Source organism: Neobacillus massiliamazoniensis (assembly GCF_001048695.1).
Lineage (GTDB): Bacteria > Bacillota > Bacilli > Bacillales > Cytobacillaceae > Neobacillus > Neobacillus massiliamazoniensis.
In genome coordinates, this window is the sequence record NZ_CVRB01000001.1 from 173,014 (window position 1) to 403,699 (window position 230,686).

230 protein-coding genes, 2 tRNA genes, 6 pseudogenes and 1 other annotated feature (1 of these 239 cut by a window edge) are annotated in these 230,686 nt (G+C 37.5%); of the genes and pseudogenes, 34 read left to right on the plus strand and 204 right to left on the minus strand.

The features are described from left to right. Positions 1–56: 56 nt before the first annotated feature. Together BN1082_RS00870 and BN1082_RS00875 are read left to right on the plus strand one after the other, a co-directional pair. Positions 57–449: a hypothetical protein gene (locus BN1082_RS00870; protein ID WP_090629603.1), complete on the plus strand. Its 393-nt coding sequence runs from the start codon at positions 57–59 to the stop codon at positions 447–449. A 31-nt stretch (positions 450–480) separates the two neighbouring features. Continuing rightward, a complete protein-coding gene (locus tag BN1082_RS00875; protein ID WP_090629606.1) occupies positions 481–861 on the plus strand; it encodes a hypothetical protein in 381 nt (126 codons plus the stop codon). Between the two features lie 310 nt (positions 862–1,171). On the opposite strand, the gene BN1082_RS00885 is transcribed toward BN1082_RS00875, so the two are convergent. The 23 genes from BN1082_RS00885 to BN1082_RS00985 form a co-directional block, all read right to left on the minus strand. Next, positions 1,172–1,954, minus strand: coding sequence for an N-acetylmuramoyl-L-alanine amidase (locus BN1082_RS00885; RefSeq protein ID WP_090629611.1), 783 nt, complete (start codon positions 1,952–1,954; stop codon positions 1,172–1,174). Beyond that, a complete protein-coding gene (locus tag BN1082_RS00890; RefSeq protein WP_090629613.1) occupies positions 1,954–2,439 on the minus strand; it encodes a phage holin family protein in 486 nt (161 codons plus the stop codon). The genes BN1082_RS00885 and BN1082_RS00890 overlap by 1 nt, the downstream gene beginning before the upstream one ends. Before the next feature lie 64 nt (positions 2,440–2,503). Then, positions 2,504–2,638: a CD1375 family protein gene (locus BN1082_RS28450; protein ID WP_281176976.1), complete on the minus strand. Its 135-nt coding sequence runs from the start codon at positions 2,636–2,638 to the stop codon at positions 2,504–2,506. Further along, on the minus strand, positions 2,639–2,947 hold the full coding sequence (locus BN1082_RS00895) for a hypothetical protein (protein ID WP_090629616.1): 309 nt from the start codon (positions 2,945–2,947) through the stop codon (positions 2,639–2,641). Between the two features lie 4 nt (positions 2,948–2,951). After that, the gene (locus BN1082_RS00900; protein ID WP_090629619.1) at positions 2,952–4,787 is read right to left on the minus strand and encodes a phage tail protein; all 1,836 of its coding nucleotides are present in this window, start codon (positions 4,785–4,787) and stop codon (positions 2,952–2,954) included. 73 nt (positions 4,788–4,860) lie between these two features. After that, positions 4,861–5,097: a hypothetical protein gene (locus BN1082_RS00905; protein ID WP_090629621.1), complete on the minus strand. Its 237-nt coding sequence runs from the start codon at positions 5,095–5,097 to the stop codon at positions 4,861–4,863. Positions 5,098–5,169: 72 nt separating this feature from the next. Next, positions 5,170–8,001, minus strand: coding sequence for a fibronectin type III domain-containing protein (locus tag BN1082_RS00910; protein ID WP_090629626.1), 2,832 nt, complete (start codon positions 7,999–8,001; stop codon positions 5,170–5,172). 18 nt (positions 8,002–8,019) lie between these two features. Next, a complete protein-coding gene (locus tag BN1082_RS00915) occupies positions 8,020–8,832 on the minus strand; it encodes a phage tail family protein (RefSeq protein ID WP_090629629.1) in 813 nt (270 codons plus the stop codon). Next, positions 8,829–11,753 (minus strand): phage tail tape measure protein, encoded by a 2,925-nt coding sequence (locus BN1082_RS00920; RefSeq protein ID WP_245640263.1) that lies wholly within the window; start codon positions 11,751–11,753, stop codon positions 8,829–8,831. The genes BN1082_RS00915 and BN1082_RS00920 overlap by 4 nt, the downstream gene beginning before the upstream one ends. Before the next feature lie 77 nt (positions 11,754–11,830). Further along, complete coding sequence (locus BN1082_RS27200; protein WP_176699609.1) at positions 11,831–12,007, minus strand: hypothetical protein; 177 nt, start codon at positions 12,005–12,007, stop codon at positions 11,831–11,833. Positions 12,008–12,039: 32 nt separating this feature from the next. Next, positions 12,040–12,378 carry a hypothetical protein gene (locus BN1082_RS00925; RefSeq protein ID WP_090629632.1) on the minus strand — a complete coding sequence of 113 codons (339 nt, stop codon included), beginning with the start codon at positions 12,376–12,378 and terminating at the stop codon, positions 12,040–12,042. A gap of 50 nt (positions 12,379–12,428) precedes the next feature. Next, a complete protein-coding gene (locus BN1082_RS00930) occupies positions 12,429–13,001 on the minus strand; it encodes a hypothetical protein (RefSeq protein WP_090629634.1) in 573 nt (190 codons plus the stop codon). A gap of 5 nt (positions 13,002–13,006) precedes the next feature. Continuing rightward, the gene (gp17, locus tag BN1082_RS00935) at positions 13,007–13,405 is read right to left on the minus strand and encodes a tail completion protein gp17 (RefSeq protein WP_141650810.1); all 399 of its coding nucleotides are present in this window, start codon (positions 13,403–13,405) and stop codon (positions 13,007–13,009) included. Continuing rightward, complete coding sequence (locus BN1082_RS00940) at positions 13,386–13,805, minus strand: HK97-gp10 family putative phage morphogenesis protein (protein WP_090629639.1); 420 nt, start codon at positions 13,803–13,805, stop codon at positions 13,386–13,388. The genes gp17 and BN1082_RS00940 overlap by 20 nt, the downstream gene beginning before the upstream one ends. Then, a complete protein-coding gene (locus tag BN1082_RS00945; protein ID WP_245640264.1) occupies positions 13,805–14,158 on the minus strand; it encodes a phage head closure protein in 354 nt (117 codons plus the stop codon). Before BN1082_RS00945 ends, BN1082_RS00940 begins: the two co-directional genes overlap by 1 nt. Further along, the gene (locus BN1082_RS00950; protein ID WP_090629642.1) at positions 14,145–14,432 is read right to left on the minus strand and encodes a hypothetical protein; all 288 of its coding nucleotides are present in this window, start codon (positions 14,430–14,432) and stop codon (positions 14,145–14,147) included. Before BN1082_RS00950 ends, BN1082_RS00945 begins: the two co-directional genes overlap by 14 nt. A gap of 5 nt (positions 14,433–14,437) precedes the next feature. Next, positions 14,438–14,629: a hypothetical protein gene (locus tag BN1082_RS00955; protein ID WP_090629644.1), complete on the minus strand. Its 192-nt coding sequence runs from the start codon at positions 14,627–14,629 to the stop codon at positions 14,438–14,440. Between the two features lie 22 nt (positions 14,630–14,651). Beyond that, entirely contained in the window at positions 14,652–15,791 is a 1,140-nt protein-coding gene (locus tag BN1082_RS00960) for a phage major capsid protein (protein WP_090629647.1), read from the minus strand. A gap of 2 nt (positions 15,792–15,793) precedes the next feature. Continuing rightward, positions 15,794–16,597: a head maturation protease, ClpP-related gene (locus BN1082_RS00965; RefSeq protein ID WP_090629651.1), complete on the minus strand. Its 804-nt coding sequence runs from the start codon at positions 16,595–16,597 to the stop codon at positions 15,794–15,796. Then, entirely contained in the window at positions 16,594–17,742 is a 1,149-nt protein-coding gene (locus BN1082_RS00970) for a phage portal protein (protein WP_090629653.1), read from the minus strand. The genes BN1082_RS00965 and BN1082_RS00970 overlap by 4 nt, the downstream gene beginning before the upstream one ends. A 9-nt stretch (positions 17,743–17,751) precedes the next feature. Next, complete coding sequence (locus tag BN1082_RS00975) at positions 17,752–19,386, minus strand: terminase TerL endonuclease subunit (protein WP_090629656.1); 1,635 nt, start codon at positions 19,384–19,386, stop codon at positions 17,752–17,754. Beyond that, the gene (locus tag BN1082_RS00980) at positions 19,383–19,715 is read right to left on the minus strand and encodes a hypothetical protein (protein WP_090629659.1); all 333 of its coding nucleotides are present in this window, start codon (positions 19,713–19,715) and stop codon (positions 19,383–19,385) included. The genes BN1082_RS00975 and BN1082_RS00980 overlap by 4 nt, the downstream gene beginning before the upstream one ends. Before the next feature lie 148 nt (positions 19,716–19,863). Continuing rightward, on the minus strand, positions 19,864–20,178 hold the full coding sequence (locus BN1082_RS00985) for an HNH endonuclease (RefSeq protein WP_090633062.1): 315 nt from the start codon (positions 20,176–20,178) through the stop codon (positions 19,864–19,866). A gap of 97 nt (positions 20,179–20,275) precedes the next feature. On the opposite strand from BN1082_RS00985, the gene BN1082_RS00990 reads away from it, so the two are divergent. Further along, positions 20,276–20,527, plus strand: a complete 252-nt coding sequence (locus BN1082_RS00990; RefSeq protein ID WP_090629661.1) for a hypothetical protein — start codon at positions 20,276–20,278, stop codon at positions 20,525–20,527. Between the two features lie 108 nt (positions 20,528–20,635). Here the strand turns inward: BN1082_RS00990 and BN1082_RS28790 are convergent, their stop codons facing one another. From BN1082_RS28790 to BN1082_RS01105, 27 genes are all read right to left on the minus strand, one after another. Then, a complete protein-coding gene (locus BN1082_RS28790) occupies positions 20,636–21,037 on the minus strand; it encodes an HNH endonuclease (RefSeq protein ID WP_090629664.1) in 402 nt (133 codons plus the stop codon). 163 nt (positions 21,038–21,200) lie between these two features. After that, positions 21,201–21,434 (minus strand): hypothetical protein, encoded by a 234-nt coding sequence (locus tag BN1082_RS01000; protein ID WP_090629666.1) that lies wholly within the window; start codon positions 21,432–21,434, stop codon positions 21,201–21,203. A 96-nt stretch (positions 21,435–21,530) separates the two neighbouring features. Continuing rightward, on the minus strand, positions 21,531–21,797 hold the full coding sequence (locus BN1082_RS01005; RefSeq protein ID WP_090629669.1) for a hypothetical protein: 267 nt from the start codon (positions 21,795–21,797) through the stop codon (positions 21,531–21,533). A gap of 382 nt (positions 21,798–22,179) precedes the next feature. After that, the gene (locus BN1082_RS01010) at positions 22,180–22,674 is read right to left on the minus strand and encodes a hypothetical protein (protein ID WP_090629673.1); all 495 of its coding nucleotides are present in this window, start codon (positions 22,672–22,674) and stop codon (positions 22,180–22,182) included. A gap of 317 nt (positions 22,675–22,991) precedes the next feature. After that, positions 22,992–23,510 carry a hypothetical protein gene (locus BN1082_RS01015; RefSeq protein WP_090629676.1) on the minus strand — a complete coding sequence of 173 codons (519 nt, stop codon included), beginning with the start codon at positions 23,508–23,510 and terminating at the stop codon, positions 22,992–22,994. Between the two features lie 11 nt (positions 23,511–23,521). Next, positions 23,522–23,959 (minus strand): hypothetical protein, encoded by a 438-nt coding sequence (locus BN1082_RS01020; RefSeq protein WP_090629680.1) that lies wholly within the window; start codon positions 23,957–23,959, stop codon positions 23,522–23,524. Between the two features lie 470 nt (positions 23,960–24,429). Beyond that, positions 24,430–25,215 carry a hypothetical protein gene (locus BN1082_RS01025; RefSeq protein ID WP_090629682.1) on the minus strand — a complete coding sequence of 262 codons (786 nt, stop codon included), beginning with the start codon at positions 25,213–25,215 and terminating at the stop codon, positions 24,430–24,432. A 195-nt stretch (positions 25,216–25,410) separates the two neighbouring features. After that, complete coding sequence (locus tag BN1082_RS01030) at positions 25,411–25,953, minus strand: site-specific integrase (RefSeq protein WP_090629685.1); 543 nt, start codon at positions 25,951–25,953, stop codon at positions 25,411–25,413. Continuing rightward, positions 25,950–26,414 carry an ArpU family phage packaging/lysis transcriptional regulator gene (locus BN1082_RS01035; protein ID WP_090633063.1) on the minus strand — a complete coding sequence of 155 codons (465 nt, stop codon included), beginning with the start codon at positions 26,412–26,414 and terminating at the stop codon, positions 25,950–25,952. Before BN1082_RS01035 ends, BN1082_RS01030 begins: the two co-directional genes overlap by 4 nt. 82 nt (positions 26,415–26,496) lie before the next feature. After that, positions 26,497–26,661, minus strand: coding sequence for a hypothetical protein (locus tag BN1082_RS27205; protein WP_176699592.1), 165 nt, complete (start codon positions 26,659–26,661; stop codon positions 26,497–26,499). A gap of 89 nt (positions 26,662–26,750) precedes the next feature. Further along, positions 26,751–26,927 carry a hypothetical protein gene (locus BN1082_RS27210; RefSeq protein WP_176699610.1) on the minus strand — a complete coding sequence of 59 codons (177 nt, stop codon included), beginning with the start codon at positions 26,925–26,927 and terminating at the stop codon, positions 26,751–26,753. A 29-nt stretch (positions 26,928–26,956) separates the two neighbouring features. Further along, complete coding sequence (locus BN1082_RS01040) at positions 26,957–27,145, minus strand: hypothetical protein (protein ID WP_090629687.1); 189 nt, start codon at positions 27,143–27,145, stop codon at positions 26,957–26,959. A 163-nt stretch (positions 27,146–27,308) separates the two neighbouring features. Further along, a complete protein-coding gene (locus BN1082_RS01045; RefSeq protein WP_245640266.1) occupies positions 27,309–27,527 on the minus strand; it encodes a hypothetical protein in 219 nt (72 codons plus the stop codon). A 233-nt stretch (positions 27,528–27,760) separates the two neighbouring features. Next, positions 27,761–28,348 (minus strand): dUTP diphosphatase, encoded by a 588-nt coding sequence (locus BN1082_RS01050; RefSeq protein ID WP_090629693.1) that lies wholly within the window; start codon positions 28,346–28,348, stop codon positions 27,761–27,763. Beyond that, on the minus strand, positions 28,345–28,737 hold the full coding sequence (locus tag BN1082_RS01055; RefSeq protein ID WP_090629696.1) for a hypothetical protein: 393 nt from the start codon (positions 28,735–28,737) through the stop codon (positions 28,345–28,347). Before BN1082_RS01055 ends, BN1082_RS01050 begins: the two co-directional genes overlap by 4 nt. Then, a complete protein-coding gene (locus BN1082_RS01060; protein ID WP_090629700.1) occupies positions 28,734–29,000 on the minus strand; it encodes a hypothetical protein in 267 nt (88 codons plus the stop codon). Before BN1082_RS01060 ends, BN1082_RS01055 begins: the two co-directional genes overlap by 4 nt. Continuing rightward, positions 28,984–29,133 (minus strand): hypothetical protein, encoded by a 150-nt coding sequence (locus BN1082_RS27215; RefSeq protein WP_176699611.1) that lies wholly within the window; start codon positions 29,131–29,133, stop codon positions 28,984–28,986. Before BN1082_RS27215 ends, BN1082_RS01060 begins: the two co-directional genes overlap by 17 nt. An 80-nt stretch (positions 29,134–29,213) precedes the next feature. Next, on the minus strand, positions 29,214–29,468 hold the full coding sequence (locus tag BN1082_RS01065; protein ID WP_090629703.1) for a hypothetical protein: 255 nt from the start codon (positions 29,466–29,468) through the stop codon (positions 29,214–29,216). Positions 29,469–29,507: 39 nt separating this feature from the next. Continuing rightward, on the minus strand, positions 29,508–29,909 hold the full coding sequence (locus BN1082_RS28015) for a hypothetical protein (protein ID WP_245640267.1): 402 nt from the start codon (positions 29,907–29,909) through the stop codon (positions 29,508–29,510). A gap of 9 nt (positions 29,910–29,918) precedes the next feature. After that, complete coding sequence (locus BN1082_RS01075) at positions 29,919–30,194, minus strand: hypothetical protein (protein WP_090629705.1); 276 nt, start codon at positions 30,192–30,194, stop codon at positions 29,919–29,921. Then, entirely contained in the window at positions 30,160–30,363 is a 204-nt protein-coding gene (locus tag BN1082_RS27220; RefSeq protein ID WP_176699612.1) for a hypothetical protein, read from the minus strand. Before BN1082_RS27220 ends, BN1082_RS01075 begins: the two co-directional genes overlap by 35 nt. Positions 30,364–30,371: 8 nt before the next feature. Continuing rightward, positions 30,372–31,178, minus strand: a complete 807-nt coding sequence (locus BN1082_RS01080) for an ATP-binding protein (RefSeq protein WP_090629708.1) — start codon at positions 31,176–31,178, stop codon at positions 30,372–30,374. 29 nt (positions 31,179–31,207) lie between these two features. Further along, positions 31,208–32,074, minus strand: a complete 867-nt coding sequence (locus BN1082_RS01085; protein ID WP_090629710.1) for a conserved phage C-terminal domain-containing protein — start codon at positions 32,072–32,074, stop codon at positions 31,208–31,210. Between the two features lie 192 nt (positions 32,075–32,266). Continuing rightward, positions 32,267–32,947 (minus strand): ORF6N domain-containing protein, encoded by a 681-nt coding sequence (locus tag BN1082_RS01090; protein ID WP_090629713.1) that lies wholly within the window; start codon positions 32,945–32,947, stop codon positions 32,267–32,269. Between the two features lie 93 nt (positions 32,948–33,040). Further along, positions 33,041–33,352, minus strand: a complete 312-nt coding sequence (locus BN1082_RS01095; RefSeq protein WP_090629717.1) for a hypothetical protein — start codon at positions 33,350–33,352, stop codon at positions 33,041–33,043. Between the two features lie 5 nt (positions 33,353–33,357). Further along, complete coding sequence (locus BN1082_RS01100; protein WP_090629719.1) at positions 33,358–33,588, minus strand: DUF771 domain-containing protein; 231 nt, start codon at positions 33,586–33,588, stop codon at positions 33,358–33,360. Positions 33,589–33,597: 9 nt separating this feature from the next. Further along, positions 33,598–33,813, minus strand: a complete 216-nt coding sequence (locus tag BN1082_RS01105; RefSeq protein WP_090629722.1) for a helix-turn-helix transcriptional regulator — start codon at positions 33,811–33,813, stop codon at positions 33,598–33,600. 168 nt (positions 33,814–33,981) lie between these two features. Here BN1082_RS01105 and BN1082_RS01110 point away from each other — a divergent pair, with 168 nt between their 5' ends. Next, positions 33,982–34,584, plus strand: coding sequence for a LexA family protein (locus tag BN1082_RS01110; RefSeq protein WP_090629725.1), 603 nt, complete (start codon positions 33,982–33,984; stop codon positions 34,582–34,584). A 67-nt stretch (positions 34,585–34,651) separates the two neighbouring features. Next, positions 34,652–35,785 (plus strand): tyrosine-type recombinase/integrase, encoded by a 1,134-nt coding sequence (locus tag BN1082_RS01115; protein WP_090629729.1) that lies wholly within the window; start codon positions 34,652–34,654, stop codon positions 35,783–35,785. A 118-nt stretch (positions 35,786–35,903) separates the two neighbouring features. Here BN1082_RS01115 and BN1082_RS01120 read toward each other — a convergent pair. Then, positions 35,904–36,000 (minus strand) — tRNA-Sec (locus BN1082_RS01120). Between the two features lie 246 nt (positions 36,001–36,246). On the opposite strand from BN1082_RS01120, the gene BN1082_RS01125 reads away from it, so the two are divergent. Continuing rightward, on the plus strand, positions 36,247–36,672 hold the full coding sequence (locus BN1082_RS01125) for a DUF2621 domain-containing protein (RefSeq protein WP_090629731.1): 426 nt from the start codon (positions 36,247–36,249) through the stop codon (positions 36,670–36,672). A gap of 264 nt (positions 36,673–36,936) precedes the next feature. Here BN1082_RS01125 and BN1082_RS01130 read toward each other — a convergent pair whose 3' ends face one another. Next, entirely contained in the window at positions 36,937–37,407 is a 471-nt protein-coding gene (locus tag BN1082_RS01130) for a CcdC family protein (RefSeq protein ID WP_090629734.1), read from the minus strand. Positions 37,408–37,658: 251 nt separating this feature from the next. Then, on the minus strand, positions 37,659–38,366 hold the full coding sequence (locus BN1082_RS01135; RefSeq protein ID WP_090629736.1) for a cytochrome c biogenesis CcdA family protein: 708 nt from the start codon (positions 38,364–38,366) through the stop codon (positions 37,659–37,661). 263 nt (positions 38,367–38,629) lie between these two features. Between BN1082_RS01135 and BN1082_RS01140 the strand changes: the two genes are divergently transcribed. Further along, positions 38,630–38,809, plus strand: coding sequence for an aspartyl-phosphate phosphatase Spo0E family protein (locus tag BN1082_RS01140; protein WP_090629739.1), 180 nt, complete (start codon positions 38,630–38,632; stop codon positions 38,807–38,809). 37 nt (positions 38,810–38,846) lie between these two features. Here the strand turns inward: BN1082_RS01140 and BN1082_RS01145 are convergent, their stop codons facing one another. From BN1082_RS01145 to yneA, 9 genes are all read right to left on the minus strand, one after another. Then, entirely contained in the window at positions 38,847–40,640 is a 1,794-nt protein-coding gene (locus BN1082_RS01145) for an ABC transporter ATP-binding protein (RefSeq protein ID WP_090629742.1), read from the minus strand. Between the two features lies 1 nt (position 40,641). After that, positions 40,642–42,393 carry an ABC transporter transmembrane domain-containing protein gene (locus BN1082_RS01150; protein WP_090629743.1) on the minus strand — a complete coding sequence of 584 codons (1,752 nt, stop codon included), beginning with the start codon at positions 42,391–42,393 and terminating at the stop codon, positions 40,642–40,644. 192 nt (positions 42,394–42,585) lie between these two features. Next, positions 42,586–43,005, minus strand: a complete 420-nt coding sequence (locus BN1082_RS01155) for a GNAT family N-acetyltransferase (RefSeq protein ID WP_090629746.1) — start codon at positions 43,003–43,005, stop codon at positions 42,586–42,588. Between the two features lie 404 nt (positions 43,006–43,409). Further along, the gene (locus tag BN1082_RS01160; protein ID WP_090629750.1) at positions 43,410–43,622 is read right to left on the minus strand and encodes a YneF family protein; all 213 of its coding nucleotides are present in this window, start codon (positions 43,620–43,622) and stop codon (positions 43,410–43,412) included. Positions 43,623–43,703: 81 nt separating this feature from the next. Beyond that, entirely contained in the window at positions 43,704–44,144 is a 441-nt protein-coding gene (sirA, locus tag BN1082_RS01165; RefSeq protein ID WP_090629752.1) for a sporulation inhibitor of replication protein SirA, read from the minus strand. A 236-nt stretch (positions 44,145–44,380) separates the two neighbouring features. Beyond that, positions 44,381–46,387 carry a transketolase gene (gene tkt / locus BN1082_RS01170; protein ID WP_090629754.1) on the minus strand — a complete coding sequence of 669 codons (2,007 nt, stop codon included), beginning with the start codon at positions 46,385–46,387 and terminating at the stop codon, positions 44,381–44,383. Between the two features lie 175 nt (positions 46,388–46,562). Next, on the minus strand, positions 46,563–46,793 hold the full coding sequence (locus tag BN1082_RS01175; RefSeq protein ID WP_090629756.1) for a DUF896 domain-containing protein: 231 nt from the start codon (positions 46,791–46,793) through the stop codon (positions 46,563–46,565). 78 nt (positions 46,794–46,871) lie between these two features. Beyond that, complete coding sequence (locus BN1082_RS01180; RefSeq protein ID WP_090633067.1) at positions 46,872–47,522, minus strand: YneB family resolvase-like protein; 651 nt, start codon at positions 47,520–47,522, stop codon at positions 46,872–46,874. Positions 47,523–47,541: 19 nt separating this feature from the next. Next, complete coding sequence (gene yneA, locus BN1082_RS01185; protein ID WP_176699613.1) at positions 47,542–47,856, minus strand: cell division suppressor protein YneA; 315 nt, start codon at positions 47,854–47,856, stop codon at positions 47,542–47,544. Between the two features lie 160 nt (positions 47,857–48,016). Between yneA and lexA the strand changes: the two genes are divergently transcribed. Then, a complete protein-coding gene (gene lexA, locus BN1082_RS01190) occupies positions 48,017–48,640 on the plus strand; it encodes a transcriptional repressor LexA (RefSeq protein WP_090629760.1) in 624 nt (207 codons plus the stop codon). 134 nt (positions 48,641–48,774) lie between these two features. Here the strand turns inward: lexA and BN1082_RS01195 are convergent, their stop codons facing one another. The 8 genes and pseudogenes from BN1082_RS01195 to hflX form a co-directional block, all read right to left on the minus strand. Beyond that, positions 48,775–49,278 carry a C40 family peptidase gene (locus BN1082_RS01195; RefSeq protein WP_090629762.1) on the minus strand — a complete coding sequence of 168 codons (504 nt, stop codon included), beginning with the start codon at positions 49,276–49,278 and terminating at the stop codon, positions 48,775–48,777. Between the two features lie 474 nt (positions 49,279–49,752). Continuing rightward, positions 49,753–49,827: pseudogene (locus BN1082_RS28795) on the minus strand (hypothetical protein); the annotation flags it as partial. A 38-nt stretch (positions 49,828–49,865) separates the two neighbouring features. After that, positions 49,866–50,165, minus strand: coding sequence for a DUF2653 family protein (locus BN1082_RS01200; protein WP_090629765.1), 300 nt, complete (start codon positions 50,163–50,165; stop codon positions 49,866–49,868). A gap of 2 nt (positions 50,166–50,167) precedes the next feature. Beyond that, positions 50,168–50,842 carry a hypothetical protein gene (locus BN1082_RS01205; RefSeq protein ID WP_245640268.1) on the minus strand — a complete coding sequence of 225 codons (675 nt, stop codon included), beginning with the start codon at positions 50,840–50,842 and terminating at the stop codon, positions 50,168–50,170. A gap of 251 nt (positions 50,843–51,093) precedes the next feature. Next, positions 51,094–52,428, minus strand: a complete 1,335-nt coding sequence (gene glnA, locus BN1082_RS01210) for a type I glutamate--ammonia ligase (RefSeq protein ID WP_090629767.1) — start codon at positions 52,426–52,428, stop codon at positions 51,094–51,096. 26 nt (positions 52,429–52,454) lie between these two features. Next, a complete protein-coding gene (locus tag BN1082_RS01215; protein ID WP_090629769.1) occupies positions 52,455–52,856 on the minus strand; it encodes a MerR family transcriptional regulator in 402 nt (133 codons plus the stop codon). A gap of 143 nt (positions 52,857–52,999) precedes the next feature. Continuing rightward, complete coding sequence (locus BN1082_RS01220; protein WP_090629772.1) at positions 53,000–54,271, minus strand: methionine gamma-lyase family protein; 1,272 nt, start codon at positions 54,269–54,271, stop codon at positions 53,000–53,002. Between the two features lie 13 nt (positions 54,272–54,284). Further along, positions 54,285–55,544 (minus strand): GTPase HflX, encoded by a 1,260-nt coding sequence (hflX, locus tag BN1082_RS01225; RefSeq protein ID WP_090629774.1) that lies wholly within the window; start codon positions 55,542–55,544, stop codon positions 54,285–54,287. Between the two features lie 168 nt (positions 55,545–55,712). Between hflX and BN1082_RS01230 the strand changes: the two genes are divergently transcribed. Beyond that, positions 55,713–56,318 (plus strand): trimeric intracellular cation channel family protein, encoded by a 606-nt coding sequence (locus tag BN1082_RS01230; RefSeq protein WP_090629777.1) that lies wholly within the window; start codon positions 55,713–55,715, stop codon positions 56,316–56,318. A gap of 99 nt (positions 56,319–56,417) precedes the next feature. On the opposite strand, the gene spoVK is transcribed toward BN1082_RS01230, so the two are convergent. The 3 genes from spoVK to miaA form a co-directional block, all read right to left on the minus strand. Then, complete coding sequence (gene spoVK, locus BN1082_RS01235; protein ID WP_090629780.1) at positions 56,418–57,371, minus strand: stage V sporulation protein K; 954 nt, start codon at positions 57,369–57,371, stop codon at positions 56,418–56,420. Positions 57,372–57,592: 221 nt separating this feature from the next. Further along, positions 57,593–57,823, minus strand: coding sequence for an RNA chaperone Hfq (gene hfq, locus BN1082_RS01240; protein ID WP_090629783.1), 231 nt, complete (start codon positions 57,821–57,823; stop codon positions 57,593–57,595). Between the two features lie 26 nt (positions 57,824–57,849). After that, the gene (miaA, locus tag BN1082_RS01245) at positions 57,850–58,806 is read right to left on the minus strand and encodes a tRNA (adenosine(37)-N6)-dimethylallyltransferase MiaA (RefSeq protein WP_090633074.1); all 957 of its coding nucleotides are present in this window, start codon (positions 58,804–58,806) and stop codon (positions 57,850–57,852) included. 303 nt (positions 58,807–59,109) lie between these two features. Here miaA and mreBH point away from each other — a divergent pair, with 303 nt between their 5' ends. Continuing rightward, positions 59,110–60,117, plus strand: a complete 1,008-nt coding sequence (gene mreBH / locus BN1082_RS01250) for a rod-share determining protein MreBH (RefSeq protein WP_090629785.1) — start codon at positions 59,110–59,112, stop codon at positions 60,115–60,117. Between the two features lie 208 nt (positions 60,118–60,325). Here the strand turns inward: mreBH and mutL are convergent, their stop codons facing one another. Both mutL and mutS read right to left on the minus strand, forming a co-directional pair. Then, on the minus strand, positions 60,326–62,191 hold the full coding sequence (gene mutL / locus BN1082_RS01255; protein WP_090629789.1) for a DNA mismatch repair endonuclease MutL: 1,866 nt from the start codon (positions 62,189–62,191) through the stop codon (positions 60,326–60,328). Between the two features lie 13 nt (positions 62,192–62,204). Next, positions 62,205–64,823: a DNA mismatch repair protein MutS gene (gene mutS, locus BN1082_RS01260; RefSeq protein WP_176699696.1), complete on the minus strand. Its 2,619-nt coding sequence runs from the start codon at positions 64,821–64,823 to the stop codon at positions 62,205–62,207. A gap of 169 nt (positions 64,824–64,992) precedes the next feature. Between mutS and BN1082_RS01265 the strand changes: the two genes are divergently transcribed. Together BN1082_RS01265 and BN1082_RS01270 are read left to right on the plus strand one after the other, a co-directional pair. After that, positions 64,993–65,066, plus strand: a tRNA-Arg gene (locus BN1082_RS01265). A 173-nt stretch (positions 65,067–65,239) separates the two neighbouring features. Further along, the gene (locus tag BN1082_RS01270) at positions 65,240–66,274 is read left to right on the plus strand and encodes a tyrosine-type recombinase/integrase (protein ID WP_090629794.1); all 1,035 of its coding nucleotides are present in this window, start codon (positions 65,240–65,242) and stop codon (positions 66,272–66,274) included. A 149-nt stretch (positions 66,275–66,423) separates the two neighbouring features. Here BN1082_RS01270 and BN1082_RS28020 read toward each other — a convergent pair whose 3' ends face one another. The 7 genes and pseudogenes from BN1082_RS28020 to BN1082_RS01295 form a co-directional block, all read right to left on the minus strand. Next, entirely contained in the window at positions 66,424–66,567 is a 144-nt protein-coding gene (locus BN1082_RS28020; protein WP_245640359.1) for a hypothetical protein, read from the minus strand. Between the two features lie 36 nt (positions 66,568–66,603). Beyond that, a pseudogene (locus tag BN1082_RS28800) lies at positions 66,604–66,705 on the minus strand (ATP-dependent DNA ligase); the annotation flags it as partial. 65 nt (positions 66,706–66,770) lie between these two features. Beyond that, positions 66,771–66,986: an ATP-dependent DNA ligase gene (locus BN1082_RS28455; protein WP_281176978.1), complete on the minus strand. Its 216-nt coding sequence runs from the start codon at positions 66,984–66,986 to the stop codon at positions 66,771–66,773. 219 nt (positions 66,987–67,205) lie between these two features. Next, positions 67,206–68,093, minus strand: coding sequence for an HNH endonuclease signature motif containing protein (locus BN1082_RS01280; protein ID WP_090629797.1), 888 nt, complete (start codon positions 68,091–68,093; stop codon positions 67,206–67,208). An 823-nt stretch (positions 68,094–68,916) separates the two neighbouring features. Beyond that, a complete protein-coding gene (locus BN1082_RS01285) occupies positions 68,917–70,665 on the minus strand; it encodes a DUF4209 domain-containing protein (RefSeq protein WP_090629799.1) in 1,749 nt (582 codons plus the stop codon). A 314-nt stretch (positions 70,666–70,979) separates the two neighbouring features. Beyond that, complete coding sequence (locus BN1082_RS01290) at positions 70,980–71,399, minus strand: hypothetical protein (RefSeq protein ID WP_090629802.1); 420 nt, start codon at positions 71,397–71,399, stop codon at positions 70,980–70,982. Between the two features lie 488 nt (positions 71,400–71,887). Beyond that, entirely contained in the window at positions 71,888–72,310 is a 423-nt protein-coding gene (locus tag BN1082_RS01295; protein WP_090629804.1) for a MarR family transcriptional regulator, read from the minus strand. A 274-nt stretch (positions 72,311–72,584) separates the two neighbouring features. Between BN1082_RS01295 and BN1082_RS01300 the strand changes: the two genes are divergently transcribed. Then, positions 72,585–72,794 (plus strand): hypothetical protein, encoded by a 210-nt coding sequence (locus BN1082_RS01300; protein WP_090629806.1) that lies wholly within the window; start codon positions 72,585–72,587, stop codon positions 72,792–72,794. 368 nt (positions 72,795–73,162) lie between these two features. On the opposite strand, the gene BN1082_RS28030 is transcribed toward BN1082_RS01300, so the two are convergent. Both BN1082_RS28030 and BN1082_RS01310 read right to left on the minus strand, forming a co-directional pair. After that, complete coding sequence (locus BN1082_RS28030) at positions 73,163–74,110, minus strand: HNH endonuclease (protein WP_245640269.1); 948 nt, start codon at positions 74,108–74,110, stop codon at positions 73,163–73,165. After that, a complete protein-coding gene (locus tag BN1082_RS01310; RefSeq protein WP_090629809.1) occupies positions 74,089–75,003 on the minus strand; it encodes an endonuclease NucS domain-containing protein in 915 nt (304 codons plus the stop codon). Before BN1082_RS01310 ends, BN1082_RS28030 begins: the two co-directional genes overlap by 22 nt. 607 nt (positions 75,004–75,610) lie before the next feature. Between BN1082_RS01310 and BN1082_RS01315 the strand changes: the two genes are divergently transcribed. Next, positions 75,611–77,431, plus strand: coding sequence for a hypothetical protein (locus BN1082_RS01315; protein WP_090629811.1), 1,821 nt, complete (start codon positions 75,611–75,613; stop codon positions 77,429–77,431). A gap of 272 nt (positions 77,432–77,703) precedes the next feature. Here BN1082_RS01315 and BN1082_RS01320 read toward each other — a convergent pair whose 3' ends face one another. Then, complete coding sequence (locus BN1082_RS01320; RefSeq protein ID WP_090629814.1) at positions 77,704–78,315, minus strand: recombinase family protein; 612 nt, start codon at positions 78,313–78,315, stop codon at positions 77,704–77,706. Between the two features lie 484 nt (positions 78,316–78,799). Here BN1082_RS01320 and BN1082_RS01325 point away from each other — a divergent pair, with 484 nt between their 5' ends. Next, the gene (locus tag BN1082_RS01325; protein WP_090629816.1) at positions 78,800–78,988 is read left to right on the plus strand and encodes a hypothetical protein; all 189 of its coding nucleotides are present in this window, start codon (positions 78,800–78,802) and stop codon (positions 78,986–78,988) included. A gap of 83 nt (positions 78,989–79,071) precedes the next feature. Continuing rightward, the gene (locus BN1082_RS01330) at positions 79,072–79,479 is read left to right on the plus strand and encodes a hypothetical protein (RefSeq protein WP_090629818.1); all 408 of its coding nucleotides are present in this window, start codon (positions 79,072–79,074) and stop codon (positions 79,477–79,479) included. Positions 79,480–80,526: 1,047 nt separating this feature from the next. On the opposite strand, the gene BN1082_RS01335 is transcribed toward BN1082_RS01330, so the two are convergent. The 7 genes from BN1082_RS01335 to BN1082_RS28675 form a co-directional block, all read right to left on the minus strand. Next, positions 80,527–81,315 carry a hypothetical protein gene (locus BN1082_RS01335; protein ID WP_090629820.1) on the minus strand — a complete coding sequence of 263 codons (789 nt, stop codon included), beginning with the start codon at positions 81,313–81,315 and terminating at the stop codon, positions 80,527–80,529. 109 nt (positions 81,316–81,424) lie between these two features. Beyond that, on the minus strand, positions 81,425–82,105 hold the full coding sequence (locus BN1082_RS28035; RefSeq protein ID WP_245640270.1) for an HNH endonuclease signature motif containing protein: 681 nt from the start codon (positions 82,103–82,105) through the stop codon (positions 81,425–81,427). Between the two features lie 61 nt (positions 82,106–82,166). Further along, entirely contained in the window at positions 82,167–82,616 is a 450-nt protein-coding gene (locus BN1082_RS01345; protein WP_176699614.1) for a BRO-N domain-containing protein, read from the minus strand. Between the two features lie 30 nt (positions 82,617–82,646). Further along, positions 82,647–82,805, minus strand: coding sequence for a hypothetical protein (locus BN1082_RS27225; RefSeq protein WP_176699615.1), 159 nt, complete (start codon positions 82,803–82,805; stop codon positions 82,647–82,649). 27 nt (positions 82,806–82,832) lie between these two features. After that, positions 82,833–83,054 carry a helix-turn-helix transcriptional regulator gene (locus tag BN1082_RS01350; protein WP_090629825.1) on the minus strand — a complete coding sequence of 74 codons (222 nt, stop codon included), beginning with the start codon at positions 83,052–83,054 and terminating at the stop codon, positions 82,833–82,835. Between the two features lie 340 nt (positions 83,055–83,394). Then, entirely contained in the window at positions 83,395–83,535 is a 141-nt protein-coding gene (locus BN1082_RS28670; protein WP_245640271.1) for a hypothetical protein, read from the minus strand. Positions 83,536–83,553: 18 nt separating this feature from the next. Then, positions 83,554–83,688 carry an antA/AntB antirepressor family protein gene (locus tag BN1082_RS28675; RefSeq protein ID WP_245640272.1) on the minus strand — a complete coding sequence of 45 codons (135 nt, stop codon included), beginning with the start codon at positions 83,686–83,688 and terminating at the stop codon, positions 83,554–83,556. 17 nt (positions 83,689–83,705) lie between these two features. On the opposite strand from BN1082_RS28675, the pseudogene BN1082_RS01360 reads away from it, so the two are divergent. Both BN1082_RS01360 and BN1082_RS01365 read left to right on the plus strand, forming a co-directional pair. Beyond that, a pseudogene (locus BN1082_RS01360) lies at positions 83,706–84,005 on the plus strand (BRO-N domain-containing protein); the annotation flags it as partial. A gap of 52 nt (positions 84,006–84,057) precedes the next feature. Then, the gene (locus tag BN1082_RS01365) at positions 84,058–84,306 is read left to right on the plus strand and encodes a BRO-N domain-containing protein (protein ID WP_218055134.1); all 249 of its coding nucleotides are present in this window, start codon (positions 84,058–84,060) and stop codon (positions 84,304–84,306) included. A 525-nt stretch (positions 84,307–84,831) separates the two neighbouring features. Here the strand turns inward: BN1082_RS01365 and BN1082_RS01370 are convergent. The 3 genes from BN1082_RS01370 to BN1082_RS28465 all read right to left on the minus strand — a co-directional run bounded on the left by BN1082_RS01370 (position 84,832) and on the right by BN1082_RS28465 (position 88,152). Continuing rightward, positions 84,832–85,761: a hypothetical protein gene (locus BN1082_RS01370; protein ID WP_090629828.1), complete on the minus strand. Its 930-nt coding sequence runs from the start codon at positions 85,759–85,761 to the stop codon at positions 84,832–84,834. A gap of 1,102 nt (positions 85,762–86,863) precedes the next feature. Further along, on the minus strand, positions 86,864–87,430 hold the full coding sequence (locus tag BN1082_RS01375) for a TetR/AcrR family transcriptional regulator (RefSeq protein ID WP_090629830.1): 567 nt from the start codon (positions 87,428–87,430) through the stop codon (positions 86,864–86,866). A gap of 596 nt (positions 87,431–88,026) precedes the next feature. Then, entirely contained in the window at positions 88,027–88,152 is a 126-nt protein-coding gene (locus BN1082_RS28465) for a cytochrome c-type biogenesis protein (protein ID WP_281176979.1), read from the minus strand. Between the two features lie 370 nt (positions 88,153–88,522). Between BN1082_RS28465 and speC the strand changes: the two genes are divergently transcribed. Both speC and potE read left to right on the plus strand, forming a co-directional pair. Next, positions 88,523–90,715, plus strand: a complete 2,193-nt coding sequence (gene speC, locus BN1082_RS01380; RefSeq protein ID WP_090629833.1) for an ornithine decarboxylase — start codon at positions 88,523–88,525, stop codon at positions 90,713–90,715. Positions 90,716–90,717: 2 nt separating this feature from the next. Next, positions 90,718–92,049, plus strand: coding sequence for a putrescine-ornithine antiporter (gene potE / locus BN1082_RS01385; RefSeq protein ID WP_245640273.1), 1,332 nt, complete (start codon positions 90,718–90,720; stop codon positions 92,047–92,049). A 250-nt stretch (positions 92,050–92,299) separates the two neighbouring features. Here potE and BN1082_RS01390 read toward each other — a convergent pair. Then, positions 92,300–92,769: pseudogene (locus BN1082_RS01390) on the minus strand (VOC family protein); the annotation flags it as partial. 394 nt (positions 92,770–93,163) lie between these two features. Between BN1082_RS01390 and BN1082_RS01395 the strand changes: the two are divergent. Next, complete coding sequence (locus BN1082_RS01395; protein WP_090629842.1) at positions 93,164–94,402, plus strand: IS110 family RNA-guided transposase; 1,239 nt, start codon at positions 93,164–93,166, stop codon at positions 94,400–94,402. 297 nt (positions 94,403–94,699) lie between these two features. Here BN1082_RS01395 and BN1082_RS01400 read toward each other — a convergent pair whose 3' ends face one another. Both BN1082_RS01400 and BN1082_RS01405 read right to left on the minus strand, forming a co-directional pair. Then, complete coding sequence (locus BN1082_RS01400) at positions 94,700–96,130, minus strand: YfcC family protein (protein ID WP_090629846.1); 1,431 nt, start codon at positions 96,128–96,130, stop codon at positions 94,700–94,702. A 146-nt stretch (positions 96,131–96,276) separates the two neighbouring features. Beyond that, positions 96,277–97,035 (minus strand): gamma-glutamyl-gamma-aminobutyrate hydrolase family protein, encoded by a 759-nt coding sequence (locus tag BN1082_RS01405; RefSeq protein WP_090629847.1) that lies wholly within the window; start codon positions 97,033–97,035, stop codon positions 96,277–96,279. Positions 97,036–97,364: 329 nt separating this feature from the next. Here BN1082_RS01405 and BN1082_RS01410 point away from each other — a divergent pair, with 329 nt between their 5' ends. Beyond that, positions 97,365–99,413 carry a sigma 54-interacting transcriptional regulator gene (locus BN1082_RS01410; protein WP_090629850.1) on the plus strand — a complete coding sequence of 683 codons (2,049 nt, stop codon included), beginning with the start codon at positions 97,365–97,367 and terminating at the stop codon, positions 99,411–99,413. Between the two features lie 315 nt (positions 99,414–99,728). Further along, complete coding sequence (locus BN1082_RS27230) at positions 99,729–99,878, plus strand: hypothetical protein (RefSeq protein WP_176699616.1); 150 nt, start codon at positions 99,729–99,731, stop codon at positions 99,876–99,878. 199 nt (positions 99,879–100,077) lie between these two features. Here BN1082_RS27230 and BN1082_RS01415 read toward each other — a convergent pair whose 3' ends face one another. Beyond that, the gene (locus BN1082_RS01415; RefSeq protein ID WP_090629852.1) at positions 100,078–101,040 is read right to left on the minus strand and encodes a tRNA dihydrouridine synthase; all 963 of its coding nucleotides are present in this window, start codon (positions 101,038–101,040) and stop codon (positions 100,078–100,080) included. Between the two features lie 954 nt (positions 101,041–101,994). Between BN1082_RS01415 and BN1082_RS28680 the strand changes: the two are divergent. Then, a pseudogene (locus tag BN1082_RS28680) lies at positions 101,995–102,282 on the plus strand (IS110 family RNA-guided transposase); the annotation flags it as partial. A 517-nt stretch (positions 102,283–102,799) separates the two neighbouring features. Here the strand turns inward: BN1082_RS28680 and cls are convergent. Then, on the minus strand, positions 102,800–104,251 hold the full coding sequence (gene cls / locus BN1082_RS01425) for a cardiolipin synthase (protein ID WP_090629855.1): 1,452 nt from the start codon (positions 104,249–104,251) through the stop codon (positions 102,800–102,802). A 321-nt stretch (positions 104,252–104,572) separates the two neighbouring features. Here cls and BN1082_RS01430 point away from each other — a divergent pair, with 321 nt between their 5' ends. Next, entirely contained in the window at positions 104,573–105,109 is a 537-nt protein-coding gene (locus tag BN1082_RS01430; RefSeq protein ID WP_245640342.1) for a glycosyltransferase family protein, read from the plus strand. Positions 105,110–105,297: 188 nt separating this feature from the next. Here the strand turns inward: BN1082_RS01430 and BN1082_RS01435 are convergent, their stop codons facing one another. The 9 genes from BN1082_RS01435 to BN1082_RS01475 form a co-directional block, all read right to left on the minus strand. Further along, on the minus strand, positions 105,298–106,695 hold the full coding sequence (locus tag BN1082_RS01435; protein WP_090629861.1) for an amino acid permease: 1,398 nt from the start codon (positions 106,693–106,695) through the stop codon (positions 105,298–105,300). A 491-nt stretch (positions 106,696–107,186) separates the two neighbouring features. Continuing rightward, complete coding sequence (locus BN1082_RS01440) at positions 107,187–107,564, minus strand: hypothetical protein (RefSeq protein ID WP_090629864.1); 378 nt, start codon at positions 107,562–107,564, stop codon at positions 107,187–107,189. A 238-nt stretch (positions 107,565–107,802) separates the two neighbouring features. After that, positions 107,803–108,156, minus strand: coding sequence for a Na-translocating system protein MpsC family protein (locus BN1082_RS01445; protein WP_090629867.1), 354 nt, complete (start codon positions 108,154–108,156; stop codon positions 107,803–107,805). Between the two features lie 22 nt (positions 108,157–108,178). Further along, positions 108,179–108,589, minus strand: coding sequence for a phosphate-starvation-inducible protein PsiE (locus tag BN1082_RS01450; protein WP_090629870.1), 411 nt, complete (start codon positions 108,587–108,589; stop codon positions 108,179–108,181). A 99-nt stretch (positions 108,590–108,688) separates the two neighbouring features. Continuing rightward, the gene (locus BN1082_RS01455) at positions 108,689–109,168 is read right to left on the minus strand and encodes a helical membrane plugin domain-containing protein (protein WP_090629873.1); all 480 of its coding nucleotides are present in this window, start codon (positions 109,166–109,168) and stop codon (positions 108,689–108,691) included. Beyond that, the gene (gene fdhF / locus BN1082_RS01460; RefSeq protein WP_090629876.1) at positions 109,140–112,121 is read right to left on the minus strand and encodes a formate dehydrogenase subunit alpha; all 2,982 of its coding nucleotides are present in this window, start codon (positions 112,119–112,121) and stop codon (positions 109,140–109,142) included. The genes BN1082_RS01455 and fdhF overlap by 29 nt, the downstream gene beginning before the upstream one ends. A gap of 350 nt (positions 112,122–112,471) precedes the next feature. Beyond that, a complete protein-coding gene (gene moaA, locus BN1082_RS01465) occupies positions 112,472–113,488 on the minus strand; it encodes a GTP 3',8-cyclase MoaA (RefSeq protein ID WP_090629878.1) in 1,017 nt (338 codons plus the stop codon). 60 nt (positions 113,489–113,548) lie between these two features. Then, positions 113,549–114,346 carry a formate dehydrogenase accessory sulfurtransferase FdhD gene (gene fdhD / locus BN1082_RS01470; protein WP_090629880.1) on the minus strand — a complete coding sequence of 266 codons (798 nt, stop codon included), beginning with the start codon at positions 114,344–114,346 and terminating at the stop codon, positions 113,549–113,551. A gap of 417 nt (positions 114,347–114,763) precedes the next feature. Next, the gene (locus BN1082_RS01475) at positions 114,764–115,003 is read right to left on the minus strand and encodes a hypothetical protein (RefSeq protein WP_245640274.1); all 240 of its coding nucleotides are present in this window, start codon (positions 115,001–115,003) and stop codon (positions 114,764–114,766) included. A 221-nt stretch (positions 115,004–115,224) separates the two neighbouring features. Here BN1082_RS01475 and gad point away from each other — a divergent pair, with 221 nt between their 5' ends. Continuing rightward, the gene (gene gad, locus BN1082_RS01480) at positions 115,225–116,637 is read left to right on the plus strand and encodes a glutamate decarboxylase (RefSeq protein WP_090629882.1); all 1,413 of its coding nucleotides are present in this window, start codon (positions 115,225–115,227) and stop codon (positions 116,635–116,637) included. A 920-nt stretch (positions 116,638–117,557) separates the two neighbouring features. Here the strand turns inward: gad and BN1082_RS01485 are convergent. The 5 genes from BN1082_RS01485 to BN1082_RS01505 all read right to left on the minus strand — a co-directional run bounded on the left by BN1082_RS01485 (position 117,558) and on the right by BN1082_RS01505 (position 121,181). Next, the gene (locus BN1082_RS01485; protein ID WP_176699618.1) at positions 117,558–117,764 is read right to left on the minus strand and encodes a cupin domain-containing protein; all 207 of its coding nucleotides are present in this window, start codon (positions 117,762–117,764) and stop codon (positions 117,558–117,560) included. A 467-nt stretch (positions 117,765–118,231) separates the two neighbouring features. Then, a complete protein-coding gene (locus BN1082_RS01490; RefSeq protein WP_090629885.1) occupies positions 118,232–118,882 on the minus strand; it encodes an amino acid ABC transporter permease in 651 nt (216 codons plus the stop codon). An 11-nt stretch (positions 118,883–118,893) separates the two neighbouring features. Beyond that, positions 118,894–119,547, minus strand: a complete 654-nt coding sequence (locus tag BN1082_RS01495) for an amino acid ABC transporter permease (protein WP_090629887.1) — start codon at positions 119,545–119,547, stop codon at positions 118,894–118,896. A 71-nt stretch (positions 119,548–119,618) separates the two neighbouring features. Then, complete coding sequence (locus tag BN1082_RS01500; RefSeq protein WP_090629890.1) at positions 119,619–120,434, minus strand: transporter substrate-binding domain-containing protein; 816 nt, start codon at positions 120,432–120,434, stop codon at positions 119,619–119,621. An 18-nt stretch (positions 120,435–120,452) separates the two neighbouring features. After that, the gene (locus tag BN1082_RS01505) at positions 120,453–121,181 is read right to left on the minus strand and encodes an amino acid ABC transporter ATP-binding protein (RefSeq protein ID WP_090629893.1); all 729 of its coding nucleotides are present in this window, start codon (positions 121,179–121,181) and stop codon (positions 120,453–120,455) included. Positions 121,182–121,801: 620 nt separating this feature from the next. Between BN1082_RS01505 and BN1082_RS27235 the strand changes: the two genes are divergently transcribed. Next, positions 121,802–121,972 (plus strand): hypothetical protein, encoded by a 171-nt coding sequence (locus tag BN1082_RS27235; RefSeq protein ID WP_176699593.1) that lies wholly within the window; start codon positions 121,802–121,804, stop codon positions 121,970–121,972. 180 nt (positions 121,973–122,152) lie between these two features. Here the strand turns inward: BN1082_RS27235 and BN1082_RS01510 are convergent, their stop codons facing one another. Beyond that, on the minus strand, positions 122,153–122,518 hold the full coding sequence (locus BN1082_RS01510; RefSeq protein WP_425412091.1) for an efflux RND transporter permease subunit: 366 nt from the start codon (positions 122,516–122,518) through the stop codon (positions 122,153–122,155). An 845-nt stretch (positions 122,519–123,363) separates the two neighbouring features. Between BN1082_RS01510 and BN1082_RS01515 the strand changes: the two genes are divergently transcribed. Beyond that, positions 123,364–124,224, plus strand: coding sequence for an SPFH domain-containing protein (locus tag BN1082_RS01515; RefSeq protein WP_090629895.1), 861 nt, complete (start codon positions 123,364–123,366; stop codon positions 124,222–124,224). 13 nt (positions 124,225–124,237) lie between these two features. Continuing rightward, entirely contained in the window at positions 124,238–124,393 is a 156-nt protein-coding gene (locus tag BN1082_RS01520) for a type II toxin-antitoxin system antitoxin (protein ID WP_090629898.1), read from the plus strand. Positions 124,394–124,492: 99 nt separating this feature from the next. Here the strand turns inward: BN1082_RS01520 and gntK are convergent, their stop codons facing one another. Continuing rightward, entirely contained in the window at positions 124,493–126,031 is a 1,539-nt protein-coding gene (gene gntK, locus BN1082_RS01525) for a gluconokinase (protein WP_090629900.1), read from the minus strand. 265 nt (positions 126,032–126,296) lie between these two features. Between gntK and BN1082_RS01530 the strand changes: the two genes are divergently transcribed. Then, positions 126,297–127,097 carry a MurR/RpiR family transcriptional regulator gene (locus BN1082_RS01530; protein WP_090629903.1) on the plus strand — a complete coding sequence of 267 codons (801 nt, stop codon included), beginning with the start codon at positions 126,297–126,299 and terminating at the stop codon, positions 127,095–127,097. Between the two features lie 81 nt (positions 127,098–127,178). On the opposite strand, the gene BN1082_RS01535 is transcribed toward BN1082_RS01530, so the two are convergent. The 3 genes from BN1082_RS01535 to BN1082_RS01545 all read right to left on the minus strand — a co-directional run bounded on the left by BN1082_RS01535 (position 127,179) and on the right by BN1082_RS01545 (position 131,021). Beyond that, positions 127,179–128,498 (minus strand): GntP family permease, encoded by a 1,320-nt coding sequence (locus tag BN1082_RS01535; RefSeq protein ID WP_090629906.1) that lies wholly within the window; start codon positions 128,496–128,498, stop codon positions 127,179–127,181. Positions 128,499–128,842: 344 nt separating this feature from the next. Further along, complete coding sequence (locus BN1082_RS01540; protein WP_090629908.1) at positions 128,843–130,171, minus strand: NRAMP family divalent metal transporter; 1,329 nt, start codon at positions 130,169–130,171, stop codon at positions 128,843–128,845. A 601-nt stretch (positions 130,172–130,772) separates the two neighbouring features. After that, entirely contained in the window at positions 130,773–131,021 is a 249-nt protein-coding gene (locus tag BN1082_RS01545; protein WP_245640275.1) for a DUF3973 domain-containing protein, read from the minus strand. Positions 131,022–131,425: 404 nt separating this feature from the next. Between BN1082_RS01545 and BN1082_RS01550 the strand changes: the two genes are divergently transcribed. The 3 genes from BN1082_RS01550 to BN1082_RS01560 all read left to right on the plus strand — a co-directional run bounded on the left by BN1082_RS01550 (position 131,426) and on the right by BN1082_RS01560 (position 135,935). Then, positions 131,426–132,022, plus strand: a complete 597-nt coding sequence (locus tag BN1082_RS01550; RefSeq protein WP_090633082.1) for a DUF1232 domain-containing protein — start codon at positions 131,426–131,428, stop codon at positions 132,020–132,022. 988 nt (positions 132,023–133,010) lie between these two features. Further along, positions 133,011–133,273, plus strand: a binding site (T-box leader). A gap of 27 nt (positions 133,274–133,300) precedes the next feature. Further along, a complete protein-coding gene (gene metG / locus BN1082_RS01555; RefSeq protein WP_281176997.1) occupies positions 133,301–134,962 on the plus strand; it encodes a methionine--tRNA ligase in 1,662 nt (553 codons plus the stop codon). A 418-nt stretch (positions 134,963–135,380) separates the two neighbouring features. After that, complete coding sequence (locus tag BN1082_RS01560) at positions 135,381–135,935, plus strand: GNAT family N-acetyltransferase (protein WP_090629916.1); 555 nt, start codon at positions 135,381–135,383, stop codon at positions 135,933–135,935. Between the two features lie 11 nt (positions 135,936–135,946). On the opposite strand, the gene BN1082_RS01565 is transcribed toward BN1082_RS01560, so the two are convergent. From BN1082_RS01565 to sucC, 63 genes are all read right to left on the minus strand, one after another. Beyond that, positions 135,947–136,147, minus strand: a complete 201-nt coding sequence (locus BN1082_RS01565; RefSeq protein WP_090629919.1) for a hypothetical protein — start codon at positions 136,145–136,147, stop codon at positions 135,947–135,949. Positions 136,148–136,239: 92 nt separating this feature from the next. Beyond that, a complete protein-coding gene (locus tag BN1082_RS01570) occupies positions 136,240–136,785 on the minus strand; it encodes an outer spore coat protein CotE (RefSeq protein WP_090629921.1) in 546 nt (181 codons plus the stop codon). A gap of 258 nt (positions 136,786–137,043) precedes the next feature. Then, a complete protein-coding gene (locus BN1082_RS01575; protein ID WP_090629924.1) occupies positions 137,044–137,484 on the minus strand; it encodes a YlbF/YmcA family competence regulator in 441 nt (146 codons plus the stop codon). A 2-nt stretch (positions 137,485–137,486) separates the two neighbouring features. After that, positions 137,487–139,031 (minus strand): tRNA (N6-isopentenyl adenosine(37)-C2)-methylthiotransferase MiaB, encoded by a 1,545-nt coding sequence (miaB, locus tag BN1082_RS01580; protein WP_090629928.1) that lies wholly within the window; start codon positions 139,029–139,031, stop codon positions 137,487–137,489. A gap of 219 nt (positions 139,032–139,250) precedes the next feature. Then, the gene (locus BN1082_RS01585; RefSeq protein ID WP_090629930.1) at positions 139,251–140,117 is read right to left on the minus strand and encodes a 2-oxoacid:ferredoxin oxidoreductase subunit beta; all 867 of its coding nucleotides are present in this window, start codon (positions 140,115–140,117) and stop codon (positions 139,251–139,253) included. Next, a complete protein-coding gene (locus BN1082_RS01590) occupies positions 140,118–141,854 on the minus strand; it encodes a 2-oxoacid:acceptor oxidoreductase subunit alpha (RefSeq protein ID WP_090629933.1) in 1,737 nt (578 codons plus the stop codon). A 648-nt stretch (positions 141,855–142,502) separates the two neighbouring features. Beyond that, a complete protein-coding gene (spoVS, locus tag BN1082_RS01600; protein ID WP_003211281.1) occupies positions 142,503–142,763 on the minus strand; it encodes a stage V sporulation protein SpoVS in 261 nt (86 codons plus the stop codon). 157 nt (positions 142,764–142,920) lie between these two features. Beyond that, positions 142,921–143,718, minus strand: a complete 798-nt coding sequence (locus tag BN1082_RS01605) for a TIGR00282 family metallophosphoesterase (protein ID WP_090629938.1) — start codon at positions 143,716–143,718, stop codon at positions 142,921–142,923. A gap of 108 nt (positions 143,719–143,826) precedes the next feature. Beyond that, positions 143,827–145,386 carry a ribonuclease Y gene (rny, locus tag BN1082_RS01610; RefSeq protein ID WP_090629941.1) on the minus strand — a complete coding sequence of 520 codons (1,560 nt, stop codon included), beginning with the start codon at positions 145,384–145,386 and terminating at the stop codon, positions 143,827–143,829. A gap of 318 nt (positions 145,387–145,704) precedes the next feature. Beyond that, positions 145,705–146,745 (minus strand): recombinase RecA, encoded by a 1,041-nt coding sequence (recA, locus tag BN1082_RS01615; protein ID WP_090629944.1) that lies wholly within the window; start codon positions 146,743–146,745, stop codon positions 145,705–145,707. 725 nt (positions 146,746–147,470) lie between these two features. Beyond that, a complete protein-coding gene (locus BN1082_RS01625) occupies positions 147,471–148,724 on the minus strand; it encodes a competence/damage-inducible protein A (protein WP_090629949.1) in 1,254 nt (417 codons plus the stop codon). Positions 148,725–148,757: 33 nt separating this feature from the next. Further along, positions 148,758–149,336 (minus strand): CDP-diacylglycerol--glycerol-3-phosphate 3-phosphatidyltransferase, encoded by a 579-nt coding sequence (gene pgsA, locus BN1082_RS01630; protein ID WP_090629952.1) that lies wholly within the window; start codon positions 149,334–149,336, stop codon positions 148,758–148,760. A 52-nt stretch (positions 149,337–149,388) separates the two neighbouring features. Next, positions 149,389–150,294 carry a helix-turn-helix domain-containing protein gene (locus tag BN1082_RS01635; protein ID WP_090629954.1) on the minus strand — a complete coding sequence of 302 codons (906 nt, stop codon included), beginning with the start codon at positions 150,292–150,294 and terminating at the stop codon, positions 149,389–149,391. 19 nt (positions 150,295–150,313) lie between these two features. Continuing rightward, complete coding sequence (locus BN1082_RS01640; RefSeq protein ID WP_245640278.1) at positions 150,314–151,102, minus strand: DUF3388 domain-containing protein; 789 nt, start codon at positions 151,100–151,102, stop codon at positions 150,314–150,316. Between the two features lie 196 nt (positions 151,103–151,298). Continuing rightward, a complete protein-coding gene (locus tag BN1082_RS01645; RefSeq protein WP_090629957.1) occupies positions 151,299–151,556 on the minus strand; it encodes a DUF3243 domain-containing protein in 258 nt (85 codons plus the stop codon). A gap of 76 nt (positions 151,557–151,632) precedes the next feature. Then, positions 151,633–152,355 carry an elongation factor P 5-aminopentanone reductase gene (gene ymfI, locus BN1082_RS01650; RefSeq protein ID WP_090629959.1) on the minus strand — a complete coding sequence of 241 codons (723 nt, stop codon included), beginning with the start codon at positions 152,353–152,355 and terminating at the stop codon, positions 151,633–151,635. A 315-nt stretch (positions 152,356–152,670) separates the two neighbouring features. Beyond that, positions 152,671–153,963 (minus strand): EF-P 5-aminopentanol modification-associated protein YfmH, encoded by a 1,293-nt coding sequence (gene yfmH / locus BN1082_RS01655; protein WP_090629961.1) that lies wholly within the window; start codon positions 153,961–153,963, stop codon positions 152,671–152,673. Further along, positions 153,963–155,243 (minus strand): EF-P 5-aminopentanol modification-associated protein YfmF, encoded by a 1,281-nt coding sequence (yfmF, locus tag BN1082_RS01660; protein ID WP_090629964.1) that lies wholly within the window; start codon positions 155,241–155,243, stop codon positions 153,963–153,965. The genes yfmH and yfmF overlap by 1 nt, the downstream gene beginning before the upstream one ends. 323 nt (positions 155,244–155,566) lie before the next feature. Beyond that, positions 155,567–156,526, minus strand: a complete 960-nt coding sequence (locus BN1082_RS01665) for an ABC transporter permease (RefSeq protein WP_090629967.1) — start codon at positions 156,524–156,526, stop codon at positions 155,567–155,569. Continuing rightward, the gene (locus BN1082_RS01670) at positions 156,527–157,576 is read right to left on the minus strand and encodes an ABC transporter permease (RefSeq protein ID WP_090629969.1); all 1,050 of its coding nucleotides are present in this window, start codon (positions 157,574–157,576) and stop codon (positions 156,527–156,529) included. After that, a complete protein-coding gene (locus BN1082_RS01675; protein ID WP_090629971.1) occupies positions 157,569–159,104 on the minus strand; it encodes an ABC transporter ATP-binding protein in 1,536 nt (511 codons plus the stop codon). Before BN1082_RS01675 ends, BN1082_RS01670 begins: the two co-directional genes overlap by 8 nt. A 206-nt stretch (positions 159,105–159,310) precedes the next feature. Continuing rightward, complete coding sequence (locus BN1082_RS01680) at positions 159,311–160,414, minus strand: BMP family lipoprotein (RefSeq protein WP_090629974.1); 1,104 nt, start codon at positions 160,412–160,414, stop codon at positions 159,311–159,313. A gap of 88 nt (positions 160,415–160,502) precedes the next feature. Next, positions 160,503–161,228, minus strand: a complete 726-nt coding sequence (locus BN1082_RS01685; protein WP_090629975.1) for a GntR family transcriptional regulator — start codon at positions 161,226–161,228, stop codon at positions 160,503–160,505. 296 nt (positions 161,229–161,524) lie between these two features. Then, positions 161,525–163,870, minus strand: a complete 2,346-nt coding sequence (locus tag BN1082_RS01690; protein ID WP_090629978.1) for a DNA translocase FtsK — start codon at positions 163,868–163,870, stop codon at positions 161,525–161,527. A 121-nt stretch (positions 163,871–163,991) separates the two neighbouring features. Further along, positions 163,992–164,228: a YlzJ-like family protein gene (locus tag BN1082_RS01695; protein WP_090629981.1), complete on the minus strand. Its 237-nt coding sequence runs from the start codon at positions 164,226–164,228 to the stop codon at positions 163,992–163,994. Continuing rightward, positions 164,225–164,980 (minus strand): ClpP family protease, encoded by a 756-nt coding sequence (locus tag BN1082_RS01700; RefSeq protein ID WP_090629984.1) that lies wholly within the window; start codon positions 164,978–164,980, stop codon positions 164,225–164,227. Before BN1082_RS01700 ends, BN1082_RS01695 begins: the two co-directional genes overlap by 4 nt. Before the next feature lie 191 nt (positions 164,981–165,171). Further along, on the minus strand, positions 165,172–166,839 hold the full coding sequence (locus BN1082_RS01705; RefSeq protein ID WP_090629988.1) for a ribonuclease J: 1,668 nt from the start codon (positions 166,837–166,839) through the stop codon (positions 165,172–165,174). A gap of 131 nt (positions 166,840–166,970) precedes the next feature. Further along, positions 166,971–167,843: a 4-hydroxy-tetrahydrodipicolinate synthase gene (gene dapA, locus BN1082_RS01710; protein ID WP_090629990.1), complete on the minus strand. Its 873-nt coding sequence runs from the start codon at positions 167,841–167,843 to the stop codon at positions 166,971–166,973. Positions 167,844–167,906: 63 nt separating this feature from the next. Further along, positions 167,907–169,169 carry an aspartate kinase gene (gene dapG, locus BN1082_RS01715; RefSeq protein WP_090629992.1) on the minus strand — a complete coding sequence of 421 codons (1,263 nt, stop codon included), beginning with the start codon at positions 169,167–169,169 and terminating at the stop codon, positions 167,907–167,909. Positions 169,170–169,202: 33 nt separating this feature from the next. Further along, positions 169,203–170,261 (minus strand): aspartate-semialdehyde dehydrogenase, encoded by a 1,059-nt coding sequence (gene asd, locus BN1082_RS01720; protein ID WP_090629994.1) that lies wholly within the window; start codon positions 170,259–170,261, stop codon positions 169,203–169,205. Between the two features lie 241 nt (positions 170,262–170,502). Continuing rightward, positions 170,503–171,102: a dipicolinate synthase subunit B gene (gene dpaB / locus BN1082_RS01725; protein WP_090629997.1), complete on the minus strand. Its 600-nt coding sequence runs from the start codon at positions 171,100–171,102 to the stop codon at positions 170,503–170,505. Further along, entirely contained in the window at positions 171,099–172,001 is a 903-nt protein-coding gene (dpaA, locus tag BN1082_RS01730; protein ID WP_090629998.1) for a dipicolinic acid synthetase subunit A, read from the minus strand. Before dpaA ends, dpaB begins: the two co-directional genes overlap by 4 nt. 162 nt (positions 172,002–172,163) lie before the next feature. Beyond that, positions 172,164–172,412, minus strand: a complete 249-nt coding sequence (locus BN1082_RS01735; protein ID WP_090630001.1) for a YlmC/YmxH family sporulation protein — start codon at positions 172,410–172,412, stop codon at positions 172,164–172,166. A 455-nt stretch (positions 172,413–172,867) separates the two neighbouring features. After that, on the minus strand, positions 172,868–174,106 hold the full coding sequence (locus tag BN1082_RS01740; protein ID WP_090630004.1) for a M16 family metallopeptidase: 1,239 nt from the start codon (positions 174,104–174,106) through the stop codon (positions 172,868–172,870). Between the two features lie 93 nt (positions 174,107–174,199). Beyond that, positions 174,200–175,147, minus strand: coding sequence for a polysaccharide deacetylase family protein (locus BN1082_RS01745; protein WP_090630006.1), 948 nt, complete (start codon positions 175,145–175,147; stop codon positions 174,200–174,202). 117 nt (positions 175,148–175,264) lie between these two features. Next, positions 175,265–177,382 (minus strand): polyribonucleotide nucleotidyltransferase, encoded by a 2,118-nt coding sequence (gene pnp, locus BN1082_RS01750; protein ID WP_090630008.1) that lies wholly within the window; start codon positions 177,380–177,382, stop codon positions 175,265–175,267. Positions 177,383–177,599: 217 nt separating this feature from the next. After that, positions 177,600–177,869, minus strand: a complete 270-nt coding sequence (rpsO, locus tag BN1082_RS01755; RefSeq protein WP_090630011.1) for a 30S ribosomal protein S15 — start codon at positions 177,867–177,869, stop codon at positions 177,600–177,602. Positions 177,870–177,996: 127 nt separating this feature from the next. After that, positions 177,997–178,923, minus strand: coding sequence for a bifunctional riboflavin kinase/FAD synthetase (gene ribF, locus BN1082_RS01760; RefSeq protein ID WP_245640279.1), 927 nt, complete (start codon positions 178,921–178,923; stop codon positions 177,997–177,999). Positions 178,924–178,984: 61 nt separating this feature from the next. Then, the gene (gene truB, locus BN1082_RS01765) at positions 178,985–179,899 is read right to left on the minus strand and encodes a tRNA pseudouridine(55) synthase TruB (protein WP_090630015.1); all 915 of its coding nucleotides are present in this window, start codon (positions 179,897–179,899) and stop codon (positions 178,985–178,987) included. A 65-nt stretch (positions 179,900–179,964) separates the two neighbouring features. Then, complete coding sequence (rbfA, locus tag BN1082_RS01770) at positions 179,965–180,336, minus strand: 30S ribosome-binding factor RbfA (protein WP_090630018.1); 372 nt, start codon at positions 180,334–180,336, stop codon at positions 179,965–179,967. 17 nt (positions 180,337–180,353) lie between these two features. Next, positions 180,354–180,635 (minus strand): DUF503 domain-containing protein, encoded by a 282-nt coding sequence (locus BN1082_RS01775; RefSeq protein WP_090630020.1) that lies wholly within the window; start codon positions 180,633–180,635, stop codon positions 180,354–180,356. Continuing rightward, on the minus strand, positions 180,632–182,911 hold the full coding sequence (gene infB, locus BN1082_RS01780; protein ID WP_090630023.1) for a translation initiation factor IF-2: 2,280 nt from the start codon (positions 182,909–182,911) through the stop codon (positions 180,632–180,634). Before infB ends, BN1082_RS01775 begins: the two co-directional genes overlap by 4 nt. Positions 182,912–182,930: 19 nt before the next feature. Continuing rightward, complete coding sequence (locus tag BN1082_RS01785) at positions 182,931–183,233, minus strand: YlxQ family RNA-binding protein (RefSeq protein WP_090633086.1); 303 nt, start codon at positions 183,231–183,233, stop codon at positions 182,931–182,933. 11 nt (positions 183,234–183,244) lie between these two features. Continuing rightward, the gene (gene rnpM / locus BN1082_RS01790) at positions 183,245–183,517 is read right to left on the minus strand and encodes an RNase P modulator RnpM (RefSeq protein ID WP_090630026.1); all 273 of its coding nucleotides are present in this window, start codon (positions 183,515–183,517) and stop codon (positions 183,245–183,247) included. A 15-nt stretch (positions 183,518–183,532) separates the two neighbouring features. Next, positions 183,533–184,654: a transcription termination factor NusA gene (nusA, locus tag BN1082_RS01795; RefSeq protein WP_090630028.1), complete on the minus strand. Its 1,122-nt coding sequence runs from the start codon at positions 184,652–184,654 to the stop codon at positions 183,533–183,535. A gap of 41 nt (positions 184,655–184,695) precedes the next feature. Beyond that, on the minus strand, positions 184,696–185,166 hold the full coding sequence (gene rimP / locus BN1082_RS01800; protein WP_090630031.1) for a ribosome maturation factor RimP: 471 nt from the start codon (positions 185,164–185,166) through the stop codon (positions 184,696–184,698). Between the two features lie 362 nt (positions 185,167–185,528). Then, the gene (locus BN1082_RS01805) at positions 185,529–189,854 is read right to left on the minus strand and encodes a PolC-type DNA polymerase III (protein ID WP_090630035.1); all 4,326 of its coding nucleotides are present in this window, start codon (positions 189,852–189,854) and stop codon (positions 185,529–185,531) included. A 172-nt stretch (positions 189,855–190,026) separates the two neighbouring features. Next, the gene (gene rseP, locus BN1082_RS01810) at positions 190,027–191,289 is read right to left on the minus strand and encodes an RIP metalloprotease RseP (RefSeq protein WP_090630037.1); all 1,263 of its coding nucleotides are present in this window, start codon (positions 191,287–191,289) and stop codon (positions 190,027–190,029) included. A gap of 173 nt (positions 191,290–191,462) precedes the next feature. Continuing rightward, positions 191,463–192,605: a 1-deoxy-D-xylulose-5-phosphate reductoisomerase gene (gene dxr, locus BN1082_RS01815; protein ID WP_090630039.1), complete on the minus strand. Its 1,143-nt coding sequence runs from the start codon at positions 192,603–192,605 to the stop codon at positions 191,463–191,465. 66 nt (positions 192,606–192,671) lie between these two features. Continuing rightward, positions 192,672–193,460, minus strand: a complete 789-nt coding sequence (locus tag BN1082_RS01820; RefSeq protein WP_090630041.1) for a phosphatidate cytidylyltransferase — start codon at positions 193,458–193,460, stop codon at positions 192,672–192,674. A 55-nt stretch (positions 193,461–193,515) separates the two neighbouring features. Then, a complete protein-coding gene (locus tag BN1082_RS01825) occupies positions 193,516–194,292 on the minus strand; it encodes an undecaprenyl pyrophosphate synthase (protein ID WP_090630044.1) in 777 nt (258 codons plus the stop codon). A 190-nt stretch (positions 194,293–194,482) separates the two neighbouring features. Then, positions 194,483–195,040: a ribosome recycling factor gene (gene frr, locus BN1082_RS01830; protein ID WP_090630047.1), complete on the minus strand. Its 558-nt coding sequence runs from the start codon at positions 195,038–195,040 to the stop codon at positions 194,483–194,485. After that, entirely contained in the window at positions 195,040–195,765 is a 726-nt protein-coding gene (gene pyrH / locus BN1082_RS01835) for a UMP kinase (protein ID WP_090630050.1), read from the minus strand. Before pyrH ends, frr begins: the two co-directional genes overlap by 1 nt. Positions 195,766–195,916: 151 nt before the next feature. Beyond that, positions 195,917–196,801, minus strand: a complete 885-nt coding sequence (gene tsf / locus BN1082_RS01840; RefSeq protein WP_090630052.1) for a translation elongation factor Ts — start codon at positions 196,799–196,801, stop codon at positions 195,917–195,919. A gap of 134 nt (positions 196,802–196,935) precedes the next feature. Then, entirely contained in the window at positions 196,936–197,640 is a 705-nt protein-coding gene (rpsB, locus tag BN1082_RS01845) for a 30S ribosomal protein S2 (protein ID WP_090630055.1), read from the minus strand. Positions 197,641–197,935: 295 nt separating this feature from the next. After that, positions 197,936–198,715: a GTP-sensing pleiotropic transcriptional regulator CodY gene (codY, locus tag BN1082_RS01850; protein ID WP_090630058.1), complete on the minus strand. Its 780-nt coding sequence runs from the start codon at positions 198,713–198,715 to the stop codon at positions 197,936–197,938. A 221-nt stretch (positions 198,716–198,936) separates the two neighbouring features. After that, the gene (hslU, locus tag BN1082_RS01855; protein WP_090630060.1) at positions 198,937–200,340 is read right to left on the minus strand and encodes an ATP-dependent protease ATPase subunit HslU; all 1,404 of its coding nucleotides are present in this window, start codon (positions 200,338–200,340) and stop codon (positions 198,937–198,939) included. A 20-nt stretch (positions 200,341–200,360) separates the two neighbouring features. Continuing rightward, entirely contained in the window at positions 200,361–200,903 is a 543-nt protein-coding gene (gene hslV, locus BN1082_RS01860; RefSeq protein WP_090630063.1) for an ATP-dependent protease subunit HslV, read from the minus strand. A gap of 446 nt (positions 200,904–201,349) precedes the next feature. Further along, positions 201,350–202,657 (minus strand): FADH(2)-oxidizing methylenetetrahydrofolate--tRNA-(uracil(54)-C(5))-methyltransferase TrmFO, encoded by a 1,308-nt coding sequence (gene trmFO / locus BN1082_RS01865; RefSeq protein WP_090630065.1) that lies wholly within the window; start codon positions 202,655–202,657, stop codon positions 201,350–201,352. Positions 202,658–203,168: 511 nt separating this feature from the next. Further along, complete coding sequence (topA, locus tag BN1082_RS01875) at positions 203,169–205,247, minus strand: type I DNA topoisomerase (RefSeq protein ID WP_090630069.1); 2,079 nt, start codon at positions 205,245–205,247, stop codon at positions 203,169–203,171. A 347-nt stretch (positions 205,248–205,594) separates the two neighbouring features. Next, entirely contained in the window at positions 205,595–206,473 is an 879-nt protein-coding gene (dprA, locus tag BN1082_RS01880) for a DNA-processing protein DprA (RefSeq protein ID WP_090630072.1), read from the minus strand. 370 nt (positions 206,474–206,843) lie between these two features. Beyond that, a complete protein-coding gene (sucD, locus tag BN1082_RS01885; protein WP_090630074.1) occupies positions 206,844–207,746 on the minus strand; it encodes a succinate--CoA ligase subunit alpha in 903 nt (300 codons plus the stop codon). A 23-nt stretch (positions 207,747–207,769) separates the two neighbouring features. Then, positions 207,770–208,930: an ADP-forming succinate--CoA ligase subunit beta gene (sucC, locus tag BN1082_RS01890; protein ID WP_090630077.1), complete on the minus strand. Its 1,161-nt coding sequence runs from the start codon at positions 208,928–208,930 to the stop codon at positions 207,770–207,772. Positions 208,931–209,422: 492 nt separating this feature from the next. On the opposite strand from sucC, the pseudogene BN1082_RS01900 reads away from it, so the two are divergent. Then, positions 209,423–209,912 (plus strand): annotated as a pseudogene (locus tag BN1082_RS01900) (transposase); the annotation flags it as partial. A 292-nt stretch (positions 209,913–210,204) separates the two neighbouring features. Here the strand turns inward: BN1082_RS01900 and BN1082_RS01905 are convergent. From BN1082_RS01905 to sdaAB, 22 genes are all read right to left on the minus strand, one after another. Beyond that, positions 210,205–210,972, minus strand: coding sequence for a ribonuclease HII (locus tag BN1082_RS01905; RefSeq protein ID WP_090630080.1), 768 nt, complete (start codon positions 210,970–210,972; stop codon positions 210,205–210,207). 298 nt (positions 210,973–211,270) lie between these two features. Further along, on the minus strand, positions 211,271–212,143 hold the full coding sequence (gene ylqF / locus BN1082_RS01910) for a ribosome biogenesis GTPase YlqF (protein WP_090630083.1): 873 nt from the start codon (positions 212,141–212,143) through the stop codon (positions 211,271–211,273). Positions 212,144–212,160: 17 nt separating this feature from the next. Continuing rightward, positions 212,161–212,721 carry a signal peptidase I gene (gene lepB / locus BN1082_RS01915; RefSeq protein WP_090630087.1) on the minus strand — a complete coding sequence of 187 codons (561 nt, stop codon included), beginning with the start codon at positions 212,719–212,721 and terminating at the stop codon, positions 212,161–212,163. A gap of 212 nt (positions 212,722–212,933) precedes the next feature. Further along, positions 212,934–213,278: a 50S ribosomal protein L19 gene (rplS, locus tag BN1082_RS01920; protein ID WP_090630090.1), complete on the minus strand. Its 345-nt coding sequence runs from the start codon at positions 213,276–213,278 to the stop codon at positions 212,934–212,936. Between the two features lie 144 nt (positions 213,279–213,422). Beyond that, complete coding sequence (trmD, locus tag BN1082_RS01925) at positions 213,423–214,163, minus strand: tRNA (guanosine(37)-N1)-methyltransferase TrmD (RefSeq protein WP_176699697.1); 741 nt, start codon at positions 214,161–214,163, stop codon at positions 213,423–213,425. Next, the gene (rimM, locus tag BN1082_RS01930; RefSeq protein ID WP_090630095.1) at positions 214,163–214,681 is read right to left on the minus strand and encodes a ribosome maturation factor RimM; all 519 of its coding nucleotides are present in this window, start codon (positions 214,679–214,681) and stop codon (positions 214,163–214,165) included. The genes trmD and rimM overlap by 1 nt, the downstream gene beginning before the upstream one ends. 8 nt (positions 214,682–214,689) lie before the next feature. Further along, a complete protein-coding gene (locus BN1082_RS01935; RefSeq protein WP_090630097.1) occupies positions 214,690–215,079 on the minus strand; it encodes a YlqD family protein in 390 nt (129 codons plus the stop codon). A 148-nt stretch (positions 215,080–215,227) separates the two neighbouring features. Further along, positions 215,228–215,458, minus strand: coding sequence for a KH domain-containing protein (locus BN1082_RS01940; RefSeq protein ID WP_090630100.1), 231 nt, complete (start codon positions 215,456–215,458; stop codon positions 215,228–215,230). A gap of 12 nt (positions 215,459–215,470) precedes the next feature. Continuing rightward, complete coding sequence (gene rpsP / locus BN1082_RS01945) at positions 215,471–215,743, minus strand: 30S ribosomal protein S16 (protein WP_090630103.1); 273 nt, start codon at positions 215,741–215,743, stop codon at positions 215,471–215,473. A 96-nt stretch (positions 215,744–215,839) separates the two neighbouring features. Then, on the minus strand, positions 215,840–217,192 hold the full coding sequence (gene ffh / locus BN1082_RS01950; protein WP_090630104.1) for a signal recognition particle protein: 1,353 nt from the start codon (positions 217,190–217,192) through the stop codon (positions 215,840–215,842). 17 nt (positions 217,193–217,209) lie between these two features. Beyond that, positions 217,210–217,539 carry a putative DNA-binding protein gene (locus BN1082_RS01955; RefSeq protein WP_090630107.1) on the minus strand — a complete coding sequence of 110 codons (330 nt, stop codon included), beginning with the start codon at positions 217,537–217,539 and terminating at the stop codon, positions 217,210–217,212. Between the two features lie 424 nt (positions 217,540–217,963). Next, a complete protein-coding gene (ftsY, locus tag BN1082_RS01960; RefSeq protein ID WP_090630109.1) occupies positions 217,964–218,950 on the minus strand; it encodes a signal recognition particle-docking protein FtsY in 987 nt (328 codons plus the stop codon). Positions 218,951–218,967: 17 nt separating this feature from the next. Then, entirely contained in the window at positions 218,968–222,534 is a 3,567-nt protein-coding gene (gene smc, locus BN1082_RS01965) for a chromosome segregation protein SMC (protein ID WP_090630112.1), read from the minus strand. Positions 222,535–222,570: 36 nt separating this feature from the next. Then, positions 222,571–223,308: a ribonuclease III gene (rnc, locus tag BN1082_RS01970; RefSeq protein ID WP_090630115.1), complete on the minus strand. Its 738-nt coding sequence runs from the start codon at positions 223,306–223,308 to the stop codon at positions 222,571–222,573. Positions 223,309–223,466: 158 nt separating this feature from the next. Next, complete coding sequence (locus BN1082_RS01975; RefSeq protein WP_090630117.1) at positions 223,467–223,700, minus strand: acyl carrier protein; 234 nt, start codon at positions 223,698–223,700, stop codon at positions 223,467–223,469. 283 nt (positions 223,701–223,983) lie between these two features. Then, positions 223,984–224,727, minus strand: a complete 744-nt coding sequence (gene fabG / locus BN1082_RS01980) for a 3-oxoacyl-[acyl-carrier-protein] reductase (RefSeq protein WP_090630119.1) — start codon at positions 224,725–224,727, stop codon at positions 223,984–223,986. Further along, positions 224,724–225,671 carry an ACP S-malonyltransferase gene (gene fabD / locus BN1082_RS01985; protein ID WP_090630122.1) on the minus strand — a complete coding sequence of 316 codons (948 nt, stop codon included), beginning with the start codon at positions 225,669–225,671 and terminating at the stop codon, positions 224,724–224,726. Before fabD ends, fabG begins: the two co-directional genes overlap by 4 nt. A 15-nt stretch (positions 225,672–225,686) precedes the next feature. Then, positions 225,687–226,691, minus strand: coding sequence for a phosphate acyltransferase PlsX (gene plsX, locus BN1082_RS01990; protein WP_090630124.1), 1,005 nt, complete (start codon positions 226,689–226,691; stop codon positions 225,687–225,689). Positions 226,692–226,704: 13 nt separating this feature from the next. After that, a complete protein-coding gene (fapR, locus tag BN1082_RS01995; protein ID WP_090630127.1) occupies positions 226,705–227,271 on the minus strand; it encodes a transcription factor FapR in 567 nt (188 codons plus the stop codon). Positions 227,272–227,511: 240 nt separating this feature from the next. Next, the gene (gene recG, locus BN1082_RS02000; RefSeq protein ID WP_090630129.1) at positions 227,512–229,560 is read right to left on the minus strand and encodes an ATP-dependent DNA helicase RecG; all 2,049 of its coding nucleotides are present in this window, start codon (positions 229,558–229,560) and stop codon (positions 227,512–227,514) included. Next, entirely contained in the window at positions 229,560–230,441 is an 882-nt protein-coding gene (gene sdaAA / locus BN1082_RS02005) for an L-serine ammonia-lyase, iron-sulfur-dependent, subunit alpha (protein WP_090630132.1), read from the minus strand. The genes recG and sdaAA overlap by 1 nt, the downstream gene beginning before the upstream one ends. A gap of 96 nt (positions 230,442–230,537) precedes the next feature. Further along, a protein-coding gene (gene sdaAB, locus BN1082_RS02010; RefSeq protein ID WP_090630135.1) for an L-serine ammonia-lyase, iron-sulfur-dependent subunit beta crosses the window boundary here: on the minus strand, positions 230,538–230,686 show its end. 514 nt of this gene lie beyond the right edge of the window; the window shows 149 of its 663 coding nt (coding positions 515–663); the start codon falls outside the window, past its right edge; it ends in the stop codon at positions 230,538–230,540.

Sequence of the window (230,686 nt, forward strand, 5' to 3'; positions counted from 1 at the left end):
AAGGACTTCTCGAATAACTGGTGAATTTATCCAGTATCAGAAAGGTTGTGAACAAAATGAAAATGATTGAAGATTACTCATTCGAAGAAAACGGTATCTTTTATCGTGTTTACTATTTAGAAAATCAACGTGTAAAAGTTTTAGCTAAATCCGAAAACAGAGCGGTTATCGAAAAGGGAAAAAGTTTACAAGATGCTCAGTTAAAAGCGAAGAAAAGATTATTAAAAATGGGCTTTAATGGGAGGCAATCTTTCAATAGACAAGGAGAAGAAATAATGAATAAAGAAAAATTAATTGTTCATTTATTGGATATGTTTAATTATCATCAAGGTGAAGCAGATAAATTTAGAGATGGTAAAGTGGAAGAATCTCAAAAGCACTATGAAACAGTAGCAAATGTATATTATAAGATTCTTGAAGAAGTGAACAGTGGAAAATTTAATAAATAAAAGAATCGCTTTAAATTAAGGAGAGAAAAAAATGAATTTCGGTATTGGCAAAGTAAGCACATATATTATATTAGAAATAATTTTAAATGATTTAGATAGATATATAAATATTGATGAAAGAGATTATGATTTTACTCTAGAAGAAAATATACCTAATAATACTGAATTGTTATATAGTTGGTTGATTAATTTTGACGAATATCCAAAAGGATTTTCTGTTGAGGAGCAAAAATTTATAGAGCAAGAAATTGGTGAGTATCTTGGTGGTCGTATGTCTATTTGGTTTGACGATGAAGAAGAAATCAAAGAAATTAAGCTAAAATTCTTTAAGTATTTTGGTGTAAATAATGGATTCTTTAAATTAATTGTCCGTATTTATGATGAAATGTTACAAGATGATAATCTTGTATAAAAATGAAAGAAATCTAGTGAATTTAAAAATTTAGAGAAAGATGGATTTATTTAAATTCTATTAGGAGATTAATCATGTATCTAGGTTATGGACATTGGACTCATGATGATTTTAATACGCTTGTGTTATTTGTAATTGTTATTATTCCTCTATTAATATTCGGGAAGTTTTTACAAAAACATAGGGATATAGCAAAAGGAATAATGACACTAATTATAATTGTTATGATACTTTATGGCTTATTTATAAAACACTGAATATTAATTAAATGAAAGATTAAGCCCCTCTGATTGAGAAGGGGCTTATATTATTACTGAATTTGATACCAATAACCATTTGATTTAAGGAAATTTTCCATAGTTCTGGATGCTTCTGAACCTTCCGCAAATCCACCAATCTTAAACATTAAAGTACCATCATCTTTTCTGGTTGGATCAAACCACCAACCCCAAGAACAACACAAATCAAGAACTTTAACTAAGTCATTACCAGCATAGCCGCCTGTGTAAAAAAAGATATTTCTTGATTTTTTCTTTAGTCCGTACACACTTACGATAGATTCCACATTAGATGAAGCACAAAGTCTCCTGAATTCATCAGATTTAAGCTTTTCAGCTTCAGCTCTGTTTGACATAAAGGCGTGTTCTACAAGTACAGCTGTCATGGTGGTTTCTCGTAAAACGTGGAAATCTGCCGTTTTCACACCTCTATCCCTTAATCCAGTTGCTTTGACAAGATTAGCTTGTACCACTCTTGCTAGTTTAAGAGACAATTCGTTGTTTCTGATCCAGACGTAAGTTTCAACACCATTTGCAACGCTCCAAGTATCTCCATCAGCATTGGCATGGTTAGAGAAAAACAAGTCAACTTTTAATTGATTAGCTTTATCGGTACGGACTTGTAAAGGTACATCCGTTTTTCCTGTTGGATCATCTGCTCTATAAACCTGAACGTCCTCATAGTTTGATAGCATTTCCATCATGTATTTGACAACAGCAGCGTTAAAATCCCACTCGTACATGGATCCATCGGGTACACGTTTACCAGGTGTGACCCCGAAACCAGCGTGACCTGCATCAAGCATGATTTTCATTAATTATCCTCTCCTTTGTTATATTTTTTTATTTTTGCATTAATCTCAGACTCTAGTATTTTAAACAGCCACATCGGAAAATATTTGTCCCATCCAAGCACATAAAGATTCGCAGCAAATGATTGTAAGTTATGATAAATAAAAGCAAACGCTAAAACAGCAAAAACAAAAGCACCGGTACCTAACAACTGATCAAATATCCATCCAACAACCACGATAAGAAAGATAATCCCATCTCTGATTACAGCGTCAATTCCGATGTTACTTTGGTATTTGTCATTTTTCTTGGCCACTCTAACTCCCACAAGGTAATCAAGAAAAACGATGATCGCTAATGCTGAAGCAATATACACATGCATCAATATAAACCCTTTAGCCTGAAACACTGCATCAAAGAAAGCCCCAATCACACCGGTAATTGACCCTAACATAAGGCTTTTATTTGCTACCATTTTTTGAAAAACATCATTTACATTACTAAACATAACTCACTCTCCTGGAATCAAAATTAAAAGAGGAGCTATTAAGCCCCTCTTGATTACACATATTTTATTGAGTTAAATATCCCAATCCTTGATCTTCTAATATTTGCTTAACCTGTGGCTTTAATAACTCCGGTACATCTTTATATTGCTTATCTCCCTTGACGATATAAGTTGCATATAACATCGCTAATGCTGACATTTAAATTCCTCCTAATATTATTTCTGCTAATTCCATAATAGCCATTGAATTCATTTTGCTTTCTTCCGCCAAACTTTCTAGAGTAGGCGGATTTGGTTGTGGTATTTCTCCTCCCCCAATTTCCTCACCTTCTTTCAAGACAAGATCGGCTTTAAAACCGTTCAAAACTACTTTAAATTTCATAATATTTGATGCTGTTATCTCATCCCTTAAAAAGAAAAAATCATACTCCTTATCGGGTATGATTCTCTCTCCTGCTATAGCATTTGTGATATTTCCTTCCACATCTACATTTACATAAATAAACAAGTTATCACCCCTCCAACCATCTACTTAGCACCCTCACGTATGAACCGTATTTACCATCATCAGTCGATATTCTAAGGAATACGTTTTTCATTGCTCCTGTTGGTACGCCTAAATCAATTGTAGCTTCTAAATAATATTCATTGCTGAGTGTATAAGAATGGTGAAGATACCATAAAATCTTTCCGCTAGTATCATGTATCGACACTTGGCCACTACCTGCCTCCATAGCAACAGACATTCCAAATTTCAAGTATCTTGCGGCATGTCTAAACGTATAGTAATTGCATGTAGCCCAATCAGGACTTTTTGTCCCATACCAGTAACCAGACATAAAAGTGTTATACATGAAAGGAGGGTCATGTGTCATTACACCAAAGTCAAAGTTCGCCATTCCATTGTTAATTAAATGGAATCCATCAGGCCTCCTGATAGTTACCTTATTCGTATTTACGCCATTGCCGTCGATCGTAGTGTGTATTGCTCCAGTCGCGTCCTGTACGATCATCGACCCATTCCCGCTATTCGGACCACCTAATACTGCAGTCCCACCATACAATCGGTCAAAAAGCATAGTACCTGACGTTATCAGGTCCGCAACAAACCCCTCTGCAGTCATGGCAGTTCTGAATGTTTTCCCACCATCTAAACTTACTCCTATGCCTGCGCTATTCACCAATACAAGATAATTTGGGTTTTCCTTTGATCTCAGTATAAAGCCATTATTAAACTCTACTTCAGTTTGGGCACTCTGCAATGCCTCTGTTGCTCTCTTAACCGCATCATCAAGCACCCTGTAAGGTAACTTTCTATTACCTTCTATGATTTCAGTTACAGTTTTCTGGGTACGGCTAAACTCTACGAATTGGTCAGTCATATTGTTACGAAAGTTGGCAAGTGTAACATCAGTTTTTACCGGATAATCACTAAACTCCGAAAATGCCTCTGTGATGTCAATGATCCGCGTTTCTAAATCAAGATTCATAGGCTCATAGATTAAGAAAACATCGTCACCCTCACCAGGGACATCATAAGGAAAACCAACCATTCTAAGGTCGGCAAAATCAAGGGTAATCGAGACTTCTGGAGTGTCTATTAATTCCGCTACTAAGCGCTCATTTAAACCTTCAAGCGTTGTATAACGCTCATCATAAACGGGCTTGGCATGTCTAATGCCGAATATAGCAGCGTTTGGACTGGTGTATTCAGACTTGACAACATAACTACCGTCCTCGTTTTGTTTCCCAAAACCTTTTATATAAGTAGATAGGTTATTGGTATCTACAGATCGATTAATTGTCTTAACATTGTAGCTGTAACGAAATTGGAAGTCTGTTGCGTTGCCGATTTTTCTTTTTAATGTTAAAAAAGTACCGTTAATCGTAAACTCAGCACCGTACCTTTTTAAAACTTTTTGAAATAAAGAAAGCCGATTGTCATTTCCAAAGTTCTCAAAACTCTCAGCGTAAAAAGTATCTAAAACAGCCCATGTATATCCTGTACCAGCAAATACAAATTGGAGTGCCGCATCAAATGTCATAGATCCGTTATGTGTATCATATTGATGCTCATCAATTAAATCAAAAAAAGTGTGGATGGCTACGACTTCTTTGTGAAAAGTTTGACCCTTGTTCTTCTCATTCATTTGTTTGATTCGATATGTTTCGCCTTTAAATTCAATAATTGATTCCTCTTGGACCATATCAAATGAATGTGCATTTTGCTCTGTCGGGAAAATTAAAAATGCCAGGGTTTTTTCACCGCTGACACTCCTAAATCGTTTCAATCCTTTATAGCCTATTAGGGCTTCCGTATTTCCTACGATATCTGTAATAATGAGCAAGTTTTCACCGCCTTTCTTTCAAATAAAAAAGAGCTCATTTTTTTGAGCTCTTACTTCGTCTTATGGTCCAATTCTACATTAAATCTATTTCATTTGTATCAATATCAATCAATTCTTCCCTTACGTCTAATATCTTAGCTATTCGTTCAATTAGATCTCTATCAGGGGTTACTAACTGTCCTTCTAACCCAGACTGCTTAACCAGTTTTTCTACTCTTTCTTTTTCTGCTACATCTTTAATTTTCACATCAATGTTAGAAATCATAAAATAATCATCTTCATAAGAATGGTCAATAATAATTTCAATCATTTGATATACCTCCTTTTATATATATATAAGTATACCAAAGTTATCCTATATGCATCTTATAGTCCAAAGGCGTTAAGATGTGGTCGTGACAGTAACCGGAACACCAAATGACTTTCCGGCTGCATTTTTTGAATAAATATAGAACTTATAAGATGTATTAGCAGTCAATCCCGTAACATTGTACGTAGGTGATGTTACATTCCCTAGTAGTGTTGAACCATTGTAAACATCATAACTAGTTGCCCCTGTTGACGCATCCCATTTTAACGTTAAAGTTGTTGATCCAATACCATTAGCCAATGGATTTGCTACTTCTTTCGGAGAGGTACTTAATGTGCCATTTGCTCCACTTCCTGATCCTGCAGATGAGCCTTTACTATTCTTTGCTATAACTTTGAAATTGTAATTCGTTGATGGTTTTAATCCACGAACATAAAATATACTTTCTGTGGTGCTTCCTATTTTTGCCCCATCTTGGTATACATCATAGGAACCTGCATTTGCTGATTTTGTCCAGTTTAATGTTAATCCTGTTGCTTGTACTTTTGTAGAATTTAAACCAGTAACATCAATTGGTATCACTGCATCAGTATGGGTTATTGTTGCATTGCTAAAATCAGCATCTATTTCATATGATCCAAAGAAGAAATAATGTGATCCCCTGTGTGTTACATCATTAGCTGTAGTTTCGTATGTTGGAGTTGTGTCTAATCGTCTTGCATAAATGGCAGTTGGTGTGACTTCTATCTCGATTGTTGCTTTCTGACCTGCAACCATTTGAGGCGTTGAAACACTTCCCAATACGGTTGTAGAAGTACCATTTTTCAACCAAAGCATCAATTGACCATTCCAACGTAATGCACACTGATAACCAAATGATGTTGGATTTACATTGTTAAAATTATCAATAGGAGATTCAAATACGATAGTTCCCCATGCGCCTGTATCGCTCGGTGGAGCTGCTGGATAGGTCAGGTCAAATTTAATTTTGTAGTTACCTGCTTGAACTGGACTTCCCCAACCTTGATGAACAAACATTGTTCCTAGATAGTCAACAGTCCGTAAACCCCACTTATTCCCGCCTGAAAATTTCCCACGATAATACGGGACAGTAGGAGATTTATCATAATAGAACGGAATCATGCCGTGATACCATCTTTGAGTATCAAATGTGTCTTTTAATTTTACATGAGAATCGTTTCCACTCAAATAAACAGGCTCGTCAGAAAAAGTAAAATCAACACCTCGATCTAACCAACCTTTCCATGCTTGTCGGTCAGTTTGTGATTTAGGTAGATTTCCATTCAGTGTAAATGTAGCAACTCCAAAGCCCATTGATTTCATTTGACCAATTAATTCATCAGTTAATTGATTCGTATTATATCCAGTATACTTAACACCTATTGATTTTAAATAATTAAGATCAAGTGTGCCTGGATCACAACCAACCATTGTCATCTTAGCACCTTTTTGTATTGCATATTCCATTGCAGTAGGAACCATCGTTTGCCAAACAATATTGTCTTGTAATTGGTATTTGTTTGCTAATGCTAAAATATTGTCAACATCTGAATTAGATTTGATTTCTATAACGTACAAAATTGACGCATTAAATGTTTTAAAAACATCTTCTAAAGTAGACATATTTACAACTGGATAGCCAGGCGCTGTTGGAAAGAATTTATTATTATCAAATATTAATTGTCTAAATGTAGTCTCATTAAAACTTGTAACTGGTCCAGAACCAGTTGTTACCACATCAACAGTATTGTCATGAATACATGCCACAGTTCCATCACCGAGTATTTGGACATCCTGTTCAATATACTTACATCCATCATTGAATACATTCTGATAAGCATATAATGTGTGCTCAGGATAGATTCTTTCTCCGCCACCATGAGCAACAACAAATGGTAATTTCATATCAGCAATAGTGATGTTTCCTGTCGTTCTTGCCGTAACAGTTACCCCTGCGGATTCTCCACTTGCATTTATTGCCTTTACTTTAAATGTGTATTGAATACCGGATGACAAACCTGTTACGTTATATGAAGTTTGTGTTGTATTTCCAATTTTAACTCCATCTTTATAAATGTCATAACTTGTCCCATTAGATGCAGTCCAATTAAGGGTTAAACTAGTTTGTGTTATATTTGTGACGTTTAAATTTGTTACATCATTCGGTAGGCCAATCGAAGAGGTTGTCGCATTGACCGTCACGGCTGATGAACGGTTTGAAGATGCGTCAAGGGCAACCACACGCACAATATAAGCTTTGCTTGGATTCAATCCATTTACCGTGTAAGAAGTGGAACCAGGATTGACTGCCGAGCTTGCCACCGTATAAGTCGAACCTCCATCGGATGAATAAGCCACTTCATAGTTTGCTACCGCTGTTCCACCGCTCGGCGCTGTCCACGTAACCGAAATGGAGTTAGATGTGACCGTTCCGACTTGTAAATTAGTAACAGGATTAGGTGCTGCCTGCGATGACCCTAGCGTAGTGGTACTAATCGAAGCTCCCGAACCCGTTCCCGGTGCCGATCCAACGCTATTTTTTGCTACGACTTTAAACGTGTATAGTGTATTTGATGTTAAAGATGTCACGTTGAAAGTCGGCGCTGACACATTGGTTAAAAGAACTCCATTTTTGTAAATATCATATGAAGTAGCCCCCATGCTTGCTGACCAAGTAAGGGTTAAGGTAGTAAAAGAAAGGTTGCTAACCGCTAAACCTGTTACGTCCGCTGGCACAACTGGCACGACATTTCCACCTTGTTCAAGTGCAGTTAATCGCTTCATAATATCTGTAATATCCTTATCAATATCATCAAAATTTGCGTTTAAATCGTTACGGAATATGCGGTCAAATAATGATCCAAATACTCTATATTTCCCCATTAATGCACCGCTCCTACCTTATACATAATAAAAGCGAAAGTCGAATGAGATTTCGAAGCTCCCGCTTGTTCCGGTTAATTGAAAATCGTTATTTCCTGTAGCCAGCGTTATTAATTTGTGGTTTGTATCTCTGAAAATACTCAATCCATTTTTTGTTGAACGAATTCCGTCTAGTTTGATTACGTCACTTGGATTTGATGATCCCGTATAAGTCCACGTATCTCCTGTTGTTTTATTTTTAATTTGTAGATTAGTAGATGCACCCTTAAAGGTAATAACTACTGGGCGCTTTCGTGGATTAATAGCAATTTCACCTGCATTGAATATGGAAAATGAATTGGTTGAATGAATGTATTTATTATTATCATCTGTTAGCCCTTGGCCAATCTGCCATTTTTCAACGTCAAATGTTTTTGGGTCGAGTGAAGATCCGATTGATTCAGCATATACACCAAAAGCAATGAATTCTAAACCAAATCCTCCAACTGTAGGAGTGAGATACTCAGGCTTAAAAGTCGTTGAGTTTCTTGCTTTCCATCGTTTACCTGGCAAACGTGTATCAATAATGTATAAATCCTTTTTAGGATTGAAAAACTTAAAAATTTCATCCCTTAAAAGCTGATAATCAATATGATCTTTTGCATTAAATAAAAACTCAACATATAGTTTTCTAGCATTTATTGTTGTTCCAAGAAGGATTGAACCATCAACATTTTCTATTTCTTCACTTGAAAATCGGGGTGAAAGTGATTCTGGGATAAAACTGTAGCAAGTTAAACCGTATTGTCCATAATCAATTTTATTTCCAGAATCATCGTAAACAAAGATCATCTCCTCACCCCATTTAAACGTAAATTCTGATTAAATTTTGCAGCTTGCATATTATCTATGTGATTAAACTGCACTTCTGCAATTTGTTGGCCGTCCATTATAACCGGTGCAGGATTGATTGTTATTGAAAATGGAGAAGCATCTACAAGAGGTCCTTTATCATTTCCTCTACCACCAATATTTAAACCTGTATTAATTTGTGGAAAATCTGGTATAGCAGCATTTGCTAGATTACTAGCCGCGCCCATTATATCGGAAACTGAGTTGTCCATCCCTATTACCATACCGTCTCCGAAAAACTCCATTAACTGGATTGCCAGACGTGAAGGAGAATGGATACCAAGGGCGTTTTTAATTGAATTTCCAATGCCATTAGCGATGGATTTAGCCTTTTCCCACACAGCTGATGTCATCGAACCTAATCCATTTATTAGACCTTGTATGATGTTTTTTCCTATCTGGAATAGGTCAATTCCACGGAAAAAGCCCATTACTCCGCCCCAAATATTTTCTATGGTGCCTCTTACTGATCCAAAAATAGAGCTGATACCGTTTAGCATACCTCTGAACGCAGCTGTTACACCGTTCCATATCATAGATGCTCCATTAGTTAAGAAGCTAACTATAAAGTCCCAAATAGCTGTTATTCCGGCTTTTAAAGAGTTTAGAATTGACAATAAAACACCTTTAAATGCCTCCCAACTTGATGCTCCACGGGCTCTGAATAAATCAAATAGTGTAATTACCGAGTCTACCAGGTTTCGGAAGAAATTAACTACTCCGTCTACAAAACCTTTTGCAAGATTTTGCCCGATTGTTGAAAAGTTGCTAAAGAAATTTACTATTCCATCCGCCATACCTTTTACAAGGCCCAATCCAGATTTCACTAAATCAAATAATAAATTCTTAAGACCTCCAACAAATGAGAGTGTCATCATGCCGATAATAAAGTCTATTGCTCCAAAAAATATCTGCTTAATGCCCTCCCACATTTTACCGAAATCGCCTGTAAATAAGCCAGCAAACACTTTCATCAAGCCCATGATGATTTCTAAAGCACCACCGATTACCTGTTTAATGGCTGTCCAAACCATTTCGATGATGAATTTAATCGCGGGCATAACGAAGTTTACGACAGCCATTATGCCGTTAAAAACATTCTCTACAGCTTGCAAAAATAGAGTTCCGTTTTCATCCCAAAATTGCTTTATTTGAGCAATTTTTTCACCTATGAAACTAGCAATGATTCCGAAAGCTTGTACTGCAACATTTTTAATATTATTAAAGATAGTGGTCACTGAATTTCGGAATGTTTCACTGTTATTCCAAAGGGCGATTAATGCGGCTCCTAATGCTACAATTGCAGCTATTGTTAAGCCAATTGGTCCCGTGATTATAGCCATAATTCCACCTGCTGCAGCTATAGAAGCGCTAAGTGATGCAAATGCTGTTGCGATTGTACCAACGCTCGATATAACACCACCAACAACAATTAGTACTATGCCAAACGCTGTAGCAAGCCCCGTGATTGCGGCAGATACCAATAGTACTTTGGCAATTAAATCAGCCATTTCTGGTGATAGATTATTAAACCAATTCACCATTTTTTGAATGGCTCCGACCACTTTATCAATTATCGGTAAAAATGATTTTCCGATGGCTATAGCTGCGGTTTCGATTGTTCCTTTTAGGATTTCAATTCGTCCTTTAACATTATCAAGTTTTGTTGCTGCTACATCATCTGCTGAAATCTTATTCATAGCATCAGCCATGCTAGTGATACCGTTAGCGCCTTCTTTAAATAAGATATTTGCTGCCCTGATTGCATCTGTCCCAAACATTGTATTTAAGTAATTTTGACGTTGTTCATCATTAAGCCCTGCCATGGATGTTTTAAGTATTTCGGCAATCTGAGCCATTGATTTTAACGATCCAGATTCATCATAAAAAGCACTGGACATAAGACCCGATGCATTTAAGTTTTCTTTATATCGTTCCTTAAGATCCTTTTTACTTGCTGCAGATCCTAACTCTTCCTTAGTTAATTTTTCCAACCCTTTTTGAATATCTTCAACGCTTCTTGATGCTGGCGTTATACCTTTATCAACTAAGTATTTATAACCAGCTGACGTATTGTATGTGGACAATCCCAATTGTTCAAATGCTGCTGCCGCTTCCTTCGTTGTCGGAGATAATCTCAACAGCATGGTTTTTAAAGATGTTCCTGCATCCGATCCTTTTAAACCGTTCTGAGCAAAAGTAGCTAATGCCGTGGTTGTATCCTCAAATGATAATCCCACACCGCTTGCAACAGCAGAAACCATCGCTAAACTGAATTTCATTTCAGATACAGATGTTGCTGATGCATTAGCTGCACCAGCCAGCAAATCCGCCGCTCTTGAGACAGATATATTGTCATTTTTAAATGCATTCAATGCAGTTGACGCAATTTCAGCTGCGTCTGCTAGTTCAAGTTCACCAGCAACAGCCAATGATAATGTACCCTTAAGACCACCATTGATGATATCGTCAAGGCTTACACCAGCTTTAATTAACTCCTCAATACCCTGTGCAGCCTCAAGTGAGGAGTATTTCGTTTCTGCTCCCATTTTTAAGGCCAATTCCTCAAGTGCTCTACTGAATTTCATTACTTCATCTGGTGACATTACAGATTTAACGGAAGACATTTGAGACTCAAAATCCATAGCCTTTTTTGCAGTAAATCCAATAGCTCCACCTAATGCAGCAAAAGCTGGCCCGGCAATTTTAGTAATTGATTCACCGGCTTTTGAAAGGTTGCCTCCTATGTTTTCCATATTGCGTCCAAAATCACGTAATTGTCTTTGTGCATCTGTAAAAGTATCTGATAAACCGTTCATATTACCTAAAATCCCAACGGTCAAGTTTCCTAACAGGCTCATGCTCTACCTCCCTTCTCGGGACGCTTGATTTTATCGCCATACTGTTTATAAAAAGCCTCTTTGTCAGGCGTGTTGTTTTAGTCTTTTTTTTGCGTTTTTTGTTTGTCCTCAACGCCAAATAAGCCGACCGCAATACGGTTGACCAAAATGTTTGATTCTATTTCTTTTTGTTCAAGACCGTAATCGTAATACATAAAAATTTGATCTAAACTCATACGGTCCAACATGTATTCTGGTGTTGCCCATGCAAACATGCTTCCTACTCTAGCAAAAATACGCCCAAGCTCTATTGGCTTGGGCTTTCCTCGTTTTTTCCGTTTCCTTTGGCCCTGTCCTGAATCGGTTTTAAGATAAACTCAATCATTGATAACAATTGATCTAGACTTGTATGATCAATTAGCCAGTCACTGTTAATGTCAGGCTGTGACGGCTTACAGATTTTCACAATCATATCTAGAAGTAGTGGGAAACTTTCATTTGATCCTGATTTTAAGACATCTGACTTCTCAGCGATTTCTAAAGTAACACGAGAGGGAATTTTGGAAACATCAATTTCTTTCCCCGCCAGTCGAATAATACGCTGTTCAGGAATCAATTTATCTAAGTCAAGAATTTCTTGAGCCATTATTTTTCACCCTTTCATAAATAAAAAAGCACTTCCATGAAAAGAAGTGCTTAAACGATTGGTACAACGCCTTGCTCGTCATAGATTTCAAATAGCTGTTCGCCGACAACTTTTGATGTATCTGGTGTACCTGTCATTTCGATAGGTGTCATTGCAGGATCTTCTGCGTCAGCTTCCGGAAATTTAATACTTAAACCTGCTGCTGAGTTTGCTTTGAAAATTGTAATACGGAATTCTTCGCCAGCTTCATTTAAGTTAGTGATTCTAGCAACTCGAGGCTTAAATGTGCTAAGTCCACCTGTTAATAACTTAACTGCTGCTTTTTTGCCTTCTGCGGCCGGTACTGCTTCTAACTTATCAATACCACCTCTGATAAGTGCTAATGTTTTCAGATTGATTTCCATTAAATCACCAGATATCTTTGCTTGGTGTTCGGCGATTCCCGCAACAATGATGCCAGCATTGTCTGATTTAACCTGCATCTCTTTCCACGACTCTTCAAATTGTACGCCGCGCATAGCTCCGAGATCGACTAATTTATCTATGCTTTCACCGACTTCAAATTTTGCAGAACCGAAACGAATCGTGTTTCTTTGTTGCACGGACGTCATGTTTCTACTCATTTAATTCACTCCCAATAAATAATTTTTATATCAATTATAGCGTTGTGAAGTTTTGTATCATTTTCATATAATTCGTATTTACCTGCGACAACACCTTGAATCACTCGTGTGTTACCCATCATACCCCTGAATCTTTTTAAAGCATTTTCAATTTCTTTTCTGACTTGCTTTGCCTCTATATATTTAGGAGAAAAACAAGAGAATTGAAAACGAGGGAATGATACATCTATATCATGATGTCCAGGTGCCGAAACTTCGTTATACGCAACCGCTGGCTTTGTGCCATTCTCCGGAAGGACACCTGGATAAATTCTTCCTGCAATTAAATCATTTAATGGCTGATAGGTTTTAAGATAATTAACTAAATCTGTCTCTAGCAAGCTATCACCTTCCTTGCCTTTCAATAGCTGCTCTTAAGCCTTCTATAAGCCGTGTTCTTATTTTCGACTTACTCTTATCGAGAGATGGGCGCATAAACGGTCTAGGTGGTTGTCGTGACGTGCCAAGCTCGTAAAAAGTGATGTAGTATGGATCTGCTTTACCGGTACCGTTCCCGACAACGACATTAGCGTAATAACCTCTCTTGCCCTCTCCTATTTCGATTCGTAAAGTATTCCTTGACTTACTAGACTTAATGGGTACTCGTGCATCAGCTTCACGAAAAACGATTTCAGCGCACTCTGATATTAAATCATGAAGTTCCTTTTTTAATTCCTCATCTGCCCGCTGGAGAGCTCTGACTATATCATCAATACCTTCTACCCTGACGCGCATACGGTTATTTAATCGCATCTGTCTAGCCATTATTGCCGCTCCTTGCACATGATTTGAAGTTCTTTTTTAGCGTAGTCTTTATCGATCACATAAAGAAATTCAAATACTTTCCCTTCATAAACAGCTTTCATTGTGCGGTCAATCCCTGTTCTGTATCGGATAGTAATCCGTGTTGTAACCTCGGCATTCACTTGTTGGGCCGAAAACAATTCACGACCACGCAATTGAAAGATGTCTGCCCATGTTTCAGCTACAGGAATCCATTCATCTAACGGTTGCCCGGCTTCGTCCACATCTTTTTCAGGATCCGGAGGTCTTAGGATGCTGATACGATGTCTGAATAAACCAGAATTCAAATTCGGCTTATATTTAAATGGTTGCACCTGTATCAGCCTCCAGTGCTTTAGCAATTCCCAAACTATTGATTTGGCTTAAAAAATTATCGTTAAAATACTCTAAAGCATCGTTATAGACATACCTGGAACGCTCAAAAACGAGCTCTTTAAACTCTTCATCGGTGTTTATATCATAATCTCCACAAGCCTTCTTTAATGCCTTAATAGACGCAGAAAGGATGCGTCTTAGGTTTTCATCTTCATAATCACCTAAGTGCATCCTCTCTTTAAATTCTTTTAAGATTTCATCAGTGATGCTCATCTACATCACTCCTTGGCCTTCTTTTCTGCTTTCACTTCTTCGATGAATACGCATTTGTATTCAGGATGTGGTTTCGATAGTTCCTCGATACGCTTTTTAGTTGGCTTTGATCCTGTTTTCGGATACTCTTCACCAACTAGATAATGTGTGTTGTTATCATGCGTATCGATAAATTCATTTACTACCTTGTATGCCATTTACCGTTATTCTCCTTTCAAATTAAGGTGCTGGCACTCCTAATTGTAAATCGTAAACTTGGGATGCATACTTGTCTTTTGGTTTACCTGTAGCATATTGTTTAGCGATATAAAGAGTAGCATCTTCCATTGCTAAAGTTTGGTCAAACTTTTTGATTGGATCTGTACCACCCATAGCTGCGATGTATTCACCTTTGACAAAGAATAATATCTTGCCCTGTGGAACAAACACTGACTCACTTGTGATCGGATTAAATGGCAAGCTGGTCACATAAATTCCGGCAGCATTTTGAATTGTCGATTTCCCTTGAATATCGAATGTGTCAAACGGATTTGTCACCATAACTACTTTTCCTGCTATTGTTTTAGGTCTGTCGGCATCCTTTCCGTCCGCTTTCGTTTTCTTTGCAAGCAGTTTAACTATACCTGTTAATTCATTAATTGTTGTTTCTCCCGGCTTGAATGTTAATTTGCCGGCAGATGCTTTATCTGGATACACTCCGCCAACTACGTTACCGCTTGGATCTTTTAATAAACCGATAGGCTCATCTTTACCTGTACCAGCAACAAATCCGCGCTCTAATCCTACCGCCATTGCTTCGACCATCATAGTACGAACATATTGCTCAACCCACACAGGACCAAGCTTAAGCATGTCATTTGCTAATGGAATAAATGCTGTTAATTTTAGTTGAATGATAGATTCTTTACGGAACGTTGCATTAAGCTGTCCTTTGATGTCTCCAAACAATGGACCCCATACTGCTGCGCCACTTGGATCACCATAGATAAATTCTGTAACGGCTCCTAAGTTTTCCAGGCCGATATGTTGCAATAGTGGGTGTGCTGCCACAAGGTCATCGAAAACACGCTCTTGTGTCGTCTTTGGCAGCGTTTCTGTATCTTTAAAACCGCCAGTTTGAACAACAGCATTAAAGAATTTCATTTCTTCGCTAGTAAGGACATTGGAGCCTCGTGCTTGCATGATAGAACGGTCCAAGATAGATTCATTGACTTGATTCAGAATGTCAGCTTGTACATCATTTGCAAGCGCCTCAATCATAGCATTTAATGCAGCCGATTGTTCCTCAGGGGTTCCCTCCTGTGTAGCCTTCGCAAATGCTAATTTTTTCGATTCGAAATTGTTAAATTTAATCGTCATATTTATTTACCTCCTAAATTTAAAAAGAGCTTACTCAGATTCTGTTTAGGTTGAACAGGCTTCGGAGTTGGCTCTTTTGGTTTTAATTCGTTTTTAATTAATTCTTGAACAGTGGCTGTGAAATCATTTTTGAATTCGTCAAATGCTTGTTTCATAATCTGATTACTATCTAGTCCTGCAGTTGTTTGATTATTTTTCAGCAAACCATTTCGAATTCCATCAATTACTTTTTGCGGAATCATATTTTCAATTCCCACATTCGCAGACAATTTAATTTGCGTATCTTCAAACATGATCTCATCAATCAAACCTTTATCCAAAGCATCTTGAGGAGTCAACCAGGTTTCATTATCCATCAGTGTTAAAAGTTCTTCTTCGCTCATGCCACTTTTAATTCGATAAGCGTTAGCAATGGTTTTGTTTACAACTTTCAACATTTCGGAAGCCTTATCCATGCTTCGATAATCTCCCTGATTACGACTACTCGCATTATGGATCATCATTTGCGCGGTTGGAGACATTTTAACCTTTCCAGCCATGGCAATTACGCTTGCCGCTGATGCCGCTAATCCTACTATCTTACTTTCTACATTACCAGGATAATCTTTTAGGGTTGTGTAGATTTCTGATCCAGCCTGAACAGAACCGCCACCACTATTAATTATTACCTCTAGATCTGCACCTTTTGCATCTTCCAATGATTTCGAAATATCTTTAGGGCTTGTTGCATCCATTTCGAATAAATCATAAATCCACTTTTCGTCATCGGAAATAATAACCCCTTTAACATTTACCTTATGCTTCACGGTTTCTCACCTCCTTTAAGCGCTTCTTCTACCGTTTGGTAGTTTTTAGTGATAAAGTACTCGTCCATAAGTGGATTATCAACTCGATCAGCTCCCAATTCTTCGCGTAATTCGTTTCCGTTAAATATCCCAGCAGCACGTAATTTATCAACGGCAGTCGCAACATCAAAAATATTGTTGTAGGAAATACGCTTAATTTCCATCCGTTTTCCCTTTAAGAAATCGGCTTTATCTATGAATTTAGCATTGCCCTCGTCTCTAATCTTTTTCAAAAATGGATCAATGCAGAAATTCATATAATTCCTTGTTTGCTTTTCTACATCCGCCATTTCACCTTTTAACATCGCGATGGGAATACCAAGAGAATTTGCAACCTGGTACAAAAAGCCATCTGTTACTTTGTTTACTTCGTCCACTGGATGAGTTTGTTGTGGTTGTTTTGATTCCTCTAACTTAAAACCTTTTTGTTGCGGAACAATTGCAATAGACTTTTCAGCAAATGCTTTATAAATCTTATTGATGTAATTTTGTAGCTTGGCTTGGCTTTCTTCGCTTTTGTCGTGAATGGCTTCTATATCAACAAGACCACGAATCTGATTTTTCCTTTTCTGAAATTCTACAATTCTTCCAAATAGTTCTCCGTAATCTGTGTATAGCCCATCTAGTAGAGTAGTAAGTTTCTCGTTTGTATATTGCAAATAAATAACTTCGCTCATTTTATAAGTCCGGTTAAAAGTATAATTTTTAACCGTTACATCACTAAAGCTATCCTCAAATACTGCGTATTCTGTACGAGTAAAAGAGTCAGCAATTAACAGATCATCTGTATCTGTTTTTACAACAAGGACCTGATTTTCTTTTATCAACTTATGAACAAGCTGCTGCCAAAAAGTTGAGGCTGTTTGATTTTGATTTGGTCTGACGTTCAATCGGTAATACAATTCGTCTTTGATAATTTCTTTGCCGTTTTTTACACGAAAATCAGATTGGCTTATGGTCCTGGCGATCATATCCACACAAATTTGGATAGCAAGTTTTTTCATGTGGATTTTTTTCGAAGTATCCTCGATAAGATCAAAATCCATCAAGTACTCTAATTCTTTATTTCTGCTTTTAATAAGATCTAAAAATCCCAAATATCTCACCGCCTTTCATTAAAAATCAATGTCATCTAAGAAAAAGTCCACATCGTCCTGCAGAACATTATCGGCTTCGAATAAAGCGTGGATAAATGCCTGGAATCCGTCTGTTTTCCTGCGGAATTCATCTTTCTTGAGGTATTCTTTATTACCGTCTTTCTTTGTCTGGACGTATACGTTATTTGTGTACCACCGCATCAGTTGGTTATCGCCGAAAATAATTTTATGCTTAGCAAACATCGTCTCTACCCTTGGAGCTAAGAGTGAATGGATTGCCCTTGGGTTTCGAATGAAAACTAGTTCAAAGCCTTCTGCCTCTAATGCAGTTTTAACCAGGTCTAAACGGAATGTATCGGCAACAATCTTTGTTAGTCCGTATTGCTCCCTCATTTCTACAAACCAGTTAACAATATGCCTCACGTCAATTACCGGTTCATCAACAATGGTGAGAAGCCCGTCTTTTTCCCATTGCTTGATAGGCACTTTTAGCTTTACAGTGTCTAAGAAGCCTTTACGGACAAAGGAGTGGGTTTTCCAGATATACTCCTCGTCAACTTTAAAGAGCAATCCCACAGCTGCGAAGTCTTTAATACTTGCGAAGTCCAGCCCGCCAACGCAGGTCCGATGTTTTAAATCTGGCACCGGTCTGTCAGTTGCTAAGATATCGTCCCAGGTGGCCACCGATTTTGCCAGGTCTACTTCCGGCAGGTTCATACGTTTTGTTATAAACTCTTCGCGATTGCCTGGGTTATTCGCCAGCTGCTTAAACTGAGCAAGAACCTTTTTAAACAAACCTGCTGCATACGTACTTCGTGGTTCACTGAACATTGGATTGGCTTTTTCCCACATTTCTGGATTATCCATTTCCTTTGGATCATCGATTTTGCAGATAAAGGGGAATAACGGATCATCTAGGTCTTTTCCTTCCAGGATGTTCATTGCCCGTTCTTTCATTTTGTCTAAAAAGCCTTCACGAACATACCCTTCAGTACCAATAAAAAATTCCCTAGCATTCGGCACTTTACCAAGTCCACTAGAGAATACATTTACCACATCAAAGTTTTCGTATTGGTGTATTTCATCGTAAATCACACAACCATCTCGGAGACCGTCCTTGGTGCCCGCGTTAGATGTGTGATACTGTAAAATACTTTTCGTATCATTGCCAAGAATTTCAACCTTTGTACGATAAAACATCTTCTCCAAAACTTCTTTGCCTTCGATGGAATCATACACTTCTCGAAAAGATGTTTTTGCCTGAAGCTCGCTGTTGGCCACAATTGAAATATTGTATTTTGGAATGCCATGTAGCAGGCTGATAAAAAAATGACATAAGGTAGAAATAAGCCCATTCTTACCAGCACCCCTGGCCATTAGTATTAAAAACTGTTCATAAAAAACTGAGTTATCTTTCTTGTAAAAAAGAAAGACAAATGCTGTTACAAATTTTTGAAATGGTTCCATAATGAAATACCATTTCTCTGTAAACTTTATATAATTCTCATGCATTTTTTCGTCAAAATATAAATCGCCTCTGGAAAGAACATTCTTTTTAAGATACTTAATTAACAGAACCCGCTCTTTATTGAGTTTTATCTTTCCTGTTTCATAGAGCTGGATGTAATCATCCACATACTTGTTTGAAATCATATCAAGTCACTAGCGCCAGGCTTTTCCTTTTCCAGTGGCTCTTCTATCGGTGATGCTTTCAAACCGAGTGCGTCTAAGATTTTAATCATTCGATCATTTGTTTTATGCAAGTCGTTTATGGAGGGATTCGATTTTGGGCCGTGCATGCCGGAAACCTTAATCCCGATATCTTGGATGTCATCTATAAGCTCGCATTTTAAATCCCATAGTGAAAGATAGTCTTGCACCAGATCTTCAAAATGTTTTCCGACTATAGTTTTTTCTTTAAGCTGGGAAGTTAAATCTTTTTCAATTCTTTTTCTAAGAGTTTCACGCTTAACTTTGGCCATTTGATCTCCTCCCTCCTATTTGTAAATGATTTCCAATTAAATAGATTCATGAGAACAGCATCATGAATCTGGAAAAACGACCCCTCGACCGCTCCTTAATAGCGATAAAAAAGCTAAAAATATTGGGCGGGGGGTATTTCTTGTTTTTTCACCATTTTTCGTCATTCCATTTGTTTTCCTTTTTTGCAAATCGTTCGTGTTTCACGTTATGGTGCCAAACACAAAGGACTTGTAGGTTATCGAGCTCTAGTGCTAACTCTGGATGAGTCTCAATCTCCTTGATGTGATCCACATCGAGACGCTTGTGCTTATCTGGGTTATGATAATCCGTATAGACTCTTCCCTGGCGTTTGCATTCCTGGCATTCATAATTGTCGCGTTCTAATGCTTGCTGCCTTAAAGCCTGCCACTTATCTGATTTATAGAATTTTACTTTCTGTTCTTTTGTTTTGTACTCAGGCATCATAATTCCAAAACATCACCTTCTTTAATAAATTTTAAAAATAATACAGGTTTTTATTGTTATTTGTCGAATTTTAACATAATAGGAGGTGACACATATGGCCGATAATAATATTAAAGTTAGTCCAACCCCGATTCAACGTAATAAATTTGACGCTGCCATTGATTTATTGAATATCCATAGGAATACTTATGGATTTGATAGTCAAGAGGAAATCGAATCTTTATTCGCAAAATACTATGCTATTGCAGAGGTTTGTGAGCGTAAATCTGCTAAAGATCTTCAAGAACTTGTTTCAGAAGATATTCTTAATAAATTGGGCAGATTTTCAAATTCAAATAGTTGGTAGATTGGTTGTCTCCTCTGCTTTCACTAGCAGAAGAGACTTTTTCATTTCCTCTTTTAAGATAAAATAAAAAACACCCGAAATTATTCGGATGCTTAAATAAGTATTTAATTATCTTTGATATCCAACCGCGTTATTTTTTACAAAGATAATTAAATAACCTTTGTTATCAATGGCTCTATCCACTATGTCATTAATATTAACTAGTCCTTCATGTCCATAATTATTAGTACTGTGAGTTATGTACTTATTAACTACTAAAAGTTCTTGTCTATCCTCTCCATCTAACTCTTTAATCCACCCAGGTTGATCCACATTAATCATAATAATTTGTGAACCAAAATCTTTGATATGGTCCACATCGAGACGCTGTTTTGTTTTTACCTTACCGCTTTGCCGCTTGCATTCTTGGCATTCGTAGATATCACGTTCCAATGCCTGCTGCCTTAGTGATTGCCACTCGGAAGACTTATAGAATCGCATCTTTTGTTCATACGTTTTATACTCTGCCATTCAGCAGCAGCTCCTTACTCAGTTGCTTCTTGACACAAGAAGGGAACGGACAGAAAATCTTTGTACCACTCCGCTAATCAGCCCAGACACACGTCTTACATTTATTCATGACCGTTCCCCCAAACATATAAAAAAGCACCCTCGAAAGGATGCTTAGTATTGATTACTTTTCAACATAGTCTATTCCATTTGTCGTTGGTCTAAGATTACCTTGTCTATCTGCTGAAATAAAACCTTTTTCTATTAAATAGTTATAGGCTAAATCTTTTTCTCTATCTTCTACAAGTTCTTCTCTTGTAGTATGAAAAGATTTTCCACCGCTTTCAAAATAATGATTATATAATTCAATCATTAATTGGCTTCTTAGTTGCTTTCTTTCATTGATTTCTAATGGCATTCCGATCACCTCCTCTCGTCTACTTATTTCGACAAAAGGAGATAATTTCCTGCAATATTATCAAACAAAAAAGCACCCATATTCGGATGCTAAATGTCATCGTCTACTAGATCTAGTTTTTAACATATAGAAAGATCGCATTTGTTTATGAAGTTCATCTTTTCCTCTGCCTTTGATTACCTTTGTAACGAACTCACGATCAATGCCCAAGTTATTACTGACCTGCTGTATGCTATTAGTAATTGCATACTCTTTTATAATGCTCTTTTCTAATGTATCAGCATGATAGGACTCAACTAAATAAACATAATGCTGGAGCTTTTTAATCTCCTCTTTTGCTTTCTTTAATGTGATTGGTTTCATCGAATCTCCTCCCTTAAAGAAGGTATTCGACTAAACAAAAGAACAACCTGTTAATATTTGTTAATCTTTTGTGACAATAGAAAAAACACCCCGAAGAATGCCTTTTTTACAATTTTACTAGATTCACAATGATGAAGTGATCTCCAGGATCATTAAATATATTTTGATGTACTACTGATTCAACTTTAAAATTTTTTCCTCCAGGTACTGGATCTTCAATAATATCTCCAGTACCTGGAACTGATAATAAATTGTTGTAAATAAGATCTTGCTTTTTCCCGTTTTCAACATTTACTTACTTTCACCTTACAATTCTACAAAAGGAGATATTTTCCTTCGTTTTTTTAACAAAAAGCACCATTTAATTAGGCGCTTCAAATTTCTATTTCATATTATTTTTAATTGCCTCAATCTTCTCTTCCACAATCTTAATCAAATATTCGTTTACATAAATTTGCTTTCTTCTTTTTATATCTTCAATAAAAAAATGTCCTGCTCCAAGAAAATACATACATAAAAAATATAGTCCTAGTATTATCGTTCCAAATATCAGCCCTATAGCTTCAGCTACCCAATGATTCATTGATATTTTAATTTTAAGAAGTTGGGCTATTACTCCGGTGTTAAAAATATAAACAAGGATTGTAGTCAGTATCCCTAATGTTACACCTCTAAGTCCATTGTAAGAAATTTCTTTTTGATAGGCTTGTAAATGTATAAGTATATCGGAATATATTTTCCCTTTATCTACTTGTCTCTTACTAAAATGCTCTTCTAACACTTTTAATTCTTTATAAGCATGTTTCCTTAATTTTTCATATTTATATTGTTGATTCAATATTCTATCCTTAAACCTAATCTCTTTTGTATTTCTCATAATAATCACCCTTTTCAATATAAATGATTATTTTCCATATAACAACATAAAACTCATTTCCTCCTAATCACTCCATTTATCTTATAAATATTACGGTTCATTCTCATCAATTCCTCAATATCTTTCCTACTTATATACTGAGAGTCTTCATTTCCACCAACATTTTGCTTCACAGATTTAACAAAACCACCTGTATACTTAAGTGACTTTATTTTATTCAACTGTCTTTACTGTTTTTTAGATAAATGATCAGCGAGTTTCATAACATCTTAGGCAAAATAAAAAGCACCCTCGAAAGGATGCTTGCTATCAAATGGTTAAGCTATTCGATTATTTAAAGCCACACGCTTGCTAACGAAAGATTCTAAGGGTTTTAAGAAATTCATTAAAACGGATTCTGCAGAATCTTTTATTGACTCATTTTCACTATTCATTTTTCTCTTCATTTCAGTATTTTCAACTATTTTCATTTCATCTTTCTTTTGTCCACCATTTATAGTAATTAGGCAATTCATAATTTCACGATAGTTATAAAAAGTAAATCTAATAACATAAGTGAACAATTTTCCATCTGAAGAAATATTTTTCTTAACTTGTTTTTTCTGCTTTTCATTTAATTTATCGTTTTTATTTACCTGCTGTAAAAGCAATGTTCGATGCTTTTTAATGACCTTAAATAACATAAAAGGAACTAATATAATAAGTAGTCCACTTAATAAAAGCAATAAAGACAATTTTGTATCTTTATGTGTATACAACACTTTTGCTACTAGTGCAAACGCTGCTCCCAATACAATTGCACTAAACATTAAAGGCAAATGATTTAACAATAACATAAAAACACCTCCTAAGTATCCAATACCGTTCCTTTTGATGCAACTTTATTTCTAGATTTGTTTCGGAAAAAAATCAAAACTAGTTCAGCTGCTGAAAAGAAAAGAGTGAAAAAGGAGAAAGTTTGAATATATTTATCAACTGTAATACTAGGTACCCAATGTAATAATGTAAATTTTTCACTAGGTCCAATTTTACCAGCATGTAGGACAATAATGTCCATAACACCTAACCAGTCGATAAATGTAATTAATCCCAGTATTCCTATTCCAAAAGCGGCATAATATTTTTCAAAGCCTTCATTGGCCTTAAAAAGGTTAATAGCATCAATAAAAAGCATGGCATTGAATGCAAATCTTGCATTAAAAAACACTTTTTCAGCTGATGGTATTTCACTTAAATAAATTAAAGATACAAGTATAAAAATTAATCTCAATATAACCAGTGGCATTTTAATCTTCCTTTACCATAAAAGTACAAGTTTAATAGTAAATATTTTGTAATTAAAATGCAACAGTTTATTTGGTTACTGGATTATATGCTTCTTATTCCATTTTATTAACAGTCATTTTGAATACTTATACTGTTAATAACTACATTCTACAAAAAGGAAAATTCTCCTGCAAGAATTTTAAATTTTTTACTACATTCACTTCAGCAGATGGCAAGCCGTGTCGATCCACACCTTAGCAGCAAGGTCACTTAGCGAAAGGAGGGAAAGCTAAAACAGTTAAAATCATGATTAGCCAAGTTTTCTCCCGTAACCAGTTGTGGAGTATCAATAAATAAAAAAAGCGCCTTTCCTTTTAGGTAGACGCTAATACTGTCAATAAATAAATTTTCATACTACTAATATATCATGTCTAAAACAAAACATTCTGCTTTAATTCTGCCGTATTTCTGCCACTTTTTTGCCGATTTTTACATTTTAAGATATCCCCTAAAAATATCTTCAAGTCTATTTCTTCTATCCAATAATAAATCCTTTAAATAGTCAATAGTAATTATACTAACAATATTTCCATCTCCTGTATTATAATTCGGGGATAGATAATTAAAAGTCGATTGAATATATTGTCTCTCTTCAACCTGTAGTTCCCCATCTTCATCAAGAAAAGCTTCATATAACTTTCCTTCAATTATTACTAATGATTCAAATATTTCCATTAACCTCCCAGCAGCTTCAGTCTTATAGACACTTACCTCTTTAAAATGTTCAAGTGCTTTAACTGTTCCGGTTAATGCTTTATAAATATCATCTCTTGCTCCATTTCCGGAAAACCCTTCATAAAAATTCCTTCCAAGAGTTTCATTAACTTTTGGTCCATTGGAAAACAATACTTCGTTCAAACGGTATGTTTCAATGTTGAAACCAGAAGAAACATATTTTAATCGATAAAAATCTTCCAAGAGCCCCCTCTTTTCAGTTGTAAATATTACCCAAGGCTTCTTAACAGCCTTTTTTATCTCAATAATGAGTGAAAAAGCTATCTCCTGGAATTTCTCTTCATCAATTTCCTTGTATTGAAAGGTTCTTGCAATTAAATCTATCTCTCTACCCTTTTGGTCATCTCTATCAATATAATAGGAATTATGAATTACTCCCCATCCATTTCTTTTTAATGTATTTGAAATACTTAATTCAAGTGGAAATCCTGTATCTAACAAATCCTTTTTTAACTTTTCAATTAACTCTGATTTTGACATTGTTAATACTCCCTTATTTAAATATTTATATTTTTTAATTATCCATATCTTATATTGTGTGGAACTCGTCCAACTGCTGAAAGCCTTGATACACTTATTTTTGTGACACTTCAATAAAATGAGTTACACATTTCTATAATATGGATAACTGTCCTATAAAAGCAATAAAAAACTCACCTTCATTTGAAAGGTGAGCTATATTTTAAATTCTTTTATTGCTTTATTCATTGCATCCTGATCAATTCCAATGTATCTTAATGTGAATGCTGGATCTGAATGGTTTAGAATCTTTTGGAGAAGTGCTACGTCTCCAGTCTGTTTATACAAGTGATATCCGAATGTTTTTCTTAAAGTATGTGTTCCAATATCATCTAAGCTAACATGTTCAGCTGCTTTTCTTAATATCTTATATGCCATGCTTCTCCCAATGGGTTTATTAAGTCCCTCTCTGCTTTTAAATAAGTATTCATGGTCTTCTTTGCCTTCAATATATTTTTTGAATTCTCGCTGCAGTTGCGGTGTCATATCTATCCGCTTTTTCTTATTTGTTTTCATTTCAACGATATTAAAATATGGTTTCTTTGCATCAACTACCCTAAGTGGCAATATGTCAGATATTCTAAGACCAGAATTGATTCCGGTAACAAAGAGCATATAATTTCGTTCATTTTGTACTTTAAGATGACGTTTGATTTCAAATATCATGTCAGGGTCTCTTATTGGCTGCACGAAATTCATAGTTCAACCCTCACGATTTGTTTATTAAATTCATCATCAGTTACCGAGTACACCTCAACCTTAAGAGCAAAGGCTAATTTATAAAAAGCACGTGCTTTAAATCTATAAAATTTCCTTTCTGACATGCCCATTTCGTTATAAATCTCATAATCATATATTTCTTCATCACTTAAATATCTTTTAATGATCATTTCACGTTCTTTAAAATTAAGCTTATTAACTGCTTTTCTAACCCAGTTAATGTATTTCTCTCTTTCTCTTTCCTTGTCTACCTTTTCAATTGCTGTGTCCTCTGTCGAAGAGTGAAAACCATTGCCGAATGTAGGAGGAACTTCGAACGAGTAATTTGCAGTGACTTTGGGTATCTTTTCATCTGGAATAGAAAGTAAAAACAACTTATAATTTTCTAATGCTTTCTCTACAGCTTCTTTAGTCTTCTCTCTATCTAATTCAGGTAGCATAAATAATTGTTTCACTTTGAATCCTCCCTTATGATAAAATGTATTGTCATGAATTTTATCAGGCCGGGAGAATTCCTGGCTTTTATTTTTTTCTTGCTTGAGCAGCTTTCTTTCCTCGCCACTTATAATCAATATAGATATTATCGAATGCAGCACCTTGAGGTTTTTCCGTTGGCCTGATTGGATGCTTTTCGATGTATTCAAGCCGTTCCTCTACAGTCATGTACCAAACGTGTACTTTGCTCATGAACTCCACTCCTAAATCATTACTGACATTGGCTGTTTAGCCATAAAATAAATGCTGCAAGTAGTACTAGTCCGAATGGTTTTGCTAATTCAATTAATAGTTTCATGTTTATCCTTTCTTTGGTGCGTAATATCATCCTCTAAGCCGTTCCAATCGATTGGTTCGGTCTCAGCGTTACATATTGGACACTTGCAGAAGGTGATGACCACGACGTCTAGAAACGTGTGGCCACATTCTTCATTCGTGCATACATATTCAATCACCATTAAAATCACCTACAGGTACAAAGTGCGTACTAACTGATTTTCTTAAAACGGTTTTCTTGATACTCTATAAACCGTTTCATTTCCTCTTTGAAACGTTTCTTAATAAATTCCTCATGCCGTTTTGTTCTTACATTTCCGTAACGACCTTTTATATATCCGATGTCTGCATGGTCAATGCTGTTTGGAGGACTGCTCCACCAAGAAGTTGGGTTTTGCAATAATCTACCCTCCTAATCTTGTATAATTTGTTACATATATTTACAAAAGTTTAAAAGATTGCTAGTCTACATATTGGGGACCTTTCTTAGCCCTTTTCAGTCCCCAACTTGATATTATTGCTACCCCGGGAACGGTCTGGGAGGACTTCGCCCGGGGATTTTTTTATTTCCCAAACCTAATCAAAAACATTTCCCTGATTTTATCCGCCGTTTTCTCACCAATTCCGTGTATCTCCTCAACCCTATCCAACAAATCAATTAAACATTTAATATCGGATTCTCTTTGCTGTTTTGCTCCGATTTCAAAACCTCGGTTATATGCCCTCAATACTTCCTTATCTAAAGGATCAAAGGGAGAAGGCTTGACCTTCCCCTTTTTCAACTTTTTAAGCATGCTACTCATTAAGCACACCAGACTACACGAATAACTGCCGCCATGCCTTTTTAATCATATCCTTTTGTCGCTGCTTGATTACCTTCCGTAATCGGCGCTTTTGTTTTGTTTTATTAATAGCCAACATTTATCACTCCTCACTAACGTGATAAGCTTGTCCAATATTGCTGATAGTTGTTGCTTTTGTTGCTTCTCAACCTTCTTTTGCATGCGTTTATTCATCAATATCCGCCATTCTGCCGTTCGTGATTGACTGCATTTTTATCACAATAGGCTTGCTCAATCTGCTCGATAGTAAAACCAAAACAATTGATTCCTAAATTTAAAAACAGTATCCATGCTATCCGGAAGAAATAAGCATTTCTTTGGTATCCTGCAAACATGTCTTTATCTGAATATTTTTCCATATAAGCTTTGTTTAAAAAGTGAACCATTTCTAAAAACCATGCTGTTAAATTACCTTCAAAATAATCAGGATCAAGCTGTTCTTCAAAAATATTAAGTGCTTCTTCCCATCCTTTTTGAATGGCAAGTGATAAGAAAAAATGAACGCCATCGACGAATTCTTCTAAAACTAAATTTCGATAAATAGGCTCATCATCTAAAGTATAATCACATTGAACATTAGTTCTCGGCTCTTGATCTTTACTCCAATGCTTAAACCATCGTCCTTCATTGGCGAATTCACTTAGTTCAACAATCAAAGCTAAAATCGTATTCGGAAAAAGATCCTGACCTTCCAATCCTTTCGCTTTAATAATTCGAGCGTCTAGCACTTTCTGCATGGATAACATTTTTTTTAGATTCATAGTTTCCCTTCCTTTTGCATATGCTGAATTTTATTTTTCACCTGATCTCTTGTTTTACCGAGCATTTCCCCAATGAGCGAATAGGTTCCGTATTTAATCTTGCCGTTGTAATAAGCGTTTTTGTCCTTAAGATACTTTTTCACAAACTCCTCTTGATCTGTGGTCCATCCCCATTTGCTTGTTGGGAAAGCTAACTTTTGAGTAACTAGCCCTTGTTTCTCCAAAATCTCAAAGGCTAATTGTCGTGTATCACCGGCACATAATGTAAAATCCTCATCATCAGTTGTAAATGTGTAAAAATCCGTGCAAAGAGTAACGCATCCACAGATTTTCTTCTGTTTTTTCGGTGAAAGTTTAGTTAGATCGCCTTTTGTGATGTAAGGTATCACTTGACTACCCCCTTATGCCGATTTATCCACTTATGCGGTTTTGTTCCTCGCAATCCACCGTAACGATGTTGAATAAATCCCTCAAGATTACAATGCATTACCAGTAATCCGACCTCATATTTTTGGATATAAAGCTTTTCAGCGATCGCGCTTATAGGCTGTCCATCGTTCCACATACTGACGAATGTTTCAATTTCTTTAGGTGTGTAGTCCAACTTCGCATTTGGAAGGATAAAAATAAATTTTTCATGCTTTTGCCCCATGTTTCACACCTTTTTTCTTTTCATCTTCTTTAAGTTTTTCATTAAGTGCTTTCTCCCAGCACTCCTCACAGAAAAAATTTTGATATGGTGGAACGTAGCTTCCACATTCAACACACTTCTTTGTTCTGTTCATCCAACTCACTCCATTTTTTTGATTTAATGAGCCGTTCTCAGATGGGTTTTAACCGAGAGTTATATATTCGAAATACGACATTACCTATATTTGATAGAACCGTAAATATCAGCTACTAAAGGAATAAATCCTGCAAGTGTTGTCATTGCTAAGAAAGTATATTTGTTTTTGACAAATAGATTGTATTTATCGTCATCTTCATCTAATGACATATTTTTTCTTCGTTCTTCAATGTTTTCTTGTGTAAATTTCTTATCGATAAAGATAAATTTCAAACCAAAAATAAAACCTACTGAAAGCCAAATGATAAGGCATATTCCTAAATAATAAAGCAAAATTAAAAGCCTCCTTTATGCCGCATTTTGTGTATAATACTAATCATCTAAAGAAATCATCATTAACCGTTTTTTACCTTTACCACATCTTCTTTGATAAACCGGATAAGTCATATATTTTAGGAAATCAACTGTTTTATTTGTTTCTCTGCTAATCTCTCTAATCGTTCCTTCCGAGATAAATTGATCGCCCTTATACAATGCGTAAACTCGTTTATGCCAAGGAATTTTCAAATCACTCGCACCTCTTTTCCGAATAACAAGACCCACACAACCCCGGCACCGCAAATCCATTAGGTTTATGGCATTTAGGACACGTTTCAGAATAAGTTTGCCATTTCCTTGAGCACTTCGGACAATCAAGGTGAACCATTGAACCCTTATGCTTAATGATATGACCGACAGTTTTACATTTTGGGCAGTGTAGCACTGGTTTAACATTTGTCACGCTCATACGGTTACTTCTCCTTTCAACTGGGCTAGTTCTTGAGCCATTTTCAAATTTTCTTCCGCCATTTCATAAAACCTAGTTAAACGGCTATTCTGCTTCATTTCCTTAATTTGCAAAGTTTGTTTCTTAAGCCGTTCTAAAAGGATGGTTTCTTGCAGCTTATATTGTTCGACCATTTCCACTAAATCCTCAATGGTAACAATCTGTCTTTCGAAAGTGTAATCTTTACCAAGAAGTTGATTAACTTTTCGCAGCAACTGATCTTGATTTGCCATAAGTCGAACCACCTTTCTTTCTCATTTCCGCAATCCAATCTTTACGAGCCTTTTGCTGTTCTAGCCATAATTCCGTTTCCATCGGTCCACATTCCGGACAACAACTTGTCCGATAGCCAAAACTATTAATCTCGTGGACTTTACGAGTTCCGTTGCATATTTGGCACATATTACACCTCATTTAACCGTTTTCGTTTTGCGGTAATCATCGGTGAATAAATCTATAAATCTAGTTCCTTCGTACATTCGTGAAAAAGCCCTTTGCCCGACAACTTTACTCAAATTTTCCTCATCCAAATTGGTTGTCCAAACATTGGCTTGTCCTAACCTGGCATCGAGGATTTCTTTCCATGTTCTTACCGACCAATTAACATCATCAATTTTTGTAGTTTCGACACCTATATCATCAATGATGAGTAAATCCAGCTTTTTCATTTCTACGAAAATACGTTCAGATGATCCGGAATCAAAGGTTGCTTTAAATTTGTTAAATAAATCAACTGATGTAATAAACCCAACTTTGATACCTCTTGCCTTTAACGTCCTTGCAATCGCCTTTGAAATATGGGTCTTTCCTGTACCAGTAGACCCCATGATTAAAAGGTTTTTTTCGTCATTAAGCGAATTCTGACTAAAAGCTTGCGTGTAATTAATCGCCTTTTGCTTGGCTTCAGTTGTGCATTTACTTATTGAGTTATAATTCTTAAATCCGGCCGTCTCTTTTTCAGAAATGAAATACCAATTGGAGATAAGAGCATCAATACGTTTTTGGAACAATTCTTCTGTTACTTGGTGACTTAATTCCTTCGTTCCGCATCCATTGCAACGCTGAGCTGCTGTTAAACACTCAACAATTTCACCTATTCGATATTCCCATCCGTCAATTGTCATTTCACCGCATTGAGAGCATTTAAACTTCTTGATTTTAACTTCATCCGTTTTTCCTTTTAGATCAGGACGGATGTTAAAAAGTAAATTCTCCATCCGTCCATTACCTAATAATTGACTGAGTGCTAGAATGGTAGCTCCTCCTCCAATCGTTTCATTTCCTCAAGTTCGTATTGAGTCAAAGGCTTAATAGAGGATTGTCTCTTTTTACTTTCTTCGCCCTGATCAAATAACGAGCGTTTACCGTAACTCTTTTGGTTAAGATAACCTTCGAATTTATTTCCGAATAACGTTTCTGGTCGAAGGTATTTGCACATTTCTTTATCTCTAAGCCATTCTGATACTTTTTTATCAATGACTGTTTTAAAGTCATCAAAAATAAATCCGTCATTCCACCGAGCTTTAATTAGGTCTTTTGTTTTCTTAGATGAATACTTGTAGTTTGTGTTTGCTTTTTCATTGAGATAAGAAACGATTTCGGAAAAAGGTATATATATCTTTTCTTCTTCTTTTTCTTCTTCTTTTTCTTTTTCTTTTTCCCCACGTGTCGTCGACGAGTCGTGGTACGTGTCGTAAACAGCTTGAGAAAACTCATTTAATACTGTTTCATTTGATATTTGATTCATAACTTCCCACAAAAGAGTCTTGTCTTTAACATCTGTCAATTCCTTTTTGATACAATCTAAGACAGGTTTTCCAGTATTATTAAGGTTGTATTTTCCCCAATTCAATATGGCTAACTCTCTTGTTTCAGCATTGTATTTAACGATTTTATGATTATTGATAAAACGATCTAAAAGGCTATTTATCGACTCGGATGAATAACCTAAGTCGAAAGCCATTTGTTTTTTTGTTATTTGATAGACACCGATTTGCGTGGTATTAGGATTTGTTAAAAGGTAAAGATAGAAGTATTTATCCTCCGGTGTCATTTCTTCCAGTACCTTTGCATCCTGCCAAAATTCGGTATGAACGTATCTAAATTTAGCCATTTTTTCACTTCCCTGTTCTAAATCTTTCAAAATCGTGATAGAATAGCGATAAGAATATATTTTTAACGGACCTGATGTTGCAGCATCAGGATTTTTTATTTTCTTTTTTCGCTCCCATATGTCCGATCAAAGCACCTAAGATAAATGTGGTTAATCCATAACAATAAATTATGAATATCGTATCTAAACTCATTACGACACTCTCCTCGGCACCCATGCCTCAATGTATCGAACAGCAGAAAGCATATCCTTGCGCTTTATGTCCTTGTAGCTAGTAACGGCAAAACGGTCGTGGATTTCTCTATGAAGTTCACGAAAAAGCTGTTGTATAACGTTTGGGTCGCTTTCAAGTTCGTAAACCTTTTTAGATATACCTTTTTGGATTCTTCGCTGTTCTCCATAATCTAGTGTTATCTGGTTCTCGACCATCCCACGAACTTCTTTCACTTCTTCCCTTATAACCACAATTTCTTCTGATGTTTCGATTGAAAGTTTCATAGCTGCTACTAGTTGTTCTCTTTCGGATAAAACCTTCACTTGCTGTTTTATAGTGTAATAATCATCGACTAATGTGGCATAGGCCTTCCAAGCTTCATCAGTATTTAACGACTTTGCGTGAAGCCAAGCACCATTTTCTGTCCAAAGATAAAGAATTGAAGCAAACTTTAGGCTGTCGTCAAATTGACGTGACCCTTTGAATTCTCGTAAACCTTCTCCTGATAAAGCGTAAAAATGCTTACCTTGGACATATCGGTCAGAATTGCGTTGAAAATTTCGATTGATAATTTTGGAATCAGATCCATATGCTTCTGCCAACTGTTGAGTTGTTAAAACTCTAATACCTTCTCTTTCAATAATTTGTAGTTGATTCATTTCCTCAACTCCCTATGCATATACTAAATTTTTATACTTTAATTTGTTCATCATATTTCGCCATTTGACTAAAAAGAGAAGCCTGATTAGGCTTTAAGAACCGAAACGTATTTTCATAGCTTCAAATGCAAGCTTCCGATTGTAATCATCCAAATAATCGAGGTCCGATAAATTAAATTTGTTCCGCTCGTTGAAAAGATGAAGAGCAAGATTTAACATAATTTTTTCTGAACTAGACCAAGGTGCTGCGTTTCTTTTTAAGGCTTGGAATTTCACTGTTTCGGCATTCAAATCAAAATACTTGGTGGTAAACACGCTTTTTAGTTTCCAATGATTTTGAAACAGATGATAAAGCGATGCCCAGTAACGATTCTTTATTAATTGGACTGGAAAAGATTGCGCCAAAATAATTACCTCCCAAAAATTTGTACAAAATACTTTTCCAAAAACTCTTGCATTCTAGCAGCAATAAACATCCATTTTTCTCCACGTTTTTCGGGATAGTAAACAAAACCGCCGTTTTCCAAATCGAGAATTTTCTTGTAACAAGGTCGGAGCAGGACATTTTCTTTAAGCCAGTCATCTGAGTAGCCGGTTGCCTGCTCCAGATCCTTCATGGTCCACCATATTTTCTTATTCATAGCAATCTCTTAACTACAGATTTTCTGTAGTTGTCCCTCAAAAAAAATAATGTCACCAATTCTTACTTTTGTTAACGATACAAATTTCAAAGCAACATCCATCCGAAACACTTTTCGATACTTTTCATACTGAATATAGGTTTTTTCTGACATACTAAGTTTTTTTGCCATTTCAACTTGGGTAAATCCACCTAATATTCTTGCTTGTTCAATGGTGTATTTCACACCACCACCTCCTTCTTGGTTTAAACTTACTACAGATTTTCTGTACTTGCAAGCCGAAAATACAGAAAATCTGAAAAAATATCAAAATATCAACTATTTATATACAGAAAAACTGCATAAAACTACAGAAATAGTGTATACTAATCAATATAAGGAGGTGAGATAAAGATGAAAGTCGGAGACAAAATAAAGGAATTACGAAAGCAGCATCGTATGACTCAAGCGGATCTTGCAAAGAAATTAAATGTAGCACCAACAGCAGTATCAGCTTGGGAGGGAAACCACAATAGGCCTTTAATGGATAAAATAACAATTCTTGCTGATCTGTTTAAAGTCCCAATTACATATTTCTTTGACGTAGAAGACTTAGGCGAAACGGGAGAATCAGTTTTGCTCCCGATTTACGGAAATATTAGTTGCGGGACAGGTACTGTGGTGTATGAACAGACTGGTGTTTATGAAACCACTCCTAAAGATTGGTTAAATGGTGGAGAGTATTTCTATCTACGAGCAAAAGGTGATAGCATGATTGGTGCGCGAATTCAAGAAGACGACTTACTTTTAATCAGAAAACAAGAAGATGTCGAGAATGGTGAAATAGCTGCTGTTGTTATCGAAGAAGAAGCGCTTTTAAAAAGAGTTTATAAAACAGATAACTCAATCATCTTGCAATCTGAAAATCCAAAGTATGCTCCGATCATATACAATCCCGAACAAAATAAACTGATCAGGATTGTGGGAAAACTTAAAAAAGTAGTATTAAATTTCTAACGTTAGCAATTTAATCTTCAAAGGCGGGTAGCTCCCGCCTATCTTTTTAACGAAAGGAGTAATTATGATGGCCAGTATCCAGAAACTTAAGAACGGCTGGCGATATAGAGTATCTTATAAAGAAGGCGATAAATATAAAACAAAAACACAAGGATGTTTTAGAACTAAGCGTGAGTGCGAACTTGCTGCTGCAGAACTAGAAAAGAAATTACACGTAGGCCAAGACATTTCTGCAGTTGATCAACTGTTTGCCGAATATATACGTAATTGGTTTGAGATTTATAAGAAAGGTAAATACAGTCCTAAGCACGAATCAGATATTGAACGTTCAGTAAAACTTGTAGAGTTACATTTTGCCGGTGTACGAATGAAAGATCTCACCAGGGATATGTATCAGCGATTTATCAATGAATTAGAGCCCCATTATGCTACTGAGACCATTAGAAAAAGGCATTTATACGTCAAAACATGCTTAAAAGACGCAATCGAGGATGGCATTATCATAAAGGACCCGACATATAAAGTGATTATAAAAGGACACAAAGAAGAAAAAGCAGAGGTATTAAAATACCTTAATTTCGAAGAACTAAAACACCTTACAACAAATACAAAGAAAAACCTAAAATTAAGGTACGTTTCACGATATATCATTCTATTTGCGATTGCAACTGGAGCAAGATTTTCGGAGATTTTAGGGATGACTTGGGATTGTGTGGACTTTGAGAATCAAGCAATCACGATCAACAAAACTTGGGATGCAAAATACAAAAATGATTTTAGCGATACAAAAAACTATGCTTCAAAGCGGACAATCACAATAGATAAAAGTACTTGCAATATCCTTAGTAGTTTAAAACACGAACAGAATGTCGCGGCTGCAGAAACAGGTATGAGAAACGAAAAGAATTTATGTTTTATTAATTCTAAATTTGAGTTGGTCACGAATAATGCTGTAAATAAAACACTTAAGGCTCTTTGTCGAGAAGTTGGAGCCAAACAAATAACATGCCACGGCTTAAGGCACACTCACGCCTCCATGCTTCTGTTTAAAGGTGTAAATATAAAATATATCTCTCGCCGTCTTGGACACGGCGATATTGTAACAACTTTACAGACCTATTCTCATATTTTAGACGAGATGGAACAAAAAGAGTCACGCCAAGTAGACGTGACCATGCAAGAACTTTTTAGTGCAAAATAAATGCAAAATTTTTTCAAAATCTATCGATTTCTTTAGGATTCTGCCAAAATCCAAAAGATCCGATAACGTTGTTGTATCAATGGTTAAACTAAGTTTACTCAAATTGTTTAGGATACTATGGCGGGACTGCGTGGGAATCGAACCCACCAGACCTGGCACGCAGGTCTCAAGCAGTTTTGAAGACTGTGGGGGACACCAGTACCCCATTCAGCCCCGTGATTGGGAAGAAGGCTTATGTGATGGCGGCTGAATTCGCCGTGGCACAAGTATATCATTAGTAATCATATTACATTGGAAAATAGGAATCAATAGAAACGGCTTGATTGTCATCTTTTTGTCAAGCTTTTTCCCTTTTTAAAATGCTTTAAATCCTTGCAGGATGAAATTGTCAGCATGACTTGTCTTCTTTTATATCAAAAGTCTATAATAAAAGGAAATAATAGACTTTGTAGGTGAAACGCATGCTTCATGGTTGGTTTTTATGGTTTATCCTATTTTGGATCTTCTTCCTAATTTTTTCGTTTGGGATTGGCGGATATTTTATGTTTCGAAAGTTTTTGAAGAAGATGCCGAAGGAAGACGGAAAATCTGTGATGGATTGGGAAGAGCATTATGTCAATGAATCATTGTATCTTTGGACCGATGAAACGAAAGCGCTTCTTAACGACCTGGTCAGCCCTGTACCTGAGCTTTTCCGCGATGTGGCGAAGCATAAAATTGCCGGAAAAATTGGTGAACTAGCCCTAAAAGAAAATGCCCAGGAGATTTCCGAAGGACTCGTCATTCGCGGCTATATTCAAGCAACGCCAAAGAGAGATCATAAATTTTTACGGAAAAAGCTATTTGATAATAAAATTGATGTTGCCCCTTATGAGCACCTATTTTAACCGTCTTCAATTTGGACGGTTTTTATTATATGAAAGTAGATTCGCAGATATATTTCATTTTTCGCAGATAATCGACCCAGAATCGCAGATAAAATAGATTTTTCGCAGATATCTTGGGAATTTACGCAGATAAAATAGTTCGCCAACAATTATTCCCTTCTAAAACAGGTAAACTTAAGACAAAAATATAACTTTTACTGCTAGATTATTAAATTACATAGAAAAAACACCGACCCGCTAATTACCTAGGTCAGTGTCTTATTCTCATGCTCCATGAAGCTGTTTATATAACTTCCGATAATCGGTATACATGGCCACGCGCCATGGGAGGATCATAAAAAAAGCTAATAGGAAGAACATTCCGCCTAATTGCGAAACATTGATCGTCGCACTCATGAAAAATTTCATGGCAATTCTGATGACTAAAAGGCCAATTAAGATAAAAATAAATGCCTTTGACCGCTTCAAATAAATGTCCTCATCACGAATTTCAAACTTTGAGGTTTTTATGAGAAAAATGGAAAAAAACATTCCGACAACCACTGCCTCAATAATTTCACCAGGCGTTAATTGAAATTGTGGTATAAAGTACATGCATGCCCCTGTAGACATAAAAAGGGGTGGTAACATAATTTTTTTCGCATTCGTTGGTTTCTTTGCCGCTTTTAGACGGACGATCATAACCATTATAGCCATAGCGGCTGCAATAACAGAAGAAATAATAACCTTATCCATTATGACATTCATCCTTACTTGTTTATTTTTATACCTCATTATATATCAATTGCTTCAAATTGAAAAAAATTAATAATCGTTTAATGAACATTTTTTATTTCCATTAATATTCTATTCAAAGCAACCTACCAAAAATACGAAAAAAAAGTAAAAACCGTTTCAGAGAATTCCTGAAACGGTTATATTTTTCAATAATCTTTGATCTAAAAATCTAGCATCCTCAGAATATTTGAAATGAGCTATAGGAGAATTTAGAATCCTGAAAAATTGCCAAATAATCCTTGGAAAACAGCGATAATTTTTGTCATCCAGTCGAAAAAGAGGATAAATCCCATGATTATCATGATATAACCGCCGATTTTCATAATCATTGCACTATGCTTCTTAATCCATTTCATCCGCCCCACAAAGAACGATAGGATGAAAAATGGAACAGCAAATCCTAGTGAATAGGCAGTCATATATAAAACGCCTGAACCAGGGTGGGTTGCAGCTAATCCGATTACGATTCCTAGAATAGGGCCCGTACACGGTGTCCAGCCGGCTGCAAATGCCATACCAATTAAAATGGAGCCAATATATCCTGAAGGCCGATTCTTAAATTCAAAACGGTGTTCCCTCATCATAAAATCTGGTTTTATGATTCCTACAATCACTAATCCAAAGAAAATAATAAAAATAGCGCCTAGCTGACGAATTAAATCTTTGTATTCTCGAAAAAAACTGCCGATAAACGAAGTTCCAAATCCGATGGCGATGAAAATGACGGAAAAACCGATGAGGAAAAACAGCGTATGCAACAGGCTCCGTTTTTGGAGCATGGCATTATCACTTCTCAGTTCTCCAACCGACATTCCTGTTATGTATGAAAGAAAGGCGGGATAAAGCGGTAAACAGCAGGGTGAAATAAAACTCATGAATCCAGCACCGGCTGCTACAAAAACATTTACATCAGACATATTAACACTCCCACTATAGTCGATACCTCTTCATTCTAACAAAACACAAGCCTAAAAGATAATGATTATCATGAATATTTTGTGTCTTTACATTAGAAACCCATTTTATTTTCAAATTCTTGTCATTTATTCAAAAAATAGTTGGTGGATTGGATAATTTTTTACACTTTACTTTGAATTAATTCCCATCATAGGTTATACTAGTAAAATGTATTAGGAATTACTAATTTTCATTAGGAGTTTCTCCGGAAAGGACATCGGCCGTGATCAAACAAGAATTTATCGCATTAATTGAAAATAAACGAGCTGAATTAATTCAAGTCGCAATCAATAAGGGCTTGAGTTCCTCCGATGCTATACGCTATAGCCAAGAACTTGATCATCTTATAAATGAATATAATCGCATCTACTTAAAAAAAATCCCAACAACATCCTATTCATAATAATATAAACGAGCCTGGTACGAAACCAGGCTTTTTCTTATTTATTCACAACATTCTCTAGTCTTTCAAAAGTACCATTTTGCAATAAAAACATTTTATAGTATAAGCCGCCTTGCGCAAGCAGCTCTTGATGGGTTCCACTCTCAACAATTTCACCTTGATGCAGGACAAGAATGGAATCAGCATCTTGAATCGTTGATAGTCTGTGGGCGATAGCTATTGTAGTCCGACCTCTTCGCATTCTTGCAAGAGCGGTTTGAATAGACTCTTCCGTTTCCGTATCGATATTGGCTGTAGCCTCATCAAGGATAAGGATTTTTGGGTTTGCCGCAATCGTTCTCGCAAACGCTATCAATTGCCGCTGCCCGCTTGAAAAAGTAGCTCCGCGTTCGACCACCTTATCGTCATAGCCATCCTCTAGCCTTTCAATAAAAACATTTGCTTGAACAAACTCTGCTGCCTCTCTTATTTGTTCATCAGTGAGTGTATCGTTATGAAGTCGGATATTATCTTTTACAGTTCCATAGAACAAAAACGGATCTTGTAGGACAAGGCCCAGTTTTTCGCGGAGCTCTTGTTTTGTAAAGCTGCGGATTGAATCACCATCAATTAAAATGTCTCCTCGATTATATTCATAGAAGCGCATTAATAAATTGATAATGGAGCTTTTTCCACTTCCAGTATGACCGACGAGTGCTACTGTTTCCCCTGGGTTAGCTGTAAAAGAAATATTTTTTAGTACATCTCTTTTTCCATCATATGAAAAGCTTACATTCTTAAACTCAATTTTCCCTTTTTTAATTACATTTGGCCTATCCGCTTGTTTAGGTGCCAACTCCTCGTTATCCAACAATTTGAAAACTCTTGAGCCTGCGACAATGGCTTGCTGGTAAAGTGATAGCCTCATCATCATATTAACGACTGGTTCAAAAAATCGGTCTAAATAATTAACAAACGCGTATAATACCCCAATTTGTATAGAATTCTGGAATGATGTAATGCCAAAATAACTTAGGACGATAATCAGCGCAAAAATATAAATAAGATCAATAGCAGGCCGTAAAAGTAATCCATCAATTTTTATATTTTTCATTCCCGCTTTGAAATGCTGATCATTAATCTCTCCAAATTCTTGACGGAGTCGCTTTTCTTGGCGAAACATTTGCACGATCGCCATGCCTTGCAGGGATTCGCTTAATTTTGCATTCAACTGACTAAGCCTTTCACGCATATCAAGATAAAAACGAGAGCTTAATTTTCGATAAAGGGTCATAACAAATAAAATAAGCGGGATAATGATGACACATAACAAGGCAAGCTTAGCATTTAATATAAACATCGCAATAAAAATACCCACAAGCAGAAATCCGCTTTGAATAAAGGTAGCAATGACTGTTACAAACATATCCTTAATTGCTTCAGTATCGTTTGTCACTCTGGAAACAATGCTGCCAGCCGGTGTTTTATCAAAAAATTTTAAACCCAGTGCCTGTACTTTTGAAAAAACATCGATTCGAAGCTGTTGAATAATTTTCAAGGCAATTCCTTGAAAAAGCACTAATTGGAAAAACAAAAGGACAGCTTTAACGACTTGAATTCCCATGTATACCGAACCAAGTATGAAAAGTTGCTGGAAGATTAGCTTTCGCGGTGTTAAATAATCATCGATAAAAGTTTTCACAAGAATCGGTAAAAAAATATCGCCTACGGTTGTTAAAATCAATAAAATAAACGCAAGTGCTATAGTTTTAGTATGCGGTTTTGTATAAGATAAGAGGCGAAAAAGAACTTTTCGCTGCTCCTTCTCTGATAAAACATCTATTTTTTCCATCTTAATGCCCCCCATGCTCAACAAGTTCTTCAAGCTGCTGACGTAGATACATTTCTTTATACCATCCGTCATGTGCCATCAACTCATCATGAGTGCCCCGTTCCTTAATCCAGCCATCCTCAAGAACAATAATGAGATTTGCGTGTTGAATTGCACTTAAGCGATGGGAAGTAATGATGGTCGTCTTACCCTCGCGGTTTTGCCTTAATGCCGAAAGGATCGCTTCTTCCGTTTTGGCATCAACCGCTGACAAAGAGTCATCAAGAACTAATACTTCTGGATCCATTAATAATGCCCGGGCAATTGAAATTCTTTGCTTCTGTCCGCCCGATAAGGACACACCACGTTCCCCTACAATCGTTTCATAACCATAGGTAAACTGTTTGATATCTTCGTGAATATTTGCCAACCTCGCTGCCTCTTCAATTTCATTTCTGTCTGCACAAGGATTTGTAAAGGAGATATTTTCAGCTATTGTTGATGAAAATAAAAAATGGTCTTGAGGAACGTATCCAATTGCTTCCCGTAATTTTTCAAGTTTATATTCTTGAAGAGTTCTACCCCCAAAAAGAATGTGCCCGTTATACCCTTCAAACTCGCGGAGCAAAAGCTTTATAAGAGTGGTTTTTCCGGAACCTGTTTTCCCTACAACTCCGAGAGTTTCTCCTTTATGCAGTTTAAATGAAATATTCTTCAGAATGGGTTCTGTCTCATCCGGATAAGTAAATTCATTAATTTCATACTTGATATCACCTTGTGGTACAACGTTTATTGCCTGATTGTCGTCACTGATATCTACTTTTACACTAAGAAGTGTTTTAACCCGATCATATGAGGCACGACCCCGCTCAACAATATTGAACAGCCATCCAAATGCGAGCATGGGCCAGATTAACAGACCTAAATAGGTAGTAAAAGATATTAATTGCCCGATGGTTAATTCTCCAGCTAGCACATATTTTGCTCCAAACACTATCGCTAAGAAAAAAGAAATGCCGACAATAATCGAAATGGTTGGGTCATACAAAGAATCTATTTTTGCCACGACGATATTTTTTTGAACCACATCTTCTGATTGCTTACGGAAGTCCTCGATCTCTTCCTTTTCCTGACCAAAAGTCTTTATGACCTTTATCCCTGAAATACTTTCCTGTGTTTTATCATTTAATGAAGAAAAAGCCTCCTGTGCTTTATAAAAGCTTTTATGAAGCATCGTCCCAAACCAACTTGTCAAAATCGCCATAAATGGCATTGGAATGAGGCATATTAATGTCAATTTCCAGCTGATTGTTAGAGCCATTGCAATGATGACAAATCCACCAGTGGAAAGGGAATCTACTAATGTCAAAACTCCTGCGCCCGCGGTTTGCTGGATTGCCTGCAAATCGTTCGTTGCATGGGCCATCAAGTCACCGATTCGGCTTTTCTGATAAAAGGCGGGTGACATATTTGTAAAATGATGATATAAACGGTTCCGAAGGATTTTGCTAAGCTTGACTGATGAACCAAAAATCATGATTCGCCAATAATAGCGAAGAACATACATGGTAACCGCGACGAAGACGAGGATCATCCCCCATTCGATTAGCAAGCCTTTTGTTACCGTTCCCCCTTTAATATGATCGGCCACCGCCCCAATAATCTTTGGTGGCACTAGCTGCAAGAACGCCACTACCAAAAGGATGAAAACGCCAAATATGTACGCTTTTTTCTCCTGTTTAAAAAACCAACCTAAATCTAAAAAAACCCGCACTTAAATCCCCCCTAACACAACTGCCTTGGCTTTATATCTCTAATTTATTTCACCTGAAGTTACATTTTATCAAATATTCTCAAAATAATAAAGATTAGGAAATAATTAAAAATAATGGATAAAAATAAGCACTCAATCTATATGAGTGCTCCTTCCGATCTATTTGGATTGAATGATAGCGATAAGGTAGTACTAAAGTACTTTTTTGAAAGAGTAACAAAATTTCTCATACCCCATTTTTGTTTCATAAAATCTGTGTGCGTCTGAACGAAATAGCGCTGATTCTAAATTCACAATTCCACACCCGTTGTGAATAGCGTATTGATGTATATACGAAAGTAATTTTTCACCATATCCCTTAGAACGCTGTGAAGATTGAGTAACCAATTCATAAACAAATACATGTTTACCATAATAAAAATTTGTTCGAATTGCTACACCTGTAACCGCAACTACTTGTTCATTGTGATATAAAGCAAATAGCTTATATCCTTCTTCCCTCATACTATGAAGAATTTCAAGATACGTACTCTCGTTTAGATGGGTTCTTAATTCGTTCATAACTGGAAATGCTTCAAGCCATTCTTTCTCTTCTACTAATTCTTTTATCATTTCATTCACCCCTAATGATTATGTATATCAACATTTATTAATTCTGGGAAAATAATAAAACTCCTGTATTATTTTTAAAAAACACAAAAATTCACACATTGTGATGTTGATTAAGTTTTCTAAACCCAAATTTATGTTTCTCTAACATTCTCATTGACTTTGGTGTTAATACTTAGGCAATGCAATGGTACATGCACACTTCTAAAAAAATTCTCTTATAACACAAAAAACCACTTTTCTTTGGTTTAGTTTCCAATAGAAAAAGTGGTTTCGGATTAGTTTGATGAAAGATAAAACAAGGATAGGACAAAATGTGTTAAAAATTCACTCTATAACAAAACGTTAATGAAAACTTGTCCTATTAACGCTTTAAATCTTGATCAAACCATTGATTTATCAGGGTTTTACTTGCCCTGCTGCTTATTCATGGCGTTCATCATTTGGTTGATTTTCTTCTGAGAAGGTTTCATACCCATTTGCATCATCATCATTTTAAGCATTTGTTCATTAACTGGGGGATTTTTCTTTAAATAGCTCATCATGTATTTACGAGCAATGAAAAACCCTAGTGCTACACCAGCTGCTAATGCTAGTATACCAACTAGAAAATACATCATTAAAACTTCACTCCTTCGTGTTGTCTACCATACTACAGTGTACTAAAATAAACAAGATATTACAATATCATTCATTTTGAATTAGATAAATTTTCTTTCTTTAATTGGTTTTAGCCAGCCAACTAGTTGATGTTCAAGATCCAAAGCTAAAAATGATGCTTCAACCTTCCGGAGGACTTCAAAAAATATCGTCTCTGCTTCATAGGTTCCACGAGCCTTTACTGTAAGTAAGTCCTGAAAAACTTCTAATTTTGCCGTACTTAGTTTTCCGCTTAATTCGATTAAATATGCACCATTTTCAGGTTTAAAGCCCTTCACTATGCCAAGTTGTTTTTGGATCAGTTGATGGAACTTTAACACCTCAAGCTTTTTGGTTATATAGGAAATTTGTTTTTTTATAATAAATTCGAGTTCTCCGTTTGCTCTTTCATAATCCTCAAAAAGCTGCAAAAACATGCGCTCTCTTCCGAAGTAATGGGCGGCAAATTCATCTTCTATTAGATAGAGTTGGTAGTTTCTCACCACGTATCTCTCCTTCGTCGAAACCCTTTTTACAATTATAAAGAAACAATTTTAAAACATATGTCTTATCATGGCAAAAACTTTCACTAGTTTTGTCGATTGTTTGCTTTCTTTTTAAAATTCTATTTTACTTTCCCCAAAAAAATTCCTAACTTCGTGAATTTGCCATTCATTTCGATAATATCAAATAAAAAGAGAACGGCTGATATAACCGTTCTCTCAAGACAAATCCATTATTATTTTTTCAAAAGAGCTTTAACACGTGCTACTACGTTGTTCACGCTGAACCCGTATTCTTCCATAATTTTTTCACCTGGTGCAGATGCTCCGAATCTGTCAATCGCTAAAACATCGCCTTCATCCCCGACAAACTTATGCCAGCCAAGTGATGAGCCAACTTCAAGACCTAGACGCTTTTTCACATTTTTCGGCAGGATCGAATCTTTGTATTCTTGCGATTGCTCTTCAAAACGATCCCAAGATGGCATACTTACAACAGAAACTTCGATTCCTTCACTAGCAAGGGATTTCTGTGCTTCAACAGCAAGTCCTACTTCAGAACCAGTTGCAAGAAGTAATGCTTCAGGTGTTTCTTTACCAGCTGGTGAAATGACATAAGCACCTTTTGAAACTCCATTATATGCATTTTTGTCAGTATCTTTCATGGTCGGTAAATCTTGACGAGTTAAGATAAGGGCAGTAGGCTTATTGGTTGATTCTACTGCAAGCTTCCATGCTGCTGCTGTTTCGTTACTGTCAGCAGGTCGGATAACTGAAAGACCTGGCATCGCCCGTAATGCTGCTAACTGTTCAATTGGTTCGTGGGTAGGTCCGTCTTCCCCTACAGCGATACTGTCATGAGTAAATACATAGGTTACAGGTAATCCCATTAAAGCAGCAAGACGAATTGCAGGACGTAAGTAATCGGAGAAAACAAAGAAGGTTCCGCCAAATACTTTTACTCCTCCATGGAGTGCCATTCCATTCATCGCAGCACCCATCGCAAATTCACGAACGCCAAACCAGATATTACGACCTTCGTATGAACCTGGCATATAATCTTTTACACCTTTAATCAATGTCTTATTGGAGCCGGCAAGGTCTGCAGATCCACCGATAAAGAATGGTAAATTTTTAGCAATGCCATTTAATACCTCAGCAGATGATGCACGAGATGCCATGCCTTTTCCTTCACTGTATACAGGTACATCTTTGTCCCAACCTACAGGAAGTTCATTTTTTGTAGCATTCTCAAATTGTGCTGCTAATTCAGGATATTCATTTTTATATTGTGAAAAAATGTCATTCCATTCTTTTTCCTTTTTCTCACCGTTTTCAACAACGAGCTGTTGGAAATTTCCATACACTTCTTGAGGAACATAGAAATCTTCTTCAAAAGTCCATTTATATGCTTCTTTTGTTAAGCGTAATTCTTCTTTTCCAAGAGGTGCACCATGAACGCCTGAAGTTCCTGCACGATTTGGTGAACCATATCCAATAACCGTTCTTACCTCAATCATCGTAGGTCTATCAAGGTCTTTTCTTGCTTCTTCAAGAGCCGTTGCGATTTCTTCAAGATTATTACCATCTTCAACACGGAGATATTGCCAGCCATATGCTAAGAATCGGTCCTTAACACTTTCGGAGAAGGATTTATTTAAGTCACCATCAAGAGAAATATCATTAGAATCATATAAAACAACTAAACGACCTAATTTTAGATGTCCAGCTAATGAAGCAGCCTCCGCAGAAACACCTTCCATTAAATCACCATCACCACAGATACCATATGTATAATGGTTTACTAGTTCAAATTGATCTTTATTGTATTCAGCTGCTAAATGACGTTCAGCCATAGCCATACCAACTGCCATAGCAATCCCTTGCCCAAGAGGCCCTGTTGTTGCTTCGACACCTTCTGTATGGCCATACTCAGGATGCCCAGGAGTCTTACTTCCCCATTGACGGAATTGCTTTAAATCTTCCATCGTTACGTTGTAACCAGATAAATGAAGCATGCTATATAACAAGGCGGAACCATGACCTGCTGATAAGACAAAACGGTCGCGGTTAAACCATTGTGGATTTTTTGGGTTATGGTTCATAAAACGAGTCCATAACGTATACGTCATTGGTGCAGCACCCATCGGCATACCAGGATGTCCGGAATTTGCTTTCTCGATTGCATCAATGGCAAGTGTACGAATAGAAGTAACAGATAAATCATCAATATTTTTAAACATGAAATACATCCTTTCTTATCACGAGGATAATAAATACATCACTTATAATATATTTCCCTTGTTTTTATTTCAACAATTAACAACTAAATAACATCAGATATCCATAATATTTTCTTATTTTGACACAAAAAAATAGAGAATATGTCAATAGGTGTAAAAATAAATGCATTCCTAATTAATGAAGCATATTTTTTTTCCTAGCTTTAATTTTTTCTGGTGTTACATCATTACCCTCTGGATCAATAATTTTTGTATTGGTTAAAGTGTCTAGCATTTGTGCACGGAAAGTTGCTAAATACTCACTTCTCAATTTAGATTGTTCCTTTGCCTCAGAATCAGTTAATCCCAATGTTTTTGATTTCTTTGCAAGTTCATTTATTCTTGCCATTTTTTCTTTTGAGAGCATTAAAAACCTTCCTTTCAGTAAATTTCGTACATGACTTCAAATTTACTAAAAAAAAGGTCGTCTGACAAGTTGAAAGGTCTATGCTTCATCTTGTGACTCGATATATTCTTGATACCTTCTATGAACCGTTGCTTTCGAAACGTTAAAGCCAAATCCCCTTAAAGTAGCAGCTATTTCAGAAAAGGTTAATTCATTTTTTCTTAGCCTAACGATTTCTTTTATAGGGACTTCTATCTTTTCTCTCCCCGAATGCTCCCCAAGGTTCTTTAAATTCTTCTCGGGCCTATATCCCAATTCAACAGCTCTTTTCATTCCACGTTTAATTTTCACATTATGAAGCTTTCGCTGGTATTCCTCGACCATCCCGACAATCTGTAACACCATTGAATCAGATTCAGACAGTTGTAATTCTCCATTATGTGAAATGCTATATAGTTTGATTCCTTCTTTTATGATGCAATGCAAAAGAGCAATTTTTGCGTTACCTCTTCCAAGCCTAGTCTCATCTTGGATTAATACTGCTTGAACTTGGTCTTGTTTTATTTGTTCTAATAATTGTAAAATACCGTCCCGTTCAAGGTCATAGCCACTTGCTTGTTCCTTAATGATGGAAACTACTTCGAATTGGTGCTGTATTGCTAGCTGTAATAGTTCTTCTTCTTGTCGCTTCAGAGAGGTTTCTTGAGTTTCTTTCGTTGTACTGACACGACAGTATATGATAGCTTTCATCTTCAATTATTCTCGCCTTCTATTTGTCGGCACCACTTGCAAATTCTGTAAGTGATGGTGCTTTATCACTGACTGGAATCACAATTTTTTCACCCGGATAAATGTGATCTTCATCTATATTATTATGGTTTTTAACCCAACTGACAAATTGAGTGTTCGACATCGAGTGCTGGCCGGAAAATTGCTGAGAGATTTTCCAAAGAGAATCTCCTTCTGATACCGTAACCTTTATAAAATGACTATCATTTGATTGCATTGATAATATAGTCGCCAACGAGATACTTAGTATTACAAGAATAATAGCATAAGAGTTGCGTTTCCATACTTTTTTCATAATTAACACCTCTTAGGAATGTATGTTCGTTTCTATTTATCTTGATTATATTCCGAACATTTGTTTGTTGTCAACACATTTTTCGAACTTATGTTTGTATTAAAAATATGAACATGTTATAATAATTACAACAATATACAAGAACGAGGTGGACGAAATCATGGCGAAGATATCGAAGCGGCAGCAAGATATTCTCGATTTTATTAAAGGTGAGGTTAAACGGAAGGGATATCCACCATCCGTGCGTGAAATCGGCGAAGCAGTAGGACTAGCATCAAGCTCAACTGTACACGGCCACTTAGCAAGGTTAGAGAGTAAAGGACTCATTCGACGCGATCCTACTAAACCAAGAGCCATTGAAATTTTAGAAGTAGATGAAACAGTTGGTATACCGAGAAATAATGTGGTAAATGTTCCTGTAGTTGGTAAAGTCACAGCTGGCCTTCCAATTACAGCAATCGAAAACGTAGAAGAATATTTTCCACTTCCAGAAAGACTAGCACCTTCTGATGAGCATGTATTTATGCTGGAAATCATGGGTGAGAGTATGATAGAAGCTGGAATTCTCGACGGAGATTATGTTATTGTCAAGCAGCAGCAAACCGCAAATAACGGGGATATTGTTGTTGCCATGACAGAGGAAGATGAAGCTACCTGTAAAAGGTTTTTTAAGGAAAAAGATTTCATTCGCTTGCAACCAGAAAACTCCACCATGGAACCTATCATTTTAAATAATGTGTCGATCCTCGGAAAAGTAATTGGCGTTTATCGACATATTCATTAATATTACAAAATCATGAATTTACACCCAGTTGTTTTTACCAAACAAACTGGGTGTTTTTTCATCTTTTTCTGAAATTATAAAGTGTTTCATATGTTGATAAGGATTTTGCCAAATGTTCTGCTACCATTAGTTCATTACCCATTTTTCAAAACCCCTTTCCGAGTGAGTTTACCGCCTCTCAGTAAGTCAACTGGTGCCGGGGTGTAAGAAATTTTTGCCCAATTTCGCCCAACAGACTTTCCACAATCATTTACATACGACGAACAGATTCGCCTCTTCCCCTCACGATAATGATCAAAGGCGATGTTTAATTCGAAGCGAGCAAGTTCTGCAAGAATAGCCAAGTAGTCGTATTCAATCCCAAAAGACTTTATTGCATAATCTACTATTCTTTTTCTCTCATCATCTTTAAGTGTTTCATCTCGCCAAACCTCAAGCTTTCTTACATTCCCTGCTAGATAATTAGATAAATAGGCTTTACCGGTTTTTCTACCTGCTTGTGCTTCGGCTAGGGTATCACTATCAAGGAAGATCGCACAGTGAGAGGGTCCTTGCGTGATAATCTCGATTGCATCATCGATAGGCCCGTTCCCCCACACAAACAGCACATCTCCGGGTAAAATATCTTTTGTTTTCAAGTAAATCCCCCCTTTTATATCAATTAAAAAAAGAGCCACAGGAGGCTCTAAAAACAATGTGTTAAGATTAATTTCTTCGTTTTATACTTAAACTTGTTAATGCGTCAATTTGTTTTTAAACTTTCAATTTTTAATCCTGTCTACTATTAATTTATGAGAACTTGTCCGATATGGTGTGTGCTTCTTCCCGTAGAATATCAAACTATTTTTGCGATTAAGAAGAGCAATAAAAGTCTAAATACCGTACTCTTTTTAAATTTAGATATTCTTCAAAAAGTAGATTTTTCCTTTTTACTTCCACAATCACTAATCTCATGATAGGAAATACAATCTAGTAAATAGTGTTAGTAACGATTAAGCAATTGAAAAGGCGATTTTGCCGTTAGAAAAAAATTCCCACAAAATAAAAAAGCCCGACGCTTAGAGCGCCAAGGCTTTCACAAATTAATACATGCTCATATATTGATCGCGTTCCTATTGGTGAAAAACGGTACGGAACATATCCCATTCAATTTCTTTCGCTTTAAAGATGTGTTCGAAAATGTGCTCGCTATGACCCGTTTAAAAAGTGCCTATTTAGCGTATTCTTACTCATTTACAATAACTTCTGCCCAGAAACCTTCTCCTTTAGTAAATTCGATATGTCCATGCATAACCGGACGATTAAAACTATGGTACTCTTCTAAGAATTGAAAAATCCCCTCAAGAACATCTTCTGAATCTAGACTAAAAGTTTGGCTATTGCATACAGCTTTTGCAACAAAGTCCCCATTAGTCAGAACACTGATTTCTTTAACATCCACTGCTTCAGGGTTACTTCTAACTTTATTTGAAATAAAAACACAAATACCATCAATAATTTCTTGTTCATTTAGTCTTAATCTCATTCTTAAAACCTCCTAGTAAATACTTTCCTATTTGCTTTGGCTTTAATAATTACTGTAACTATCCAAATTAAAATAAGTAATACAATTATATCTATAACCCATGCTATAGGAGAAGAGCCATAATTCGTATATTGACCGCCAACATAAAAGGTTCCACCCCATGGATGAAACATACTTCCCCAAAACATTCCTGCGGTAAAACCATGATAATACCCAAACCAACTAAAAGGAGAATAACCTACATGGTAATAATGGTTCACAGTTACAGATCGACCGTTGTAGTAACTTTTAGTCGGACTACCGGTATAAGTCTTGCCAGTTACTACAGTAGATGTTCTACCCGAGAAAGAACCTGATGAAGATTTATTGGTTGATGACTTAGTTGAAGTACCTCCAGAAATTGACCGACCTGTAGAAGTTGATGAACTTTTAGATGAAGAACCGCCACTAACACCAGATGACCTTGATCCTCCACTACCTGATGAATGTGATCCTCCACTAACTGATGAATGTGATCCTCCACTGAATCCTTTTGCCTCAACAAAATTTGGTACTATTAAAATCATAGATAATACAAGTGCTAGCATAAATTTAAATTTCATATTCAGCAATCCTTTTCTAATTTTTAATTTTTCTTCTCCTAATACAACCCAGATTACATAAACAATTTCATCCATGATGTTAAACAAAGTCCTTCTACCAACAATATTTTTCTACAATCCGTTCAGATGGAGAACAAGAAAGTGAAATTGCTCCCATAACATATTCCGTCATTTTCTATAATATACATAATTTATATAAAAAGTGTATTAATTTCCAATAATGAATCGTAAAAAAAGGTGCTCAAATATCAAAAAAGGGTAACAGCTTCGAGCTTCAGCTTCAAAAAAAAAAAGCCCGACGCATATAGCGCCGAGGCTTTCACAAATTAATACATACTCATATATTGATCACGTTCCCATTGGTGAACAACTGTACGGAACATATCCCATTCAATTTCTTTTGCTTCAACGAAGTGTTCGAAAATGTGCTCGCCAAGACCAGCCACGATTACTTCGTCTGATTTTAAATTTTCTAATGCTTGTGCAAGAGTTGCAGGAAGATCAATGATTCCCTCTTCTAATCTTTCGTCTTTGCTCATAACATAAATGTTACGGTCTACTGGAGCTGGAGGAGTCAATTGATTTTTAACTCCATCTAATCCTGCTTTTAATAGAACAGCCATTGCAAGATATGGATTTGCAGCTGGGTCAACACTTCTAACTTCAACACGTGTGCTTAATCCGCGAGATGCTGGGATACGAATTAATGGTGAACGATTTCTTGCAGACCATGCCACATAGCAAGGAGCTTCATAGCCTGGAACTAGACGCTTATAAGAGTTTACAGTTGGGTTCGTTACAGCTGTAAAGTTAGGAGCATGCTTTAATACTCCGGCAATAAAATGGCGTGCTGTTTCACTAAGCTGTAGGTCGCCTGTTGGTTCAAAGAAAGCATTTTGCCCGTTTTTGAATAATGAAAGATTGCAGTGCATACCAGAACCATTCACACCGAAAAGTGGTTTTGGCATAAAGGTTGCATGTAAACCGTGTTTACGAGCAATCGTTTTTACGACAAGCTTAAATGTTTGAATTTGATCACATGCTGTTAATGCATCAGCATACTTAAAGTCAATTTCATGTTGACCAGGAGCTACCTCGTGGTGAGATGCCTCAATTTCAAAGCCCATTTCTTCTAATTCAAGCACGATGTCACGACGGCAGTTTTCCCCTAAATCTGTAGGTGCTAAATCAAAATAACCGCCTTGGTCATTCAATTCTAATGTTGGCTCGCCTTTTTGATCCAATTTAAATAGGAAGAATTCTGGCTCAGGTCCAAGATTGAAATCTGTGAAGCCTAAATCTTTCATTTCTTGTAAGACACGTTTTAAATTATTACGAGGATCACCATCAAATGGGGTGCCTTCAGCATTATAGATATCACAAATTAAGCGTGCTACTTTTCCTTTTTCAGCTGTCCAAGGGAACACGACCCAAGTGTTTAAATCAGGGAATAAGTACATATCAGATTCTTCGATACGGACAAATCCTTCGATAGAGGATCCGTCAAACATCATTTTGTTATCTAACGCCTTCTCTAATTGACTGACTGGAATTTCCACATTTTTGATTGTTCCAAGAATATCAGTGAATTGAAGACGAATAAATTTTACGTTTTCTTCTTTCGCCATGTGTTGAATATCTTCTCTTGTGTACTTTGCCATTGTTACTCCTCCTATAATGTAGAAAATTAATGGAAAAATCGTGACATATCGCCTTGTCTTAATGTTGAACGATTCAGTCTGCCCGAATGCATAATTTCATTTCGAAGCAAATTTCTAAGTTGTTCATCTGTTAACTCGGGCTTGGCTTTTTCTGACTGCTTTTCAAGCACAACAGCTTGTTGCTCTTTGACTGAGAACAATTGTTTAATTCCAGCCATATTGACACCTTGATCAATTAAATCCTTGATTTCTAAAAGCTTATCAATATCATTTAAACTAAATAATCGCCTGTTTCCATCGGTTCTTGCCGGAGAAATCAATTGGTGTTCTTCATAATAACGAATTTGCCTTGCTGAAAGTTCTGTTAACTGCATAACAGTTCCGATTGGAAACAATGGCATTGATCGGCGAATTTCCTTACCACTCACCCAATTTCTCCTCCTTTAATTAATTCATATCGTTATTATATTCGGTGTAAGATAATATGTCAACATCATGTTAGATTTTCTAACATGTAAAAATAATTAAAAAAGGAGGTCCAGTTTTTGAACTGTCCTCCTTGTATTTTCACCTAATTTAACTCCAATAGTCCTTTTTGGACTAAGTGGTCGATTGCGATACACACCGCCATTTTTACATGCGCATACGTCAATCCCCCCTGCACATAAACTGTATAAGGAGGTCTTAACGGACCATCCGCTGTAAGCTCAATGCTCGCCCCTTGAATAAAAGTGCCGGCAGCCATAATTACATCATCCTCATAGCCTGGCATATAGCTTGGATACGGGGTAACATACGAATTAATCGGGGAAGCAAATTGGATGGCCTGGCAGAATGCAATCATTTTATCAGGATCGTCAAACTGCACCGCTTGGATTAAATCTGTCCGTTTTGCATCCCAGCTCGGCGCGGAGTTCATCCCTAATTTCTCAAGCATTGCTGCTGTAAATACCGCTCCCTTTAACGATTGTGCGACTACATGCGGCGCCAAGAAGAAACCTTGATACATTTCAAGAAGGCTATATAGTGACGCCCCAGCCTCAGCACCAATTCCTGGACAAGTCATCCGGTAGGAACATGCTTCTACCCACTTTTTCTTTCCGACAATGTATCCGCCTGTTTTTGCAATTCCGCCGCCTGGATTTTTAATAAGTGAGCCTGCCATTAAATCTGCTCCCACATGACAAGGCTCCATCTCCTCAGTAAACTCTCCGTAGCAGTTGTCAACAAACACAACACAATCTTCTTTCATTTCTTTAACAAAAGTAATCATTTCTTTTATATCAGAAATAGTGAAGGATGGCCTAGAGGCATAACCTTTGGAACGTTGAATCCCAATCATTTTTGTATTCGGTTTTATTTTTGCAGCCACAGTTTTCCAGTCCACTGCACCTTCGGATGTTAATTCGACACTTTCATATGAAATCCCAAATTCTTTTAATGATCCTACTCCATCGCCGCGAATCCCGACAATTTCTTCAAGCGTATCATATGGTTTCCCGGTAATATATAATAATTCATCTCCTGGGCGAAGGACACCAAATAAAACTGTTGAAATAGCATGGGTGCCGGAAATGATTTGCGGACGAACTAGTCCTTCTTCTCCCCCAAAGACGTCTGCATAGATCTTTCCAAGCGTGTCTCTTCCAATATCATCATACCCATAACCTGTTGAGAGATTAAAATGAGAATCGCTGACTCTATGTTTTTGAAAGCTTTGCAATACTCGAAATTGATTTTTCTCTGCTCTTTCATCAATTGCTTTATGAACCACAGTAATCTGACTTTCCACTTTATTAACGATCGGTTGAAGCATTTCCCCACTTTTTAATTGTTGAAACATGATGAACTCCTATCTAGATTTTGAATTTCAATAATTGTCCTGTAATTTGACGATCTTGCATTGAAAATCCCCTGCATCGATAACGTCCACTTTCTTCATCAAAGTACAGTTCTCTAACGATTGTCTCATTTTTTAATTGCGAAAGTAATTTTCCTTCTGTTGAAGGAACTTCTACTTGGTATGGTACCATCATTTCGATGATATTGTCCTCTATCTTTTTCTTTAAGTCAAAACGGTCCTCTTTATCAAATGCACTAATAAATGCAGTCGGACTATTGGCAGTTGGAACAAAATCCGGATGCACAATATCTTTTTTATTGTAAACCGTTATTTGCGGTATGTCCTTCACATCCAGATCATCCAATAGTTTTTGGACGGTTTTTTCATGATGAAAATAGTCCGGATTCGACATATCTACAACATGCAGAAGCAAATCGGCTTCCTTTACCTCTTCTAGCGTTGACCGGAATGCCGCAATCAGCGATGTCGGGAGATCTTGAATAAATCCAACTGTATCGGTAATTAAGGCGATGAAACCACTTGGTAAAATAATTTTTCGCGTCATCGGGTCCAAGGTTGCAAACAATTGATTTTCCTCGTATGATTCTGCTTCAGAAAGTCGATTAAAAAGCGTTGATTTTCCGGCATTAGTATAACCGACAATGGCTACCTGAAAGGCTTTATTTTTCTTTCTTCTTTCTCGGTAGCGATCACGATGCTGAACAATGACAGACAACTGCTCCTTTATATCGTCAATTCTGCGGCGTATATGACGGCGGTCCGATTCCAACTTTGTTTCCCCGGGTCCTCTCGTTCCAATCCCGCCACCTAGCCTGGATAACTCAGTTCCTTGCCCTGCCAAACGAGGAAGCATGTATTGTAGCTGTGCCAGCTCCACCTGAAGCTTTCCTTCTTTTGAACGTGCTCGTTGAGCAAAGATGTCGAGGATTAGCTGCGTTCGGTCAATAATTCGCGCCTTTATTTCAGAGGAAAGGTTCCTTTTTTGACTTGGGGACAACTCGTCATTAAAAATAACAAGATCGGCTTCAAGTTCTTCTACTAAAGCACTAAGTTCCTGTACTTTTCCTTTCCCTAAATATGTCGCTGGATGGATACGCTCCCGCTTTTGGACGACAGACATCACTACTTGGCCTTGTGCAGTTTCTGTTAAGGAACCTAATTCCTCCATCGAATAATGAAATCGTGCGTTTTCCTCGTCATTTGTTTGACAGCCGACGAGTATTGCTTTTTCTACCGTCTCTTTATGATCCAACAATCATCCTTCCTTCCGTATCACTATAAATCCATCATAACAAAAAAATTAATGAACCTCTAATTTTTAAAATACAAGTTGAATTTTCGCTTTTACGTGTTAAAATCATACTGTTTGATTAAAATATTTTTACTTATAAAGAGAATTTCAGGGGGAAATCAAGGCATTATGACATGGGAAGTTCTAAGTATGATTGGGACAGTTGCTTTCGCTCTCAGCGGAGCAATTGTTGCCATGGAAGAAGAATATGATATTTTAGGTGTTTACATTTTAGGAATTGTTACTGCTTTTGGTGGTGGAGCAATTCGCAACCTCTTAATTGGAGTTCCTGTTTCTGCCCTTTGGGATCAAGGTCTTTTGTTCGAAATTGCCTTGTTGTCCATCACTGCCGTATTCTTGTTCCCAACGAATATGCTTAAGCAATGGCAAAAATGGGGGAACTTTTCTGATGCCATCGGTTTATCAGCCTTTGCGATTCAAGGGGCGATATACGCTTCAAAAATGGGACACCCTTTAAGTGCTGTAATCGTTGCAGCTGTTTTAACTGGAATCGGCGGCGGGATCATTCGTGACCTTTTAGCAGGAAGAAAACCCATTGTCCTTCGATCCGAAATTTATGCGGTATGGGCCATTCTTGCCGGCCTGGCCATTGGACTAAAAATTGCCGTTAGCTCCTGGGAATTATATGTATTATTTGTGATTGTGACCGGATTACGAGTCCTTTCCTATACATTTGATTGGAAATTGCCCATTAGGAAAATTCCAACCTACTAAAAATCGGCGGATCGCTGCATCCGCCGATTTTTTATTTAAAATGAGATCTTCTCATTTCGATTTCGAGAATTGTCCAGCTTCGTGAGCCATGCACTTTTATTATTCTTGGTCTTCTTCAAACACCAAATCGTTGCTTCTGATCGTCATTAATTCATGGCGATCATAACTATTTAGCATGAGTAGTCTCATCGCTTGGGAGCGAATTGCTTTTTCAATAATATTACGAACGTATCTCCCATTTGAAAAGCTCATGGGGCTTAACACAGCTTTTACCCAAATTAAATGTTCTTTTAATTTTTTTTCTGCTTCATGACTAAAGGTGTACTCTCTTTCCACCATCATACGATTAGAAATTTCCATTAACTCTTCAATGTTATAATCAGGGAAATCTAACACTAAAGGAAAACGCGAATGTAGTCCGGGATTTAACGTTAAAAAATAATCCATTTCCTGTGAATACCCTGCAAGAATGAGAATAAACTCATGCTGCTTATCCTCCATATGCTTCACGAGCGTATCAATCGCTTCTTTCCCAAAGTCTTTTTCTCCACCACGTCCTAAGGAATAGGCTTCGTCAATAAATAATATCCCGCCATGTGCGCGTTTGATAAGGTCTCTCGTTTTTTGGGCGGTATGGCCAATATATTCTCCGACAAGATCCGCTCTCTCCGCTTCGATAAGGTGACCCTTTGTAAGCACATTCATTTTTAAAAACAGCTTTCCAATCAATCTGGCAACTGTTGTTTTTCCTGTTCCAGGATTCCCTTTAAACATCATATGGAGGGCTTGTTTTCTTGCCTTCAATCCCAGTTCGTCTCGCTTTTTATTCACATAAATCCAAGCATAAATTTCTTTTATCATTCGTTTCATTTCTTCCATACCTACCAAGGCCCCAAGCTCATCTTCTATTTCCTTTAAAGCGGTATGCTCAGGGGGAATTGCCTTTGGAACAACTGGAGTATCACGCAGTTCTTTTGAAAAAGTCTTTTTCTTTTGAGTGCTAAGGACAATACTGATTTGGCCATTACTTTTCATTCGCATCGGTTGATCCAAAGCGTTCACCTCACAATCTGCAAACAGTATACGTTAGGTAGCTTTATATGTTACAAATGCCTAGATTATTTAAAAAAACTTCACTCACTGTCAATTTTTGCATGTTATTAAGAAATAATCCTTCCATCTATATCTATTCAACCAAGCTGAATTTCATTAAAAAGTTTTTTCCAAAAAATAATAAGAGCCCATGTGAACATGGACTCTAAATTTGAAATATTCTATTGTGCATCTAACTCAAGATGTACGTTTCTTTGTGGGGCAAATGTTGAAATAGCGTGCTTATAAACCAATTGCTGCTTTCCTTCTGATTCAAACAGAACTGTAAAATTATCAAAGCCTTTAATTTGGCCTCTTAATTGGAATCCGTTTAGTAAAAATACCGTGACATTGATGTTGTCTTTACGACATTGATTTAAAAATTGGTCTTGAATATTAACTGTGGTTTTCATTTGTAAATCCTCCTCTTTTATCTCTACTAATATGTATTCGATTTTACTTGTAGCTTTCCTTCAACATAATGCGAAATTTCCTTTATTTTTTTTGAGAAATTCATCACATCCGTCATATCAAACCATTTTACATCCATTTTGTTTTTAAACCAAGTAAATTGTCTTTTTGCATAACGTCGTGAATTTTGTTTTAGTTGATCTACCGCTTGCTCAAGTGCCACCAGCCCATCTAAGTATTCATAAATTTCCTTGTAGCCGATGGCCTGAATCGATTGACAATCACGCAAGTTCTGCTGATAAAGTCTTTTTACCTCGTCTAAAAGCCCCTCTTCCAACATCATTTCGACGCGTAGATTAATCCGTTCATAAAGCAATTCCCTTTCCATCGTTAAGCCAACAAGAGCTGTATCATATAGCAGGTCAGGTTGTTGCTTTTCTTGATATTCACTCATGGTTTTACCAGTGCAATGATAAATTTCAAGTGCTCGAATGACCCTTCTCGCGTTATTCGGATGGATATGTGACGCACTCTCGGGATCAATCTCCACTAACTCCTGGTGAAGGATCTGACTTCCTCTCTCCTTTACCTTTTCTTCCAATTCTTTGCGGAATCCTTCATCTGCTGGTGCATCCGAAAATTGATAATCATAGAGAACCGACTGGATATAAAGCCCTGTTCCACCGACAATCATGGGAAGTTTGCCCTTTTTTGCAATCTCACTTATTTTTGACCGAACAAGCTGTTGAAATTCAGCAACAGAAAATTTTTCTTCAGGATCGCGAATATCAAGCAAATGATGGGGAATCCCTCCCATTTCATTTTTCTTAATTTTTGCAGTCCCGATATCCATTCCTCGATAGATCTGCATGGAATCCCCGCTGATGATTTCACCATTAAACCTTTTTGCCAGTTCGATGCTCAACTTGGTTTTACCAACTGCAGTTGGGCCGATAATCACTAATAATTTTTGTTTTGAATCCAATCTTTTCACACTGCCTTATTCCTTTTTTCATGTTAAAGACACTTTTCCTACCTACATCGTAACATAAATATACTAAGCAGTTGAACATCAAACAAGTATAATCAAAAAACTCCCTTTCTATGCATTTTCTCAAGAAGAAATTTACTGTTGGAACATTTTTCATAAAACATTACAAAAAGATAACTTCATCACAAAAGGTTACAATCCGGTAACGGTTCATTTACAATCCCCATTTACCCCCAATTTCGTGTTAGTCTTATTCGTATCATATTTTGTAGAAAAAAAGTGAAAAAGGTGAAAAAGATGATTTCAAATTTTGAAATTGGTATTGATTTAGGTACTGCAAATATACTAGTTTATAGTAAAAATAAGGGAATTGCTCTCAACGAACCTTCCGTTGTTGCCATTGATACCGTCACAAATAATATTGTCGCTGTAGGAACCGAAGCAAAGGAAATGATCGGAAAAACCCCTGAGAAAATGATTGTTATTCGTCCGCTAAAAGGTGGAGTAATTGCTGATTTCAATATCACTACAGAAATGTTAAAGCACATGATGCGTAAGGCATCAAAAAAAGGTGGCTTTACATTACGAAAACCGAATGTGATCGTAAGTATTCCATCTGGTTCAACTAGTGTCGAAAGAAGAGCTATTCAAGATGCTGTCCAGAATGCAGGTGCGAAAAAAATCCAACTTATTGAAGAACCGGTAGCAGCGGCAATTGGAGCAGGATTACCTGTAGATGAGCCTGTTGCAAACGTCGTTGTGGACATCGGTGGTGGTAATACCGAGGTCGCAATCATCTCGTTTGGTGGGGTAGTTGCCTGTCACTCCATTAAAATCGGTGGTGACCGCCTTGATGATGAAATAATTTCATATGTTCGCAAACAATACAATATCCTTATTGGCGAAAGAACGGCAGAAAATATCAAAATGGAAATTGGATATGCACTTGTGGATCATGAGGAGCTTTTAATGGACGTTCGCGGTCGTGATCTTGTAACAGGGTTACCAAAAACCATTTCCTTATCATCGTATGAAATTCGAGATGCCATGAAAGAGTCATTATTGCAAATATTAGAAGCTATCCGTGCAACTCTTGAGGATTGTCCAGCGGAACTCAGTGGAGATATCGTCGATCGTGGCGTCATCTTAACAGGCGGAGGATCTTTAATGAAAGGCATGGAGGAGTGGTTAAGTCACGAAATCTTTGTTCCAGTTCAATTGGCCGATAGCCCTCTTGAATCTGTAGCAATCGGTACCGGGAGAGCCCTCCCTTTTATGAATAAATTACTACCAACAATGAAATAGTATTGTTTCTGTTCAGACTGGCGAGTAAATTTAGAAAAGTCGCGAGTAAACTTCAAATTCTTGCGAGTAAATGGCAAATAGCTCTAGACCAACTGCTGAAATGCCATTGAAAAATGAAAATAAGGCTGTCGAAACTAGTTCGACAGCCTTATTTTTGATTTGTTAATGTAAATTTTAATAACTGTGTAATAAAACTATTCTTTTTTTATTACATTACTCGCTTAAACATCTTCTCCATATCATAAGTAGAATAGTGCACGATTATCGGTCTACCATGCGGGCAGGTAAATGGGTCGGATGCTTTCCTGAGATCATCTAGAAGTGCCTGAATTTCATCATTCCGTAAATGACGGTTTGCTTTAATCGAGGCTTTACAGCTCATCATAATGGCCGCTTCCTCACGCAATTTTTTAATATCCACCTTCTTCATCGAAAGAAGCTGTTCAATCATCTCTTCAATGCATTCCTTCTCTTCCCCTTTAGGGAGCCATTGTGGATGAGAACGGACGATAAAGCTATTTACGCCAAACTCTTCAAGAAAAACGCCCACTTTTTCGAGTTCATTCCGATACTCATTAATTTTAACAAACTCATCTGTTGAATACTCAAATGTTATAGGGACGAGCATTTCCTGCAATTCGGCAGCAACTTGACCAACCTTTTCACGGAAGTATTCGTATTTAAGCCGTTCTTGAGCGGCATGTTGGTCAATGATATAGAGACCATTTTCATTTTGAGCAAAAATATACGTCCCGTGCATTTGACCAATCGGGTACATCCTTGGCACCCTGCTATCGGTTTGAACTGGAACCTCATCAACCTCAATAAATGGGCTAGGATCCTCTTCTTCCTCAATAACCGGTTCATGACTAGAAAGACTAAATGAATGATTCGTAGGCTGGGTTACGGGTTCATATGTCCTATGAACGGGATACTCAATCTGATCCAAATTAACCGGATTTTCTTGAATTATTTTCACCGGTTCGAGTTCTTTTTTATAAGCTGATGTTCCTTCATCAAGGACCAAGGAAGTTTGTTCAGATTTCGGTTCTTCTTTTTTCACAGCCGTATAGCCTGTGGGAATCAAGATTTTTGATTTGAATGTTTCTTTAATAATATTGGTGACAAGCTCGTTTAGCTCCGCTTCTTTACTGATACGAACTTCCATTTTCGAAGGATGGACGTTCACATCCACCAAAATCGGATCCATTTCAACATTAAGAAGAACAATAGGAAACCTTCCGATAGGCAACAGTGTATGATAGCCTTCCTGAATTGCTTTTGCCAGCGGATAGTTTTTAATGAACCGTCCATTAATCATCGTCGAGATGTAATTTCGGGATGCCCTTGTTACTTCAGGCATTGAGGCAAATCCACTAATTCGATAATCAAGGGAACGCCCTGTAATCGGCACAAGCTGCTTGGCAATCCCGATTCCGTAAATTGAAGCCAAAACTTGCCGTACATCCCCATTACCCGTGGTTTGCAGGAGCTTCCGTTCATTATGAATTAAGCGAAAGGCAATTTCCGGGTGAGAGAGAGCAAGGCGGTTGACGACATCGGAAATATTCCCGAGCTCGGTGTGAATGGTCTTCATGTACTTCAAACGGGCAGGTGTGTTGAAAAATAAATCCGTAATTGTGATATCCGTTCCCCGTCGTGCTGAGGCCTTTTCATATACCTCAACCTTTCCACCTTCAATCACTACTCGATTGCCAGCACCTTCACCCGTTGAAGTCTTCATCTCCAGCCGGGAAACAGAAGCGATACTTGGAAGGGCCTCACCACGAAAACCAAGAGTACGAATTCGAAACAAATCATTTTCATCCTTGATTTTACTTGTCGCATGACGCTGAAATGCTAGTAAAACATCGTCCTCTTCAATCCCATTACCATTATCAATAATCCTAATTTTCTCAAGTCCCGCTTCTTGTACCTCTATTTCAATGATGGTGCTGCCGGCATCAATCGCATTTTCGACAAGCTCTTTCACGACAGATGCAGGACGTTCGACAACCTCGCCTGCAGCAATCTTATTGGATAAGATATCATCTAATTGGATGATTTTTCCCATTTTTGTTCACAACCTATTTTAACTTTTTCTGTAGCTCGTACAATAAATTAATGGCCTGAAGTGGTGTGATATCTAATAAATCTAGTTCTTTTATTTTCTCCAAAACTCGTTTTTCTTTTTGGGAATGCTCTTGTTTCTTTGGTTCCTTCGGTTCATCAAAGAATGATAGCTGTGCAGGCTGCTCCGATTGATTTTCATCTTTTATTACTGGTGCTAGCTGCTCCTCTTTTTTTATTACTGGAGAAGGCTGAGCACTTGGCTGTTCCAATTCAGCTAATATCTCATTCGCCCGGTTAATCAATTCCACGGGAAGCTCTGCCAGCTGTGCCACATGAATCCCGTAGCTCTTGTCAGCCGGTCCTTCTTTAATTTTATGAAGAAAAACAACTTTTCCTTGATGTTCAATCGCACTGACATGAACGTTCTTCAGCTTTGACAACTCTTCATCCAAAACGGTGAGTTCGTGATAATGTGTGGAAAAAAGTGTCTTTGCCCCGATTCGATTATGAATATATTCAATGATTGCCTGTGCCAGTGCCATTCCATCGTAAGTGGATGTTCCACGGCCGATTTCATCAAATAAAATCAAACTGTTTTGCGTTGCATTGGCAATGGCATTCTTTGCTTCGAGCATTTCCACCATGAACGTACTTTGTCCTGAAATCAGATCATCCGCTGCACCAATCCGTGTGAATACTTGGTCAAAGATAGGCAGAACCGCTTCAGAGGCAGGAACATAACAGCCAATCTGTGCTAAAATCGCGGTCAGGGCAATTTGGCGCATGTAAGTACTCTTCCCGGACATGTTCGGACCCGTAATCAACAGAACTTCTCGGTCTTGATCCATTAAACAGTCGTTCGGGACATATTCCTGGGAATTCAATACCTTTTCAACTACAGGATGTCTGCCATCCTTAACGGCAACGCGACGGTCTAAAGAGAATTGTGGCTTCACATAATGGCGTGCTTCACTCACTTCTGCAAAAGACTGAAGGACATCAAGTTCACTTACGACTTTGGCTAAGGCTTGCAGACGCGGAATATATTCTTTTACAATTTCACGAATTTCGGTAAACAGCTCATATTCCAGCTCACCACATTTTTCTTCAGCTTGTAAAATAAGCGCTTCTTTCTCTTTTAATTCCGGGGTAATAAACCGTTCCGCATTCGTTAGGGTTTGTTTCCGCTCATACTGCCCCTCTTCTAAGAGATGAAGGTTTGCTCTCGTGACTTCAATATAATAGCCAAAAACACGGTTATAACCCACCTTAAGTGATTTTATCCCGGTTTTCTCACGCTCCTCCCGCTCCAATTGGGCAATCCATGTTTTCCCGTTTCTGCTCGCATCGCGATATTGATCTAGCTGGGCATTGTAGCCATCGCGGATGATGTTGCCTTCTTTTAGGGAAAGCGGTGGATTCTCAACAATCGCCTGCTCTAATAAGTCTGTTACCTCTTCACAAGGATCAAGCAACTCCACAATTTTTTCCATTTCTACATTTTGAATACCTTGGAGGATTTGTTTTAAAAAAGGCACTTGCATTAAAGAACGATTTAATTGAACTAAATCACGGGCATTGACGTTGCCAAAAGCGACACGCCCCGCTAATCGTTCTAAGTCATATACTTCTTTTAACTTTTCCCGCAATTCTTGGCGTTCGAAGTAAGACTGCAACAGGACCTCGACCAGGTTGTGACGGTGCTCAATTGCGGCTTGGTCAATCAACGGACGGTCAATCCAAGCTTTTAGCATTCTACCGCCCATTGCCGTCATCGTGTCATCTAGCAGCCATAATAACGAGCCTTTTTTCCCCTTCGAGCGAATGGTTTCCGATAGTTCGAGATTTCGCTTTGAAAAGTAATCAATTTTCATAAATTGATGAATTTGGTAGGTTGTTACTGGCTGAAGGTGGTCAAGACTCCTTTTTTGAGAACGGTATAAATAGTTAAATAGTCTTGCTACCGTTTGCTTTAATTTCTCCTGATTTATATCTTGAAGTAAATGAGAAAAATTCATTTCTAGTGAACTATTATCTTCAAAAGAAATGGTCAGAATATCGCGTTCCCGCATTTTCTTTTGCAATTCACCGTCAAAGCTGCTTGCGACTACTACTTCCTTGGCACTTAAAACAGCTAGTTCATTCAATACATCATCAAAATGATTGGAAAGTAAGGTGACACGGCTTTCACCTGTAGAGATGTCCGTATAGGAGAAACCAAATGTATGATCGTCAAAGGCAGTAATCGAGGCAATATAGTTATTCTCTTTGTCCGTTAACCCTTTGCCGTCCATTACAGTTCCAGGTGTGATGAGCTGAACGACTTCGCGACGAACCATCCCTTTTGTCTGTTTTGCATCTTCCATTTGCTCGCAAATGGCAACCTTGTAGCCTTTGCTAATTAATTGTTCTATATAATTTGCAGCGGCATGGTACGGAACTCCGCACATCGGAATCCGTTCCTCCGCGCCGCCATCCCTGCTTGTTAAAGTGATCTCCAATTCTTGCGATGCTTTAATGGCATCGTCAAAAAACATTTCGTAAAAATCGCCCAAGCGAAAAAATAAAAAGGCATCTTGATAATCTGCCTTTACTTGTAAATATTGCTGTATCATCGGCGTATAAGCAGCAATCATAATGACCTCCAAATATTCAACATTTCGATTATCTTCGACATCCCATTATATCACAAACTCCGGGTGTCAGGCACCCGATCTTCATTTAAGTGCATATTGGATGGAATTTATTATTGACGTTTCTAGAAAATCTTATTATAATAATAATCGTCCCTTTTATTTATATGTCCCAGTAGCTCAGCAGGATAGAGCAACAGTTTCCTAAACTGTAGGTCGGAGGTTCGAATCCTCTCTGGGACGCTATTTAAAGAAAACGCTATGTTATCGAATTGTTTACCGTTCAATCAAACGGGACAATAACGTGACATAGCGTTTTTTTTCGTTAGCTGTAGGACGTGGTTTTTATGACTGTAGGACTTATTTCGGTAACTGTAGGACACCTCGGCGGCATCTAAGGAGGATTTAGAAATCGCATGAAACGTAAATTTATCAGTGAAAGAGGTCCTAAAGCTTCGTCTCAGGACCGACAGATTAGTAATGTCCTATATACCATTGATGAAGCATTACAAATGTTTATACGAGCTAAAACGGCTGAAGGTGTCCGACCCGGAACTATTAAAGGGTACCACGAGATTTTCCGTTATTTCCGACAATGGTTAGACGATGACATTATGTATATCCACGAAATCTCTGCAGACACCATTCGTAATTACATTAATTATCTAAGAACTGAAAGAACTCCTTATGCTGAAGATCCGAAACGAAAGCGAAATGGTAAGAGATTATCGGTTTATACGATTAACATTCGTATTCGTGGTTTAAGCACGCTGTTTCGATTTCTTTTTAACGAAGGTATTATTCCGATTAATCCTATGAAGAATATATCGCAAGTTCGAGACGATGCCCACGAAGAGGTACCAGGTATACCAGACAAACAGATTGACGCTATTCTCGCCTCTTATGACGATAGACAGTTCGCTCAGTGGCGTGATAAAACGCTGATATTATTGTTGCTGGATACTGGTCTTAGAATTAATGAAGCACTATCCTTAACGGCGGATCAAGTGAACTTCAAGGAATTGTCAATTACAGTCCTTTCCCAAATCGCTAAGAATCGAAAGTCCCGTGAGATTCCAATTAGTCGTGAGGTTGCGAAAAGATTGCGACAACTATTAGACGAGACACAGCAATATTTTGGAGAAGACTGTAAAATATTCATGAACGCATTTGGTGAAGACTTCACGGCAGATGCATTTAGGCGTAGATTAAATCGACTTAAACCAAAACTAAACATTCCAAAATTGCACCCACATATGTTTCGTCATACCTTTGCTCGAAATTATGTATTGAACGGCGGTGACATCTTTACGTTACAACGAATTTTGGATCATGCTGACATAAAGACGACCCGTAAATACGTACAAATGGATAGTGAGCATATTCGAGAGCAACACAATAAATTTTCTCCATTACGTAACATTATAAAACGGAATGGTATCAGAATATAGGTGGGGCCGTCCATTTGGGCGGCTTTTTACTTTTGTTATATCACTAGAAAAACTCTACGAAACTTGGAAGACGTAATAACTTACGATATTTCACACGACACTTAACCGGTTCTATAAAGGCGAAATCCTTCTCTTCTCGTATCACTGGCTTAGCGTAAATGCCTTCTAGCAAACGGCTGCACACCGAGTTCCATTACTCCTGCATAGTTCCCATCTTCGAACGTTAACAGCCACCCGAAATCTGTTTTACGATATCCAACGACGAACACGTCCGCATAATGATAGTTGACCACCTTCAGCCACGAATGTGATCGTTTACCGACTTCATACCGTGAATCCTTACGCTTTAAGACTATGCCCTCAAGGGCTTGTGCCTTTATAGCGACAAAATAAGCTTCACCGTGCCCTTCAACGAATTGCGTCTTAGTGATTAACGATCTACTGGCACAATGTCCTCAAGTAATTCCTTTCGCTCAAGCAAAGGCATATTTGTGATCTATTTACCTTCTTGTCCCAAAACATCAAAGGCGACATAGGTAATCGGTGTCTTATCCATAGAACTCATAAACCGACTCATTAAGGCTTCAAAGTCAGGTTTACCCTGTTTATCACTTACGATTAACTCGCCGTCAAGAACGGTTCCTGCAGAAATACCTAGGTTGTGAAGTTCGGGGAATTTCGAAGTAATTTCGTTCTTATGCCGTGAATACAAACTGACTTTTTCATCTTTATCAACAGAAATATGACACGGATGCCGTCCAATTTTAGTTCCGTAATGTAATCATCGGAATCGAACGGTTTATCCGTTTTATGCAATAGCATTGGAGATATAAACATATTAAACACCTCACTGCTATTCTATCAGAATCAGAATATTATATTAATTGAAATGCAAGGAACGCTCTATTTACTTAGAGGGTCAAACAGCTGATTATTTATCCTTAATGGACTTTGTATTTAGAGGATTAAAATCAATGTATGGGATTGTATTGTTATTACTTCCATCATAATCAACTACTCTAGGAAAAAAAGGAATTTTGCCAATGGTTTCCGAAAAGATCCAAGGTCTAACTTTACCTTTTACAACATAATATATTTCCTCCTTATCAACAACTAACGCAGCATCGCCAGCAACCATTACTAATCCTGCAATCTTAACAACCCCTTGATCAATAACTTCCATATCAAGGACCGTAATTTCATTTGTTGCAAATTTAGGATCAAATCGTCTGATTTCCTTAATAGCCCAGCCAGGAAGAAAGCCATCTTCAACATCTGCTTTTATTAGGACTTTTCCTGCATAGTAATCGTAACTAACTCCTTCAGGTAAATCACTTTCAAGTATATTATGTGTAGCAGTAAAGAAGTCTTTTCCATCCGATCTTTTTAGTTTTATGTTTAAGAAATATAAATTACCATTTTCAATCCTATATTCTATAAGTTGATCTAACATACGAAATGGGATTGCTCCGTGTTTAGATTTGATTGTTAATGGACCGATTACCATTGAGGATTGCGTACCTTTCTCAATAAAAATTTGATCGGTTTTTTCGTTTGTATCTTGGATTCTCTTTATTTTTTTCCATTCATATAACTTTTCATCACTTATTTCTAATCGACCATGGTGTACATATGAATGACAAGTAGGACAAATTGCTATCATATCATCTGCGTTATGAACTTTATAAACAGCCCAATCTTTAATATGATGAATTTCATATCTGTATGTAACAGGACATCCAGGGTTTGCGCATTTATTCCCTGCCTCTTTAATTAGTTTTCTCTTTTTGCTAGGTGGTACTGTTCGACTTTCAGCCAAATTTGATTACCTCACTCCATTTTGTTATAAATCCCTTAACAATTATAGGATTACTTAGTAAATAATTACAACAAAGAAGCATTGTAAAGCTAATGAAATGTGTTTAATTTCAATCCTATTAACTTGTTCACCAACTTGTCGAAAGGGATAAACGTCCTTTTGTCGAATACCTCGATAAAGAGAGAGGTGTATGATGACTAGGTTGTTTACTGTTCATTGAGCAAAAGCTGAAATTAAACGATTGCAGCATTATGTAGATTTAGTGGAGTCTTACGAAGCAGATACGTTGGACCGGGCGATAATTAAGGAATACACATAAACGAATAGCATTGAAAAGGTAACTAAAAATTTGAATATTGATCGAGAGTACGCTACTAAAGTGTTAAAACGTCCAGGAGCCGACGAACTACATAAAATAATGTACTCAGGATACATTATAAAAACAAAACCGCATAGGCATCGTTAATTAAAGCATCATTTCGGAAGTGCTTTTTTTATTCATCGATTCGTTTCATGTAATACATGCTTATTGGAAATGCTAAAATAGGTTTGCTATACATTGACTTATGCCTGGTGAAAAAATCATCTGCGGGTGGTTTTTTTGGAAAACTTGGTAAATGAAATAATTATATTTAGATATGAAAGAGGGTGGAAAGTGGACAAAAAAGAAAAAAGACCGCCATTTTGACGATCCGCTTGTTAAACTAAAGCACCCTTAGTACTACTAGAAAAAACCTTCCTGTTGGATGTTTTTTTTATCATCCAATAACCACGATGATAGATTGACGAGATTGATTTCAGCCGTTGCCATTTAATTGGCTTTTTATGCTTCTCTAATTTGAGATAAACAAAAAAGGACATGGATTACCAAATCTGCGTTTGACTGGTTAAAAGTATTTAAACTGCTTAATCCGTGACAGATAGAATTCCTCAGATTAAATCCTCTTGAATCCGTAAATAAAACTTTAAAGTATAGTTTAGCATCTTCGCCAAACACGCTTTCAATAATCGAATCATTTAGAATATCACCGAATAATTTCACCCGGAAACCGCCGTTCTTTGATGGTTTAAGTACAGTTCCACCAGTTAGGGTTATTAATCTTCGAAATGCATTCTCGATTTGGGGAATTAATATATGCATTGATGAAATGAAATCCTTTTCAAAGTAAAATTCCAGACCTTTAAGAATAAGCTCCCTTCTTTCTTCATCAAATACTGGAGATTCCATTAATAACGCAAGCAACGATTCAGATTTCAACTCATGATATTCCTGAAACCTTTCTATTACCCTTCTCAGAAAAATAGATTGTATGGACAGATTTTGCGTAATTAGGTGAATAATGTTACCTTCCAAATCCTCCTCTAATGGCCCTATTGTAGCTACGGTTCTACCCTCGCTATCCATAAGTGATGTTGAAAAGGAAAATGAAATTGGATATTTTTTAGATACATCTACCAATTGTTCTTTGGCCTGGTCTTTTCGTGGGATAAAATATCCGGCAATTTTTGCTGAATCTACTTTAATATCACCCTTAACAAAGTTACTTGTAAATTGTTGAATTTGCTCCTCCGTTATTTTTATTGAAGTGGAGATAGTTTTTAAATTGCCTTTAACTTTAGGGCCGATTTTAACTAACTCTTTTCTTATTTCTATAGCATCATCGCTTAATTGAAATTGTTGAAAAAGCTCATGTAAATGTTCTAACCAACCTTGAATTTGCATTGGAGCTGCATTGATAAATTGTTTTTCATATTCGTTTTTTAAGACAAACAATACTCTTCTTACATCACTCTTATTATTTTGCCTTAGATAAAAACTTCCTAATCTAATAACAGCTGCTTCAACACTCCAAGGGTCTGGGGTCTTATTATTAACAAGTCTCTCAACTCGGCCTTCCAATTCCTCTATTATTCTATTAATTTCATCATTACTTAAATTTAATTTATATTTTTTGTACAATAAATCATAAGAAAAACCCCATAATCCTGGTTTCTCATCAATCGCAATATTTTGCTCGGTTTTAAATATAGTTTGTTTTACTTCTTCAATTCTCCTAGAATCCTTTAAACTTACAGCTAAATCTAAAGCTCTTTCTAATTTTTTGATGACATTTATTTCATAAATGTATAGTTCTTCCTCTGCTATTCTTATATTATTGTCAATAACTATATGGGCTATTGAGTGACTTGGGTTCTTACCCGTTATTTGTCTCGAAAACTCCCAAACCAAGTCAGCATATCTGGACTTAAAGATCGGATTGTGTGCGTTCTCAGCTCTTTGCTCCCAATATTGAATCATATAACTGTCAACTTCACTAATGCTTGGGTATACAGTAACAGTTCCGTCTTCATTACTGAAAATAAATTTAGGACCATAATAGGTTCCCCACCCACTATCCTTATCAGTGTAATCATCAGAAAAATCAAAAGCCATCGCTTCACATTTAACAGTGAAAGTATCTTCAGTTTTTTCAAAAGTATTTTTAATTAATGTTGCTATTTCATATTCAGATATTTTGTTTCTTTCTTTTTCAAGATTGTTTAAAAAACATTCAATTGAATTGTTACTCATGATAACCTCCTTGTAATTATAAAATTTCAGATAAATTACTTACTAAATTTATAATACACCCAATAGAATTTTTATGTAATAGATGCTCCCCGAGATATCCGTTTCTGAAAAAATTTTTTAAAACGAATTTGGCTGCATAGACAGATTGATTTCATAGAAACGGTAGGAGTTTGGCTCGCCAAGGTTTCGAGATTTAACGTTAATGTGTGCGTTACACCAGGCACATATCAATATACATATGGGATCGTTGTTTGTGATAGGATGGCCCCCAGAAAAGACCGCTCTATTCACTCAAAACAATTTTTCTGTTTGGATTAGTATTGTTCTATTCTACCTTCAAAAACTAATACCTCGTTTAAAAAACGACGACTCATATTTCTTCTCCTGACATTTCTGTTATTATTTCCATTTACATCCATACCATGAAACTTTTTTGCTGCCAATGCTAGCCTTATAAATCTGGGATCTTTCCTCAATCTATCGTAATCCCTTTTATTGAGTCTACCCCAAACATCTTTACCTTGATAGATGTCACCATTTTCATGAAGCTTTAAGTCTCTTCTATTTAGACAATGTCCGTGCGGAACAGAAGGAAAAGGATCGTGATCATACTTATGAAACTCCCACTTCATATTTTCCATTTCGTAATTAGGACGATATTTAGTTGGTCTAGAAATGTTGCATTTCTGAAAACTTTGTTTTATGTTTTTCCTTCTAAAATACATCTTTCTCATTATATACCTCCGATGTTTTGTAATATGTAGATATTACTATTATTTATATGTCTATAAGCCAGATCGAGATTAATTACAACGAGTTAGCGAATTTCATTTGAAGCTTTTTTCGCTTTATTGCATAGCAGCTCGTACTTTTGTTCATACAGGCTGACCTGTTTAGTGCACCTCTTACGTTAAACTTATCTTGACATAATCTAACCATTTCGCTATTAGCATTATTTTTTCCTGCCCTGTATGAGAACCGTATGTTTGATAGTACTTTCTCGTCGTGTTCATTGATCGTTTTACCGCCACAAACAATAAAAAAGAGCCCACTGATTGTAGGCCCCCGAAATTTCCGAGTTAAAAAAGGATTTTTTACTTAAGATAAAATCGATTTAATCAGGATAGGTGACTTCTCTCTAGTTAATTGTTCAAGGTTTCGAGATTTTAACAACCATGCGTGCATTACGCTAGGCAAACCCCATATGAAATGCCTCTTCCGTTTATGATCCAGTGGCCTCCCCGTATAATTCAAGGATCCGGTCATCTTCATTTAAGTAGAAGCGTGGTTCTAAACCATTCTCTGTTACCAACCGATCAAAATCCTCTCGATTATTAAATCTAGTATCTGAGTTTCCAACATAAAAAAGATGTGGGTTGACCATAAAACCATTTGGACATTTAGCTATAAATTGTTTTTCACATAACCTTTTAATTGATTTGGAGACACCTCCTTTGTCAATGCTTAGGCTTTCAGCAATTTGTTTCTGTTTTATATAAGCTATGTTGTCATCGTACTTCATTTGTCCACACAGGAAAAATAGGATTTTATAATCTGAACCACGGAATTCTGGATCTTGTAAGTGTTGGAACCATTCCAAAATGAAGGCCCCCCAATAAACCACCTTTTCACTTCTTCTGGCCATTATCAACGCTCCTTTTGTTGTCATTATTGCAACTTTTATTGTCTTATTATCAATATTTTAATATTTTGTTGAATAAAGGACAACTTAATGTTGGTTATTTTACAACTTTTATAAAGAGTCCATTGAGGGTAAATGCCTATAAAATCAACATTTCAAGGCCATTTTTTTCTTATTGTATGCCTCGTCATATATATAGGGATGAAATACAATGGGTACAAGCAATAATCAAACCTATTTCCAATAGGTCATTATCATAAAATTTGAGGTGTTGTATATGAAAATCTGGAACTTTTTGCAACAACGTTTTGGTTGGATTGGAGTAGTTTTAACCTTTTTAGTTGCGGCATTTCCAAAAGCGTTCGCCAAAATAGGAGCGACTATTAAATTCTTAGTTGTAGGTTATTGGTTGCAAATGAGTGTGTTAACGATTATTCTCCTGCTTTTATTCGTTTCTCGACTTTTATTGAAACAACAAAAAGGCTAACCCGATTGATTATTAGCTATGTTAACTAACTTTCTAAAGATGTTATAAACGTTACTGTATAAGTAGAGTTATACGGTAACGTTTTTGTGTTTTTGTAAATTAAGCAATACCAAAGGTCTTTGGCTTCCTCTATCGTTACCGTTTGATCGTATCCAAAATAAACTTAGGTCATTTATACCTTAAATTTGGTAAGCCATTATCAGGGTTTTGAGATTTCGTTTTCACGTTCGTCCACCACTAGGTACCTGTTGATATAGCTTGGGGGTGTTTTTTTGTGATAGGGTAGCCCTCTTAGCTGGATCACAATTTTACCTTTGGAGACAAAACGAAAAGCGAACCGTTTACTGGGTCGCCTGTTGTTTAACTTATTAAACAAATAATTCCTTTAATTGATTAACAGAAAGCCACGGTCTTTTTCGGTGCAACATACTGTGACAATTAGAACAAACAAGGGCAATGTCTTCTACTTTTGTTTCCTCGTCTTCTCCCATTTCGGAAATAGGTTTTGTATGATGACCTTCTATGTAACCATCACCAATTTCTCCATAACGTGCTTTAAAATCAAATTTGCAAACTTCACATATTAATTTTCCGTGCCTTTGTAGAAAACGTTCCATAGCTAGTTTAATAACCTCGGGGTTTCGTTCCCTAGCTAAATGCTGTTTTAATTTTAATTTACCTTCTGGGAATCCTTCTTCATCATCAGTAAAACCTATACGATCAGCTTCGTTAAGTTTTCTCATTACATTTCCAACGGTAGTAAATCCATATTCTAGAATTGCAGTTACTTCAGTATCAGTTATACCTTTTCCTGAAACAATGCTATTTTTAAATAGTACACCTATATCACTTAAATATACAGGGTTATTAAACGATTGAAAATCAGATAAGATAATACAACCTATTTCACTTAAATCTACATTATTTCCAAACATATCTTGTCTTCTAGCAATAAATCTTTCCTTGCTTCCGTCACCGTTAGCTTTTCCATATTTATCCCAACCTTCATCAACTGTTAATTTCTCAAATCTTTCAAATATAGCTCTACCCATCACCGCTCTTTCCCCAGATACCCCCAATTCATTTTTAACTAGAAAAAAGAACGGCTCCCCCTGTGTAAGCACGTTAAAGTTATTAGTATTTTTACGGGTAAAGTTTACTTCAGTAAGGTTATCCAAACCAGATAAATACGTAAACCATTCCCTTGAAGTAACACCAATATAACCCCTCATCCCTGCACCTCTGTTTATAACATTAATTTTTGTCAAAAAGGTCGAATATGGTAAATTTCCGATTAAATCACGTCCAACTTCCACCCAAATATTTTGACGAAAATATTTTCCTTTTTGGCAGTAAGCAATTCATCTTCAAAATATGGAAGTATTCCTGGACATACAACTAAACCTTTTATATTTGAGTAACCTAATTCATCCTCGCATAACCTCATATAATGTTTTAATTGTTGTTTGACTTCACGCCCAATTCTGTCCTTTTTAATTTCAACAACAATAATTTCGTCATTCAAAGTATCCTTTAGGAGCAAATCTAGTCTAGATTCATCAGAAAATACATGTTGCTGCTTTAAAAGCTTAAGTCCCTCACCTAATATTTCAGGATTGCTTGCAATATATTTTTCTATATCTCTTTCAAGCACATGAAAAACTTCCTCTGTCGACAATAGCCTATTATTCAACCTTCCTTTCTTTTCATTTCCCTTTATTAAAACTAATAAAAGCGTTATGTCGCTTACATTTAATTCTTTCCAAGTTCTAAGTGCAGAAGAAATAGCTGCTAGGGTTGTTTGATCCGCGTTAAGTTTAGCTGGTCTTGAGAGTTGTTTTAACAAACCTTCATTTAACTCAAGAGGTATCTCTAATACCTTAGAACGAATAGGATTTCCAAATACAATTGTTTCATTTATATTTAAATCACTTATCTTTTTCTTAAGATGTGGGTTATTATATTTGTCAATAATTAAAGGGTCATCTAATAAGTTTTTCACAAGGTGTACTTCTTCAACAAAATAATAGGCTGTTATATACCGCTTGTCGTAAATAGTTTTATGAAAAAATAGATAATCACCCTTATTAACACCTAAAAGTTTCTCCCCATTTAATTTTAAATCTCCATAAGTTAACTCCTGAAACATTGGATCTTCATGGCTATTATTTTTTTCAGGGTCTACGTAACCAATCAGATAACTTGCCATACTCTCAACCTTCCTTTAATTGGTATCTATACTCCTAATATAACAAAAAATTAATAAGATTAGTTTAATTAATTGTTTAAATGGAAATGATGTTATGGAGGTGATGCAGGGTTTGACTAAGAAATTAGACTATGATGAAGTTAAAAGTTACATTGAATCAATCGGCTTGATGCTCCTATCAGAGGATTATGTGAACGCTTTAACCCCTCTATCATGCCTATGTCACTGTGGTAATCACTTCACTATATCATTGAACAACATAAAAAAAGGAAGGCGATGTCCAAAATGTTCAGCTCAAAGGCTATCTGAAAAGAATCGTTTATCGTTTGAAACCGTAAAAAACATATTTAGCAGTCAAGGTTATCTACTTTTTTCCGAATATATAAATAGTAGGAAAAAAGTAAAGTTCGTTTGCCCAAATGGACATATTGGGGAAATAACATTATCCAATTTTAAAAGGGGGTCTCGGTGTTATCAATGTTTAAAAGAAATGAGGTTTTATTCAAAAAGAGAGAACTAAAAAATGTGAAAGAATCAATAAGCAGTAGAATTTGATGTCCGTTACAGGTATGCAATTCAAAATTAAATAAAAAAGGTGATAGTAATGATGATAACCCAAACAGTTGAGATAATATGGAACAATAGAAACAAACAACATTACCTATCAAAAAACTATATCTTTACAAAAATAGGAGATACATTTTCCGTATCAGTCTTTGATTTACCCAACAATTCTACTATAAATGTCAAAGCGAAGTGCGATTATTGCGGGGATGAAACCCCTCCAGAGTTCACTTATGGAGATTATTATCGTCAGGCACTTTCTAGTCCCGTAAAAACTTATGCGTGTAATAAGCCTAAATGCAACTTCAAAAAACGATTTGATATGGCAAGCTACAGACAACAACGTGGCGAATTGAATGAAAAAAATCCATTTTATTTTCATTTTGAAGAAAATGTTATGAAGTTGCTGAAATCTTACTTAAATGAAAATGGAAATTTGCATCAAATGAAAAATAAGACTAAAGGCAACCGAATATTAAATATTTTCCAAAGACATCAAGAATTTGACATAATTGAAATGGCTATAAGACTTGGTTATGAAGAACAAGATTTGAGGAATAATCCTCTTCTTGGTTTGAGTAGAAAAGAAATGAACAGTGAACACCGACAGAACGAACAATTTGAAGAGGTAAAAGCAGCCATTTTGGAATTCATGGAAGAACATAAACGATTTCCTACTTATGAAGAGGCATGTATGCTTAAAGGTATGAACACTGCTAAACTAGATAAATTGGGCGGTATTCATGCTGTTCGTCAAAGGATGGGTATAAACGATTCTACGTATTTAATTGATGACCGAGGTTGGCCTAATAAGTCCAGTTATGAATGGATGGTTGCACAGTTTTTGATTCATAATAATGTTCCATATAAACGGGAGCAGAGGCCATTTATTAACAATGGTCATAGGAGTGATTTTACTTTTTATACAGAAGAAGGTCTCACTATCCATTTGGAATTATGGGGATATGATGAGACAAGCGGCGGTATTGTTGCTGAAGAATATGTTGAGAAAAAGGCTAGGAAGATGGAGTTGTATAAGGAACATGAAAAAGAAATCCAGTTAGTCTCATTGAAACGAAGCATGTTTGAACGAGCAACTTACGACCAAATCCAATCAGAATTGAAACGAATTTTAGGACCGATTTTAAAAATGAAACTCAAAGAACTGGAACAAGAAGTCATGATCCCCCCAACCATGTTGAGTAATGAACAGTTACTCGAAGAATTCTTAAAATATTCAATAGACGGAAAAACTACTCCATTGTTCTGGGATTTAACTAATAATTTACGGGTAGCTATTTTGAAGCGCTTTAAAAGTTATGAAGTTTTTTTAAAACAAAATAATTTCCAACCAAATAAAGAGTCTACCAATGTTCCTATCGAATACTTATTTGAGGCATGCGAAGCATGTATAAATGAAGACGGGTCATTATTGAATTTAAAAAGCTATTTAGAAAGAAATAAAAATCGATTCAAAGGATTTATAAGTAAAGCTAGAAATAATGGAGGATTTTTTAATGTCAAACTGAGTTTTTTCAGTAATTGTGTCGAAAAAGGAATTACCATCTTCGAAGATGATCAAATGTTTTTAATCGGAGTAGCGCAAAAAAAAATTACGAATATCACACGGCAAAATGAAGAACAAAGATTGTTTGCCATTGATATTCTCGAAAAACTTGGAGTTGACTATCAAACAATTCATTTTAGGCATTTTAATTTGCGATTTACAGATGAGGAAGTTCGGGAGATTCGAAATTGTAAAAAGAAAGGTGTAACTTATGCAGAATTAACCAAAAAATTCAATGCGAGTAGCAGCACTATTAAAGAAGTTCTCCATGGGCCTACATATTCTCATATTGTATAAAACACTAAATAAATGTATTCATAATGTTTTACTTTCGCTTGAAAACGTATAATCCCCCGAGGTTTTCAATTATAAAAAAATTTTTAAAAACGAATTTGGTTGCATAAACTAACTGATTTTATAGAAACTGGGGGCCGTTCCGCTCGTGAGGGTTTTGAGATTTGGCGTTTATCTGTGCGTAACACCAGGCAAACGACGATATGAAATGCCCCATTTGTTCGTGATGGGGTAGCCCCACAAGCTGACCAGTAAAAAATAAAAGCGAACTGTCATCAGTTCGCCTGTTGCGTCTCATATTCTTTCACTAACTTATAGAACGTGGTCCGTTTCATATCCGCTCTTCTCATCGCCTCTGTTGCTGTAATCCGGTCTGCTTTCCATTCCTTATAAACAGTGATAAATGCATCTGTTATTTCAGCTTTAGGTCTACCAAACTGCACACCATTCTGCAAAGCAACGTCAATTCCTTCTCGTTGGCGCTTCTTGATCCGCTCCCGTTCCTCTTCAGCTAACCACGATAGGATCTGTAGTACTAAGTCGGAGATAAACGTACCAATACTGTCCTGATATTTCGAAGTATCCAGTAAGGGCATATCTAGAACCACGATATCTGCTTTAATACTTTTGGTAATATCGGTCCATTCGTTTAAAATTTCTTCCTTATTCCGGCCAAATCGATCTAAAGAGTGAATGTATAGAATGTCACCCGATCGTAAATGGTGCTTTAGCGATTGATACTGATCTCGATTGAAATCCGTTCCGCTCTGCTTATCGATAAATATATCTCTGTTGCTTATCCCTACTTCTTTCATTGACTGCAGCTGCCGTGCTTCGTTCTGATCCCGACTACTTACACGAATGTATCCAAATTTCCTATTCTCCATTTTACGTTCACCTCTCGATACCTGTATATATTTTCCTTTAGTATAGCGGATGTGTTCGTAAATGTATATATAATAAACGAATATTCGTAAATTTACTTTTAGTCTTTTGCGAACATGTTAAAAAACGGTAGAATGCGAGTTTGACGGCTGTTTCAAAAGCGTTCGTATTTGTATACTTTAACAAACACTGTCTAGATATTTCTTCTGGTAACGAAAAATAAAAAATTAATATTTTAATGAACAAAAAAATATATATTAAATAAAACTATATTTGATTGTGTAAGGAAGTTAGAACTTTAAAATGTATTAAACAAAAGAGGGGAATCAAATGCAAAGGAAAATTTTACTTTTTTTATTGGGCTTTGCAATTGTTTTAGTAATAAATTTAATATTTCTCTATTTTTCAAAATAAAACAGTTGATTTCTAACTTTTTTATTATTACCTTTATATTGTATCAAAGTAAATTAGTGGGGGGAGTATAGTATGGCATTAACAGCTGACCAACAAAACCAACTGTTAATTAAACTAAATTCTGTGTGGAAAAATAGATCATGTCTAATGTGTGGGGAAAAAAATTGGGCATTATCAAATAGTATATTTGAAATGAGGGAATTCCATGGCGGTGATATAATTATCGGCAGCGGAAGTATTTTTCCTGTAAGTTTCTTGTAGTAATTGCGGAAATACTCATTTTGTAAATCCTCTAATACTTGGCATAATTGATAATTCAAAAGATAAAGTTGGGGTTTAAGAAAATGAGTGAAGAAATAACATTTAATCAAGAATACATATCATATAAACCAAAAAAACAAAAAGTTTTTCCTGTCCAAGAGCAAGATTGGAAGAAAATTAAGGACATGATTTCAAGATGCGAAAAATCAGAAAGAAGATCATACAAAGATATAAGTCTTGTGTTATTGGGTGGTAGTATTTCTGCAATTCTTTCCTTGGTGGCCTTATATAATATTACGAACGTAGCTAGTTGGATAATGAATTCTAATTGGATAATATTAATTTGTTCATTATTAATAGGGATTGGTTTTTTTTATTTAGATAAACAACAAAATGAATTGCAGACTTTGGATATTAAACAAATAACTGAAGAGATGAATTACATCGAACAAAAATATGACCTTACTGATAAAGATCAGGATGCATCATAAATTACCGAGTTAATGAGACGAATTACTAAATTTGGCCCTTTTAAGGCCTTTTTTTGTGTGTCTATGTTATTATTGAGTTTAAAATATCTAAATGGTAAACTTACCAAATTTCTGCGAATACGAGCTAAGTTTAGTTTGAACTCTAATGATTCGGCATAATATTTACACGAACATTTTCTATAATAAAGGGCGATCAAACATTTTACTTATGTCATTTCTTTAGCACAATAAAGTGTTCTAAATCTACCAAAATCTAGTATTACCAACATTTTATCACACTAAAGCAAATAAAGGTGCCCCCTCGAAGTTTTGACGATTAGTGACTGTTCCAAATGTCATAACGTCAAGTATACTAACCTTACAATTTCGTTTATAATTACTTCCAAATACCCTGGTACATCTAGATTGTCGAACAGGTCAGCCGTTGACCCCGAGGTTTTCAGAACGGTCATTTTCGGTCTTGCTGTACCAGGCGTATTTCGTTAAAACTAATCCAAGTCGTCCATTAAACGTAATTAAACCCTATTCTGCCTTATTCAAACGACCATACAAACGCCTCTCACGGATTCCGTACCGTGATATCTACGTTCACAGACACGTCAATGGTTACTTCGATTAACTTTGCTAAATCCTTTGTTGTAACGTATTCATCGGTTACACTACAGTCTGTCCAATAACGTAATTATCGTATTTGTTGTGTTAAGGTAAAACGTATAATCGTTTAAGCGTAATAAACCTCGCTAACGCTCAGTTGAATCCTGCTTAGTGCAGTCTTCACATAACGTACACCGTTTGTATTGTTAGATGTTACTGAAGCTGATAAGCTTTGGTACATCACCTACGCCTTTAGGTGGAGGTTTATTTACGTTTTCACTTTTTTTAATTAATCTCTGCTAGAATAATAAATACGTACTGTCTAAGATAAAGAAGTAATTTTGACATCAAAGCGCCTTAAACCGTTGTGACTCTAAGCGTCAAGGTACTTTTTCATAGTGTCAAAAAGGACACCTATTTCGCCATTTTACTGTCAAAAAAGACACCCATTTCTTATTTACAATAAGACGTTGAAGAGAACAATCCACGTAAGGTATCGTCTGGGTATCCCTTCTTACGATAGAACACGTAAGGATTCATAGTAAAAATACGGTCACGTTTGTCATCCTGGCGAATTGTTTCGGCAACAACGCCTATTTTTCGTAGTTTTTCCAACAGTTTGGACGTTTTCTTTTCGTCCATTCCGACCAGTAACGCTATCTGAGTTTTATTCAGGAACTGAATGTCCTCCGGCTCTGTAAACGGATCAACGCAAATCATATTAGTGTCGTAATGGACGTAAGGTAACAGCTTGTAAAGAAACCCAAGTTCTGATGCTGTTAACTTACCTATTAATTGTTTAAGCGGTGTGAAAAATAACTTGATTACTCGATTATGCTGCGGTTGTTGACGGAAATGAAAATAGGGATTCACGTAGAATTCCCCATTTTTTTCAGTGATAATTCCGTAGTTAAGCATTACCTTCCAGAACCTTATGAAAGTGGATTCCGACATTCCAACCGCTTTTGGCATTTCTTTTCTAGCAAGTTTTAACTTACCTGTTCCATACTCCATGTAACATTGAAGAATCAATAGGTAACCGCAATGAACGGTTGAGATGTTGGAAATAATGAATTTGGTGGTATCCATGTCTGCAAACGAGAAATGGCGATTGTCTTGAGAAATATATTGTTTATATGCATCATCAGATGTCTTTGCTCTTATATAGTGTTTATCTGAATCGAATGTCCGTAAAATTTCACCAGTAACAGGATGGTATTGAACAATATTACTATTAATCATTTAAATCTTCCTCCAGTTAATTTTAGTATTTTGTTGAAACAAAAAAAGGAGGCCCTCAGTTTCTTTAAAATAATAAAAACAGAGAAACCATCCTATAAAGCTAACAATATTATTCAATTATCCTATCGATAATTATCTCTATAGGCGGATTATTCTTAGCATCTTCTTTATCAAAAATTCCTTTTGCTCGTTCCTGGTACGTTTGCTGTGTCTCAATATCATCCAATTGACTTAAACGGTAAGTAATTGTTTTAACTCCTAAATACTCTGCAATTTCCTTATTACTCCATCCAATATCACGAAGAAATATTGCTTCTAAAACTTTCATGTAGGATAATTTCCTCCAATTCGTCCCATCCTCCATCTTATCCAACTGATTGTCTACATCGGTTCCTGGTAGAAGGTGATTTGGATTACAACAGGCTGAGTTACGACATATTTTATGCCTAATGACTTGACCTTCGGGTATTAAACCCATCGTAAATTGGTAAGCAAGGCGATGCGCTTTTTCCATTTTTCCGTTAAACCAAAACCTACCATATCCATATCGATCCTTTGTGCCAAGCCATTCCCAACAAGCGTTTTCACCACCACTAGTATCTACTTTTGACCAAAATCGTTCTTGATCTGCAAGTTCCCACTTAACGACTTCCTTAAGTATCTTCTTGATGTAACCCACAGATACACCGAAATCCTCCGCTAACTGCTTTTGCGAACATTGTTCAGTGGCATATCGATTTTGTACCTTTTGAATTTCCTTTTTGGGTAATTCTTTTCGTCTATTTCTCATTTTCATTTCCCCCAACCTGTGATTTTGTTCCAATATCTTTTTCGTCTGACTGTCCACAATTCTATTTCACATTCTTTAATTCTCTTATAAGACCAATCAAATATTCTGGGTCATCTAAAGTTTTAGCTAAAACATAATCAGTCGTGTATGCACCATGTTTCCGAATCGACGGTAGCACTTCATGAGTGATCCAACGTTTGAAGTTTCTTATGGAATTCACTCTTTCTTGAAATTGCTCTTCGGTCATTGTCTTTTTCTTCTGTGGTTGCATATGGAATAATAACGAATAAAGGCCCGTTTCGTTCACAACGGTAAAATTTTGTTTTCCTTTCGAAGTGTAAAAAGGTGACACACCCTTTTCATCTTCATCTAAACGTGAAATTGAACGCCTGTAATTTGAATCTCCAAACACCTCACAAACATTTTTAGCCACGAACCAAGGCTCACCATCAATACCTACCGTTCTTACTTCATCCATTCCAAAGTTAAATGTCATCACTTCGTTTGCCATATTAATTTCCTCCATAATGTTTTTGTACTATCATTCAGCCGTTTTCCATTTTTCATTTTGTTTGTTTTGAATCTTTTCGACCATCCAATTCTCAAAAGCGATATCGATATCCTTTTTGTCCATTTCGCTTATCTTCAAATTTTCCTTTACTGCCTGAAGACGTTTCTCTAATCTATCTATTGTGTCCATCTGTTTTCCTCCATTTCTTGAATCGTCCTATTCTGATAACTTGGTCTGTAGATATTGAATATCGCTTAAAATCGTATCCGTAATTCCAACAGCTCGTTTGAACTTCTTTGCAAAATCGGCTGTAATCGGTTTTGTTCCTTGTTCAACCGCTGATACCAAACTGACGCTAACTCCCATCCGCTTCGCTAATTCGCCCTGCGTAAGATCCAGGAACGCTTTGACGACTTTAATCGTTACAGCTGTAACCATCCTTTCTTCTCACCTCCTATATCGTTTCTACATAAATAACAGTTAGGACCAAATCGATTTGCGTATCACTTTTTTATAAATTTTTTTGAATTCTTTAAGTTATTGATCGTTTTAGCTTTAACCATTCTTCTCACCACCTTAACTAGTCTCAAAGTAATAGTCCGGAGATGGTACCTCGTTGTAACGCACGAATAAAAAATTTTTTCAAAAAAAAAACGCAACCTTAACGATTGCTAAATTGAATAAATAGATAAATTATTATGCACTTATTACAGGATATTAAGGCTATATACATTGAAAGAAAAACAATTACAAAGTTAATTATCTCCACCAACGCTAGTTACGCTTCTTTGTAATTTGATGGTAACTTCGGCTGCGCAGCTTTGTACGCTTTTTCAACTTCAATGAAGTATTGATGTGCTTGCTTGCCTCGGACAGTACGCTGGATCATTGAAATTTCTTTCGCCATATCCAGTTTCATGTGGTGATCTAGCTGCGTCTAAGTACGTGCTCTTTTTTGAGCATCTACTTTTTCCAAGACAGGAATAAAGTCTTCTCCTTCAGTAAAACCATATCCAACCATTCTATTGAACCAAGTATCGTACCTAGTACCGACTTCCAAAAATCCGTGCAACTCACGTCCACTACGGTGTGTCGCCTTGGTTATTAGTTGTTGTTGACAGTGACAAAGTAGAATTTCCGGCAACTGAATCTGCATTAACATTAGGTTATTCAAACCCACAGAAAGCAGTGCGAGACCATTGCCGTGAAGAGGGGGTAACGATTCGGGACGTCCTTACATCCGGTGGTAAACAACAAAAGAAATGCATCAGTGAAGGTAACTTATATAGATTAATCGCTAGATCAAAACTTCTGGCTGCTGAAAAGTTTGAGGCGTGGGTTTTCGATGAAGTACTTCCGTCAGTACGTAAACACGGCACTTATACGACGTTGAAAAACAAACAATCCGTTAACGGATACTTTAAGTCGAAACCCAATGACAATGATGACAAATGATAACAAGGTACAAACTTTCAGCTTTGGAATGAACGAACTTAGGTTGATTATTAAACACGGTGAACCTTGGTTTGCTGCTAAAGTTGCTTGCCGAGTACTAGAGATTAAAACTCCTACGATGGCTCTTAAGAGATTAGATTCTGACGAGGTGACTAAATTCAATTTAGGGGGCTTAGAAGGCGCAAACTCCTCCCCTCCATATGCATCGATTATCGGCTTAGGCTTACGTTCTTGATCCTTATACATAGAGCGTTGCATTTCGAATGCTAACGGTATAAATGATGCAGGTTGCCATTTAATTTTACCGCGATAACGTATTGCCATAGTTCATCATCTCATATTCACCATAAACGAACATACGTTTGTTATTTTCGTAAAAAAAAGAACCTAAATAGGTCCAATTTTTCTTTAACAATAGCCTCCCTAATTGAACAAGAAGATTATGACCTCCTACTAGCAAACTAACTAAAAGAATTCAACGCAGCATTTTTTAAATACTTTTTTTCACATGATCATCTTGATCAAAACGAAGCTTGAAATAGCTCTCAAACACCACTGAACTTGGATAAATTTTTTACGTCTCTCAATACGTTTCTTTGTTACCCTTTGACCACTTCACCTACAATAGAGGAAATTGAGCTTCAAAATAGTGTTCAGTTAATTTTCCTTTTTTTTTCGAAAAACTATACGAAATGAAATTCTTTACGATTATTTACTAAGTTAAGCACCCTTACGCAAAGCCGTAAATTATTTTCTGTGATTATATGTTAGTTCTGCCAGTGCGGCCTGATCTGCGGGAGCGGCCAGTGCGTCCAGTTCTCGTGCGATTGGTTCTTGTACGGCCGGTTCTACCAGTGCGGCGCGATCTACAGGAGCGACGTTTTTTTCCTTTAAACCCTTTTAAACATTCTTCATAAAAACCTAGCGAAGACAAAAGTTCCGTTAAAGCTTTATAATTGGCTATGGTTCTTTCCATAGCAATTAATATAATAAAAATAAAATAAACTGGATGTAATGTCGAATAACCCTTAAAAATAGATATCACAACATATCCAATTGTAATTACCATTGAAAAAAGCCATAAAATAAATTTCCTTCTTACCTTTTTAAACTTTTGTTTTTTAGTTTCTTCTGGGGATCCATAGATTAATATAAAAAAGTAAATGGAGGAGTGTAATATAACTAAGGATACCAATAAGCTCTTTTCATGTCCTTCTTGACTAATATACTCCAATAAATTTCTGTTTAATGAAAAATGAATTACATACAATGATAACACTGTGGATAATAAAATATAAGCTAGTCCACCAACCGCATGTAATACAGCTTTTATAGGAAGAAAATCAACACCTATGCTATCTTTTGTGATTAAGAAAGTTAGAACAAATTTTAATATTTTGTCGCTAATATTCTCTTCTCGTCGGATATTTAATAATAGTAATAATAATAAAGGCAAAAGCAGAATTATAGAGAGATAGAACACAACCATAGTTTCTTTATTATGAAAATCCGTTTTTCCAAAAAGAGATACTAAAGCAAAAATTGAGACCATATAAACTGGACCAATTATCATTAGCCTAAATAAACATAAATATATCTTCTTGTTATTTGCTATTAAATAATCTTCCTTTTTTGAAGACCAGGTGAAAAAGTTTAAAATTTGCTCAAATAATAAATTATATATACTCAAGAATAAACTCCTTTGTTTAAAAAGATAGATAAATGGCAGATTCTCTTCTCATTTTCAGTCAAGAAGTGGAGAAACAGAAAATCACAATCACTTATTTATATACTACCATTTTTGGTAATTTTTTTCACACGTAATTCATGACGTAAATCTACCAAATAAGGAGGATTTAAAAGGAATACGAAATATTTATTGGACCCATAGACAACATCGTCGAAGGTACGATAAGTCGGAATGGCAAATATAAACTTTTGCATAATTCTGCTAAACTGCCCGTTAGTTTAGTCGAGCAAATTAAAAAACGCCCTCCATTTAGGCGGCGTAAGTTTTCGTTTACAAAAAACACGATTTAACAGGAATCACTACCGTCAAGAAAATATTAGTTTATAAAGGACAAGTCGGCTGACTATTATATTACTTACAAAGAAATTCATTGACATTATTTTGTCAATTTGGCAAAATTGTGATTGTAGGTTAATAAATTTAAAGCCGTAGGACTTACGCTCACACTGTCAGTCATACAAACCACGTCAATCACCGTAATGACAATACGTTGACATATCGTTGACATATCGGATAGTTTCCTAAACTGTAGGTCGGAGGTTTGAATCCTCTCTGGGACGCTCAAAAGCCTTGATAATTCAAGGCTTTTTTATTTTTGTTTTTATGACTTTTTAGTGATTGCCGAAAATGAAAAGAAGCCCCCGAAAATAAACAGGTTCAACTTTCGAGTAGAAAACTTTAATTCGCAACCTATTTAGTACCTAATTTAGCAATAGAAAAACAATGGATGATGATATGCTCCCCTTCATATTTGAGAAATGGTAATATTCTGATGTCTATTCTTTTGTCCTTACTACAAATTGTCATTTTTGTAGTAATTGGTATGAGTATACTAAAAAGACAAGATTTATAAGATTAACAAAAAACTCTCCTCAAGTTCTGAGAAAGGTACTTGAGGAGAGTTTTTTTTAGACTAGATTCCATTTTATCTTAGATGAACAGGTTACTTTATAAGTTATCAAGCTGTTGGTTTTTTGCGAAAAACTTCACAATCCTCTCTTAGATGAAATAACTTCTTGTAACTTAACCAATAAGAAGTTCCTTACGATGCTCTTTGTCCTGAAATTATTTTAGAATGTGTATCCATTAAGGCGAGAAATTTTCCTTGAAAGAGTTTAGGAGGCTCAGGAATTGGGTCAGCCAGCCATAACGTAGTGATTGTCACGATCGTTTTGGCAAAGAATCTTGCCAACCATTCCTCGCTAAAATCAATTTCTCGAATCCCTTTGCAGTAAGGTAAAAACCACTCTGTATAACGATTTTCTAAAAATAGATGCCAGTTAAAATCGGCTGGTGCGATACAAATAATCCGTATTCTAGTGCGATTTTGATAAAGAATCGGTAGAATTTCTTTGGCAATAATCTCAAAAGGAGACTGTTCGCCAACTTCTTTGTACGTTTCTAGTATCTCTAATAAAGGTTTGGCAGCATCTTCTCGGATGACCTCGATGAGATGAGCAATCGAGTTAAAGTGATTGTAGAAGGTTGGACTTGTGATATGTGCTTTTTGAGCAATCATTTTTACAGTAATATTACTAAATTCAGTCTTTTCAGAGTTAGCAATATTTAAAAAGGCATCAATAATCTTTTGTTCTGTATTCCTAGCCATTTTTTCCTCCTAAACTAGTGAGTATTTACGAGCTATTATTAGTTGTTTAATCTGCTGCAGTCTCATATCTTTACTCATATCCCAAGCTCGCTTTCAATGTATTTTCATTAACATAATATAGTAAAGTAATGATAACTAAATATACAAATCGTGAACATATTTCAAACGTTTTAAGAGGATGTATCATTTTAGGTGCATGATGCCCTTAAAAGATTTTTTCTTTCACCCCATTTTCTCAAAATTAGTATATTCAAATAAAAAAGAATCAGAAAACGTTCAGACGGATACGTCTCCTGATTCACAGAGGATACAATAAAAGTAGACATATTGTAGTCGCCAAATTATTGTACTGTTACCTCAATTTAAAATGTTGATTTTCGTTCATGACCAGTTTCCCCGTATAGAACTGCCGCATTTAAATTAGTCTTTTTCTTTCCTTTTCGATGAGTGCTAGATATATATCATCATCTTCATTTCCTTTACCAAATGATCCTTTTCCGATAATAGATACAATGTTATTCTTTTTCACTTCTTTATGATGAAATACATAAGAAAAGAAATTATAAATAATAAAAGAAAAGGAGTAACCCAAAGAGTTAGATAAAAACCTTTTTTGGCGGTATTTGTAAAGCGTGAACTCCTAGTTCTTTAACGTAGTAATCAAGGATTTGCTGTTTTGTCATCCCCTTTTTAAACATTGCAGCGACATCTTTGTAATACATTTGCTTTACTCTATGAAATTTGGGAGTCTACTCATTTAGTTTTAGAAGGAGGTTGGGATAAAAGTCTGTATAGAATAGACTGATTTTTCAGACATTCACTAGTTGAAGGAAGTGTTTTCCACTTGTCTAGCAGGTAATAAAATAATATTAAAAAAATTTTTTTTGGATTATTTTTTTATATTGTATAAAAAAGAAGGATAAAAATAACAAAAAAGTCAGGAGTTTTTCGATTGTTTTTTTACACGATATAAAAATTTGGAAGCGTTTACAGCAAGGAGTAATGGTGCTATGATAAGCGCGAATGATGCGCATCTTCACTTTTAAAATAACAATAAAAAATATATTTTATTTGATGATAGGGGAAATAAAAATGTCATTCAAACTAGCGATAGCACCAGAAGCTGCCGAATTTATTCATGTTTCAAAAAGAATGGTTGATGCAACAAAAGTCCATGATTGGACAGATATTTCTGCATTAGTCGTAATGGATAGCCAATTAGAGATTGCTAAAGAAGCCGAAGAAACAAAGTTTGGCATTCCTTGCTTTGTTGTAACAGATGATGCCTCAAAATTTGATATGAATCAAATCGATTATGTTGATCATTTAATAGATTCGCATAATAGCTTTGATAAAAATCTTTACTCAAGAGAAGTAGAACATGCCTCAAAAGAATATGAAGAACGTGCGATTCCTCCTTTCTTTAAAGGTTTGCAAGAAGCGGTCGGTCGTGGTTCTCTTCAATTCGAAACACCGGGACATCAAGGTGGACAATATTTTCGTAAACATCCAGCGGGTCGTCAGTTTTATGATTTCTTTGGAGAGAATATCTTTCGTGCAGACTTTGCTTGTAGTGAAGTAGCTTTAGGTGATTTACTGATTCACGAAGGACCTGCCATGGAGGCAGAAAAACATGCGGCCAAAGTATTTAATGCGGATAAGACTTATTTTGTCATGAATGGTTCAACTACTTCCAACAATATTACGATTAGTGCAGCTATCTCACATGATGATTTGGTTCTTTTTGACCGTAATAATCATAAGTCTGTCTATAATTCTGCCTTGATTATGAATGGTGGTCGTCCGGTTTATCTTGAAACGAACCGTGATTCTTATGGCTTTATTGGTGGAATTTACGATAGTAACTTTGAAGAAGAATATATTAGAGAACAGGTTCGTAAAATTGACCCTGAAAGAGCAGAGTGGAAACGACCTTTTCGTTTAGCGGTTATTCAGCTAGGAACTTATGACGGCAATATCTATAATGCCAAACAAGTAATCGAGCGTATTGGTCATTTATGTGACTACATTCTTTTTGACTCAGCATGGGTTGGTTATGAACAATTTATTCCAATGATGAAATCTTCTTCTCCGCTACTTGTGGACTTAGGACCAGAAGCCCCAGGCATTTTTGTGGTTCAATCTACTCATAAAGGGCAAGCAGGTTTCTCACAAGCTTCCCAAATTCATAAAAAAGATAAGCACATCAAAGGACAAGACCGTTATATTGATCATAAACGGATGAATAATTCTTATATGAAATATTCTTCTACTTCACCTTTTTATCCTCTATTTGCTAGCTTGGATGTTAACGCTCAGATGCAAGAAGGGGAAGTTGGGAAGAAGTTATGGGAAGATTTAATGGTTATCTTGGTTGACGCTAGAAAAGAATTGCTAGAAAAAGCCAAGATGATTCGTCCCTTCTTACCACCGATTGTTCATGGTAAAGCTTGGCAAGAAGCTCCTTCTGAAGAAATTGCCAAAGATGTTGATTACTGGCGTTTTAATCCTGAAGAAAACTGGCATGGTTTTGATGGATACAGTAAGAATCAATACTTTGTCGATCCAAATAAATTCTTGCTAACCACTCCTGGCATTAATACAGAAACAGATAGTTATGAAGATTTTGGGATTCCTGCAATTATCTTGGCAAATTATCTACGTGAACATGGCATTATTCCTGAAAAGAGTGATCTGAACGCGATTGAATTCTTGATGACACCAGCAGAGGACACGACCAAGATTGGCAACTTGATTACGCAAATCTTGAAATTTGAAAAATTAGTCGAAGCAGATGCACCATTAGCAAAAGTTCTTCCACGCTTGTATGAAACACACCAAGCACGCTATGAAGGTTATACAGTTCGCAAGCTTGCTCAAGAAATGCATGATTTTTATAAAGATAGAAATTGTAAAGACTATCAAAAGAAAATGTTTAAACACGAATACCTACCAGAACAAGCGATGACACCATTTGCGGCTAATGAAGAATTGAAGCGTAACAATACCAAACTAGTGCCCATTTCTAAGATTCAAGGAGAAATTGCTCTAGAAGGCGCACTTCCTTATCCTCCAGGTATTCTTTGTGTGGTACCAGGTGAAGTATGGAATGATGCGGTTTGCCAATACTTCTTGATTCTAGAAGAAGGAATCAATCGCTTCCCAGGCTTTGCTCCTGAAATTCAAGGGGTTTACTTCAGTGAAGAAAACGGTCGAATCATTGCTTCTGGCTATGTATTTGATGCTGTTAAAAAAGAACAACGTGAAATTGAAAAGAGGCGTTAATGATGAAAGAGAAAAAAATGGGTGTTTTGCAGTTAACAGTGGTGACTGCAATTAACATGATGGGTTCAGGAATCATAATGTTACCAACAAACTTAGCACAGATTGGTACCATTTCGATTCTATCTTGGTTTGTTACAGCATTTGGTGCCATGCTTTTGGCTTATGGTTTTGCTCAAGCTGGTATTTATAGTCGCAAACATGGGGGAATGGGAGGATACTCAGAATATTCATTTGGTAAGGCAGGAGCTTTTATGTCCAACTATGCCTATGGGGTTTCTGGTGTTATCTCCAATGTAGCGATTGCCATTTCTTGTGTGGGTTATCTAGCTGGCTTTTTTGGTTGGCATTTATCTCCAATGGGTGTCGTTATTTGGACGATTATTGTCTTATGGCTATCGACTATCCTAAACTTTGGCGGAGCTAAGATTACGGGTCGTATCTCAAGTTTTACGGTGCTAGGAGTTCTTATTCCTTTATTCTTTATTATCTTATTTGGTTGGTTTTGGTTTAGTGGAGCACGCTATATGTCTGCATGGAATCCACATCATTACACCGCATTTGCTGGTCTAGGAAAATCAGTTTCAATTACACTTTGGGCTTTTCTCGGACTTGAGTCTGCTTCAGCTAATATGGATAAAGTAGAAAATCCTAAGAAGAATGTCCCAATCGCTGTATTAGGAGGAACGATTGGCGCTGCTTTCCTTTATATTTTATCAACCAATATCGTCCAAGGAATCGTGCCAAACCTTGACTTAGCTAACTCAACTGCACCATTTGGCTTAGTGTTTGCTCACATGTTTAACCCAACAATCGGTCATTTAGTGATGAGCTTATTCGTTATTTCTTGCTTTGGTTCGCTTTTAACTTGGCAATTTACCATGGCTGAGGTTTTCCGTTCCTCTGCTCAAGAAGGTTATTATCCACAAATCTTTAATAAGACGATTGGCAATGGAACACCACTTGCAGGTTTAATTATCTTTACTCTCTTGCAAACCTTGCTAGCCTTTAGTTCAATTAGCCCAAGTTTATCTGCGCAATTTGCTATATTGGTCAACTTAGCGGTTATTACCAACTGTATTCCTTATCTACTATCAATGGGTTCTTTAAAGACCATGATGCGTATCGATGGAACAAGCAGTCCAGCAAAAGAAAAACTTGTAGCAATCGTTGCTTTTGCCGCAGGTGTTTACACCCTTTATGCGATTTCACAAGCAGGAACAACAGCGATTGTACTTGGTTCAATCGTAACCTTATTTGGTTGGACGCTTTACGGGGCAATGTCTTACAAGTTTGACGTGCCGAGCGGACAGCATAGTGCCAAGCGGACAGCATAGTTAAAAATTCCCTTACAGCTTTTACTGCAAAAACCTCTTAAAAGTAAGTTCGACGCTTACTTTTAAGAGGTTTTTTAATCGGTAGATATGGTAAACATATAATAGCAAAAGCACAGTCCTCGCCACTGTAGCTGGACCACCAAAAGCCAAAGAGCGGTCTTTTGGTTCGCAAGCTTCACACAGTTTCTAAGCGACAAGTCGCTAAGAAACTGTACGTTCACATTGTCGTCCTCGTCGCTACTGTAGCGTTTACATTACACATCAATTCTAAACTATTACCATCCGGATCATTAAAGTAGACTGAAGCATTTCCTTGATTGGGTCTTACAAAAGGCTCAATTGATGTTCTGCCTCCAAATGGTACTGCTTTAACTTGTATGGATACAAGCCATTTCATTTTTAAATCTTGATAAGTTACTCGAAAAGCAATATGCCTTAAAGATGGGTAGTATGGAGTTTGGTACTCCCTTCCTTCAACCATTGAATAGAATGAACCAAGAAATCCAATTCTACTTCAAAAGCAAAGTGTCTTTTTTCGATTTCACTTGAAACCTGAACCTGCCATAACCCTAACATTTGATAGCCTGGTTCCCCAATCCAAAAGAAGGCATTTTTTTCAGTTGCATGCCTCAATATGAGCTCTAATTTTTATTGATAAAAGTTGATTGCAGCATTTAAATTCTTCACTTGCAAGTGAGTTTCGTATATTTTTTTAATCATTATAGATGATCATCCTCTTTCTAAAAATTACTTAACAATATTGATATTAATATAAATATCCATTTAATATTTTTAAAAAGTCTTGTTCAATTAAATGGCCCTTAACCTAAAGAAAGAGCACAATTCTTAATACAGAATTGCGCCCGATCGTAATATAAGTTTAGCCAGTTTTTACTGGTTGAACTTTTTTTATTTGGTTTTATTATAGCGGTAGTCGGAGTAGAACGTAGCGCCCGTGGGACTCGATCCCGTCCGCAAAACTGTTCACTCCCTACTTGTATAAGCATGTTTCAGGCTGGTTGGGACAATGATCCCGTTTAACAAGCGAACCTATGACAGTACAAGCAGCTCTAGGGACAACCGACTAATATTAATTTCTAAGGAGGAGATGATGATGAATCCATTAGTAGGTCTGGATGTTTCTAAAGGGGAAAGTCAGGTACAAGCATTCTTGGATAAGGGACAACCTTTTCGTAAAAGTTTTAGTGTAAAACATACAGTGGAGGGCTTTGAGAATTTATTAGGATTCTTAAAAGAGATTGAAAGAGTAGCTGATGGTAATCAACCTTCGGTTATCTTAGAATCAACAGGACATTACCACTCTCCTGTTATTCAATTTTTGGAGGAACAGCAATATGTGTATATTATTGTGAATCCCCTTATCTCTCATCGAGCAAGGAGTGCAAGTTTAAGAAAGGTAAAAACAGACGCTGTCGATGCCTATCTTCTTTGCGAACTATACTACAAAGAAGAAGTTGAGCCGTATAAAAAAAGAGGTATTCAGCTCTTAAACCTTCGTAATCTTACAAGGCAACAAGAGACAATTTCAGGTATCTCTGCACAAACCAAGGTACAGCTTCAAACAGTGCTAGATCAAATATTCCCTGAATATAGAGGTGTCTTTGGTAATTTATATTCAAAAGTGTCTTTACAGACTCTTTCCTTATTTCCTACTTCTGAACATGTACTAAATACTACCGAATCCGTATTAACTGACAAGATTGTATCGTTATGTACAAGACGTTCAGAAAAGTGGGCAAAAGAAAAAGCACAAAAGCTTATTGAGGCTGCAGTAAGAAATCCATTTCAAAACAATTTGTATGAAAGCCATATTTTTAACCTAAAAATGTTTATTACCATTATTCTTCAATATCAAGAGCATCTATCACAACTAGAAACTGAAATAGATGCCCTCGCTAAAGAAATTGAAGAATATAAGATTATCCAGTCTATCCCTGGTATCGGAGAAAAGATTGCGGCAACAATCATTTCCGAAATTGGAGAAATAGATCGGTTTAATCATCCTAAAAAGTTAGTTGCCTTTGCAGGAATAGATCCTAGTGTTTACTCTTCTGGAAGGTTTACAGCGACCAACAATCGCATAACGAAAAGAGGATCTAGAAGGTTAAGGCAAGCATTATATATGGCTGTGTACTGTGGAATTCGAGATGCCCGTAAACAAAAGACGAACGATACCGTTATACCTCGAAACAAAAAATTAAGAGAGTTTTACGATAAAAAACGCGATGAAGGTAAACCTTATAGAGTAGCGATAATTGCTTGTGTTAATAAGCTTTTACACTTGATTTATGCACTATTAAAGAACAAAACTGCTTTCCAAGAGTTGGCTTAAAAACTATATTTAACAACATAAAACAAAACCTTCCAATAATGAAAATCAGGAAGGTTATTAGGCATTCTCATTTTTAGTATATCATCTAATTTTTCATTTTTTTATTGAAAAATGTTGACAACTATTAGCTGGTTTTGTGGAAGAACATTGCTTAAATATTAATGTCCAAGTAGCATCAGTCAAAATTTTATCTTCCTTCTACCGATCCAAATAAATTAATTTTTATAATCCCAATTATTTTTATATACATCCTTTATCTTAGTCGGTGTCCCCACTATAAAAACTATCCGTCCTATTTTAGAATGGACCATAACCGATAAGATGAGCAATTATAACCGCTATTAAACCGATTGCGTATTCAATTAGAATCAAAGGGAGAATCCACTTTGCCCACTTTGTCCAGGAAATTCCTGCAATTGCCAACCCAGCCATTAGCGTACCACCTGTAGGAAAAATAATATTTCCAATACCATCCGCGAATGAAAAGGATAATACTGCTGTTTGGCGTGTAATGTGTAATAAATCTGAAAGCGGTGCCATAATAGGCATTGTCAACATCGCATGACCACTACCTGATGCTAAAATGAAATGAATAGCCGCTTGGAAGTTGTACATTCCGACAACACTTAAAAAAGCAGGAATATGTTTCATTCCTTCCGATACTTGGTGAAGTAGGGGATCTATAATATGTCCTTGATTCAATACGACCAGAATGGCGCGCGATACACCAATGATTAAAGCTCCGCTGACTAAAGATGCCGATCCCTGTGTAAAAGATTCTACGGTATCTTCAATAGATATCTTGCCAAGGATTGCAATTATTATAGTTAAGATAATAAATAAGGATGCAATTTCTGTTATATACCATTCATACTTAATAACACCGAATACAAGAATAACATAATTAATAAAAAATGCTGTTAATATCCATTTATGTCTTGTTGTTAACTCTACTTTCGATGTTAATAGGGTGTCTGATTTGTTTATATTGAATTTTCCAAAAATTCCAGTTGGTGGATTTCTCTTTACTTTCATAGCATGACGATAGACAAATGTAACAGCAATAAGATACATGACTACGAATAAAACCAGGCGGAAACCCATCCCGGAATACATAGGAAGACCTGCTATTCCTTGTGCCATCCCCACTGTAAACGGATTCATAATTGCGGTTGTAAATCCGACGGACGCCCCTACCAATACCATCGCAGTTCCTGTTATAGTATCAAATCCAAGTGCAAGAGCCATTGGAATAAACAGAGGTACATAAGCTAATGTTTCCTCAGCCATCCCCATTAATGATCCTCCAAGTGCAAAGAATAGCATTATAATAGGAATCATCAACTTTTCACGGTTAGCGAGTTTTTTTGCCATCGTTGAAACAAGAGCCTCAACCGTACCTGACGCCTTTAATACACCAAAAAATCCTCCGATAATAAGCACAAAAAAGATAATATTAGCCGCTTCTACCATCCCTGTAGGAATAGCTTTTACCATATCAAAGAATCCAAGCGGCGCTGATGCAATCCATCTGAATGAATTTGGATTTACCGTTGTATGCCCATTTTTTTCAATATGTGCATATTCTCCAGCTGGCATTATATGTGTAATAAAGGTTGCAATGACTAAAAAGACAAGTAACAGTGCAAATACGTTTATTTTCCATTCTCTTTTTTCCTTTTTTTCTCCTGACCCGACTGAAATTACTTTTTCTGACATTTGACTCATATACCGATCCCCTTTTCAAATAAATTTTTGGCAACTGATAGTCTGGTTACCTCAACTGCCGAGCGTACCAGACTGTCATATTACAAATAACTCTTTAAATCTTTAAGAGGTAACTGAATGCCATCGATTCGTTTACTTATAACACTCTAGGATCTAACCACCTTTTTACTAATTTCATTCACAAAGTGGTTAAATAAACGCTGCTGTAGAACATCCCTTTCCGACATCATTTCTGGATGCCACTGGACAGCTGTTACATAATGATGAGCTTTGGATTCAATGGCCTCTATCACACCATCAAACGACCAAGCACTCACCTCAAAATCTCTTCCCAGCGTTTTCACTGCTTGATGATGAAAAGAATTAACCATTAAGGATTTTTGGCCAATAGCCTCATAAATTTTTCTCCCTTCAAGAAGATTTATGGAATGGGAGCCTTGCCATTTACGAAACTGTTCCCGAACATGGAAATGTTCAGGGCCCATCTCATGTTCTAAGTCTTGATAAAGAGACCCACCAGATGCAACATTCAACACCTGTAATCCTCGACAGATTCCTAGAATAGGAATATCTCTTTCTAAAGCCTGTCTTGCCAGGTTTAATTCAAAGGTATCTCGCTCTTCCTCTACAGTGCCTAAATACGCTTTGGGAATATCACCGTAATGAAGTGGATTGATATCCGCGCCACCAGCCAATAACAATCCATCTAATTGGTTAAGCGTGGAATCGATTTGATCAGCTTCTTCGATTGGAAGTAGAACAACCGTTGCTCCCGCCCGTTGAAGTGAACGGATGTAGTCATAAGAAAAGATAGCCATATCTTGACCTGGTAGCCCCCGTAAGCCTTCCTTCCCTATCTCGCTATGGTCAAGATAATACCCGGTAACGCCAATTAGTGGTTTCATTTCCTCTCACCTCATATGTTAAATGGTTTCGTTGTCTTTCTCTGTGTGATTTTATATTCTTATCCCCCTTTTTTCTAGAAAATGGTAAATAATCGAATGTGTGTTTTACTACTCTACTAATTTCATCATTTCTTTACACACTATTTATACAAGCAAATATCGTGCCAACATTTAAATTCAAATGATTATTTCCATTGTTTTAAATATTTTGTTGTTTTACCAGTGCTTGCAATGTTGATATGTATTATAATTGGTTATTAATTGGTTATATAATAACCAAATTGAATAACCAACTTTAGACCAATTAAATTCAACTAAAGAGGTGTTCTATGAACAAATTTGAAAACAACCACATTGTATTGATTACCGTTTTAAAAGAAACACGAAAAGCCCTGCATCAACAACTAGCGGAGATGGTAAGTAATCTCATAGATATTGAAAGCTTTTCTGTAGAAGAAAGTATTCCAAAAGTATTTCATTCAACATTAATCGTTTTACCTAATAAATTTACTATAGAAACGGTCATAGACTTTATTGGGGAAAACTGCGAAGTAATAATAGCAAAACGAACATTAAATTATGAAAACGTGGATCAACTTTTATTTTTGCCAGAAGGAACACAAGCTTTATATGTGAATGATAATCCTGAAACAGTATATGAATCGATTGAAACCATGCGTCAATTGGGGCTGAACCATATTGAATATATCCCATACTATCCCGGAAAAACTAATATACAAATGATCAATCTTGCAATCACACCTGGCGAACTTAAAATTATACCCAACTTTGTAGAAAAGGTGATTAATATTGGTCATAGACTAATAGATATTACTACGATCATGTCCATTCTGGAGCGATTCCATTTAATGGAGGAATACGGTAACCATGTTTCTGAGAGGTACTATCGAAAAATAGTAGATTTAACGAAGAATCTAGCTAAAGCTCATCGACAACTTCACCAAGTTATTGATGGTGTTGGTGATGGGATACTAGCTATTGATAATAAAGGAAGGATCGTTGTTTTTAATGAAATCCTGGAAAATATGCTTAAAATAGAAAGCAAAAACGCCATTGGTCAACCTATTGATTCCATTATTGATAATATTGATTTGGTAACTTTTATCCTTTCAAATAGGCAACAAGAAAGCAGTATATTTGTTGTAAACGGCTTGGACGTGATAGTGGAACGTCTGCATATTAATGATCAATCGATTATTGTTACTTTTAGAAATGCCCTTAAGACCATTGGGATTGAACGTAAATTGAGAAAAGAATTTGTTAAAAAAGGATACGTAGCAAAATATAACTTTCATGATATCGTTGGGATTAGCTCCACCATCCAAGAAACGAAACAAATTGCCAAAAGGTTAGCTAAGACTGATTTAACTGTTTTAATTGAAGGTGAAAGTGGTACCGGAAAAGAGTTATTTGCTAGCGCTATTCATAATGCTTCTCTTCGAAATAGTGGCCCTTTTCTTGCCGTTAACTTTAGTGCTTTATCGGATGATTTAGTCGAGAGCGAACTGTTCGGTTATGAGGACGGAGCGTTTACCGGAGCAAAAAAGGGCGGAAAAATGGGCTTGTTTGAGCAAGCAAATGGTGGCACTATTTTTTTGGATGAGATTGGAGATATTAGTCTTAAACTTCAAGCACGACTACTTCGAGTATTGCAGGAAAAAGAAATCATGCGTGTTGGTGGAAGCCAAATTATCCCCATAGACGTTCGGATTATCGCAGCTACCAATAAGGATCTACTGAAAATGATTCGAGAAAATGTGTTTAGAGAGGACTTATACCATAGGCTTAAGGTACTCTTTATACACCTTCCCGAATTAAGGGCTCGTCGACATGACATTGAATTATTGGCTAAACATTTTGTTGCGCTATCGGACCGTAAGGTCAAAATTGAACAAGAATTAATTGAAGAACTTCAAGGGTATCCATGGTATGGAAATGTAAGAGAACTAAAAAATACCATAGATTATATGCTTGCTGTTCGTACTGGAAACCAAATAACGAAGAATGATTTGCCTAATCAACATTATTTTCAAAAGTCTCCACAAAGGGAAACAAATAGTGACCCAATAGAGCGTATATCACCCTTTAATTCAGGTTCAATCGCTATCGATGAAGAATCACTTTTCATCCTTAACCTCATCATGAATTATGAAGAAAATGGAAAGGTAATCGGAAGAAGGATTATTTCTGAAAAGAGCCAAGAAGTCGAAATGAAATTAACTGAGGCACAGGTAAGGCACCGATTAAATTTTCTAAAAAGCCGGGGGTATTTGCAAACAAAAAGAGGCAGGGCAGGAATTAGTCTAACAAGAAAGGGTTGGGAGATTCTAACCACAAACTTTGAACGTAACCTTTGATCACTTTTCATCGGTGTAGGCCCAGTACCAGCGTTGCTGCAACCAGGGGCAAAGTAGACATAGCTAAAGCAACTTATAACGTACTAATAGCCATTTCGAATGTAACTTATTTTTCGTTAAGGAACATTCCATGTGATCTTAATACGGTTTAGTATTTAAGGGGAAACGAAAGTAACATAGTATCTATTTTGTTACATTTGGATAAATCCCAAGTCGGAAAAAGAAAGGACGACTGCATGAAGCAATCGCCTTCCCTTCTGTAAATTTTCCAGTAATCAAATAGAAAACGGTGGAACCATCAGATTATGGAATATCGTGTTTCCAATCTGCGGAAAACCAGCACCGTTGATCCCAAATACATTGACACGGCAAGGGCTTGGCGGAAAAAGGAATCGGCGCAAGAATGTCACACGCACTTCAAATACCGGTACTGGCGGCGTCCAAGGTGTTGGCGGGGATCAGTAAATGGTCACTGTACTTTGTGGCGGGATGGTAACTGTAAGTGGTGCTGCAGGGATTGGAGGAGGACAACTCTCCACCGGTGTAGTTATGGGATTGCAGCAGGTCGGGTCAGATACTGAATAAAATAAGTACAGATGAGTTGATGTGATTCATTTTTTCTCTAACTTTTTGAAAGTTACATCATTTCACTGTCCCCGTCCCATCAACATTCTTTTCCAAAGTTATCAAGCAATGCACGCACTTCATCTGTTGATTTCGTGTTCATCAATTGATTTCTTAATTCACCTGCTCCACGGAATCCTTTGACATAAATTTTGAAAAAGCGATGAAGCCCTGTGATTGAACGTGTCAGTGCTTCCGCATATTGATCTTGAAGATCAAGCTGTAGTCTTAAAAGATCAAGGTATTCTTTACTGCTATGCTCTTTTGGCTCTTTTTCAAAAGCAAAAGGATTTTTAAAAATACCTCGCCCGATCATAACGCCATCAATACCATATTGTTCAGCAAGCTGCAGCCCAGTTTGACGGTCAGGAATGTCTCCATTGATTGTTAGTAGCGTATTTGGTGCGATACGGTCACGTAATTTTTTGATTTCCGGAATTAGCTCCCAATGCGCATCTACTTCGCTCATTTCCTTTCTTGTACGTAAATGAATAGAAAGGTTCGCAATATCCTGTTTTAAAATATGCGTTAGCCACTCCTCCCACTCATTTACATCCTTATAGCCAAGTCGTGTTTTCACGCTGACAGGCAGTCCACCCGCTTTTGCTGCTTGAATAAGTTCTACCGCAACGTCTGGACGCAGAATAAGGCCACTACCTTTCCCTCTCGATGCCACATTCGGTACAGGGCAGCCCATATTAATATCGATGCCTTTAAATCCTAGCTCTGCCAGGCCAATACTCATTTGACGGAAGTATTCGGGATTATCCCCCCAAATATGTGCCACCATTGGCTGTTCATCTTCTGTAAAAATCAAACGGCCACGCACACTTTTCATACCCTCTGGATGACAATAGCTATCCGAGTTTGTAAACTCTGTGAAAAATACATCCGGTCGACCTGCTTCACTTACTACGTGACGAAAAACAACATCTGTCACATCTTCCATTGGTGCAAGTACAAAAAATGGTCGTGGTAAATCACGCCAAAAATTATCTATCATTTCAAACTCAAATCCTCTCACTATGGATACAACTTCAAACTCTCAGTCAAAAAATATAAAGCCAAATGTTCCACTTCTTTTACACTTATATCATGCTTACTAACTTATTATCAAACACAAGTACATTTGGACATTTATAATTTGTGAAAAACTATTGTGAAAATCGTCAATGTTTATTTTAACTAAAATCGGTCCTGAATGGTATTTTTATAAACAAAAAAGCAGATGATATAGATTTTTTCTATATCATCTGCTTTTCTATTATACCAATTCTAACCACGCGACCGCTTCACAATGTCTAGAGTGTATGTGGCAACACATGAGATGTTGGTGAGTTTTATTTTACACTTAAAGAAAAATCTCTTGTAACTCCATGTTAGCACATAATTTTTTTCATTAGAAGTAATACTTCTACCAAGAATCTCCTGGATTGAAAATACAGTAAATTATAGTAAGCTGGTACCTAGATACCCCATATATGATATAAGAATAATACGCATGAATTTTGTTTCAGAGCGTTTAGATTAGTTTTTATTGGTTTTATATGTATACAACATCTTCAAGTTTCATAAAGGTCTCCAATACTTTATCAGGGTCTTTCTGATTCCGCTCTAAACAATTAACTTACGGCTTCCAATTACTCACCAGTTCTTTCAGATCCTATCTACAACTTTTTTCAATGTTTTCCCCACTGTAATCCCTCTCCTTATTCAAAACTAACCTTCCTCATCATTCAGGTATATTTTACCACAAACAACAAGCTACAAATATTAATACTTCTTTTACTGCTACGATAGTTTAAGTTATCATGAACGAAACTAGCTCCTTACTCGTAACACCGTAGGTTTATTTGGTTACACTGTTTACTGGAAAAAACAAACCAAATCAGAGCTACATTACGAAATGAGCTAGTTATTATGAAGGACCAAAAAATATGTAGAGTTAGACGTTTCAAAAGAAAAGATTGCCGTTGCCATTGCAGATGAAGGTCGAGATGATCCAAGGTATTGGGGAATGATTCCTAACACAGTGGAATCAATTAGAAAGTTAGTAAAAAAGTTTGGAGAAAAGGATAATCTTCGAGTGTGTTATGAAACTGGACCAACTGGCTACGCTTTATATCGGCATTTTCTTAGTCTAGGAATTGAATGTGAAGTGATCGCACCATCTTTAATTCCAAAGAAACCAGGTGATCGAATTAAAACTGATCGTAGGGATTCGATTAATCTAGCATCCTGCTGATAGAAGAATCGTTTCTTTTATAAGAATAACCGATTATGTATGGATCACATAGGAAATCATAATATCTAAACTATATAACCTACCGATATTTATCACAGATATGTTGCTACCAAATGAGACAAAAACCCACTGTCAAAGAAAGCAAATACTTTTATATAAAAGGGGTCATTAATCAATCTGTCCTTTAAACTTCTCACTCAAGAAATCCCCCATTATTTAATATTTTGTTAAATCATAGTAAATATGAGACACAAAAGTGTCCCTAAGATAGAACATAGGTTATTTCACATTAAATAGAGGAGGTAAAAGTAATAAATCAAACTTAAAAGTTGTATTAGTTACTGTCTGGCAGACTATAGTCAATGAGTTTCTAACAGATAGTCCTTTATGTGAAGGCAAAAACAGATTCAATAAAAATCCAAGCCTTTATGAAAGGTATGTGAACTTACGATTTTACGTTTGTACCTTGGATATGAATAATTAACAGCTGGATTCCATAAAATTAACCTGCAGTTTCTTAAAGTATGGGTGAAAGCAGGCGGGATACAGCTTCTTTACATTTGATAGGGATGGACCTTTTACAGTATCTTTCCATCGTTAATTCCAAGCTGACTTTACCATCTTGAATGAACAAATCGTAAAGTTGTTTAGCCACTTTTTGGTCGTATACAATGGCATTGACTTCGAAATTTAATCTGAAACTACGTGTGTCTATGTTGGCTGTTCCTACAGTGGCTACTTCTTGATCAACCACCATTGTTTTTGCATGCATAAATCCATTTTTATATAGTAATATTTTAGCACCGTATTTTAACAACTCTCCTACGTAAGCCCATGATGCCCAGTATACGAAGGGTGCATCTGCTTTATCAGGTATCATAATCCGTAAATCAACTCCAGCGAGAAGTGCCATTTTGCAGGCATCCATAAAACTTGTATCTGGAACAAAATAGGGGGTTTGAATGTAAACACTTTTATTGGCAGACAAAATAAGCTTAATAAACATATTTTTTATATGCTCCGTTTCCGAATTTGGGCCACTCGCAACAATCTGAACGGGACTGCGCCCTTCATGTAATTCTGAGTGAATTAGAAATTGCTTCGGTTTGAGCTTTTGCTTCGTAGCATGATTCCAATCTAATATAAATCTTCCTTCAATATGGTTGACTGCTTCTCCTCTTACTTTAAAATGTGTGTCGCGCCAATTGCCAAGCTTTTTATTTAGTCCTAAATACTCATTTCCCACATTAAAGCCGCCAATGTAGGCAATTTTACTATCAATAATGCAAAGTTTCCTGTGATTGCGGTTATTAATCCGGAAATTGATTAATTTAAGAAAGGAAGGAAAAAAAGCAGCCACTTCTCCCCCATTTGAAATCAACTCATGAAAGAATGAAGGAGAAATCCATTTAGATCCAATTTCATCATAGAGTACACGAACTTTAACACCTTCTCTAGTTTTTTGTGTCAATGTATCCCTTAGTTTTTTCCCTAAGGAATCGCGCTGTATAATGTAATATTGTATATTAATTTCCTTTTTCGCCATTCGAATGTCATGAAATAAAGAATCGAATTTTTCCTGTCCATTTCTAAAAATAGTAATTTCATTATTCGTCGTGATAAATGCATTGTTAGACCTTAAATTCATTAAAAGCAATTCTGAGTACTTTTTAAGAATGTCGTTATGATAAAATTGACAGCTCATTAACTGATGTATTTGTACATTTACATCCGAATTAAAGTATCCTCTTTCTTCCGAACACAAGTTAAAAAAGTTCTTTTGCTTTAATTGCCTCCCAAGAAACAAATACATAAGGAAGCCGCCAACTGGAATAAATAATAGAACAATTAACCAAGCCCACGTTGACCCAATATCCCTTCTTTCAAAAAATACAATAACTACTGCCAGCAAAATATTGATAATTCCACACAAGATTAAAATTGGTGTTATTACAAAACTTATTTCCATAAATAAAATCCCTTCATATACCCTAAAAAAGTAATTTTAAGATTAAAAACCAAATGATTGCAGTTTATGAATATTTATACTTATATAACTATTATTGGAGAAAATGTATTGTAAAATGTTCCTAATCTACACTAAGAATTTATAAAACTAAAATGGCTAAATCATTTTTAACGAGTGTTAAATACAAATCATCGGTTTGTGGAGGAAAGATATGTACTGTGAAAAAAAATCCTAATAATTTCTTCTGAACACACAGGTCATGGGCATAAAAGCATTGCTGAATCATTACAAGAAAAAGTTAGTGAAAACGAGCAAATAGAAATACATGTTGTTGATGGGTTCGCATTGGGGGGATCAGCATTATTAAATATTGGTAAATCTTATGGTCCAATTACAAGATATTCTGCCCAATTATGGAATGCAATATGGCAAGTTTCTGCAATGAATTCTTATGTGATAGACAAAGGTGTAGAAAATCTGATTAAAGACGATTTTATGGTTTTGTTGGATGAAGTAAAACCAGATGTAATCTTGTCGATTCACCCAAACTTTAACGGTTCAGTCATTAACATTTTAAGAAAAGAAAGAATTCAAATTCCTTTTGGCACTCTTATTGCTGATTTGGTTATTAAAGACACGCCTGATGTCCCACAGCTTAGGGATGTCTTATATTCACTTTTGGAGGCTATTGACATTTTCATTCGAGCTAAAACGGCAGAAGGATTACGTCCAGGAACAATCAAAGGTTACCATGAAATATTCAGTTACTTTCGTCAATGGTTGGACAATGATACAACAAAGGTCAATGAAATAACTGCTGATACGATTACGATTCGTCAATTCATCAATTATCCGTAGGACTTACGAAACCACTGTAGGTCATAAAATAAAAGCCTTGATTATTCAAGGTTTTTTATTTTTGTTTTATATTGGTTTTTTAGTGTTTGCCGAAAATGAATTGAAGCCCCTCAAAAATTTAGAGGGGCTTAAATAAGAAAGACATGTTCTGGGGAGAACTTGTCCTTCTTTTGTGTTTATTTGTATAGTTACCCCAAATTACTTTCTAATTCTTGAATTGCATCACTCTTATGAAATCCTTTCATATAGTAAACAGCAATTAAGAAGATAATCCAAAGTGGTCCGATGAATAAGGCTATTCTTGTATCTGGACTAAAAGCCATCACGACAAGAACAAAAGCTAAAAATGCGAGTGATACATAGGAAGAGTAAGGAAATAATGGAGCTTTATATTTTAATGCTTTTCTCTCTTCCGGATTTAAGTTTTTGCGGTAACGAATTTGGGATAATAAAATAATCCCCCATGTCCAAATAGCTCCAAACGTCGCAATGCTCGTAACCCATGTAAATACTTTTGCAGGGACGATATAATTTAAGAAAACACCTATCAATAAAACGGCTGCTGATGCTATAACCGCAAGACCCGGAACACTGCTTTTTGTCACCTTGCCCAATTTTTTTGGTGCTTTTCCATTTTCCGCAAGGTTAAACAGCATCCGTGACGTACTAAAAATTCCGCTGTTACATGATGACAGAGCAGCGGTTAGAACAACAAAGTTGATAATGCCAGGAGCCGCTGGGATTCCAATTTGTTTAAAGGTCAGAACAAATGGACTTCCCTTTAATCCAAGTTCATTCCATGGATAAATGGACATGATAACCAATAAGGCTCCTACATAAAAAATAAGAATGCGCCAAAATACATTATCAATGGCTTTAGAAATGTTTTTCTCCGGGTTTCTAACCTCTCCGGCTGTTACGCCGATCATTTCGATACCCAGATAGGCAAACATAACCATTTGTAAGGACATTAAAATCCCCTTTATCCCGTGCGGGAAGAAACCGCCGTGGCTCCAGAGGTTGTGAATGCCTGTAGCGATACCCCTATTTCCAATCCCAAAGAAAATCATCCCCGCCCCAATAACAATCATGCAAATAATGGTTACAATTTTGATAAGTGCAAACCAAAATTCCAATTCACCATAGGCTTTTACTGCCAGAAAATTAACTAATGCCATCACTAAAAGTGCAGTCAATGACCAAATCCAGCCTGGAACCGTCGGAAACCAGTATTGCATATAAATTCCAACAGCTGTAATTTCCGCCATACAGGTTGCGATCCATACAAACCAATAGGTCCAGCCTGATATGTAACCGGCAAGCGGTCCTAAATAATCATGGGCGTATTGACTAAATGAACCGGCAACAGGTTTTTGGATGGCCATTTCTCCAAGTGCCCTCATTATAAAAAACATAATAAGTCCGGCAAATGCATATCCAACCAAAATACCGGGGCCCGCTATTTTTATAGCAGAAGCTGAACCAAGAAACAATCCGACGCCAATGGCAGCTCCTAAAGACATCAAAGTGATATGCCTTTCCTCCAAGCCGCGTTGAAGTTCTTTACCCCTAGTGTTTTTACCCATCCTTTATCCTCCTTAATTCGTACCCCTAATTTTCAACTGTGAACAATTAAACTAGAATAATAGCTCAGTAAGCGTATACATTTAATTGAAAATAAATTAAACCCCTCCTTATCATAGTTTTTCTTGATATTTAATAAAAACAAACAAAGTTTTTTAATTTTATACGCTTAAAAACTACTTCAATCAAATATTTAATAGCGCTTTCAAATAATTCTTCAAAACTTTGTTTAGCAAATCTAGTATTAACATTATATAAAATATTTTAACTTATGTAAAAATTTAAATTTTTCCTTTCCCTTTTGTTGATTCAAACAAATGCTGCTAAAGTTTGAAAATTATTAAATGTCTTTTGTTAACCACAAGTAGCAAAAGTTTCGTTATGACTTAATTTAGGCTGATTCAACTGTTTCTACCATATCTTCATCGAACTCTGCTTTTGGCAGACCGGTTCTTCCTCCCCAGTAGAGGAAGACCACCAAGCCCCAATTCATTCATAATCCTTTCTTTTCAAAGAAAATCTTTTCAATTTCACTCATATCAAATCTAAAAATAGAAGCAAGTCCTAAAAATAAAGGAAATAAATTTAAAAACCAATCTTTATTGCTGTTCCTAGTGCCTATACACTTAAATATTCTCTGAAATTGAATCCTTTCATCCGTTGAGACAATAGGAACCGTCCCAAAATATTTTAAAATTAAATCATATTTAAGATAAACTGCTAACAATAACATATCGTTTAAAATCTCGGTGTAATAACCAATTTCTTTATTGTTATAAAGATTTATTAGATTCCTATTTATTTTGGAAACATAAAATTCTGAATCAATTTCAGTTTTCTCGATTGCATCTATCATTTTCTTAATATCCATAACATCTTCCCCAACCAAATTTACGAATTACAACAATTCCCCTTTTTGTGCAAGGTAGATATCTTTACATAAATGCTGAATCTATAATCTACGACTATTTTGTTCTACTGAAGACAGTGACTTATTCCATCTAAATTATTTCCACTGTTTAATCAATAGACTTGTGCTTATCAAAAATACTTCTCAATACGGTTAAACCTTAAAAAATAGTCATTTTATTATCACTACCATCTATTGATTAGTCCTGAATATTTTTATCAAACACATAAATCGTCATTGCAGTATCAAGGTCTATATCAATATCTGTAAAGATACTTACTATTTTTGCATTCATCAGTCCCTCAATTTTATTCAACACCACAGGATCCTTATAGATTTGCTTTACTAATTTAGTTCGTGCTTCATGAACCATTCGTTGTCCCTCTGTCGAACTAATCATAAATTTTTCTACATTAGTCAGATTACCTTTCATTTCACTAATTACCCATTCACCTACAAAACGTGTAGTAATTTCTTTTGGTCCATTCCCAACATATTCTTTGCGTATTTCACGAAGTAACATATTGAATTGATGTTCCATATTTTTTTTCATTCAAATTCTCCTTCCTAAATAATTAATCCTTATTTGTTTCCGGGGGAGGTAACAATTGATAACTTATAATTAATACAAAAATCACACCAGCTGACCATAAATCTCGCATCGTATCACCATTATTCACAATAACATAACGAATCGTCGCAGTAATTCCAATATATAGAAGATACCTTAAAGGAAAATGGTAATTTTCACTAAAGTACTTAACAATCATGGAAATGAATCCAAAATATAAGAAAAATATTAGAACTTTACCGAAAATTTCATGAACATCTAAATTTCCCCTAGATGCATCATTTAATATATAGAAAAGTTCTTTAAAAAGACAATAAATAAGAATCAAACTAAGAATAACCAAAGATAAATTCAATACTATTTGATATAGTTTTATCATCCTCTTCCTTGTCTTTAACCATTCTGACCCAAGCATCATATCCTCCTTTTTTATCATACCTAATTGACCTGAATTAAATTTATCCCTAATCAAGGCAAATTATCTTATCAATTTTATATGGTGCAGCTCCGTAGGTTAATCCTTTAAACCTTCGCCGAACCCCTTTAATAAATCAAGGGAAAAACTCATAACACGATTAATATCAGGGTCTCTCATGAGTTTTACTAAATCGAAAATACCAACTTTTTTGTTCGACCGAAACCCTTCCTCTGCTTTTTGAAGTCCTTTAGTAAGGCCACCGACCAGTTTTTGTGTTGTTTCAGGATTTAACTCTGTTAATGCTCCGGCCGCTGCCATTGCATTGTTGATAGCGTTTGTTACAGGAGGGCGCAACATTTGTCCCACTGCAATTTTGGCCACCTTCTCTTTTGCTTCAATAAGATTAGTAATGGCTCCAAGGATTCCACTTTCGTGGAGTTCTTGGAGAAGTTTAATAGTTTCTTTTATCCCATCGACATTTTGGGATAGATCTCGTAAAACAATTTGAATTGTTTGATCTTGATTTTCTTTTTCAGTAAGGATTGGTTCATCTATTTTCGTAATTGGTTTTGCCATTATTTTTACCTCCAGGTACATTCAAGTCTGCAATTTGCACATAGTCTTTACGTGCCCACTTACGTTCCACTTGAACACCTAGCTGCGGGTTACGTTTTGCGTAACGAGGGTTATATAGTGGAAGAGGACTGTTTCCTTTTTTCTCGATTACCTCCATTTTTACCTTTATCTGTTTGTATGCTGGGGTTTGTGTTCGAACATCTCCGACACTTCCAGTTAAAAGATTAATTGCATTTTCATGGCTTACTGAGTGCATTGGAACATATAATTCTTTTCCTTGTACTCGATCCGTAACGACCGCTCGAAGTTTAATTGCTCCATAAGGAGAAACTAGACGAACTAACGTTCCGTCTTCTACATTACGCTCTAGGGCGAGTTTCGGTGAAACTTCTACGAAAACTTCAGGAAGTTTATACTGGATTCCTTTTGATTTATTCGTCAAATTCCCTTCGTGAAAATGCTCCAATAATCGTCCATTGTTCAATGTTAGATCGAATTCTTGTATGAATTCAATAGGAGGAACATATTCTGTCAGAGAAAATCTTGCTTTTCCGTCAGGAAAGTTAAATCGTTTAATATAAAGAAGTGGCTCATCTGTACCGTCCTTTTGTACTGGCCATATTAAACTGTTCCATCCCTCAAGTCTCTCGTATGATACACCTGCAAATGTTGGGCAAAGATTTGCAATTTCGTCCATGATTTCGCTTGGATGTTTATAGTTCCAATTTACACCCATGTACTTAGCAATTTGTTGGATAATCCACCAATCTGGTTTTGATTCCCCAAGTGGCTCGAGTGCTTGGTACAGACGTTGGATACGTCGCTCTGTATTAGTGAATGTTCCATCTTTTTCAAGAGATGGAGCCGCTGGTAACACAACATCCGCGAACTGTGCCGTTTTTGTTAAGAAAATGTCTTGTACAACAAAGAATTCTAACTTGCTAAGCGTATCATGCACATGATTGGAATTAGAATCCACCCATGCCATCTCTTCCCCCATAAGATACATGGCTTTTAGTTTGCCTTCTTCTGCAGCTTCCAACATATCGATGTTTGTTAGCCCTGGTTTGTCAGAGATTTTTACTCCATATGCTTCTTCAAATTTTGCTCGTGCATTGTTGTCTGATAAAGGCTGATTACCTGGAAGCCATTGTGGAAGTGACCCCATATCACAAGAACCTTGTACGTTATTGTGACCACGAAGTGGGTATGCCCCTGTCCCAGTACGACCAAAATTACCTGTAACAAGAAGAAGGTTTGCGATAGCGCCTGAGGTATGGGATCCAGCTATGTTTTGTGTTACACCCATTCCCCATAAAATACATGTTCCTTTTGATTCATTAATCATTTTTGCCGTTTTGATCAATTGTTCTTTTGGAAGACCTGTCACTTTTTCTGCATAATCAAGTGTATATTTATTGAGTAGTTCCAGGTATTCTTTGTAGTTATTTACACGTGATTGAATGAATTTTTCATCATGCCATCCTTGGTCAATCATATATTTTGCAACAGCGGTCAACCAAACGAAGTCTGTTCCTTGTTTTGGATGTAAAAATAAATCAGAACGCTCTGCAAGTTCAGTTTTACGGAGATCTGAAACAATCAATTTTTGACCCCGTAATTTCTTCGCACGTTTCACCCGTGTTGCTAATACTGGATGTCCTTCCGTTGGGTTTGCCCCAACAGTGATAATTAGCCCTGCACTTTCAATATCTTTAATTGTACCTGAATCTCCACCATACCCAACAGTGGACAGTAGTCCATCGGTCGCAGGAGATTGACAATAACGAGAACAATTGTCTACGTTGTTTGTTCCAAACACTTGGCGAGCTAATTTTTGCATGAGATATGATTCTTCGTTAGTTGTTTTTGATGAACTAACAAAGCCAAGTGCATCTCCTCCGTACATTTCTTTGATGGCACTCATTTTTTCTGCGATTAATGTAAGTGCTTCATCCCAGGTAGCAGGTACAAATGCATCGCCTTTTCGAATTAAAGGAGTTGTAAGGCGTTGATCACTATTTACAAAGTCCCATCCGAATTTTCCTTTCACACAAGTTGAAACACTATTTACTGGACTATTTTCAGTTGGTTCAACTTTTAAGATCTTACGTCCTTTTGTCCATACTTCGAACGAACATCCCACACCACAAAATGTACAAACTGTTTTTGTTTTTTTCGTACGTTTATCACGAGCAGCTGCCTCTACTTCTGATAAGGCAAAAATTGTTTTATAATCTGGTTCTACTTCTTTAATAAGATCCACCATAGGGTTTAACAAATCCTTCGGAATAGCCGTCATTAGCCCCGCTTCCCCCAACATTGACTTTTCCATTAAAGCATTACAAGGACAAACAGTGGCGCACTGTCCACAAGAAACACAAGAAGATTCATTGATAGATTTACCGTTATCCCACACTACGCGTGGGATTTCACGTTCCCATTCGATAGATAAAGTTTCATTCACCTGTAGGTCTTGACACACTTCGACGCAACGTCCGCAAAGGATACATTGGTTCGGGTCGTATCTGTAAAAAGGATGAGACATGTCCACCTCATATCCTTTTTCTCTGAATGGGCGAGTTTGATGTTCAATTTCCAACAACTCTGCTGTGTTATGAACTCGGCAATTTCCATTGTTATTGTCACAAACCGTACAATACAGTAAGTGATTCTCCAAAATGCGATCCATTGCTTCTGTTTGTGCATTTTTGGCCCTTTCTGATGAAGTCAAAATATTCATGCCATTCTCAACTTCCGTTGAACATGCTCTCATTATTTTTCCATCAATTTCACACATACAAGTATCACAGGTTTGAATGGGACCCAATACTTCTGAATAACAGATATGTGGATGCTCTATCCCTTTTTTTAATAAGAAGTCAAGAATTCTAGTACCCTGTTCTACTTCATATTGCTGTCCATTAATTTTCACTTGGACTATTTCTGCCATTGTAAACTCCCCTTTTCTAAAAAACAAAAAAGCCCGCCATAAAATAGACTGTGTAAATTTAACACACAATCTATTTTATGGCGGGCTAATAACTAAGCAGTTTTATCCTACTAGTAATCCGTCTCACCACATATACTAAAAAAACAGGATATTTTGGCAATTTGTCATTACCAAACATCTATGATTTTTTATGTTTATGTTTTTATTATAATACCTAAAAAACTCTATCTCAATAACAAATTTCCTATAAACACATTTGAAAATATAAATAGTATTAGAAAAATAGAAACTTTTTAACTACAAAAATAAATGTTCGTTTTTCTATCAAAACTCTCCACTCATTTTTTATCCTAGCCTCCGATATGAGACATTTCTATTTTGGGTCGATTTTTCGAAATATTGCCCTCTCCTCTTTCATCAGAATAACGATCACCTCGATTATTCCAAATGTTTTTAATAGTATCAGCGATTTCTTCATCCGACATTTCTGAGCGGAGGAAATGACTAAGATCATATCCCTTTGACGCAAATAAACATGTATATAATTTTCCTTCAGCAGAGACTCGAGCTCTTGAGCAGGCGGAACAAAAAGGTTCGGTAACTGATGAAATAATTCCGATTTCTTGATCATCGTCTAGATAGCGATATCTAGTTGCCACCTCTCCTATATAATTTGGCTGAATTGGTTCTAGCGGCATAACTTCTCCAATTCTATTTAGAATCTCTTGTTTAGTGATTACTTCTTCCATTCTCCATCCATTTGAATTTCCTACATCCATATATTCAATAAAGCGAATTGTATGTTTATTTTCTTTAAAATATCTCGCCATTGGAACAATATCTTGATCATTTTTCCCTTTTTGAACAACCATGTTCACTTTCACTTTTAGTCCAGCGTTAGAAGCTGCCTGAATTCCTTCTAAAACATTCTTAACCCTACTTCTATTTCCATTTAACTGCAAAAAACGAGCATCATCTAAGGAATCAAGACTAACATTTACCCGTTTTAACCCGGCATTAAATAATTCAGGTGCAAATTTCTTAAGAAGTGATCCATTCGTTGTAATAGCAATGTCTTCTACGCCATTAATCATATTTAGACGATAAATCAATTCAGGAAGATCCTTACGTAATAATGGTTCTCCTCCTGTAATACGAATTTTTCTAACTCCTAACGAAACAAATATACGAGTCAACCTCACCAATTCATTTAATGATAAAATTTTATCAGGTGATAAAAAAGGAAAGTTGGGTCCAAATATTTCTTCAGGCATACAATAACGACATCGAAAATTACAACGATCGGTTACAGATAGACGTAGATCTCTCAACGGACGTTGTAATTTGTCCAACACACCATTTTCCACGTTTTCCAACTCTCCTCTCTATGGTAGACAATCTACTACCTTAAACTGAAATTTTATTACTTAGTAATTTTGTTGAATTCTTTCTGGAACTGTATAAATGTTCAATGATTGATTACGAATAAAACCAACTGTTGTGATCCCTAATTCTTCTGCCAGCTTTAATGCCAATTCAGTAGGTGCAGATTTTGAAAGAACTACTTCACAACCAATTTTCGCCACTTTTAATAAAATTTCTGAGGATATTCGTCCGCTAAAGACAATAATTTTATCTTCAATCGTGATATCATTTTTTAAACAATAGCCATAAATTTTATCTAAAGCATTATGTCTTCCAATGTCCATCCGGTTAAGAATAAATCCATTTAAATCACATAATGCAGCATTATGAACTCCTCCTGTGTCATGGAAAATAGTTGCTGAATTTTGCAAATTATTCATCAAACGAAAACACTCATCTACGGAAAGCTTGACACGGATTCCTTTCATCTTTTTTGCAGTTAATGCATCATTTACAAACACAAAACCTTGTCTACTCATTCCACAGCATGATGTAATGTATCGTTTGTTCTGGAAATTTTTATAATAAGGGTTCAGCTTGTCTATTTTCACATGTACATATCCTTCTTTTTCTTGAACCCAAATTTCTTTGATTTCCTCATATTTTCGTATTAGTCCTTCAGATGCTAAGTAACCGATGACCATATCTTCAATGTATTCTGGTGTACAAACCATCGTAACAAATTCTTGACCATTTATTTTTACAGTAACAGGAAGCTCGGTAACAATTATGTCTTCAGCATCTTCAATTTGGCCGTTTGAGTATCGAATAATTCCCCTTTTCTCAACTGTTTGCTTCATTTAACACCGCGTCCTTACATTTTTGATCCAATATCATTAATGAGTTACCAGCATTAAAACCTCGCCTTTAAAAAACAAAAAGCCCATCATAAAATAAAGTGTGTATATACGATACACAGCTTATTTTATGACGGGCTAATTACAAAGCAGATTATTCTACTAGCAATCCATCTCATCACATATAATAAATAAAAAAAAACAGGATGTTATGGCAACATATCATTACCTAACATCAATGAATTTTATAACATTATTATAGTACTTAGATTATTAAACCTCAATAGCAAATTGGAGTAAAAAATATTGAGAACGTATATTTTACATAGTGAAATTATTGAACTATATTTGATTCCCCCATAGAATTCTAAAGATTCTACGGGGTTTACTAAGTGAGATAAATTAACCTTTTAGTTAGACCTATAAATTTTTATTTAATACATCTATTAATTGTCGGGAACGTTTAGCATTACCTTCAGCAAAATTTCGTAATTGGTTTTGTAATTCATCATTGTTATGGACTCGTTCTGCTGTGATTAAGTATGTTCTCATCATTTCATTTTCTCTTTGCAAAGACATCTGTAAAACTTGTTCTAGTGACTTTTCAGATAATTCATCTCCACTTTCATATTCACTATCATAATCCAGTTCACGGTTCATTCTTATCTCTCCTAATGTTTTATCTTTATATGTTCTATACAAAAAACCAATGAATATTCATTATCAGTGGTTTATTATCAGAACAATAAATGATTCTGTATTTATTTTCATCAAACAATTTATTTTTCATCTATTGACATATCACTGCGTTATGAATATTTTATGGCATTTATTCACAAAACAACTTAAGAAGTCTAATTACGAAAAGGAGTTGATCGTATATGAAACAATGGCAACCACGCCGCGAGCAAATCACACAAAGGATGTTGCCTACCGAATTTTCTGTAAATCCTCTCTTCTCCCGCAAAGGAGCAGAGACCGTTCCACGTTTTCGGATGCGTGAACAAGGTATGTTACCAGAAACTGCGTATCAAATTATCCACGATGAAATTGCTCTGGATGGCAATGCCCGTCTCAATCTGGCAACATTCGTTACTACTTGGATGGAACCCTTCGCAGATCGGCTATATGCCAAATCAGTCGAAAAGAACATGATTGATAAGGACGAATACCCGCAGACAGCGGCGATAGAGGAAAGGTGTGTTCGAATTTTAGCCGATCTATGGCATTCGCCCTCCCCGCAAAATACGGCAGGTGTTTCGACAACGGGATCGTCGGAAGCGTGTATGCTCGGGGGTCTTGCGTTAAAGAGGCGCTGGCAGAACGCGCGTAAGAAACAAGGGAAGCCGATTGACCGGCCAAATATTGTATTTAGTTCCGCTGTTCAGGTCGTGTGGGAAAAATTCGCAAACTATTGGGACGTTGAGCCGCGTTATGTGAATATAAACCCGGAACATCCTTATCTGGATCCCGAGGGGGTACTCGCTGTCGTGGATGAAAATACAATCGGTGTAGTGCCGGTTCTTGGGGTGACCTACACAGGCCTTTACGAACCGGTCGCCGCTATTGCGAAAGCCTTAGATGAGTTTCAGGCCAGAACGGAAATTGACATTCCAATACATGTAGATGCTGCTTCAGGAGGATTTATTGCACCGTTCCTTCAGCCGGACTTAGTCTGGGATTTTCAGTTGACCAGGGTGAAGTCCATCAATGTTTCCGGACATAAATATGGATTAGTTTACCCAGGTATAGGATGGGTCATTTGGCGTGAGACTGAGGACCTCCCTGAGGATCTCATCTTTCGGGTTTCCTATTTAGGAGGGAACATGCCGACGTTTGCCCTGAATTTCTCCAGGCCTGGTGCACAAGTACTCCTGCAATATTATAACTATTTGCGTTTAGGCAAAGAAGGATACTATGCGGTGCAAAAGGAATCTCAGGAAGTGGCGCTATTCCTCAGTAAAGCCATTCATGACATGGGACCTTTTGAACTATTTACTGACGGCACGGATATTCCGGTATTATCATGGCGACAGAAAGAAGGCTACACATCAAACTGGAATCTTTATGACTTATCTCGCCAATTGCGTACATTTGGCTGGCAAGTGCCGGCTTATCCTTTACCACCGGACATGGAAGATGTCACGATTATGCGCGTTGTGGTCCGAAATGGATTCTCCATGGACTTAGCTCACTTGTTCTTAATGAACTTCAAACAAGCTGTTTCCTATCTGGATTCCTTGGATGGGCCAATACCGCATGATACGAAATTCGACAATGGTTATCACCATTAATGTCGAAACTTTCAAGAGAGCAGCGATATTATGTCAAGATCTTACGTTTGCATAATATCTAACGTATCAGCTCTGTTTTTGAAGGTGTTCCAAAAAAATCAAACCCAAACTAAGCACACAACCAGTTGTTTTTATAAAAGGGAAACTTTACAGACTTTATTAAAATTACACACCTTGTAGGAAAACATTATTAGAGACCTAAACCGTTAACACACCCTGTCGAAAATTGCAGAAAAACTCAATTTAACTTAAAAACTTAATACCACTAAATTTAATTTAAGATAAAACCTTGATAAATCAATGGTTTTTATCAAAATTCACTTGTATACACCCTCTTTTCAAAGGTGTGATCGATGTAACTCTAAGTAACTCTCCGATATGTACTAATCTGTTATATAAATAAAAAAATTAAAGCGCCAAATAAGCCACACCTGAATATCAGATGGGGCTTATTTGACGCTTACCTTTTAAATATAAAACAATATTCTCATTAAATCCTATTAATAATTTCTGAACCCTTCCCAAGCGTAAACCACCCTTTGCTAGACTCTGGGTGGTTTTCTTGAAAAAACACCCATTAATCTTCAACAAATTTTGCCTCCAACCGAGTAGGGAATGATTCCATAGCCACGTTTTAGACCTATAAAAAAAGGTTATCTTTTTTTTGCAATGGTGGTTGGATTTAAGACTCGAATTTAACCATTAAAACGCCTGAAGAGATTGTCAATTGTTATCTCTAAACCTACTCTTTTAAAAAGGAACCAATGTTAGAGGCTAAAAATAGAATATGGCCAAAATCCAACATGCTGAAGGATCGCTTGAATGTATTTTCGTTAACCCTACTCCTCTAGCCACTTGTACAACAGGCTTGTTGTTCTCATAAATTTACATTTAAGTCCCTTTTTAAATGTTTCCGATCATTACGGATGGGAAACAACCATCAATTCACAGTCCCCATCTACTTCAAATTCACCTAATCCCACTGGAATAATTAAATGCGTTCCTTTTTTCAGTGAGTATTGCTCTCCACTATGAACAAGAATACCATCACCTTTGATGACACTTAAAAGTAGATATTGTTCATTAAATGAAAAAACAGCTTTCCCCTTTACATCCCACTTGTACACTTAGAAAAATTCAGACTCTACAAACGTGATAATCGTTAAACTCCCTAAAATTATTATAATCCCTTTTCGAGTTGTAAGTATTTGACATTCTGTTTTTTATGAAAAATCATTTACTAGTTCCATTAAGCGACATCCATTCGACTTAATTCCTTGTATACTATACTAATCAATCGATTGATTAATATTGCGTTAAAGTGCCGATTAATAAGGATTATTAATGCCAATCGGAAAAGAAATTTGTCGTAGTAAGGGGTGTATCTAGCAGGTAAAACCCAACAATTCAAAAATAGTAGATTGGCATAAATCTATTGAAAAAAGTCAGGCTTATCGGGCAGTGATTCGCTGTATTTGATCGGTAAGAGGGCAGAAACAGAACTAAGGCACAACTAGCTGCCGTCCACTAGCTGTGCCTTTTTCCGCACAAAACTTCCGATCTCGTCCATTTAAGAACCGTCACCTTGCTTCCTTTATACTTGCCTGCTTTCAAGTCTGCGAGCAATTAATGACAAGCAATAGTTAACAATAAAGTACATTAAAGCAACTACAATAAAGATTGGAACAATGTAATTAACGTTTTGGGCATAGAGGATTTGGGCATTATGCATGAATTCCGGTAAAGCAATAATCACGCACAGTGAAGTATCCTTTAATAAAGAGATAAATTGGCTGACAATCGGTGGAACCATTCGCCTTAGGGCTTGCGGCATGACAATATGCCATAATGTCTGGGTATACGTTAACCCTGATGACCGGGCAGCTTCAATTTGTCCTTTATCAATTGAATTCAAGCCGCTTCTTACAATCTCAGCCAGCATCACTGATTCAAATACAGTCAATGCCGATATCGCCGCAACCGTGATGCTTGGCTTAATTCCTACTTCCGGCAGGGCAAAAAAGGTAAAGAAAATAATAAGCAACAGCGGCAGATTCCGAATCGTTTCAACAATCAGTGCCACGACCTTCGATAGGAACGGAATTTTTGCATATCGTAAGGTCCCTAACACGATTCCAATAATAAAGCTTAGTACAATAGAAACAAATGCAATGTAAAGCGTCACCTTAAAACCATCAGCGAGGAATTTTAAATGATCGACTGAGAGAGCTCCTGCAATATCCATAATTCCCCTCCTTAATGGCTTCTAGCCAAGCGTTTTTCCAGATAACCTACGCCCAGACTTAATGGTATTGTTAACACAAGATAAAACATCCCTACAAAAATATATACATCAAATGTAACGAATGTATGGGAGGATACAAGATCACCGAAGTACATTAAATCTAAACCAGCAATCATTCCTAAAATAGCGGAGTTTTTTACAAGATTAATAAACTGGTTGCCAATTGGAGGAATAACTATTTTTATCGCTTGAGGCAAAATAATTATCCACATCGCCTGCAAATAGGTGAGACCTGATGATCTTGCTGCCTCCATTTGTCCTTTCGGTACAGATTGTATTCCAGCTCGAATCGCTTCCGCAATAAATGAAGCCGTATAAATGGCAAGGGCAATCGTACCTGCCACAAATCCAGATAACGTTACACCGATTGCAGGAAGACCGATATAAAAAAAGAAGGCTATGATTAGAAGAGGAATATTTCTGATAAACTCAACATATGCGCCACCAATCCAATTTAAAGGTTTAATTGGTGCGATTCTCATAACTGCTACAATCACACCAATAATAAAGCTCCCTATCAGGGCAATGATACTTGCCAGCACTGTGTTCTTAAATCCTTCTAAATATGTATCCAAGTTATTTATCAGTATTGAAAAATCAAGCATATAGATCTCCCCCCTTTTCTTAAGAAGTGATCAGGATGAGCATGGTCTGCCCATCCTGATATCAGTAGCTGTTAGTGAGATTTGATCCATTTTTTGTGAATTTCATCGTACTTTCCGTTATCTTTCATCTTCTTTAAAGCGCTATTAATCGCGTCAACTAATTCTTTATTTCCCTTTTTAACCGCAATTCCGTATGGCTCTTCCGTAAAAGTACCACCAACCAACTCGTAGTTTGAATCTTGGTCAGCCATTCCGTATAGAATGGAGTCATCTGTTGTTAAGGCATCGCCCTGACCGGATTTTAACGCTGTGAAGGCTTCCGTATAGTTTTCAAATTCTAATACAGTTGCGTCTGGGGCTTTTTCACGAATATTTATTGCGGATGTTGAGCCTTTAACTGCAAGAACCTTCGTACCCTTTTTCAAATCTTTAAGTCCTTTGATCAGGCTTCCCTTTTTGACAAGCAGTGATTGTCCTGCTTCAAAGTAGACATCTGAGAAATCAACCTCTTTTTTACGTTCCTCTGAAATCGTCATTGTTGCAACGATCGCATCAATATCGCCATTGTTTAACATCGGGATACGGGTTTTGGAAGTAACCTCTTTAAACTCAACCTTTTTCTCGTCACCAAGGATGTCTTTTGCCAACTCTTTTGAAATATCAATATCAAAACCTTCTACTTCGCCGGAAGCTGGGTTCTTAAGTCCAAATAATCTTGTATCATATTTTACACCGATCACAATTTTATCTTTTGCTTTAATTTGTTCTAAAGCATTTTTTGCTGTACCTGCTGTTTCTTTTTCTCCCCCTTTGCCGCACGCTGAAAGAAGCATGGAAGCCGATAATAATAAAATGCCGGCAATCTTACTTGTTTTACTCTTAAACATATAAATCCCCCTTAGTTTTTAATGATTTAATATACGGCTGAGAAATAGGCGCGTTCTTTCTTCCTTTGGATTCATGTAAAAATCAGCCGGATTTCCCTGTTCAAGTATTTGCCCGTGATCCATAAATATAATGCGATCAGCAACTTCTTTTGCAAATCCCATTTCATGGGTAACGACGACCATCGTCATCCCTTCCTTTGCTAGAGTTTTCATAACATCCAGCACTTCGCCAATCATTTCAGGATCCAAAGCAGAAGTAGGCTCATCAAACAGCATAATTTCAGGATTCATGGCAAGTCCCCTTGCAATCGCAACCCTTTGCTGCTGGCCCCCTGATAATTGAGATGGATATGCGTTTGCCTTATCGGGTATGCCTACTTTTTCAAGATAATATCTTGCTACTTTCTCCGCTTCCTCTTTTGATTGTTTTAATACCATCAAAGGTGCAGTCGTAATGTTTTGAAGAACGGTTTTATGCGGATATAAGTGAAAATGCTGAAATACCATCCCGATATTTCGCCTTAACTGATTGATATTTGTTTTTATGTCATTTACCTTCAACCCGTTAACAGTTAATTCCCCATCAGAGATGGTTTCCAGCCGATTAATACAGCGAAGCAGCGTACTTTTCCCCGATCCAGAAGGACCTATGACAACAACTACTTCACCTTTATTAATTTCTAGATTAATTTTTTTGAGAACATGAAAGTCTCCATAAAACTTGTTTACAGAATCAAATCGAATCATACCAATCCTTCTCTCTGTTGTTTTTAATAAGTATGTAACCAACCAAATTGTAAAAAAAGTCAACTTTGGAATATTTATAATAAACAAACAATTTATGGTATATTAATATACTACAATTCATTTCTAAATTAGTAAACATTTATTCTGAAATTTACGAATATTCAAAATGAATCGAAAGACTTATTATTACAGAAGACTATTGGAAATATTAAGAGAAAAATAGGCATAACTAACTAATCAATTTCTCTTTATTTACTCTCTATAATTAGACATCACTTGACCATTCTCTACAAATTTCCCTTTCAACCAAACGATTAATGAAAATGACTGTAATCCTTGATATATACGTCACTTCCCATCCAAATCCACGAGAAATGTGTTGAAATGAACACTAATGTTTAGATATGAATAGAGTCCAAACATCTATTTTCACTGGCAAACATCTAAGAGTGCCCTTTTTCCTACATTCATTTTTCTAATAAAACGATTTAGGGAATAATTCCTATTTTTCCTCGCCTTCTTTGATAAACTTTAATTATATTATTATGGGAATATTTTACTATAATGGAATTATTGCACTTTTTTATTGGCTATATATTCTGCATAAGGTGGTAACATCTATGGTAATTGACGGCATTATCATATCGTTTTTAGTAGGATTTCTTCTAAAAGGCAACTTGATGGCACTAGCACAACTAAAGCTAAAATGGGGATGGGTCTTCCCTCTGCTATTAGTCGTTCAATTTGCCGTTTTTATGGTGCAAAACGATAACAAAAAACCACCCAACTAATTTAGTTAGGTGGAATTATACTAATTCGTCTAATAATACTAAACACCCTAATTTTTGTGGATACCTAATTTAAACCCACTCACGCTGTTTCCTTTTTAGTTATCTTATCAGTAGTCTTCTTAGAGAATCGCCCTTTTACCGATTTCATTACATGATAAGTAGTCGGTACAATCACCAAGGTTAATAGAGTAGAGTCAACAACCCTGAAATAACAACAATCGCTAGTGATCTTGAAATTAATCCACCTTCACTTGATAGGGCCAATGGTAATAATGCACCGATTGTTGCGGGAGCCGTCATGAGAATCGGACGAAGACGGGTTTTTCCAGCTTTAAGTAAGGCTGCTTTGACCTCTATGCCCTTCTTCTCATTCTGCTTCACTCGCTCCATCAAGACAATCGCATTTGTGATAACAATACCTATTAACATCAGAAATCCAACTAAAGCCGGCATACCAAGTGCTTGATTTGTAGGGAAGCGCGGGTGGAAGTGCTGGGACGGTTCTTTTGCTTCCTTTGGAGGATATTCCGTAATAATGTCATTCAAGTCTGAGGAATTTCCAATTAATATCCAGGGAATGTCGTAAGTTTTGAAAAATAGGTAGTAAGTGTCCGGAGTTATGTCGTAAGAATCAAAAAATAGGTAATAAATAGCTGAAAATATGTCGTAATTGGAGTAAAATGCGACGCAAAAGGAAGCTACGTCGACTTTTTTGATAAAAATTCAGGGAAACCCTTATGTAGTAGGCTTCTACATCGGTGCTTTGGCTTAAAATCCGAGGAAACACCTACGTAAAAAGCTTTTACATCAGTGTTTTGACTTAAAATTCAGGGTAACGCCTACGTAGTAGGCTTCTACATCGGTGTTTGTGCTTAAAATCCAGGGAAACACCTACGTAGAAGTCTTCTGCATCGGAATTTGTGCTTAAAATCCGGTAGAACACCTATGTAGAAGGCCTCTACATCTATGTTTGGGCTTAAAATCTGGCGAAATTCCTACTTAGAAAGCTTCTACATCGATGTTTGTGCTTAATAATTCGAGAAACACCTACGTAGAAGCTTCTACATCGATGTTTGTGCTTAATAATTCGAGAAACACCTACGTAGAAAGCTTCTACATCGATTTTTTGACTTAAAATCCAGGAAAATCCCTACGCAGAAGGGATCTACATCAATTTATACAGTGCAAAGCCCACGGAAACATCTATGTAAACATGCACATGAGCGAGATGGATTGATTTATCTAGAGTTCAAATTGGAACTAGGGTTTTTATTCATAAATAACTCTTTATCGGTTGGTAAAATAATAAATATTTTACTTTTTATACTAAATGCATTATGATAAAATGTGATATCATTTTTATATCACTTTTACTATAGGGAGGGGTTAACATGAAAGAAAAAGCAATTTTTAAAATGAACGGTTTTGCAGCACTTGTCCTTGCACTATTGTGTATCGTTTTTGGATTCATATTAATCATTGGCGATACATCAATTCCTTTAATAATAGCCGGTATCGTGGTCTTACTTTTAGGCTTTATTATTACAACAAGTTTAACTGTTGTTCAACCGAACGAAGCAAAAGTATTAACGTTCTTTGGTACATATCTCGGTGTCATCCGTGAACAAGGGTTATGGGCAACCATCCCATTTACTTTCAAACGAAAAGTTTCATTACGTGTGACGAACTTTAACAGCGAAAAGTTAAAAGTAAATGATTTAGAAGGAAATCCAATTGAAATTGCAGCCGTTGTTGTTTATAAAGTAAGTGATTCTGCAAAAGCATTGTTTGATGTTGAAAACTATGTAAAATTTATTCAAATACAAAGTGAAACGGGTATTCGTCATATTGCTAGCAACTATGCATATGATACGCTTGAAAACACTGAAAATGCACTGACCCTTCGTCAAAATAGTGATGAAATAGCAGAGAAACTTGTTTATGATTTACAAAAACGACTTGATGTAGCTGGAGTAGATGTCATTGAAGCGCGGATTATGCATCTCGCATATTCTTCAGAAATTGCTGCTGCAATGCTTCAAAGACAACAAGCGCAGGCTGTTCTATCTGCTCGTAAAGTTATTGTTGACGGTGCAGTAGGACTTGTAAAAGCCGCAATTGACCAGCTTACCGAACAAGACATTGTGGAATTAGATGAAGAGAAAAAAGCACAGATGGTCAATAACCTAATGGTCGCAATTGTTTCAGAGAAAGGAACACAGCCAATTATCAATACAGGAACCATCTATTAAGGTTGTGTAGTAGATGAGTAAAAGAAAAGCATTTCCGCTTCGAATCGACCCAAAATTATACGAAGTGCTGGAAAAATGGGCGGAAGATGAACTCAGAAGTGTTAACGCCCAAATCGAAGTAATCTTAAAGGATGCTGCAAAAAAAGCAGGAAGATTAAAAAAAGAATAGGCTGCCGTATTTTGGCAGCCTATTTAAGGTTTGCATAAGAAAAAGGGAACAATGCCTAGCAATGTTCCCTTTTTCTCATCTTCTTTTTGATACCAATCCTTATACCCATTTCTTCTGGAAAGCAGCGATGCTTTCATATTCCTCTTGTAAAAGTCTAGAAATTCGGATATAGATTGGAGTTAAGTCTTCATAAATCGATACATTTTCACTATTTGGCGTATGGTGGAATGTGGCTCCTACCATCTCAGACACAACATTTAACGAATCAATTTCTCCTAGGCTATATAAGCCTAAAATTGCAGCCCCTAGACATGAACTTTCAAAGCTTTCAGGAATATAAACGTCCTGATTAAAGATATCTGCCATCATCTGCCGCCAAAGTTCAGACCTCGCAAAACCGCCCGTTGCGTGGATTTTCTTTGGCTCTCCTATCAATTCAGTCAAAGCTAAGAGAACTGTGTATAAATTAAAAATGACTCCCTCGAGGACTGCGCGTATAAGGTGTTCTTTTTTGTGATGCATCCCTAGTCCAAAAAATGAGCCTCGTGCATTTGAATTCCATAAAGGGGCTCTCTCACCTGCTAAGTAAGGATGAAACAACAATCCATCAGCTCCAGGGGTTACTCGGTCAGCTATTTCAGTCAACACGTCATATGGATCTTTTCCTAACCGTTTTGCAGCCGCAGCTTCTATTTCTCCAAATTGTTCCCTAGCCCAGCGAAAAATCATACCGCCATTGTTTACAGGTCCCCCAATTACCCAATGGTTTTCCGTTAATGCATAGCAAAAAATTCTCCCTTTTGGATCTGTTATTGGGCGGTCCACCACCGCACGAATCGCTCCGCTTGTCCCGATTGTAACAGCTACAACCCCTGGTTCAATGGCATCTACACCTAAATTAGATAACACGCCATCACCTGCCCCTACAACAAATGGTGTCGAGGTTAGCAAGTTCATCTCTTTTGCTAAGTTTTTATCCATTCCGGATAATCTATATGTGGTTGGAACAGGTTCCGATAACTGATCTGGAGTAACTCCAGCAACTTTTAGAGATTCCTCATCCCATGATAAAGAATAGATATTAAATAAGCCTGTTGAAGAAGCAATTGAAAAATCAACGACATATTTTCCAAAGAGTTTATAAAAAATATATTCTTTTATAGAAATAAATTTATAGGTTTTTGAAAAAAGATCTGAATAATCATTACGAAGCCAAACTAACTTTGCAAGTGGGGACATCGGATGAATGGGTGTTCCTGTTCTCAGGTAAATTTCGTGTCCATTCATTTCTGATTTTATTTTTTCAACCCAATCAGAGCTTCTATTATCAGCCCATGTAATGCATTCTGTCAGAGGCTTTCCCTCTTTATCTACCGCTATGACACTGTGCATAGCAGAGCTAAAAGATACACAAAGAATATCTTTAGGATCAACTTGGCTTTCTTGCATTGTTTTCTTCACAGTGTTGATCACTGCATTAAATATTTCTTCCGGATTTTGTTCCGCCGTTTCAGGAGTTGGCGAAAATAACGGATATTCAATCCCATTATTCGAAATGACAGTTCCATCTTTAGAATAAAGAACAGACTTCGCACTTGTTGTTCCAATATCTACGCCAATTACATATTTTGATTTCATACTACTTCCTCCTCGAAAAACCCTATGATGTTAAAATGAAATCCAACATGAAATGTTTTTTCATTAATCTTTTGATAAATCTTGGGTCTTGAATTATATATTACTAAAAGGAACCGATTGTGTTTGAATTAGATGAAATTTTTTTTCATCCATCTATTATTATACGAAATTTTTTTTAATCTGCAAACGATTGCATAAGAAAATATTTTTCATTCCTTATTTATGCTATACTCTATTTAGTTCAATTATGAAAGGAAAGTCTGGAATGCCACTTAATTGCTTAGGAACCATTCGTTCTTCTTACCATAAATTTAGCGAAAAAGAAAAAAAAATTGCTGATTATATTTTAGAGAAGCCTGAATTGGTTATACACCAGGCCATTAATGAAGTTGCAAATGATTTAAATATAGCAGATGCAACGGTATTTCGATTTTCTAAGCGGATTGGTTTTAAAGGCTTTCAAGCAATGAAAATTGCTCTAGCATCCGAATTAATGCTCCAAAATCGGACCATCCAAGATGGGCCAATCCCCAAAGATAGCGAAAAGACACTTACTGAAAAAATTTTTAGTGCCAATATAAAAACATTGCAAAATACTCTTCAAATGATTGACAGCCATTCTATAAAAAAAGCAATTGATAGTATTCTCGATGCCAAACGAGTCGAAATTTACGGAACTTGTGGATCAGCGATGATCGCTATGGGAACCGTCCAAAAGTTTAAGAGTGTTGGAATAAGGGCTTTTTCCTTTATTGACACCCATTCTCAATTAATGTCTGCCTCACAATTAACAAAGGATGATCTTGCACTTTTCATATCCTACTCTGGATCAAACAAAGAAACATTAAATATTTTAAAAGCTGCAAATGAAACCGGTGCCAAAACGATTGGGATTACTGCTTTTCCTAAATCACCCATTAGTTTAAACGTGGATATTGCTCTTTTTACCGATGCTGAAGGGACAGAATATTCACCTGCAGAGTATTCCTCATACATTGCCCAAATTTGCTTGATCGATGCATTATGTTTAAATATTATCCATCAAAAAAATAAAAAATCTTTATAAATAATCAACTGAAATCCATTTTACCATTTAGGAATGACAATACATAAGAACTCCCTCATGTTCATGAGGGAGTTCTATTATTTACACAAACATATTGAGGATTAAAGCCAAACCAAATGCAACAAAGGATAGAATTGTTTCCAATACAGTCCACGTTTTAAATGTTTCTTTTACGCTTAAGCCTAGGTATTCTTTAACCATCCAGAAGCCTGCATCATTAACATGTGAGCACATTAATGATCCTGCTCCTGTAACAATTACAAGCAACTCCAAGTTTACACCTGACATATGTTGAACGATAGGTGCAACGATTCCTGCAGCTGTCGTTAAAGCCACTGTAGCAGAGCCTGTGGCAATCCGAATTAATCCAGCAATACAAAAAGCTAAAACAAGTGGTGATAAAGACAAATGTTGTGATATATCCGCAATTGTTGTAGCTACACCACTAGCAATCAAAATTTGTTTAAACCCACCGCCGGCACCGATAATTAAAATGATGGATCCGACAGGAAGAATGGATTCCTCGACAAGACTTTTAATACCTTTTTTATCAATACCTTGACGAATACCAAGAAAATAAAAGGCTGCAAAGCACGAAATGAGAAGTGCAATAAGTGGACTTCCAATAAATACAAATAATTTTTTTGCACTATCTGGAAAAGCCGTATAAGGTGCGATGGCTGAAAAAATCATTAAGATAACTGGAAGTAAAATAATAAAAAATGATATTCCTGTCCCCGGCATTTTTTTTGCTGACATATTAATTTTGATTAACTGAGGTTCCCCTTCAGGAATGACACGTTTATGAATCCATTTAGCAAATAATGGACCAGCGATTATTACAGACGGAATAGCAATAATAATAGAGTACAAAAGAACTTTCCCTAAGTTAGCTTTATAGATTCCGATTGCGGCAATTGCCCCAGGATGTGGCGGTACTAAACCATGAACAATCGATAAGCCTGCGATTGCCGGTAATGCGATTAGTAAAATGTTTTGTTTAGTTGTTTTTTGAAGCGAGATTACTAAAGGCAGGACAATTAAAATACCTACTTCAAAAAATACAGGAAGACCGATTATAAAACCAGCCATCATCATGGCCCATGGGAGCCTTTTGACACCAAAGGTTTTTACAAAGAAATTTGCAACTTGTAACCCCGCACCAGATTCCGCCATCATCTTACCTAAGATGGTTCCCAATGCTAATATTCCAACGAGATGGCCTAAAACCCCACCGACTCCCGTTTCATATGCACCAACAATTTTATCCAATGATAACCCAGAAAAAATAGCTAGGAATAAACTTGCTACTGTCAAGCTTATAAAAGCATGCCATTTAAACCACGAAACTCCTAATATGACGATAATAATTGCTAATAGAGTAATAATTAAGTGATACATAAAATTATTCACCTTCCCCTTTTGGTGAAAGCCCTCTCAAAATAGTTTAAGACAGTCTGTCTATTTTCCCAAATAAAAAAAGTACATTCCTATAGTAGGACTTCCCATATTTAGAAATAATAGATGAAAGCACTTTCAAAGTATAGTTAAATTATATGAAAAAAAATTTCTTTTATCAATATATTTACATAAAGAAAATAAATTTTTTTTCACGAATTATCACATTCAGGTTTTTTTATTTTGGTTAAAAAAAACTGTTTGGTGTTTGCCAAAAATGAAATGAAGATAAACTATCATAAACAAAGGAGCTGCCAACGACAGCTCCTTTGTTTATATGATTTGATTTAATTCCCTAAAAAATTAGTGAACGTCTGCCAAAAAGTAGCGATAGTCAGCCCTATTAGCAAGGCAACCATAGTCCATCCCCATATTCTACCGAATAACTTGCTTCTGTATTCTCCCATCAATTTTTTGTCACTCGTCATTAATACCAAGAAAATAAGTAGTGGTGCCATAAGGATACCACCGATAACCTGAGTAATGACTGAGATGAAGTTTAAGGGCAAATTGGGTATCAAAATGGCGAATGCTGCAATGACTAGACTGCCGATATAGATAGCGTAAAATTTCGGTGCCTCCCAAATCTTATCATTGAGGCTTTTAGACCATCCAAATAATTCAGCGATGCTCCAGGAAGAAGACAGGGATATTGTAATGGATGCCAAGAAGCCTGCATTGAACAACCCCAGCCCAAAGAGGATTGCTGGCCACCTCCCTACTACGTGATCAAGTGAAGTGATGATGTCGGATGGACCTGCACCATCAATATTTTCTACGTGTCCAAAGAGTGCCGCACCACAGAGAATAATACCAGCTGCGATAATAACCTGAATGATACAGCCAATTGCTGTGTCAATTCGGCTTAAACGCATTTCTTGTGCTGTAACTCCCTTATCAATCGTTCCACTTCCTTGAAAGAAGATCATCCAAGGGGCGATCGCATTCCCGATCGTTGCGATCACATACCAAATTACACCGCCTTGTAGTAGATGAGGAACATTCCAAGATGAAAAAGCATGCCCGATCGCTGCAAAACTTGGATGCGTCATACCTGCAACCACTAAAAAGATAACGTTGAGCAGTCCTACAAACAGCGCGATTCTTTCTTTTGTCCAGTATCCGGTAAATACAACGAAAGCAACGATAAGCACTAAACAAATCAAGGTACTGAGCAAAAGTGGAATACCTAACAATACTAGTCCCGCCGTCATCCCAATGAATTCGGTAATCAGTGTTAGTAGATTTTCAAAAGCAAGAGTACTAATGTGATAGTAACCCCAGAATTTCCCGTAACGTTGTAAGGCCAATCTTGAAAAGCCTTCTTGAGTTACAGCACTAAGGCGCATGCTCATCTCTTGTATTGTATAGGTCAGAGGTGCGAGGCAAATCACTAAAGGAATAAATAGCCCGATCCCAAATTGTGCCCCTGTAACAGCGTAAGAAATAACTCCTCCTGCATCGTTATCAGCCATTGCAGCGATTATACCTGGTCCCGCAAGAGCCCAAATGACTAGTAAGCGGCGTTTCCATCCTGTTTTATTTTTTGTCACAATAGATTGAAACTTAGATTTACTTACTTCTGAAGTGACTGATGTTGACTGTATTTCACTCATATATTTTCACGTCCCAAACATCATTTTATTTTTAATTCATTTCTACTTTATTTCTAGGTGTTGAAGAATGTGCATGGGATATTGTCACGTATTGAGAATAAAGCAACACTTTTTAACATCTAAGCTGTGTTAAACTTGCCTGTTGATTTGCGCTCAAGAAGCGAGCTTCCGCGGGCTCCCCTGCCCCGTAATCTCGCAGGACATTGAATTACATCCTTGAATCCGCGCCCACGCACGAAGGAAATGCGATAGTATTTTCGAAGAGTCTCGCGCCTTCCTCTCCAATCAACATAGTTTCAAAAATCAACAATGACCTTTAACACATCCAACATCTAAAATAGAATATAGTACGATTAAGAAGGAACAGCTTTTATATTCGCAAACATCCTCTCTCAACCTAACTCAGGAAGACTTTTTCCTATAACAATCTTAATTTAGCAGACATATTTTGAAGCAGATTTAGCCAATATAACAACCCAAAACATCTTATAACCGAATTGGAATTTGCGTACAAATAAAGACGTTTTATCTCTTGGTTTTCCCGATTTTATCCTATTCACCATTTTTTCTCTCCTTTATTAGTTTTTCCATGAAATTGTTGCTATTTTTCATTAATCATGATGGATAGGTCTTCATCTATCATTCTTTCTAATTTAAGCAATCCACTCGGAATTGTAGTTTCCGTTGTTTTTCTCTTATTACTTCCTATATTGTCGATACCACCACACATCCCTAAATGAATTTTTTTTACTAAGAATGGGTCGATATAAAATCCATTCTCAAAAATCTCACCTTCAACACCACTTATATTGTGAAGTTTGGAACATTCAACACAATAATACATTTCCATTCACTTCCTTAATTAATCGTATTTGTTCAGATCACACTATGTTGAAAATAGATGATATCTCCATTTACCCCTATGATAATTTGTTTGACAAAACGACTTTATCATCTATGTTTCGTTGATCTTTTCTCAACACTCGTTATTTTTTCTTCAACATCACTGTATTCTTGTGTTGAGGAATGTGCGTAGGCTATTAACACGTGTTGAAAATAAAACAATATATTTTTATTTCAATACCTTTTCAACAAAAAATGTCCGTTTATTAATACAAAATGCTGAGGAGATTTGCTTACCCCTTGCATATATTGTTGATAAAACTCAAACAAATTGAACTAATAGTAATTAGAAAGGGGTGAACAAGGGTGCTTGAGAAAAATAAAGATCACAATCTTGGTTTACTGTTAAAAATGTTATTAAAGAAACATTCGCTGTCTATGCGTAAACTTAGCGTATTGACTGGAATCGATACTGCAACCATCTCACGAATTGTAAATGGTAAACAAAAAGCTAAATTGAATCACCTACAACAATTTGCTTATCACCTAAACACTCCACTTGAAAAATTAGTTGTTGCTGCTGGTTATGATATGGGTGGAGGACAAGAAGAATTAAAATCAGATATTCAATACTCAGTTGATACCCTTCAAGAAATCCTTCAATCTTTTAAACTTGTTGATACACAATTTACCTTGGCTCATGTCGAAAATGAATTAGCCAAGTTCGAACAATATGCACAAACAGAAGAGGGACATCGGATTATATTTGAGGATTTTACGAAGAAAATAGAGCAAGTAGGTAGTGTGGGACCATTTATAGAACAGTTAAAGCAATTGTATAATCAATATTGTGACCCTACATCTTTAAGTTCTGAACGGGCCATAATTGGAAGTGCGTTGTTATATTTTATTTTATCTACAGACGTTATCCCTGATTATATTTATCCAATTGGTTATTTGGACGATACAATTGCCGTACAACTTGTGTTAAACCGTCTTGCAAAATAAATATGTAGAGCTATTAAACCCTAAAAATAGGTAAATAGAAGACTGATTGGAAACGCAAACTATTTTGCAATGGCAGGGTCAACCTTCTAGATTGACAAGATAGGAATTAATTGTGGACGGAACATCTTTTATCTCACCAACTTTCTTCTTTTTCGTTATTTCTTTTGTTTGATTCCCGCACTTATCGTATTCATTCTCTATTACCTAGATATGCCATACATAATATTGCCTATTTGATCTTTTATTATGACAATGGTATACCGTGGAAATGATCTTCGGCATGAATTTATAACGGTAATGCCTTTAATGGAAATACTATTGATATTCGGAAAACCATAATTCGCTAATAACGAAAAGGAGCCTGAACTGTTCGGGCTCCTTTTCGTCATTATTATCAGTAATCACTCTAATAGTTGGGATAAAATAAGTTGTCAATTTTGTGTCAATTTTGTGTCAGTTTTTCCAGTACTTATAACCAGGTTTCTACTATTTGTGATATAATAACTATTATCTGTTTCGACAAAATCATCGAAAATTATTAAAATGGTAAGTTTAACATTTCGATTGTTTAGATAAGGGGTGAAAAAATGAATTACGGACTTTTTACAATATTAGGATTGTTTGTAGTGGCTATGGGAGTAATATCATATATGTTTGCTAAAATGATGCAAGAATAGAAAAATAGATTGCAAGAACAACGGCACTTTACTTAAATGCCGTTGTTTTTTTATCCTTTAGCTTGTTTCAAAATCGTGGAGAATAAAAACACTTGGGACCAGCCATAAAAGCGTTGTCAGATTAACCCCCTAAGTATTTTATCATCGCATGAGGATTCCAAAACATGCAGTAAACAACAGGATATTAAGCCCTAAACCAATAAATGCTCCTTGGCTTAACCGCTTCCTCCCCCTTTGAAAACTATAAAGATATTTTTTGCTACGCCCCTTTACTTTTTAGAAAATTATATTATAATGTTAGAAAATTAATAAAAAAGGCTTTGACGAGAAAAAGTAGAACGTCCGTATTTTTTACAGAGAGCTTCGGTAGCTGAAAAGAAGCAAAAATGCCCGTTCGAAAATGGCCTCCGAGCTGCGCACTGAACATACAAGTAGGCTGCGACAAGTGTTGGTACTTGTTATCAAAACCACAGTATAAGAGTCTTTTTAATGACTCCGTACTTGAGAGAGGCTGCATGGTGTAAACCAGCAGTAAATTAAGGTGGTACCACGGAATTTCAACCCCGTCCTTATCTAATTTTAGATAGGGGCGGGGTTTTTTATTTTTTCAAAACAGGAGGAAAAAATCATGAGTATTTTTATTGGAGGCGCTTGGCCATATGCCAATGGTTCCTTACATCTTGGCCACATTTCAAGCTTATTACCAGGAGACATTTTGGCCCGTTATTATCGTCAAAAAGGAGAAAAGGTACTATATGTTTCAGGAAGCGACTGTAATGGCACCCCTATCGCCATTCGCGCAAAACAGGAAGGTTCTTCACCTAAAGAAATAGCGAACCGCTACCATAAGGAGTTTACTGAATGCTTTACGAAATTAGGATTTACCTACGATTGTTATACACATACTGACACACCAAACCATCATCAAGTGGTTCAACAAATTTTCTTAGATTTACTTACAAAGGGTTTTATTTACAAAAAGGAAGTGGAGCAAACGTATTGCGAAACTTGTGAGCAATTTCTTCCAGACCGTTATGTGGAAGGCAACTGTCCGAATTGCGGCCAGCCGGCCCGCGGTGACCAATGTGATGATTGCACCAAAATATTAGATCCTATCGATTTAATTAATAGATCATGTAAGCTTTGTGGGCACACTCCAACAATACGAAAAACGGAGCACTTTTATTTAGCATTAAGCCACCTACAAGCAGATCTTGAAAAATATATCGCTGATTCCAAAACATCGAATGGATGGCGAGACAATGCCATCCTACTAACTGAGCGTTATGTAAAGGAAGGCTTACATGATCGTGCAGTTTCAAGGGATTTACCTATTGGCGTCAGTGTCCCAGTCAGAGGTTATGAGGAAAAGAAAATTTATGTTTGGATTGAAGCAGTTTCAGGTTATTATTCAGCTAGCAAACAATGGGCTAAAGACACGAATAATGATGACTCACTTTTTTGGAATGAGAAGACAAAAACGTATTATGTTCATGGAAAGGATAATATCCCCTTTCATACGATTATTTGGCCAGCGATTTTAATGGGTATTGACAATCCTGCACTTCCACAGCATATTGTTTCAAATGAATATTTAACTGTGGAAAAAAAGAAGCTTTCAACGAGCCGTAATTGGGCGGTTTGGGTGCCAGATCTGTTAGAAAGCTATCATCCTGATTCCATCCGTTACTTTTTAACCATTAATGCGCCAGAAAACCGAGATACTGATTTTTCCTGGCGGGAATTTATCTACAGTCATAACAGTGAGTTACTTGGCGCATATGGTAATTTTGTTAATCGCACATTGAAATTTATTGAGAAGAGCTATTACGGAGAAATTCCAACCGGAGTGTTAGATCCTCTTATCGAAGAAAAACTCACCCAATTATATGAAAAAGTAGGGAATCTAATCGAAAATGCCCATTTTAAAGGAGGGCTCGAAGAAATCTTTTCTTTCATTAGGGCAGCAAATAAATATTTTGATGAACAGCAGCCATGGAAACAATTTAATGAAAATAAATTAGGCTGCAATAATACATTGCTGACTAGTGCAACAATCATCGTTAACCTTGCCCAACTCTTATCTCCATTTCTACCGTTTTCAAGTGACGCTTTAAAAAACATCTTGAGACTAAATGAATTTACATGGACACCAATCCACGTAAAAGAAAAAGTGATTAACCATGTGAACCCATTATATGAACGTATCGACTTAAAAAGGATTGACGGAGAGGTTGAACGTTTAAATAACCAATCAAAATAAACGAATCAGAGGGTGTCCTAAAAGAATAACTTTTACGAGCACCCCCCTTTTTATTAATGGTCTGTTAAACTTTGTCTGTTGATTTCCGCTCTAGGGGCGGCCCGGGGAGCCTCCTCGGCGCTATTGCGCCTGCGGGGTCTCCTGCAGGAGTCGAGCGCCTTCCACTCCAATCAACATAGAGGAAAAATTATCATTAACTTTGTAATATAGTGGTGCCTTTCACCTTTTGGGATAGCCTCTTTTTTAGCTTCCGATAGATCCTATATCTTTTAGTCTATAAATTGATCAATTTGCATCCTTCACCAGCACTCAAACTATTTAAACCTTTTGCTAAATTTTATGAGAGTTCTTTCCTTTTTTTTACTAGCTGTGTAAACTGATACTTATAGAGTTTCTTTTTAAGGGGGAGAAGGATACCATGGCATTTCCAAGCTTAATAACCAATAGACTAAAATTGGTTGAAATTAACCATAACCATGTTGACAGTCTTTATGAGATTTTATCTTTAGAGGAGGTAACCAGATATTACGGCACTGATCGTTTTACCTACCTTGGAGAGGCTTCAAGATTAATAGACATGTTTCACAAAAACTTTTACGAAAAACGCGGTATTCGTTGGGGAATCATTTTAAAGGAAAATCAGAAGTTTATTGGTACAATTGGTTTGAATGCGCTGCAAATGAATAATAAACGTGCCGAAATCGGTTATGAACTGCACCCTGCATATTGGAGAAAAGGTTACATTTCCGAGGCAATTAAAGAAGTTTTGCGGTTTAGTTTTGAAATCATAGATTTAAATCGAATTGGAGCAGTGGTTTACCCGGAAAACGAACCATCCTTGAAGTTATTAATGAAAATAGGCTTTGAAAAAGAAGGACTACTCCGGGGTTATATCCAGCAAAATAATCAATTTCATGATACCTATGTTTTATCTTTATTAAAATATGAATGGGAAAACCGCCAGAAAAACTAATTCTGGCGGTTTTACTCTTCGAAATAATCACGGAACTTTTTCGGGTCTTTTGTTTCTTTGTCATGATAATACGGGTTGTTTTCCGTTGAATCCTTTGAATCGAGATTCGTTTTTATTACGATCATAGGTCCAGATGGGCTTTCCGCAATCATTCGGTCGTTTAATGAGTTAAAATCAGTTATCTTTTTATTACCCGGCTGTGTTGGTTCCATTAGAAGCACCCCCTGCTATTATCATGCTGTTTTTCCTTCCCTATAATTCAGCTTTACAAAGAAAAAACTAGGAAGTGACCTTCCTAGTATCTTTATTCCTCTTCTGCACCAACTAAGAAATCCGGATTCAGTTCTTCGAATTCCTCGTCGTCAACATCCGCTCCCCAATCTTCATCCTCGTCTTTGCATCCTTCAGGATTAATGCGAACACAAACCTTTGTTTCGCCTATGACCTCGACAAGGAATTCCCTTTCTACATGGACCATAATTCGATTGCCATTAGGGGAAATCACTGCTTCGACACAGTTGGGCTGCTGTAGCACCCGAGCAACAATTTCATTGTCATCAAGGGCGTCATGGTCGCGATATTTTAACTTTATGACATCTGTATATTGAACACGTTCAGTTACCACTTCTGTTTTCGTGTTGTCATTATAAGAGTACCAAACGTTGATGTCATAGGAGCCGTGTATCTCTACTGTCTTGCCGACTTTTTTTGCGTTGTATTTATGATTGATAATCCAACATCCAAGAATACTTGTTGGACAATGCGCCGGGCTAATTGTATGATTGGACTGCGTGAATTTGCGTCCTTTCGCTACGACGGCCTTCGTTATTATCTCTCTATATTCTCCCATTTCGCGCGAACCCTCCTCATTCAGTTTCATTTCATCCTATGCTTTTTCTTAGACTAGTGTGCGATATATTTTTACGAATACTGGTTAAAAGTTTAGTCATAATTCATTTTATGCGGGAATTTTTGTGTCTGTGCAGGTATAACATGACTTTACTATTTGGGGAAATATGTATTGTTCTCATTTAATAGTATGAAGAGGGATGTCGAGTTAGAATGGATGTTTATAAAGGAAAAGCCAGGCTATTAGCCTGGCAAAAAATTAATGGTCGTGACCTTTGCATTCACTGTCACTATGCTTCATGCTTGCGCCAGTTTCACCATATAATAAATCCCCGCCGGTAGAAGTAATAATTTCGTTGGTGACGGTATTGGAAATAGCTGAGGCAATTAACTGTAGCAAATCGTTGACTTCTATTTGTGATTGTTTAAATTCCTGGACAACAGGGATATCATCTAAATCCTGTTCAATGGAAGCAATTTTGTCCTCCACCTTTTTTAAAGCCTCTGGTTTTCCGTAATGCTGAAGGTTTACAGCTTGCTTTTGCAGGCCCTTAATATCCGAAATCAATGAACGAACCTTTTCGTTTTCATGAATTTGAGCTTCCGCTCTTTTGAAAAAATCAACTTCGTCCGTTTCTGCAATCATTCGCGCTAAATCCTTAGCACGTGCAACGATCTCATCTTTTGTATACTTCCCCACCATTAATTCACCTCAATCGCTTCTAGTTCTTCCATCATTTCTCCATTTAATGACCATGTTTTTGCTTCCTTAATCTTCACTTTGACAATTTTGCCAATAGCTGATTTAGGACCAACAAAGTTAACAAGCTTGTTCTTATCTGTATATCCTGCAAGGACGTCAGGATTGTTCTTACTTTCCCCTTCAACAAGAACCTTAACGATCTGACCCTCATATTTTTTCATAGCCTCTGCAGATAGGTCATTTACGAGTTTGTTGAGTCGTTGCAAACGCTCCTTCTTTACTTCCATTGGGACGTTGTCTTGCATTTTTGCAGCTGGAGTGCCTTCACGCGGAGAGTAAATGAACGTATAAGCAAGCTCATATCCTACCTCACGATAAAGAGACATAGTTTCTTCAAATTGTTCATCTGTTTCGTTTGGATATCCGACAATAATGTCTGTTGTTAAAGCAACATCCGGTATTGCCGCTTTAATTTTGCGTACCAGCTCTAAATATTGTTCCCTTGTATATTTGCGGGCCATTATTTTTAGCACATCCGTTGAACCTGATTGTACCGGTAAGTGGATATGCTTCATTAGGTTTCCACCATTCGCCAGCACTTCAATCAGATGATCATCGAAGTCACGTGGATGACTTGTCGTAAAGCGAATTCGAGGGATATCAATTTTACGAATTTCATCCATTAAGTCACCAAGTCCGTACTTCATGTCTTCAAAATCTTTTCCATAGGCATTAACATTTTGCCCAAGAAGGGTAATTTCTTGATAGCCTTGTGCAGCCAAGTGGCGTACTTCTTGAATGATCTCTTCAGGACGACGGCTTCTTTCTTTCCCGCGAGTATATGGAACGATACAATACGTACAAAACTTATCGCAGCCGTACATAATATTAACCCAAGCCTTTATGCTGCCTCTGCGGACTTTTGGAAGGTTTTCAATTACGTCACCTTCTTTAGACCAGACTTCCACAACCATTTCTTTTGACATGTAGGCTTCATGTAAAATATTTGGTAAACGGTGAATATTATGGGTTCCAAAGATCATATCAACTTGTTGGTATGTTTTTAAAATTTTATTGACGACAGATTCTTCTTGAGACATACATCCGCACACGCCGAGAAGCAGATCAGGTTTTTCCATTTTCAATGCCTTAAGGTGACCAAGTTCACCGAATACTTTGTTCTCGGCATTTTCACGAATGGCACACGTATTCAATAGAATCACGTTTGCTTCTTCTGTATTTTCAGTTGGCTCGTAGCCTAGAGCTAAAAAGATACCCGCCATAACTTCAGTATCATGTTCATTCATTTGACATCCGTAAGTGCGAATGTAAAACTTTCGGCCTTGACCCATCCCCTTAAATTCTTCAGGAATGGCAAAATCATGTTGGTACTTTACTTCTTCTTTTCCACGTTTTTTTGCATCTTTTAAGGAAGGTGCAGTAATTACTTGTTCAAAGTACTTGCTGTAATCCTTGACGGATTTTTTGTCCGAAGAATTAGCAGTTTGAACTTGCTGACTTTCTAATCGTTGTTTTTCATTCATTTGTGGAAAATCTCCTTTCATTTCATATCACTTAACGTCTATTAAAATCAATAATGCTATTTTTTACCTTTTAAGAGGCATGAGCTGCACATTATTAAAGTATAAAGGTTATAGTCGCTGAAAACAATAGAAAATCCCGTGGAAGCACCTTCCACGGGATAATACCTGAAATTCGAAAACTGTCCAGCTCCAGCTTCTTACTTGCCTTCGCTTTACAAATTACATAAATTCAGCAACTAATTTATCAAAATGCGCTTGATCTAGGTTAAGGTCTGCTTTTGTTAATGGAGCTTCAGAATAACCATGGATCAATTCTTGATATGATTGACGCTCAGTATTTTGGTAAATAAGTCCTGTTACAAGACCATTGTGTTTCATTAATGTTTGCATCGCCATTTCGCGGTTTGAAGCGTCATAGCCTTCGATATCACTGAGTTTTGTTAGATTTTCTTTAAACCAGTCATAGGTATTTACTTTATTATAAGTAACACAAGGGCTAAATACGTTTATTAACGAGAACCCTTTATGCTTAATACCTGCTTCAATCAAGGCAGTTAAGTCTTTTAGGTCAGTCGAGAAGCTTTGAGCCACAAATGTTGCACCAACTGTTAATGCCAATTCCATTGGAGAAATCGCTTGTTCAATTGAACCCATTGGTGTTGATTTTGTTTTAAAGCCAACTGCAGAACGTGGTGAAGTTTGCCCTTTTGTTAATCCGTAGATTTGGTTATCCATAACCACGTATGTGATGTCGATATTACGACGAATTGCATGGACAGTATGAGCCATACCGATTGCATAACCATCACCGTCACCGCCTGAAGCGATAACAGTTAAATCACGATTAGCCATTTTTACACCTTGAGCAATCGGAAGTGAACGGCCATGGATTCCATGAAATCCGTATGCATTAATATAACCTGAGATACGACCTGAACAGCCAATCCCTGAAATAACGGCCAGATTTTCCGGTACTAAGCCGACATTTGCTGCCGCACGTTGCATAGCTGCTTGCACGGAGAAGTCGCCACAGCCAGGACACCAGTTAGGTTTTACATCATTTCTAAAGTCTTTAAATGTGGCCATTTAGAACAACTCCTTGCATTTTGAATAAACGTCGTGTGGAAGGAATGGATTTCCATCGTATTTTACATATTTTGTAATTTTTTCAGCATGCCCAACATTCATTTTCATTATATTAGCTAATTGGCCTGTTGCATTGTTTTCAACTACTAATACCTTTTTAGCAGAACGAACAAGTGGAAGTAGTTCGTCTGTTGGGAAAGGATGGATTAAACGAACATGTGCATGGTTCACTTTCATGCCGTCTTTTTGTAATCGTCCCATCGCTTCTTCAATTGCACCGCGGGTTGAGTTAAAACCAACGACAAGAATATCAGCATCCTCATGTGGCGCGTTTTTATAGACAGGTGTATTGAAATGAATATTTTCAATTTTACCCATACGCTTATCCATTTGTGCAATACGGTTAGATGAAGATTCAGATGGTTTTCCATTTTCAGCATGTTCTACCCCAGTTACATGGTGAATACCATTTTTCATTCCAGGAATAGTACGAGGTGAAACACCGTCTTCAGTCACTTCATAGCGTTTGAAATAGCCTTTATTTTCAATCTCTGGAAGCTCTTCTGTTACAAGTTTTCCACGACGAATTTCTACCTTAGAAGCATCAAGTGGATTAACTGTCTGTTTTCCAAGCGATAATTGAAGGTCAGATAACACAATAACAGGACATTGATATTCTTCAGCAAGATTAAATGCTTCAGCTGTATCATAGAAAGCTTCTTCAACAGTACTTGGCGCTAAAACGATTTTTGGAATTTCACCGTGTGTACCATAAATCATCGCCATTAAGTCTGATTGTTCTTGCTTCGTTGGCAATCCTGTAGAAGGGCCACCACGTTGAGTATCCACAATAACGAGTGGAGTTTCTGTAATACCTGCTAAACCAATTGCTTCCATCTTCAATGATAATCCAGGACCAGATGAAGCAGTTAGGGCACGAACTCCACCATAAGCTGCTCCAATTGTCATTGTACATGCAGCAATTTCATCTTCTGTTTGAATAACAGCTCCACCAAGTGCTGGTAGTTTTTTAATTAAATACTCCATAATGTCAGAAGCAGGTGTGATTGGATATGCAGCCATAAAACGGCATCCGCCAGCAAGTGCTCCTAAAGCAATTGCATCATTTCCGATCATATACATACGATGTTTTCCATCTGCTTTTTCAAGGTGCATGGTTGGAACATTGCCAGCCATATTTTGTTTCGTGTAGTCGAAGCCAGCTTTGATGGCATCCATGTTTTTCGCAACAACTTGTTCACCTTTTTTACCGAAAATCTCACGAACAACTGCTTCAAAAACATGAATATCTAGGTCTAAAACAGCTGAAGTCGCACCGATCGCCACCATGTTTTTCATAAGCGATGTACCTAATTCAGTAGCGATTTCAGTAAAAGGAACCGCATACATTGAAGCTGCAGAATCTTCAGGTTTTTTTGGATTAAATTTGGAATCTGCTAGGATGAACCCTTTACTATGCAACTCTTTGTAATTTAAGTCGATGGTTTCTTGGTCAAATGCAACAAGGATATCAAGATCGTCAGAAATAGAACGAACTTCTGTTGTGCTAACTCGTATTTTGTTATTTGTATGACCGCCCTTAATACGTGATGAAAAGTGACGATAACCATACAAGTAATATCCTAGGCGATTCAATGCAATAGCAAAGATTTCACCGGTACTTTCAATACCTTCCCCTTGTTGTCCGCCAACTTTCCATGAAAGTTGATTGATCATTAACTTACACCCCTTTTGGATATGTAAAAATTAAGTAGATTGATTCATCTAAGAGTGTAGCACATTTCCAAGTAAATCACTAGAAATTAGTCTATTTATTACACACTTAAGGACTAAAAGTGATTTCTTAGAGACGTACTAAACGCTTTCAATTCTAGACCTATGAATCGAAAAATGCAACCCTTTAGACCTAAAATATGTCGAAAATATGAATATTTTTTTATTATTAGATATAAACTATTTCCTTTTATTCTAAAAAAAGTATAATCATGCTGAAACTGCATTTTAAAGCTATTTAACTGTAGAAAGTATTTGAGTAAGAATTTATATTAAGATAATATTTTATATATTTTATATTGTGAGAAAAATCCAACAAAATACCTGCTTGCTAAATACAAGCAGGATAAATGGAAAATGAAATCTTGAACTGTCCAAGCCAATCCGGACAAGAAGATAAAAAGCACCTTCTTGCCAGCTCGTCTTGTGCCTTTCACCCATGACCAAGGCGCTTCTGCTTTTCTTTTTGTCCAGCACCAGCGATTAGGGGCTCGGGTCATAAGCCAATCCGTCCTGAAGGTTAAAAAGCAACCTTCACGCCGGCTCGTCTTGTGCCTGTCGCCCCTGACCAAGCCGCCTCCGCTTTTCTTTTTACCGTGGTTCTACGATTAGTTTTATAGCTGTGCGCTCTTCACCGTCAATTAAGATATCAGTAAATGCCGGGATGCAGATCAAATCGACTCCGCTAGGTGCCACAAATCCTCGAGCAATCGCTACTGCCTTAACGGCTTGATTTAATGCACCTGCCCCAATCGCCTGTATCTCCGCTGCACCTCTTTCACGCAGAACTCCGGCAAGCGCACCAGCAACAGAATTAGGATTAGATTTTGCTGAAACTTTTAATATTTCCATCCCTAGCTCCCCCTTGTTTTTTCCCGATCCCGCATGAGCAGTTTCATGAACCAATCAGGTTATAACATTCCACTGCTACTATATTCAATCGATAAAAGACATATTCCGGCTTGGACAAAAAAACGTAATGGAATCGATTAAAAAAAGAAGTAGGTAACTAGGAATAAAAAGGGTGATCTTCATTAATTAAAATACGTTCTATTTTTTTCGTATGACCTGTTTTACGATCTAGTTCAAATAAAACAGCACTTAACTGGGCTCGTCCGTCATTTGGCACTTCAAAGCGAACAGGTAGGCTCGTCAGAAACTTTTTAATAACGGCTTCTCTTTCCATCCCCAGTATTCCGTCGTATGGACCTGTCATTCCCACATCCGTCAAATAACCAGTTCCACCAGGGAGGATTCGGTTGTCTGCCGTTTGCACATGGGTATGCGTACCAACAACGGCAGAAACTCTTCCATCGAGAAACCAACCCATCGCTTGCTTTTCACTCGTTACTTCAGCATGAAAATCCACAAAAATAAATGGTGTTCTAGCCTGGGCAAGGGAGACTAATTCGTCTGCCTTTTGAAAAGGGCAGTCAAGCGGGTTCATAAAAGTTCTTCCTTGCAAATTAATAACTGCAACTTCGATCTCATTCAATTTTAGAAAAACAATCCCTTTTCCAGGCGTGTCTTTCGGAAAATTGGCTGGACGGATTAAATATTTTGCTTCGTCAATAAATTCAAATATCTCACGATTATCCCAAGCATGGTTTCCTAACGTGACGGCCTGTGCACCATTCTCTAAAAATCCCCTGTAAATTTTTTCGGTAATCCCTCTGCCTCCAGCAGCATTTTCGCCATTGATGATGGTTAATTGTGGGCGGTATTTTTCTTTTAATTTTGGTAAATATTCCTTTACCATATCTCTTCCTGGCGAACCAACAACATCGCCTATAAATAGTAAATGCATTTTTTAACCCTTTCACATATAAAATTTTTTGTTTAAATTGTATCACAATGTAAACTAAATGAACCTTTTTTGCTTAGGAATGAATAAAAGCGGCGCATTCGCACCGCTTTATTTTGCGTATTCTACAGCCCGTGTTTCACGGATGACTGTCACTTTGATATGTCCTGGATAATCAAGCTCTTCCTCAATTCGCTTACGAATATCGCGAGCTAATCGATGTGCTGCTAAATCATCAATCGCATCAGGTCTAACAATAATTCGAACTTCACGTCCAGCTTGAATCGCAAAAGATTTTTCAACGCCCTCATATGACTCAGAAATCTCCTCCAGCTTTTCAAGGCGGCGGATGTAGTTTTCAAGGGTTTCACTACGTGCACCAGGTCTCGCAGCCGACAAGGCATCAGCAGCAGCTACAAGAACCGAGATAATAGATGTAGGCTCGGTGTCACCATGATGTGATGCAATACTGTTGATGACGACTGGGTGCTCTTTATACTTTGTTGCCAGTTCTACCCCAATTTCAACGTGGCTGCCTTCTACTTCATGGTCAATCGCCTTTCCTATGTCATGAAGCAAACCAGCACGTCGAGCTAGTGTTTCATCCTCACCAAGTTCAGCCGCTAAAAGTCCTGATAGTTGTGCTACCTCCATAGAATGCTTTAAGACATTCTGGCCGTAACTTGTTCGGAATTTCAAGCGACCAAGAATTTTGATGAGATCAGGATGAAGTCCATGAACACCAACCTCAAATGTAGTTTGTTCGCCAACCTCACGAATATACTCATCCACTTCACGGCGAGATTTTTCCACCATTTCCTCAATCCGTGCCGGGTGAATCCGTCCATCTTGGACAAGCTTTTCAAGTGCTAAGCGAGCCGTTTCACGACGAATAGGATCAAAGCCTGATAGAATAACAGCTTCAGGAGTATCATCGATAATCAAATCAATTCCTGTTAATGTTTCAAGAGTACGGATATTACGTCCTTCTCGGCCAATAATCCGACCTTTCATCTCATCATTTGGAAGGTTGACAACAGAGACAGTTGTTTCCGCAACATGGTCAGCAGCGCAACGCTGGATGGCCAGTGACAGAATTTCTTTCGCTTTCTTGTCAGCTTCCTCTTTCACACGAATTTCACTTTCCTTGATCATAACAGCAGTTTCAACGCTAAGCTCCTGCTCTGTCCGCTCTAAAATAATAGCTTTCGCTTCATCTCGAGTTAAACTTGAAATTCGTTCGAGTTCGGCTTGTTGTGTTCGTACCAACTCGTCCACTTTGCTTTCCATCTCTTCAATATGCTGTTGTCTTTGGTTTAGAGAATCATCCTTCTTCTCTAAAAGATTTTCACGCTTGTTTAACGTTTCATCTTTTCGGTCTAAATTCTCTTCTCTTTGCAGTAAACGGTTTTCTTGTTTTTGCATTTCATTTCTTCGTTCACGAACCTCACGCTCCGCATCTGTTCGAAGCTTGTGAATTTCATCCTTTGCCTCTAACAAGGCTTCTTTCTTTAATGAATCCGCATCACGCTTCGCATCTTCAAGAATCTGCTCTGCAGCATTCTTTGCCCCAGTTACCTTTGCATCAGCAATGGATTTATGAACAAAATAGCCAACAACGGCACCGACGAATAGGCCAAGCAAAATGGAGATGATAGTAATTAGGTCCATCGTTACACCCCCTTTTGCTATGAACTTTTGTAACTTTTTTTAAGTGTCGGCATGTACATTGTTTAGACTCAACATACAGCAAGCACTAGGCTTTTTCGCAATGTAATATTTCCAATAATGTAAAATATACATGTTAATTGTAAAGGTGAGAATATTCATTGTCAAGGGTAAGTCCTTTTAACGTTTTGAATATTTCAATTACGTTCATATTTATTGTTTACCCATTCAAAAATCACTGCACATAAAAATTATATTATATGAATAATTACGCTCTTGTTAAAAAGAGCGAAACCCCTTGGAGTTTCGCTCAAGTCTGAATTAGTCCAGTAATTCGATTTGATCGTCATCATCCGATTCTGTGATTGTTTTTTCAGCATCTAAACCATAATGATCTCGGATTTTTTTCTGGATTTCAAGGCGAAGTTCTGGATTTTCTTTTAAGAATAGCTTCGCATTTTCACGTCCTTGGCCAAGTCTTTCGTTATTATAAGAATACCAAGAACCGCTCTTTTGAACGATATCCAATTCAGAGCCAAGATCAATGATTTCGCCTTCTTTAGATATTCCTTCACCATACATAATGTCAACTTCAGCTGCACGGAATGGAGGTGCAACTTTATTTTTTACTACTTTGATTTTGGTTTTATTACCCACCATGTCATTTCCTTGCTTTAACGTTTCTGCACGGCGGACTTCAAGACGGATTGTTGAGTAAAACTTTAGGGCGCGACCGCCTGGAGTTGTTTCGGGGTTACCGAACATGACTCCGACCTTCTCACGAATTTGGTTAATGAATACAGCAATTGTTTTGGATTTGTTGATGGCACCTGATAATTTACGAAGTGCTTGAGACATCAAACGTGCTTGTAAACCAACGTGAGTGTCTCCCATTTCACCTTCAATTTCCGCTTTTGGAACTAATGCTGCAACAGAGTCGATTACAATGATATCAACAGCACCGCTTCGAACCAGGGCTTCGGCAATTTCAAGTGCTTGTTCACCGGTGTCAGGCTGAGATAATAATAATTCATCAATATTAACGCCTAATTTTTGTGCATAAGCAGGATCCAGGGCATGCTCCGCGTCTATAAACGCTGCTTGTCCTCCAGCTGCTTGAACTTCAGCAATTGCGTGTAATGCTACGGTTGTTTTACCTGAGCTTTCAGGACCATAAATCTCAATAATCCGACCTCGTGGATATCCTCCTACACCAAGTGCTGCATCAAGAGCTAATGATCCGCTCGGAATGGTTGAAATTCTTGTTTCGGTTTTCTCGCCCATCTTCATGATGGAGCCTTTACCAAATTGCTTTTCAATTTGCTTTAGAGCCATCTCTAAAGCAGCTTTACGATCACTCACTACCATTTCCTCCTCATAATTTATAAAAACATTAATTTATTGCTAATTCTATTTAAACATTACCTACACTTAATATATCGTGTTTTATGGTATTTGTCGAGTAAAAAGACGAACATTCATTCGACCTTTTTCTGGGTTAAATATGAAGCGAAAATGTGTTTTTGACCCTTCATTTTGTCATGCATCTAATTTTTATGTACCTCAAAAAGATATTATCCAAATTTATCAGATATTTTCCTTAGGTTTTTATTAAATTGACTACCAGATATAGGGTTAGCTAGTAAATACATAAAAGTTGCGAGTATTAAGGTAAAATCGGCGAGTAAACTAGAAAAATCAGAGAGAAATAAAAAAATGCAGCTTCAAATGCGAAAAATCTTCAGTTTCATTTACGAAAACCTCGGTTTCATTTGCGGAATTCTCGATTTCATTTGCGAAAACTCTGGTTTCATTTGCGAAAACCAGTTTCTTTTGTGAAAATCTCGGTTCCATTTGCGAAAAATACAGTTTCATTTGCGAAAACCTCGGTTTCATTTGCGAAATTCTCGATTTCATTTGTGAAAACTCTAACTTTATTTGCGAAAACCAGTAAGTAATATCGCATCAAAAATCTTGCTTTTCTGTGGCTTAGTAAAAATCTTGAATCTAAGTTCTCAGTAGTTTAAAAGAAGACGAGGTGGCGAATTATACCCTTTTTCATTAAAAATAAAAAAATCACAGAAAGCCTAGTTAGCATTCTGTGATTCTTTTAAATAGCGGAGTAAATAATAACATCCATATTTGATAGAACGGACACGGTTTGCTTCGCGTGAGCCGCCAAGATTCAATTTTTCAACAATCGTCGGTCTTCCTTTGACCGCGATTCCAATAAAAACAGTTCCAACAGGCTTTCCCTCAAGTTCTTCGGGACCAGCAACACCCGTATAGCTAATTCCAATATCCGTTGAAAATAGTCGAGCAACATTTTCCGCCAATTCCAAGGCGCATTGTTCACTCACAACCCCATGATTTTCAATTGTTGCTTGTTTCACCTGTAAAATTTGTTGCTTGATTTCAGTTGCATAACAGACAACTCCACCCTTTATAACTGAACTTGCGCCAGGAATGGAGGTTAATTCCTGTTGGAACATACCACCTGTTAAGCTTTCAGCGGCTGAAATCGTCAATTTATTATCTTTTAAGTACTTCGTTAGTTCCGCTAACAGTGAAGTTTGATCATAGCCGTAGAAGTACTCGCCTACGCGATTATTAATTACCTTTTCTACTTCATCAAGCATGGATGAGGCAATGGCATTATTAGCATGTTTGGCAGTAATCCTTAGTGTCACTTCTCCGTCGCCCGCAAGCGGTGCGATGGTGGGATTGCTCTGGTTGTCGATTAAATCAAGGATTTCCGTTTCTAATGCTGCTTCGCCAATACCAAAGTATCGTAACACCCGTGAAAATATTTGCTCATTTGATCCATTTATACCTGAGAGTGCCTGACAACCATAATTTAAAAACATAGGCTCCATTTCTTTTGGCGGGCCAGGTAACAGCATATAAATATGACCGCTTGCCTCGATCATCATTCCCGGTGCCATTCCATGGTCATTAGGTAGAACATGAGACCCTTCAAGTACAAGTGCCTGCTTACGATTGTTTTCCGTCATAACCCGGTTTGTCCGTTTAAAATAAAGTTCAATCGAGTCTAATGCCTGTTTGTCCATGACAAGTTTTTTACTAATATGCTTAGCAATCGTTTCTTTCGTCAAATCATCCTTCGTCGGTCCTAACCCACCGGTAAATATGATGAGTTCTGAGCGTTTTTCAGCAGTTCCAATTGCTGCTTCTAAGCGTTCAGGATTATCACCTACAACCGTATGAAAAAATACATTTATGCCTAACCCGGCTAATTGCTCAGATAAAAAACGAGCATTTGTATTGACAATTTGGCCGAGCAGCAACTCTGAACCAACGGCAATAATTTCTGCATTCATGCTCCATTGCCCCTTTTTTTCAAAATCAAAATTCTATTTTGAGTTTTTAAAAACGTGAGAGTTCTTAGCAAAGTAATCCCATCCAGACCAAATCGTGAATATTAATGCCACCCATAGGGCAACGATATCAAAAGGAAAAGAAATCATTTGAAAAATAATATTATGTAACAAAAGTGCTGAAATGGCGACAATTTGCGTCCAAGTTTTTATTTTTCCTAGCATATTGGCGGCCACTACTTCTCCCTCACCGGCGAGCAACAGCCGAAGACCGGTTACGGCAAACTCCCTACTAATAATAATAATAACAATCCAAGATGGAGCATATCCAAGCTCCACTAAAACGATTAGAGCCGCTGAGACAAGAAGCTTGTCTGCAAGCGGATCAAGAAATTTCCCCATATTGGTTACAAGATTATGCTTACGAGCATAATAACCGTCAACCCAATCCGTAGCAGAAGCTAAAATAAAGATCATCGCCCCTACAAAATGGGTAACAGGAAGGTCGACCCCGAGTATATGCATGTTTCCCCAGTGAAAGGGAGCAAGCATGATTATCAAGAATATAGGAATTAATAATATCCTTGAAACCGTGATTCTATTTGGTATATTCATCTTTAAATCCTCCAATTAATTTTAAAAGCGAAAAATAGCCATCAAAAGATGACTATTTGTTCTTCGGAACATATTGAATCGTAATGTTCTGACGAACTGCATCAGTCGGTGAAATAGCGTACTCAAGCTTTTGATCATTAATATAAATATCAGTATCAACCGCTCTGCCGACTACAATGACAGCTTCACTATCAGATGATAAATCTACAGTTTGGTCTGGAGTCCCATTGGTTGAAAGCGTCCCTTGAAAATAGGATTTCCCCTGGCCATTTTTGATACTAACCCATGTTTCACCTTTAGAAACCACTTTTACTTGAAACTTATCCGCATTTTTTAGCGAATAGGTTGCATTAATCCCACTGTTTGACACAACAGCTAATTCTTGTGGTGGAGGCGTTAATTCCGGCGGTGGTGGGGGATTATCGACTTTTGCATTATCTTTTTTATCATTATTTTTCTTTGTGTTGTTATCTTTATTTTTCGTTTTTGCTTTTTGCAATTGTTCTGACTGAACTATTTTAGTTTGAGCAGTGTCTTGATTAATTGATTGGCTCGACTTTTTCCCATAATTAATGACCAAGAAATATATTAGACTTGCAGCCCCAATTACAAAAACAGCGATGAGAATTTTCGGAAGTAAATCAAAGACTTTCGAGCTTCCATCTGAAATTGTTCTCTGAGTTTGTACTCGTGATAATTGCTCAGGTAAATCATCAGAATAAGTAGATGGAATTTCACTCTTATAAGCTTCAAATAATTCATCAGGATTCAGTTCCAACGCCTCGGCATACTGTTTAATAAAAGCGCGAACATAAAAATTTCCTGGCATACTTGAATAATTACCTTCTTCAATCCCCATTAAATATCGCTTTTGTATTTTGGTAATGGATTGCAAATCATCCAAGCTTAATCTTTTTTCTTGTCGGGCTTCTTTTAGTCGATTCCCTAATTCAGTCACTTAAAAACACCTTCCAATATTAAAAATCAAAATCTCCAAAGTTAGACCCTGTGAATAAATTATTTTGATCTACAACCTCATAGGTTATGATCTCATCTGGGTCATTTCTTAACTCAATAATATAATCGAAATCATCGAGAGTATATTCAGTATTTTGCACAAATATATCAGGATGTTCTACCACCTTAACAGCAGGCAGACGCATAATTTCACGTACCAGCTGGCGGTGTCGTTCATTCGCTCTTTTTGTCGAAACGATTCCATCAAGGATAAATAAGTTATCTGCATTGTATTCATCTTCGATTAGTTGATTCCGAATCGTTTGTTTTAAAAGAGTTGAAGAAACAAATAACCAACGTTTATTTGCACAAACACTAGAAGCAACAATTGATTCCGTTTTCCCTACCCGAGGCATTCCCCGGATTCCTATGAGTCGATGTCCTTCTTGCTTAAACAATTCTGCCATAAAATCAACTAAAACTCCAAGCTCATCTCTTACAAACCGAAAAGTTTTTTTATCATCGGCATCTCTTTGGATGTACCGTCCGTGTCTGACGGCTAACCGATCACGCAATTTTGGTTCACGCAGCTTGATTACTTTTATTGTGTCCATAGTATGTAAAATTGACTCAAGTCGTTTTATTTGGTCATCGTTTTTTACTAATATTAGTAAGCCACGTCTGCCTTCATCCACGCCATTTATCGTAATAATATTGATAGCGAGCATACCCAAGAGGGATGAAATATCTCCCAATAAACCGGGACGGTTTTTTGTAATCTCATATTCTAAATACCATTCTTTTTTCAAGCTTAAAACCTCCTCGGTTGGAAAGGAATTTGGCAGTGCCTTGATCATATGAATTAGATAACAAGAAAATTCGACATAAACCACAGCATTCTTTTCTACACCTATAATATATGATTTTGATGGAAGATGAAAGAAAAAACACAGAGAACGACTATTAATCTAATCACTAAAAAAGAAGAGGAATTCATCCTCTCCTTTAACGTGCTCCATTATTTTGAATAAGCTTAACCATGACACTGGCAATGGCTTGCTGCTCTTGTGGGCTTGCCACTGACCAAAGATCTGATAAAACCCTTTGTTGTTCGTTTTTGGGATCAACATTGCTTGCTAAGTAATCTCCGATTTGAAACGCAAGGTTGTTAATAGCTCCCTCACTCATTCCCTCAGTTTGTGCATGATGAAGGCGATCAGCAAGGAAATCTTCCCACTGTTTCCAGTTTTCCATCATAGTCATTTTTATCCCTCCTGTAAAAAATAGTACAAATTTATTATGTGAAACTCAGATGAAAATATTCATGTAAAAAGTTTTTTCATGTATACCAACCGCCATTAATACCGAGAATCTGGCCTGTTATATAGGTAGCTTCATCAGATAATAAAAATGCTACTGCTCCCGCAATTTCGGCCGGCCTTCCTAGTCTGCCCATTGGAATATCACTCTCGATATTTTCAATGTCTTCTGTTGTAAAGCCTTGCATCATTGGGGTTTTGATTGCTCCAGGTGCAATTCCATTCACACGAATTCCATTTAATGCGACTTCCTTACTCAATGCCTTTACAAAGGCAATTTGCGCCCCTTTTACTGTCGAATAAGCAACCTCACAAGCGGCCCCCGTCTGTCCCCAAATGGAAGAAATAACAATAATATTTCCTGACCGTTTGCTCAGCAACTTGGGTAATAATTCTTTTGTCAGCATCAATGGGCTTAAAACATGCAGATTTAACAAGGATTCTGCCTCGGCTTGCTCTAAGTCAACAAACAAGCCGTATTGACTTGTTCCACCGCAATGGATGATTTCATCAAGAGAAAAAATTTGAGAACAAATACTTTTGTAACCATCAAAGGTCGTTAAATCTGCATGAACGGGTAAATATTCTCCCCCGAACTGATTAAGCTTTTCCTTTAATTCTTTGACAGACTGTTCATTCTGATTGTAGTGTAGGTATAAATTATAGCCTTTTTTTGCTAGGGTATAAGCCACCGCTTGTCCGATTCCACCGCTCGCTCCCGTTATCAAAACATATTTATTCATATACATTCACTCTTCCGTTTATCTATTATCTATGCGAAAGGCTGTGTTAAACTTGCCTGTTGATTTGTGCTCAAGAAGCGAGCATCCGCGGGCGTTCCGGGGAGCCTCCTCGGCGATTAAGCGCCTGCGGGGTCTCCCCTGCCCCGTACTCCCGCAGGACTTTGAATCAGCATCTTTGAATCTACACCGCACGAAGGAAATGCATTAGCATTTTCGAGGATCTCGCGCCTTCCGCTCCAATCAACATAGTTTCAAAAATCAACAATGACCTTTAACACAGCCATGCGAAAAAGCGCCCTAAAAGAGCGCTTTAACCTAATTTTTCTTTGGTACCACCTGACATACCGAAAAGCGCTCTTCTGAAATAACCTCGGCTGCAAGCGCTTGGACGTCCTTTAACGTGATCCCCTCAAGCGTTGGAACGACATCAAACAGATTCATTTCATTAAAAGCATATCGAGTAAATTGATTCGCAATGTATTCCGGAGAATTGATGGCTCGTAAGAAAGCGCCAATTTTTTTCCTTTTTGCTCCTTCTAATTTCTCTTCGGATATTGAATTTCCGTTCTTCGCTTCAAAAAGCATTTTTTTCAGTGTGTCAGCTAATTTGTCTGCATCCCTTGTATCGCCGCCAATCATCGCAAAACCAAATCCCAGTTCTTGGGTATAGTCAGATGAAAAAGTTTCATCTACAAGGCCTTCTTTGTATAGCTGATCGTAGTTCTCTGAGCTTTTTCCAAATAGTATATCAAGTAGGATATTCATCGTTAATTCATTCTTTAGCATTTTTTCTCCGCTTTGATCCACATGTAATGCTTTTATTCCTACTAAGCATTTGGATGTTTGCACATTCATTTCAAGCACCTGTTTTTTTTCAGCTGCATGCGGAGGCTCCTCATCAAATTGCCGCTTAATTTCAGGCTGGTCTTTATATTCTTTTTTTGATTGGTTTTCTCTAACTTGATTCATGATGGCTTCAGGGTTAATAGGGCCAACAATAAACAATAACATGTTGCTAGGATGATAGAAAGTGTTATAACACTCATAAAGCCATTCTTTTGTAATATGCGATATTGACTCGATTGTCCCGGCGATGTCAATTTTAACTGGATGGTTCTGATACAAGTTTTGGATCAGACCAAAGTAAAGGCGCCAATCAGGGTTATCATCATACATCGTTATTTCCTGACCGATAATCCCCTTTTCCTTTTCAACGGTTTTATCGGAGAAATAAGGGTCTTGGACAAAATCGATAAGGGTTTCTAAGTTTTTTTCTACATCGGTTGTACTTGAAAATAAATAGGCTGTCCTTGTAAAAGATGTAAAAGCATTCGCAGAAGCACCTTGTCGGCTAAATTGTTGAAAAACATCTCCATCTGCTTTTTCAAATAGCTTATGCTCTAAAAAATGGGCAATCCCATCTGGAACTTTAACATATTCATCCTTCTCAAGCGGCATAAAGTAATTATCAACAGAACCGTATTTGGTTGTAAACGTTGCGTAGGTTTTGTTAAATCCTTTTTTCGGTAAAATATAAACATTCAGCCCATTTGGCAGTTTTTCATGAAAGAGCTCTTCTTGAAGCTGGTCAAAAGTAATTTTTTCCATTATTTCGCTGCCTCCTTTCCGGTTAAGAAATAAATCGTATCAAGCTCAATCTTTTTAGCTACTGCAACAATTTCTTCCTTTGAAGTCTTTTGCATCTCATCAATCCACGTTTGTAGTGGAATGTCAGTAAGCGCTACCACGTTATGATAGAGAATTTCGATTAGACCTCTAGCAGTATCAATCGTTTCAAGAATTTGATTCTGAATGACCGCTTTTGTCTGCTCCAATTCCTCATCAGTAAAATCGCCTTTTTTCATTGCTTCCATTTGTTCATTAATTATCCTCAATGCTTGATCATAGTTTTTTAAATCAATCCCAGACATTACCATCATCAAGCCCTTATGACTTTCAAGACGGCTTGCAGCATAGTATGCAAGGCTGGCTTTTTCCCTTACATTGATAAACAATTTAGAGTGTGAAAAACCTCCGAATATTCCATTGAACACTTGAAGGGTAAAATAGTCAGGATCACCATAGACGATATTGGTCCGGTAGCCCATATTCAATTTTCCTTGTTTAACATCCTGATTTTCTTTCACTTCAAGAACCTGTTCTTTCTTTCTTACCTCGACGGCTTCATTCCGCATTGGTGAACGTTTTTCAAACTTCAACAATTGTGAAACATACTGTTTAACCTCTTCTGCCTTCACATCACCGATCACATAGAGGTCCATTTCATCTTCTAAAAAGGCCTTTTGATAATATTCATATAAATTTTCTGGCGTGATGGCATCAACATCCTCAGCTTCGCCGTTTACTTGCAAGGCATAGGGCTCCCCTTTGCACATTTCTTCAAGGAGACGGACGTTTGAGTAGCGCATTTTATCATCAAAAACGGATTGAATTCGCTGCTTTAATGTCCGTTTCTCTTTCTCAACGGTTTCAGAGTTAAACCCCTTTTCTTCAATATTTGGATTGGTTATAATTTCTGCTAATAACTCAAAACCTTTTTTTAACAGGGGAGCGGGGTCACTTAGAAACTTCTCATTGGCAATTTCAAGTGAGAAGCTCATGATATGGTATTCTCCTTTTTTGGCGAGGTCAACGAAAAGGGTTGCTCCGTATAATTCATCTAAGTAGGAACGAAGTACAGTAGTTGTTGGATACTTTGCTGAACTACTTTGCAAAACTTGTGGAAGAAGTGCTCTTCGAGTAACATTCTCTTTTGTTAACGGGGCTTTCATTTTCCAAACAAGGGTATTGGTTTTATATTTGGACGTTTCTACAACATGGAGTTTAAAACCTGGCAATTCTGTCACTTTTTCGTCGGTAATATTCATTTTCTTTCCTCCTTTTTGAATGGGTAATTGTTATTTATGTAAACAGTTTTCTATCTATCTTTCCCATTGCATAAATTCTCTATTCTTACTATAATTTGACCCGCTTGGACATTACAAGCAATAGACGTCGAAAAATTAAAAAACCCTCGATTATGGTAAACCGAGGGTTAATAAATAGACGCCTTGCACTTTTCTTTTTGTCCAGCTCCAGCGCCTAGGGGCTCGGGGTCATAAGCCAATCCGTCCTGAAGGTTAAAGAGCAACCTTCACGCCGGCTCGTCTTATGCCTGTCGCCCCTGACCAAGGCGCTTCCGCTTTTCTTTTTAGCGACTTCCTTTAATATAGTGAACACCATCTGCTTTAGGAGCCTCTGCACGGCCGATAAAGCCTGTTAAAGCTAAGATCGTTAACACATATGGTGCAATCAATAAATACACGCTTGGAATGTCCTTTAAGAATGGCAAACTAGATCCAATGATACTTAAACTTTGAGCAAAACCAAAGAAGACTGCTGCACCCATTGCTCCAAGCGGATGCCATTTACCAAAGATCATAGCTGCTAATGCCATAAAGCCTTGACCGCTGATAGTTGAATGGCTAAAGTTTGAGGAGATTGCTTGAGCATAAACTGCACCACCGATTCCTCCAAATGCTCCCGAAAGAATGACACCGATATAACGCATTTTTGTAACATTAATCCCCATTGTATCCGCTGCCATTGGATGTTCACCTACAGAACGAAGGCGTAAGCCAAACGGTGTTTTGTAGATAATATACCAAACAATGAATGCAACAATAATGGCAATATAAGAAACCCAGTAAGTATTTTGAAAAAATATTTGTCCAATAACAGGAATATCTTTCAATACTGGAATATCAATTTTACTAAAACCTTTTTGAATAATATCCGTTTCACCTTTATTATAGATGAATTTTACTAAGAATAAGGTTAATCCAGACGCTAATAAGTTGATCGCTACACCGGATACGGTATGGTCAGCTCTAAATGTAATCGATGCAACCGCATGTAAAAGCGAAAAGATCGCACCAGCAATCATAGCAACCAATAGGGCTACCCATGGAGTTGCATTTCCGAAGACATTAACAAACGTTAAATTAAAAACAATTGAAGTAAATGCGCCAATCCACATTAATCCTTCTAGACCAATATTAACAACCCCAGAACGTTCGGAGAAAACTCCCCCCAGCGAAGTGAAAACCAGTGGAGCAGCCCAAAGTAAAGTTGAAGGAATAATGATCATTAATATCTGCATTAAGCTCATTTACTTCGCCTCCTTTTTACTACTAATGCGTTCAATAAACCAGCGAATGATATAACTTGAAGCCACAAAGAAAACAATTAGAGCAATGATAATATCAACAAGTTCATTTGGAACACCTGCTTGAAGTGGCATGTTTAATGCACCCACTTCTAATGATCCAAATAATAATGCTGCAAAGAATACGCCAAGCGCAGAATTTCCACCTAATAATGCAACTGCAATCCCGTTAAAACCAACTCCGGTAAATGAACTTTTCATTGCGATATAGCCAAATGTTCCTAAGCCCTCCATTGCGCCTGCCAATCCAGCAAATGCACCGGAGATTACCATGGATAAAATGATATTTTTATTAACGCTCATCCCAGCATAATGGGCAGCATCCTGATTATATCCTACAGCTCGCAATTCATACCCTCTTGTCGTTTTCTCCAAGAGGAACCACATAATAAAACAACAAATAATTGCAATAACAATCCCCCAGTGAAGACGTGAATACTGTGTTAAGCTTTGTAGCCAAGGAGATGCGAGTGACGCTGAATCTGGAATATTGGCCGTTCTTTCTTTTCCATTGGTAAGAACGTTTTGGATAATATAGTTCACTACATTCAAAGCAATGTAGTTCATCATGATCGTAACAATTACTTCGTGAACCCGAAAACGTGCTTTTAGCAAACCAGGGATAAAGGCCCAAAGTGCACCTGCTACGATTGAAGCCAATATGGCAAGCGGCAGATGAATAAATTTTGGTAAGTGGAAAGCAAGACCCACCCATACAGAAGCAAGCCAGCCAACCATAAATTGACCTTCAACCCCGATATTAAACAATCCTACTCTAAATGCAAAGGCAACAGCTAAACCAGCTAAAATATACGGTGTCACTTGCCTAATTACTTCACCTATATAATAAGGACTTCCAAATGAACCGGCAATCAATGCACTAAAGGCAGCTGCCGCATTATAACCTGTGGCAACCATTATAATGGTCCCTACTATGATACCCAGTAACAAAGCAATAACAGGTATTAAAATATTACGAAAGCGTTTAGACATGTGTTTCTTCCCCCGCTTCTTTTCTACTCGATCCAGCCATTAACAGTCCGAGTTCTTGCTCCGTTGTTTCTTTTGGATTTAGCACAGCGACAATTTTCCCTTCATAAATAACCGCAATGCGATCGCTGACATTCATGATTTCGTCAAGTTCAAACGAAACAAGCAATACTGCTTTTCCATGGTCGCGCTGCTCAATTAACCGTTTGTGAATATATTCGATAGCACCAACATCCAAACCTCGTGTTGGCTGTGCAGCAATAAGCAAGTCCGGATTTCGATCAACCTCACGTCCAATGATAGCTTTTTGCTGATTTCCACCTGATAATGCCCGAGCTAATGCATATTCACTTGGCGTACGCACATCAAATTCAGTTATTAAACTTCTTGCTTTCTTATTAATTTCATTGAAATTTAAAATTCCATTTTTCGAAAAAGGTTTTTTATAATAGGTTTGCAATACCATATTCTCTGCAAGTGGATAATTCAATACTAATCCGTGCTTATGTCGGTCCTGAGGAATATGACCCACTCCAGATTCAGTGATTTTTCTTGGTGTTAGGCCAAAAAGTTCTTTACTATTTACTTTAATACTACCTTTTTCCGCTTTGCGTAAACCGGTAATCGCTTCAATAAATTCGGATTGACCATTGCCATCGATTCCAGCAATTCCAACAATTTCTCCGGCACGAACAGTTAAGTCTAAACCATTGACAACGGTTACTCCGCGGGCATCTTTAACAACCAAATCTTTAACTTCTAATACTTCTTGCTTTGGATTAGAAGGCTTCTTCTCGGTTTTAAAGACAACTTCACGACCAACCATTAAATTGGCAAGTTCATTTGGATTCGTCTCACTGATATTGACTGTCCCAATTCCTTTTCCTTTCCGAATGACAGTACAACGGTCAGCAACTTCCATAATTTCTTTCAGTTTATGGGTAATAAGGATAATGGATTTACCCTCTTTAATAAGCGTTTTCATTATTTGCATCAGTTCTTCAATCTCTTGAGGTGTTAAAACAGCTGTGGGTTCGTCAAAAATTAAAATTTCTGCTCCACGGTATAACGTTTTTAATATTTCTACCCGTTGCTGCATTCCAACAGAGATATCGGAAATTTTAGCTTTTGGATCTACCGCTAACCCGTAACGCTCGGAAATATCTCGAACTACTTTTTCTGCTTTTTTCAAATCGATTCGTCCGCCAGAAGTGATTTCTTTACCAAGGATAATATTTTCTGTTACGGTGAACTTATCAATTAGCATAAAATGCTGGTGGACCATTCCGATTCCTAATCCATTGGCAATATTAGGGTTTGAAATCTTTTCTGGTTTCCCGTTTACACGAATTTCACCTTGTTCCGGCTGATACAATCCAAACAAAACATTCATCAAGGTAGATTTTCCCGCACCGTTTTCCCCAAGTAAAGCATGGATTTCTCCTTTTTTTACTTGAAGAGTGATGTTATCATTCGCAACAAAGTTTCCAAATTCTTTTCGGATATTCAGCATCTCGATTACATATTCCATCTTTTTCACTTCCTTTAAAAAGGTAAAAAATAACTTATAAGTAGTAAGATGTCAGACCTTACGAAGCCTAAAAAAAAAGCAACTCTTTTTATCTAAAATCTTAAGTGAAAAGTAGAAGGTTTTCTGCTTTTCAATTAGGATTTTATCTTCTTAAATAAGGAGGAGGGGCAACAATTGCCCTTACCTCCTCTAAGAGTTGTTGTCAATTATTTTACACTAAAAGTTTTTAATTCAGCACGAGTAGCTGGGACTTTTAAAGAACCAGATTTAATTTTAGCTGACCAATCACTAACTGCTTTATCAATTGCAGCTTTTGCAGGATCATCATTGTTAATTGGTGCAATACCAACACCATCTTCAGCTAAACCGTAAGTAGTTGTTTTTCCACCTGGGAAATTACCATTCATTGCTTTTGTTGAAAGGTCTTTTACAGCATTATCTACACGCTTCATAGAAGATGTAATGACAACATTCGTTTGTTTACCACCAGCAGTCACAACACCTTCTGCACTTTGGTCAGAGTCTACGCCAATTGCCCAGAAATTTTGATCAGGATTTTTAGCTTTACGGTCACGGGCTTCTTTAAATAATCCATTACCAGTTGCACCTGCAGCAGCGAAAATTACATCCTCACCCGTAGAATACATTCTTGAAGCAATAGCTTGCCCTTTTGCTGCATCAGTAAAGCTTGCTGCATATTGAACATCTACATTAGCATTTGGATTAGCAGCTTTTACACCAGCAGTGAACCCTGATTCAAAGCGTTCGATAACTGCACTTTCCATCCCGCCAATAAAACCAATTTTGTTTGATTTTGTAGTCAGACCAGCTGCAACACCTGCTAGGAAGGACGATTCATTTTCTTTGAACATGATACTAGCAACGTTCGGTTCATTTACAACATCGTCTACGATGGCATAGTGATTTTTTGGTTGTTGTTTTGCAATCTTATCAACATCTTTTGACATCATGAAACCGATTCCATAAATAAGGTCAAAGTTTTGATGTGTCAATGTATTTAAGTTAGTAGCATAGTCAGCGTCAGATTGTGATTGAAGGTAATCATATCCGCCTGTACCTTTTTTCATATTGTTATCTTTACCGAATTCTTGAAGACCTTTCCATGCAGATTGGTTAAAGGATTTGTCATCAATACCACCGACATCAGTTACCATACCCACAGAAAATGCTTTTTTGTCTCCACCGGTTGTTCCTTTTTTAGTGTTATCCGTAGCTTTTCCACATGCACCTAAAAGTGTTCCAGCAGCAAGTACCAAGGATAGTGCTACTCCAATTTTACGCTTTTTCAAGGTTTGTACCCCCTATGAATGTTGTTTGATATTGCAGGAATGTTTTTAATTGCGGAACTGATTGCGTTTTCATAAACGATTAAAAAAATTAAATTCTTTTCCTCAATACATGAAAACTAAACTTATCCGCTTTAAAATAATTTACCGAATAAAGGATTGGTTCATCCATTTCATCGAAATGCATTTGTTTTAGAACAAGCAACGCTGTCTCCGGATCACATTCTAAAATCGGGGAAATTTTTTCATGATAGCCAATTGGCTCAATTTGAGCAATCGCGTATGTAATTCTTCGGTTAGCCTCGGCATCCAATATGTTGAAAATTGATTCTTCACCATGAGAAAACTTATTTGGCAAAATGTTCTCAGGGATTTTGTCGATACAATAGACAACTGGTTCGCCATTAGCGGTTCTAACCCTTTCCATCACAAAAATTTCCTCTTCATTAGAACATGAGAAACGCCGAACATCCTCCTCGGTTGGACTTTGTGTCGATGAACTTAAGAAAATGGTTCCTGGCTTCATCCCGACTTGCTTAATCATTTCAGTAACACTATTCAGTTGCTCAATTCCTGAAGTAAAAAGAGGTTTTGCATTAACAAATGTTCCAACCCCATGGCGTCTGATAATAACATTTTCCTCTTCAAGAATCCGTAATGCTTCCCGAAGAGTAGCCCTACTTACTCCAAGATGTTTGGCAAGATCGAACTCGGATGGTAATTTTTCTTTTTCTTTATAAATTCCTTGTTCAAAATCTTGTTTCAACCGATCAATCACTTGTAAGTACAAGTGTCGGCTATCTGACTTAATTGACATGCAGGTTCCTCCAGCCTTTTCTTAAGACATCAGACATCTGATGTATTATCATTCCTACTAATCGAAAATAATATATCATTTTTTTCGAGATAAATAAATAGGGTATTCTAGATTTTGTCGAAAAAAGGTCTGGAAGATGAAAATAGTCATAAAAAAGCCAATAAATCGCCTTGTAAATGCTAATATTTAGGTATTTTTACAGGGGTTAAATGGTAAAAAAGAAGGATTATCCATCTGTTACAAAGGTATGTCTTTCCAAATATTTCATCCTGAAAAGACACCTATTTTTGTACAGATCAGGAAATCTCTTCTCCTTTTGGTTTAGATTGCAAAACGACTCGAGGCTTACTTCCTTCATAAGGACCGACGATTCCTCGGGACTCCATCTCGTCTATCAAGCGTGCTGCCCTTGTATACCCGATCCTGAAGCGACGCTGTAGCATGGAAACCGATGCTGTTTGCATTTCAAGCACTAAATCTACAGCTTCTTCATATAATTCATCATTAACCTCGCTCATTGATTCAGGGATCTCATCCGGAATCATTTCTTCTTGATACTGTGCTTTTTGCTGGGAAATAACAAAATCAACGGTGTCCTCAACCTCTTCATCCGACAAAAATGCCCCCTGAACACGGATTGGTTTTGAAGCTCCTACAGGCAAGAACAACATATCCCCCCTGCCAAGCAGCTTTTCAGCTCCCCCCATATCTAAGATAGTTCTTGAATCTGTGGCACTTGATACAGCAAAAGCGATACGTGAAGGAATATTCGCTTTGATTACACCCGTGATGACATCAACCGATGGCCTTTGTGTAGCAATGATTAAATGAATGCCGGCAGCACGAGCCATTTGGGCAAGACGAGTAATCGAATCCTCCACATCAGATGAAGCAACCATCATCAAGTCAGCTAACTCGTCAACAATCACTACAATATATGGTAAAAGTGGCTGCTTATCATTTTCCTCAAAATTATGCTTTTTAATATGATCATTATAGCCTTCAATGTTCCGGGTACCTGTATGGGAAAATAATTCATAACGCCTTTCCATTTCATTAACAACCTTCTTTAAAGCTTGTGATGCTTTCTTTGGCTCGGTCACAACAGGGGCTAATAAATGGGGAATACCGTTATAAACATTTAATTCGACCATTTTGGGGTCAATCATCATTAATTTTACTTCATGTGGTTTTGCTCGCATTAAAATACTGGTAATGATTCCATTGATGCAGACACTTTTTCCGCTACCGGTTGCGCCGGCAACAAGTAAGTGTGGCATTTTGTTTAGTTCAGCTAGTACCGCCTCTCCTGTTATATCCCTCCCTAGACCAATAAGTAGCTTTGAGTCAGGTTTATTGTTATGGGTCGCTTCTAATACTTCTCGGAGGGAAACAACTGCCACTTCAGAGTTTGGTACCTCTATTCCTATTGCTGATTTGCCCGGAATCGGAGCCTCAATTCGAATATCCTTGGCAGCAAGTGCCAAAGCTAAATCGTCACTTAAACTGACAATTTTACTTACCTTTACTCCCACATCTGGATGTACTTCATATTTTGTTACAGCCGGTCCTAAATGAACTTGGGTAACCCTTGCTTTTACACCAAAGCTTTGAAAGGTTCTCTCAAGCTTAGCCGCATTCTTATTAATCAGTTCATATTCCCCACTCTGGTCTGCTTTTTTCGGCAATTTTAACAGCTTCAGAGGAGGTAGTTCATAAGCAACGTTCTCTACCTCAGTAAAGGTAATCGGAGGGGTGTCCTCCTCTTCCACGTCCGAAACGTGAACATTTTCTTTTGTCCTTTGATGCTGCTTTTTATCGATTTGGTTTTCTCCTCCATATACACGATCGGCAAAGCTCGAAATGATTGGTTCAGGTACTGAAACCTCTTCTACTTCATTTTGGGCTTGTAATTTTATGGTAGGTCTGTTTTTACTTGCACGGTTTTCACTAGTTTGCTCACGTTGATTCTTTTTTTCTGTTCGCCGCTCTTGCTTTTTTTGTTTCCACTCGGCTACATCCAGCTTAAACGCTTCCCATTGACCCTTTGAAAAATCAAAAATACGAAGAATAATATTTCCAATGAAATCCCCAAAAGACTTTCCTGTTATTAAAATAGTACCTATTATGATTAAAATAAAAGTTAATATTTTTGTTCCTGTATCTGCAAAAAAGTAATGAAAAAAGGCATATAAAACTGCCCCAATCATTCCTCCTCCAGGGTCAGTTGTACTTGTTTCACCTTTAGTCTCCATCCAAAAGGCTTCCCATGTATTTTTGATAATACTTGGATTTTTAAATGTCCCTTGATTTGTAAGTAATTGATAATCATTTTCATGACTCAATACTAGGATTGATGCAATAATTAAATAGCAGCCAACTAATTTAGTGTGAAAGAAATATGGGATTTCTCGTTTCCACATTAAATATATACTGAATAGAAGAAGCCCGATTAATCCTAGCATATACCATTGACCCATAAAAAAACGGAAAAATAACGCAATTCCAATTCCAACTGGTGCTATTTTTGCCATTCCTATTATCGTTAAAAATAATAATACTAGTGCTGTTATTTCATATTTAATATTCTTTTTTAGGTTTATATCTCTCTTTTTTGTTGTTCTTCTCTTCTTTTTTGCCATTAGATCACCTTTATATAAATGTTGTAATATTGAAAATAATAGTAATTTAGGGGTATAAAGGAAGAAAGCAGCCTTGTTGGCTGCTTCTATCTTTGTATCCTGATTATACCATAATCTCTTATTAGAATGAGGACAAACCTTCTATGTTCGTAAAAGAAATTTTTGAGCCCGGATAGAAGCGCTCGTCCATAAAATGTTGTGGGTCGCTGCTTAAAACCCTAATAATTTGTAGGTTTTGCTGACTGGTTTGTTCAACTAAAAGTGGGATTCCTTCATAGTTGATCATGATTTGTCTACTTTGGGCATCTCCTTCATAAGGAAAAATTAGCTCATGTGGCATCATGGTATAAAGAATCATTGGATGACTCCCTCATTCTTTTCATTTTGGAGATCAATCAATTCATTTAATTTTTTCATTGCCTGCCCAATTCCGCCCACTTCATCAATCAATCCACTTTTAACAGCATCTATACCAATGACATTCGTTCCGATATCTCGTGTTAAATTTCCTTTCGCAAACATTAATTCCTTAAACGTTTCTTCTGTAATGTTTGAATGCTTTGTTACAAAACTAACGACACGTTCCTGCATTTTATCTAAATATTCAAACGTTTGCGGAACTCCTATCACTAGACCAGTTAATCTAATTGGATGAATGGTCATAGTAGCAGTTTCGGCTATAAAGGAATAATCACATGAAACCGCTATGGGAACACCAATTGAATGCCCCCCTCCTAATACGATAGAGACAGTCGGTTTTGAAATTGTTGCGAGCATTTCTGAAATAGCAAGACCAGCTTCAACGTCACCGCCCACTGTATTTAAAATAATTAATACCCCTTCAATTTTTGGGTTTTGTTCAATTGCCACTAGCTGAGGAATTATGTGTTCGTATTTCGTTGTTTTATTTTGCGGCGGTAGAGCTAAGTGCCCCTCAATTTGCCCAATTATCGTTAAACAGTGAATTCTGGAATCGTTTGAAAGCTGAGGGACGTTCGTTTGCCCAAGCTGCTGGATCTTTTCTAGTAAAGGTGAGGCAGGTTTTTCCTCTTTTTGAGGCTCCTGCTCTTCTTGATTTTCGGATTCATATTGTCGTAAATCTCTATCCATCCTAATACTCCCTTCAAGCATGATAATTTTAGTATGAACTCAGGAAATGATTTCATGCCAATAAGTTAAAAAGAGGATGTCCCATAACAAAGTGTCAGACCCCTCGACCTACAATATATAGCTGAACTCGGCTATATTTTAAGTAATGAGCGAGAGGTAAGACCCTTTTGAGACATCCTCTTTTTACCAAATTATATTTCCATTATGATAGGAAGAATCATTGGTCTTCTTTTCGTTTTTTCATATAAATAGCGATTTAATTCGTCTCTAATTTCCTGCTTTAAACTTGCCCATTCAAAGCTATCTTTAGAAATAATTCGTTCGACAATATCACGAACTAATTTAGTTGAATCTTCCATTAACTTTTCTGATTCTCGAACATATACAAAACCTCGTGATATTATTTCGGGCCCTGCAGCAATTTTTTTATCTTGCTTGGCTAACGTCACAACCACGATTAAAATTCCATCCTGTGATAATAGCTTGCGGTCACGTAAGACAATATTACCGACATCACCAACACCAATTCCATCTATTAGTACATTTCCGGAAGGCACTTTCCCAACAATCGATAATTTCCCTTCCTTTGCCTCTACCACTTCACCTCGATCTGCGATGATAATTTGGTGATCCTTCATGCCACATTCCATCGCGATCTTCCGATGAGCTTTTAACATCCTGTATTCACCATGAACGGGAATTAGGTATTTTGGGTTCATAAGATTGATCATAAATTTTAGCTCTTCTTGACTACCATGGCTTGATACATGAAGGGCTCTTTTCCCTGAAACAACATTCGCACCAGCCCTAAAGAGCATATCAACTGTTTTGGATAAAAACAGTTCACTTCCTCTAAGTGGTGAGGCTGCAATTAACACTGTATCACCAGGTTGAATATTAACAAGCTTATGAGTATGCTTGGTCATTTTTTGTAGAGCCTCAATCGGTTCACCTTGACTTCCAGTCATTAATATCACAATTTCATGGTCTTGGTAGTCTTTTAAGTTACTAATAGGAATAATTAAGTCCTCTGCTACTTCTAAATAGCCTAAATCAAGGGCAATATGATAGATTTGTTCAAGGCTTTTGCCTACGACCGCTACTTTTCGGTTGTTCTCTGCAGAGGCATTAAAAATATGCTGAATTCTATTGATATCAGAAGCAAAGCATGCAGCAATGATTCTTCCGGGAGCATTGTAAAATGCATTTGACATTTCCCGTTCAACTGTTGCTTCTGACGTAGTGTAACCAGGTTTTTCAGCTTCGGTACTATCGGAAAGCAAGCATAAGACTCCTTCCTCCCCAATAGCTGCCATTTTCCCGATTTCTGGTTTATATAACTTTGTTGCCCCTTGGTCAAATTTAAAGTCTCCCGTATAAACAATAATTCCTTCGGAAGTATGAATGCAAATACCAACAGAATCAGGTATACTGTGATTTGTTCTAAAAAAACTAACATTAACCGTTTCCATTTCAACAATCGTAGATGAGTCAATTTCATTAAAGTTTACTTTACCTTGATATTCCTGTTCTTTAAGCTTGGCATTTGCTAGGGCAAGGGTTAATTTTGTTCCGTAAACAGGTGCATCGACTTGACGCAAGACATAGGCTAATGCACCAAAATGGTCCTCATGACCGTGGGAAAGAAAAATTGCTTTTACTCTGTCTTTGTTCTCAATTAAATAGGTAATATCAGGAATGACGATATCGATACCGAGCATTTCTTCCTCGGGGAACATTAAGCCGGCATCGATCACGAATATGTCCTTATCCACTTCGACAAGGTGCATATTCTTTCCGATTTCTCCAATACCACCAAGTGCAATGACCTTAATGGAATTATTTTTTTTTGTTATCAATTCGCAAATCCTCCTACCTTGATGATGGGCCGATCGAAATCAGTTATGATTATTATACTTGAAATTAGAAAACCTTTACAACTAAAAATAGCCAACCGATAGTCAATTATCGATTGGCTGGTTGGAAATAATTAAATATTATCAAAAAGGGATAAGAGAGCTATACGCTCATGTTCATTTAGAGCAACTAGTGGAAGTCTGACTGAACCAACATCTAAGCCCTTAATTTGCAGGGCAGTTTTTACAGGTGCCGGACTTGGGGCTGCAAATAAGCCTTGCATGATGGGGAGGAGCTGTTGATGTAATTTTGCTGCTTTGCTATTATCACCTTCGAAAAAGGCATGAACCATTTCTTGCATTTTATTTCCTACTACATGTGAAGCAACAGACACAACCCCAGCACCGCCGATGGATAAAATCGGAAGCGTCATACTGTCATCACCACTGTATAAATGAAAGTCTTCAGATGTGTTTGAAATGATGGTCGTCATCGCATTTAAGTCCCCGCTCGCCTCTTTTACAGCGATAATATTATCAATCAATGAAAGGCGAATGATTGTATCCGGTAGAATGTTAACAGCCGATCGACCGGGAATATTATAGATCATGACGGGTAGCGAGGTTGCTTCAGCAATCGTCTTGAAGTGCTGGTATAAACCTTCTTGATTTGGTTTGTTATAATAAGGTGCTACTACCATGATAGCATCTACACCAAGCTGCTCCGCTTTTTTTGTTAATTCAATGGATGCATAAGTATTATTGCTGCCTGTTCCTGCAATAACTGGGATTCTCTTATTTACTATCTTGACAACATGACTGAATAATGCGAGCTTTTCCTCTTTCGTTAAGGTTGGAGATTCACCTGTTGTTCCAGCTACCACAAGGGAATCTGTTCCATTTTCAATAAGAAAATTTATTAGTTGAGTAGTCTTAGCAAAGTCAACATGGCCTTTTTTATCAAAGGGGGTTACCATTGCTGTAGCTACACGCCCAAAAAGAACCATTTTCCTTCTCCTTTCAAAACTAACAGCCTTAATGGTTTCAAACATATTAATTTTAAAAAATCATTAAACCTCTTCACCGTTCATTTGCTCTATATTCTTACATTCATATATTTCTTGCTCTAGCTGAAAAGCATCATGTAGTGTATTCACTGCCTGAACTAAGTCATCTTGTTTTACAAGTACCCAAATCGTTGTATGACTGTCAGCAGATTGTAAAATGCGAATTCCTTTTTCAGATAAGGCGGTAACAATTTTTGACGTAACTCCAGGGACCCCTGCTATTCCCGCACCCACAATCGAAACCTTTGCGCATTGTCGTTCTACAACAGGGTCATGCCCTAGCTCTTTTAAAACTTGAATTGCCTGATCTGTCATTTCTTCCGTTACAGTATAAATGACACTATTAGGAGAAATATTAATGAAATCAACACTAATACTTTCGTTTGCCATTGCCTTAAAAACTTCAGCTTGTAAATAATATTGATCTTTTTTGGCAAAAACCTTTATTTGTGTAACATTAGAAACATAGGCGATCCCCGTCACCATTTGCTCCCGGATATCACTCCCGCGATTATCTTTATTTGATGTTGTCACTAACGTTCCATGGCTTTCTGAATAGGTGGAACGGATTCGAATCGGAACTTTCGCATGCATTGCAATTTCAACCGCTCTAGGGTGAATCACCTTTGCACCTTGATAAGCCATATTACACACTTCGGTATAGGTGACAACAGAAAGTGGTCTGGCATTTTCCGCAATTCGTGGATCAGCTGTCATAATTCCATCCACATCTGTAAAAATATCAATCCATTCAGCATTAAGAGCAGCACCGATTGCAGCAGCCGATGTATCACTTCCACCTCTTCCAATGGTTGTTATATCACCGTTTTTAGCAGCCCCTTGAAAGCCGGCCACTACGACAACATCGTGCTTCTCCAGTTCTGTTAACAACCGATCAACTTGCATTTCTAGGATTTTTGCATTTGTATGGTCGTTGTTCGTACGGAAACCGGCTTGAGCACCCGTTAGGGAAACAGCTTTTATTCCGCTTTCCACCAACATATTTGCAAAAACGACGCTGGAAATCACTTCACCACAAGATAATAGGAGATCATATTCCCGCTTTGAAACTTTACTTTGGTTACCACCTATTAATGATAATAAAGTGTCAGTAGCATATGGATCTCCTTTTCTGCCCATTGCCGAGACAACGACTACTACCTTATAGCCGTCAACTAGTGCTCTTTCAATATGCCCTAGAGCATGTCTCCTGCTTATCTCATCCTTGACTGAGGTTCCACCAAATTTTTGGACAATCATTTTCATTGTGTAAGCAAAACCTGCCTTTTGGTGAAAGTATTATTCTCTTTCTCCTACTAATCCTAATTTCACTAGCCTTTCTGCAATCTGAACTGAGTTCCATGCTGCACCCTTTAATAAATTGTCGGAAACAACCCACATATGGAACCCTCTTTTTTCATCTAGGTCATTGCGAATGCGGCCGACAAAGACGTCATTACTTCCGACACAATTTGCTGGCATTGGATAGATTTGATTTTCTGGGTCATCCTGTAAAATGACACCTGGGGCATCTTTTAACAAAGCTTTGATATCATTTGCACTTACATCATCGGCTTCAATTTCAAAATAAACTGACTCGGAGTGGCTAACTGCAACCGGCAAACGAACACACGTAGCTGAGACCTGAAGTTTTGGTATATGCATAATTTTTTTCGTTTCGTTAATCATTTTCATTTCTTCATACGTATAGCCGTTTTCTTGGAATTTATCAATTTGCGGAATCGCATTAAAGGCAATTTGATAATGGTTGTTATCGCTTTTAACCGGCAAAATTTTAGGTTCAACGGCTTCATTATTTAAAATTGATTTTGTTTGCTCCATTAGTTCCTCTATAGCAGAAGCCCCTGCACCAGAAACTGCTTGATAGGTTGATACAATCACTTTTTTTAGACCAAAGTGCTTTCTTATTGGTTCTAAAGCCACTACCATTTGAATTGTGGAGCAATTTGGGTTCGCAATAATTCCATTATGAAGATGTAAATCTCCTTCGTTTACCTCTGGTACCACTAACGGAGTTTCTGGATCCATGCGAAAAGCACTTGTATTATCGACGACAATCGCACCACGTTTAACAGCTTCAGGAGCAAGTTCCTTCGATACATTGCCCCCTGCACTAAATAAAGCGATATCGACACCTTCAAAGCTTTCCGGCTTTGCTTCTAGAACGGTATGTTCCTCACCATTAACGATCACTATTTTTCCTGCAGAACGGGAGGATGACAAGAGTGTAAGCTTCTTGATTGGAAATTTTTCTTTAACCAATGTTTGGATCATCTGCTGACCAACTGCTCCTGTTGCCCCCACAACTGCAACGTTAAAACCATTTTGTTGACTCATTTTTTATTTCCCCTTTACTCAAAAAATATTGGTTATTTTCTGTTCAATAACTAATAAGAATTATTCACCCATTCGCATTCTTAGAAATATTGCGAATATTTTTCTTCTATTTCCATCCCTTGAAGAAATATGATCATTCGATGATTCATCAGCAGTGAATAATAACTCTTTCTTATGAATGATTATTACATTTTACCATATTAATTGAAAGAAATAACCTCTTTTATGGAAAGGGGAGAAATTAGTCAACATTCTGGTACCGTTCCACCAAAACCGGTTGAATTTGTATTCCATTCATTGCGGCATCAACGGTTTCCGATAGGAGAGTCATTCTGGCAACCATTGAATTTGGTTTCTTAAATGGATCATCTTGCCCAAAAGGAATAAAATAAATATTTTTTGTTGCCATTAATCGCATGAGATTTACCCCATTTAAGCCCAATGCATCATTTGTAGAAATTCCAAGGACAATGGGCTTTAGATTTCGGAGCGTTGCTTTTGCAGCCATTAAAACTGGGCTATCATTCATGGCATTGGCAAATTTACTCATCGATACTCCTGTTAAAGGAGCAATTACCATGCAATCAAGAGGTATTTTGGGTCCAAGAGGCTCTGCTTTAACAATGGAGTCAATTACCTTATGACCGGTTAAATCCTCTATTCTTTGTACCCAGTCTTCACCTTTTCCAAAGCGAGTTTCTGTATTTTTGACGGTAAAGGTTACGATGGGAATGACCTCAACCCCTGATTGAACTAGCTTTTCTATCTCTGGAAAAACAGCATCATATGTGCAATGTGAACCTGTTAATCCGAACCCAATTCTCTTCCCCTTTAAACTCATTTCACTTTCCCCTTTCGATTTTGGAGCTCATCCTGGAGCAGCTGTGAGAGAACATCCGCTAGTATTAGGCCTGCTGTCTTGGGAGCTACAATTCCCGGCAAACTTGGAGCTAGTAAAGCTTTTATTCCCCTTTTTTCAGCGTAACGAAAATCCGTTCCTCCCGGTTTCGAGGCAATATCGATAATAAGGGTGTGTGCAGGCAGCTTTGAAATGACGGATGCACTTACGATTAAGTGTGGAATCGTATTTATTAAAATATCTGTGCCGATTACTTCTTTTTCAATATTGTTCAAATGAAAGGGAGTTAACCCCATTTCGGTTATTCTTGCAAGATGCTCACTTTTTCTAGCTCCGACTTTCACCTTAGCGCCAAGTGCATGGAAAGCCCTTGCTGTGCTCATTCCACACCTGCCTAAACCTAGAATGGTTATATTAGATCCGTGAATGGTAAAGTCAGTATGCTGGATAGCCATCATGATGGTTCCTTCGACAGTTGGAATGGAATTATAAATGGCAACATCGTCCCTTGAAAACAACTGAACAAGCGTTCTCTTAGATTGCTTGATAATACTATTCAAAAAGGTGTTGCTTATACCTGAATAGATCGTACAATGTTCAGGAGTTTTCGAAAGGATTTCCTCTGTTAAGGTCACCTTTTCATTCGAAAATATCGTCTCTACCTGCCCTTCCAAATTTGTACCGGCAACCGGTAATATAAGAGCATCCAAATTTGAAAAGTCAATTTCATCTAGCTTTTCCTTGACAGCACCTGTGAAGGCGTGGTCAAGCTGTTCGAATCCAATTAACGATAATCTGGCATCTAATTCCGTTAACTTTCGGATAATTTCAAGCTGTCTGGCATCTCCACCAATCACGGCTATTTGCATCCCTGTCAGCATGAAAACATTCACCTTCTTTTTGAAAAATCCATGCAGGAAATTTATTTCAGCTTTTCACTTCACCATCTTATGTATGATTGTGCAAATAGGTGAGTTTTCCACCTTTCATTCAATAAAAAAAGCCCAAGCAAACATCCGATTACTTGGGCTTTCACTTTCAAACTAATTGTCATTCTCTTCAGGAACATCAATGATAATCATATCTGAACCTATTTTTTTAATATGCTGCCATGGTACTCGTACCACTTCCCCCTGTTTTCGTAAACCAAACCATTTTAATGAAGGGATTAGAAGTGCTTGGATTTGTCCCGTTGCTTCATTGATCTCAAGGTCCGTTTGACCAAGTACCCCAAGCCGTTCAGCTTTTTTTACATCCACTATTTCTTTTCCACTTAATTCACTTAACCTCATTTTAGTCATTCACCCTTCCCTACTCTTTTTTACTAGTTTATAAAAAAGGATGATAAATTAGACTAAGAAAAGCGGAAGCGCCCACGAGGGTGTCCCTAAATTATAACTTTTAGGGACACCCCTTTTTTATTAATGGTCTGTTAAACTTTGTCTGTTGATTTCCGCTCCAGGCGCTCGCTTTCCGTGGGCGGTCCGGGGAGCCTCCTCGGCGCTACCTGCGCCTGCGGGGTCTCCCCTGCCCCGTACTCCCACAGGAGTCGAGCGCCTTCCGCTCCAAACAACAAAGCGGAAAAATTATTATGAACTTTGTAAATATAGTGGTGTACGTCTCCTTTTTGGACAGCCTCAGAGGAGCATGTTGCTTAGCACCGTGAATCATGACACTCCCAAAAGGGAGGCTATTTTGCTGGACAATGAAAAAACAGTTCTGAAGACGAACTGTTTTTGAAGTGGGTTTATTTTAACCCTTTAGGAAGTTCTCCATTCGGGCTGATTAATGAAACGGAATATTTGTCTGAAAAAATACTTCGTGTCATATCATCGACACTTTGCTTTGTCACTAGATCAATTTGTTCAATAATTTCATCTAAAGAACGATGACGTTTTAAAAGAAGCTCATTTTTACCATTACGGCTCATTCTGCTGTTGGTACTCTCTAAACTTAACATCAAGCTTCCTTTTAATTGTTCTTTACTGTTTGTCAGTTCTTTCTCAGTAATCCCATCCTGCTTTAATTTATTAAGGGTTTCTTGGATGGTTTCAAATAATACATCAAGCTGCTTTGCACCCGTTCCACCATAGATGGTTACAATCCCGTTGTCTTGATATGCTGAATGGTAAGAAAAAACGGAATACGCTAGACCTCTTTGTTCACGAACTTCTTGAAATAATCTTGAGCTCATGCTGCCACCCAAAATATTATTTAAAGTGATTAAACTGTAAATGTCTTCATGACCAACCTTTAATCCTTCAAAACCAACGCAAAGATGCGCCTGCTCTGTTTCTTTTTTCCTGGTAATTCGATTGGCGTGAAAAACAGGTACATGGTCATGCCTTTCATGAGTGCCTGCCTGATAAGAACCAAAATATTTTTCTACTTCTTTTATAAACGATTCGGATATATTACCGGCAATGGAAATGACGACATTTTCAGGTGTGTAACGGTCATGAGTATATTGATGAAGTTTTTCCCCAGTAAATGTATTCAGTGTTTCTTCTGATCCAAGGATTGGATATCCTAGAGGATGATCCCCGTAAACTGCTCTGCTCAGTAAATCATGAACGATATCATCGGGAGTATCCTCATACATTTTTATTTCTTCTAGGACTACGTTCTTTTCTTTCTTCAGTTCCTCTTCAACAAAGGTGGAATGAAAGAACATATCAGCTAAAACATCTAATGCAAATTGCGAATGGGTATCGAGGACTTTGGCATAATAGCATGTATATTCTTTTGAGGTAAAAGCATTCACTTGGCCGCCGATACTATCAAATGATTCTGCTATGTCTTTCGCTGACCTTGTTGTTGTGCCTTTAAATAACATATGTTCGAGAAAATGGGAAATTCCATTATTTTGTGGGTTTTCATTACGAGATCCTGTTCCAATCCAAACACCAATGGCAACAGAACGTACGGTAGGAATATGTTCTAATACAATTCTTACTCCATTTTGGCATGTATATTTATTAATCATTGAACTCCTCCTGTAAATAAAGCGGATACATAAAAAGCGACAAGTTTCTTCTCCTTTTTATTTTCTCCAATTATTAGGTAACCTAGCTATTATTTATTTCAAAACTCTTTCTTCGTTCATTAATTCGCTGACGGTACTGATCGTTAAGTTCTTCTGTTCAATTAAAGTAATTAAACGATCAAGTGCCTTGGCAGTTGAATCCGTCGGATGCATTAGCACAATGGAACCCTTATCAATTTTTGAAATCACACGTTTTATTATGACTTCAGGAGATGGTTTCTGCCAATCGATTGTATCTACAGTCCACATGACAGTATTCATTTTTAATTCAGCTGCAATTTGGACGGTCTCATCACGATACCCCCCGCTTGGCGGTGCAAACCATTGACATTTTTGTCCTGTAGCTGCTTCGATGACATCGTTTGTTTTCAGCATTTGCTCTCTTGCCTGCGTAGCGGTCAGTCTAGTCATATCTGGATGGGAGTAAGAATGGTTTCCAACCTCGTGACCAGCGCTGACAATCATTTTTGCAAGCTCAGGATTATTCTTAACCCAGTTTCCTTCGAGAAAAAAACTAGCGGTAACATGGTGTTTTTTCAAGGTTGCCAGCATCTCCGACAAATATTCATTTCCCCACGCTACGTTAATAATAAAGCTTACCATTGGCTTATCAGGATTCCCTTTATAAATAGGTGATGGTGGTAAATCCTTTAGATGCACTTTTGGTTTAATTTGTGAAAATACTAGGTTGCGTTCATCAAACTTCCCGTTTTGTTTCATTTTTTTATAAGATGCATCCACATTAACCTTAAGACCATTATATCCAGGAATCGCTTTCCAAACCTTGTCTATTTTAGCGTCTTGGGGTGGTATTTCATATGTAGAAGCATTTTTTACGATGCTTTGATAGAGCGTATCTTTCTCTTTGTATACTGGAAGAGCTCCGTTCTTTAAAGAGGCAACATAAGGACTTACAATCGGATTATTGACTGAAATCCATGCAGCCAAACCAATAAGGATCAAAATACTAACCTTTTTCATCTACCCCACCCCCTTCTTTAAAGATTATGTTTAAAGGGGACAAGGTAGAACGGGCAAAAAAAGTCAGGGCTTTCCCTGACTTTTACATTTTCATGCACCCAAGGTTAATGCATTCTACTACTGTTTTTGTTCTGTGTTTTCTTGCTGTTCTTTTAATACAGCTTTACGCGATAAGTTCACACGACCTTGTTTATCTATTTCGGTAACTTTTACCAAAATTTCATCACCGATTTTCACAACATCCTCCACTTTTCCTACCCGCTCTTCAGCAAGCTCGGAAATATGAACAAGGCCATCTTTTCCTGCGAAAATTTCAACAAAGGCACCGAATTTTTCAATTCGTTTTACCTTACCTAGATATAGTTGCCCAACTACAACTTCACGAACAATATCTTCGATGATTGTCTTTGCCTTTTGATTCATTTCTTGATTCGTTGATGCAATGAAAATGGTACCATCCTGTTCGATATCAATCTTAACGCCAGTTTCTTCAATGATTTTATTGATTTGTTTTCCACTAGGTCCAATAACATCTCGAATCTTGTCTGGGTTGATTGTCATTGTTAAAATTTTTGGAGCAAATGGAGATAATTCCTCTCTTGGCTCAGAAATAGTCGAAAGCATAGAATCTAAAATATGCATTCTTCCTACTTTCGCTTGTTGAAGGGCTTCTTCTAAGATTTCTCGAGAAAGGCCTTCAATTTTAATGTCCATTTGCAGGGCTGTAACTCCTTTTGATGTTCCAGCTACTTTGAAATCCATATCGCCAAGATGGTCTTCCATGCCTTGAATATCAGATAACACTGTATAATGTTCCCCTGATTTAACAAGCCCCATGGCAATCCCTGCCACTGGTGCTTTAATTGGTACACCTGCATCCATCATCGCAAGGGTGCTTCCACAAATACTTGCCTGTGAAGTAGAACCATTAGATTCAAGAACTTCTGAAACAAGTCGAATCGTATAAGGAAAATCTTTTTCAGATGGAATAATCGGTTCTAAAGCACGTTCACCAAGGGCTCCATGTCCAATTTCACGGCGTCCTGGTCCTCTTATTGGTCCAGTTTCACCTACACTGAAAGAAGGAAAGTTATAATGATGCATAAAGCGTTTTTCTTCTTCAATACCAAGCCCATCAAGAATTTGCACGTCACCCATTGCACCAAGCGTACAAATGCTCAATGCTTGAGTTTGTCCACGTGTAAACAAACCTGAACCGTGTGTCCGCGGCAAGAGACCCACTTGTGAAGATAAAGGACGAATTTCATCAATTTTCCGACCATCAGGACGGATTTTTTCTACAGTAATTAATCGACGGACTTCGCCTTTAACAATCTTGTCTAATATTTGCTTAATCTGTTTTAAGTCATCTTCAGTTGCTTCTTGCTCTTCGTATTTCGCCAAAACTTGATTTTTTACTTCTTTTATAGCATCTTCACGGGCATGCTTTTCTTGCACTTGAATTGCCTTAATCATGTCCGTCTCGCACATTTCTCTTACATCTGCTTCTAATTCTTGATCAATTTCATACAGGGTCACCTGCTTTTTTTCCTTACCGATTTCGGCCACAATCTTTTCTTGGAATTCGATCAAGCGCTTAATTTCTTCATGGCCAAACATAATAGCTTCAAGCATCGTTTCTTCTGGTACCTCATTAGCACCAGCTTCTACCATGTTTATTGCATCTTTTGTTCCAGCAACAGTGAGATGGATATCGCTTTGTTCTGCCTGTTCTACAGTTGGATTAATGACAAACTCGCCTTCTACTCTGCCTACAACGACACCAGCAATTGGACCTTCAAATGGAATGTCGGAAACACTTAGTGCTAAAGAAGACCCGAACATCGCGGCCATTTCCGTCGAACAATTTTGGTCCACACTCATTACGATACTAATTACTTGAACATCGTTACGGAATCCATCGGCAAAAAGCGGTCGGATCGGACGATCAATCAAACGACTTGCTAAAATGGCTTTTTCACTAGGGCGTCCTTCCCTCTTAATAAAACCACCTGGGATTTTTCCTACAGCATATAACCGTTCCTCATAGTTTACGGTTAATGGAAAAAAGTCAAGATTTTTTGGTTCCTTAGATGCAGTAGCCGTGCTTAATACTGCTGTATCACCATAGCGGACTAGAACCGCACCATTTGCTTGTTTAGCCAATTGCCCTATTTCGACAGTCAACTTACGGCCAGCCCATTCTATGGAATATACGTGCTTCAATTGGTCCATATTTTTACCCCTCTCTACTTGAATCACTTTAGAGGATGATGCGAATAATTTCGCTGTAATCATCTTTATCAAATATAAAAAAAGCTAAAAAGCTTATTATAAAATTTCAAAACATACTAGTAGTATGCACCATTTTACGTGACTTAATATATGTATAGTGAATTGAATTACTATAAAAACCTAACAAAAAAGCGGGAAAAATCCCGCTTTTCCAAGACTAACGACGAAGACCAAGCTTATTGATTAATTCACGGTAACGTTGAACGTCTTTGTTACGAAGGTAAGTTAATAAATTACGGCGCTTACCAACCATTTTTAACAAACCACGACGTGAGTGATGGTCCTTCTTATGAGTACGTAAGTGCTCATTCAATTTGTTGATTGATTCAGTAAGGACAGCGATTTGAACCTCTGCAGATCCAGTGTCACCTTCATGAGTTTTATACTCATTGATGACTTCGTTTTTGCGTTCTTTTGTGATTGCCATCCAGATTCACCTCCTAAAATTACAAATCCCCTGTTACTGAGCAAGCGTCGGTGACTCGACTTGCCAAGCAAAGGTTATTTAGAATACGCTTATAAGAATACAACTTTTCTCGTCAAAATGCAAGTCATTAACAGGAAGTATGTCGATTTCTTTGAAAGTACTGAATTGCATGCTGTTTATCTTGTTCAAGTTGGTTTACGAGTTCAGCAACACCAGTAAATTTTTGTTCTTTGCGCAAGTAAAGCTGCCATTCAATTTTGACTTTTTGTCCATAAATGTCGTTTTCAAAATGGAGTATATGAACTTCGACAGATGGCTTACTAGCTTCCATCTTAAAGGTGGGCTTAAATCCTACATTACAGATACCTTGAAACCAAGTTCCATCTACCTCTATTTTTACAGCGTAGACACCAAGAGGTGGAAGAATATAATCATCGTCCATCGCGATATTCGCCGTCGGAAATCCAATCGTTCGACCGCGTTTGTCGCCATGTATGACTATCCCGGACGTCGTATAGAATCTCCCTAGCAATTGAGGGATCTCAACAGTCCTGCCTTCCTTTAATAAATGACGAATACGAGTTGAACTAACCTTTTCGTGATTTTTGGTTAATTTAGGAATAACTGAAAAGGTAAATTGATTTCTCGAATGAAAGGGTATGGTTTCCATTGTTCCCTTCCCCATTCGTCCGTATGTATAATCAAAACCGGCCACAACATGTTTTACATTTAACCCAATTACGTATTGATCGATAAACTCTTGTGGAACTAGATTGGCAAATTCAGTAGTAAAATGAACGATAAAAAGATAATCGATTCCAAGTTCTTCAATGATTTCTATTTTTTCTTCTAAAGGAGTAATATACTGAATATGCTTTTCATTTTTCCCGAGAACCACAGATGGATGTGGATCAAAAGTCATTACAGCAGAATAAAGTCCATTTTCTTCCGCCTGTTTTTTCGCTTCTAATATAACTTGTTGATGTCCACAGTGAACTCCGTCAAAATAGCCTAATGCCATTGAAAGCGGAGGGAAATCATTTTTGTCCATCATGTGGGGAAAATTTAACTTCTTAATTTCCAACGAAACTCACCTTTTCTATTCCGTACCATATTTAGTCATTTCGCAATACTTTTACCGGTTTCATTAGATCTGGTTTCAAAGGGTGCCTTGCATAAATTGCAATAACAAGTCCTTCTTCTGTTTCAGCAGCAATAGGACCGTTATAATTTTTCAAATGCTCCGGTAATTTTAATAATGCACCATTTTTCACTTTCTCTGCTACTTTATCATTAATTATATATTTCGGCAAATGAGAAAGTGCAGATTCTAATGGTCTCAGTACCTTTCCCACAGTACCGTTTTCCATTAATTTTTCGATTTCTTCAAATGTCAAGCAGTCCTCGATTGTAAAGGAAGCAGATTGAACTCTTTTTAAATTTGACATGTGAGCAGGATATCCTAAGCTCTCGCCAATCATCACTGCTAATGTCCTAATATATGTTCCTTTACTGCAGCTAACTTTAAATCGGAAGGAAATGGTATCACCAATATATTCATTACAAGTATCAAGCAGGTCAATCGAATAGATGGTCACTTTTCTTGTCGGTCTATCAACTTCTATTCCTTTTCGTGCATATTCGTATAATCTTACACCGTTTACTTTTACTGCTGAATACATTGGAGGAGTTTGGTTAATTTCACCTGTCAACTCATCTAAAACATTTAAGATTTCTTCTCTTTTAATCGTTCTATTGACGGTTTTCTTTTCTACTATCTCTCCTGATGCATCCTCTGTTGTTGTTGAAAAGCCAATGGTTACTTCTCCCACGTATACTTTCCCGGCATCAGTAATATACTCAGCAACCTTCGTCGCTTTTCCAATACAGATGGGGAGGACTCCGGTGACATCAGGATCAAGGGTGCCAGTATGTCCCACTTTTTTTGTCTTTAATATTTTTCGTAATTTAAAAACACAATCATGACTCGTCAACCCAGCTGGCTTAAACAATGGTAAGATTCCTTCCACCTTTTTCGCTCCGTTCCTACATTATGTAAAAAAGGATAGACATTTGTCTATCCATTTTTTCAGCTTCACTCTTCTTCCTTCTTTTCCACTGGTTTTTCTACCGGTTGTAATTGATGAAGAAGGGTTTCAATTCGATTCCCGTAATCAATTGACTCATCAAATTCAAAGATGATTTCTGGGGTTTTGCGCAGGCGAATACGCTGGCCGATTTCTGACCGAATAAAGCCTTTTGCTTTAGCTAACCCTTTTAAGGTATTCTCCCTTTGTTCATCATCACCTAAAACCGATATATAAACTTTTGCTTGTTGCAGATCTCCTGTTACTTGAACGTCTGTAACTGTCACAAAGCCGATTCTAGGATCCTTAATCTTACGACCAATGATGTCACTTAGTTCTTTTTTCATTTGCTCTCCAACACGATTTGCTCTGTGGCTCATCACATTCACCTCTTAACTTAAAGCCATTCAATATGGGTGATCGTTCTTTCGATTTCGGGAAACGAGTCAATAAATTTCAAGACATTTTGCAGCTCCCGTTCAGTCGAAACTTGGGCCAAAGAAACAGCAACAATGGCTATTTTTGTTCTTTGCCAAATGTCCTGGAACCCAACTTCAGCTACAGAGACATTATATTTTTGTTTTAACCGCGTCAAGATTCGCTGCAGTACTGATCGTTTCTCCTTTAATGAATGGGCATCGTAAATGATACATTCTACTTCGGCAGAGCCGATGATCATTTACGCTCCACTTCTTCCATTACATATGCTTCAATGACATCTCCTTCTTTAACATCATTAAAGTTTTTAACCGTGATCCCACATTCGTACCCTTGGGAAACTTCTTTAGCATCATCTTTAAAGCGTTTTAAAGCATCGATTTGTCCTTCAAAAATTACCACTCCATCACGAATGACACGGATGCCGCTATCACGGGTAATTTTTCCATCTGTTACATAAGAACCTGCAATAGTTCCCACTTTAGAAACTTTGAAAGTTTGTCGAACCTCAGCTTGACCGATAATTTTTTCTTCAAATTCCGGATCAAGCATCCCTTTCATCGCAGCTTCCATTTCTTCAATTACTTTGTAGATAATACGGTGGAGTCGTACATCGACCTTTTCAGCTTCGGTCGCACGCTTTGCATTTGCATCTGGGCGTACATTAAAACCAATAACAATGGCATTTGAGGCCGCTGCAAGTGTAATATCCGACTCATTGATCGCACCTGCACCACTATGGATGATTTTAATATTGACTCCCTCAACATCTATTTTCATTAAAGAAGCTGCAACTGCTTCTGCAGAACCTTGAACATCCGCTTTAATGATGACATTCAAATCCTTCATTTCGCCTTGTTTCAATTGTTCAAATAGATTTTCAAGACTGACTCGTGATTTTTCTCCACGTTGTGCTGCCAAAGCCAGCTTAGCACGTGCTTCACCAACTTGACGAGCTGTTTTCTCATCTTCAAAGACAACAAAACGGTCTCCGGCTTGGGGTACATCACTGAGCCCAGTAATTTCTACCGGCGTAGAAGGACCAGCATCCTTCACACGGCGGCCTTTGTCATTTACCATGGCACGAACACGACCGTGTGTATTGCCGACAACAATAGGGTCACCGATTTTTAATGTACCATTTTGAATTAGCAGGGTTGCAACCGAACCGCGCCCTTTATCTAGCTGCGCTTCTATAACAGTACCCATCGCATTCCGTTTTGGATTTGCTTTAAATTCTTCCACTTCACTAACGAGGAGAATCATTTCTAGAAGATTATCAATACCTTCTCCAGTTTTCGCGGATAGCGGCACAAAAATCGTATCCCCGCCCCATGCTTCTGACACAAGTCCATGCTCAGTTAATTCTTGCATAACACGATCAACATTTGCTGCTTCTTTATCCATTTTATTAACTGCAACGATAATCGGAACTTCTGCTGCCTTTGCATGGTTAATAGCCTCAACCGTCTGCGGCATAACACCATCATCTGCTGCTACAACAAGAATGGTGATATCCGTGATTTTCGCACCGCGTGCACGCATGGTCGTAAAAGCGGCGTGCCCTGGTGTATCAAGGAATGTAATTTTCTTTCCGTTTTCTACCACTTGATAGGCACCAATATGTTGGGTAATTCCGCCTGCTTCGCCTTCTGTCACTTTTGTGTTCCGAATTGAGTCTAGCAAAGTTGTTTTCCCATGGTCAACATGCCCCATAATCGTAACGACAGCGGGTCTTTCTACAAGATTTTCCGAGGGATCTTCTGTAAAATAAACTTCAAGGTCAGTTGCATCTACCTTAATTTCTTCTTCTACTTCTACCCCATATTCACCCGCTATTAGCTCAATAGCATCTTTATCTAAAGCTTGATTGATCGTCGCCATTACACCAAGTAAGAAGAGCTTCTTGATGATTTCTGAAGGCTCACGATAGAGTTTTTTAGCTAGCTCGGCAACAGTTAAAGATTCACTGAATGTGATTTTTGCAGGAAGCTCCCGCTCTTTTTTCTTCTGCGGTTGTACTTGCTGAACTGGAGTATGATGATTCTTCTTTTTATTATTATTATTGCGATTTTGATTATTATTAAAAGGTTTTTTATTACCTTTTCCAGAATTGAAGACTTTATTTTCTTTTGATTGATATTCCTCATTTTTCTTTTTGCCTTCAATCGTTTTTGGAGGAGAGACTACTTTCACTTTGCTAGGAGCAGCATTTTTATCATCGTCATCCTCAAATGCTTTTGGAGTCGTTTTAACCTGAACTTGTGGTTTTTTGCCTTGATTTGGCACCGAAGGTCTCTGGTTTTGGCGATTTTGCTGCTGCTGTGGTTTTACCTGTTTCTGTTGTGTGCTGTCTTCTTTTTTATTATAGGTTGCGTCAAGTTTAACGATATCTGCATCTTCTAATGTTGCCATATGGTTAGAAACCTCTATATTCATTTCTTTTAATTTTGTGATAACATCCTTACTTGAAATGTTATGTTTTTTTGCATATTCATAAACACGTACTTTACTCATGTTTTCACCCCCGCTAGAATTAATCGAGCAACGTACCTAATTTTTTGGCGAATCCAACATCCATTACAGCTACAACAACGCGGGCTTCTTTACCAATTGCTTGGCCAAGAAGAAATCGATTTTCCACTAATTTATATGGAATTTCATACGATTTACATTTATCTGTAATTTTCTTTGTCGTATTGGCAGATGCGTCTGCGGATAATAATATAAGTTTTGCTTTCCGCGCCCGAATCTCCTTTACGGTTAACTCCTCACCCGATGTGATTTTGCGTGCTCGATTGGCCAAGCCAAGTATTGACATCCATTGATTTGTATTCATTAGGATTGTCATCAGTTCTCCTTTTCAATAAGCTGCAAGAGCTCCTCATATAACGTTTCATTAATCGCAACCTCTAAATGATTGGATAAAATGTTTTTTTTCTTTGCTAGAAGAACAACTTCCTTGTCCTTTGATAGGTAGGCACCACGACCTGATTTTTTTCCGGTCAGGTCAATGGATACCTCTCCTTCTTTTGTGCGAACGATGCGAACGAGTTCTTTTTTCGGTTTCATTTCACCGGTAGCTACACACTTGCGCATAGGAACTTTTTTACGAGTGTTCACGATCATTCACCCCTTTTATTCCATTTCTTCATCATACTCGAAATCATCTTTATCCTGATCATCAAAGAGCTTAATCATTTCTTCACGAGGATAAATTCCTATTTCTCGTGCTTCTGTTTCGGATTTAATATCGATTTTCCAGGCACTTAGTTTTGCGGCAAGGCGAGCGTTTTGACCGCGTTTCCCAATGGCTAAAGATAATTGATAATCTGGAACGACTACGGTAGTTGCTTTTTCATTTTCACTAACGATGACGTCCAATACTTTTGAAGGACTTAACGAATTAGCAACAAACACGACTGGATCTTCAGACCATTTCACAATATCTATTTTTTCACCTTTTAATTCATTGACAATTGCTTGTACTCGAGTACCTTTAGGGCCCACGCATGATCCTACCGGGTCAACTTCAGGATTATCGGAATGAACGGAAATTTTCGAACGGTCACCTGCTTCCCTGGCGACTGATTTAATTTCTACTGTTCCGTCATAAATTTCAGGAACTTCAATTTCAAACAATCTTTTTAAAAGGCCAGGATGGGTACGCGAAACAAAAATTTGTGGTCCTTTTGTTGTTTTTTCTACTTTCGTAATAAAAACTTTGATTCGATCATGCGGTTTGTACCGTTCATTTGGCATTTGTTCATTTACTGGAAGCAATGCTTCAATTTTCCCCAGGCTTACGTAAATAAATTTAGAATCAAGCCTTTGCACAATTCCAGTCATAATATCTTCTTCGCGATCGATAAATTCAGAATATATGATTCCTCTTTCTGCTTCTCTAACACGTTGGGTTACGACTTGTTTTGCCGTCTGCGCCGCAATTCTTCCAAAATCTTTTGGAGTAACTTCCATCTCGACAACATCTTCTACCTGGTAGTTAGGATTAATCCTTCTAGCATCTTCTAATGAAATCTCTAGGCGAGGATCAAATACTTGATCTACTACTTCTTTTCTTGCAAATACGCGCATCGAACCTGTTTCTAAATTTAAATCAATTCGAACATTTTGTGCTTGGTTGAAATTCCGGCGGTATGCCGATACTAATGCTGCCTCAATAGCATCGATTAAAACATCTCTTGAAATGCCTTTTTCTTTTTCCAGGATGTTTAGAGCATCTAACAATTCGCTGCTCATTTTAACTTATCCCCCTAACTTTTTTTCAGGTTATATTTCTATTAAGAAAAAGTAACAGCAAGCCTGGCACCAGCTACTTTTTCATATGGAATCTCTAGCGTTTTCTTTTGTGTCTTTACTTTTATTTCAATTGTCAATGTCTGCCCGTTAAAATCCAGCAATTTTCCTTCAAAGCTTTTTTCACCATTAATGGGTTCATATGTTTTAATAAAAACATTTTTTCCAATCGACATTTGAAAATCCTTGTCTTTTTTTAATGGACGCTCAGCACCTGGTGATGACACTTCAAGAAAATAATTATGGGGAATCGGGTCAACCTCATCGAGTTTTTCACTGAGCCGTTCACTTACAAGTCCGCAATCCTCTATATCAACACCGTTTTCTTTATCGATATATACGCGCAGAAACCAGCTTTTTCCTTCTTTTACATACTCAATTTCAATCAGTTCTAGACCAAGCTCCCCGATAATTGGCATCGCCAGCTCTTCCACTATTTCCGTTACCTTGCTCATGCTTACCCTCCTTAAGAAGATTTTTCACCCATAATGTATGTAGTTCTTGGAATTTACTTTAGATAAGGCTCTGTTAAACTTGCCAGTTGATTTCCGCTCAAGAAGCGAGCATCCGCGGGCTGTCCGGGGAGCCTCCTCGGCGCTACCTGCGCCTGCGGGGAGCGCCTTCCGCTCCAACCAACATAGTGGCAAAATCAACAATGAGCTTTAACATAACCTTTTATAAAAGAATTACAACAAGACGAAAGAGTGGGTTTCCCCACTCTTGAACACGAGAGTATTTCTTAGTATTTCCAATAAAACTATACCATAACCGTGATATTTATGCAAACCCGTTTCGCTTTAAATCAAGGTATTAAGAATTAAAAGAGGCTTAGCTGGTTTTGTTCAGGAAGAGACCCTAGACAGCCTTGTTTGTCTAAATATTCAAGGATTGTCTTAGAAACCTTCCCCCGCTGCTGCATATCTTCTTTAGATAGGAACTCGCCTTCTTCCCTTGCTCTTACGATGTTAAGAGCAACGTTTGTCCCAAGGCCAGGTATTGAAGTAAATGGTGGGATTAACGAATTACCTTCAATGATAAATTCTGAAGCTGCGGACTTATAAATATCAATTTTTTGGAACGTAAATCCTCTCTCTGTCATTTCAAGTGCCAGTTCTAGAACAGTTAATAGACTCTTCTCCTTATTAGAAGCTTCAAGACCTTTTGCATTTATTTCTTCAATTATTGCCCTTATTGACTCTGAACCGCGCGACATCGCTTCTATATCAAAATCTTCTGCACGGACAGTGAAATACGCTGCGTAATATAGTAGTGGAAGATTCACTTTAAAATAAGCAATCCGCACTGCCATTAAAACATAGGCTGCAGCATGCGCTTTTGGAAACATATATTTGATTTTTTTGCATGAATCAATATACCATTCCGGTACTTCATTTTTTCGCATTTCTGCTTCCATTTCTTCGGTTAACCCTTTTCCCTTACGTACTGATTCCATAATTTTAAATGCAAAGGATGGTTCCAGACCTTGGTAAATAAGGTAAACCATGATGTCGTCACGACAGCCAATTACTTCACTTAAATTACAAATTTGATTATGAATTAATTCTTGGGCATTTCCCAGCCATACATCTGTACCATGGGACAAACCCGAAATTTGAACGAGCTCAGAAAATGTCGTTGGTTTTGTATCTTCAAGCATTTGTCTTACAAAACGTGTACCGAATTCAGGAATACCAAGAGTCCCAGTTTTACACATAATTTGCTCTTCGGTTACCCCCAATGATTCTGTCCCGCTGAAAATCTTCATAACTTCAGGGTCATCAGTCGGAATGGTTTTTGGATCAATGCCGCTAAGGTCCTGCAGCATCCTGATAACCGTCGGATCGTCGTGTCCGAGAATATCCAGCTTTAAGACATTATCATGGATGGAGTGGAAATCAAAATGGGTTGTCTTCCATTCGGACGTTTTATCATCTGCAGGAAATTGAATAGGTGAAAAATCATAAACATCCATATAATCAGGGATAACGATAATTCCACCCGGGTGTTGTCCGGTCGTCCTTTTTACCCCTGTACAACCGGAAGCAAGCCGCTCTACCTCGGCTCCCCGCATGTGAAGATTATGGTCCTGCTGATAGGCTTTGACATATCCAAAAGCCGTTTTGTCTGCAACAGTGCCAATGGTTCCGGCACGATAAACATAATCTTCTCCGAAAAGTACTTTCGTATAGTTATGTGCACGTGGTTGGTATTCACCAGAGAAGTTTAAGTCAATATCAGGCACCTTATCCCCTTTGAAGCCAAGAAAGGTTTCAAACGGAATATCATGGCCATCTTTTCGATATTTCTCCCCGCATTTTGGGCAGTCTTTATCAGGTAAATCAAAGCCGGAGCCAACTGAACCATCATTAAAAAACTCTGAATGCTTGCATGATGGACAAATATAATGTGGCGGCAGTGGATTTACTTCTGTTATCTCTGTCATTGTTGCAACTAATGATGAACCAACAGAGCCCCTTGACCCTACAAGGTAGCCATCATCAAGCGATTTTTTTACAAGCTTATGCGAAATCAAATAAATGACGGCAAATCCGTGACCAATGATGCTCTTTAGCTCTTTTTCAAGACGGGCTTCCACAATTTCCGGAAGTGGGTCTCCATAAATACTATGCGCCATTTCATAACTCATCTTCTTCATTTCGTCTTCGGCGCCTTCAATTCGTGGTGTATACAAATCGTCCTTTATCGGTTTAATGACCTCGATCATATCCGCAATTTTATTTGTATTGGTCACAACCACTTCCTTTGCTTTTTCTTTACCAAGAAAGGAAAAAGCATCCAGCATCTCATTCGTTGTCCGGAAGTGAACATCCGGTAATTTATGACGATTTAAAGGATTGGCCCCACCTTGGGAGCTGATTAAAATTTTTCGGTAAATTGCATCATTTTCTTGTAAATAGTGGACATTGCCGGTTGCAACAACAGGAAGACCCAATTTTTCTCCAAGCTTTACGATTTTTCCTATAATATCTTCAAGTGCCTTTTCGTTTCGGACAAGCTCCATCTCGATCAATGGCGCATACACCTGTTTTGGCATAATCTCAAGATAATCGTAGAACCTTGCGGCCTCTTCTACTTCCTCTGGAGATTTTTGCATCATTCTTTCAAATACTTCACCTTTATCACAGGCCGATCCAACAAGGATTCCCTCCCGATATTTTTCAAGAACAGAGCGCGGAATTCTTGGAACTCGATAGAAATATTCAATGTGCGCAATAGATACCAACTTAAAAAGGTTTTTCAATCCAATCTCATTCTGAGCTAAAAGAGTACAATGAAAAGGTCTTGCCCGTTGATAGGCATTTCCTTTGCCCATATTGTCGTTTAATTGATCATGGTATTCAACCCCTTTTTCAAGGGCATCCTTTAACATTTTCATTAGGAGATAACCGGTCGCTTCCGCATCATAGATTGCTCGGTGGTGCTGAGTTAATTCAATATCAAATTTCTTAGATAATGTATTTAAGCGATGGTTTTTTAATTCTGGATATAGAAAACGGCCGAGTTCAAGGGTATCAATAACCGGATTTTTCGCCTTATCAAACCCCATTTGCTGATAACCGACATTAAGAAAACCCATGTCAAAGGAGGCATTATGGGCAACTAGGACTGCATCCTCTGCCCAATCACAGAATTTCTTTAACACCTCTTCTACTTCAGGTGCATTCTCCACCATATCATCCGTAATTCCGGTTAAGTTGATGGTTGTTGCGGAAAGGCGATGATGAGGGTTGGCAAATGATTCAAAGCGGTCAATGATTTCCCCATCCCTTATCTTAACGGCAGCAAGCTCGATGATGGTATCATACACTGCAGAAAGCCCCGTTGTCTCCACGTCGAAAACAACAAAGGTATCTTCTGAAAGAAGCCGGTGTGCAGAATTATAGGCAATCGGAACACCGTCGTCTATGAGGTTTGCTTCCACTCCAAAGAGAATTTTAATATCATTTTTCTTTCCTGCACTATAGGCCTCAGGAAATGATTGCGCCCCAGCATGGTCCGTAATGGCAATGGCTTTATGACCCCATTTTTTCGCCTGTGCAATCAAGGTACTTACTGGAGTAACAGCATCCATTTGACTCATTGGTGAATGGAGATGAAGTTCGACCCGTTTTTCATTTTCCGGTGCTGTATCTTTACGCCCGATCGGTTTGATTTCATTAATATCGTTTCCCATCATAATCAAGTCTCGGACAAACGTATCGTTCTGGATGCTTCCTCTTACCTTTACCCACATTCCTTTTTTCACATGCTGGAACAGGGCCGCATCCTCCTTATCCCGCGAAAACATTTTGACCATAATGGAGCTAGTGTAATCAGTAATTTTAAAGGTTAAAAGTGTGCGTCCACTACGCAGCTCTTTTGTTTCTGCGTCGAAAATATACCCCTGTGCAGCTACTCTTCTTTCTTCGTCAACTATGTCAATCAAGCTGCGCAGTTCATGATCATCCTTAATGGTAAGACCAATTGTAAGTGGACCATTCGGTACATCAGCTGATGGCTGATCTTTTTCTGCTTCTTTTTTCTGTAATTCTACAAGAGCTTGAAGTCCACGTTCTTGGTCTTCCTTTTGTTTAGCCAGTAAAAATTGCTGGTATTCTTCGTTCTTTTCATTCTCTTGTATCTCAGCTTCAATAGCCAGTAACGGAAATCCAAAAGATTGATATATGTTTCCGATCAATGAACCGTATTTCCGTTTTAATGTTAGACCCTCTGCTTCATTCCTAACCATGACGGTTATTTTATTTCCACTAATATTTGGGATTTGCTCATTTAACAACTTCAAAATTGGTGGTGAAATTCCATCAATTTGTTGAATGCAATAATTCCAATATTCTAGTAATAATTCAGGTGTAATTAATGGATTGATTACATTTATTTCAAAGGTTACGTTTGCGATATTTGAAAACTTTCGCTCTAACTGAGAAGAAAATAGACCATAAACATGGAATGGAAGGATTTTTTCAAAAGAAAAATGAAAATGCCACTTACGTGCTTTCTTTTCAACCAGTAACCTTTCAATTTGTGCATTATGAAAATGAACTACTACAGCATCATCGATCAATTCTAGCTGCTGGAGCAAGAGTTGGAATCGCTCTTTATTGCCTGAGGCATGTTCGCTCATCTTACCCTCTCCCATCTTTAAAAAATCTCTATCTTTATCTATTTCAAAAAGTAATTATATCACAACATCCGAAATGATTCGGCTTTATTCGACAGAAAATGATTTCCTCTATCTAGAAAAAAAGAAAGAGGCTGCTTGGCAGCCCCTTTCAAAATTAGTTATTCTCATCCTGCTATTTTAAGAAAAATCTTTGAATGTCGTTCCATGTTACAACAAGCATGAGCAGCATCAAAAGGGCGAATCCGATAAAATGAACCATCCCCTCTTTTTGACGGTCAATTGGTTTTCCTCTAACTGCTTCAACCGCAAAAAACATGAGTCTGCCTCCATCTAATGCAGGGATTGGCAACAAATTCATAATTCCTAAGTTAATACTTAAAATACCTGCCCATTTCATTAAATAGAAAATCCCTGATTTGGCTACTTCCTCAGTAGAAACATATATGCCAACTGGGCCAGATAAGGCATTAATGGAAAACTGTCCGGTAACTAATTTTCCAAGCATAACAAAAATTTGCTGTATCCAGAAAAACGTTTCTGTAAACCCTGACTTAATGGCTTGAACAGGAGATTTTTCAACTGGACTATATACACCAATAACCCCAATTTTCTTTCCATCAACTGTTTTTTCAACTGGCGTTACCGGAATTTCCTTTTCTTTTCCGTCACGGGTTAATGTAAATGTAAGCTTCTCATTTGGATGTTTTCTAATTACATCGACAACATCAGACCAACTGGATATTTCTGTACCATTAATACTTTGAACAATATCTCCTTTATGAAGCCCTGCTGCTTTTGCAGCTCCGTCTGGGGTAAGTTCCCCTAAAACCGGATCATTTGTTGGAACACCCTGCAGGATTGCAATAATCATAAAAATGACGATAGCAAGAAGGAAATTCATCATTGGTCCTGCAAAAATAGCCATCGCTCTCTGTCCCAACGTTTTTGAGGCAAATTGGCGATCATAGGGTGCAAGTTGAGTTTCACTCCCATTTTCCACAATAACTGCTTTTGGATTAATGGTAAATGATTGCAAATTGTCGCCATCATCATCCGGAAACCCTTTAATAATTAATTCACGTTCGATATCAGCATACTCTACTTCGACGATACGGCAATTCGGAAATTTTTCCTTATTATTTAAAATGATTTTATTTACATTGTTATCGTCATCAAACAAAAGACCGATTCGATACCCTGGTTTGATTTCAACCATTTCTGGGTCTTCTCCCGCCATGCGAACAAATCCACCAATTGGAAGCAATCGAATCGTATAGACAGTTTCTCCCTTCTTATGAGAGAAAACTTTTGGACCAAATCCAATTGCAAACTCACGGCATAAAATTCCTGCCCTTTTCGCAAAAATTAAATGACCTAATTCGTGAAAAAAGACGAGTGCGCCAAAAATCACAATAAAAGCTATAACTGTGCTCAATAATAAAACCACCTTTTCTTAAAGGATAAGAAGGTATATATTTTTTAGAAATGTCTAGCTCTAGTGCTTAGCTCCTCGAGGTCTTAAGCCTCTCCCAAATCGAAGACAAAAAACATCTTCGGTTTGGGAGCGTCTTAAGCTTGTCGGGGCTGAACGAGACGCTTCCGCTTTTCTTATAAAAGTGAACTTACATACTGTCTCGTTTCTTTATCAACCTCTTGAATCGTTGTTAAGCTTGGATGATCAATCATTTGATGGATACTTAAGGCTTTCTCAATCAAATCGTCAATCTGCAAAAAGTGAATTTTACCTTCTAAAAACGCTGCTACTGCAACCTCATTGGCTGCATTTAATACAGTTGGCATTGTTCCTCCAATTTTTCCTGCTTCATAAGCTAGCTTTAAGCAGCGGAACCTCTCAACATCCATTTCCTGAAAGTGCAATTTCCCAACTTGGGCCAAGTTCAACCGATTAGCTGATGGAAGTGGCATCCGATCTGGATAAGTAAGGGCAAATTGAATTGGAACTCTCATATCAGGGGTTCCTAATTGAGCCATAATACTACTATCATGAAATTCAATCATTGAATGAATGATGCTTTCTTTATGCATCAGTACATCAATTTTTTCATATGGCATATTAAAAAGCCAATGAGCTTCAATTACTTCTAGGCCTTTATTCATCATCGTCGCTGAGTCAATCGTAATTTTTGCTCCCATAGACCAATTTGGATGTTGTAACGCTTCTTCAACCGTAACATTGACTAACTCTTCCCGGGTACGATCTCTGAAACTACCACCTGATGCTGTTAAGATTAATCTTTCAATGTTTTTCTCTTTTTCACCTTGTAATGCCTGGAAAATTGCGGAGTGTTCACTATCAACCGGCAGCAGTGGGACATGGTTCCTTTTTGCTGCCTCAACAACAAGATGACCAGCAGTTACGAGTGTTTCTTTGTTCGCAATGGCGATGATTTTTCCTTTCTCAATTGCCTGAAGTGTCGGGTTTAATCCAACGCTCCCAAGAACAGCGTTGACAAGTATGTCTGACTTTTCATATACAGCAGTCTCGATAAGCCCTTCCTCACCAAATGTGAACTTTACTCCCGGAAATTCTGTCTTTAATGTATTATAATCATGATAGTCTTGTACAGAAACAAGCTCGGGCTGAAATTCAATTATTATTTTTCTTGCTAATTCAATATTTTTTCCTACAGAGAGTGCAGCTAATTTAAATTCTTCATGATGCTCACGGATAATATCTAATGTTTGGGTGCCGATGGAACCAGTTGCCCCCATTAAACTAATCGTTTTCAAAATGTCATCTCCTAAATAATGAAGCGTAACCGCCTTGGTTGGCCAAGCACTATCCTAGACTATAAATTACCAAAGATGAAAAAAGTGCAATAATGGCCATACAAATAAGAGGCTATCGAAGCGGTCAAGGATTCCACCATGACCTGGCAATATAGTACCTGAGTCTTTTACATTAAAATGTCTCTTAAACGCTGACTCCACTAGATCGCCAATTTGTCCAAAAACAGATAAAACAACAGTAATTGCCATTAGTGGAACAATGGTGGCATGGATGTTTGAAAATAGAACAAACAAGACAGCTACCACTAATGCACAAACAACCCCACCGATTGAACCTTCAACTGTTTTATTTGGGCTGATTTCAGGCCATAGTTTTCTTTTTCCAATTGCTTTTCCAATAAAATATGCTCCGGAATCGGTTGCCCACATAATAAATATGGAGTAAAAAATATAAACGAGGCCTGCCGAGCGGGTTTCCATGAAGAAATAAAAACCAATACCAACATATATTGCCGAAAGAATCGAGAAACCAACATCTTCAAACGTAAAACGATTCTTGGTGATGACTGTTAAAGCTAATAATAAAAGAATAAGCCCAATCCCAAATTCTGCTTTTGAATAATGAAAGGTCACAAAAACTTCCTGATATTGTTTAGGGAGCAAAATGACCCAGAGAAATAAGAGAGATAATAAACCATTAACTGAAAAAATAGTAAGTTTTTTCATTTTTAATAATTCATATAATCCAACGCTTGCTAAAAAATACGTTAATAATACAAAAGGCAAGCCACCAAAGAAGACAAATGGTAAAAATAAAGCAGCAGCTACGACCCCTGTAATAATTCTTTGCTTCATCTGTTTGTTTCAACACCTTTATGTTCTAGAGAGAATTTTTAAAATGACATAAAGTTTATATTCCTCCAAAGCGGCGCTGGCGATTTTGGAACACTTGGATTGCTTCTAACAAATGTTCTTCATTAAAATCAGGCCATAATACTTCGGTAAACCAAAACTCCGAATAAGCTAATTGCCAAAGCATAAAATTGCTTAAACGGATTTCACCGCTTGTCCGGATTAATAGGTCCGGATCGTTTAAACTTGAAGTCATAAGATAGGATGAAAAGACACTTTCGTCTACATCACTTTCCTTTAGTATACCATTTTTGCAATCCATTAAAACTTGCTTGACAGCATCAACAATCTCAGCCCTGCTTCCATAATTTAAAGCGAAATTTAGAACCAAGCCAGTATTGTTTTTTGTTTCTTCCATTGCCTTTTCGATCGCGTGTAATGTATGTAATGGGAGCTGGTCTTTATATCCCATCATTTTAACTTGAACATTTTCTTCAATTAATTCTGGCAAGAAAGTACCTAAAAATTCTTCAGGTAATTTCATGATGAATTCCACTTCATTTTTAGGACGTTTCCAATTCTCGGTTGAAAAAGCATATAATGTTAGGGTTTTTATACCTAAATTATTTGCTAATCTCGTTGTTTTACGGACGACTTTCATTCCCTCGTGATGACCGGCAATGCGAGGTAAAGCTCTTTTCTTAGCCCACCTTCCGTTGCCATCCATAATAATCGCAACATGTTCGGGAATTGGCAATTTTTTTATTTCCTCTATTTTTTCTCGGAGTGAAGTAGAGTTATTTTGGTTCTTCCAAAGCTTTATCTTATTAAACATGCTCTTGCTCCTTCAAATTAAGTTAATCTTGGACTCCGATACTTGATCTTATCTATTTTGTCATATGCCTTTATCATACCAAAAAAGCAACAAGATATCTCTAATAAATAACGTATGTAAAATAAAAGGAATTAAGAATAATGGAAAAATATATAAATAGTGAAAAAACCCCCTAAAAAGAGGGTCAAATTTATACTTCTAAAATTTCTTTTTCTTTGTCTTTTGTAATTTGATCGATTTTATTAATATTTTCATCTGTTATTTTTTGTATATCAGTTGAATATCCTCGATGCTCATCTTCCGTAATTTCACCATTTTTCTCTAACTTTTTCAAATCATCGTTAGCATCACGACGAATATTGCGGATTGCCACTTTTGCTTCTTCTGATTCCTTTTTCACAACTTTTACTAGTTCTTTGCGACGTTCCTCTGTTAATTGTGGAATAGCGATACGAATAACCATTCCATCATTTGATGGATTTAATCCTAGATCGGATTTAAGGATGGCTTTTTCGATATCACCAAGAATCGACTTATCATATGGCTGGATGAGAAGAAGTCTTGCTTCAGGTGTAGAAATACCGGCTACCTGATTGACCGGAGTTGGCGCACCATAATAATCAACTGTAATCCGGTCTAACAGAGAAGCACTTGCCCTTCCGGCACGGATACTAGCAAGCTCACGTGTATAGGACTGAATGGCTTTCGTCATTCGATCTTTCGTATTAGTAATAACTTGTTTTGGCATTAGTTTTTCCCCCTCACAATTGTTCCAATTTTTTCGCCCATAATCGCGCGTTTAATATTACCTTGTTCCATAATAGAGAATACAATAAGTGGAATATCATTATCCATACATAAGGAAGAAGCAGTTGAATCCATTACAGCCAATCCTTCTTTCAGCACATCTAAATATGATAATTCCTCATATTTTGTTGCATTTTCATCAACTTTCGGGTCTGCAGAATAGACGCCATCAACATTATTTTTTGCCATTAAGATGACTTCAGCATCAATTTCTGCCGCTCTCAGAGCAGCTGTTGTATCGGTTGAGAAATATGGATTACCCGTACCGGCCGCAAAAATCACGACACGTTTCTTCTCCAAGTGTCTGATAGCACGACGTCTTATATATGGTTCAGCGACCTGGCGCATTTCTATTGAAGTTTGTACTCGTGATTCAATCCCTAATTGCTCCAAACTGTCTTGAAGAGCTAATGAATTCATAACTGTGGCAAGCATCCCCATATAATCAGCAGTAGCACGGTCCATTCCCATTTCACTGCCGATTTTCCCTCGCCAAATATTACCTCCGCCTACAACAACGGCCACCTCTACTCCAAGTTCAGCAATTTCCTTTACCTGACTAGCAATTGATTTAATAACGGCAGGTTTAATTCCAAAGCTTGATTCACCTGCAAGTGCCTCTCCGCTTAATTTTAATACTACGCGTTTGTACTTAGGATCGCTCATATAAACCTCCGAATATGGTTATGTATAGTTATTAGCCTTTAAAAATAGGGAACACGCTGTGTCCCCTATTTATAAGCTTATGACAGTAGCATTCCCTTTTAGCAATGTGGGAATAGACTAAAATGTTTTTAAGCCCGAGAATATTTGACTATTATTTTTTAATTTGATTCATAACTTCTTCAGCGAAGTTTTCTTCACGCTTCTCTAACCCTTCGCCAACTTCATAACGTACGAATTCACGGATCGTTCCACCCTTAGATTGAACGAATTGGCGAACTTTTTGATCAGGATTTTTAACGAATGCTTGATCAAGAACACAAACATCTTCAAAATATTTGCTAAGGCGGCCTTCAACCATTTTTTCAACGATATTGGCAGGCTTGCCTTCATTAAGTGCTTGTTGAGTAAGAACTTGACGCTCATGCTCAACTTCTTCTTGAGACACTTGGTCACGAGAAACGTATTTAGGGTTAAGTGCAGCAATATGCATAGAAACATCCTTCGCTGCATCAGCATCAGTGGTGCCTTCAATAACTGTTAATACTCCAATGCGGCCGCCCATATGTAGGTAAGCACCAAATGCATCGTTATCAGTTTTTGATAATACTTCAAAACGACGAAGGGATAATTTTTCACCAATTTTTGCAATAGCAGAATTAATATGCTCCTCAACAGTAGCACCGTTTTCCATTGTTTGAGAAAGTGCAGTTTCTACATTTGCAGGTTTATTTTTTAGAAGGTGTGCAGAAAGCTCTTTAACAAGTGTTTGGAAGCCTTCATTCTTCGCAACAAAATCAGTTTCAGAGTTTACTTCAAGAATAACTGCATCGTTGCCTTCAGTTAAAATGTTAGTGATCCCTTCAGCAGCGATACGATCTGCTTTCTTCGCAGCTTTAGCAATCCCTTTTTCACGTAAAAAATCAATAGCTTTCTCCATGTCACCAGCGGTTTCTGTCAGTGCCTTTTTACAATCCATCATTCCAGCACCTGTTTTCTCACGCAATTCTTTTACCATTTGAGCAGTAATATTTGCCATTCTAAATATTCCTCCTTTATTTTACTATGTATCCATATCTTAGCCAATCTGGTTTAAGTTAATCCGATAATCTTCCTTAAAAAAAGGTGATAAAGGGGCTCCCTCTTATCACCTTTTAATGTCTAGATTACCAATTATGCAGTTGGTAAAGCTTCTTCGCCTTGTTTAGCTTCAAGGATGGCATCTGCCATTTTACCAGTTAATAATTTTACAGCGCGGATGGCATCGTCGTTAGCTGGGATGACAACGTCGATTTCATCTGGATCACAGTTTGTATCAACGATTCCAACGATAGGAATGTTTAATTTTTTCGCTTCTGCAACTGCAATGCGCTCTTTACGTGGGTCTACAATGAAAAGAGCATCTGGAAGTTGTTTCATATCTTTAATTCCGCCAAGGAACTTTTCAAGACGTTCTTGTTCTTTCTTCAATTGAACAACTTCTTTTTTAGGTAATACATCAAAAGTGCCATCTTCAGCCATTCTTTCAATATCTTTCAAGCGGCCGATACGCTTTTGGATTGTTTCAAAGTTTGTTAATGTTCCACCTAACCAGCGTTGGTTCACAAAGTATTGACCAGAACGTTCTGCTTCATCCTTCACAGAATCTTGAGCTTGTTTCTTAGTACCAACGAAAAGAACTGTTCCGCCGTTACCAGCAAGTTCTTTTACCCAGTTATAAGCTTCTTCTACCTTCTTAACTGTCTTTTGAAGGTCGATAATGTAGATGCCGTTACGCTCTGTGAAGATATATTTCTTCATTTTTGGGTTCCAACGGCGAGTTTGGTGTCCGAAATGTACACCAGCTTCAAGCAATTGTTTCATTGAAATAACTGACATGTTTCTTTCCTCCTAGTGGTTTTGTTTTTCCTCCGCTTATTTCATTTTTAAACAGAAACTGTTGAATAACAGCACCGTCTGTTTAAATCTATAAGCGTGTGTATTAACACCATGTCATAATATAGCACATGTCGAATAAACAATCAAGTTTCTCGTTAATAAAAATAAGAGGATATCCCAAAAGGGTCTACCTCTCGCTCAACATTCAATATATCGTCGCTTATTAAGCGAAGTTCAACTATATATTGTAGGTTGAGGGTTCTGACCCTTTGTTTGAGACATCCTCTTAATCCATTTATTTAGATCTTAACTTATCAAGCTCAAGGAGGAATTTATCGTTTAATACTTTAATATATGTTCCTTTCATGCCTAAGGAACGTGACTCGATAACGCCTGCGCTTTCAAGCTTTCTTAATGCGTTTACGATGACAGAACGAGTAATTCCAACACGGTCAGCAATTTTCGATGCAACTAATAATCCTTCATGGCCGTTTAGTTCTTCAAAAATGTGCTCAATCGCTTCAAGTTCACTATATGATAAGGAACTGATCGCCATTTGTACGACTGCTTTGCTTCTAGCTTCTTCTTCAATTTCCTCAGCTTTTTCACGCAAAATTTCCATTCCGACAACAGTCGCACCATATTCAGCAAGAATCAAATCATCATCCTGGAATTTATCGTGCAATCTTGCAAGAATTAATGTACCAAGACGTTCCCCTCCGCCAATAATTGGAACAATTGTTGTTAGACCTTCACTAAATAGATCACTATTTTCAACTGGGAACGCAGTGTACTCACTTTCCACACCAATATTAGATGAAGTTTCACGGATATTAAACAATCCTTGTGTATACTCCTCCGGGAATTGACGATCTTCTAACATTTTCTTCATACGCTCGTTTTCAATTTGCTGATAAACAGAAAAGCCTAAAAGCTTACCACGACGACTTACGATGAAAACATTGGCTTCAATAATTTCACTTGATGTTTCAGCCATTTCTTTAAAATTGACCGGTTTTCCAGCTGCTTTTTGCAATAATGCATTAATTTTTCTAGTTTTTGTAAGTAAATCCATGTGTTTCTTCCTCCTAATTAGCTACAACCATTATTAAATTTTATTATTATGTTGGCCCTGTAAACTTGCTTGTTGATTTCCGCTCCAGGAGCTTGCTTCAATCAACATATCGGCAAAATCAACAATGAGTTTAACATAGCCATTTTGTTAATACGATCGTTAAGACGTATTAACTATATCTAGACTGAATGTTTATTATTTATTTACAACAAACATCATTCCTATAAAATGAACTGGCTTAAATCTTTATTTTTGGAAATAGCACCAAGCTTATCATCCACATATTGTGGTGTAATAGTGATTTTCTCCATTGAAATGTCGGGCGCTTCGAAGGATAAATCCTCTAAAAGCTTTTCCAAAATGGTATGAAGTCTTCTAGCCCCAATATTATCGGTATTTTGATTCACTTCAAAAGCGATTTCAGCTATTCTACGAATAGCTTCGTCAGAAAATTCAATTTGTATACCTTCTGTTCCTAATAATGCCTGATATTGTTTAATTAAGGCATTATCCGGTTCCACTAAAATTCGATAGAAATCCTCAATCGTTAATTTAGTTAATTCTACACGAATTGGGAATCGGCCTTGAAGCTCAGGAATTAAGTCTGAAGGTTTAGCCATATGAAATGCACCTGCGGCAATAAATAAAACATGGTCCGTTTTGATGGAGCCGTATTTTGTTACAACCGTAGAGCCCTCGACTACAGGTAAGATATCTCTCTGGACTCCTTCACGAGATACATCCGCTGAAGAACCGCCGGAATTTTTACTCGCAATTTTATCAATTTCATCGATAAAAATGATTCCGTTTTGTTCAGCTCGAAAAATTGCTTCTTGTGTAACCTCATCCATATCAATGAGCTTCTGGGCTTCTTCATTCGTTAGAACCTTTCTTGCTTCACGAACGGTTAGTTTCCTTTTCTTCCGTTTTTTTGGCATCAAGTTACTCAGAGCATCCTGCATATTCATTCCCATTTGTTCGATGCCGGAACCTTGAAGGAGATCAAACATTGACGGCGTTTGCTCTTCCACTTCAATTGATACTATTTCATTTTCAAGCTCTCCAAGCGCGAGCCTTTCCTTGAGAACTTTTCGTTTCTCAGTTGCAGAATAATCTTCTTGCTGCGGCTCTTGTTCATTTGAAGAACCTCCGCCTCCAAACAGCATTTCTAGCGGATTTTTATAATTATTAGCCTTTTTAGACGATGGAACTAATAAATCCACAAGCCTAGCATTCGCATTCTCTTCAGCTCGTTCCTTCACACTTAACATTCGTTCCTCTTTCACGAGTCTAACTGAGGTTTCTACAAGATCACGCACCATTGATTCTACATCACGGCCGACATATCCAACCTCTGTGAATTTAGTCGCTTCAACCTTTATAAATGGTGCTCCAACTATTTTGGCAATTCTTCTAGCGATTTCTGTTTTACCGACACCTGTTGGGCCTATCATCAAGATATTTTTAGGAATGATTTCATCCCGAAGCTTCTCATTTAGTAAATCTCGTCTATAACGATTCCTTAGTGCTACTGCCACTGCCTTTTTTGCATCCTTTTGCCCAATGATATATTGGTCAAGTCTTTCAACAATTTGGCGTGGGGTTAGATTCGTTGTTCTTCCCATGTCTATCTCTCTCCTTTCGGTTATAGCTCTTCCACAATAATGTTTTGGTTCGTATAAACACATATTTCAGCAGCTATTTCCAAAGAGGCTTTGGCAATTTCCTTCGCAGATAAATGGTCACCAGCGAATTTTTTAAGAGAACGCCCTGCGGCTAATGCATAATTACCACCAGAACCAATCGCAAGAATTCCGTCATCTGGTTCAATGACTTCTCCAGTACCTGAAACAAGAAGTAAATATTCACGATTCATTACGATCAACATCGCCTCAAGTTTCCTAAGCATTTTGTCGTTTCGCCATTCTTTGGCGAGCTCAACTGCTGCCCTTTGGAGATTTCCATTGTATTCCTCTAATTTTCCCTCAAAAAGTTCGAATAAGGTAAATGCATCAGCAACAGAGCCGGCAAATCCAGCCAATACTTTCCCATTAAATATCTTTCTTACTTTTCTTGCAGTGTGTTTCATCACAACAGCGTTACCGAATGTTACTTGCCCGTCCCCAGACATAGCACATTCTCCATTATGTTGAATCGCAAATATCGTGGTAGCATGGAATTGATCCATAAAATGGTCCCTCCTTCTGGGAGTTTTCTACTTAGACAATCAATGACGCTTCGTATCTTTCACGATTCTTGTTAGAACTATTTAAAACCTATGAAAAAACCATATACATTTATGCCCTTCGAATATAAGACATATACGTTTGCTTTCGCGTTCGTATGTAACTTGTTAGGTTGGTATTTTTTTAAATAACTTTATCTCGTATATTGAAATCAAGGTTTGTTTTATCCAACTACACATGAATCTTTTCCAATTGTAATTATTTGTTAAGATACTTATAAAGAAATCACTGATATCATGTTGGTAATGTTCAAGTGTATTTTGAGTAATTCCTCACCATTTGTAAACAGTGAATAACTAATTTTAATAAATTATTCACATTTATCATACAAATCAATTCACAATCGTTACTAAATCGTAACATACTTCTATAGCCCTTGCAATGGAATTTACAAAAACTTCATAAAGTTCTGAATTGTTTCTAAAGCTCGATTAGCGTGTTCCAAATTCCTTTCCTGTTTTCCTTTTATTCGGATAGGTAGGTCTGGAAATAGTCCGAAATTCGCATTCATCGGTTGAAAATTTTTAGCGTTTGCAGTTGTAATATAACGAGCCATGCTTCCCATTGCAGTTTCAGCAGGAAATTCTACTGGTTGGAGTCCTTGAACGAGCCGTGCAGCATTCATGCCCGCGATTAACCCACTGGCTGCTGATTCCACATACCCTTCAACACCTGTCATTTGGCCAGCAAAAAATAAATCTTCCCGCTTATTAAATTGATATGTTGGTTTTAGTACCTTGGGAGAATTGATAAAAGTATTCCTGTGCATTACCCCATAACGGATAATTTCTGCATTTTCAAGCCCAGGAATTAATTGAAATACTTCCTTTTGAGCTCCCCATTTTAAATGAGTCTGAAAGCCGACAAGATTAAAGAGCGTGCCTGCAGCATCGTCCTGCCTAAGCTGGACAACAGCATATGGTCGTTTTCCTGTCTTTGGGTCTTCTAATCCAACAGGCTTTAATGGACCAAATAGCATCGTTTTCTTTCCCCGAGCTGCCATCACTTCAATCGGCATACAACCTTCAAAAAATACTTCTTTTTCGAATTCTTTTAATGGTACTGTTTCTGCACTAATTAAGGCATCATAAAAACGGTTAAATTCTTCCTCCGTCATAGGACAGTTTAGGTAGGCCGCTTCACCTTTATCATATCGAGATTTCAAGTAGACTTTATCCATGTCAATACTCTCTTTCTCAATGATCGGTGCTGCAGCATCATAAAAATAAAGATAATCTTCACCCGTTAAGGTCTTCAGCCTTTCTGATAATGCCGGACTCGTTAACGGGCCTGTTGCAATGACGGTAGGACCATCTGGAATATCGCTAACCTCTTCATTCATAACGGTAACATTTTCATGATTTTTTACTAAATCAGTAACTTTTGCAGCAAATTCATGGCGATCTACAGCAAGAGCTCCTCCTGCCGGTACAGAACAAGCATCAGCCGAAGCAATAATAACAGAGTCAAGTAGCCGCATTTCTTCCTTTAACACACCTACAGCGTTTGTTAATGTGTTTGCACGAAGTGAATTACTGCACACCAATTCAGCAAATTGATCTGTATGATGAGCAGGTGTTTGTTTTACTGGTCTCATCTCATAAAGGCGCACTTTCACACCGCGTTTAGCAATCTGCCAAGCAGCTTCGCTACCCGCCAAACCAGCACCAATTACGTTAATGGTAACGTCACTCATTGTATATCTTTCCTCTCTATTTTTTCAAATTTAAAGTTTCAGTGCAATCTATGTTTACCTTTCCCATTTTTAAGTCCATCTTGCATTGTACTATACCTTTTAACCAAATGAAAAGCGGAAGCGCCTTGATCAGGGGTGACAGGCATAAGCCAATCCGGCATGAAGGTTGTTCTATAACCTTCTTGACGGATTGGCTTATGACCCCGAGCCCCTAGGCGCTGGAGCTAGACAATAAGAAAAGCGGAAGCGCCTTGGTCAGGGGTGACAGGCATAAGCCAATCCGGCATGAAGGTTATTCTTTAACCTTCTTGACGGATTGGCTTATGACCCCGAGCCCCTAGGCACTGGAGCTAGACAATAAGAAAAGCGGAAGCGCCTTGGTCAGGGGCGACAGGCATAAGCCGAGCCGGCGTGAAGGTTGCTTTTTAACCTTCAGGACGGATTGGCTTATGACCCCGAGCCCCTAGGCGCTGGAGCTAGACAAATGAAAAGAGTGAGCTTAGCCCACCCTCTAACTTTGCTGCTCTTCCTTGTAATCACATTCAATACACTGAACTTGAATACCTTTTTTTAATTTCTTTTCTACAAGCAGCCCTTCACACTTCGGACAACTTCTTGGTAATGGTTTATCCCAAGAAATGAAATCACATTCTGGAAAACGGTTGCAACCGTAAAAAAGTCTTTTTTTCTTGCTTTTTCGTTCAATGATTTGACCTTCCTTACATTTAGGACAAGTAACACCGATTTCTTTTACAATTGGTTTTGTATTTCGACAATCCGGAAAATTGCTGCATGCCATAAATTTTCCAAATCGACCCATTTTAAATACCATCGGGCTTCCGCAGTTTTCGCAATCCTCTCCCGCAGGCTCATCCTTAATTTGCACCGTTTGCATCTCTTTCTCGGCTATTTCTAAATGCTTTTCGAAATCTCGATAGAATTCATCAATGATGTCGGCCCAGGCAACTTTACCCTCTTCTACATTATCTAAATCCCGTTCCATTTTTGCTGTAAATTCCACGTCGAGGATATCTGGAAAGAACTCAAACATTAATTCATGGACGATTTCTCCTAACTCCGTTGGAACGAAGCGCTTGTTATCAAGTGCAACATAACCTCGCTTCTGAATCGTATCCAATGTAGGGGCATAGGTTGACGGACGACCGATACCTAATTCCTCTAATGTTTTAACTAGTCGGGCCTCAGTGTATCTCGGAGGTGGTTGAGTAAAATGCTGCTTTGGATCCATATCCTTCTTAAGCACTTCGTCTCCTTCTTTTAAATCAGGGAGCATTTTCTCTTTTTCTTCTACCTGATCATCAGAGCCCTCAACATAAAGCTTCATAAATCCAGGAAATTTAACTTTGGAGCCTGTTGCCCGGAATAAGACATTCCCATTCTGCAAATCTACACTCATTGTATCCATTACAGCCTGTGCCATTTGACTTGCTAAAAAACGCTCCCAAATTAATTTATATAGACGAAATTGATCTCTAGATAAAAACTCTTTTATATGATTAGGTTCACGTAATGTGCTAGTGGGGCGAATCGCTTCATGTGCATCTTGAGCATTCGATTGTTTTTTTTCTTTTCTTTGTTCCTCTTTTGTGTAATCTTCACCATACTCTTCACGAATATAATTAGCAGCCTCCACTTGAGCAATCTCAGATATACGGGTGGAATCTGTTCTCATATAAGTAATGAGACCGACCGTTCCCTCTTTTCCAAGTTCGATGCCTTCATAAAGCTGCTGAGCAAGCATCATCGTTTTTTTGGCACGGAAATTCAGCTTTCTTGCTGCTTCCTGCTGTAAGGAAGACGTTATAAAGGCTGGAGCAGGATTTCTTTTTCGTTCCTTTTTAGAAACGGAAATAACCTTAAACTTATTTCCTTTCATCTGCTTTAACACATTTTTAACATCCTGTTCCGACTTTAGTTCTGTTTTGCCCACATCGATAAAAGAATGAAAATTAGCACTAAATTGGTTCTTCCCCTTTAGAAATTCTCCTTCAAGTGTCCAATATTCCTCCGGAGTAAAATCTTGTATTTCTTTTTCACGGTCGATGATTAACCGAACAGAAACCGATTGAACACGCCCAGCACTTAATCCTTTCTTTACTTTTTTCCAAAGAAGTGGACTAATATTGTAGCCGACAAGGCGGTCTAGAACCCGGCGGGCTTGCTGTGAGTCAACCAAATTCATGTTTATTGGACGCGGATGCTTAAATGATTCTTTAATGGCATCCTTCGTGATTTCATTAAACACTACTCTACAGTCTGATTGGATATCAACATCAAGGCTATGGGCAAGATGCCAAGCAATAGCTTCCCCCTCACGATCAGGGTCAGCTGCGAGAAAGACTTTTTTTGCTTTTTTAGCAGCCGTTTTTAATTCCTTTAAAACAGGACCTTTACCGCGAATGGTAATATATTTAGGTTCAAAACCATGTTCAACGTCTACACCCGTTTGACTTCGAGGCAGATCCCGAACATGACCCATAGATGCTTTTACTTTATATTTATTCCCTAAATATCGTTCAATCGTTTTTGCTTTTGCAGGCGATTCGACGATTACTAGAAACTCTGACATTCAATAATCCTCCTTAAGAGGGATATAAAAGTGATGGAAGCGCCTTAATGCAGGCAAAAGCCCAATTCTAGCCGCTTTCAATTTGAGAAGTTTTCCTTAAATTCCAGTTATTTCAACATGGAGCAGAGAAAATACTTACAAAAGTGCATTATCCCAAAATTTTTTTCTCGTTTTTAATAAGTAATATTTGAGCATACATTCATATATTCTTTTTTTCGAACATCTGTTGCAAAATGTATAACATCTTTCAAATAATTTCAACCTTTTTTTTCTAATTTCTTAATTTATTCAATAAAAGACTGAAAAAAACACAGGAATTTAATACCGTTATTCAATCTTACCTATGTTTACAATCTAATTTCAACTAGGATATCTTCTGCACTTGTCACTAATTTTGCACCTTGTTGGATGATCTCGTTTGCACCAACTGAATAGGGATTAAAAATGCTTCCCGGTAACGAAAAAACCTCCCTTCCTTCGTTTACGGCATAATTTGCTGTAATCAAGGAGCCGCTTTTTCGTTTTGCTTCAATGATTAAGGTGCCCTTTGCTAGACCGCTAATAATTCGATTCCTTGCAGGAAAATGCCATTTAAGGGGCTTTGTATCAGGGGGATATTCCGAGAGGATTAGCTGTGTTTTCATCATTTCTATTGCTAAACTCATATTTTCCTTAGGATAGATATGATATAACCCACCCGCGATTACAGCAATGGTGTTTCCTCCATTTTTAATGGCGTATTCATGAGCGAGAGTATCAATGCCCTTTGCTAGACCGCTTACAATGAGAACCCCTTTTTGAATTAATTCTGGAAAGATGAACCTAATCGCATTTTTTCCATACTGGGTAGCTTGGCGTGAACCTACAACAGCAAGCATCGGGTCTTTTTTTAGGAGAGAAAGGTCTCCCTTTGCAAATAATGCCCAAGGCGGCTGGTAAATTTCTTTTAATAGACTTGGATATTCCTTATCAAAAATGGAAATAACATTAATTTCATTTGTTTCATATTGTCGGATTTGTTCATGGATGATATCAGACTGAAGAGTAACACTAGGAGTTGGTGTGAAGTCATTGAGAGGAAAGATTGGATCCTTGTCGATGGAATCAGGAAAAAGACTGTAAAGGGTAGAAAGCATCGGATCCTTCTTCAGAATTTGAAAAACCTTGTTCCATGTGATATTCGGATAATGCAGCAAATGTATTAATTTTTCTTTGAAATCATCCATATATTTTCCTCCTACTAATTTTTTTAATAGCTTTAAACTTGCCTGTTGATTTGCGCTTCAGGCACTTCGCTTTCCGCGGGCGTTCCGGGGAGCCTCCTCGGCGCTAAGCGCCTGTAGGGGTCTCCCCTGCCCCGTATTCCCGCAGGACGTTGAATCGGCATCTTTGAATCAACACCGCACGAAGGAAATGCGATAGCATTTTCGAGGAATCTCGTGCCTTACGCTTCAATCAACATTGTTTCGAAAATCAACAATGACCTTTAACGCAGCCTTTTTAATATGCAGAAATAGTCCCTCAGGTCATGAGGGACTATCTGTATAGCATCTTAGATGTTATTTACATTTTGATAATTGTCTTTCTTCCACTTTTCTAGTGGGTTTTACACTTTTCGTATAAGCCTTGCTCTTTCAATACTTCGATTAATGTTTCACCCATAACGGACGGTGTTTCAGCCACTTTAATGCCGCATTCATTCATTACGCGGATTTTTTCATCAGCTGTCCCTTTACCACCTGAGATAATGGCTCCAGCATGGCCCATACGCTTTCCAGGAGGTGCCGTACGTCCTCCAATAAAGCCGACAACAGGCTTCGTCATATTGGCTTTCACCCATTGAGCAGCTTCTTCTTCAGCAGTACCGCCGATTTCACCAATCATGATCACTGCATATGTTTCTGGATCTTCATTAAACGCCTTTAAAACATCAATGAAGTTGGTTCCGTTAACTGGGTCCCCACCAATACCAACAGCCGTTGTTTGACCAAGACCAGCTTGTGTTAATTGGTGTACAGCTTCGTATGTTAATGTTCCTGAACGAGAAACTACGCCGACATGGCCTTTAGTATGAATATAGCCAGGCATTATCCCAATTTTACATTCATCAGCGGTAATAACTCCTGGGCAGTTTGGACCGACCAAACGAGTTTTCTTGCCTTCCATGTAACGTTTTACCTTTACCATATCCAATACAGGAATATGTTCTGTAATACAAATAACCAAATCTAATTCAGCATCAACAGCTTCAATAATGGAATCAGCTGCAAATGGAGCAGGAACATAAATTACAGAAGCATTAGCACCAGTTGATTCTACAGCTTCCTTCACTGTGTTGAAAACAGGTACTCCTTCTACTTCTTGACCACCTTTACCAGGAGAGGTCCCACCAACGATTTTCGTGCCGTATTCAAGCATTTGTTTCGTATGAAAGCGGGCTGTTCCACCTGTAATCCCTTGAACAATAACTTTCGTATCTTTATTAATAAAAACGCTCACGTTAATTCCCCTTTCTATGGATCCTATTTCACCAATGAAACGATTTTTTGTGCGCCATCAGCCATAGATTCTGCTGCAACAATGTTTAGACCTGACTCAGCAAGGATCTTCTTACCTAAGTCAACATTTGTTCCTTCTAAACGAACAACAAGTGGAATGGTAAGTCCGACTTGTTTTGCTGCTTCTACTACACCCTCAGCAATGACATCACATTTCATGATTCCGCCAAAAATATTGACAAAAATCCCTTTTACGTGTGAATCAGAAAGGATTATTTTAAACGCTTCCGTTACCTTTTCAGCTGTGGCACCGCCCCCAACATCAAGGAAGTTTGCCGGATCCCCGCTGTAATGCTTAACGATATCCATTGTTGCCATCGCAAGCCCAGCACCGTTAACCATACAGCCGATGTTTCCATCTAATGTGATATAGCTTAAATCATATTTTGAGGCTTCAATTTCTTTCGGATCCTCTTCCTCTAGGTCACGATACTCTACTACATCTTTTTGACGATATAAAGCATTTGAATCAAAGTTTAACTTAGCATCCAACGCCATAACTTTACCGTCACCAGTAACTACTAATGGATTAATTTCAGCAATAGAACAGTCCTTTTCAATAAATGCTGTATAAAGACCCATCATGAATTTTACCGCTTGATTTACTAGTTCATTTGGAATATTTATGTTGAAAGCAATACGACGTGCTTGGAATGGTTGTAAGCCAATTGCCGGATCGATTACTTCTTTAAAAATCTTCTCCGGTGTTTTCGCTGCAACTTCTTCGATTTCTGTTCCACCTTCTTCTGAGGCCATTAACACGACACGAGAAGTAGCACGGTCTAAAACTAAACCAACATAATATTCTTTTTTGATGTCGCAGCCTTCTTCAATTAAAAGGCGCTTCACTTGTTTTCCTTCAGGACCTGTTTGGTGTGTAACCAATGTTTTTCCTAAAATTTCGTTAGCATATGTACGAACCTCATCTAGGTTTTTCGCAACTTTTACACCGCCGGCTTTACCCCTTCCGCCTGCATGGATTTGCGCTTTTACTACACATACTTGTGTTCCAAGAGATTTAGCAGCCTCCACAGCTTCTTCAACCGTGAATGCAACTTTTCCATTTGGAACATTAACCCCGTATTTTCTGAGGATCTCTTTTCCTTGATACTCATGGATATTCATTTCCCATCCTCCTATCGAACTCTTAAAAATTAGACTGCGCTTTCATTTTATATGTAGATACTTTTCTTGTCCACCATTATGCAAAAAAATTATATTCCTTTTAAATTTCGACTTGATTTTTAGCCTTTTTATTCGGTTTTTATAAGGTTATTATTTTTTAAAAATAATAAAAACAGACTGATACCATCTGTTCAGGCTGTCGAAAAACCCTCGGCATCCTCTTATTTTATTCAATTACTTTAACAATCAACCGCGTTAATTTGTTATAATATTATTAGTATATATCGGCTTTCAACTTGTCTGTTAATTGACGCTCCAGGCACTTCGCTTTCCGCGGGCGTGCCGGGGAACCTCCTCGTCGCTTTGCTCCTGCGGGGTCTCCCCTGCCCCGTACTCCCGCAGGAGTCTTCGTGCCTTCCGCGCCAATCAACAGAGTGTTTCAATAAGACCTTCAACTCAACTAATAAATATTAAAAAGACGTTGTGAAATCAATGTTTAATCCAAAAGAGTCTAGCCAAAGTGAATATGAATTTGTGTCTATTGATGAATTAGTTCCTGACGAACATCTCCTCCGTTTGATCGATAAATATATTGATTTTTCTTTCTTAAAAAGTTCGCCCTTTTTTTAGCGATGACAACAGTCGCCCTACTAATCCCCTTATTCTTTTTAAAATGATGTTTATTGGTTATCTTTACGGCATTCGTTCTGAGAGACTACTAGAAAGGGAAATAAAAATGAACATTGCCTACCGCTGGTTCTTAGGTTTGAAATTCCATGATCCGGTTCCCCATCACTCTACAATTAGTTGGAATCGGCAACATCGTTTTAAAGACACTGATATCTTTCAGGAAATTTTTGATGAAATTGTTCTTCAGGCAATCAATCACAAGATGGTCGGTGGTCGTGTTTTATTTACGGATTCAACTCATTTAAAAGCAAATGCAAATAAACACAAGTTTACAAAACAAGAAGTGGAAGTGGTTGCAATACTTTAGGTTGATTTACCTCCCTGTTGATTGGAGCGGAGGGCACTCGACTCCTGCGGGATAGAGAGGTCACTGGAGACCCCACAGGCGCCATAGCGCCGAGGAGGCTCCAGGACCTCCCCGCGGAAAGCGAGTGCCCGGAGCGGAAATCAACTGGCCCATTTGCATGGACAATCAATAAATTTGGTATATAGATTCTGACAAAATAAAAAATTGCCGAGAAAAATACCCTTTCTCGACAATCCGAACAGACTGATACCGTCTGATTTCCATTAAGAATTTTACTCTAATATAAATCTTTAATTGGTGCAAAACTTTTTCGATGATACGGAGTTATTCCATGCTCTTCAATGGCTTTTATATGTTCCTTCGTGCCGTATCCCATGTTTTGCTCGAAGTGATAAACAGGATAAGATGCAGATATTTCCATCATTAAACGGTCTCTTGCAACTTTTGCTACAATGGAAGCAGCTGCAATAGAAACACTTTTGGCATCCCCTTTGATAATTGATTCAGATTCATAAGGCGTTTCAAGCTTCATGGCGTCAATTAATAATAAATCAGGTTTAATATCTAGGGAGGCTATTGCTGATAGCATTGCTTTTTTTGTGGCCTCATAAATATTTATTCTGTCAATTTCTTCTGGATCTATCATAGAAATGCTAAAAGCTATTGCCTCTGATTTAATCTTTTCAGCATATTCTTCTCGTTTTTTTTCAGACAGCTTTTTTGAATCATCAATCCCGGGTAAGAAAAAATCCTCTGGCAAAATAACAGCGGAAGCAACTACCGGACCCGCAAGTGGCCCTCTGCCAACTTCGTCAATACCTGCGATCCACTGAAATCCTTGTGCTCGATATTTTCTCTCATATTGTGTCATGTCGATAAATTTAGCCTCATAGAACCTTTCCCGCTCTTTTTCTTTTTTCCATTTGGCTAATAGATTTTGAACACCTTTTCTTTCATCCTTTACAACTTCTTGCAAGAAAGGGTGGGACTCATCCGAAATTGTCGATAACTGATTTTCAATTTGTTTGATTGTTTGCTTTTTCATATCATTCACCTAAGTTTTATTTAAAGGCTATGTTAAACATGGCTGTTGATTTCCGCTCAAGAAGCGAGCATCCGCGGGCTGTCCGGGGAGCCTCCTCGCCGCTGTAGCGCCTCCGGGGTCTCCCCTGCCCCGTACTCCCGCAGGACGTTGAATCAGCATCTTTGAATCAACACCGCACGAAGGAAATGCGATAGCATTTTCGAGGATCTCGCACCTTCCGCTCCAATCAACATAGTGGCAAAATCAGCAATGTTCTTTAACATAGCCTATAGAAAAATAAAGCCCTCCAAAGGAGAGCTTACACATTATTCTCTTCAATTTGCATATCTTGCGGCCGCTCGAAGGAAAGCGGACCGAATTTTTCAAGTCTAATTTCACGGATTACCAATTCAGCTACTTTATCGTAGTCGATCAATCCACCGCCCATTAAACAGCCTCTCAGCTTTCCAATGTGGTCAAATATGGCGACAACATCATCCGGTAAATTATCGAGCTGATATCGCTCTTTAAGCCGTTCAGGATAGGCTTTTTCCAAAAACCTTAACGAATATACTGTTAAATCCTGAAGGTTTAATAGGGTATCCTTAATTGCCCCAGTGATCGCCAGCTTCATTCCCACTTCTTGGTCTTCAAACTTCGGCCAAAGAATCCCAGGGGTATCCAATAGCTCCAACTCTTTTCCTACTTTAATCCATTGCTGAGCTTTCGTCACACCAGGAGTGTTCCCTGTCTTAGCAATGTTTTTTTTCGCCAAGCGATTAATTAAAGTGGATTTACCGGCATTTGGAATCCCAACAATCATGGCACGAATCGCCCTTGGCCGGACTCCTTTTGCTCTTAGGCGATCTAATTTTTCCTTTAAAATTTCATGAGAAGCCTGAACAATTTCTTTCATTCCTTCTCCAGCCTGAGAATTAATAGCTAACGCTCTGATTCCTTTTTCTTTAAAGAAGGCAATCCATTGTTTGGTCACTTCTCTATCCGCCATATCAGCTTTGTTTAATAAAACCAGTCTTGGCTTGTGCTGAATAATTTCGTCTATCATCGGATTTCTGGAAGAGTATGGAATACGTGCATCAACTAATTCAAAGATAATATCTACAAGCTTTAATTTTTCTGTGACCTCTCTGCGAGCCTTTGCCATATGGCCTGGAAACCATTGAATCGTCAAAGTGCCACCTCCAAACTCTATTTCAATTTAACAAAATGGGCATCCTTTAACGGCCAATATACGACGGTTGCCTTACCGATGACTTTATTCATCGGAACGGCGCCGATATGTCGGCTGTCCTTACTAAAGCGGCGGTTATCACCCATAACAAACAATTCCCCTTTAGGAACTGTCTTTTGTCCCACTGCTGTTTCATCTAAGGTAAACGGATCTGTTAGCGGTCCATCTGTTACTTGTTTTTTATACTCATCTAAATATGGTTCTTTATACGCTTTACCATTGACATATAATGTATCATTTTTATACTCAATTTTATCACCTGGAAGACCAATAACCCGCTTTATGTAATCTTTGTTTTCTGGTGCATGGAAAACGATAATATCAAATCGTTGAGGCTTGCCAATTTCATAAGACAATTTATTGACAATCATTCTATCCTGATTCTTTAATGTTGGCATCATGGATAGCCCATCAACCACGATTGGAGCAAATAGGAAATAACGAATAACTGCAGCGAGGATAACGGCAATTAACAGTGCTTTCGTCCATTCCCAAAGTTCATTTTTCTTTTTTGTCATTCAAATACCCACCAATCACTAAAAAAAGTTTTATTGAGCTTATTTTACATAACTTCAACCGATTTAACACGATGGGAGATGATTTTTTAATTAAACTTTAATATTTTTAATTGTGAAAGCGTTCTTTACCAGGTACTGGAACTGGATAATTATTGATGTAAATGGTTTCTTTTCGTTTAAAAAAAGGGCTTGCAATGCAAGCCCCCTTTTGTTTATCGAATTTCTTTGATTCTTGCTTTTTTACCGCGAAGTTCACGTAAGTAGTAAAGCTTAGCACGGCGGACTTTACCGCGGCGAATTACTTCAAGCTTCGCAATTTTTGGTGTGTGTAATGGGAATGCACGCTCAACGCCAACACCGTAAGAAATCTTACGTACTGTAAAAGTTTCGCTAATTCCACCACCACGACGCTTAATCACAACACCTTCGAATAACTGAATCCGCTCACGAGTACCCTCGATAACTTTAACGTGAACACGTACTGTATCACCAGGACGGAAAGCTGGAAGATCAGAACGAAGTTGTTCTTTTGTGATTTCCTCAATTAATTTATGCATCGTTTTCAACTCCTTCCAACAGATGCTCATACAAACTATTAACTTGAAATTGCAGCGGAACATCGTTATAAGACCCTATCTGAAACAATATCAGCTTAAGTCACAAGATGTATCTTAACATAAATAGTGTACAATAAGCAATAGCTACTCGTATTCTTTTTTTACTTCTTCTAGCCATTTTTGTTGGCTTTTTGTTAATTCAATTTTCTCAAAAAGGTCAGGGCGTCTAACTAGTGTCCGCCTCAATGCTTCTTTATTCCGCCACTCTTCAATCAATTTGTGATTCCCTGATAACAGGACTTCGGGAACCTTCCAGCTACGAAAATCAGCAGGTCTAGTGTAATGAGGATGCTCAAGCAGCCCCGTACTAAAGGAATCCTTCATGTGGGACTCTTCGTTTCCTAACACCTCAGGCAAAAGGCGGACAATGCTATCAATAACCACCATAGCCCCTAGTTCACCGCCTGTTAAAACATAATCACCTATCGATATTTCATCCGTCACCACATGCTCACGAATCCGCTCATCATATCCCTCATAATGACCACATATAAAAATCAGATGATCTTCTTTTGCCAATTCCTCAGCTTTCCTTTGATCATAGCGTTCACCTTGCGGGCAAAGTAGAATGACCCTTGTTTTACCAGATGTAGCTTTTGCTTTAAGATCATCCACAGCATCAAATATCGGCTGTGGCATTAATACCATTCCCGCACCGCCGCCATAGGGATAGTCATCGACAGAATTATGCTTGTTATCGGCATAGTCGCGAAAATTAATTACACCATATGACACAGCTGACTTTTCAGCGGCTTTATGCAAAATTGATTGTCCGAGTACACCTGAAAACATTTCTGGGAACAATGTAAGCACATCAATTTTCATCATGAAAGCAGCCCTTCCATCGGCTCTATGAAAACGGTTTTTTCTTTTACATCTACTTTTTTAACAACATCGTAAATATAAGGAATCAAAACCTCCTTGCCTCCCTTGCCTTTTACGACCCATACATCATTTGCTCCCGGAGTCAGAATTTCGGTAATTTTTCCGATTTCATCCCCATTCATAGTAAAAACCATGCAGCCGATTATTTCATGATAATAATATTCATCCTCATTCAATTCACCAAGCTGTGATTCGGGTACCTTCAATATCCCATCACGAAACTTTTCAACATCATTAATGTTTTCGAAGCCTTCAAATGTTAATAGTTCAAAATTTTTATGGGTTCGGTGGCTTTTAATCGTTAATTCAATAGGTGTGGTAGATTTCGGCAAAAACAAGTATAAAACGTTTCCTACTTTATATCGCGCTTCCGGGAAATCAGTTCTCGATATAACACGAACTTCTCCTTTTATTCCATGGGTATTGACAATTTTCCCGACATTAAACCATTTTTCCATTTCACTTTTCACCTTCTTATATCTTCTATAATGCCGTCCTTTATGATAATTGAGGGTTTCCCTATTTTTTCGTCCCAAAGGTCACCAACCTTTATTTCAACAAGGGCTTGGACTTCCTTTTCCTTAAGTTCACTGCCTAATGGTAGCATATGTAATTGTTCAATTTGAAACTCAAGGAGTTTTTCTTTTTCTTTGCGGGATTGGATTTCCTTTTCGAAATTTTTTTTTAGTGCTGTGGGTGAAAAGGTTTTGGACTTTTCCAATCGTTTCAGTTCAAATTGAAGCTGGCTGCACTCTTTTTGAAGCTGCTGCATTTGGGAATGATATTTTTCTAATAGTTTTTTTCTGCTATTTTCTGTTAATATCTGCTTCACCACAACATTTTGAATGATTTGCATAAGATTGCCTCCTTCTTAACTTAAAGCTTTTCTTATAACAAAAAAGGGAGGACTGTTGATCCCTCCCTTTCATCTAGATGTCTAGATTCAGCGCCCGTTTAGTGAAACTCACTAAACGGGCGCTGAAGCTTTAATTTGATGCAAAAAGCTATTCACCAATTTCTAGAAAAATCTTTTTCTGTTGTGATGATCCTGCTGCATAGACAACAGTCCTAATGGCCTTTGCAACTCGCCCTTGCTTGCCGATTACTTTTCCCATATCCGCCTTATTAACGGAAAGTTGATATGTGATGGTTGAAGTATTTTCTACAACATCGACATGAACCTCATCGGGAAAATCAACAATGGGCTTAACAATCGTTTCGATTAGTTGTTTCATTATCCGTTACGATTACTTGCTTAATTTTGCATTATGGAATTTTTCCATGATGCCTTGGCTTGAGAAAAGATTACGAACTGTATCAGATGGTTTTGCTCCGTCTTGTAACCATTTAAGAGCCAATTCTTCATTGATATCAAGCAAAGCTGGTTGTGCAACTGGATTGTATGTTCCAACGATTTCAATGTAACGTCCATCACGTGGTGAACGAGAATCTGCTACTACAATACGATAGAAAGGAGTTTTCTTAGCTCCCATACGTTTTAAACGAATTTTTACTGCCATTTTTAATAAGCACCTCCGAAATGTTTTACACAAGAAATAATATTACAGAAAAGTATTTGGTTTGTAAAGGTTTTTCTCTTTACAGAATCAAAAAAATTAAAAAGGCTTAAACGGAAACTTGAAACCGCCCTTTTTCTTTCCTTTTTGTTGCATGCCAGTCATTTGCTTCATCATTTTTTTCATATCCTCAAACTGCTTAAGTAAACGGTTTACCTCAGGAACAGTACGTCCGCTTCCTTTAGCAATCCTCCGTTTGCGATTCGAGTTCATGATTTCCGGATGAATCTTCTCTTCCTTCGTCATGGAACGAATGATGGCCTCAACGTGAGCAATTTGTTTTTCGTCGACTTGCAGATTATTCAAACCTTTGATTTTATTTGCCCCTGGCATCATTTTTAACAATTCGTCAAGCGGTCCTAATTTACGAACCTGACCAAGTTGATCTAAAAAGTCATCAAGCGTAAAGGTAGCTGTCCGCATTTTCTGCTCCAGCTCTTTTGCTTTTTCCTCATCCACATTGGCTTGGGCTTTTTCAATTAAGGTAAGCACATCACCCATGCCTAGAATCCTAGATGCCATCCTTTCAGGGTGAAAGGGCTCAATCGCATCCATTTTCTCCCCAAGACCAACGAATTTAATTGGTGTTTGAGTTACAGCACGAATGGAAAGAGCAGCACCGCCGCGGGTATCACCATCAAGCTTTGTCAATACAACACCGGTTAAACCAAGCTGTTCATTAAAGCTTTGTGCGACATTGACAGCATCCTGACCTGTCATCGCATCGACAACGAGGAAGATTTCATCAGGTTTAGTTAACTCTTTAATGTCCTTTAACTCATCCATCAATGCTTCATCGACATGAAGTCGGCCAGCGGTATCGATTAGGACATAATCTTGATGTTCTTCTTTTGCTTTGGCAATCGCCTGCTTGGCAATTTCAACCGGACTTACTTGGTCTCCAAGTGAGAAAACAGGCATATCCAATTGTTTTCCAAGTGTTTGTAGCTGCTTGATTGCAGCTGGGCGATAAATATCAGCAGCAACTAGCAATGGTTTGCGGTTATACTTCTTGCGAAGCAGATTAGCAAGCTTTCCTGTTGTAGTCGTTTTACCGGCACCCTGCAGGCCGACCATCATAATGACTGTCGGTGGACGATTCGAGACAGCAATTTTGCTTTGTTCACCGCCCATTAATGCTGTTAATTCCTCATTAACGATTTTAATAATCTGCTGTCCAGGAGTTAAACTTTTTAAAACTTCCTGTCCAACGGCGCGTTCACTGACTTTCTTTACGAAATCTTTGACAACTTTGAAGTTAACGTCTGCTTCGAGAAGAGCAAGGCGAACTTCACGCATCATTTCTTTTACATCCGTTTCAGAGACCTTTCCTTTGCCACGGATTTTTTGTATGGTACTCTGCAGTCGGTCGGCTAATCCTTCAAATGCCATTCATGCCGCCTCCAAATCTAATCTAATTTCGCAAGCTCCTCAATAGCTTCCAATATTACCTGCTTTGAACAATCTTCATTAAGTGATTTTTTTAATTGGTTTAGGAGCCTAGTTCGCTCTTGAAACTTTTGAAATAATAGCAGCTTTTCCTCATATTCCTCCAGCATTGCTTCCGTCCGCTTTATGTTATCATAAACGGCTTGGCGGCTAACCTCATACTCTTCGGCAATTTCCCCTAGAGAGTAATCGTCTAAATAATAGAGGGACATATAGCTCTGCTGCTTTGGCGTTAACAACGAAAAGTAAAAATCATAAAGATAGTTCATTCGAGTTGTCTTCTCAAGCATGCCATGAGCTCCCTTCTTGTTAAGTGAAAAGCCTTTACAAAAGTAGTTTACACAGCAGGAAACCTTATGTCAAGATAATGCCTTAACATCAATAAGTGTTTCGTATTTTGATAGGTTTCTAAATTAAAAAGGCGTTTTAAACTTGCCTGTTGATTTGCGCTCAAGAAGCGAGCATCCGCGGGCGTGCCGGGGAGCCTCCTAGGCGCTTAAGCGCCTGTGGGGTCTCCCCTGCCCCGTACTCCCGCAGGACGTTGAATCAGCATCATTGAATCTACACCGCACGAAGGAAATGCGATAGCATTTTCGAGGATCTCGCGCCTTCCGCTCCAATCAACATTGTTTCAAAAATCAACAATGACCTTTAACACAGCCATTAAAAAAGAAAAGCAGTACTTTTGAACAAATACTGCTTTTATACAACTAATTATTCTGATTTTTCCACCTGGTCTGCAAATAAACCGTAAACATATTGTTCAGCATTGAATTCTTGGAGGTCATCCATTTTTTCTCCAAGGCCGACAAACTTCACTGGGATTTTTAATTCATTACGGATTGCCAAAACAATACCACCTTTTGCTGTACCGTCTAATTTAGACAGTACGATGCCGCTGACATTTGTTACTTCCTTAAAGGTTTTTGCCTGAATCAGAGCATTTTGTCCGGTTGTTGCATCAAGAACTAGCAGAACCTCGTGCGGTGCCCCAGGCACTTCTCTCTCGATGACACGTTTTACTTTTTCCAGCTCTTTCATTAGGTTTACTTTATTTTGCAGCCTTCCTGCTGTATCACACAATAATATATCCGCTTTACGGGCTTTCGCTGCTTGTATCGCATCAAACATGACAGCTGCTGGGTCGGATCCTTCAGCCTGCTTAATGACTTCTACACCGACTCTTTCACCCCAAACCTCGAGCTGCTCGATTGCCCCGGCACGGAAGGTGTCACCGGCTGCCATCAGCACTTTTTTCCCTTCACTCTTAAACTTATGCCCAAGTTTACCAATTGTTGTCGTTTTTCCGACACCGTTAACCCCAACAAATAAAATAACCGTAAGCTCGTCCGTTTGCAAATTCAAATTTGAAGTTAGCTCTTCACCGGCATTATAAATATCCACAAGCTTCTCGGAAATTACACTTTGCACCTCTGCAGGATCCTGGATATTGCGTCGTTTTACTTCCAACTTCAGCTCATCAATAAGCTTCATTACCGTATCAAAGCCGACATCCGCTTGAATCAAGATTTCTTCAAGCTCTTCAAAAAAGTCTTCATCCACCTTCCGATAACGGGCAACAAGATTGTTTACTTTTTCTGAAAAATTGCTCCTCGTTTTCGACAGGCCATCCTTAAACTTCTCCGTCACTGAATCTGTTTGCTTCGTAATTTTTTCTTTTAATTTTTTGAAAAAGCTCATTTATTTCACTTCCTTTATTAGGACTCAACCAGTTCCTTCGTATCTTCTAATCGCACTGATACAAGTTTTGAGACACCGGATTCCTGCATCGTGACGCCATATAATACATCTGCTTCTTCCATTGTTCCTTTTCGATGGGTAATCACAATAAATTGAGTTTCTGAACTGTATCGTTTTAAATATTGGCTGAAGCGATAGACATTAGCTTCATCGAGAGCAGCTTCTACCTCATCTAAAATACAGAACGGTACCGGACGTATTTTTAAAATAGAAAAGAGCAGTGCAATCGCCGTCAATGCCCGTTCTCCCCCTGATAAAAGCGCTAAATTTTGCAGCTTTTTGCCAGGAGGCTGGGCGACAATTTCCACACCTGTTTTTAGTAAGTCCTCTGGTTCTGTCAGACGTAAATCCGCTCTGCCGCCGCCGAAAAGAGCACGAAAAACGGGTTCGAAATGGGTGCGAATTCCTTCAAAAGTTTGTTTAAAGCGTCTTTTCATTTCAACGTCCATCTCTTCAATGACTTGGAAGAGGGTATCCTTAGCCTCTTGTAAATCGGTTTTTTGTTCACTCAAAAATTCATAACGTTCGGAAACACGCTCATACTCCTCTATTGCACCAAGATTAACATTACCAAGTTCTTCAATTGCTAATTTAATCAGCTTTACTTTTTTCTTGGCTTCTTCAATCGGGATCGTTAGGGGATATTGCTCTTTTGCTGCCTCAAAGGATAACAAATATTCTTCTCTCAGGTGGGCTAAACGATTTTCTAGCTCAACATCCAAGCGGTTGATTTTCACTTCTTCATCCTTTAAAACTTCAACCATACCTTTATGAACTCGCTTTATTTCTTTTGCGTCTACTTCCATATCTTCCAGCGTTTGTGCCAGTTCTAAACGTTCTTGCCTTCTTGAGGAGATCAGTTGAATGGTTTCATCTTTATCCTGCTGCTTCCGCTTAACAGCTACTTCCAGCTGTTCCTCCCCTGAAGAACTGTTCGTCATTTCGGAGGATAATAGTTGTAGGTCCTCGTTGTAATACGCCAGCTTCCGTTCGCTCTCATTCAAATCTTCTTTTGTCTGGACTAATCGCTCTTTTGCATTAACGAATTGCTCATTTTTCGCAGCAAGTTCAACCTTTACATCATTAATTTGATTGATTAGCATTTCCTTCGAAGATAAATTATGAGTCTTTTGTTCGGTGAGGATTGCCATCTGATTCTCAAGAGTAGCGATCTTTTCTTTGTAGGAATCTAATGAAGCAAATAATTCATTTCTTCTACTGGTTAAAGCCCCTTGCTCCTCTTTAAACTGCGCATTTTCCAGATCATAAATGGCCAACCGGTCATTAATTGTTTTTTCCTCTAGCTCTGCTTCACGGAGATCGCCTTTTAATGACTGTTCATTCAATCTATGGTTCTCTCCATCTTTTCGCATTCCTTCAATCTGGAGTTCTACTTCTTGGACTTCTTTCTTTAATGTTTTAACAAGGTTTTCTAAACTAGTTGTTTTTTCATCCATGATCACTAGTTTTCCCTTTAAGTCCTCAAGTTCTGTTTTACGGGATAACAGCGATGATGTTTTTTGTTTCACTGCCCCTCCCGTCATAGAGCCGCCAGGATTAACGATATCCCCATCAACTGTAACGATACGGCAGCGGTATTGAAGAAGCTTAGCAAGTTCATTAGCGCCCTTTAGATCCTTTGCAATCACAACATTGCCAAGCAAATTGCTGATGACGTCTTCATACTTTTTTTCAAAACTTACAAGACTGCTGGCAGGGCCGATCAAGGAAGGATGATGTTGTATGGAAGAAAGCTGCGCAGCTGATAATGTTCTTCCTTTGATAACACTTAACGGCAAAAAAGTGGCCCGGCCATAGCCATTCTGTTTTAAAAATTGAATGGCTGCTCTTGCGTTTTGCTCATGATCTACAACAATGTGCTGAAGCGCCCCACCAAGCGCGGTTTCAAATGCGAGATCGTACTCTTTCGGGACTGACACCAGTTCAGCAACGGCCCCTTCGATTCCATTAAGATTTTTTCCCCGAGCCTTTAATACTTCTTTGACACCTTGAAAAAAGCCAGAAAACTCTTCTTCCATTTCTTCTAACATTTCTTTTCTTGACTTTGCTTTTTGTAAAATTTGATATGCATCATATAAAGTCTTTTCTTGCTTTTGATAATTCGTTTTGACCGTCTCTCGCTTACGTTCTTCATTGCGATAAACGGCAACCTGATCCGCTAGTTTCCTTTGAATATCCTCTAACGCTGAAAGAACCTCAATCTTTTTAGTTTGGGCAATTTGGCGCTCTTTTAGGAATTTATCATTTTCTGCATCAAGGCGATTGCTCTTTTTTTCGTGCACTTCAAACTGCTGATCAATATACTTAATTTCGTTTTTCGCACTCGTTTGTTCGTTTAAAAGATCAAAATATTCACTTTTTAATGCTTCTATTTTTTCGTCAATATTTTCTGCGAATAGCAGCATTTTTTCCTGCTTTTCTTTTAAAACCCTTTGTAGTTCCTTTGATTGTACGTTAAGAACCCTAACAGCTTCTTCCTGTACTCCACTATTCTTTTTTAAAAGACTTATTTTTTCGGTTATTTCCTGGATATTTTTCTCAAGCTGTTCTTTATTTTGTGAGGCATTTTTCTTCCGTTCTTTCAATACCTCTTTTCTTCCTTCTAATTTTTCAAGCTCTTCAGTGGCATGGAGTAAAACATTCTGCAAGCTTGAGATTGACTCATCTAATGCAGTCAGGTGATCCCTTGTTTCTTCCATTTTTGCTTCCTTTTTCTGCATCTCTGCAGAAAGCTTTAATTCCTCTTGTTGATGTTCTAGAAGCTGTTTGGAAAACCGTTCCCATTTATGATGAAGGTCTTCAATTTCATATACCGTTAGCGAAACTTCAATTTTTTCTAGTTCATCTTTTTTCTCTAAGTAGTCCTTAGCGATGGAAGCTTGAATTTTTAATGGCTCCACTTGGCTTTCTAATTCATGAATAATATCATTGACACGATTTAAGTTATCCTGAGTCTCCGTAAGCTTTCCTTCTGCTTGCCTCTTACGGTTTTTATACTTCAATACCCCTGCGGCTTCCTCAAAAATCGTCCTTCGATCTTCTGCTTTACTATTTAATATTTCTTCCACTTTTCCTTGGCTAATAATCGAAAAAGCTTCTTTACCAAGACCGGAATCCATAAATAAATCAACGATATCTTTAAGTCGGCAGGGCTGTTTATTGATGAAAAAATCACTATCACCCGATCGAGAAACCCTCCGAGTTACACTTACCTCGTTATAATCAATCGCAAGTCCCTGTTCTTCATTATCCAAGGTCAAGGAAACTTCAGCAAAATTAAGAGCTTTTCTTGTATCGCTCCCGGCAAAAATAATATCTTCCATTTTGGAGCCTCTTAACGATTTAGCTGATTGTTCTCCTAATACCCAGCGAATGGCATCAGTGATATTGCTTTTTCCACTTCCATTTGGGCCGACAACAGCCGTAACTCCTGGAACAAAATCCACTCCGATACGATCGGCGAAGGATTTAAAACCAATGATATCTAACCGTTTTAAATACATTCCATTATCCTCCCTTGCCGGCGGCCGTTTATGTCTTTACAGAGTTGTTTTTTCTTTTAATACCGCAAGCGCCATTTGGGCGGCATGTTGTTCTGCTTCTTTTTTGGATTTTCCGGTCCCGATCCCTAACTCATTACCATTCAAGGAAACTCTAGAGACAAATTCCTTATTGTGAGCTGGTCCTTTTTCTTGAAGGACACGGTATTCAATTACACCTGTACCATTACGCTGAATTAATTCTTGCAATTGGCTTTTAAAATCCATCACATGAGAAAAAGCACCTGCGTTTATTTTTGGAAAAACCACTTTTTCAAGAAGACCAATAACAACTTCAATTCCTTTATCCAAAAATAATGCACCGATGAAGGCCTCAAAAACGTCAGCTAGTAGTGCCGGACGTTCTCTTCCACCGGTCATTTCCTCTCCCTTCCCTAACAAAATTAAACTCCCAAAGGAAAGCTCATTTGCTAGGGTAACGAGTGAAGGCTCACAGACAATGGCTGCTCTGAGTTTCGTAAGTTCTCCTTCGCTCATCAATGGATATTTTTTAAAAAGGAATTGAGATACAGTCAACTCGAGTACAGCATCTCCTAAAAATTCTAGCCGTTCATTATCTTCAGACGGCTTTCTGCGATGCTCATTCACATAGGATGAATGAGTGAAAGCTTGCTTTAATAATCTTTCATCTTCGAACGAAATTCCAATATTTTCTTGAAAATCCTTAAATTGATTTTCTTTTGCGCGAACATTCTTTTCTTTTCCATTTTTGCGCATGAAAGTCTCCACCTTGCATTAAATTTACACATTTCTTTGAGATCTGTTTAGATAATATCATTCAAAATGCTAAGAGGCGTCTCTCCTCTTCATGCCTCATGTTCTATAGTACAGAAGAAAGCTCCGTTTGAAAACGGAGCTTCCAAGAAATCCAACGATTATCTTTTGCTATTTATGTAGTTAACAGCATCACCAACCGAGCCGATTTTTTCAGCATCATCGTCAGAAATTTCCATATCGAACTCATCTTCTAATTCCATTACTAGTTCAACTACGTCAAGGGAATCAGCGCCAAGATCATCCTTAAAAGAAGCCTCAAGCGTAACTTGCGACTCGTCTACTCCTAAACGGTCAACGATGATCTTTGTAACACGTTCTAATACATCTGCCATGCTTGTTCACCTCCCCTCAAGCTATTATAGTGTATTACATCCAAATAAGAAATGAAAGAAAAAATTTTTGTCAGTACCTTGTTAAGACACTTCCGCTTTTTTTGTCTAGCTCCAGGCGCCATAGGCTCGGTGTCACAAGGCGCTTCCGCTTTTCATTTGTCCAGCTCCAGCGCCTAGCCCCTCGGGGTCATAAGCCACTTCCAAAACGAAGGCAAAAAGCGCCTTCTTTTTGGAAGCGTCTTATGCCTGTCGGGGCTGATCAAGGCGCTTCCGCTTTTCTTTTTTACATTACCATGCCGCCGTCAATATGGAGCGTCTGACCAGTCATATATGCAGAGTCATCAGATGCTAGAAATGCAGTTACTTTTGCAATATCTTTAGGCTCTCCTAATCGGGCCAAAGGAATCTGTTTTAACATCTCTGCTTTTATTTCCTCAGTTAACTTATCTGTCATATCGGTTGTAATGAAGCCTGGAGCAATTGCATTTACCGTAATATTACGAGAAGCAAGTTCCTTGGCTGTTGTTTTCGTCAATCCGATGACACCCGCTTTTGCTGCGACATAATTAGCCTGCCCCGGATTTCCACTTACACCGACAATTGAAGCAATATTAATAATCCTTCCATAGCGCTGCTTCATCATCTGTCTAGTTACCGCTTTCGTACAAAGGAATACGCCCTTAAGATTAATATTAATGACTTCGTCCCATTCTTCCTCTTTCATTCTCATTAATAGGTTATCCCTTGTAATACCAGCGTTATTAACAAGGATATCCAGCTTACCAAAACGATCAACGGCAGCCTTAATCATTTCTGCTACTTGGTCAGAATCTGAAACATCACATTTCACCGTAAAGGCATCCCGGCCAAGGGCTTTTATTTCATCCACAACCTCATTTGCTTTTGCTTCACTACCGGCAAAATTAACAGCTACGTTTGCTCCCTGTCTAGCTAGTTCAAGGGCGATTTCTCTGCCAATTCCTCTTGAAGCACCAGTAACCAGAGCGGCTTTTCCTTCTAAATTCATAATTTTTCCTCCTTTAAGGCATTAATCACTGTTTGACAGCTTTCCTCATCCGAAACGGAATACACTTTCACTGAGCGATCAATTTTTTTAATTAAACCAGAAAGTACTTTTCCAGGTCCAATTTCAATAAAGGTATCCACGCCCAAATCAATCATTTTTTGGACTGAATCCTCCCATAATACAGGGCTATAGAGTTGTTCGATTAGTTTTTCTTTAATTTCAACTGCCAAACTCATAACATCTGCAGATACATTGGCGATAACTGGAATGGCTGCATCTTTCATGTCGAGTCCATCTAACACGGCTCGTAATTCAGTTGAAGCTGGTTTCATTAATGATGAATGAAATGGACCACTAACTACTAAAGGAATGACGCGTTTTGCACCACTTTCTTTGGCCTTTTCTCCTGCCAATTCAACTCCTTTTCTTGAGCCTGAAATCACGATTTGCCCAGGGCAGTTTAAATTTGCCAGAGATACAGGAAAGCCTGATTCATCGACCGATTGTGTTGCCTCAGATAGGCTTTTTCGGTCAAGCCCTAAAACAGCCGCCATTGTCCCTTCACCATTTGGAACAGCCTTCTCCATAAACTCTCCTCTTTTGCGGACAGCATAAACACCTTCTTCAAAGGTTAATGCACGTGCTGCGACTAGAGCGGTATATTCCCCTAAACTATGACCTGCAACATAATCGGCTTTAATTCCTGACCTTTGAAAATAGTCTAAAATGGCAATGCTAGTCGTTAGCAAGGCTGGTTGGGCATTAACCGTTTTCGTTAACTCTTCTTGAGGCCCTTCAAAAATAAGTTCACTTAATTGATATTTCAAGGTTTGGTCTGCTTTGCTGAAATAATCCATAACCTCAGGATGCTGATCTGCCAACACTTTTCCCATTCCCGTAACCTGTGAACCTTGCCCTGGAAAAACAAATGCTACCTTACTCATTTCAACTCTCCTTCTTTAGCTCTCAATTTTAGAATTACTTGACTCTTCGACCGTTTTTTGGATTTGTCCGACTACACCTTTTTCAACCATGTCTTTTGTTTGCCTAATGGCACTAAAAATAGCCCGGCTATTCGATGAGCCATGTGCTTTGATGACAGGGGACTTTAACCCAAATAAAGCAGCCCCACCATATTCTGAATAATCCAATGTATTTTTCAAGCTCATTAAATTCGGTTTTAAAACAGCAGCGGCCAATTTACTTTTTAAACTGCTCATTAATGTAGTCTTTAACATTTTAAACATGGAAAGTGCAGTTCCCTCAATCGTTTTTAATACCATGTTTCCGGTAAACCCATCGGTCACGACCACATCTGCGACTCCTTCAAGTAAGTCACGAGCTTCCACATTTCCGATGAAATTTAAATCGGCATTTTTTAGAAGGTCAAAGGAATGCTTTGTTAATTCATTTCCTTTCTTCTCTTCCGTTCCGATGTTTAGTAGTCCAACTCGAGGTCTTGTTACCCCTCTTACTTTTTCGCTGTAGATAGAACCCATAATGGCATATTGAAGTAAATGCTCTGGTTTAGCATCGGCGTTAGCTCCCACATCAAGCAGAAGAAAGCCTTCCCCTCCTAATGTTGGCAGAGTAGGAGCTAAAGCAGGACGATCAATCCCTTCAATTCTTCCTACAACAAAAAGTCCAGCAGCCATTAATGCACCAGTATTCCCTGCAGAAATACAAGCATCAACAGACCCGTCAGCTGCTTGCTGTGCGGCAAGAACCATCGAGGCATTTTTTTTACGGCGGACTGCTCTTACTGGTTCATCTGTTCCAAGAATGACTTCCGTCGTATGTAGAATAGTGATTCGTTCATCAGAAGTTAAATATTCTTTTATTTGCTTTTCATCCCCGACAAGGGTTATATGTAGGTTGGAAAATTCTTGGACTGCTTTCATGGCACCAAGTACTATTTCCTTTGGTGCGTTGTCACCGCCCATTGCATCTATTGCAATTTTCATTTCGGATCATCCTTTATTGATTTTTCGAACGATACATTTCAAATTCTCCGGTAAAAACTAGTTCATTGTTGACTGAGCTGTTAACTTCAACAAAGGTTCGTCCGTGTTCCTTATCAATTTTCAAAACTCTTGCTTTCGCTATTACCCGTTCATTTTGTTTAACAGAACGCTTAAATTGGATATTGGCCTTTGCAGTTAATGCTAATTCATCATTAATAACAGCTACAGCAAGAGAGTTCGCCTGTGCAAAAACATGATGCCCCCGAGCAATTTTGTTTCTTTTGAAAACATGCTCTTCCTTTACGTCAAAAATGGAAATCGCACTTTGATCAAGTTCAATATCAATGATTTCACCAATCACTTCTTCAAGCGGCAAGGAACGAACTTCATCTTCATATCGCTTCTCGGCAACATTTTTAATTCGTTCACGCAATTCAGGAATCGACAATTCTAACCGGTCTAGCCGAATGGTTTGAACACTTACTTGAAATTTTTCTGCTAGCTCTTCATCCGTAATAAAGGGATTTTCTTTAATTGTTGTTGATAACAATTGTTGGCGTTCTTTTTTGGTTCTTCTCATTTTATTCACACCATCCGAGCTCTTATGACTAGGTACTAATAGTAGTATAAAATTAGAAAAAGCAGATTGCAAGAATTATTCTTTACAACCTGCTTTTTCTAATTTTTTTGAAAGTTGACTGGAGAAGCTCGAGCTTACCAACTAATCCCAAAATTGTAGATTGTAGGCCGAATTTCGTAGATACCTCTCCGAATTTGTAGATAGTCCTAAAAATTTGCACCTTAAAGAAATTGAACTATTTTAATCCAATTTTTCACCCTCAAGAACTCCTGTTTCTTCAAGCTGTCGTTTTAAGTATTCATATTCTGGAGAAGTCCAAAAGGCTTTTGATTGAATAAGTCTAGCAGCATCGTTTCTTGCTACTTCTAAAGTACGATAGTCATGAACCATGTCCGCTACCCGAAATTCCGGAATACCGCTTTGTTTTTTTCCAAAAAAGTCACCTGGTCCTCTAAGTTCTAAATCCTTTTCACTTAAAACAAAACCATCATTTGTTTCCGTCATAATTCTCATTCTTTCTTGTCCTACTTCAGACTTTGGCGCAGCGAGCAAAATACAATATGACTGATCACTTCCCCTGCCGACCCGTCCACGCAGCTGGTGAAGCTGTGACAAGCCAAACCTTTCGGCATCATAAATGACCATGATGGTTGCATTAGGGACATTCACACCGACCTCTACGACTGTGGTTGAAACCAGAACTTGAATATCATTCACGCTAAATGCTTTCATCACCGCGTCCTTTTCATCTGAGCTTAAACGGCCATGCATCAATCCGACTTTAAAGCGATTTTGAAAATAATGCGATAGAGTAGTATGCACATCAATTGCATTTTGAACATCAAGCTTATCCGATTCCTCTATTAACGGGCAAATGACATATGCCTGATGGCTTTTGGCCAATTCTTTTTCCACAAATGAAAGAACACGGTCAAGCATTTCCGGTTTCGCCCAATACGTTTCAATCGATTTTCTCCCTGCTGGCATTTCATCAATTATCGAAACATCCATTTCGCCAAAAACCGTAATAGCAAGCGTTCTTGGAATTGGTGTTGCCGTCATAAACAAAACGTCCGGATTCTCACCTTTTTCTCGTAATACTCTTCGCTGCTCAACACCAAAGCGATGCTGTTCATCGGTAATCACAAAGCCTAATTTTTGAAATGAAACCTCATCCTGGATCAGGGCGTGTGTTCCTATTAATATATCAATCTCTCCATTGCTCAGGTCTGCTAGGATTTCTCTCCTTCTTTTCCCTTTGACAGCGCTTGTTAACAGCTCACAGCGGACCTGAAAGGGAGCGAGTAGGTCGTTGAGTGATTGTGCATGCTGTTCAGCGAGAATTTCAGTTGGAACCATTAGCGCCCCTTGAAAACCGGCGGTTACGCTAGCGTATAAACCAATTGCGGCAACCACTGTCTTACCGGAGCCTACATCACCTTGCAGTAGACGATTCATTCGTGTTGATGCTTTTAGATCAGTCATGATCTCGTTCACGACTCGTTTTTGCGCAGTTGTTAACGGGAAGGGGAGACACTTAATAAATTCCTTTACTTTTGATAAATTATAATCCTGGCTGATTCCCGGGTTGTGCTCGCGTTCAAATTTTCGTAACGCCTGCATTTTCAATTGAAACAATAGAAACTCTTCATAAACAAAGCGTCGTCTAGCATGCTTTACATCTTCAGCGTTTTTCGGAAAATGCATTACCTGTAACGCATCTTTACGATTTAATAACTTATATGTTTGTAAAAGAGATATTGGCATGTTTTCTTCAATGGATTGGCCATATTGTTGAAACGCCAGGTATATAAATTTTCGCATTCCTTTATTTGTGATTTTTCCTCTTAGTGAATAGACCGGTTCAAAGTCCTTTATTTTACCATTAGGGCCTGATTGCATTTCACTTGCAGTAATCGTCTGTCGATGGGCATCCCATTTCCCGGTTACTGTTATCGTTTCATTGACAATTAATTTATTTTTTAAATATGGCTGATTAAAAAAGACGACTTTAATTAAATAGCGACCGACGAAAAGACGAATCATGAGCTTTGATTTCTTGCGTCCATAAAAACTTAGAGAAGGCTCACTATGAACCTTCCCTTCCACCGTCACTTTCTCATCATGCTGTACCTCTGCAAGATCTCGCAAAGAATAATCATCATATCGATACGGAAAATATTCTAATAAATCATTAATTGAAAAGATTTTCATTTCCGCTAGGTTTTGAGCCGTTTCTTCTCCGATCCCTTTTAAAGCCATAACGGATTGGTTAAGATTTGGATTCACTATTTCTTGAGCGGTATACCGAAGATTTTCGCCTCATACTCACGACCTGTCGGTGTAGCCGCCAACCCTCCCTGTGCTGTTTCTTTTAAAGCTGTAGGCATTGCTTGACCGATTTTAAACATTGCCTCAATTACTTCATCACATGGTATACGACTTGTTACCCCTGCTAAGGCCATATCTGCCGCAACCATTGCATTCGCGGCACCCATTGCATTTCTCTTTACACAAGGGACTTCTACAAGTCCGGCAACTGGATCACAGACTAGCCCAAGCATATTTTTTAACGTAATGGCCATTGCCTCGGCACATTGTTCAGGTGTTCCTCCAGCCATTTCCACGATTGCCGCTGCCGCCATTCCCGCAGCGGATCCAACCTCAGCTTGGCAGCCCCCGGCAGCCCCTGAAATGGAGGCATTATTTGCCACTACAAATCCAAATGCTCCGGCAGTAAACAGGAAAGAAACCATTTTCTCCCTTGACGGATTAAGCTTATTTTTTAGAGCGAATAATGTTCCGGGAACTACGCCCGCAGAACCTGCTGTAGGGGTGGCACAAATAGTTCCCATAGCTGCGTTTACTTCATTTGTCGCAACTGCTTTGCTTACAGCATCAAGGATCGTTTCTCCGGTTAAAAACTCTCCTTTTTCAATATAGTTTTGCAGGAGGACAGCGTCTCCTCCTGTCAATCCAGAATGAGATTTAACCCCCTTAATCCCACGTTCGACTGCCTCTTCCATAACTGTAAGATTACGGTCCATGAAAGCAATAATTTCTTCGCGGGAACGACCGGTTACATTCATTTCTTGTTCTATCATAATTTCGGAAATTTTTTTATTTTGACTGTTGGCGAGTTCAATTAACTCAGCTACGTTGCGAAACACGGTTTTCCTCCTCATTGTTTACATAATTTATCAGAACTGTGAGAACTGCCTAGCTCCATAAGTGTAAGTTTCAGAAGCGATCACTCGCTTTTCTTATTAATCCACTATCTTCGTTACTTTTAGTATATTCGGAAGATGCTCAAGCGCCTTTATTATGCTGTCATCGATATTTTGGTCGACCTCTATCGTCATAAGAGCGAGCTTTCCTATTTCCTTTCGGGAAACCTCCATGTGACCAATATTAA

Bases quoted from the DNA above. Each gene is read 5' to 3' on its own strand.
- BN1082_RS01565 (WP_090629919.1), bottom strand. From the start codon at position 136,147: ATGGAACCAACACAGCCGGGTAATAAAAAGATAACTGATTTTAACTCA.
- BN1082_RS01775 (WP_090630020.1), bottom strand. From the start codon at position 180,635: ATGATCATCGGCTCTGCCGAAGTAGAATGTATCATTTACGATGCCCAT.
- BN1082_RS01805 (WP_090630035.1), bottom strand. From the start codon at position 189,854: ATGAGCGAACATGCCTCAGGCAATAAAGAGCGATTCCAACTCTTGCTC.
- topA (WP_090630069.1), bottom strand. From the start codon at position 205,247: ATGTCAGAGTTTCTAGTAATCGTCGAATCGCCTGCAAAAGCAAAAACG.
- rbfA (WP_090630018.1), bottom strand. From the start codon at position 180,336: ATGAGCCACAGAGCAAATCGTGTTGGAGAGCAAATGAAAAAAGAACTA.
- ribF (WP_245640279.1), bottom strand. From the start codon at position 178,923: ATGATGGACAAAAATGATTTCCCTCCGCTTTCAATGGCATTAGGCTAT.
- BN1082_RS27215 (WP_176699611.1), bottom strand. From the start codon at position 29,133: ATGAACAGAACAAAGAAGTGTGTTGAATGTGGAAGCTACGTTCCACCA.
- speC (WP_090629833.1), top strand. From the start codon at position 88,523: ATGTCATTCAAACTAGCGATAGCACCAGAAGCTGCCGAATTTATTCAT.
- hslV (WP_090630063.1), bottom strand. From the start codon at position 200,903: ATGGATCAATTCCATGCTACCACGATATTTGCGATTCAACATAATGGA.
- BN1082_RS00980 (WP_090629659.1), bottom strand. From the start codon at position 19,715: ATGGCCAAAGTTAAGCGTGAAACTCTTAGAAAAAGAATTGAAAAAGAT.
- fapR (WP_090630127.1), bottom strand. From the start codon at position 227,271: ATGAGAAGAACCAAAAAAGAACGCCAACAATTGTTATCAACAACAATT.
- rpsP (WP_090630103.1), bottom strand. From the start codon at position 215,743: ATGGCAGTAAAAATTCGTTTAAAACGTATGGGAGCTAAGAAAACTCCT.
- BN1082_RS01365 (WP_218055134.1), top strand. From the start codon at position 84,058: ATGATGACAAATGATAACAAGGTACAAACTTTCAGCTTTGGAATGAAC.
- BN1082_RS01545 (WP_245640275.1), bottom strand. From the start codon at position 131,021: ATGGAAATGTATTATTGTGTTGAATGTTCCAAACTTCACAATATAAGT.
- rpsB (WP_090630055.1), bottom strand. From the start codon at position 197,640: ATGTCAGTTATTTCAATGAAACAATTGCTTGAAGCTGGTGTACATTTC.
- asd (WP_090629994.1), bottom strand. From the start codon at position 170,261: ATGAGTCAACAAAATGGTTTTAACGTTGCAGTTGTGGGGGCAACAGGA.
- BN1082_RS01125 (WP_090629731.1), top strand. From the start codon at position 36,247: ATGCTTCATGGTTGGTTTTTATGGTTTATCCTATTTTGGATCTTCTTC.
- BN1082_RS00870 (WP_090629603.1), top strand. From the start codon at position 57: ATGAAAATGATTGAAGATTACTCATTCGAAGAAAACGGTATCTTTTAT.
- BN1082_RS01515 (WP_090629895.1), top strand. From the start codon at position 123,364: ATGAAAGAAAAAGCAATTTTTAAAATGAACGGTTTTGCAGCACTTGTC.
- BN1082_RS01090 (WP_090629713.1), bottom strand. From the start codon at position 32,947: ATGAATCAACTACAAATTATTGAAAGAGAAGGTATTAGAGTTTTAACA.
- BN1082_RS01415 (WP_090629852.1), bottom strand. From the start codon at position 101,040: ATGATAGATAATTTTTGGCGTGATTTACCACGACCATTTTTTGTACTT.
- fabG (WP_090630119.1), bottom strand. From the start codon at position 224,727: ATGAATTTAGAAGGAAAAGCCGCTCTGGTTACTGGTGCTTCAAGAGGA.
- BN1082_RS01520 (WP_090629898.1), top strand. From the start codon at position 124,238: ATGAGTAAAAGAAAAGCATTTCCGCTTCGAATCGACCCAAAATTATAC.
- BN1082_RS01310 (WP_090629809.1), bottom strand. From the start codon at position 75,003: ATGGCAAGTTATCTGATTGGTTACGTAGACCCTGAAAAAAATAATAGC.
- BN1082_RS01205 (WP_245640268.1), bottom strand. From the start codon at position 50,842: ATGGATGAAATTGTTTATGTAATCTGGGTTGTATTAGGAGAAGAAAAA.
- ymfI (WP_090629959.1), bottom strand. From the start codon at position 152,355: ATGAATAAATATGTTTTGATAACGGGAGCGAGCGGTGGAATCGGACAA.
- BN1082_RS00905 (WP_090629621.1), bottom strand. From the start codon at position 5,097: ATGATTGAAATTATTATTGACCATTCTTATGAAGATGATTATTTTATG.
- fdhF (WP_090629876.1), bottom strand. From the start codon at position 112,121: ATGGCAGAAATAGTCCAAGTGAAAATTAATGGACAGCAATATGAAGTA.
- dapG (WP_090629992.1), bottom strand. From the start codon at position 169,169: ATGAAAATGATTGTCCAAAAATTTGGTGGAACCTCAGTCAAGGATGAG.
- BN1082_RS27225 (WP_176699615.1), bottom strand. From the start codon at position 82,805: ATGGACACAATAGATAGATTAGAGAAACGTCTTCAGGCAGTAAAGGAA.
- BN1082_RS01115 (WP_090629729.1), top strand. From the start codon at position 34,652: ATGGCCAGTATCCAGAAACTTAAGAACGGCTGGCGATATAGAGTATCT.
- BN1082_RS01285 (WP_090629799.1), bottom strand. From the start codon at position 70,665: ATGAGTAACAATTCAATTGAATGTTTTTTAAACAATCTTGAAAAAGAA.
- BN1082_RS01290 (WP_090629802.1), bottom strand. From the start codon at position 71,399: ATGAGAAAGATGTATTTTAGAAGGAAAAACATAAAACAAAGTTTTCAG.
- BN1082_RS01000 (WP_090629666.1), bottom strand. From the start codon at position 21,434: ATGCCATTAGAAATCAATGAAAGAAAGCAACTAAGAAGCCAATTAATG.
- BN1082_RS01445 (WP_090629867.1), bottom strand. From the start codon at position 108,156: ATGAAAAAAAATATGGAACATCAATTCAATATGTTACTTCGTGAAATA.
- BN1082_RS01440 (WP_090629864.1), bottom strand. From the start codon at position 107,564: ATGGATATTAAGAAAATGATAGATGCAATCGAGAAAACTGAAATTGAT.
- tkt (WP_090629754.1), bottom strand. From the start codon at position 46,387: ATGTTTAAAAATATTGATGATTTATCTGTTACTTCTATTCGTACACTT.
- BN1082_RS01530 (WP_090629903.1), top strand. From the start codon at position 126,297: ATGCCACTTAATTGCTTAGGAACCATTCGTTCTTCTTACCATAAATTT.
- ftsY (WP_090630109.1), bottom strand. From the start codon at position 218,950: ATGAGCTTTTTCAAAAAATTAAAAGAAAAAATTACGAAGCAAACAGAT.
- BN1082_RS01455 (WP_090629873.1), bottom strand. From the start codon at position 109,168: ATGGCAAAACCAATTACGAAAATAGATGAACCAATCCTTACTGAAAAA.
- BN1082_RS01690 (WP_090629978.1), bottom strand. From the start codon at position 163,870: ATGGCAAAAAAGAAGAGAAGAACAACAAAAAAGAGAGATATAAACCTA.
- cls (WP_090629855.1), bottom strand. From the start codon at position 104,251: ATGGAAATAAGTTTTGTAATAACACCAATTTTAATCTTGTGTGGAATT.
- BN1082_RS01400 (WP_090629846.1), bottom strand. From the start codon at position 96,130: ATGAGTCAAATGTCAGAAAAAGTAATTTCAGTCGGGTCAGGAGAAAAA.
- BN1082_RS01905 (WP_090630080.1), bottom strand. From the start codon at position 210,972: ATGAAAAAGCAAACAATCAAACAAATTGAAAATCAGTTATCGACAATT.
- BN1082_RS01560 (WP_090629916.1), top strand. From the start codon at position 135,381: ATGGCATTTCCAAGCTTAATAACCAATAGACTAAAATTGGTTGAAATT.
- BN1082_RS01325 (WP_090629816.1), top strand. From the start codon at position 78,800: ATGGCATTAACAGCTGACCAACAAAACCAACTGTTAATTAAACTAAAT.
- dprA (WP_090630072.1), bottom strand. From the start codon at position 206,473: ATGGATGATTTCAAAGAAAAATTAATACATTTGCTGCATTATCCGAAT.
- dpaA (WP_090629998.1), bottom strand. From the start codon at position 172,001: ATGCTGACAGGGATGCAAATAGCCGTGATTGGTGGAGATGCCAGACAG.
- BN1082_RS01410 (WP_090629850.1), top strand. From the start codon at position 97,365: ATGAACAAATTTGAAAACAACCACATTGTATTGATTACCGTTTTAAAA.
- ffh (WP_090630104.1), bottom strand. From the start codon at position 217,192: ATGGCATTTGAAGGATTAGCCGACCGACTGCAGAGTACCATACAAAAA.
- rny (WP_090629941.1), bottom strand. From the start codon at position 145,386: ATGGACCTAATTACTATCATCTCCATTTTGCTTGGCCTATTCGTCGGT.
- pgsA (WP_090629952.1), bottom strand. From the start codon at position 149,336: ATGAATATACCAAATAGAATCACGGTTTCAAGGATATTATTAATTCCT.
- BN1082_RS01030 (WP_090629685.1), bottom strand. From the start codon at position 25,953: ATGAATTTCGTGCAGCCAATAAGAGACCCTGACATGATATTTGAAATC.
- BN1082_RS01700 (WP_090629984.1), bottom strand. From the start codon at position 164,980: ATGGATAGAGATTTACGACAATATGAATCCGAAAATCAAGAAGAGCAG.
- BN1082_RS01050 (WP_090629693.1), bottom strand. From the start codon at position 28,348: ATGAATCTAAAAAAAATGTTATCCATGCAGAAAGTGCTAGACGCTCGA.
- BN1082_RS00885 (WP_090629611.1), bottom strand. From the start codon at position 1,954: ATGAAAATCATGCTTGATGCAGGTCACGCTGGTTTCGGGGTCACACCT.
- BN1082_RS28670 (WP_245640271.1), bottom strand. From the start codon at position 83,535: ATGAAACTGGATATGGCGAAAGAAATTTCAATGATCCAGCGTACTGTC.
- BN1082_RS01300 (WP_090629806.1), top strand. From the start codon at position 72,585: ATGAAAATCTGGAACTTTTTGCAACAACGTTTTGGTTGGATTGGAGTA.
- BN1082_RS01675 (WP_090629971.1), bottom strand. From the start codon at position 159,104: ATGGAATATGTAATCGAGATGCTGAATATCCGAAAAGAATTTGGAAAC.
- smc (WP_090630112.1), bottom strand. From the start codon at position 222,534: ATGTATTTAAAACGGTTAGATATCATTGGTTTTAAATCCTTCGCCGAT.
- BN1082_RS01495 (WP_090629887.1), bottom strand. From the start codon at position 119,547: ATGCTTGATTTTTCAATACTGATAAATAACTTGGATACATATTTAGAA.
- BN1082_RS01975 (WP_090630117.1), bottom strand. From the start codon at position 223,700: ATGGCAGATGTATTAGAACGTGTTACAAAGATCATCGTTGACCGTTTA.
- BN1082_RS27235 (WP_176699593.1), top strand. From the start codon at position 121,802: ATGGTAATTGACGGCATTATCATATCGTTTTTAGTAGGATTTCTTCTA.
- codY (WP_090630058.1), bottom strand. From the start codon at position 198,715: ATGGATTTACTTACAAAAACTAGAAAAATTAATGCATTATTGCAAAAA.
- pyrH (WP_090630050.1), bottom strand. From the start codon at position 195,765: ATGAGCGATCCTAAGTACAAACGCGTAGTATTAAAATTAAGCGGAGAG.
- gntK (WP_090629900.1), bottom strand. From the start codon at position 126,031: ATGAAATCAAAATATGTAATTGGCGTAGATATTGGAACAACAAGTGCG.
- potE (WP_245640273.1), top strand. From the start codon at position 90,718: ATGAAAGAGAAAAAAATGGGTGTTTTGCAGTTAACAGTGGTGACTGCA.
- fabD (WP_090630122.1), bottom strand. From the start codon at position 225,671: ATGAGTAAGGTAGCATTTGTTTTTCCAGGGCAAGGTTCACAGGTTACG.
- BN1082_RS01080 (WP_090629708.1), bottom strand. From the start codon at position 31,178: ATGGAGAATTTACTTTTTAACATCCGTCCTGATCTAAAAGGAAAAACG.
- rplS (WP_090630090.1), bottom strand. From the start codon at position 213,278: ATGCATAAATTAATTGAGGAAATCACAAAAGAACAACTTCGTTCTGAT.
- BN1082_RS01625 (WP_090629949.1), bottom strand. From the start codon at position 148,724: ATGAATGCAGAAATTATTGCCGTTGGTTCAGAGTTGCTGCTCGGCCAA.
- BN1082_RS01685 (WP_090629975.1), bottom strand. From the start codon at position 161,228: ATGTCAATTAAGTCAGATAGCCGACACTTGTACTTACAAGTGATTGAT.
- BN1082_RS01505 (WP_090629893.1), bottom strand. From the start codon at position 121,181: ATGATTCGATTTGATTCTGTAAACAAGTTTTATGGAGACTTTCATGTT.
- lepB (WP_090630087.1), bottom strand. From the start codon at position 212,721: ATGACAAAAAAGAAAAATGAACTTTGGGAATGGACGAAAGCACTGTTA.
- mreBH (WP_090629785.1), top strand. From the start codon at position 59,110: ATGATTTCAAATTTTGAAATTGGTATTGATTTAGGTACTGCAAATATA.
- BN1082_RS01490 (WP_090629885.1), bottom strand. From the start codon at position 118,882: ATGGATATTGCAGGAGCTCTCTCAGTCGATCATTTAAAATTCCTCGCT.
- nusA (WP_090630028.1), bottom strand. From the start codon at position 184,654: ATGAGCAGCGAATTGTTAGATGCTCTAAACATCCTGGAAAAAGAAAAA.
- BN1082_RS01665 (WP_090629967.1), bottom strand. From the start codon at position 156,526: ATGAGCTTAATGCAGATATTAATGATCATTATTCCTTCAACTTTACTT.
- BN1082_RS01100 (WP_090629719.1), bottom strand. From the start codon at position 33,588: ATGAATAAGAAAATATGGTGGACCATGAAGGATCTGGAGCAGGCAACC.
- BN1082_RS01015 (WP_090629676.1), bottom strand. From the start codon at position 23,510: ATGTTATTGTTAAATCATTTGCCTTTAATGTTTAGTGCAATTGTATTG.
- BN1082_RS00955 (WP_090629644.1), bottom strand. From the start codon at position 14,629: ATGGCATACAAGGTAGTAAATGAATTTATCGATACGCATGATAACAAC.
- BN1082_RS01785 (WP_090633086.1), bottom strand. From the start codon at position 183,233: ATGAATACAAATCAATGGATGTCAATACTTGGCTTGGCCAATCGAGCA.
- BN1082_RS01825 (WP_090630044.1), bottom strand. From the start codon at position 194,292: ATGTTTAATAAGATAAAGCTTTGGAAGAACCAAAATAACTCTACTTCA.
- BN1082_RS01605 (WP_090629938.1), bottom strand. From the start codon at position 143,718: ATGCATTTACTATTTATAGGCGATGTTGTTGGTTCGCCAGGAAGAGAT.
- BN1082_RS01585 (WP_090629930.1), bottom strand. From the start codon at position 140,117: ATGGCCACATTTAAAGACTTTAGAAATGATGTAAAACCTAACTGGTGT.
- BN1082_RS01025 (WP_090629682.1), bottom strand. From the start codon at position 25,215: ATGTCAAAATCAGAGTTAATTGAAAAGTTAAAAAAGGATTTGTTAGAT.
- BN1082_RS28015 (WP_245640267.1), bottom strand. From the start codon at position 29,909: ATGTTAAACCAGTGCTACACTGCCCAAAATGTAAAACTGTCGGTCATA.
- yneA (WP_176699613.1), bottom strand. From the start codon at position 47,856: ATGAAAAAAGTATGGAAACGCAACTCTTATGCTATTATTCTTGTAATA.
- BN1082_RS01405 (WP_090629847.1), bottom strand. From the start codon at position 97,035: ATGAAACCACTAATTGGCGTTACCGGGTATTATCTTGACCATAGCGAG.
- trmD (WP_176699697.1), bottom strand. From the start codon at position 214,163: ATGAAAATTGATGTGCTTACATTGTTCCCAGAAATGTTTTCAGGTGTA.
- BN1082_RS01200 (WP_090629765.1), bottom strand. From the start codon at position 50,165: ATGAGATTAAGACTAAATGAACAAGAAATTATTGATGGTATTTGTGTT.
- BN1082_RS28465 (WP_281176979.1), bottom strand. From the start codon at position 88,152: ATGTATTACAAAGATGTCGCTGCAATGTTTAAAAAGGGGATGACAAAA.
- fdhD (WP_090629880.1), bottom strand. From the start codon at position 114,346: ATGAAGCAAACAGTTGAGAAAAGGGGAATTATTCGATACTCAAACGGC.
- glnA (WP_090629767.1), bottom strand. From the start codon at position 52,428: ATGGCAAAGTACACAAGAGAAGATATTCAACACATGGCGAAAGAAGAA.
- rnc (WP_090630115.1), bottom strand. From the start codon at position 223,308: ATGCGCAAAAATGGAAAAGAAAAGAATGTTCGCGCAAAAGAAAATCAA.
- BN1082_RS01075 (WP_090629705.1), bottom strand. From the start codon at position 30,194: ATGGCAAATCAAGATCAGTTGCTGCGAAAAGTTAATCAACTTCTTGGT.
- hfq (WP_090629783.1), bottom strand. From the start codon at position 57,823: ATGAAAACCACAGTTAATATTCAAGACCAATTTTTAAATCAATGTCGT.
- BN1082_RS01330 (WP_090629818.1), top strand. From the start codon at position 79,072: ATGAGTGAAGAAATAACATTTAATCAAGAATACATATCATATAAACCA.
- BN1082_RS01570 (WP_090629921.1), bottom strand. From the start codon at position 136,785: ATGGGAGAATATAGAGAGATAATAACGAAGGCCGTCGTAGCGAAAGGA.
- yfmH (WP_090629961.1), bottom strand. From the start codon at position 153,963: ATGGAAAAAATTACTTTTGACCAGCTTCAAGAAGAGCTCTTTCATGAA.
- BN1082_RS01345 (WP_176699614.1), bottom strand. From the start codon at position 82,616: ATGGCAAACGAAGTGATGACATTTAACTTTGGAATGGATGAAGTAAGA.
- BN1082_RS01695 (WP_090629981.1), bottom strand. From the start codon at position 164,228: ATGATTCTTTATACCATGATGCCACATGAGCTAATTTTTCCTTATGAA.
- BN1082_RS01010 (WP_090629673.1), bottom strand. From the start codon at position 22,674: ATGAGAAATACAAAAGAGATTAGGTTTAAGGATAGAATATTGAATCAA.
- BN1082_RS00925 (WP_090629632.1), bottom strand. From the start codon at position 12,378: ATGGCTCAAGAAATTCTTGACTTAGATAAATTGATTCCTGAACAGCGT.
- BN1082_RS00915 (WP_090629629.1), bottom strand. From the start codon at position 8,832: ATGATCTTTGTTTACGATGATTCTGGAAATAAAATTGATTATGGACAA.
- BN1082_RS01735 (WP_090630001.1), bottom strand. From the start codon at position 172,412: ATGAGGTTAAGTGAATTAAGTGGAAAAGAAATAGTGGATGTAAAAAAA.
- hslU (WP_090630060.1), bottom strand. From the start codon at position 200,340: ATGGGAAGAACAACGAATCTAACCCCACGCCAAATTGTTGAAAGACTT.
- BN1082_RS01135 (WP_090629736.1), bottom strand. From the start codon at position 38,366: ATGTCTGATGTAAATGTTTTTGTAGCAGCCGGTGCTGGATTCATGAGT.
- BN1082_RS01540 (WP_090629908.1), bottom strand. From the start codon at position 130,171: ATGAGTGAAATACAGTCAACATCAGTCACTTCAGAAGTAAGTAAATCT.
- BN1082_RS00990 (WP_090629661.1), top strand. From the start codon at position 20,276: ATGGCCGATAATAATATTAAAGTTAGTCCAACCCCGATTCAACGTAAT.
- BN1082_RS01745 (WP_090630006.1), bottom strand. From the start codon at position 175,147: ATGAAAAAGGTTAGTATTTTGATCCTTATTGGTTTGGCTGCATGGATT.
- BN1082_RS01295 (WP_090629804.1), bottom strand. From the start codon at position 72,310: ATGGCCAGAAGAAGTGAAAAGGTGGTTTATTGGGGGGCCTTCATTTTG.
- BN1082_RS01155 (WP_090629746.1), bottom strand. From the start codon at position 43,005: ATGATAAAAGAATTAGTAGAAGAGAAAGAATGGCTTGAAGCATTTCCA.
- BN1082_RS01320 (WP_090629814.1), bottom strand. From the start codon at position 78,315: ATGGAGAATAGGAAATTTGGATACATTCGTGTAAGTAGTCGGGATCAG.
- BN1082_RS01350 (WP_090629825.1), bottom strand. From the start codon at position 83,054: ATGGTTACAGCTGTAACGATTAAAGTCGTCAAAGCGTTCCTGGATCTT.
- BN1082_RS01820 (WP_090630041.1), bottom strand. From the start codon at position 193,460: ATGAAGCAAAGAATTATTACAGGGGTCGTAGCTGCTGCTTTATTTTTA.
- BN1082_RS01740 (WP_090630004.1), bottom strand. From the start codon at position 174,106: ATGATTAATAAATATACATGCCAAAATGGAGTAAGAATTGTATTAGAA.
- BN1082_RS00910 (WP_090629626.1), bottom strand. From the start codon at position 8,001: ATGGGGAAATATAGAGTATTTGGATCATTATTTGACCGCATATTCCGT.
- BN1082_RS01035 (WP_090633063.1), bottom strand. From the start codon at position 26,414: ATGCTACCTGAATTAGATAGAGAGAAGACTAAAGAAGCTGTAGAGAAA.
- trmFO (WP_090630065.1), bottom strand. From the start codon at position 202,657: ATGAGTGACGTTACCATTAACGTAATTGGTGCTGGTTTGGCGGGTAGC.
- BN1082_RS00950 (WP_090629642.1), bottom strand. From the start codon at position 14,432: ATGAGCATCACTGATGAAATCTTAAAAGAATTTAAAGAGAGGATGCAC.
- tsf (WP_090630052.1), bottom strand. From the start codon at position 196,801: ATGGCAAATATTACTGCTCAAATGGTAAAAGAATTGCGTGAGAAAACA.
- BN1082_RS01935 (WP_090630097.1), bottom strand. From the start codon at position 215,079: ATGCAAATCATTCAAAATGTTGTGGTGAAGCAGATATTAACAGAAAAT.
- BN1082_RS01020 (WP_090629680.1), bottom strand. From the start codon at position 23,959: ATGCCACTGGTTATATTGAGATTAATTTTTATACTTGTATCTTTAATT.
- BN1082_RS01220 (WP_090629772.1), bottom strand. From the start codon at position 54,271: ATGTTTCAACAATTAAAAAGTGGGGAAATGCTTCAACCGATCGTTAAT.
- BN1082_RS00960 (WP_090629647.1), bottom strand. From the start codon at position 15,791: ATGACGATTAAATTTAACAATTTCGAATCGAAAAAATTAGCATTTGCG.
- spoVS (WP_003211281.1), bottom strand. From the start codon at position 142,763: ATGGAAATATTAAAAGTTTCAGCAAAATCTAATCCTAATTCTGTTGCT.
- dapA (WP_090629990.1), bottom strand. From the start codon at position 167,843: ATGGTTCTTTTTGGGCGTGTAGCTACAGCAATGGTAACCCCCTTTGAT.
- BN1082_RS00930 (WP_090629634.1), bottom strand. From the start codon at position 13,001: ATGAGTAGAAACATGACGTCCGTGCAACAAAGAAACACGATTCGTTTC.
- pnp (WP_090630008.1), bottom strand. From the start codon at position 177,382: ATGGACCAATTGAAGCACGTATATTCCATAGAATGGGCTGGCCGTAAG.
- BN1082_RS00985 (WP_090633062.1), bottom strand. From the start codon at position 20,178: ATGCCTGAGTACAAAACAAAAGAACAGAAAGTAAAATTCTATAAATCA.
- BN1082_RS01590 (WP_090629933.1), bottom strand. From the start codon at position 141,854: ATGATCAATCAACTTTCATGGAAAGTTGGCGGACAACAAGGGGAAGGT.
- yfmF (WP_090629964.1), bottom strand. From the start codon at position 155,243: ATGAATATTACCGACGAAAAAGTGACAGAATTGCCAGGTTTTAAACTC.
- BN1082_RS01145 (WP_090629742.1), bottom strand. From the start codon at position 40,640: ATGGAAAAAATAGATGTTTTATCAGAGAAGGAGCAGCGAAAAGTTCTT.
- BN1082_RS01500 (WP_090629890.1), bottom strand. From the start codon at position 120,434: ATGTTTAAGAGTAAAACAAGTAAGATTGCCGGCATTTTATTATTATCG.
- BN1082_RS01160 (WP_090629750.1), bottom strand. From the start codon at position 43,622: ATGATGTATTTTCTAGTTGGTATACTAGCATTAGCAGCTGGTGTAGCA.
- BN1082_RS27205 (WP_176699592.1), bottom strand. From the start codon at position 26,661: ATGAGCAAAGTACACGTTTGGTACATGACTGTAGAGGAACGGCTTGAA.
- BN1082_RS01060 (WP_090629700.1), bottom strand. From the start codon at position 29,000: ATGGGGCAAAAGCATGAAAAATTTATTTTTATCCTTCCAAATGCGAAG.
- plsX (WP_090630124.1), bottom strand. From the start codon at position 226,691: ATGAAAATTGCAATAGATGCAATGGGCGGTGACAACGCACCAAAGGAA.
- BN1082_RS27220 (WP_176699612.1), bottom strand. From the start codon at position 30,363: ATGTGCCAAATATGCAACGGAACTCGTAAAGTCCACGAGATTAATAGT.
- BN1082_RS01670 (WP_090629969.1), bottom strand. From the start codon at position 157,576: ATGTCTAAACGCTTTCGTAATATTTTAATACCTGTTATTGCTTTGTTA.
- BN1082_RS01435 (WP_090629861.1), bottom strand. From the start codon at position 106,695: ATGGGTAAAAACACTAGGGGTAAAGAACTTCAACGCGGCTTGGAGGAA.
- dpaB (WP_090629997.1), bottom strand. From the start codon at position 171,102: ATGAGTTTAAAGGGGAAGAGAATTGGGTTCGGATTAACAGGTTCACAT.
- BN1082_RS01550 (WP_090633082.1), top strand. From the start codon at position 131,426: ATGTTATTAAAGAAACATTCGCTGTCTATGCGTAAACTTAGCGTATTG.
- sucC (WP_090630077.1), bottom strand. From the start codon at position 208,930: ATGAATATCCATGAGTATCAAGGAAAAGAGATCCTCAGAAAATACGGG.
- BN1082_RS01180 (WP_090633067.1), bottom strand. From the start codon at position 47,522: ATGAAAGCTATCATATACTGTCGTGTCAGTACAACGAAAGAAACTCAA.
- BN1082_RS01230 (WP_090629777.1), top strand. From the start codon at position 55,713: ATGACATGGGAAGTTCTAAGTATGATTGGGACAGTTGCTTTCGCTCTC.
- BN1082_RS01085 (WP_090629710.1), bottom strand. From the start codon at position 32,074: ATGGCTAAATTTAGATACGTTCATACCGAATTTTGGCAGGATGCAAAG.
- BN1082_RS00920 (WP_245640263.1), bottom strand. From the start codon at position 11,753: ATGAGCCTGTTAGGAAACTTGACCGTTGGGATTTTAGGTAATATGAAC.
- BN1082_RS01270 (WP_090629794.1), top strand. From the start codon at position 65,240: ATGAAACGTAAATTTATCAGTGAAAGAGGTCCTAAAGCTTCGTCTCAG.
- BN1082_RS01955 (WP_090630107.1), bottom strand. From the start codon at position 217,539: ATGCTTGAGAAGACAACTCGAATGAACTATCTTTATGATTTTTACTTT.
- BN1082_RS01130 (WP_090629734.1), bottom strand. From the start codon at position 37,407: ATGGATAAGGTTATTATTTCTTCTGTTATTGCAGCCGCTATGGCTATA.
- BN1082_RS00875 (WP_090629606.1), top strand. From the start codon at position 481: ATGAATTTCGGTATTGGCAAAGTAAGCACATATATTATATTAGAAATA.
- rpsO (WP_090630011.1), bottom strand. From the start codon at position 177,869: ATGGCAATCACAAAAGAACGCAAAAACGAAGTCATCAATGAGTATAAA.
- BN1082_RS27210 (WP_176699610.1), bottom strand. From the start codon at position 26,927: ATGGTGATTGAATATGTATGCACGAATGAAGAATGTGGCCACACGTTT.
- BN1082_RS01475 (WP_245640274.1), bottom strand. From the start codon at position 115,003: ATGAACCGTGAACTGGATTATGATAGTGAATATGAAAGTGGAGATGAA.
- BN1082_RS28790 (WP_090629664.1), bottom strand. From the start codon at position 21,037: ATGGCAGAGTATAAAACGTATGAACAAAAGATGCGATTCTATAAGTCT.
- gad (WP_090629882.1), top strand. From the start codon at position 115,225: ATGAAACAATGGCAACCACGCCGCGAGCAAATCACACAAAGGATGTTG.
- BN1082_RS01535 (WP_090629906.1), bottom strand. From the start codon at position 128,498: ATGTATCACTTAATTATTACTCTATTAGCAATTATTATCGTCATATTA.
- miaB (WP_090629928.1), bottom strand. From the start codon at position 139,031: ATGAATGAAAAACAACGATTAGAAAGTCAGCAAGTTCAAACTGCTAAT.
- rimP (WP_090630031.1), bottom strand. From the start codon at position 185,166: ATGAGCAAGGTAACGGAAATAGTGGAAGAGCTGGCGATGCCAATTATC.
- BN1082_RS00940 (WP_090629639.1), bottom strand. From the start codon at position 13,805: ATGGCTAGACAGATGCGATTAAATAACCGTATGCGCGTCAGGGTAGAA.
- BN1082_RS01110 (WP_090629725.1), top strand. From the start codon at position 33,982: ATGAAAGTCGGAGACAAAATAAAGGAATTACGAAAGCAGCATCGTATG.
- BN1082_RS01175 (WP_090629756.1), bottom strand. From the start codon at position 46,793: ATGCTCTCAAAAGAAAAAATGGCAAGAATAAATGAACTTGCAAAGAAA.
- BN1082_RS27200 (WP_176699609.1), bottom strand. From the start codon at position 12,007: ATGTTTGCATGGGCAACACCAGAATACATGTTGGACCGTATGAGTTTA.
- BN1082_RS00975 (WP_090629656.1), bottom strand. From the start codon at position 19,386: ATGATTTCAAACAAGTATGTGGATGATTACATCCAGCTCTATGAAACA.
- BN1082_RS01395 (WP_090629842.1), top strand. From the start codon at position 93,164: ATGAATCCATTAGTAGGTCTGGATGTTTCTAAAGGGGAAAGTCAGGTA.
- BN1082_RS01315 (WP_090629811.1), top strand. From the start codon at position 75,611: ATGATAACCCAAACAGTTGAGATAATATGGAACAATAGAAACAAACAA.
- BN1082_RS01645 (WP_090629957.1), bottom strand. From the start codon at position 151,556: ATGACTATGATGGAAAACTGGAAACAGTGGGAAGATTTCCTTGCTGAT.
- BN1082_RS01335 (WP_090629820.1), bottom strand. From the start codon at position 81,315: ATGATTAATAGTAATATTGTTCAATACCATCCTGTTACTGGTGAAATT.
- BN1082_RS28035 (WP_245640270.1), bottom strand. From the start codon at position 82,105: ATGAGAAATAGACGAAAAGAATTACCCAAAAAGGAAATTCAAAAGGTA.
- BN1082_RS01450 (WP_090629870.1), bottom strand. From the start codon at position 108,589: ATGCTTGGGTCAGAATGGTTAAAGACAAGGAAGAGGATGATAAAACTA.
- lexA (WP_090629760.1), top strand. From the start codon at position 48,017: ATGGCGAAGATATCGAAGCGGCAGCAAGATATTCTCGATTTTATTAAA.
- mutL (WP_090629789.1), bottom strand. From the start codon at position 62,191: ATGGGAAAAATCATCCAATTAGATGATATCTTATCCAATAAGATTGCT.
- rimM (WP_090630095.1), bottom strand. From the start codon at position 214,681: ATGGAAAAATGGTTTAATGTCGGGAAAATTGTCAATACCCATGGAATA.
- frr (WP_090630047.1), bottom strand. From the start codon at position 195,040: ATGCCAAAACAAGTTATTACTAATACGAAAGATCGAATGACGAAAGCC.
- BN1082_RS00890 (WP_090629613.1), bottom strand. From the start codon at position 2,439: ATGTTTAGTAATGTAAATGATGTTTTTCAAAAAATGGTAGCAAATAAA.
- BN1082_RS01940 (WP_090630100.1), bottom strand. From the start codon at position 215,458: ATGAAACAACTAATCGAAACGATTGTTAAGCCCATTGTTGATTTTCCC.
- BN1082_RS28450 (WP_281176976.1), bottom strand. From the start codon at position 2,638: ATGTCAGCATTAGCGATGTTATATGCAACTTATATCGTCAAGGGAGAT.
- BN1082_RS01005 (WP_090629669.1), bottom strand. From the start codon at position 21,797: ATGAAACCAATCACATTAAAGAAAGCAAAAGAGGAGATTAAAAAGCTC.
- BN1082_RS01375 (WP_090629830.1), bottom strand. From the start codon at position 87,430: ATGGCTAGGAATACAGAACAAAAGATTATTGATGCCTTTTTAAATATT.
- infB (WP_090630023.1), bottom strand. From the start codon at position 182,911: ATGAGTAAAGTACGTGTTTATGAATATGCAAAAAAACATAACATTTCA.